192 protein-coding genes, 2 tRNA genes and 2 pseudogenes (1 of these 196 cut by a window edge) are annotated in these 230,686 nt (G+C 65.0%); 79 read left to right on the top strand and 117 right to left on the bottom strand.

Features of this window, described 5'->3' with window-relative positions:
* The 26 genes from uca to IE116_RS00845 form a co-directional block, all read right to left on the bottom strand.
* Nucleotides 1–3,537: the 5' portion of an urea carboxylase gene (gene uca, locus IE116_RS00970; protein WP_189608989.1), read on the bottom strand. Its footprint begins 102 nt before the window's first position; only the first 3,537 of its 3,639 coding nucleotides appear in the window; its start codon is at nt 3,535–3,537; its stop codon lies beyond the left edge, outside the window.
* 185 nt (nt 3,538–3,722) lie between these two features.
* On the bottom strand, nt 3,723–7,538 hold the full coding sequence (locus IE116_RS00965; RefSeq protein ID WP_189608987.1) for an ATP-binding protein: 3,816 nt from the start codon (nt 7,536–7,538) through the stop codon (nt 3,723–3,725).
* A 404-nt stretch (nt 7,539–7,942) separates the two neighbouring features.
* On the bottom strand, nt 7,943–9,295 hold the full coding sequence (locus IE116_RS00960) for an MFS transporter (RefSeq protein WP_189608985.1): 1,353 nt from the start codon (nt 9,293–9,295) through the stop codon (nt 7,943–7,945).
* 127 nt (nt 9,296–9,422) lie between these two features.
* Nucleotides 9,423–9,995 (bottom strand): CDP-diacylglycerol--glycerol-3-phosphate 3-phosphatidyltransferase, encoded by a 573-nt coding sequence (pgsA, locus tag IE116_RS00955; RefSeq protein ID WP_189608983.1) that lies wholly within the window; start codon nt 9,993–9,995, stop codon nt 9,423–9,425.
* 45 nt (nt 9,996–10,040) lie between these two features.
* The gene (uvrC, locus tag IE116_RS00950) at nt 10,041–11,834 is read right to left on the bottom strand and encodes an excinuclease ABC subunit UvrC (protein WP_189614376.1); all 1,794 of its coding nucleotides are present in this window, start codon (nt 11,832–11,834) and stop codon (nt 10,041–10,043) included.
* A gap of 721 nt (nt 11,835–12,555) precedes the next feature.
* A complete protein-coding gene (nagZ, locus tag IE116_RS00945; protein WP_229827944.1) occupies nt 12,556–13,737 on the bottom strand; it encodes a beta-N-acetylhexosaminidase in 1,182 nt (393 codons plus the stop codon).
* A gap of 193 nt (nt 13,738–13,930) precedes the next feature.
* A complete protein-coding gene (gene acpS, locus IE116_RS00940; RefSeq protein ID WP_229828324.1) occupies nt 13,931–14,434 on the bottom strand; it encodes a holo-ACP synthase in 504 nt (167 codons plus the stop codon).
* 182 nt (nt 14,435–14,616) lie between these two features.
* The gene (locus tag IE116_RS00935; protein ID WP_189608981.1) at nt 14,617–15,375 is read right to left on the bottom strand and encodes a pyridoxine 5'-phosphate synthase; all 759 of its coding nucleotides are present in this window, start codon (nt 15,373–15,375) and stop codon (nt 14,617–14,619) included.
* A gap of 46 nt (nt 15,376–15,421) precedes the next feature.
* Nucleotides 15,422–16,276 (bottom strand): DNA repair protein RecO, encoded by an 855-nt coding sequence (recO, locus tag IE116_RS00930; RefSeq protein ID WP_189608979.1) that lies wholly within the window; start codon nt 16,274–16,276, stop codon nt 15,422–15,424.
* A complete protein-coding gene (era, locus tag IE116_RS00925; protein ID WP_189608977.1) occupies nt 16,269–17,168 on the bottom strand; it encodes a GTPase Era in 900 nt (299 codons plus the stop codon). Before era ends, recO begins: the two co-directional genes overlap by 8 nt.
* A gap of 2 nt (nt 17,169–17,170) precedes the next feature.
* On the bottom strand, nt 17,171–18,184 hold the full coding sequence (gene rnc / locus IE116_RS00920; protein ID WP_189608975.1) for a ribonuclease III: 1,014 nt from the start codon (nt 18,182–18,184) through the stop codon (nt 17,171–17,173).
* Between the two features lie 58 nt (nt 18,185–18,242).
* Nucleotides 18,243–19,145: a signal peptidase I gene (lepB, locus tag IE116_RS00915; protein WP_189608974.1), complete on the bottom strand. Its 903-nt coding sequence runs from the start codon at nt 19,143–19,145 to the stop codon at nt 18,243–18,245.
* A gap of 43 nt (nt 19,146–19,188) precedes the next feature.
* Complete coding sequence (gene lepA / locus IE116_RS00910) at nt 19,189–20,982, bottom strand: translation elongation factor 4 (protein WP_189608973.1); 1,794 nt, start codon at nt 20,980–20,982, stop codon at nt 19,189–19,191.
* A 173-nt stretch (nt 20,983–21,155) separates the two neighbouring features.
* Nucleotides 21,156–22,661, bottom strand: coding sequence for a DegQ family serine endoprotease (locus IE116_RS00905; protein WP_189608972.1), 1,506 nt, complete (start codon nt 22,659–22,661; stop codon nt 21,156–21,158).
* Between the two features lie 70 nt (nt 22,662–22,731).
* Nucleotides 22,732–23,715: a MucB/RseB C-terminal domain-containing protein gene (locus IE116_RS00900; protein WP_189608971.1), complete on the bottom strand. Its 984-nt coding sequence runs from the start codon at nt 23,713–23,715 to the stop codon at nt 22,732–22,734.
* A gap of 62 nt (nt 23,716–23,777) precedes the next feature.
* The gene (locus IE116_RS00895) at nt 23,778–24,425 is read right to left on the bottom strand and encodes a sigma-E factor negative regulatory protein (RefSeq protein WP_229827943.1); all 648 of its coding nucleotides are present in this window, start codon (nt 24,423–24,425) and stop codon (nt 23,778–23,780) included.
* A gap of 147 nt (nt 24,426–24,572) precedes the next feature.
* On the bottom strand, nt 24,573–25,172 hold the full coding sequence (rpoE, locus tag IE116_RS00890) for an RNA polymerase sigma factor RpoE (protein ID WP_179588272.1): 600 nt from the start codon (nt 25,170–25,172) through the stop codon (nt 24,573–24,575).
* On the bottom strand, nt 25,169–25,642 hold the full coding sequence (locus IE116_RS00885) for a hypothetical protein (protein WP_189608969.1): 474 nt from the start codon (nt 25,640–25,642) through the stop codon (nt 25,169–25,171). The genes rpoE and IE116_RS00885 overlap by 4 nt, the downstream gene beginning before the upstream one ends.
* A 73-nt stretch (nt 25,643–25,715) precedes the next feature.
* The gene (gene fabF / locus IE116_RS00880) at nt 25,716–26,945 is read right to left on the bottom strand and encodes a beta-ketoacyl-ACP synthase II (protein ID WP_189608968.1); all 1,230 of its coding nucleotides are present in this window, start codon (nt 26,943–26,945) and stop codon (nt 25,716–25,718) included.
* Between the two features lie 148 nt (nt 26,946–27,093).
* Nucleotides 27,094–27,333 (bottom strand): acyl carrier protein, encoded by a 240-nt coding sequence (gene acpP, locus IE116_RS00875; RefSeq protein WP_179588275.1) that lies wholly within the window; start codon nt 27,331–27,333, stop codon nt 27,094–27,096.
* Nucleotides 27,334–27,442: 109 nt separating this feature from the next.
* Nucleotides 27,443–28,183 (bottom strand): 3-oxoacyl-ACP reductase FabG, encoded by a 741-nt coding sequence (fabG, locus tag IE116_RS00870; protein WP_229827942.1) that lies wholly within the window; start codon nt 28,181–28,183, stop codon nt 27,443–27,445.
* A 22-nt stretch (nt 28,184–28,205) separates the two neighbouring features.
* The gene (fabD, locus tag IE116_RS00865) at nt 28,206–29,153 is read right to left on the bottom strand and encodes an ACP S-malonyltransferase (RefSeq protein ID WP_189608965.1); all 948 of its coding nucleotides are present in this window, start codon (nt 29,151–29,153) and stop codon (nt 28,206–28,208) included.
* Nucleotides 29,154–29,181: 28 nt separating this feature from the next.
* The gene (locus tag IE116_RS00860) at nt 29,182–30,198 is read right to left on the bottom strand and encodes a beta-ketoacyl-ACP synthase III (RefSeq protein WP_189608964.1); all 1,017 of its coding nucleotides are present in this window, start codon (nt 30,196–30,198) and stop codon (nt 29,182–29,184) included.
* Entirely contained in the window at nt 30,195–31,355 is a 1,161-nt protein-coding gene (plsX, locus tag IE116_RS00855) for a phosphate acyltransferase PlsX (protein ID WP_189614374.1), read from the bottom strand. Before plsX ends, IE116_RS00860 begins: the two co-directional genes overlap by 4 nt.
* Nucleotides 31,356–31,551: 196 nt before the next feature.
* Nucleotides 31,552–31,734, bottom strand: coding sequence for a 50S ribosomal protein L32 (gene rpmF / locus IE116_RS00850; RefSeq protein ID WP_179588279.1), 183 nt, complete (start codon nt 31,732–31,734; stop codon nt 31,552–31,554).
* A 279-nt stretch (nt 31,735–32,013) separates the two neighbouring features.
* Nucleotides 32,014–32,649 carry a YceD family protein gene (locus IE116_RS00845; RefSeq protein ID WP_189608963.1) on the bottom strand — a complete coding sequence of 212 codons (636 nt, stop codon included), beginning with the start codon at nt 32,647–32,649 and terminating at the stop codon, nt 32,014–32,016.
* 441 nt (nt 32,650–33,090) lie between these two features.
* Here IE116_RS00845 and IE116_RS00840 point away from each other — a divergent pair, with 441 nt between their 5' ends.
* Both IE116_RS00840 and IE116_RS00835 read left to right on the top strand, forming a co-directional pair.
* On the top strand, nt 33,091–33,711 hold the full coding sequence (locus tag IE116_RS00840; protein ID WP_189608962.1) for a Maf family nucleotide pyrophosphatase: 621 nt from the start codon (nt 33,091–33,093) through the stop codon (nt 33,709–33,711).
* Nucleotides 33,708–34,430 carry an SAM-dependent methyltransferase gene (locus tag IE116_RS00835; protein WP_189608961.1) on the top strand — a complete coding sequence of 241 codons (723 nt, stop codon included), beginning with the start codon at nt 33,708–33,710 and terminating at the stop codon, nt 34,428–34,430. Before IE116_RS00840 ends, IE116_RS00835 begins: the two co-directional genes overlap by 4 nt.
* 143 nt (nt 34,431–34,573) lie before the next feature.
* Here the strand turns inward: IE116_RS00835 and IE116_RS00830 are convergent, their stop codons facing one another.
* From IE116_RS00830 to IE116_RS00820, 3 genes are all read right to left on the bottom strand, one after another.
* A complete protein-coding gene (locus tag IE116_RS00830) occupies nt 34,574–35,593 on the bottom strand; it encodes a S49 family peptidase (protein WP_189608960.1) in 1,020 nt (339 codons plus the stop codon).
* A gap of 179 nt (nt 35,594–35,772) precedes the next feature.
* Nucleotides 35,773–36,486: an HAD-IA family hydrolase gene (locus IE116_RS00825; protein ID WP_189608959.1), complete on the bottom strand. Its 714-nt coding sequence runs from the start codon at nt 36,484–36,486 to the stop codon at nt 35,773–35,775.
* Complete coding sequence (locus tag IE116_RS00820; protein WP_189608957.1) at nt 36,483–37,493, bottom strand: RluA family pseudouridine synthase; 1,011 nt, start codon at nt 37,491–37,493, stop codon at nt 36,483–36,485. The genes IE116_RS00825 and IE116_RS00820 overlap by 4 nt, the downstream gene beginning before the upstream one ends.
* A 585-nt stretch (nt 37,494–38,078) precedes the next feature.
* Here IE116_RS00820 and IE116_RS26215 point away from each other — a divergent pair.
* The 6 genes and pseudogenes from IE116_RS26215 to IE116_RS00790 form a co-directional block, all read left to right on the top strand.
* Nucleotides 38,079–39,854: pseudogene (locus IE116_RS26215) on the top strand (Rne/Rng family ribonuclease); the annotation flags it as partial.
* A gap of 2,176 nt (nt 39,855–42,030) precedes the next feature.
* A complete protein-coding gene (locus tag IE116_RS00810; protein WP_189608955.1) occupies nt 42,031–43,032 on the top strand; it encodes a Bug family tripartite tricarboxylate transporter substrate binding protein in 1,002 nt (333 codons plus the stop codon).
* 86 nt (nt 43,033–43,118) lie between these two features.
* Nucleotides 43,119–46,697, top strand: a complete 3,579-nt coding sequence (locus IE116_RS00805; protein ID WP_189608954.1) for a response regulator — start codon at nt 43,119–43,121, stop codon at nt 46,695–46,697.
* Nucleotides 46,694–47,551 (top strand): CheR family methyltransferase, encoded by an 858-nt coding sequence (locus tag IE116_RS00800; protein ID WP_189608952.1) that lies wholly within the window; start codon nt 46,694–46,696, stop codon nt 47,549–47,551. Before IE116_RS00805 ends, IE116_RS00800 begins: the two co-directional genes overlap by 4 nt.
* 17 nt (nt 47,552–47,568) lie before the next feature.
* The gene (locus IE116_RS00795; RefSeq protein WP_189608950.1) at nt 47,569–48,141 is read left to right on the top strand and encodes a chemotaxis protein CheB; all 573 of its coding nucleotides are present in this window, start codon (nt 47,569–47,571) and stop codon (nt 48,139–48,141) included.
* The gene (locus IE116_RS00790) at nt 48,138–49,151 is read left to right on the top strand and encodes a diguanylate cyclase domain-containing protein (protein ID WP_189608947.1); all 1,014 of its coding nucleotides are present in this window, start codon (nt 48,138–48,140) and stop codon (nt 49,149–49,151) included. The genes IE116_RS00795 and IE116_RS00790 overlap by 4 nt, the downstream gene beginning before the upstream one ends.
* 72 nt (nt 49,152–49,223) lie before the next feature.
* Here the strand turns inward: IE116_RS00790 and IE116_RS00785 are convergent, their stop codons facing one another.
* A complete protein-coding gene (locus IE116_RS00785) occupies nt 49,224–50,495 on the bottom strand; it encodes a putative bifunctional diguanylate cyclase/phosphodiesterase (protein ID WP_189608946.1) in 1,272 nt (423 codons plus the stop codon).
* Between the two features lie 186 nt (nt 50,496–50,681).
* On the opposite strand from IE116_RS00785, the gene bcsD reads away from it, so the two are divergent.
* From bcsD to IE116_RS00750, 7 genes are read left to right on the top strand one after another with little or no spacing between them, the layout of a single operon-like run.
* Nucleotides 50,682–51,137 carry a cellulose biosynthesis protein BcsD gene (gene bcsD, locus IE116_RS00780; protein ID WP_229827940.1) on the top strand — a complete coding sequence of 152 codons (456 nt, stop codon included), beginning with the start codon at nt 50,682–50,684 and terminating at the stop codon, nt 51,135–51,137.
* A gap of 29 nt (nt 51,138–51,166) precedes the next feature.
* Nucleotides 51,167–51,973 carry a cellulose biosynthesis protein BcsP gene (gene bcsP, locus IE116_RS00775; RefSeq protein WP_189608942.1) on the top strand — a complete coding sequence of 269 codons (807 nt, stop codon included), beginning with the start codon at nt 51,167–51,169 and terminating at the stop codon, nt 51,971–51,973.
* Nucleotides 51,970–52,740, top strand: a complete 771-nt coding sequence (gene bcsQ, locus IE116_RS00770) for a cellulose biosynthesis protein BcsQ (RefSeq protein WP_189608940.1) — start codon at nt 51,970–51,972, stop codon at nt 52,738–52,740. The genes bcsP and bcsQ overlap by 4 nt, the downstream gene beginning before the upstream one ends.
* Nucleotides 52,737–54,959 carry a UDP-forming cellulose synthase catalytic subunit gene (gene bcsA / locus IE116_RS00765; RefSeq protein WP_229827939.1) on the top strand — a complete coding sequence of 741 codons (2,223 nt, stop codon included), beginning with the start codon at nt 52,737–52,739 and terminating at the stop codon, nt 54,957–54,959. Before bcsQ ends, bcsA begins: the two co-directional genes overlap by 4 nt.
* Nucleotides 54,959–57,334, top strand: a complete 2,376-nt coding sequence (gene bcsB, locus IE116_RS00760; protein ID WP_189608937.1) for a cellulose biosynthesis cyclic di-GMP-binding regulatory protein BcsB — start codon at nt 54,959–54,961, stop codon at nt 57,332–57,334. The genes bcsA and bcsB overlap by 1 nt, the downstream gene beginning before the upstream one ends.
* A gap of 2 nt (nt 57,335–57,336) precedes the next feature.
* Nucleotides 57,337–58,611, top strand: coding sequence for a cellulose synthase complex periplasmic endoglucanase BcsZ (gene bcsZ, locus IE116_RS00755; RefSeq protein WP_229827938.1), 1,275 nt, complete (start codon nt 57,337–57,339; stop codon nt 58,609–58,611).
* Complete coding sequence (locus IE116_RS00750; protein WP_189608936.1) at nt 58,587–63,401, top strand: cellulose synthase subunit BcsC-related outer membrane protein; 4,815 nt, start codon at nt 58,587–58,589, stop codon at nt 63,399–63,401. Before bcsZ ends, IE116_RS00750 begins: the two co-directional genes overlap by 25 nt.
* A 225-nt stretch (nt 63,402–63,626) precedes the next feature.
* On the opposite strand, the gene IE116_RS00745 is transcribed toward IE116_RS00750, so the two are convergent.
* Nucleotides 63,627–65,309 carry a hypothetical protein gene (locus tag IE116_RS00745; RefSeq protein ID WP_189608934.1) on the bottom strand — a complete coding sequence of 561 codons (1,683 nt, stop codon included), beginning with the start codon at nt 65,307–65,309 and terminating at the stop codon, nt 63,627–63,629.
* A gap of 240 nt (nt 65,310–65,549) precedes the next feature.
* Here IE116_RS00745 and moaA point away from each other — a divergent pair, with 240 nt between their 5' ends.
* Nucleotides 65,550–66,653: a GTP 3',8-cyclase MoaA gene (gene moaA, locus IE116_RS00740; RefSeq protein ID WP_189608932.1), complete on the top strand. Its 1,104-nt coding sequence runs from the start codon at nt 65,550–65,552 to the stop codon at nt 66,651–66,653.
* Nucleotides 66,654–66,776: 123 nt separating this feature from the next.
* On the opposite strand, the gene IE116_RS00735 is transcribed toward moaA, so the two are convergent.
* From IE116_RS00735 to IE116_RS00665, 15 genes are all read right to left on the bottom strand, one after another.
* The gene (locus IE116_RS00735) at nt 66,777–67,322 is read right to left on the bottom strand and encodes an acyloxyacyl hydrolase (RefSeq protein ID WP_229827937.1); all 546 of its coding nucleotides are present in this window, start codon (nt 67,320–67,322) and stop codon (nt 66,777–66,779) included.
* A 165-nt stretch (nt 67,323–67,487) separates the two neighbouring features.
* Nucleotides 67,488–68,363 carry an acetyl-CoA carboxylase, carboxyltransferase subunit beta gene (gene accD, locus IE116_RS00730; protein ID WP_189608927.1) on the bottom strand — a complete coding sequence of 292 codons (876 nt, stop codon included), beginning with the start codon at nt 68,361–68,363 and terminating at the stop codon, nt 67,488–67,490.
* The gene (trpA, locus tag IE116_RS00725; protein WP_189608925.1) at nt 68,360–69,286 is read right to left on the bottom strand and encodes a tryptophan synthase subunit alpha; all 927 of its coding nucleotides are present in this window, start codon (nt 69,284–69,286) and stop codon (nt 68,360–68,362) included. The genes accD and trpA overlap by 4 nt, the downstream gene beginning before the upstream one ends.
* A 7-nt stretch (nt 69,287–69,293) precedes the next feature.
* The gene (trpB, locus tag IE116_RS00720) at nt 69,294–70,493 is read right to left on the bottom strand and encodes a tryptophan synthase subunit beta (protein ID WP_179588302.1); all 1,200 of its coding nucleotides are present in this window, start codon (nt 70,491–70,493) and stop codon (nt 69,294–69,296) included.
* A gap of 73 nt (nt 70,494–70,566) precedes the next feature.
* Nucleotides 70,567–71,208 carry a phosphoribosylanthranilate isomerase gene (locus IE116_RS00715; protein WP_189608924.1) on the bottom strand — a complete coding sequence of 214 codons (642 nt, stop codon included), beginning with the start codon at nt 71,206–71,208 and terminating at the stop codon, nt 70,567–70,569.
* Nucleotides 71,209–71,256: 48 nt separating this feature from the next.
* Complete coding sequence (gene truA, locus IE116_RS00710; protein ID WP_189608922.1) at nt 71,257–72,048, bottom strand: tRNA pseudouridine(38-40) synthase TruA; 792 nt, start codon at nt 72,046–72,048, stop codon at nt 71,257–71,259.
* Nucleotides 72,049–72,064: 16 nt separating this feature from the next.
* Nucleotides 72,065–75,088 carry a motility hub landmark protein FimV gene (locus IE116_RS26035; RefSeq protein WP_189608920.1) on the bottom strand — a complete coding sequence of 1,008 codons (3,024 nt, stop codon included), beginning with the start codon at nt 75,086–75,088 and terminating at the stop codon, nt 72,065–72,067.
* A 180-nt stretch (nt 75,089–75,268) separates the two neighbouring features.
* Nucleotides 75,269–76,399, bottom strand: coding sequence for an aspartate-semialdehyde dehydrogenase (gene asd, locus IE116_RS00700; protein WP_189608918.1), 1,131 nt, complete (start codon nt 76,397–76,399; stop codon nt 75,269–75,271).
* Nucleotides 76,400–76,469: 70 nt separating this feature from the next.
* Nucleotides 76,470–77,546: a 3-isopropylmalate dehydrogenase gene (gene leuB / locus IE116_RS00695; protein WP_189608916.1), complete on the bottom strand. Its 1,077-nt coding sequence runs from the start codon at nt 77,544–77,546 to the stop codon at nt 76,470–76,472.
* An 84-nt stretch (nt 77,547–77,630) separates the two neighbouring features.
* A complete protein-coding gene (gene leuD / locus IE116_RS00690; protein ID WP_189608914.1) occupies nt 77,631–78,293 on the bottom strand; it encodes a 3-isopropylmalate dehydratase small subunit in 663 nt (220 codons plus the stop codon).
* Nucleotides 78,294–78,307: 14 nt separating this feature from the next.
* Entirely contained in the window at nt 78,308–79,711 is a 1,404-nt protein-coding gene (gene leuC / locus IE116_RS00685; protein ID WP_189608912.1) for a 3-isopropylmalate dehydratase large subunit, read from the bottom strand.
* Between the two features lie 212 nt (nt 79,712–79,923).
* Nucleotides 79,924–80,763 (bottom strand): M48 family metallopeptidase, encoded by an 840-nt coding sequence (locus IE116_RS00680; protein ID WP_189608910.1) that lies wholly within the window; start codon nt 80,761–80,763, stop codon nt 79,924–79,926.
* 85 nt (nt 80,764–80,848) lie between these two features.
* Nucleotides 80,849–81,946, bottom strand: coding sequence for a chorismate synthase (aroC, locus tag IE116_RS00675; RefSeq protein WP_189608908.1), 1,098 nt, complete (start codon nt 81,944–81,946; stop codon nt 80,849–80,851).
* Nucleotides 81,947–82,075: 129 nt separating this feature from the next.
* A complete protein-coding gene (locus IE116_RS00670) occupies nt 82,076–82,540 on the bottom strand; it encodes a CBS domain-containing protein (RefSeq protein ID WP_373303031.1) in 465 nt (154 codons plus the stop codon).
* A 30-nt stretch (nt 82,541–82,570) separates the two neighbouring features.
* Nucleotides 82,571–83,542 carry a LysR substrate-binding domain-containing protein gene (locus IE116_RS00665; protein WP_189608907.1) on the bottom strand — a complete coding sequence of 324 codons (972 nt, stop codon included), beginning with the start codon at nt 83,540–83,542 and terminating at the stop codon, nt 82,571–82,573.
* A 199-nt stretch (nt 83,543–83,741) separates the two neighbouring features.
* Between IE116_RS00665 and pcaH the strand changes: the two genes are divergently transcribed.
* A complete protein-coding gene (gene pcaH / locus IE116_RS00660) occupies nt 83,742–84,440 on the top strand; it encodes a protocatechuate 3,4-dioxygenase subunit beta (RefSeq protein ID WP_189608905.1) in 699 nt (232 codons plus the stop codon).
* 7 nt (nt 84,441–84,447) lie between these two features.
* On the top strand, nt 84,448–84,999 hold the full coding sequence (gene pcaG / locus IE116_RS00655; RefSeq protein WP_189608902.1) for a protocatechuate 3,4-dioxygenase subunit alpha: 552 nt from the start codon (nt 84,448–84,450) through the stop codon (nt 84,997–84,999).
* A gap of 102 nt (nt 85,000–85,101) precedes the next feature.
* Here pcaG and IE116_RS00650 read toward each other — a convergent pair whose 3' ends face one another.
* Nucleotides 85,102–85,803, bottom strand: a complete 702-nt coding sequence (locus tag IE116_RS00650) for a GntR family transcriptional regulator (RefSeq protein WP_189608900.1) — start codon at nt 85,801–85,803, stop codon at nt 85,102–85,104.
* A gap of 264 nt (nt 85,804–86,067) precedes the next feature.
* Between IE116_RS00650 and IE116_RS00645 the strand changes: the two genes are divergently transcribed.
* The 9 genes from IE116_RS00645 to IE116_RS00605 all read left to right on the top strand — a co-directional run bounded on the left by IE116_RS00645 (nt 86,068) and on the right by IE116_RS00605 (nt 93,479).
* Complete coding sequence (locus IE116_RS00645) at nt 86,068–86,715, top strand: cysteine hydrolase family protein (protein ID WP_189608898.1); 648 nt, start codon at nt 86,068–86,070, stop codon at nt 86,713–86,715.
* A 25-nt stretch (nt 86,716–86,740) separates the two neighbouring features.
* Nucleotides 86,741–87,583 (top strand): alpha/beta hydrolase, encoded by an 843-nt coding sequence (locus IE116_RS00640; protein WP_189608896.1) that lies wholly within the window; start codon nt 86,741–86,743, stop codon nt 87,581–87,583.
* 45 nt (nt 87,584–87,628) lie between these two features.
* The gene (locus IE116_RS00635; RefSeq protein WP_189608894.1) at nt 87,629–88,840 is read left to right on the top strand and encodes an ABC transporter substrate-binding protein; all 1,212 of its coding nucleotides are present in this window, start codon (nt 87,629–87,631) and stop codon (nt 88,838–88,840) included.
* Nucleotides 88,841–88,844: 4 nt separating this feature from the next.
* Nucleotides 88,845–89,720, top strand: a complete 876-nt coding sequence (locus tag IE116_RS00630; RefSeq protein ID WP_189608893.1) for a branched-chain amino acid ABC transporter permease — start codon at nt 88,845–88,847, stop codon at nt 89,718–89,720.
* A 2-nt stretch (nt 89,721–89,722) separates the two neighbouring features.
* Entirely contained in the window at nt 89,723–90,724 is a 1,002-nt protein-coding gene (locus IE116_RS00625; RefSeq protein WP_189608891.1) for a branched-chain amino acid ABC transporter permease, read from the top strand.
* Nucleotides 90,721–91,476, top strand: coding sequence for an ABC transporter ATP-binding protein (locus IE116_RS00620; RefSeq protein ID WP_189608889.1), 756 nt, complete (start codon nt 90,721–90,723; stop codon nt 91,474–91,476). Before IE116_RS00625 ends, IE116_RS00620 begins: the two co-directional genes overlap by 4 nt.
* Nucleotides 91,473–92,219, top strand: coding sequence for an ABC transporter ATP-binding protein (locus IE116_RS00615; RefSeq protein ID WP_373302917.1), 747 nt, complete (start codon nt 91,473–91,475; stop codon nt 92,217–92,219). Before IE116_RS00620 ends, IE116_RS00615 begins: the two co-directional genes overlap by 4 nt.
* Before the next feature lie 43 nt (nt 92,220–92,262).
* Nucleotides 92,263–92,562: a hypothetical protein gene (locus tag IE116_RS00610; RefSeq protein ID WP_189608887.1), complete on the top strand. Its 300-nt coding sequence runs from the start codon at nt 92,263–92,265 to the stop codon at nt 92,560–92,562.
* Between the two features lie 68 nt (nt 92,563–92,630).
* Nucleotides 92,631–93,479, top strand: a complete 849-nt coding sequence (locus IE116_RS00605; protein ID WP_189608884.1) for a DODA-type extradiol aromatic ring-opening family dioxygenase — start codon at nt 92,631–92,633, stop codon at nt 93,477–93,479.
* Here IE116_RS00605 and IE116_RS00600 read toward each other — a convergent pair.
* Complete coding sequence (locus tag IE116_RS00600) at nt 93,476–94,975, bottom strand: YihY family inner membrane protein (protein ID WP_229827936.1); 1,500 nt, start codon at nt 94,973–94,975, stop codon at nt 93,476–93,478. The genes IE116_RS00605 and IE116_RS00600 overlap by 4 nt on opposite strands.
* Nucleotides 94,976–94,996: 21 nt before the next feature.
* Between IE116_RS00600 and wrbA the strand changes: the two genes are divergently transcribed.
* Genes wrbA through IE116_RS00585 form a run of 3 tightly spaced genes read left to right on the top strand, consistent with a single transcriptional unit; the run spans nt 94,997 to nt 97,558 of the window.
* Nucleotides 94,997–95,608: an NAD(P)H:quinone oxidoreductase gene (gene wrbA, locus IE116_RS00595; protein ID WP_189608883.1), complete on the top strand. Its 612-nt coding sequence runs from the start codon at nt 94,997–94,999 to the stop codon at nt 95,606–95,608.
* On the top strand, nt 95,605–96,078 hold the full coding sequence (locus tag IE116_RS00590) for a DUF2069 domain-containing protein (protein ID WP_189608880.1): 474 nt from the start codon (nt 95,605–95,607) through the stop codon (nt 96,076–96,078). The genes wrbA and IE116_RS00590 overlap by 4 nt, the downstream gene beginning before the upstream one ends.
* A 31-nt stretch (nt 96,079–96,109) precedes the next feature.
* Nucleotides 96,110–97,558 (top strand): FAD-binding oxidoreductase, encoded by a 1,449-nt coding sequence (locus IE116_RS00585; RefSeq protein WP_189608878.1) that lies wholly within the window; start codon nt 96,110–96,112, stop codon nt 97,556–97,558.
* Between the two features lie 15 nt (nt 97,559–97,573).
* On the opposite strand, the gene IE116_RS00580 is transcribed toward IE116_RS00585, so the two are convergent.
* The 6 genes from IE116_RS00580 to IE116_RS00555 all read right to left on the bottom strand — a co-directional run bounded on the left by IE116_RS00580 (nt 97,574) and on the right by IE116_RS00555 (nt 101,776).
* Nucleotides 97,574–98,311, bottom strand: coding sequence for a P-loop NTPase family protein (locus tag IE116_RS00580; protein ID WP_189608876.1), 738 nt, complete (start codon nt 98,309–98,311; stop codon nt 97,574–97,576).
* A 105-nt stretch (nt 98,312–98,416) separates the two neighbouring features.
* Nucleotides 98,417–99,478 carry a tRNA dihydrouridine(20/20a) synthase DusA gene (gene dusA, locus IE116_RS00575; protein ID WP_268249226.1) on the bottom strand — a complete coding sequence of 354 codons (1,062 nt, stop codon included), beginning with the start codon at nt 99,476–99,478 and terminating at the stop codon, nt 98,417–98,419.
* A gap of 93 nt (nt 99,479–99,571) precedes the next feature.
* Nucleotides 99,572–99,766: a hypothetical protein gene (locus IE116_RS00570; RefSeq protein WP_189608874.1), complete on the bottom strand. Its 195-nt coding sequence runs from the start codon at nt 99,764–99,766 to the stop codon at nt 99,572–99,574.
* 37 nt (nt 99,767–99,803) lie between these two features.
* The gene (locus IE116_RS00565) at nt 99,804–100,856 is read right to left on the bottom strand and encodes a GGDEF domain-containing protein (RefSeq protein ID WP_189608872.1); all 1,053 of its coding nucleotides are present in this window, start codon (nt 100,854–100,856) and stop codon (nt 99,804–99,806) included.
* 127 nt (nt 100,857–100,983) lie between these two features.
* Entirely contained in the window at nt 100,984–101,211 is a 228-nt protein-coding gene (locus IE116_RS00560) for a Nif11-like leader peptide family natural product precursor (protein WP_189608870.1), read from the bottom strand.
* A 52-nt stretch (nt 101,212–101,263) separates the two neighbouring features.
* A complete protein-coding gene (locus IE116_RS00555) occupies nt 101,264–101,776 on the bottom strand; it encodes a hypothetical protein (protein WP_189608868.1) in 513 nt (170 codons plus the stop codon).
* Between the two features lie 396 nt (nt 101,777–102,172).
* Here IE116_RS00555 and IE116_RS00550 point away from each other — a divergent pair, with 396 nt between their 5' ends.
* Nucleotides 102,173–102,331, top strand: coding sequence for a hypothetical protein (locus tag IE116_RS00550; protein ID WP_189608866.1), 159 nt, complete (start codon nt 102,173–102,175; stop codon nt 102,329–102,331).
* 121 nt (nt 102,332–102,452) lie between these two features.
* On the opposite strand, the gene IE116_RS00545 is transcribed toward IE116_RS00550, so the two are convergent.
* The 4 genes from IE116_RS00545 to IE116_RS00535 form a co-directional block, all read right to left on the bottom strand.
* The gene (locus IE116_RS00545; protein ID WP_189608864.1) at nt 102,453–102,815 is read right to left on the bottom strand and encodes a hypothetical protein; all 363 of its coding nucleotides are present in this window, start codon (nt 102,813–102,815) and stop codon (nt 102,453–102,455) included.
* On the bottom strand, nt 102,812–102,946 hold the full coding sequence (locus tag IE116_RS26030; RefSeq protein WP_268249225.1) for a hypothetical protein: 135 nt from the start codon (nt 102,944–102,946) through the stop codon (nt 102,812–102,814). Before IE116_RS26030 ends, IE116_RS00545 begins: the two co-directional genes overlap by 4 nt.
* A gap of 16 nt (nt 102,947–102,962) precedes the next feature.
* Nucleotides 102,963–103,039, bottom strand: a tRNA-Met gene (locus IE116_RS00540).
* Nucleotides 103,040–103,124: 85 nt separating this feature from the next.
* Nucleotides 103,125–103,601, bottom strand: a complete 477-nt coding sequence (locus tag IE116_RS00535) for a hemerythrin domain-containing protein (RefSeq protein WP_189608861.1) — start codon at nt 103,599–103,601, stop codon at nt 103,125–103,127.
* A gap of 193 nt (nt 103,602–103,794) precedes the next feature.
* On the opposite strand from IE116_RS00535, the gene IE116_RS00530 reads away from it, so the two are divergent.
* Nucleotides 103,795–104,550 carry an SGNH/GDSL hydrolase family protein gene (locus IE116_RS00530; RefSeq protein ID WP_229827935.1) on the top strand — a complete coding sequence of 252 codons (756 nt, stop codon included), beginning with the start codon at nt 103,795–103,797 and terminating at the stop codon, nt 104,548–104,550.
* Here the strand turns inward: IE116_RS00530 and opgC are convergent.
* The 5 genes from opgC to IE116_RS00505 all read right to left on the bottom strand — a co-directional run bounded on the left by opgC (nt 104,492) and on the right by IE116_RS00505 (nt 109,939).
* Entirely contained in the window at nt 104,492–105,757 is a 1,266-nt protein-coding gene (opgC, locus tag IE116_RS00525) for an OpgC domain-containing protein (RefSeq protein ID WP_229827934.1), read from the bottom strand. The genes IE116_RS00530 and opgC overlap by 59 nt on opposite strands.
* Before the next feature lie 97 nt (nt 105,758–105,854).
* Nucleotides 105,855–106,829 carry a lysylphosphatidylglycerol synthase domain-containing protein gene (locus tag IE116_RS00520; RefSeq protein ID WP_189608860.1) on the bottom strand — a complete coding sequence of 325 codons (975 nt, stop codon included), beginning with the start codon at nt 106,827–106,829 and terminating at the stop codon, nt 105,855–105,857.
* Between the two features lie 16 nt (nt 106,830–106,845).
* Nucleotides 106,846–108,090, bottom strand: a complete 1,245-nt coding sequence (clsB, locus tag IE116_RS00515) for a cardiolipin synthase ClsB (protein WP_189608859.1) — start codon at nt 108,088–108,090, stop codon at nt 106,846–106,848.
* A complete protein-coding gene (locus IE116_RS00510) occupies nt 108,087–108,848 on the bottom strand; it encodes an endonuclease/exonuclease/phosphatase family protein (protein WP_189608858.1) in 762 nt (253 codons plus the stop codon). The genes clsB and IE116_RS00510 overlap by 4 nt, the downstream gene beginning before the upstream one ends.
* 173 nt (nt 108,849–109,021) lie before the next feature.
* Nucleotides 109,022–109,939 (bottom strand): LysR family transcriptional regulator, encoded by a 918-nt coding sequence (locus tag IE116_RS00505; protein ID WP_189608857.1) that lies wholly within the window; start codon nt 109,937–109,939, stop codon nt 109,022–109,024.
* 189 nt (nt 109,940–110,128) lie between these two features.
* On the opposite strand from IE116_RS00505, the gene IE116_RS00500 reads away from it, so the two are divergent.
* The 3 genes from IE116_RS00500 (at nt 110,129) to IE116_RS00490 (ending at nt 112,918) form a co-directional block, all read left to right on the top strand.
* Complete coding sequence (locus IE116_RS00500; RefSeq protein ID WP_189608855.1) at nt 110,129–111,106, top strand: Bug family tripartite tricarboxylate transporter substrate binding protein; 978 nt, start codon at nt 110,129–110,131, stop codon at nt 111,104–111,106.
* A gap of 133 nt (nt 111,107–111,239) precedes the next feature.
* A complete protein-coding gene (locus tag IE116_RS00495; RefSeq protein WP_189608853.1) occupies nt 111,240–111,938 on the top strand; it encodes a 4-carboxy-4-hydroxy-2-oxoadipate aldolase/oxaloacetate decarboxylase in 699 nt (232 codons plus the stop codon).
* A 107-nt stretch (nt 111,939–112,045) separates the two neighbouring features.
* On the top strand, nt 112,046–112,918 hold the full coding sequence (locus IE116_RS00490) for an amidohydrolase family protein (protein WP_189608851.1): 873 nt from the start codon (nt 112,046–112,048) through the stop codon (nt 112,916–112,918).
* 163 nt (nt 112,919–113,081) lie between these two features.
* Here the strand turns inward: IE116_RS00490 and IE116_RS00485 are convergent, their stop codons facing one another.
* From IE116_RS00485 to IE116_RS00450, 8 genes are all read right to left on the bottom strand, one after another.
* Nucleotides 113,082–113,849: a 3-oxoacyl-ACP reductase gene (locus IE116_RS00485; protein WP_189608848.1), complete on the bottom strand. Its 768-nt coding sequence runs from the start codon at nt 113,847–113,849 to the stop codon at nt 113,082–113,084.
* Nucleotides 113,850–113,906: 57 nt separating this feature from the next.
* Entirely contained in the window at nt 113,907–114,944 is a 1,038-nt protein-coding gene (locus IE116_RS00480) for an ABC transporter substrate-binding protein (protein ID WP_189608845.1), read from the bottom strand.
* Nucleotides 114,945–115,053: 109 nt separating this feature from the next.
* Complete coding sequence (locus IE116_RS00475) at nt 115,054–115,905, bottom strand: ABC transporter permease (protein ID WP_189608843.1); 852 nt, start codon at nt 115,903–115,905, stop codon at nt 115,054–115,056.
* Nucleotides 115,902–116,825: an ABC transporter ATP-binding protein gene (locus IE116_RS00470; RefSeq protein WP_308428192.1), complete on the bottom strand. Its 924-nt coding sequence runs from the start codon at nt 116,823–116,825 to the stop codon at nt 115,902–115,904. Before IE116_RS00470 ends, IE116_RS00475 begins: the two co-directional genes overlap by 4 nt.
* A gap of 16 nt (nt 116,826–116,841) precedes the next feature.
* The gene (locus tag IE116_RS00465) at nt 116,842–118,401 is read right to left on the bottom strand and encodes an acyl-CoA reductase (protein WP_308428191.1); all 1,560 of its coding nucleotides are present in this window, start codon (nt 118,399–118,401) and stop codon (nt 116,842–116,844) included.
* Nucleotides 118,398–119,540 carry a LuxE/PaaK family acyltransferase gene (locus IE116_RS00460; protein ID WP_268249224.1) on the bottom strand — a complete coding sequence of 381 codons (1,143 nt, stop codon included), beginning with the start codon at nt 119,538–119,540 and terminating at the stop codon, nt 118,398–118,400. The genes IE116_RS00465 and IE116_RS00460 overlap by 4 nt, the downstream gene beginning before the upstream one ends.
* Nucleotides 119,541–119,912: 372 nt before the next feature.
* Complete coding sequence (gene fabV / locus IE116_RS00455; protein WP_189608840.1) at nt 119,913–121,109, bottom strand: enoyl-ACP reductase FabV; 1,197 nt, start codon at nt 121,107–121,109, stop codon at nt 119,913–119,915.
* A 135-nt stretch (nt 121,110–121,244) separates the two neighbouring features.
* Nucleotides 121,245–122,441 (bottom strand): urate hydroxylase PuuD, encoded by a 1,197-nt coding sequence (locus IE116_RS00450; protein ID WP_189608838.1) that lies wholly within the window; start codon nt 122,439–122,441, stop codon nt 121,245–121,247.
* A 556-nt stretch (nt 122,442–122,997) separates the two neighbouring features.
* Here IE116_RS00450 and IE116_RS00445 point away from each other — a divergent pair.
* On the top strand, nt 122,998–124,533 hold the full coding sequence (locus IE116_RS00445; protein WP_189608836.1) for a DUF4365 domain-containing protein: 1,536 nt from the start codon (nt 122,998–123,000) through the stop codon (nt 124,531–124,533).
* 90 nt (nt 124,534–124,623) lie between these two features.
* Here IE116_RS00445 and IE116_RS00440 read toward each other — a convergent pair whose 3' ends face one another.
* Nucleotides 124,624–125,859 carry a PepSY-associated TM helix domain-containing protein gene (locus IE116_RS00440; protein WP_189608834.1) on the bottom strand — a complete coding sequence of 412 codons (1,236 nt, stop codon included), beginning with the start codon at nt 125,857–125,859 and terminating at the stop codon, nt 124,624–124,626.
* 12 nt (nt 125,860–125,871) lie between these two features.
* Entirely contained in the window at nt 125,872–128,142 is a 2,271-nt protein-coding gene (locus IE116_RS00435; RefSeq protein ID WP_189608833.1) for a TonB-dependent receptor, read from the bottom strand.
* Nucleotides 128,143–128,329: 187 nt separating this feature from the next.
* Here IE116_RS00435 and IE116_RS00430 point away from each other — a divergent pair, with 187 nt between their 5' ends.
* A complete protein-coding gene (locus tag IE116_RS00430) occupies nt 128,330–128,824 on the top strand; it encodes a GNAT family N-acetyltransferase (RefSeq protein WP_189608831.1) in 495 nt (164 codons plus the stop codon).
* Between the two features lie 79 nt (nt 128,825–128,903).
* Here IE116_RS00430 and IE116_RS00425 read toward each other — a convergent pair whose 3' ends face one another.
* The 11 genes from IE116_RS00425 to scpB form a co-directional block, all read right to left on the bottom strand.
* A complete protein-coding gene (locus IE116_RS00425) occupies nt 128,904–130,616 on the bottom strand; it encodes a methyl-accepting chemotaxis protein (protein ID WP_189608829.1) in 1,713 nt (570 codons plus the stop codon).
* 120 nt (nt 130,617–130,736) lie between these two features.
* A complete protein-coding gene (locus tag IE116_RS00420) occupies nt 130,737–132,962 on the bottom strand; it encodes a phosphocholine-specific phospholipase C (protein ID WP_189608827.1) in 2,226 nt (741 codons plus the stop codon).
* Between the two features lie 132 nt (nt 132,963–133,094).
* Complete coding sequence (locus tag IE116_RS00415; RefSeq protein ID WP_189608825.1) at nt 133,095–133,283, bottom strand: hypothetical protein; 189 nt, start codon at nt 133,281–133,283, stop codon at nt 133,095–133,097.
* Nucleotides 133,284–133,553: 270 nt separating this feature from the next.
* The gene (gene typA, locus IE116_RS00410) at nt 133,554–135,374 is read right to left on the bottom strand and encodes a translational GTPase TypA (protein WP_189608823.1); all 1,821 of its coding nucleotides are present in this window, start codon (nt 135,372–135,374) and stop codon (nt 133,554–133,556) included.
* Nucleotides 135,371–136,330: a tRNA pseudouridine(55) synthase TruB gene (truB, locus tag IE116_RS00405; protein WP_189608821.1), complete on the bottom strand. Its 960-nt coding sequence runs from the start codon at nt 136,328–136,330 to the stop codon at nt 135,371–135,373. The genes typA and truB overlap by 4 nt, the downstream gene beginning before the upstream one ends.
* 34 nt (nt 136,331–136,364) lie before the next feature.
* Complete coding sequence (rbfA, locus tag IE116_RS00400; protein WP_189608819.1) at nt 136,365–136,841, bottom strand: 30S ribosome-binding factor RbfA; 477 nt, start codon at nt 136,839–136,841, stop codon at nt 136,365–136,367.
* 20 nt (nt 136,842–136,861) lie between these two features.
* Nucleotides 136,862–139,783, bottom strand: a complete 2,922-nt coding sequence (gene infB, locus IE116_RS00395; RefSeq protein WP_189608817.1) for a translation initiation factor IF-2 — start codon at nt 139,781–139,783, stop codon at nt 136,862–136,864.
* A 44-nt stretch (nt 139,784–139,827) separates the two neighbouring features.
* Nucleotides 139,828–141,306 (bottom strand): transcription termination factor NusA, encoded by a 1,479-nt coding sequence (gene nusA, locus IE116_RS00390; RefSeq protein WP_189608815.1) that lies wholly within the window; start codon nt 141,304–141,306, stop codon nt 139,828–139,830.
* Entirely contained in the window at nt 141,303–141,821 is a 519-nt protein-coding gene (rimP, locus tag IE116_RS00385) for a ribosome maturation factor RimP (protein WP_189608814.1), read from the bottom strand. The genes nusA and rimP overlap by 4 nt, the downstream gene beginning before the upstream one ends.
* 860 nt (nt 141,822–142,681) lie before the next feature.
* Nucleotides 142,682–144,652, bottom strand: coding sequence for a 23S rRNA pseudouridine(2605) synthase RluB (rluB, locus tag IE116_RS00380; RefSeq protein ID WP_189608811.1), 1,971 nt, complete (start codon nt 144,650–144,652; stop codon nt 142,682–142,684).
* On the bottom strand, nt 144,649–145,728 hold the full coding sequence (scpB, locus tag IE116_RS00375) for an SMC-Scp complex subunit ScpB (protein WP_189608810.1): 1,080 nt from the start codon (nt 145,726–145,728) through the stop codon (nt 144,649–144,651). The genes rluB and scpB overlap by 4 nt, the downstream gene beginning before the upstream one ends.
* 440 nt (nt 145,729–146,168) lie before the next feature.
* Between scpB and IE116_RS00370 the strand changes: the two genes are divergently transcribed.
* Entirely contained in the window at nt 146,169–146,504 is a 336-nt protein-coding gene (locus tag IE116_RS00370; protein WP_189608808.1) for a YnfA family protein, read from the top strand.
* A 55-nt stretch (nt 146,505–146,559) separates the two neighbouring features.
* Here the strand turns inward: IE116_RS00370 and IE116_RS00365 are convergent, their stop codons facing one another.
* The gene (locus IE116_RS00365) at nt 146,560–146,829 is read right to left on the bottom strand and encodes a DUF1488 family protein (RefSeq protein ID WP_189608806.1); all 270 of its coding nucleotides are present in this window, start codon (nt 146,827–146,829) and stop codon (nt 146,560–146,562) included.
* Between the two features lie 309 nt (nt 146,830–147,138).
* On the opposite strand from IE116_RS00365, the gene siaA reads away from it, so the two are divergent.
* The 5 genes from siaA to IE116_RS00340 are packed head-to-tail and all read left to right on the top strand — an operon-like array spanning nt 147,139 to nt 153,802.
* Entirely contained in the window at nt 147,139–149,115 is a 1,977-nt protein-coding gene (siaA, locus tag IE116_RS00360; protein WP_308428190.1) for a biofilm regulation protein phosphatase SiaA, read from the top strand.
* Nucleotides 149,116–149,144: 29 nt separating this feature from the next.
* The gene (gene siaB / locus IE116_RS00355) at nt 149,145–149,687 is read left to right on the top strand and encodes a biofilm regulation protein kinase SiaB (protein WP_189608802.1); all 543 of its coding nucleotides are present in this window, start codon (nt 149,145–149,147) and stop codon (nt 149,685–149,687) included.
* Nucleotides 149,688–149,707: 20 nt separating this feature from the next.
* Nucleotides 149,708–150,085, top strand: a complete 378-nt coding sequence (gene siaC, locus IE116_RS00350) for a biofilm regulation phosphoprotein SiaC (RefSeq protein WP_189608800.1) — start codon at nt 149,708–149,710, stop codon at nt 150,083–150,085.
* A 32-nt stretch (nt 150,086–150,117) separates the two neighbouring features.
* A complete protein-coding gene (gene siaD / locus IE116_RS00345; protein WP_189608798.1) occupies nt 150,118–150,915 on the top strand; it encodes a biofilm regulation diguanylate cyclase SiaD in 798 nt (265 codons plus the stop codon).
* 4 nt (nt 150,916–150,919) lie between these two features.
* Nucleotides 150,920–153,802, top strand: coding sequence for a PAS domain S-box protein (locus IE116_RS00340; RefSeq protein WP_229827933.1), 2,883 nt, complete (start codon nt 150,920–150,922; stop codon nt 153,800–153,802).
* A 109-nt stretch (nt 153,803–153,911) separates the two neighbouring features.
* Here IE116_RS00340 and IE116_RS00335 read toward each other — a convergent pair.
* Nucleotides 153,912–153,988: transfer RNA gene (locus IE116_RS00335), tRNA-Met, on the bottom strand.
* A 180-nt stretch (nt 153,989–154,168) separates the two neighbouring features.
* Here IE116_RS00335 and IE116_RS00330 point away from each other — a divergent pair.
* The 7 genes from IE116_RS00330 (at nt 154,169) to IE116_RS00300 (ending at nt 160,345) form a co-directional block, all read left to right on the top strand.
* Entirely contained in the window at nt 154,169–154,912 is a 744-nt protein-coding gene (locus tag IE116_RS00330) for a sulfite exporter TauE/SafE family protein (protein ID WP_189608793.1), read from the top strand.
* Nucleotides 154,913–155,011: 99 nt separating this feature from the next.
* Nucleotides 155,012–155,620, top strand: coding sequence for an NUDIX hydrolase (locus IE116_RS00325; RefSeq protein ID WP_189608791.1), 609 nt, complete (start codon nt 155,012–155,014; stop codon nt 155,618–155,620).
* 34 nt (nt 155,621–155,654) lie between these two features.
* On the top strand, nt 155,655–156,449 hold the full coding sequence (gene aat, locus IE116_RS00320; RefSeq protein ID WP_189608789.1) for a leucyl/phenylalanyl-tRNA--protein transferase: 795 nt from the start codon (nt 155,655–155,657) through the stop codon (nt 156,447–156,449).
* Nucleotides 156,446–157,282, top strand: a complete 837-nt coding sequence (locus IE116_RS00315; RefSeq protein ID WP_189608787.1) for an arginyltransferase — start codon at nt 156,446–156,448, stop codon at nt 157,280–157,282. Before aat ends, IE116_RS00315 begins: the two co-directional genes overlap by 4 nt.
* 15 nt (nt 157,283–157,297) lie before the next feature.
* Entirely contained in the window at nt 157,298–158,350 is a 1,053-nt protein-coding gene (locus tag IE116_RS00310) for a quinone-dependent dihydroorotate dehydrogenase (protein ID WP_189608783.1), read from the top strand.
* 23 nt (nt 158,351–158,373) lie between these two features.
* Nucleotides 158,374–159,408, top strand: coding sequence for an aldo/keto reductase (locus tag IE116_RS00305; RefSeq protein WP_189608781.1), 1,035 nt, complete (start codon nt 158,374–158,376; stop codon nt 159,406–159,408).
* A 133-nt stretch (nt 159,409–159,541) separates the two neighbouring features.
* Nucleotides 159,542–160,345, top strand: coding sequence for an IclR family transcriptional regulator (locus tag IE116_RS00300; protein WP_229827932.1), 804 nt, complete (start codon nt 159,542–159,544; stop codon nt 160,343–160,345).
* Nucleotides 160,346–160,508: 163 nt separating this feature from the next.
* Here IE116_RS00300 and pbpG read toward each other — a convergent pair whose 3' ends face one another.
* The 3 genes from pbpG to IE116_RS00285 form a co-directional block, all read right to left on the bottom strand.
* Nucleotides 160,509–161,606, bottom strand: a complete 1,098-nt coding sequence (pbpG, locus tag IE116_RS00295) for a D-alanyl-D-alanine endopeptidase (RefSeq protein WP_189608778.1) — start codon at nt 161,604–161,606, stop codon at nt 160,509–160,511.
* 187 nt (nt 161,607–161,793) lie between these two features.
* Nucleotides 161,794–162,789 (bottom strand): tripartite tricarboxylate transporter substrate binding protein BugD, encoded by a 996-nt coding sequence (locus IE116_RS00290; protein ID WP_373302914.1) that lies wholly within the window; start codon nt 162,787–162,789, stop codon nt 161,794–161,796.
* Nucleotides 162,790–162,892: 103 nt separating this feature from the next.
* A complete protein-coding gene (locus tag IE116_RS00285; RefSeq protein ID WP_229827931.1) occupies nt 162,893–163,753 on the bottom strand; it encodes a DMT family transporter in 861 nt (286 codons plus the stop codon).
* Nucleotides 163,754–164,179: 426 nt separating this feature from the next.
* Here IE116_RS00285 and IE116_RS00280 point away from each other — a divergent pair, with 426 nt between their 5' ends.
* A complete protein-coding gene (locus IE116_RS00280; protein WP_189608776.1) occupies nt 164,180–164,758 on the top strand; it encodes a phasin family protein in 579 nt (192 codons plus the stop codon).
* Nucleotides 164,759–164,885: 127 nt separating this feature from the next.
* On the opposite strand, the gene IE116_RS00275 is transcribed toward IE116_RS00280, so the two are convergent.
* Together IE116_RS00275 and IE116_RS00270 are read right to left on the bottom strand one after the other, a co-directional pair.
* A complete protein-coding gene (locus IE116_RS00275) occupies nt 164,886–165,695 on the bottom strand; it encodes a competence/damage-inducible protein A (protein WP_189608774.1) in 810 nt (269 codons plus the stop codon).
* Nucleotides 165,692–166,477, bottom strand: a complete 786-nt coding sequence (locus tag IE116_RS00270) for an EI24 domain-containing protein (RefSeq protein ID WP_189608772.1) — start codon at nt 166,475–166,477, stop codon at nt 165,692–165,694. The genes IE116_RS00275 and IE116_RS00270 overlap by 4 nt, the downstream gene beginning before the upstream one ends.
* Nucleotides 166,478–166,572: 95 nt before the next feature.
* Between IE116_RS00270 and IE116_RS00265 the strand changes: the two genes are divergently transcribed.
* Nucleotides 166,573–166,971 carry a thioredoxin family protein gene (locus IE116_RS00265; protein WP_189608770.1) on the top strand — a complete coding sequence of 133 codons (399 nt, stop codon included), beginning with the start codon at nt 166,573–166,575 and terminating at the stop codon, nt 166,969–166,971.
* A 34-nt stretch (nt 166,972–167,005) separates the two neighbouring features.
* Here IE116_RS00265 and hrpA read toward each other — a convergent pair whose 3' ends face one another.
* Nucleotides 167,006–171,172 (bottom strand): ATP-dependent RNA helicase HrpA, encoded by a 4,167-nt coding sequence (hrpA, locus tag IE116_RS00260; RefSeq protein WP_229827930.1) that lies wholly within the window; start codon nt 171,170–171,172, stop codon nt 167,006–167,008.
* Between the two features lie 89 nt (nt 171,173–171,261).
* Here hrpA and argA point away from each other — a divergent pair, with 89 nt between their 5' ends.
* Together argA and IE116_RS00250 are read left to right on the top strand one after the other, a co-directional pair.
* Nucleotides 171,262–172,617 carry an amino-acid N-acetyltransferase gene (argA, locus tag IE116_RS00255; protein WP_189608768.1) on the top strand — a complete coding sequence of 452 codons (1,356 nt, stop codon included), beginning with the start codon at nt 171,262–171,264 and terminating at the stop codon, nt 172,615–172,617.
* 188 nt (nt 172,618–172,805) lie between these two features.
* Entirely contained in the window at nt 172,806–173,231 is a 426-nt protein-coding gene (locus IE116_RS00250) for a YciI family protein (protein ID WP_189614363.1), read from the top strand.
* Here IE116_RS00250 and IE116_RS00245 read toward each other — a convergent pair.
* Nucleotides 173,189–174,154: a LysR family transcriptional regulator gene (locus tag IE116_RS00245; RefSeq protein WP_189608766.1), complete on the bottom strand. Its 966-nt coding sequence runs from the start codon at nt 174,152–174,154 to the stop codon at nt 173,189–173,191. The two genes, IE116_RS00250 and IE116_RS00245, sit on opposite strands and share 43 nt — an antisense overlap.
* A gap of 108 nt (nt 174,155–174,262) precedes the next feature.
* Here IE116_RS00245 and IE116_RS00240 point away from each other — a divergent pair, with 108 nt between their 5' ends.
* Both IE116_RS00240 and IE116_RS00235 read left to right on the top strand, forming a co-directional pair.
* Entirely contained in the window at nt 174,263–174,925 is a 663-nt protein-coding gene (locus IE116_RS00240; protein WP_189608765.1) for an RraA family protein, read from the top strand.
* A 33-nt stretch (nt 174,926–174,958) separates the two neighbouring features.
* Complete coding sequence (locus IE116_RS00235; RefSeq protein ID WP_189608763.1) at nt 174,959–175,954, top strand: Bug family tripartite tricarboxylate transporter substrate binding protein; 996 nt, start codon at nt 174,959–174,961, stop codon at nt 175,952–175,954.
* A gap of 17 nt (nt 175,955–175,971) precedes the next feature.
* On the opposite strand, the gene IE116_RS00230 is transcribed toward IE116_RS00235, so the two are convergent.
* Nucleotides 175,972–176,913, bottom strand: a complete 942-nt coding sequence (locus tag IE116_RS00230; RefSeq protein ID WP_189608761.1) for a LysR family transcriptional regulator — start codon at nt 176,911–176,913, stop codon at nt 175,972–175,974.
* Nucleotides 176,914–177,046: 133 nt separating this feature from the next.
* Here IE116_RS00230 and IE116_RS00225 point away from each other — a divergent pair, with 133 nt between their 5' ends.
* The 3 genes from IE116_RS00225 to IE116_RS00215 all read left to right on the top strand — a co-directional run bounded on the left by IE116_RS00225 (nt 177,047) and on the right by IE116_RS00215 (nt 179,842).
* A complete protein-coding gene (locus IE116_RS00225; protein ID WP_189608759.1) occupies nt 177,047–177,574 on the top strand; it encodes a carboxymuconolactone decarboxylase family protein in 528 nt (175 codons plus the stop codon).
* Between the two features lie 34 nt (nt 177,575–177,608).
* Nucleotides 177,609–178,694, top strand: a complete 1,086-nt coding sequence (locus IE116_RS00220; protein WP_189608757.1) for an NAD(P)-dependent oxidoreductase — start codon at nt 177,609–177,611, stop codon at nt 178,692–178,694.
* A 152-nt stretch (nt 178,695–178,846) separates the two neighbouring features.
* Nucleotides 178,847–179,842 carry a Bug family tripartite tricarboxylate transporter substrate binding protein gene (locus IE116_RS00215; protein ID WP_189608755.1) on the top strand — a complete coding sequence of 332 codons (996 nt, stop codon included), beginning with the start codon at nt 178,847–178,849 and terminating at the stop codon, nt 179,840–179,842.
* Here IE116_RS00215 and IE116_RS00210 read toward each other — a convergent pair.
* On the bottom strand, nt 179,829–180,242 hold the full coding sequence (locus IE116_RS00210; protein WP_189608753.1) for a hypothetical protein: 414 nt from the start codon (nt 180,240–180,242) through the stop codon (nt 179,829–179,831). The genes IE116_RS00215 and IE116_RS00210 overlap by 14 nt on opposite strands.
* A gap of 65 nt (nt 180,243–180,307) precedes the next feature.
* Here IE116_RS00210 and IE116_RS00205 point away from each other — a divergent pair, with 65 nt between their 5' ends.
* The gene (locus IE116_RS00205; protein WP_189608752.1) at nt 180,308–180,580 is read left to right on the top strand and encodes an oxidative damage protection protein; all 273 of its coding nucleotides are present in this window, start codon (nt 180,308–180,310) and stop codon (nt 180,578–180,580) included.
* A gap of 147 nt (nt 180,581–180,727) precedes the next feature.
* Here the strand turns inward: IE116_RS00205 and phoU are convergent, their stop codons facing one another.
* The 6 genes from phoU to IE116_RS00175 all read right to left on the bottom strand — a co-directional run bounded on the left by phoU (nt 180,728) and on the right by IE116_RS00175 (nt 188,744).
* Entirely contained in the window at nt 180,728–181,429 is a 702-nt protein-coding gene (phoU, locus tag IE116_RS00200) for a phosphate signaling complex protein PhoU (RefSeq protein WP_189608750.1), read from the bottom strand.
* 159 nt (nt 181,430–181,588) lie between these two features.
* Nucleotides 181,589–182,275 carry a ribose-5-phosphate isomerase RpiA gene (rpiA, locus tag IE116_RS00195; RefSeq protein ID WP_189608748.1) on the bottom strand — a complete coding sequence of 229 codons (687 nt, stop codon included), beginning with the start codon at nt 182,273–182,275 and terminating at the stop codon, nt 181,589–181,591.
* Between the two features lie 118 nt (nt 182,276–182,393).
* On the bottom strand, nt 182,394–184,121 hold the full coding sequence (locus tag IE116_RS00190) for an isovaleryl-CoA dehydrogenase (protein WP_189608746.1): 1,728 nt from the start codon (nt 184,119–184,121) through the stop codon (nt 182,394–182,396).
* Between the two features lie 68 nt (nt 184,122–184,189).
* On the bottom strand, nt 184,190–185,479 hold the full coding sequence (locus IE116_RS00185) for a DNA recombination protein RmuC (RefSeq protein ID WP_444544106.1): 1,290 nt from the start codon (nt 185,477–185,479) through the stop codon (nt 184,190–184,192).
* A 272-nt stretch (nt 185,480–185,751) separates the two neighbouring features.
* Nucleotides 185,752–186,189: a group II truncated hemoglobin gene (locus tag IE116_RS00180; RefSeq protein WP_189608744.1), complete on the bottom strand. Its 438-nt coding sequence runs from the start codon at nt 186,187–186,189 to the stop codon at nt 185,752–185,754.
* A gap of 23 nt (nt 186,190–186,212) precedes the next feature.
* The gene (locus IE116_RS00175) at nt 186,213–188,744 is read right to left on the bottom strand and encodes an ABC transporter permease (RefSeq protein ID WP_373302913.1); all 2,532 of its coding nucleotides are present in this window, start codon (nt 188,742–188,744) and stop codon (nt 186,213–186,215) included.
* Between the two features lie 371 nt (nt 188,745–189,115).
* On the opposite strand from IE116_RS00175, the gene IE116_RS00170 reads away from it, so the two are divergent.
* Nucleotides 189,116–190,552 carry a catalase gene (locus IE116_RS00170; protein WP_189608742.1) on the top strand — a complete coding sequence of 479 codons (1,437 nt, stop codon included), beginning with the start codon at nt 189,116–189,118 and terminating at the stop codon, nt 190,550–190,552.
* A 188-nt stretch (nt 190,553–190,740) separates the two neighbouring features.
* Here IE116_RS00170 and IE116_RS00165 read toward each other — a convergent pair whose 3' ends face one another.
* Nucleotides 190,741–191,619, bottom strand: a complete 879-nt coding sequence (locus IE116_RS00165; RefSeq protein ID WP_189608740.1) for a DMT family transporter — start codon at nt 191,617–191,619, stop codon at nt 190,741–190,743.
* A 211-nt stretch (nt 191,620–191,830) separates the two neighbouring features.
* Between IE116_RS00165 and IE116_RS00160 the strand changes: the two genes are divergently transcribed.
* The 4 genes from IE116_RS00160 to IE116_RS00145 all read left to right on the top strand — a co-directional run bounded on the left by IE116_RS00160 (nt 191,831) and on the right by IE116_RS00145 (nt 195,137).
* Complete coding sequence (locus IE116_RS00160) at nt 191,831–193,219, top strand: aminotransferase-like domain-containing protein (protein WP_229827928.1); 1,389 nt, start codon at nt 191,831–191,833, stop codon at nt 193,217–193,219.
* 132 nt (nt 193,220–193,351) lie between these two features.
* Nucleotides 193,352–193,966: an LON peptidase substrate-binding domain-containing protein gene (locus IE116_RS00155; protein WP_189608738.1), complete on the top strand. Its 615-nt coding sequence runs from the start codon at nt 193,352–193,354 to the stop codon at nt 193,964–193,966.
* Nucleotides 193,963–194,469 carry a gluconokinase gene (locus IE116_RS00150; protein ID WP_229827927.1) on the top strand — a complete coding sequence of 169 codons (507 nt, stop codon included), beginning with the start codon at nt 193,963–193,965 and terminating at the stop codon, nt 194,467–194,469. Before IE116_RS00155 ends, IE116_RS00150 begins: the two co-directional genes overlap by 4 nt.
* Before the next feature lie 287 nt (nt 194,470–194,756).
* Entirely contained in the window at nt 194,757–195,137 is a 381-nt protein-coding gene (locus IE116_RS00145) for a hypothetical protein (RefSeq protein WP_189608735.1), read from the top strand.
* A 145-nt stretch (nt 195,138–195,282) separates the two neighbouring features.
* Here IE116_RS00145 and pnp read toward each other — a convergent pair whose 3' ends face one another.
* The 3 genes from pnp to IE116_RS25755 form a co-directional block, all read right to left on the bottom strand.
* Nucleotides 195,283–197,412, bottom strand: coding sequence for a polyribonucleotide nucleotidyltransferase (gene pnp, locus IE116_RS00140; RefSeq protein ID WP_189608733.1), 2,130 nt, complete (start codon nt 197,410–197,412; stop codon nt 195,283–195,285).
* Nucleotides 197,413–197,656: 244 nt separating this feature from the next.
* Nucleotides 197,657–197,926, bottom strand: coding sequence for a 30S ribosomal protein S15 (rpsO, locus tag IE116_RS00135; RefSeq protein WP_179588404.1), 270 nt, complete (start codon nt 197,924–197,926; stop codon nt 197,657–197,659).
* Nucleotides 197,927–198,056: 130 nt separating this feature from the next.
* Nucleotides 198,057–199,313 carry a branched-chain amino acid ABC transporter substrate-binding protein gene (locus IE116_RS25755; RefSeq protein WP_373303030.1) on the bottom strand — a complete coding sequence of 419 codons (1,257 nt, stop codon included), beginning with the start codon at nt 199,311–199,313 and terminating at the stop codon, nt 198,057–198,059.
* Nucleotides 199,314–199,394: 81 nt separating this feature from the next.
* Here IE116_RS25755 and IE116_RS25750 point away from each other — a divergent pair, with 81 nt between their 5' ends.
* The 5 genes from IE116_RS25750 to IE116_RS00110 all read left to right on the top strand — a co-directional run bounded on the left by IE116_RS25750 (nt 199,395) and on the right by IE116_RS00110 (nt 205,280).
* Nucleotides 199,395–199,934, top strand: a complete 540-nt coding sequence (locus tag IE116_RS25750) for a hypothetical protein (protein ID WP_229827926.1) — start codon at nt 199,395–199,397, stop codon at nt 199,932–199,934.
* Nucleotides 199,935–200,157: 223 nt separating this feature from the next.
* Entirely contained in the window at nt 200,158–200,661 is a 504-nt protein-coding gene (locus tag IE116_RS00125) for a sigma-70 family RNA polymerase sigma factor (RefSeq protein WP_189608729.1), read from the top strand.
* Nucleotides 200,658–201,671 (top strand): FecR domain-containing protein, encoded by a 1,014-nt coding sequence (locus IE116_RS00120; protein ID WP_189608727.1) that lies wholly within the window; start codon nt 200,658–200,660, stop codon nt 201,669–201,671. The genes IE116_RS00125 and IE116_RS00120 overlap by 4 nt, the downstream gene beginning before the upstream one ends.
* Nucleotides 201,672–201,786: 115 nt before the next feature.
* Nucleotides 201,787–204,276: a TonB-dependent siderophore receptor gene (locus IE116_RS00115; protein WP_189608725.1), complete on the top strand. Its 2,490-nt coding sequence runs from the start codon at nt 201,787–201,789 to the stop codon at nt 204,274–204,276.
* 23 nt (nt 204,277–204,299) lie between these two features.
* Nucleotides 204,300–205,280 (top strand): alpha/beta hydrolase, encoded by a 981-nt coding sequence (locus tag IE116_RS00110; protein WP_229827925.1) that lies wholly within the window; start codon nt 204,300–204,302, stop codon nt 205,278–205,280.
* Between the two features lie 102 nt (nt 205,281–205,382).
* On the opposite strand, the gene IE116_RS00105 is transcribed toward IE116_RS00110, so the two are convergent.
* Complete coding sequence (locus tag IE116_RS00105) at nt 205,383–206,147, bottom strand: maleate cis-trans isomerase family protein (protein ID WP_308428189.1); 765 nt, start codon at nt 206,145–206,147, stop codon at nt 205,383–205,385.
* A 210-nt stretch (nt 206,148–206,357) separates the two neighbouring features.
* Nucleotides 206,358–207,344 (bottom strand): Bug family tripartite tricarboxylate transporter substrate binding protein, encoded by a 987-nt coding sequence (locus IE116_RS00100; protein ID WP_189608722.1) that lies wholly within the window; start codon nt 207,342–207,344, stop codon nt 206,358–206,360.
* 120 nt (nt 207,345–207,464) lie between these two features.
* Between IE116_RS00100 and IE116_RS00095 the strand changes: the two genes are divergently transcribed.
* Complete coding sequence (locus tag IE116_RS00095; RefSeq protein ID WP_189608721.1) at nt 207,465–208,346, top strand: LysR substrate-binding domain-containing protein; 882 nt, start codon at nt 207,465–207,467, stop codon at nt 208,344–208,346.
* A gap of 85 nt (nt 208,347–208,431) precedes the next feature.
* Here the strand turns inward: IE116_RS00095 and pssA are convergent, their stop codons facing one another.
* A complete protein-coding gene (pssA, locus tag IE116_RS00090; protein ID WP_189608719.1) occupies nt 208,432–209,193 on the bottom strand; it encodes a CDP-diacylglycerol--serine O-phosphatidyltransferase in 762 nt (253 codons plus the stop codon).
* 139 nt (nt 209,194–209,332) lie between these two features.
* On the opposite strand from pssA, the gene IE116_RS00085 reads away from it, so the two are divergent.
* Complete coding sequence (locus tag IE116_RS00085; protein WP_189608717.1) at nt 209,333–210,100, top strand: ATP-binding cassette domain-containing protein; 768 nt, start codon at nt 209,333–209,335, stop codon at nt 210,098–210,100.
* A gap of 43 nt (nt 210,101–210,143) precedes the next feature.
* Here IE116_RS00085 and fhuF read toward each other — a convergent pair whose 3' ends face one another.
* The 5 genes from fhuF to IE116_RS00060 all read right to left on the bottom strand — a co-directional run bounded on the left by fhuF (nt 210,144) and on the right by IE116_RS00060 (nt 218,218).
* Nucleotides 210,144–211,034 carry a siderophore-iron reductase FhuF gene (gene fhuF, locus IE116_RS00080; protein ID WP_229827924.1) on the bottom strand — a complete coding sequence of 297 codons (891 nt, stop codon included), beginning with the start codon at nt 211,032–211,034 and terminating at the stop codon, nt 210,144–210,146.
* On the bottom strand, nt 211,031–212,017 hold the full coding sequence (locus IE116_RS00075) for an iron-siderophore ABC transporter substrate-binding protein (protein WP_229827923.1): 987 nt from the start codon (nt 212,015–212,017) through the stop codon (nt 211,031–211,033). The genes fhuF and IE116_RS00075 overlap by 4 nt, the downstream gene beginning before the upstream one ends.
* Before the next feature lie 80 nt (nt 212,018–212,097).
* The gene (locus IE116_RS00070; protein ID WP_189608715.1) at nt 212,098–214,050 is read right to left on the bottom strand and encodes an iron ABC transporter permease; all 1,953 of its coding nucleotides are present in this window, start codon (nt 214,048–214,050) and stop codon (nt 212,098–212,100) included.
* Nucleotides 214,051–214,224: 174 nt separating this feature from the next.
* Complete coding sequence (locus IE116_RS00065) at nt 214,225–215,946, bottom strand: multidrug ABC transporter permease/ATP-binding protein (RefSeq protein ID WP_189608713.1); 1,722 nt, start codon at nt 215,944–215,946, stop codon at nt 214,225–214,227.
* Between the two features lie 55 nt (nt 215,947–216,001).
* Nucleotides 216,002–218,218, bottom strand: coding sequence for a TonB-dependent siderophore receptor (locus IE116_RS00060; protein ID WP_189608711.1), 2,217 nt, complete (start codon nt 218,216–218,218; stop codon nt 216,002–216,004).
* Between the two features lie 155 nt (nt 218,219–218,373).
* On the opposite strand from IE116_RS00060, the gene IE116_RS00055 reads away from it, so the two are divergent.
* The gene (locus tag IE116_RS00055; protein WP_189608709.1) at nt 218,374–219,354 is read left to right on the top strand and encodes an AraC family transcriptional regulator; all 981 of its coding nucleotides are present in this window, start codon (nt 218,374–218,376) and stop codon (nt 219,352–219,354) included.
* A 113-nt stretch (nt 219,355–219,467) separates the two neighbouring features.
* On the opposite strand, the gene ilvC is transcribed toward IE116_RS00055, so the two are convergent.
* From ilvC to IE116_RS00040, 3 genes are read right to left on the bottom strand one after another with little or no spacing between them, the layout of a single operon-like run.
* Nucleotides 219,468–220,484, bottom strand: coding sequence for a ketol-acid reductoisomerase (gene ilvC, locus IE116_RS00050; RefSeq protein ID WP_189608707.1), 1,017 nt, complete (start codon nt 220,482–220,484; stop codon nt 219,468–219,470).
* A 34-nt stretch (nt 220,485–220,518) separates the two neighbouring features.
* The gene (gene ilvN / locus IE116_RS00045) at nt 220,519–221,010 is read right to left on the bottom strand and encodes an acetolactate synthase small subunit (RefSeq protein WP_179588419.1); all 492 of its coding nucleotides are present in this window, start codon (nt 221,008–221,010) and stop codon (nt 220,519–220,521) included.
* Nucleotides 221,011–221,019: 9 nt separating this feature from the next.
* Nucleotides 221,020–222,735, bottom strand: a complete 1,716-nt coding sequence (locus tag IE116_RS00040) for an acetolactate synthase 3 catalytic subunit (RefSeq protein ID WP_189614355.1) — start codon at nt 222,733–222,735, stop codon at nt 221,020–221,022.
* 573 nt (nt 222,736–223,308) lie between these two features.
* Between IE116_RS00040 and IE116_RS00035 the strand changes: the two genes are divergently transcribed.
* The 6 genes and pseudogenes from IE116_RS00035 to IE116_RS00010 all read left to right on the top strand — a co-directional run bounded on the left by IE116_RS00035 (nt 223,309) and on the right by IE116_RS00010 (nt 230,305).
* A complete protein-coding gene (locus IE116_RS00035; RefSeq protein ID WP_229828306.1) occupies nt 223,309–223,701 on the top strand; it encodes an RDD family protein in 393 nt (130 codons plus the stop codon).
* A gap of 335 nt (nt 223,702–224,036) precedes the next feature.
* Nucleotides 224,037–226,292: a TonB-dependent receptor gene (locus IE116_RS00030; RefSeq protein WP_189614354.1), complete on the top strand. Its 2,256-nt coding sequence runs from the start codon at nt 224,037–224,039 to the stop codon at nt 226,290–226,292.
* A 117-nt stretch (nt 226,293–226,409) separates the two neighbouring features.
* A pseudogene (locus IE116_RS00025) lies at nt 226,410–227,126 on the top strand (tetratricopeptide repeat protein); the annotation flags it as partial.
* A gap of 248 nt (nt 227,127–227,374) precedes the next feature.
* Nucleotides 227,375–228,058, top strand: coding sequence for a Fe2+-dependent dioxygenase (locus IE116_RS00020; protein ID WP_189608701.1), 684 nt, complete (start codon nt 227,375–227,377; stop codon nt 228,056–228,058).
* Between the two features lie 211 nt (nt 228,059–228,269).
* Entirely contained in the window at nt 228,270–229,259 is a 990-nt protein-coding gene (locus IE116_RS00015; RefSeq protein WP_189608699.1) for an esterase/lipase family protein, read from the top strand.
* 80 nt (nt 229,260–229,339) lie between these two features.
* Nucleotides 229,340–230,305 carry a UDP-2,3-diacylglucosamine diphosphatase gene (locus IE116_RS00010; protein ID WP_189608697.1) on the top strand — a complete coding sequence of 322 codons (966 nt, stop codon included), beginning with the start codon at nt 229,340–229,342 and terminating at the stop codon, nt 230,303–230,305.
* Between the two features lies 1 nt (nt 230,306).
* Here IE116_RS00010 and IE116_RS00005 read toward each other — a convergent pair whose 3' ends face one another.
* On the bottom strand, nt 230,307–230,525 hold the full coding sequence (locus IE116_RS00005) for a hypothetical protein (protein WP_189608695.1): 219 nt from the start codon (nt 230,523–230,525) through the stop codon (nt 230,307–230,309).
* Between the last annotated feature and the right edge of the window lie 161 nt (nt 230,526–230,686).

Below are 230,686 nucleotides of genomic sequence, written 5' to 3'. Positions count from 1 at the left end.
CTGGAACTCCATCTTCATGGCCTCGAGGATCAATAGCGGATCGCCCGCTTTGACGCTCGCGCCAGGTTCGGCGATCAGCTTCCACACATTGCCGCTGATGTCGGCGGTGATGGCATCGCTGTCCACCGCACCCGGATCGATGACAGGCGCGCGCGATGCCGCTTCGACCTGCGCGTTTTCATCCTCGGTCTTCCAGTGCGCGACCTCCGTCTCGAACGCCGCCTTCTGCCTTTCGCGGAAGGTGAGCAGTTCGGGCTCGATGGACGTCAGGAAGGCGTTGTAGGCTGCCAGGTCAAAGATTTCGTCGGTAATGGTGATGCTCTGACGGCCCGCGCGGAAGTCGGCGCGCAGGGTGTCCAGCTCCGCTTCCGTGACGGGATAGAAGCGCACCTGGTCGAAGAACTTGAGCAGCCACGGCTGCTGGTTCACGAACACCGGATTCTTCAGGAACTTGTTCCAGATCGGCAGCGTCCGGCCCACCAGCTGATAGCCCCCGGGCGAGTCCATGCCATAGATGCACATGTAGACGCCGCCGATGCCGACCGTGCCTTCGGCGGTATAGGTGCGCGCCGGGTTGTACTTGGAAGTGAGCAGACGATGGCGCGGATCGATCGGCACGGCGCACGGGGCGCCCAGGTACACATCGCCCAGGCCCAGCACCATATAGCTTGCGTCATACAGGATCTGGCGGACCTGATCGATGGAATCCAGGCCGTTGATCCGCCGCATGAATTCGGTATTGCTGGGCAGCCACGGCGCCTTGTCGCGCACCGACTGGCGGTACTTCGCGACGGCATCCAGGGTGGCCGAATCTTCGAAAGCCAGCGGCAGGTGCACCACGCGGCTGGGCACCTTCATGTTCTCGACCGGGGGCAGCGTGGCTTCAAGCGCCAGCAGCCCTTCGAGCAGCGCACGTTGCGACACCACGCGGCTGTCGTAGCGGATCTGCAGCGAGCGCACGCCCGGCGACATTTCCTGCACGCCGTCGATCGGCGTGGCGCGCAGCGCTTCCATCAGCGCATGGATACGAAAGCGCAGGTTCAGATCGAGCACGTTGTCGCCGTATTCGATCAGCACATACTTGTCGCCGGCCTGCCGGTAGACGGCCTTGGGCACACTGCCCACGGCATCGGTCTCGGCCAGGATGGTGGGCGATGCGGGGCGGCCCACGACCGGCACGGGCGCTTGCATCGTCGCGTTCAGCACCGGCAGCGTTTCTTCAACCAGCGTCTCGGCAATGCGGTCCTGCGCCAGTTCCAGCGCCAATGCCTGTTCGAAGGTAATCGGCACAAAGCGGATGGTGTCACCCGGCTTGACCTGCCCGACCTTCCACAACTCGGCCTTCGCAATGGTGGCTGCGCAGACGAAGCCGCCCAGGCTGGGGCCATCGCGCGTCAGGATCACGGGCATGTCGCCCGTGAAGTTGATGCTGCCGATGGCGTATTCGCAGTCGTGCACGTTCGACGGATGCAGGCCGGCTTCGCCGCCATCGGTACGCGTCCAGGACGGCTTTGGGCCGCTCAGGCGGATGCCGAGCCGGTTGGAGTTGTAGTGGACTTCCCAAGGCGACGCAAAAAAAGTCGCGATCGAATCTTCGGTAAAGAAGTCGGGCGCGCCGTGCGGGCCGTACAGCGCGCCGATTTCCCAGGTCGTGCCATAAGTCGGCACGAGCGACGCGGGCAAGGCGGCGGGCGCGGCCACCGGCGCGGGCGTGCCGCTGCCGATCAGGTCGGGATTGTTGATGGTCAGCATGTCCGACGGGCGCAGCGGCCGGCCGGCATGGCCGCCAAACTGACCCAATGCAAACGTCGATTTGCTGCCCAGATAGTCGGGCACGTCGATGCCATTGCGGATCGCCACATAGCTGCGGCAGCCGCTGGCGACCCTGCCCACCGTCAGCACCTGACCGGCCCTGACCGTGATTGGCGCCCAGAACGGGACGGCCTTGCCATCCAGCGTGGCTGCCGTGGGCGCACCAGTCAGTGCGATCACGCTGTCCGAATGGAAACGCAGCGTAGGCCCGATCACCGTGCACTCCAGGCCGGCGGCGCTGGCATGGTTGCCGACGATGCGGTTGGCCAGGCGAAACGCCCAGTCGTCCATCGGACCCGACGGCGGCACGCCGATGTCCCAGTAGCCGACGCGGCCGGGATAGTCCTGCACCGTGGTGTAGGTGCCTGCCTCGACCACTTCCACCGTCGGCGCCACAAAATCAAAGGTGTCCAGGAAGCGGGTCGACAGACCGGCTTCATGAAAAGCGGGGCTGGCGACGATCTGCCGCAGGTATTCCAGGTTGGTCGAGATACCGGCCAGGCGCGTAGCCGACAGCGCGGTCTGCAGCTTCGCAATGGCATCGCTGCGGTCGGTGCCGTGCACGATCAGCTTGGCCAGCATCGGGTCGTAATACGGCGAGACCTCGGTGCCCTGCTCCACCCAGCCATCGATGCGGGCATCCTCGGGGAACACGACCTGCGTCAACACGCCCGGCGACGGCTGGAAGGCCTTGAGCGGATCTTCAGCATACAAACGAACTTCGATGGACGCGCCCGTGGGGGTGGGCGCCACGTCCAGCGCGGGGGCATCACCCGCTGCGGTGCGGACCATCCATTCGACCAGATCCACGCCGGTCACGGCCTCGGTGATCGCGTGTTCGACCTGCAGGCGTGTGTTGACCTCCAGAAAATAGAAGGCGTCCTTGGCGCCGTCATAAATGAATTCGACGGTCCCCGCAGAACGGTAGGACACCGTCTCGCCCAGGCGCTGGGCGGCCTCGAGCAGCGCGGTGCGCGTGGCGGCAGGCAGGCCCGGCGCTGGTGTTTCTTCCACGACTTTCTGGTTGCGCCGCTGGATCGAGCAGTCGCGCTCGCCCAGGGCCAGGACTTTGCCCTTGCCATCGCCAAATATCTGCACTTCGACATGGCGCGCATGATCCACAAACCGTTCGACGAACACGCCGCCGTCGCTGAAAAAGCTCTTGCCCAGGCGCTGCACCGACTCGAAAGCGGCGGCCAGCGAGGGTTCGTCATTGCAGCGTGTGAGTCCGATGCCGCCGCCGCCCGCCGTGCTTTTCAGCATCACCGGATAGCCGATGCGGGAGGCCCAGTCGCGCGCATCGTCCAGATCGTTGAGCAGGCCCGATCCGGGCGTCAAAGGCACGCCGGCTTTTTCGGCCAGTTCGCGCGCCGCATGCTTCAGCCCGAAGTCGCGCATCTGCTGCGCGGTCGGGCCAACGAACGCAATGCCGGCGTCTTCGCAGGCCTGCGCGAACGATGCGTTTTCAGACAGGAAACCATAGCCGGGGATGATGGCCTGCGCGCCCGTGTCGCGCGCGGCCTGGATGATGGCATCACCGCGCAGATAGCTTTCCGTCGGCGCGGCCTTGCCGATCGCGACCGCCACGTCGGCCTGACGCACGTGTGCGGCATCGCGGTCGGCGTCGGAATACACCGCAACGCTCTTGATGCCCATGCGCCGAAGCGTGCGGATGATGCGGACCGCGATTTCGCCGCGATTGGCGATCAGAACTGTATGGAACATAAATCCTTCCGGCTTCGTGAGAAGACTGCCCGGGGGCCAGGCGCATGGAAGGATTTAGCAATAGCTGTGCCATGATGGCAGGCCGATTCGGCACCACCTTAGCGCCGATTGAGGGGTACCGGCACCAAGGTGGCGCACCAGTCGATGCACTTGATGGTGCACCGACTGGTATACAAGTTGCAGGGTCAGAGGCCTCGTGCGTCGGCCGTGGCGGCGTCCAGCAAGGCGCGGGCGCGCCGTACTTCGGGGAGCTCTTCGCCGCCCTGCATGCCGGCCAGCGCGTTCTCGAGCAGGGCCAATGCGTCGGGCGTGCCGCCGTCCGCCGAATACCGAATCAGACTCAGCACGGCGCGCAGCACCATGGGAGGCGACCCGCAGGCCTCTGCCGTGGTAACCGCGCGGCGCAACCAGGGCAGCACGACGGAGGCCGGCTGGCCCTGCGCGAACAGGAACTTGCCCTTGTAGCGCTGGAACTCCGACAGGTAGTGGACGTCCTTGCTGTCGGAGGCGGCGCCCAGCCCGCGCGCCGCGACCTGCATGCCGGTCTGCACATCGCCGACCAGGTCGCAGGCTTCGACCCAGCGGGTGATTGCGAACGGCACCAGGCCACGCGCGATGGTGCTGACCTTGTGCACGCCCAGGGCCAGTTCCGCCACGGCCGATACATCGCCACGCGCGGCATTGGCCCAGGCCTCGCTGCCGGTCAGGATTTCGGACCACAGCGGCGCCTGCATGTCCTGGGCAAGCGCCAGGCCTTCGGTGGTCAGGCGCGTCACCGCATCGGGGTCACCGCACAGGCGCTGCAGTTCCGACACGATCGCCAGGGTCTGCAACAGCGAATAGCGGTGATTGAGCTTGCGGGCCCGCACGATGCCCGCTTCTCCGGCCGCCTGAGCCGAATCGTACTGGCCCAGGTACCACAGCGAGATCGACATGGCCGCATGGGCCACCGACGTCAGGTCCTCGCCCAGCGTCAGGTCAGGCCTGGAGGGATCGCAGGCCGCAATCGCCTTGCGATACTGGTCCACGGCCGCTTCGTGATCGCCGAAAAAGAAATAGGAATAGCCACGCGCGTACATGGCGTGGGCCATCGGGTTGCGGTCGCCCGACGCCTGCGCGAGCCGCAGCAGCGTCTCGGACAGTTCGTAGGTCATGTCGAAGTCCGACCACGAACTGGCGCTTTGCCACAGGCCCCAATAGACCGGGAACAGCCGCGGGTTGTCGCCCAGCGGCTTGGCCAGGCGCAAGGCGGTCTGGAAGCATTCCACGACCTCGGGCGCGCCCGGACCGTGCAGCATGCCGAGCTGGATGCCGAGTTCCATCAGGATCTCGAGCTGCAGCATGTCGGTGTCGGCCGGATCCCCGACCTCGGTCACCCGGCCGACCTTGCCGACCAGTTCCAGCGCGGTGCGGTAGTGGCCCACGGCCTCGTTCGACGCGGCCTTGGCGCCGGCCTTGCGGGCGGCAATCAAGGCATACCGCAGCGCCAGGCGATCTTCGCCCGCGCGGCTGTAATGCCACGCCAGGGCTTCGGGCGCCCGCAGGGGGGTCGATGCGTCGGCGGCCAGCACGTCGGCCAGGCGCCGGTGCGCATCCAGCCGCGCGGCACGCGCCTGCGATTGATACGCGGCTTCGCGCAGCAAGGCATGGCGGAACGCCAGACGGCCGTCTTCCAGCTTCACGATCAGGTTCTGCCGCAGCAACGTGGCGATCGCTTCCATCAGGTTCGCCTTGGGTTCCTGCATCGCCGCAGCCAGCAGTTCCAGGGTGAACTCGCTGCCCGCCGCCGCCGCGAATTGCGCAATCGGTTTGATGCGGCCAACGCTGTCGATCCGCGACATCAGCAGATCATGCAGGGTGCGCGGCACCCGCTCCGACAGGTTGTGCGCATCACTGTCGCCGGCTTCCAGCACGGCGGCGTTGCGGTCGCTGACCAGCTCACGCGTGAGTTCTTCGGCATACAGCGGCACGCCTTCCGACAGCGACAGGATCTGGCGCATGAGCGGCTGCGGCAGGCTCACCTGGCCCGCCACGGAGTGCACGAGTTCAGTCATGGCTGCGGTCTCGAGCAGCGTCAGTTCCATCGTTTCGACCGCCGTGGTGTTGCGCCACGGCGGCAGGAATTCATTGCGCGCCGTGAAGACCTGCAGGCGCTGAGCCAGCGGCTTTTCGGCGATCAGGGCAATCAGGTCGCGGGTCGACGGATCGGCCCACTGCACATCGTCGAAGTGCACGATCCCGCCGCGCGGCACATACATGCCGATCAGGCGGCACAGGCGGCGCGGCAGCAGTTCCTTGGCCGACGGCAGGCCCAGGCGTTCGGCGCTGGATCCGCCCGGAGACGCGTGCAGCAAGTCGGTCACCGACTTGATCAGCGCCATCCGTTCGATATCGACCGAGGTCTGCGGCTCACCGGTCAGCGCCGCTTCGGCGCGCAGCCCATCGACCCAGCGGACCAGCGGGTGGAACGGCATCTGCCGCAATTCGGACGAGCATTTGAAGGTCACGCCCGGCAAGGCGTTGACGGCGCGGAACCGATCCACCAAAAACGACTTGCCGATACCCGCTTCACCGAGCATCAGGATCGTGCGTTCGGGATTGTGCTCCCACAGCTGCGTCAGGTGCTGCAGTTCCGCTTCGCGGCCGCAGAAGGTGTGTTCTGGCCGATGCGGCGATGGCGCCAGCGCGCGGCTGTTGTCGACCACCCGGAAGGTATCGATCTGGCGGATCTGTGAGCGGTCGTACATCCGCCCGGCAAATTCGATGGCAAAGGCGCCGCCCAGCAAGCGGCGCGACTCATCGCTGATGATGACTTCGCCGGTGACGCCCTGCCCGCCCAGTTGCGCGGCCAGCCGGGACACGACGCCCCCCGCATCGGGCACGCCGTCGCTCACGGAACTGATCACGACGCCAGTATGGACACCCAGGCAGACTTCGACATACAGGCGATCGTCGGCTGCGGCGGGGTCGCGCGCCTGGCCAATGCGGCTGCACGACAGCGCCGCGCTGATGGCGCGCTTGAGCGAGCCTTCCTGCGCGGTCGGGTAACCAAAGTAGGCCAGCAGGCCGCCGCTGGGCGTGCGCACGGTATGGCCCGACGCTTCGCGCAGCAACGCCTCGCACTGGGCGACCGGGCCGCGCATGGCTTCCACGACCTCTTCCGGTTCCCCCAGCACGACGAATTCACAGGACACCACGGTCAGCTGGCGGCGGTCCGGATGTAGGGCCGCGGGCTCGGGCAGGTCCGGCACGGCTGCCGTCGGCGCATGGATCAATGCCGTCAGGGTGGGCGACGGTTCGGTGCCAAGTTCCATTTCCAGGATGCCGCGATAGCGTTCCAGCTCCTGGCGGGCCAGCTCACGCTGACCCGACCGCACCAGCAGGCGCAGCAGGTTGTGCCATGCGGCGTCGTCCAGGGGCGCGGCCTGCGTCCATTGCCGGACGCGATCGATGGCCGCATGGATGTCGCCGTCGCGCTCGTAGCCCTCGGCCAGCAGGCGCACGGCCTGCAGAAAACGCAGACGGCACTGCTCGCGACGCACGTCCACCCAGTTGGCGAAATCCGGTGCGTCGTCGAGTTCCAGGCCTTGCAGGAATTCGCCGCGATACAGGGCGATGGCGTGCGACAGGCGATCCAGGTCGGCGGACGCGCCTACCGAGAACGTGCGCTGCGCCACATCGACCGCGGCATTGAAGTTGGCGAAGTCCGTCCAGACGCCGGCTTCGGCACGCAGGCGCATCACATCGCGATTGCCTTCGAGCAGGCCCGCACCCAGGGCCTCTTTCAACTCGAACAGCATGCGCTTGAGCTTCTCGCGGCCCTGTTGCAGCGTAGCTTCGGGCCACAGCAGAAAGGCCAGCGACTCGCGCGTGTGGAAACCGCTTTCGAGCGCCAGATACGCCAGCAGTGCGCGCGCCTTGTTATATCGGAGGGAAAGGGTCTTCGCGCACGTTTCGATTGCGAGGGGGCCCAGCAGATACAGGGATAGTGAGGGTGCCATAAAACTAAGGACGCTTCGCCTTTGGCATTGGGTGTGAGGATTCGGACAAATTCGGCCGCACGCGACCGCAAGCTTTCTGCTGCCCTGCCCCGCTCACCTACCAAGCCATAGCGCATTGCCTGACAACGCAGCGCCTGAACCGATCTTTCTGAGGAAATTCTCTCAAAAATATCACTTGAGCACCTACATTCCCACCGGCAACGGCGAAAACCGGCAAATTGCGTGCGATTTCCGGGGAGGCTGTCTCATCTCGTATACGTAAAGGACATAGCAGCTATCCTACTATTGACATATACCCGTACGGCTACGCATTTACCCTCGTTCTTGTAAGCGCATGCGAGGATTAATCCCATTGCGCGAAATACCGCCCGAGTATTCGTACTCTAGGTGTCGGTAGAAACCCGTCATGCCGTGGCACCTGCACGGGACTCCGCAGGCGCTCCAGCGCTGGCGCGAGCGCGCGACGCGATCCAAGCCGCCAGGCCCGCCGCTACCAGAAAGGCCAGCAAGGCGCCGAAGTACGGCGCCTGCCGCAGTCCGGCGTCGAACAGCGCGCCAAACGCCAGCGGCGCCAGGGCCGATCCCGTGTCCATGCCCGAATACACCAGGCCATAAACCGACCCGGTCGCCCCCTTGGGAGCGACCTTGCGGACCAGCATGTCGCGCGACGGACCCGCCACGCCTGCGCACATGCCCGCCAGCACCACCAGGGGCACCGCAAACGAGGACGGCACGACCTGCAACGCGATCAGCGCCAGGATCCCGCCCGCAGCCAGGAAAGAGCCCGCCACGATCTTTTCACTGTGCGGCCCCGCCGAGACCAGGAAGCCGCCGCCGACCATGCCGATCGCGCCGCCCACCATATAGCCCGACAGCGCCGTGCTGGCCGCGACGGTGGTGATGCCGTACAGGCTGCCCAACAGCGGCACCGTGTAGTTCTGAACGGCCGACAGCGCGGCCGAGGTACACAAGAAGAACAAGAAAGCACCCCACAAAACGGGGCTGCTGACCAGGGCTTTCAGGGAACCGCCGCCCGCGGCCTTGGCCGGGACAGGCCGGGCGGGCAGGTCGGCGCCGCCCCGGGGCGTGGCGGACGCGCTTACGCCCGCTGCGGCATCGATGGCCGAGTCGTTGGTCACCACCGGCCGCACCACGTCGACGGTCAGCAGCCGCCGGCCGATCACCGTCATGGCCAGCACCGCCGCCAGCAACAGCGCCGCGCCGAACGCCGCAATCCGCCAGCTGAAGAAGTACGTCAGCGTGGCGATGAACACCGGCGTGGCCGCCCAGCCCAGATTGCCCGTGATGCCGTGCGCGCTGAACGCATGCCCGAGCCGCGGCGCACTGACCCGCCGGTTCAGGATTGAAAAGTCGACCGGGTGGAAGACGGCGTTGCCCATGCCGGCAATGGCGGCGGCGGCGAGCAGCCACAGATAGCCTTGCGCGGCCCCCAGCACGCAGCCCGCCAGCACGAAATTGCCCAGCCCGAACCACAGCATGGGCTTGGCGCCAAAGCGGTCCACCGCGAACCCCGAAGCGGCCTGCCCCAGGCCCGACAGGGCATAGAACACGGCCACGACGGCGCCGAGTTCGGCAAAGCTCAGGCCGAATTCGAGGGACAGCGGGACGTACAAAGAGGGAATGACGAGCTGGAAGAAGTGCGACGACGCGTGGGCAATTCCCACGAGCGTGATGACTTTCCAATCGAAATGACGGCGGGCGTACCGGTGGCCCGGTGCCCTCAGAACTTGCTGCACGATGTCTCCATGGCGGCGCCCTGCAAAGCAAAAGGGGGCGCGCCGCGCTTCTTGTCGGCCCGACAGCGAGGTCGGACCGCGAAATTCACACTGCCGGGTTCAGGCCGCCGGGTTCAGGCCGCCGGGTTCAGGCCGACTTCTTGATGATAGGCCAGGCCCGGCGCAGGTAGTACATCATCGACCATACGGTCAGCACGGCCGCGACCTCGATCAGGCGCGAGCCCCACCAGTGCGTATCGATCACGCCGAACAGGCGGCGGTCGTACAGCAGGCAGGGAATCGCCACCATTTGCGCGATCGTCTTGAACTTGCCCAGGCGATGCACCGCGACGCTGGCGCGCGCGCCAATCTGGGCCATCCATTCCCGCAGGGCTGAAATCGTGATCTCGCGGCCGATGATCACCAGCGCGATCATGGCGTCGACCCGGCCCAGATTGAGCAGCACCAGCAGCGCCGCGCTCACCATCAGCTTGTCGGCCACCGGATCCAGGAACGCGCCGAACGACGAGGTCTGGTTCCAGAGCCGCGCCAGCCAGCCGTCGAGCCAGTCGGTCAGCGCCGCAAACACGAAAATCGCCGTGGCCAGGATGTCGCGCAGGTGAAGGCCCAGCAGGCTTTCCGGCACATAGTAGAGACCCACTACCAGGGGGATCATGACGATCCGCACCCAGGTCAGGATAATCGGCAGATTAAGAGGCATGGTGAATGCTAACAGGCTGGTCGCCAGGTGAAGGGTGGGTCATGCTCAATGCAATTGACGGTAGATACGTTCGGCCAGATCGAGCGAGATGCCATCGATCGTCGCCAGGTCTTCGACGCTTGCCGCCAGTACCCCGCGCAGTCCTCCGAATCGCGCCAGCAGGCGCTGACGGCGCTTGGCGCCGATCCCCTCGACTTCTTCCAGCCGCGACACGTTGCGGGTCTTGGCGCGCCGCGCGCGCATGCCGGTGATCGCAAACCGGTGGGCCTCGTCGCGGATCTGCGCGACCAGCATCAGCGCCGCCGATTCGCCGCCCAGCACAAGCGGTGGCCGGCCGTCCGGAAAGACCAGCGTTTCCAGTCCGACCTTGCGGCCCTCTCCCTTGGCGACGCCGACCAGCAGTCCGATATCCAGGCCCAGTTCTTCGAAGACCTGGCGCGCCGAACTGATCTGTCCCTTGCCGCCGTCGATGAGGACTATATCCGGCATGACCCCCTCGCCGTGAGAGTTTTTTTCGTAACGACGCGTCAGCACCTGGCGCATGGCGGCGTAGTCGTCACCCCCCACGATGTCGTCGATGTTGTAGCGCCGGTATTCCTTGGGCTGCGTGGCGTGGTGATGGTAGACGACACAGGACGCCTGCGTGGCCTCCCCCGCCGTATGGCTGATGTCGAAGCATTCGATGCGCAGGTTTTCCAGCGCGGCTTCATCCGTGTCCATGCCCAGCACCTGGGCCAGCGCCAGCGTGCGCGCCTGCTGCGACCCGGCCTCGGCCAGCACCCGCGCCAGCGCCAGTTCGGCATTCTTGCGCGCCTGTTCCAGCCAGCTCTTGCGCACGCCTTGCGGCTGCTTGAGCACCGTCAGCTTGGTCCCTGCCTGCTCGGCCAGCATGTCCGCCACTTCGGGATCGGGCAAGGCATGCGACACGACGATCACCGGCGGAAGCGCCCGTTCGATGTAGTGCTGAGACATGAAGGCTTCGAGCACGTCGCCGGGCGAATCGCCATCCGTATGGGTCGGAAAGAACGGCTTGTCGCCCAGATGGCGTCCGCCCCGGACCATGGCCAGGTTCACACAGGCGCGGCCGCCCTGCAGCGCGATCGCGATGATGTCGGCATCCTGGTCGCCAATGCCTTCCATGGTCTGCTGACGCAGCACGCTGGACAACGCCGACATCTGGTTGCGCAGCACGGCCGCGTCTTCGAAGCGCATGTCGCTCGACGCCTTGAACATGCGCGTCTCGATATCGGTCAGCACCGCCTGGGTATGCCCGCGCAGGAACTGCGTTGCGCGGTGCACGTCCTCTGCATAGTCTTCAGGCTTGATCAGGTCCACGCACGGGCCGGAGCAACGCTGGATCTGATGCAGCAGGCAGGGCCGCGACCGGTTCGAAAACACGGTGTCTTCACAGGTGCGCAGGCGGAACACCTTCTGCAGCACCTGGATGCTTTCGCGCACGGCCCAGGCGCTGGGGAAGGGACCGAAGTACTGGTTGCGCCGGTCGGTCGATCCCCGGTAGTAGGCGATGCGCGGGAATTCGTGCCCCGTGACCTTCAGGTAGGGATAGGACTTGTCGTCGCGAAACAGGATGTTGTAGCGCGGCGAGAGGGACTTGATGAGGTTGTTTTCGAGCAGCAGCGCTTCGGCTTCGGACCGGGTGACGGTCACATCCACCTTGGTCACGCGCGCCACCATGTGGGCGATGCGCGGGCTGGACGGCTGCTTCTGGAAGTAGGACGACACGCGCTTTTTCAGGTCGCGCGCCTTGCCTACGTACATGACCTCGCCTTCCGCATTGATGTGGCGGTAGACGCCCGGCAAGTGTGGCAGCTGCGCCATCAGGCGCTTGGCGTCGAAGGGTTCGGGTGCGCGAGGCGTGTCGGGGGTGGCCGGGGCGGCAGCGGCGGCTTTCGCGCGCGGTTTGCGGCCGGGCGCGGGGTCGGCGTCGGCTGGGGCGCCGCCGGCGGCCGGGTCAGTGTCGGTGTCCGCGTCGGTGTCGGCGTCCGCGTCGGTGTCGGCGTCCGCGTCGGTGTCGGCGTCCGCGTCGGTGTCGGTGTCGGTGTCGGTGTAGGGGTCCGCGTCGGTGTCGTTGTCCGCGCCAACATCGGTATCGCGGTCCGTATCGCTGTCCGTATCGACGTCGGCATCACTGCCCACGTCGTCGTCCAGATCCCCCGCCATCTCGGCCACCTCGCCATCCACCCGATGCTCGGGCAGCGGCGGCTGGGTGCCTGCGGGCAGGTCGTTGCCCTCCTCCACCACGTCAGGGGCACGCGGCGCGGCGTCGGCAGGCGACGCAGCAGGCTCCGCAGTCGAAGACGTGGCGGCGGGCTCGGTGCCAGGCACGGGCACGGGCGCCTCGGGCATCGAAGAAGTCGGGTCCGGCTCGGTACCGGCGCCGGGAAGAGGTTTGCTCCGGCTCATGGTCGGGTCTCGGGTTGCGCGAATGAAGGAAGCGCCGCCGCGCAATGACACCCAGGAGCAACATCAAGGCGTCGGGCAGCGGCCGATCGGCGGGCGCGCCGCCGGCGGTGTGCCGATCGACGCCGATCGAGGCGAATCAGGCTGGATTGTACCGAGGCAGGGCCAGGATACGGTCACGCGCCCGGGTATAGACCGAATCGGTTACCAACCCATCCCAGTCGGGAGCGTCGAAGCGGGGCATCAGCCGCGCCACACGGGCGGCGGACTCGGCGTTCCATCTCGCGGGCAGGTTCCCGGCCGGAGCGCCGTCGGGCGACGCATCGGACCGCATGCCTGACGGGGCACCCGGCCGCCCATCGGACGCCGTGTTCAACGGCGCATCCGGCGTGATGTCCAGCCGCGCCAGCAGGTCATCCGCCAGGTCCGGCCGATTGCACACCAGGACCATGTCACACCCCGCCCCCAGCGCCGCGGTGGCCCGGCCCAGGATGTCGCCCGCCACCGTGGCGCCTTCCATCGTCAGGTCGTCCGAAAACACCACGCCCTGGTAGCCCAGCCGGCCGCGCAGAATGTCCTGCACCCACACCCGCGAAAAGCCGGCCGGGTGCGCATCCACCTTCGGGTAGATGACGTGCGCCGGCATGACCGCCTGCAGCACGCTGTCACCCAGCCAGACATACGGCATGGCGTCCTCGCCCAGCACGTCCTCCAGGCTGCGATCATCCACCGGGATATCGACGTGCGAGTCGGCCTGCACAAAGCCATGTCCCGGAAAATGCTTGCCGCAATTGCTCATGCCGCGTTGCGCCAGGCCTTGCACCAGGGCGCGCGCCAGCATCGCCACGGCCTTGGGATCGCGGTGGAAGGACCGGTCGCGGATCACGCGGCTATCGCCGTAGTCCAGGTCCAGCACCGGGGTAAAGCTCAGGTCCACGCCCGACGCACGCAGCTCGGCGGCCAGCACCACGCCCACGTCGGTGGCCAGCCGCATCGCGGCCAGTGGATCGTCGTTCCAGACCTCCCCCAGGGTGCGCATGGCCGGCAGGTGCGTGAAGCCGTCGGTGCGAAACCGCTGCACCCGCCCGCCTTCGTGGTCCACCGCGATCATCAGCGGGGCATGGCGCGCCGCGTGGATGCTTGCCGTCAGTGCGCACAGCTGCGCGCGGCTTTCAAAATTGCGGGCGAACAGGATCACCCCGCCCACCAGCGGATGCTGCAGCCGAGCCACCTCGGCCGGCGTCAGTTCGAAGCCGGCGACATCGACGATTACCGGACCGGGGGGCAGCGCGGCGCGCTCGGAAGGGAAAGACACGCTCATGGAATCAGAAGGAAGTCATTGAAGAGAGAAGGAGGCAGGTAGCTGGACCGGGGCCTGCGGTAAGGACCGGGGCCTGCGGTGAGGACCGTGGCCTGCGATAAGGTCCGGCGTGAGGCCTGCAGCGAGCCTGCACTGCGCCTGCGGTGGGGCCTCCAGTGGGGCCTGCAGTGCGGCCTCTGCAGTGCGGCGCCCGTCACGCCGACCGGTTTCCATCCGCACTGGTCACACTGCTGACCGCCGAACCAGCTGCCGTGCTGGCCGGCTCGGCGGGCAACATCTCGACCACCACATACGCCGCGGCCATGTCAGACTCATCCGTGATCGACACATGCGCCGCGCCAAACCGCGCGTCGTACCAGCTGCGCAGCGGCTCGGCCAGCACCACCATCGGCTTGCCGCTGGGGGCGTTCAGCGTCTGCATGCGCGTCCACACCATCGGCATGCGCATGCCCAGGCCGATTGCCTTGGAAAATGCCTCTTTGGCGGCGAACCGGGTCGCCAGGAAACGGATGCCCCGTTGCGGATCGCGTGCGCGGCGGGCGGCAAACTTGGCCAGTTCCCGCGGACCGAGAATCTTGCTGGCGAAACGGTCGCCCCGGCGCGCCAGGGCCCGCTCGATCCGGTCGATGCGCAGCAGGTCGATGCCGACGCCCGCAATGGCCACCGGACGCGCCTGGGGCGGACCGTCATGAAGCACGGTGTCCTTGCCGCCCGAGGCGCGGACGGATGTGCTGCCCGACGTGCTAACGCCGGGACCGCCCGTCAGGCCGCCGGACATGCTGCCCGATGTGCCGACGCCGGCACCGCCCGATGTGCCGACCCCGGCACCGCCCGTCACCCCGCCGGACCTGCCGTCCGCCTCGCCAATCACGGCCCCGCTCAATGCGCGGGCCGCAGCAGCACACCGCGCTGCGCATGCTGGCGCGCGGTCACCATCAGCGCCTTCATGTCGCGCACGGCCGCGGTCCAGCCACTGAACACGGCCTGCGCCACGATGGCATGCCCGATATTCAGTTCGGCGATGCCATCCAGCTCGGCCACGGCCTGCACGTTTTCATAATGCAGCCCATGCCCGGCGTTCACGCGCAGGCCGTGCCGCACGCCTGCCGCAATGCCTTCGCGGATGCGGGCCAGTTCCGCAGCGGCGCCCGCGCCTTCCTGCTCGGCATAGGCGCCGGTGTGCAGTTCGATCACGGTGGCGCCCGCGCGCTGCGACGCTTCGATCTGCGCCGCATCGGGATCGATGAACAGCGACACCCGGATGCCTGCGTCCTGCAACTGCGCCACGGCCGCCCGCACGGTATCGAAGTGACCCAGCACGTCCAGGCCGCCTTCGGTCGTCAGTTCCTGCCGCTTTTCGGGCACCAGGCAAACGTCATGCGGCTTCACGCGGCAGGCGATAGCCAGCATCTCGGGGGTGATCGCGCATTCCAGGTTCATGCGGGTGCGCAACTGGCCGCGGATCGCGTCCACGTCGGCATCCTGGATGTGGCGCCGGTCTTCCCGCAGATGCAGGGTGATCAGGTCGGCGCCCGCATCTTCGGCCATCAGCGCCGCGCGCACCGGGTCGGGATAGGAGACGTGGCGCTGCTGGCGCAGCGTCGCAACGTGGTCGATGTTCACACCCAGATCTATCATGTCTATCACTGCTCTGTGGTCTGTCCGGCGGGTCCGTACGGACGCGTCAGGGAAGGTAATCCTGCAAATCGCGCAGCACCTGCCGTGTGGTCAGGGGGCGGCCGCTCATATGATAGTCGAGCCGTTCCCGCAGCAGGCGGCGCAGCTCGGGTTCGACCAGTGCATCATCGAAGCGGTGCTCGGTCAACGCCTGTAACACCCGGCCACTGACCGCCATGGCCGACCGCGACGCCCAGTTGTCATCGATGGCGTCGTCGATACGCGACGGCCCCGCTTCCAAGGGCAGGCGGTACTGCTGGTCGGGGTTGATGGGCTCGCCCGCGTCGGTCATGGACGGATCGAAGGCATAGCCGATCTCGCGCAGCAGGGTCCATTCGAATTCCCGCAGGCCGGCCGACAGCCGCGGCTGCTCGGCCAGGCGCGAAATGGCATCCACGTACGCGTCGTACAGGGCTTCATGGGGATCGTCGCGGGTCAACAGGCGCAGCAGCAACTCGTTCAGATACCAGGCGGACATGGCCGATGAACCCTGCAGCCGCAGCGGCGCGCCCGACCATTCGGCGCGGATCAGCGTCTTGATATCCCCTGCCCCGCTCCACGACAGATTGAGCCGCTGGAACGACACCAGTACCGAACGCAAGGCCGAGTGCGGGCGCTTGGCTCCCTTGGCCACCAGCGCAACGCGCCCGTGCGACCGTGTGAACACGTCCAGGATCAGCGACGTTTCACGGTAGGGATAGCTGTGGAGCAGGAAGGCGGGGCGGTCTTCGACCCGGTTGGTCACGCGGGGCGCGCGCCGGGCCGTCTTTTTGGGCGAGCCGACGGCATCGGCGCCGTCGGCCGGCGCCAGGCCTACCGGAGAGGCGTCGAACGGAACCGAAAAGATCGGCTCATCATTCATAACCCAGATCGCGCAACTGGCTTTCGCGGTCCGCCCATCCCTTTCTGACCTTGATGTAGATCTCGAGGTGGACCGACGAGTCGATCAGCTTGGCAATGTCCTGCCGCGCTTCGGTGGCGATCCGCTTGATGCGATCACCGTTCGTGCCCAGCAGAATCGGCTTGTGGCTGTCGCGTTCGACGATCACGCACGCGGCGATGCGGGTCAGCTTGGGCGTTTCTTCCCACTGCTCGATCACCACGGTCGATCCGTAAGGCAGTTCGTCGCCCACCAGGCGGAAGATCTTTTCGCGGATCAGTTCGCCGGCAATGAAACGCACCGGACGGTCGGTCAGGGTATCGGCCTCGAACATGGGTTCGTTCTCGGGCAGGCCGGTCGCGATCTCGTTCAACAGGTCGTCCAGCTGACGCGACTTGGCGGCGCTGACCGGCACGACGGCGTCGTAGGCATGCTTGGCCATGACCTTGGCCACGAACGGGAACATCGCTTCGCGGTCCTTGAGCAGGTCGGTCTTGTTGACCGCCAGCACCGTGCGCGCCTGCGATTTCATCAGCGGCAGCAGGTTGGCATCGCCATCCGACCACTTGCCCGCCTCGATCACATGCACGACCACATCCACGTCGGATAGGGTCTGCGTGACGACGCGGTTCATCATCTTGTTCATGGTGCCGCCGTGGCGCGTCTGGAAGCCGGGCGTGTCGACGAAGACGAACTGGTCATGCTCCCGGGTCAGGACGCCATGGATGCGGTGCCGTGTCGTCTGCGCCTTGCGCGACACGATGCTGACCTTGGCGCCGATCAGCGCATTCAGCAACGTGGACTTGCCCACGTTGGGCCGCCCGACGATAGCCACGAAACCACAACGGAAGGCGGGGGAGGATTCTTCGGACATGCTCATTTCTTGGTCAGCGTAAGGGAGGCCTGGCGGTCGTCAGCCGGGTGGTCGTTGGCCGGGTGGTCGTTGGCCGGGCGGTCAGCAGCGAGGCGGTCGTCGGCGACGCGGTCATCAGTTACGCTGTCGTCGGCCACGCGGTCATCGGCATGCAGATCGTCGTGCGGGTCGTTGGCCAGGCGGTCGCTGGCCGGCGCCATCGCGTCCATGGGCATGGCCGCCCGGGACGGCGCCTCGGCAGACGATGCACCCGGCATATCGTCGGACGCCGCCTGGGCCACCGCCACCGGCAGCGACAGCTGCGCGGTCTTGCGAGCCCGGGGCGTCCGTTTGGCGGGCGCCGGGGCGGCGGTCAAAGCCACTTCCAGCGCCTGTTTGGCCGCCGACTGCTCGGCCGCGCGCCGGCTGCCGCCGATGCCCACCACCTGCACGTCCAGCTTGGGAATCGCGCATTCGACCTCGAATTCCTGGCTGTGCGCCGCGCCGTGCGTGGCCACGACCGTATAGACAGGCAATGCGATCTTGCGCCCCTGCAAATATTCCTGCAGCAGCGTCTTGGCGTCCTTGCCCAGTGTCTTGGGGTCGACAGTTTCCAGCACCGGTTTGTACAGCTTTGCAATCGCCTTGCTGGCGACGTCGAAGCCGGCATCCATGTAGATGGCGCCAAAGATGGCTTCCAGGGTGTCGGCAAGGATGGACGGACGGCGGAATCCACCGCTTTTCAGCTCCCCTTCCCCCAGCCGCAGGAAACGGGACAATTCCAGGCGCTGGGCGATATCGGCCAGCGAGGCCTGCTTGACAAGATTCGCCCGCAGCCGCGAGAGGTCGCCCTCGTCGATGCGGCTGAAACGGTCGTACAGCAAGGAAGCGATCGCGCAGTTCAGCACGCTGTCGCCCAGGAATTCCAGCCGTTCGTTATGTTTGCTGCTGTGGCTGCGGTGCGTCAAAGCCTGCTCAAGCAGGCTCTTGTTCCTGAAGCTGTAGTCGATACATTTTTCGAGCGTACTCAAGCTCATTCATGGGCCTTAGCGCACGCCGCCGGCACGGAACCGGCGGGGGTGGTGATGAAGGAGATCAATGGAAGCGGCCTATCCGTTTGAGGTCGCCGAAGTTCATCCAGACGAAAAATGCCTTGCCGACGATATTCGCTTCGGGCACGAAACCCCAGTAGCGGCTGTCGGCACTGTTGTCCCGATTATCGCCCATCATGAAGTAACTGCCTGCCGGCACCTTGCAGCGTACCCCTTCCCGCGAGTAGGTGCACTGGTCCTTGTTCGGAAAGCTGGGGAACGGTTCGACCTCGGCCGGGCGGCGTTCCTCGATCAGGATCTCGTGCGGCACGCCGCCCAGGGTCTCGCCGAACAGGCCGGCATACGACACGCGATCGGGATCGAAATACTCGCCCTTGGACACGGTCGGCACGGCCTGGCCGTTGATTGTGAGCCGCTTGTTCAGATAGGCGACTTCGTCACCCGGCACGCCCACGACGCGCTTGATGTAGTCGACCTGGGGATCGGCCGGGTAGCGGAACACCATCACGTCGCCGCGCTTGGGGTCCGACACCGGAATGATCTTCTTGTCGATGATCGGCAGGCGCACGCCGTACGAAAACTTGTTCACCAGGATCAGGTCGCCGATCTGCAGCGTCGGCATCATGGAGCCCGACGGAATCCGGAACGGTTCGACCACGAAGGATCGCAGCGCGAACACGAACAGGATCACCGGAAAGAAGCTGACCGAATATTCGACCCACCACGGCATCTTGGCCGCGCGGTCCACCACTTCCTGGCGCCGGCGCGTCGCTTCGGCCTGACCGCTGGACGCGCGGATGGCGTCGCCCTGCTGTCGGTCGAAGTCGGCGGCCGCGGCGTTCATGCGGGCCTGGCGGGCGGGCCGCAAGGACCAGCGGTCCAGCGACCAGACAATGCCGGTCACGATCAGCAGCACGAACAGGATCAGTGCGAAGTTCAGGCTCATGCCGCCACTCCCACCGTGCCGGATGTCATCGTCAGACCACGCATCATTTGTCCTCGACCTGCAAAATGGCCAGGAACGCTTCCTGGGGAATCTCGACGCTGCCGACCTGCTTCATGCGCTTCTTGCCGGCCTTCTGTTTCTCGAGCAGCTTCTTCTTTCGCGAAATGTCGCCGCCATAACACTTGGCCAGCACGTTCTTGCGCAGCGCCTTGACGTTCTCGCGTGCAATCACTTCGGCGCCGATCGCGGCCTGGATCGCCACGTCGTACATCTGGCGCGGGATCAGTTCACGCATGCGCGCCGTCACATCGCGGCCGCGGTAACGCGCATTGGCACGGTGCACGATCAGCGACAGGGCATCGACCCGGTCGCCGTTGATCAACAGGTCCACCCGCACCACGTCGGCGCTGCGGTATTCCTTGAACTCGTAATCCATCGACGCATAACCGCGCGACACTGATTTGAGCTTGTCGAAGAAGTCGAGGACGATCTCGGCCAGCGGGATCTCGTAGGTCAGGTGGACCTGGCGGCCGTGATAGGCCATGTTCAGCTGGTTACCGCGCTTGGCGGTGCACAGGGTCATGACCGGTCCCACGTATTCCTGCGGCATGAACAGCACGACGGTCACGATGGGCTCGCGAATGTCGTCCAGCTTGCCGACCTCGGGCATCTTGGACGGACTGTCGACCATCACGATGGTCCCGTCGCGCTGCACGACCTCGTACACCACCGAAGGCGCGGTCGTGATCAGGTCCATGTCGAATTCGCGTTCCAGGCGTTCCTGCACGATTTCCATATGCAGCAGCCCCAGGAACCCACAGCGAAAGCCGAAGCCCAGCGCCTGCGACACTTCGGGTTCGTACATCAGCGCGGCGTCGTTCAGCTTCAGTTTTTCGAGCGAGTCGCGCAGCTGGTCGTATTCGCTGGATTCGACCGGATACAGCCCGGCGAACACCTGCGGCTTGACCTCCTTGAAGCCCGGCAGCATGGCATCCGCAGGCTTGGCCGCGTGGGTGACGGTATCGCCCACCTTGGCGTTTTTCAGTTCCTTGATGCCGGCGATGATGAAGCCCACCTCGCCTGCGGACAGCTGCGAACGCGGCTGCGACTTGGGGGTGAAGACGCCCAGGTGCTCGCTCAGGTGCGTGGCGCCCGACGCCATCAGCAGGATCTTTTCCTTGGGCCGGAGCACGCCGTTGATCACCCGGACCAACATGACGACGCCCACATAATTGTCGAACCACGAGTCGACGATCAGCGCCTGGAGCTTGGCCTCCGGATCGCCCTTGGGCGCCGGAATACGTTCGATCACCGCTTCCAGGATGTCGTCGATGCCCATGCCGGTCTTGGCGCTGGCCGGAATCGCATTTTCGGCATTGATGCCGATGACTTCTTCGATTTCGCGCTTGGCGCCTTCAGGATCGGCCTGCGGCAGGTCCATCTTGTTCAACACCGGCACCACTTCCACGCCCAGTTCGATGGCGGTATAGCAGTTGGCCACGGTCTGCGCTTCGACGCCCTGCGAGGCGTCGACGACCAGCAGCGCGCCTTCGCACGCCGACAGCGAGCGGCTGACTTCATACGAGAAGTCGACGTGCCCCGGGGTGTCGATCAGGTTCAAGTTGTAGACCTTGCCGTCGCGCGCCTTGTAACTGAGCGACGCGGTCTGCGCCTTGATCGTGATGCCCCGCTCGCGCTCGATGTCCATCGAATCGAGCACCTGGGCTTCCATCTCGCGGTCGGACAATCCGCCACAACGCTGGATCAGGCGGTCGGCGAGCGTCGACTTGCCATGGTCAATGTGGGCGATGATGGAGAAATTGCGAATGTGCTGCATGCGATCCGTTATGAATGAGGTAGCGGGCGGCGAAAAAAGGGGGCGCTACGCGCCCCGCCTGCGTGGTGTCGACCGGAAAGCCGGTCCACACCCGCCAATTTCCTGCCGCGACACGGCATTTTAGCCTTGCGCGGCAATGTGTGCCGGTTTTGCCGGCCGCGGCGCCCCTGGCCTTAGCGCGCCGGGCGCAGCGGCACCCATTGCGTCAGCTCGTCGCGGCGTACCAGCACGCCGTGCACCTTGCCCTTTTCGAGCTTGGCGACGATGCCGTTGAACTGGGACACGCCCGTGATTTCCGTATTGTCGAGCGCCAGCAGTATATCGCCTGCCTTGATTCCGGCACGGGCGGCAGCGCCGTCCACGGCGTCGACCTGCACGCCGCCGCGGATACGGAGCTCCTTCTTGCGGGCAGCAGGCACTTCGGAGACCACGACGCCCAGCGCGTTGGTCTTTTGCGCCGGAGCGGGTTCCTTGTCCTCGCCACGGCCAGCGGCCGACGCGGTCTTGTCTTCCAGTTCGGCCACCGTGATCGTCAGATCCTTAGTCGCGCCGCGGCGCCACACCTGAATCGTCGCCTTCGTGCCGGGCTTGGTTTCCCCGACGGCGCGTGGCAGATCGGAAGAACGGTCGATCGTCTTGTTGTTGAACTTCAACACCACGTCGCCCGGTTCGATGCCGGCCTTCTCGGCAGGGCTGCCGGGTTCGACCATGCCCACCGATGCGCCCGCAGTGCGGCCCAGGCCGATGGCGTCGGCGACTTCCTTGGTGACTTCACTGATCTGGACACCGATACGGCCCCGTGTCACGCGGCCGGAGGTGCGCAGCTGTTCGACCACGCGCATGGCGTCATCGATCGGGATCGACAGCGAAATGCCCATGAAGCCGCCACTGCGCGAAATGATCTGCGAATTGATGCCGACCACTTCACCGCGCATGTTCAGCAGCGGGCCGCCCGAGTTGCCGGGGTTGACGGCCACGTCGGTCTGGATGAATGGCAGGTAGTCGCCGGTATCACGCCCCTTGGCGCTGACGATACCCGCGGTCACGGTCGAATCCAGGCCGAACGGCGAACCGATGGCCACCACCCACTCGCCCTTGCGCAGCACGCTCGGATCACCGATCTTGAGCGGCGTCAGCCCGGTCGCGTCGATCTTGATCAGGGCGACGTCGGTGCGTTCATCGGACCCGATGACCTTGGCCTTGAACTCGCGGCGGTCGGTCAGCGTGACGTAGATGTCGTCGGCGTCCTTGACCACGTGGTGATTGGTCAGCGCATAGCCGTCGGCCGAAATGAAGAAGCCCGAGCCCACGCCGCGTGGCACTTCCTGACCTTCGCCGCTGTCGGGGACCTGGCCGCGCGGCGTGCGCGGGGTCTGGCCACCGCCGCCCCCCGGAGGATTGAAGTCCGGCCCGAAGAACCAGCGGAACAGCTCATAGGGATCCTGCCCGCCCGGCGCGCCGGGGACGCCCGACGGACCGCGCGCCACAGCCTTGGACGTGGTGCGGATGTTGACGACCGCCGGGTCGGCCCGGTCCACCAGATCGGTAAAGTCGGGCAGCCCGCGCGCCTGCGCGTGCACCGTGGGGGCGACGCCGACGAACAGGGTCAATGAAGTTACGACGGCCAACAATGCCTTGCGCATATCGAGACGCGCCATCGGCAAGGACAACTCGAGCATGAAACACTCCGGCGAAGAAGAGAAAGCGGATACGGGTCAGCAGGACGGCAGACGCGGGGCGCCCGCCGTGTCAGGGACGACGCGAGACAGGGTGATAGTCGACGGACGCGGCAACGCGCTGAATGGTTCCCAGCGGGGCTTCGCCGAGCACCGTGATCCAGTAATCACCCAGCCTGCGGCCCACCACGTGGATGGCGCCGCGGGAACTCGACCCGACCTGTTGAGGATGCGCAGTGCTGAAGGGCTCGATGAAAATGGAAATGGCGGCGAGCCCGTCGGACAGCATGATCTGCTTGACGTTCTGCTTGCCGCCCATCGAGCGCTGCAACTGCGTGACAGTATGGAAACCCGCGGTTTCGGCGACCGACCAGCCATGGGCGGCCAGATCGGTGGGCGTCAATTGCGCGCGGATGATCTTCCAGTCCTTGGTGGACCATTTCGGCTTGAGCTGGCCAGCGTCCACGCCAGACCCCACCTGCAGCGTCATGAACGCCACCTGCTCGACCACGCCGACTTCGCTCGACAGCGTCTGCGCGCGCAGCAGCAGGCCGGAGCGGGTGTCCGCACAGAGGCGGTAGCCGTAGCGGTCGTTGTCTTTGGGCTGAAGGTTGATGACCTGGCAGTCGCGGTCGGCCACGCGTTCGGACTGCGGCTCGACGGTGACCAGGTAGTTGGCGGCCAATTGTTCGGCCTTGCCCAGCATCAGTCCGGGGAATCGATCGCGCGTGGTGCGCTTTTCGACCAGGATGGCCTTCTTGGCCGGGATCAGGCACTGGATATCGTCGTTTTCACGCAGGAATTCGAGCGGCTGCCCATCGAGAACCTCGAGGCGCTCATGCTCACCCTTGCTGTCGGCGATATGGGTGACTCGCGACGACTGCATCGACGCGCCCTGCTGGTAGGTAAACACGCCCGAGTAATTCAGCTGCTGCGCCGAATTCTGGATACGTTGCAGCAGCGACACGTTGGCCGCCGTGGCGGTATCGCCCTGCCCCTGCCCCGCGATCCCCTGTGCATGGACCGCCACTGCCAGCACGCAAGTCAGCACCGCCACGAAGGGGCGTGCCGACTGCAACACCGGCTGAACCCTGCCGATCCGGCTCGCCGCACTCGATATCAACGCTGTCCTGCCTCGGTGTCGTAAGAGGTGGTCGAAACTTCACGGATGGCGCTCTTGCCCGATACCTGACGATGCGCGTCCAGGTAATCGGCCAGCGACAGGTCCCCGCTCGCGGCTGATGCGGCATCCGCAGGCAGCAACGAGCCATTACTGGGCGAGGTGCTGGGCGCCACGGGCGACGACACCTGCGACACCATGCCCTGACCGGGGATGAACGACGATGCGGTAAATTCGGCGGTGCCGGGCGCGGTAGGCTGCGAGCCAAAGTACGGCTGCGCCATCCAGGTAACCGACGCCACGGCAGCCGCGGCAGCGAGGCCCGGCAGGCCGTATCGGGTCATGAAGCGACGCTGCGGTGCGCGGCGCGGGGCGGCAATGATGGGGGCTTCCTGTTCCAGCGCATCCAGGAAACGGGCGTGGAACCCCGCAGACACTGGCTGGGCGAGGTCGGGCGTGCGGAGCACGTCGCCGATCAGGTGGTAGGCATCCCAGCGGGCCAGGCCGTCAGCGGTGGCCAGCGACGCGGGCAGGCTGTCGGCATCGAGTTGGGCTTCGGCGTCGATATACGCGGAGAGCCATTCGGCGGACGACGGATCGAGATCCGCCAGCGACGCGTCGGACGACAGAGGATCTGACGAAGACAAATACGGCGCTGCCGTTGCGCCTTCAGCGTGAGTCGGACGTTGTTCCCGACGCGGTATTACCTGCATTTGTTTACCCTCCGCCACCGGCGCCAACCGATGTGCTTGTTGCCAGTAGTACGTGCCTGCACCCTTGTAACGCCAACCGGCCTACCACCGCTTGTCGTCCTTGGTGCCCAATAATGGCCTGAGCCGCGTTGCTATCGCTTCGCGCGCCCGGAAAATCCGGGACCGCACGGTGCCGATGGGGCAGCCCATCGACTGAGCGATATCTTCATAGCTCATGCCTTCGATTTCACGCAGGACGATCGCGGTTCTCAGTTCCTCGGGCAAAGCCTCGATGGCAGAGTTGACGGTTTCCGCGATTTCCCGCGAGGCCATCATCGATTCCGGCGTGTTGATATCACTTAGGTTGTCGGTTTCGTCGAAAGTTTCACCGTCTTCGTTTTCATATTCAGATGGCGAGCTTGGACGACGCCCCGACGCCACGAGATGGTTCTTCGCGGTGTTGATGGCAATCCGGTACAACCAGGTGTAGAACGCGCTTTCGCCGCGAAACTGCGGCAGGGCGCGATAGGCCTTGATGAAGGCTTCCTGGGCCACGTCTTCGACTTCGCCCGGGTCCCGGACGAAGCGCGACAGCAGGCGCAGGATCTTGCGCTGATACTTCAGCATCAGCAGTTCGAACGCTTTTTTATCCCCGCGCTGGACGCGGGCGACCAGTTCGGCGTCGATTTCGCGTTCCGTCATGACGTTCCCAGCAGGCGGGGGTCGGCAGCGGACGCAGGTACCACAAGGCCTTCAGGACGCTGGGCAAGCCAGCCGGCCGCAATGCGCAGACGGCGCCAGACGGGCCCAGGCACGCTGTCCGACCAGAGGGCCAGGCGGATAGCGCCTTGCCTGGAAACGCCCTGGAGGGCCATCCAGCCGAACGGCGACACGGAAATGGAATGGGGAGTGAAACGCAACCAGCCGCTGGCGGACTGAAGATGCCAGTGGCCTCCGGCATCGATGGCCAGAGCGGTATAAGGGCCCGTTGAAGGGCGCGGCGGCCGGGCGGCGGCCACCAGGCCAGCGGCGGCGGTAGCAAGCGCCGCCGTAACGGCCGCCACGAACGCCACCCCTGGCGACATTCCCAAGCCGGGAGCCGCGGCGACCAGCACCCAATACAGGCTGATCGCCACCGCGGCCGAAGCCGCGGCGGTGGCGAGCCGGGCCAACGTCTCTGCACGCAGAGACGGTACTAACGACGTATGAACCTGCAAGCCGGCAAACGCCGCGAAATCGTTCAAATCAGACCTTACGCACGATCATGGTGCCGTTGGTGCCACCGAAGCCGAACGAATTCGAAATCGCCACGTCGATGTTCATCTTCCGGGCTTCGTTCGCGCAGTAGTCGAGATCGCAGTCGGGGTCCTGGTTGAAGATATTGATCGTCGGGGGCGAGATCTGATGGTGCACGGCCAACGCCGTGAACACCGCTTCGATACCGCCCGCGGCGCCCAGCAAGTGGCCCGTCATCGACTTGGTCGAATTGATGACGAGTTTCTTGGCGTGGTCGCCGAACGCCAGCTTGATCGCTTCGGTTTCGTTCCGGTCGCCCAGCGGGGTCGAGGTGCCGTGCGCGTTCACGTACTGCACTTCGTCGCCGTTGAAGCCGCCATTGCGCAGCGCGTTCTGAATGCCGCGGCGGGGGCCGTCACGATCGGGCGAGGTAATGTGATAGGCGTCGGCGCTCATGCCGTAGCCTGCCAGTTCGCCGTAGATCCGGGCGCCACGCGCCTTGGCGTGTTCGTATTCTTCAAGCACCAGCACGCCGGCGCCTTCGCCCAGCACGAAGCCGTCACGATCCTTGTCCCAGGGACGCGAAGCCGTGGTCGGATCCTCATTGCGGGTCGACAGCGCGCGGGCCGAAGCGAAACCCCCGATACCCAGGGGCGACACGGTCGATTCCGCACCACCCGCCAGCATGATGTCGGCGTCGCCATACTCGATCAGGCGGCCGGCATCACCGATGCAGTGCAGGCCGGTCGTGCATGCGGACACGATCGAATAGTTCGGCCCTTTCATGCCGTAGCGGATGGAGATCTGCCCCGAGATCATGTTGATGATCGACGCGGGCACGAAAAACGGGGAAATCTTTCGCGGACCACGGTCCACGAATTCCTGGTGGGTCTCTTCGATGCGAGGCAGACCGCCAATGCCGGAGCCGACGACCACACCGATACGATCGGCGTTTTCTTCGGTGACCGTCAGGCCGCTGTCTTCCCATGCCTGGACGCCTGCTGCCACGCCGTAATGGATGAAGGTATCCATTTGACGGGCTTCTTTGGTGGACAGGTACTTGGCCAGGTCGAAATTCTTGACTTCACCCGCGATATGGCAGTTGAAGTCGGTGCTGTCGAAACGGGTGATACGGTCGATGCCGGACCGGCCGTTGACGATGTTGTCCCATGCAGTAGCGATGTCGTTGCCCACTGGGGAAACGATACCGAGGCCGGTGATGACGACGCGTCGCTTCACTGAAGACTCCTCAAGTGCGCGGAGAAAAAAGCGCGTTCGGCAACAGCCCAAACCGCCAGAGACGGGAATGAGGCCGCGCGCGGCCGAGCCGCAATAAAAAGATGAAGGCGGCCAACGGGCCGCCCCCTGTCATGTGAATGACGGATGCTTACTTCTTGATGTTCGAGCTGACGTAGTCGATCGCCTGTTGAACAGTCGTGATCTTCTCGGCTTCTTCGTCTGGAATCTCGGTTTCGAATTCGTCTTCGAGGGCCATCACGAGCTCAACCATATCGAGCGAATCGGCACCGAGGTCGTCGACAAAAGAAGATTCGTTCTTGATCTCGGCTTCGTTGACGCCGAGCTGCTCAGCGACGATCTTCTTGACGCGCTGTTCGATGCTATCCATGGAGATCCTCCAAAAGGGTCTATTTATCTTACTGATTATAGCCAAGCTCGCCTGGGATCAAGCGGGCCGGCCGGGACAAATACATATCGCGGATGCAATATGCGGTAACTTAGTTCATGTACATGCCGCCGTTGACATGCAGCTCGGTACCGGTCACATACCCTGCCGCCGGCGACGCCAGATAGGCAACGGCGTGGGCGATATCTTCGGGGCGGCCAAGGCGGCCCAGCGGAATCTGGCCCAACAACGCGCTGGTCTGGGTATCGCCCAGCGACTTGGTCATGTCGGTATCGATGAAGCCAGGCGCCACGCAGTTTACGGTAATGTTCCGGCTGCCGAGTTCGCGAGCCAGCGCGCGTGTCAGTCCTGCCACACCCGCCTTGGCCGCCGCGTAGTTGGCCTGGCCTGCATTGCCGCTGGCGCCCACCACCGACGTGACGTTGACGATGCGGCCCCATTTGGCCTTCATCATCCCCCGCATGACCCCACGGGACAAGCGGAAAACGGCGCTGAGGTTGGTGTCGATGACGGCCGACCAGTCGTCGTCCTTCATGCGCATTGCAAGCGTATCGCGGGTGATGCCGGCATTATTGACGAGAATGTGCGGGCCGCCCGACTCCTTGCCCAGCGCGTCGATCAGCGCTTCGACGGCGGCGGCGTCATTGACTTCCAGCACGACACCGCGGCTGCCGTTCTTGCCGGCCAGCGCTTCGGTGATGCCCTGGGCACCGGCTTCGCTGGTGGCGGTGCCGATCACGCAGGCGCCGCGCGCCGCCAGTTCCGCGGCGATGGCCTTGCCGATCCCCCGCGATGCGCCGGTAACCAGCGCGACCTTGTCCTGCAAATCCATGTTCTTTTCCTTGTAATCGAGATCAGGCGGCCGCATCCGGCGTGTTCACCGCGGCCAGCGCGGCGGCCAGCGAGGCCTCGTCGGTGATGGCCAGGCCGACCATGCTGCTGTCGATACGCTTGACCAGGCCGGCGAGCACCTTGCCCGGGCCGCATTCGACGATGTGGGTCACGCCCGCTTCCTTCATGGCCTGGATCGTCTCGACCCAGCGTACCGGGTGCCAGGCCTGGCGCGTCAACGCATCCACGATCGCGGCCGGTTCGTCGGGCGTAGCGACGTCGACGTTGTTCAGAACCGGAATCATCGGGCGCTTGACCTCGATCTCGGCCAGGGCCTTGGCCAGGACCTCAGCCGCAGGCTGCATCAGGCTCGAATGGAACGGCGCCGACACCGGCAGCGGCAAGGCGCGCTTGGCGCCTGCGGCCTTGGCGGCTTCGCAGGCACGTTCCACGGCGGCCTTGTGGCCGGCGATCACGACCTGGGCCGGGGCATTGAAATTGACGGCTTCGACGATCTCGTCGTCGGCGGCGGCGCTGCAGGCCAGACGCACGGTATCGTCGTCCAGGCCAAGAATGGCGGCCATGCCGCCGGTGCCGACCGGTACGGCCGACTGCATGGCGTCGGCGCGCACGCGCACCAGGCGCACGGCGTCTTCGAGCGTCAGGCTGCCGGCAGCCACCAGTGCGGCGTATTCGCCCAGGCTGTGGCCGGCGACCAGTGCGGGCACCGGGCCGCCCGCGGCGCGCCAGGCGGCGTAGAACGCCACGCCGGCCGTCAGCATGACGGGCTGGGTGAAGGTGGTCAGGTTCAGCTGGTCGGCCGGGCCTTCGGCCATGAGCTTGCCCAGGTCATCGCCCAGCGCGGCGCTGGCGCGGGTCACGACGTCCTGGACGGCGTCATTGCCGGCAAAGCCATTGAGCATGCCGACGGCTTGCGAGCCCTGGCCCGGAAATACAAATGCGATTTTCATGTAATGACGATTCCGTGTCGTTCTGGTTCTACATGCGGGCCAGCACGGCGCCCCAGGTGAAGCCGCCGCCCACGCCTTGCAGCATGACGAGCTGGCCCGGCTGGATGCGGCCGTCACGGCGCGCGACGTCGAGCGCCAGCGGCACGCTGGCGGCCGACGTGTTGGCATGGCTGTCGACGGTCACGACCACGCGCTCCAGCGGGATACCCAGCTTGCGCGCGGTGGAATTCAGGATACGGACGTTGGCCTGGTGCGGGATCAGCCAGTCGACGCTGTCGAGACTGACATTGGCTTCGTCGCAGACTTCGCGCGCCACCTTGTCCAGGACCGTGACGGCCTGCTTGAAGACGGCCTGCCCTTCCATCCGCAGGAAGGGGTCGCCCGTGACTTCGCCATAGGCGACGTTGCCGGCGGCACACAGGATCTTCATCTGGCTGCCGTCGGAATGGAGCTTGGCCGACAGCACGCCAGGTTCGTTCGATGCCCGCAGGACCACTGCGCCCGCGCCGTCACCGAACAGCACACAGGTGCCGCGGTCGTTCCAGTCCAGGATGCGCGAGAAGACTTCGGTCCCGATCACCAGCGCGCACTTGGCGCGACCTGCCTGGATGAAGCTGTCGGCGGTAGTCAGTGCGTACACGAACCCGCTGCACACGGCCTGCACGTCGAAGGCCGCGGCGTTCGATGCGCCCAGCTTTGCCTGGATCAGGCAGGCCGTACTGGGAAAGACGAAATCGGGGGTGGAGGTCGCAACGATGATGAGATCGACCTCGGACGCATCGACACCGGCGTCGGCCAGAGCGCGCACGCACGCCTCGAAGCCGAGTTCGCTGGAGGTCACGCCTTTCTCAGCCAGATGCCGCTGGCGAATACCGGTACGCTCGACGATCCACTGGTCGGATGTCTCGATGCCCCGTTCGGCAAGTTCCGCGGCGAGCTGGTCGTTCGTCACGACGCGCTCGGGCAGGAAGCTGCCGGTGCCGACAATCTTCGACCAGCGCGCGGGCGCGGCGGCCCGGGCGAAGTCGGACGCGGTTGCACTCATGCATTATCTCCGTGCGTGGAAGTCTCCAGCGTTGCCGCCGGAGTCGCTGCTGAGGGGGCTGCCGACGGTACGGGCGACGGCGCCACGGCGGCAGGTGCCGCCGCGGTGGCCGGCGCGGTGGCGGCCGTTGCCGTGGCATCCTGCACGCGTGTCAGCTGCTGCACGGCCTGGGTCGTCTTGGCCAGCAGGCCGGTCGACACGGCGTCATAGGCGTCGCGCAAGGCCCATTCAAACGAATGGGCGTCGGCCGAACCGTGGCTCTTGATCACCACGCCCCGCAGGCCGAGCAGCGACGCGCCGTTGTACCGGCGGGGGTCGACGCGGCCGCGAAAGCGGTTGAGCACCGGACGGGCCACCGACGCCATCAGAAGCGAGAAGAAGGAACGCGTGAATTCTTCTTTCAGGAAGCCGCCAAGCAGGCGGGCCATTCCTTCGGAAGCCTTGAGCACGACATTGCCGACGAAGCCGTCGCAGACGATCACGTCGACCGTGCCCTTGTAGATGTCATTGCCTTCCACGTTGCCGTGGAAATTCAGGGAACTGGCGCGCAACAGTTCGGACGCCTGCTTGACGACTTCGTTGCCCTTGATGGCTTCTTCGCCGATATTGAGCAGGCCCACGCTCGGCCGCTCGACGTGCCCGACGGCGGACATCATGGCGGATCCGAGAATGGCAAACTGAAGCAGATGTTCGGCGGTGCAATCGACGTTGGCGCCCAGATCGAGCACCACGGTCTTGCGGCCGGCCTGGTTGGGGATCGCCTTGGCGATCGCCGGACGATCGATGCCGTCCAGCGTCTTGAGCACGAACCGCGAAATCGCCATCCAGGCGCCGGTGTTGCCGGCGGAGACGCACGCGTCGGCCAGGCCATCCCGCACCTGGGCCGCGGCGACCCGCATCGATGAATCCTTCTTGCGACGCAGGGCCACTTCGACCTTGTCGTCCATCGTCACGACTTCGGACGCAGGAACGATCGTCAGCCGCTCGCGCTGCGACGCCGTTGCGCCGCATTCCGCCAGCCGTGCTTCGATTTGGTCGGGGAGACCGGTCAGGAGCAAGCGCACGTCGGGTTGACGGTCGCAAAACGCCAGCGCGGCCGGAATTGTCACAGGAAGGCCAAAATCGCCACCCATGCAATCGATCGCGATTCGGATCATAGCCATGGACACAGAAAAGCCTGCTTCCGGCCACTATAGCCGACGGAGCAGACAAACCCTGAAAAAAGGATTCGCAAGTGCCCAGGGGTGAAATGCCGATGCATATGTCTTGCGACGATCCGCAATCCACCCCTGAGTAACGGCCCTGTCGGGACTAGTCTCATAACAAGGACTTGCCCCCTGGGGCCGTCAATCATCACTCGTCGTTCTTGGTCTTGAAGATCTTGCGACCACGGTAGAAACCGTTAGGGCTGATGTGATGACGCAGGTGCGTCTCGCCCGTCGTCGCTTCGGTAGCGGTCGGCGGGTTGGTCAGGAAATCGTGTGCACGGTGCATGCCACGCTTGGAAGGCGACTTCTTGTTTTGCTGAACGGCCATGTTAGATGACTCCTTGGAACGGCGCGCGCATTGTAAGCCATATCGGCTCAGGTCATGCCGTCGCGAGTTCTGATACCTGCTTTCAATGAAGATAACGGTGGCCTGCGCAGGCTTGCCCGACACACCGTTCTTTGGACCCAACGTCAACTACATACTGCAACTGCACTGCATCGACCCGCATCGCCATGCATCGCAGGTGTGCCACCTGCGGTGCCGCGCTACGGACAAATTCTGGACATCCGCCAGGGGATGGTGCCCCGGCACGGCTGCCTGCCTGGCTCAACTCGCCAGGTCGGGCTTGCCTTTCAATTTCGCCAACGCCGCAAAAGGCGACGGCTCGCGTTCGTCGTCATTGCCGCTCTCGTCGGCGCCCAAGCCCGGCGGCAATGCGCCTTCGGGGCACACGTCATGCTTGGGGACGTACGGAACGCAGAGGATCAGCTCGTCTTCGACCTGTTCGAACAAGTCGAACTTGCGGGTGCCAAGCACCTTGTCGAAGGCCTCGCCCGCCTCGAAGGCGTCGAGTTCCGACACATCGAAGCTGTCAGGATCGTCAAGCTCGGCTTCAGTCTCGACCACATGCAGCGGCACTTCGGACGCCAGATGCACCGGCATCGGACCCAGGCAGCGCTCGCATTGTACGGTCAGAACCGTATCGACCCCAAGAACGATCAGGGGCTCGCCCAGCGGGCCCTTGTCGGCGTGGGCCGACCACGACACCATGGCGCCCGGTTCCTGCTCGGGCATGTCTTCCACCAGTCGCTCGAACCACGTAATGGGAGCGTTACCCTGGGTCGACTTGCCAAGCCGCACAAACTCGAAGGCGTCGATGTAACGTCCCGGCGCGACCGCTGCCGCCAATTGCTCGGGCGAAGGCGCGTCGTCGGAATCGCTGAAATTATCGTGCTTGCTCATGGCTGCTTGTCACGTCGCATCAATATCGATCGCCCTGCGGTCTGGGTCATTCAAGGCCTGGGTTCAAGCTAAGGCCCATCATTCAAGGCCTGCCCGCAGTCCGCGCACTGCAATCGATCGATGCGTGGTGTGAAATTCCGTAGTGTGGATCTGGTGACAGGGGCTTCATTCAAAGCCGGGTGCCAACGTGCTGCCTGGCGGGCGCTTCCGTACTGATGCCGATGTACTGGTGCCGACCTGCCGGTGCCAATGTACTGGCGCCAGCCTTGGTCGACTGGCGATGGGCTTGCCGGATCAGCTCGGCGTGCCAGACAACTGCTATTCGATGCGACCTCTCGCCGCCAGCGCGTTCCCAAGCGCAAAAGCCCGCCGGGAAAACGTTGGATAATAGCGTGGAAAATCCAAGCGAGTCAAACACTTACCCGGGCAAAACCCTGATTCATGGCCACTCCTACTCCCCTGCCCCGCCCGCTCATCCTGGCATCCACGTCAATTTACCGGCGCGAACTGCTCGAGCGCCTGCGGCTGCCCTTTTCTGTCGTCTCGCCGGGCGTGGACGAAACGCCACACCCGGGCGAATCACCGGTCGACCTGTCGCTGCGCCTGGCCTGCGCCAAGGCGCGTGCCGTGGCCACGCTTCACCCCGGCAGCGTCGTCATCGGGTCCGATCAGGTGGCGACCATCGATGGCGATCCGATCGGCAAACCCGGCAGCTTTGACGCAGCCCTGGCTCAGCTGCAGTCCATGCAGGGCAAGAATGTCAGCTTCCACACGGCGCTGGCCGTCGACGACGGCGTCACGGTGCGCACCGCCGTGGTCGACACCCGCTGCCGTCTCCGGTCGCTGTCCGATCGTGCGCTGACCGCCTACCTGCTGGCTGAAACGCCCTATGACACGGCGGGCAGCGCCAAGGCCGAAGCCCTGGGCATTGCGCTGATGGAACGGATCGACAGCGATGACCCGACTGCCTTGATCGGCCTGCCATTGATCGCGACCACGCGGCTGCTGGCGCAGTTCGGCCTGGACCCGCTGGACCACCTTTTTTCTGGAGACGCGGCGTGAGCGGCATTCTGCATCTGATTCCCGTATCGCTGGGCAACGCACCACCGGAACGCTGGCTGCCGGCAGAAGTTCGCACGCTGGCCGGCCGGCTGGATACGTATATAGCCGAGAACGCCAAGACGGCGCGTGCCTTCCTGAAGGCGATCGGCACGGTCCGCCCGCTGCAGGAAATCACCATCCACACCCTGGACCAGAAGGCCCGCGCCGAGGACATCCGCGCCTGGCTCGCGCCGATCGCGAAGGGAGGCGAGATCGGACTGGTATCCGAAGCCGGCTGCCCGGCGGTGGCGGACCCGGGCGCAACGGTGGCCCGGGCGGCCCATGCAATGGGTATCCAGGTACGGCCGTGGGTCGGCCCGTCATCCATCCTGCTGGGCCTGATGGCCAGTGGCCTGGACGGGCAGCGCTTTGCTTTTCACGGCTATGCGCCGGTGGACGCGGCCGAACGGCTGAAACAGCTCAAGGAGTGGGAGGCCCTGTCGGCACGGCACGACCAGACGCAACTGCTGATCGAGACGCCCTACCGCAATGGCGCGATGTTCCAGACGCTGATCGACGGGCTGCGCGGCGATACGCTGCTGTGCGTGGCGCGTTCGCTGACAACCGACGAGGAATGGGTCCAGACGCACCCGGTATCGGCCTGGAAGAGCCGGCCGGCGCCGGCGCTGGACAAGCAGCCCACCCTGTTCCTGTACCTGGCGCGGCCCAAGGGAACCTGAACCGGCGCGGGCCTGGAACGCTTCAGGCGCGGTGGCCGTTTACCGCCGGGGCTGGCAATCGGAGCTTACAACCGGGGCTTGCAACCGGAGCTTACAACCGGGGCTCGCAACCGCGGCTTGCAACCGATATCCACGGCCAGGGCTTACCGCCAGGTCCAGCCGCGCTGCGTCGCGCCCAGGCTGGCGTTGACGGCGCCGGCGCCAAACGACATGCCGACCCGCTTGGCCACACGTTCAGCCAGGTTTTCCTTGACGGTGTAGTCGACCACCGTTTCGGCCTTGATCACGTCGCGAGCCACGCTTTCCACGGTGCCCAGGCCGTCCGTCAGTCCCAGTTCGACGCTCTTGGCGCCGGTCCAGATCAGCCCGGTGAACATGTCGGGGGTTTCCTTCAGGCGATCGCCCCGGCCGGTCTTCACAGCGGTCACGAACTGCTGATAGATCTCGCCCACTAGTTGCGATGCATACTGCTGCTGCGCGGGATTGGGCGGCGAGAATGGGTCCAGCAGCGCTTTGTTTTCGCCCGAGACGACCAGCCGGCGTTCCACGCCCACCTTGTCCATCAGGCCGGTGAACCCGAAGCCTTCCATGATCACACCGATGGAACCGACGATGCTGGCCCGGTTGACGTAGATCTTGTCGGCGGCGGCAGCAACGTAATAGCCGCCCGATGCGCAGATTTCTTCGACCACCACGTACAGCGGCTTATCGGCATGCAGCTCGCGCAGGCGGCGGATTTCGTCGTAGATGATGCCGGACTGCACGGGGCTGCCGCCCGGGCTGTTGATGCGCAGGATCACGCCGCGCGTGCCGGCGTCTTCATAGGCCGCCTGCAGTGCGCCGATCACTTTTTCGGCACTGGCTTCGCCTTCGGCATCGATGACGCCATCGAGCGTGACCAGCGCTGTGTGCGCTTCGGGCACGCTGGAAGACGCCCCCCGGCTGAACAGATCAGTCATCGAAAACAGGATGAACAGCACGATCGCAATGAACAGCAGCCGGAAAAAAATGGTCCAGCGGCGTTTCGCGCGCTGTTCCTTCAAGGACGCGAAAACCAGCTTTTCAAGCACTTCCCGCTCCCAGGGCTCGGCCAGGACCGGCCGCGCGGCGTCCGGATAGGCCGAGGCGGACGACGAGGGGGGCGGATAGACATCCTGGGACATGAACAGTGCTCGCTATGACGGGACAGACATTAAGGACATTAGGATAGGCGATTCCACCTGACGGCAATACCGCCCTGCCGGTGGAGATGCGTGACCTGTGGTGTAAAGGCCATGAAGGCCGGCGCCGGCCAGGCGCGCGGTGACGCGGCCATGCCGGGCCGGTTGCCGGTCAACGGAGGTCAGCGTGCCTCGGCCGGGTTGCCGATGACATGACCCACCAGCCAGGCCTGCAGCTCGGCCACGGTGTGAACGACCACCTCGGGCCGGCATGGCAGCAGCTCGCTGATGGGATGCGCCCCGTAGGCCACGCCCAGTCCGGCCACGCCCGCATTGCACGCCATGTTCAGGTCGTGCGACGTGTCGCCGATCATGATGACTTCTTCAGGGATCGTGCCGATCTCTTCCATCAATTCCAGCAGCATGCCGGGATGCGGCTTGGAAAAGGTTTCGTCGGCGCAGCGGGTAGCCGTGAAGTACGGACGCAGACCGGTGGATTCCAGCATGCGTTCCAGGCCCAGCCGGCTCTTGCCGGTCGCCACGGCCATCTTCACGCCCATGTCGCGCAATTGATCCAGCAGTTCCTGGATGCCCGGAAACAGCCGCAGCTCGGGATCCTTGGTCAGGTAATGGAAACGGTAGCGTTCCAGCAGCTTGGGCACCTGGTCGGGCTGCAGCGTGGGAATCGCGGTGGCCAGCGCCTCGGTTAGGCCCAGGCCGATGACCCAGCTGGCCGCGGCGTCGGGCGGCACGGGCAGGCCCAGGTCGCGGCAGGACGCCTGGATCGCGTTCACGATGGTGGGCGTCGAGTCCATCAGGGTGCCGTCCCAGTCGAAAACGACCAGGGAATACGTGGGGCGGGCGGCGGAAACCGGTGCCGGATGGAGCGCGTTCATGGCGTGGCAAGTTCCTCGAGAAAGGCAAGACAGTCGGCGGGCAGCGGGGCCTGCAATTCCAGCGGCTCGCCGGTCAGGGGGTGCAGCAGGCTCAGGGTGTGCGCATGCAGGAACATGCGCTTGAAGCCGCCACTGGCCAGGCGGGCGTTCACGTCTTCATTGCCATACTTGTCGTCGCCGATGATGGGAAAACCGCTGCTGGCAAGATGGACGCGGATCTGGTGCGTCCGTCCGGTCTTGAGTTCGGCGTCGAGCAGGCTGAAGGCGCCGTAGCGCTGTTTGAGCGAAAAAATGGTGTGGGCCACCTGGCCGTCGGGGTCGACACGCACGCGCCGTTCGCCCGACTTGGTGGTCCATTTGGTCAGCGGCAGGCGCACGTGCTGGCGATCGTTCACCCAGTCGCCCGACACGACGGTCAGGTAGTGCTTGCTCCAGCCACCGTCGCGCAGCGACTGATGCAGACCGACGAGCGCGCTGCGCTTCTTGCCGATCATGAGCAGTCCGGACGTGTCCCGGTCGAGCCGGTGGACCAGTTCCAGGAACTTGGCCTGCGGACGCGACTTGCGCAGCTGTTCGATGACGCCGAAGTCGACGCCGCTGCCGCCGTGGACGGCCACGCCGGCCGGCTTGTCGATGACCAGCATGGCCTCGTCTTCGAACACTACGGGAAACTCCCCGGGTGGCACGAAATGCACCTTCTGTTCAGGCAGGCGCAGCGGCGGCACGCGCACGATGTCGCCCACCGCCAGACGATGGTCGACGCCGACCCGACCCTTGTTGACCCGGACCTCGCCACCCCGGATCGCCTTATAGATATGGCTCTTGGGTACGCCCTTGCACAGGCGCATGAGGAAATTGTCGAGCCGCTGGCCGTCGTGGTCGTCGTCCACCTCGACCTGCCGCACGACCAGCGGGGCCGGCGCGGAGGGCGCTGGCCGGGCCGGCGCAGGCTTGCGGGCCGGGGTTGGAGCGGAGGATTTCGCTTTGCGCAATAGGGGTACCGACATATAATCCAAAAGCCTGATCGAGTCAGGTGGGTTGCATCACCGGGTTGCAGCACGTATGCGTCGAGACGCGCTTTTTCGCGGCGTCTCCGCCTTGTGTGCCACAGGTGTTTGCTAAGTGTGCCGGAATTGTACCCGCCCCTCCCACTTGATTCTTCGGGCCGTCACGGTCGCCTGTCGACCGCGCCGCCAGCATCCGCACCTAACGGGTCTTGCCGCGCAGTCCACAGAAGTACGCTTCCGCAGACGCCTGTAGATGAAACCGTCGTATACGCAATAACGGCGCGCTTAGACAAGCGCGCTGGTCTGGCTCGCAAAATCCGTGAACACAAACTATTCGATCCCGCGCCACTCAACGTCCCCCACCGCCGACTGCGGTGCAGGGGCGTCGGCTGCGGCATTCACGGTGCAAGCGCTCTTCCTTGACCCTGCGCATTCCACGCCCGGCTGGCCACATTGACCTGACCCGTGGGGTGCGCCCTGTCGCGCACCGGCTTTCCTTCTGCTCGCCCTGCGTGATGCATTCTTCCTGATGGCCCGAGGCTGCGCGCCGATTCCGGCGCGATATGACCACGGAGAACTTCATACATGAAGCGCATGCTGTTTAATGCAACGCACCAGGAAGAACTGCGCGTTGCCATTGTCGATGGGCAAAAACTCATCGACCTCGACATTGAAACCGCCGGCCGCGAACAGCGCAAAGGCAATATCTACAAGGGTATCGTCACCCGGGTCGAACCCAGTCTGGAAGCGTGTTTCGTCAACTACGGCGAAGAACGCCACGGTTTCCTGCCCTTCAAGGAAATCGCACGCGCCTACTTCAAGGAAGGCGTCGACGTCCGCACCGCCCGCATCCAGGACGTGCTGCGCGAAGGCCAGGAACTCATCGTCCAGGTCGAAAAGGAAGAACGCGGCAACAAAGGCGCTGCCCTCACCACCTTCATTTCGCTGGCCGGCCGTTACCTGGTCCTGATGCCCAACAATCCTCGCGGCGGCGGTGTATCGCGCCGCGTGGAAGGCGAAGATCGCCAGGAACTGCGCGAGACCATGGAGCAATTGTCGGTCCCGACCGGCATGAGCATCATCGCCAGGACCGCAGGCATCGGCCGCAATGTCGAAGAGCTGCAGTGGGACCTGTCCTATCTGCTGCAACTGTGGACCGCGATCGACGGCGCCGCCCGCGACAATACCGGCCCGATCCTGATCTACCTCGAATCCAGTCTGGTGATCCGCGCGATCCGCGATTACTTTTCGCCGGATATCGGCGAGATCCTGATCGACACCGACGACATTGCCGACCAGGCCTGCGCCTTCATGAGCGTGGTCATGCCGGACAACGTCAGCCGCGTGAAGCGCTACCAGGACGACGTTCCCCTTTTCTCGCGCTTCCAGATCGAGCACCAGATCGAAACCGCCTATGCGCGGACCGTGCCGCTGCCGTCGGGCGGCGCCGTGGTGATCGACCACACCGAAGCCCTCGTGGCCGTCGACGTCAACTCGGCGCGCTCGACCAAGGGCAGCGACATCGAGGAAACCGCGCTGCGGACCAACCTCGAAGCGGCTGACGAAGTCGCCCGCCAGCTGCGCCTGCGCGACCTGGGCGGTCTGATCGTGATCGACTTCATCGACATGGAAGACAGCAAGAACCAGCGCGCGGTGGAACAGCGCCTGCGCGAGGCCCTGCATTTCGACCGTGCCCGCGTCCAGATGGGCAAGATTTCCCGTTTCGGGCTGATGGAACTGTCGCGCCAGCGCCTGCGTCCGGCCCTGAACGAGGGCTCGCACATCACCTGCCCGCGTTGCAATGGCACCGGCGTGATCCGCGACACCGAATCGAGCGCGCTGCAGGTGCTGCGTCTGATCGAAGAAGAGTCGATGAAGGAAAACACTGCGGCCGTGCATGCGCAGGTTCCGGTCGAAGTCGCCACCTTCCTGCTCAACGAGAAGCGCACCGACATCGCCAAGATGGAAGCCCGGCTCAAGGTCAACCTGATCCTGATCCCGAACAAGCATCTGGACACCCCGCACCACACGCTGGAGCGCCTGCGTCACGACGACCCGCGCCTCGAGAACGCCAAGGCGAGCTTCGAACTGGCCGAAGCACCCGAAACGAACCTGGCCTATTCGCTGCAGGAATCCGAGATTAAGGCCAAGCCCGAAGCGCTGGTCAAGGGGATCACCCCGTCGCAACCCGCGCCTGTGTCGTCGACGCCGTCGACCGTGGACGAAGCCGGCAATGTCACGCCGCTGCGTCCGCGCCGCAGCGCCGCCGCGGCCGCCCCTGCGCCGACGCCTGCGCCCGCTCCGGCGCCAGTGGTCGAACCGGCTGCCGGCCTGTTGTCGCGCGTAATGGGCTGGTTCCGCAGCACGTTCGCCGATCCGGAACCGGTTGTCCCGGCACCCGCGCCGCGCCCTGTCGTCACGCCCGAAACCACCGCGCGCGACGCCAACCGCAACCGCAACCGCCGCGCCGGCAGCAATGGCAGCAGCAGCAACCGTGGCCGCAACGAAGGCCGTGACAACCGCGAACCCCGCGGCGAAGCGCGCGCGTCCGACGACGTGACCCGCATCGATGGCGACCTGGACAGCCGCAAGGAAGGCCGTGGCCGCCGCGACGGCCGTCGTGACGAACGTGCCCCGCGTGCCGACACGGCCCGCCAGCGTCCGGAAGAAGTGCGCCACGCCGCCCTGTCGACCGCGCCCTATGCCGCCGACGACGACGCCGACTCGCTCGACCCCCGCGGTCCGCGCAGCCGCCGTGGCCGCCGCGGTGGCCGCCGCGACGACGTGCAAATCGACGAGACCGCGCTGACGACGGCTGCCGTCGTGACGCAGGTCGCGATCGCCGAACCCACGCCCGCCCCCGCGCCTGTCCCGGCGCCGGTGATCGTTCCGCACCCTGACGACATGACCCGTCCGCTGGCCGATGCCATCAACGCACCGCTGGAAATGGGTCAGGCGATCGATGCCGGCACCCCGATCCTGGATGCCGATGGCCTGGCTCCGGGTGAAACCGACGACGGCGTCGAAGGCGAACCGGAGCGCAAGCGCCGCCGCCGTCGTGGCCGCCGCGGACGCCGTACCAACGAGGCCGGCCAGCCCATGCAGGAAGATGGCATGAGCGACCTGGACGATGACGAAGCCAGCGCCGAAGACCGCGATGTGACCCTGTTGTCGCCTGCGGTGACCGAAGCGGCTGTCGTTGAAAACGCCGCGGCGCATGCTGCCCCGGCGGCGCCCGTTGCCCCGATCGCTGCCGAAGCGGTGACCGACGCCAGGGCCTCGGCCCCGGTGGACCTGGGTGTGCCGGTGCCCGTGCCGGCGCCTGCTGCTGCGTCTTACGTTGCCGCTGAACCCGTGGCTCGTCAGGACCTGCCGGCCGCTGCCGATGTGCCGGTCACCCCGGCCACGTCGATTGCCGATCCGTTCCTGACGCCTGCCGCTCCGAAGGCGCCGGTGAATCCGTTCGCAGGATCGGCCTCGGCTGCGCCGTCGCAACCCGTCGCCGCCGCACCGTTCGCGGCGCCGGCGCCGGTCGCAACGCCCGCACCCGCCGTGTCCCCGGTGCCTGCAGCGTCCGCACCGTCTGCCGATGCCGCCGCCCTGGCTCCGGCACCGGTGGCTGCACCTGCCCAGCTGCCTGCCGAAACCGAAGACCGCCTGGTCAAGGTGGAAGCCGCCAAGGGTGAGGCCGTGGTCGAAGCCCTTGAGCAAGAGGCTGCGGCTGCCGCGGTGGCTACGACAACGGCCCAGGCACCGGCGCCTGCTGCTGCCGCGCCGGCCGCTGCCGTGGCGGCACCGGTGGCGGCACCTGTCGCTGCACCCGACGCTGCCCCGGTAGCCGCGGCGCCCGCCGCCCCGGCCCCGGTCGCGGAACCCGCGGCCGAGCCGGAACCGGTTGCTGCGTCGCCAGCGTTCATCGCCGACGTGCCGGTCACGGCCGTTGCCGAGGTGCCTGCTGCGCCGGCCGAGGCTCCCGCCACGGTCACGCCTGCCGCGGCGCCTGTTGCCGCTGCCGCTGTCGCCGCTGCGGCACCCGCTGCTGCTGCGGTGCCGGCCGCTGCTGCTTCGGCGCCCGCACCGGCTGCTGCACCGGCCGCCACGGCGCCAGCGGCTGCACCGGCCGCCACGTCCGCCACCCAGGTCGCGCCCGCCAAGGCCGAGTTGATCCAGGTGGTCGAACAGGCCGGCATGCAGTGGGTCGAAACCGACCGCAGCAAGCTGGTCGCCGCGCAGGAAAAGATGGCGTCGGCAGCGCCGGTCAAGCTGGGCCGTGAACCGAAGGTTCGCCCGGCCGTGGCCGACGAGCCGCTGGTGCAGGTCGAAACCCGCGGCTGACGCGTCAGCGGTAGCACCAAGCCGGGTCCGCCTCAAGGCAGGCCCGGTGCTTCAAGACAATGCCGCACCTTCGAGTGCGGCATTGTCGTTTTCGGACCTATCATTCGTGGTTGGCGCGACGGCGGCATCAGAATGCAGCCCCGACAGCACCTCCACAGCACGACCCCGGCACCACCACAACGACAACACGACGAGACTCACCATGACGACTCCCCGCCTTCCTTCCCTGCGCACCCTCGCGGCAAGCCTGCTGCTGGCCTCGGCCACCCTGGCGCTGCCCCTGTCCGCCTCTGCCCAGGCGGCAGGCGGCTTTCCGACCAAACCCGTTCGCCTGATCGTGCCGACCGCGCCGGGCGGCGGCACCGACTTCATGGCGCGGGTCCTTGCGCAGAAACTGACCGACAAGCTCGGCGTCAGCGTCGTGGTCGAGAACAAGGGCGGCGCGGGCGGCACCATCGGATCGGATTATGTCGCCAAGGCGCCAGCCGACGGCTACACCCTGCTGATGGGCTATATCGGCACACACGGCACCAACCCGGCGCTGGAAAAACTGCCGTACGACGCAGTCAAGGATTTCGCGCCGATCACGCAGGCGGCGGTTGCCCAGACAGGACTGCTGGTGAATCCGGCGGTCAAGGCCCAGTCGGTCAAGGAACTGGTCGCGCTGCTCAAGGCCGAACCAGGCAAGCTGAACTACGCATCGTCGGGCAAGGGCTCGATGCCGCACATCGCGGGCGCCCTGTTCGCCCAGCTGACCGGCACGGAAATGACGCCGATTCACTATCGGGGCGCCGCACCCGCCCTGGCGGACACGGTGGCCGGCCGCACGCAACTCATGTTCGGCACGCTGGTGAGCGGATCGGGGCAGATCAAGAATGGCACCGTGCGGGCGCTGGCGATCACCGGAAAGACGCGCTCGCCACTGTTCCCTGAGGTGCCCACCTTTGCCGAGGCCGGCCTGGCCGACTTCGAAGTGCCGCAGTGGTATGGCGTGTTCGCTCCGGCCGGGACGCCCAAGGACGTCGTCGCCAAACTGTATCAGGCGTCTCTGGAGGCGCTCAAGGACCCGGAACTGCAGAAGCGCTTTGCCGAGCAAGGCGCCGACGTGGTCACCAGTTCGCCAGACGCATTTGCGGCGCTCGTGCAATCGGAAATTGCAAAGTGGACGAAAGTGATACGTGCCGCGCAGATTACCGCTGAGTAAGCCTCTGGACTACTGCAGAGCGGACCGCGCCGGGTTAAGGTAGCGCGGTCTTCTCCACCCGCCGTCACCCGGCGCTCGCCCGATTCATGAAACTCCACCAAACCTGGCTTGGCGACGTCTCGTTGCTCGTCAAAGTCTCGCTCGTCGTTGGCCTGCTGATCGGCTTGTTCGCCCTCTCGTCCTTCGGCACCGCGCTTGTCGAGCACGAGCAGCAGGAAATCCAGCAGGCGACGCGCGACACGACGGTGTTGCTGCGTGAAATCAACCGGGCGACGCGTTTTCTGTACGAGCGGCAATACGAGATGCGGCAGATCCTGTTTTCGGGGCTGGCTCCGGACACCGGACTGTTTGACGCGGCCGACCGCGGTTTTCAGGACGTCTTGCGCAAGCTCATCGAAGCCGGGCGCGGCGACGCCCTGCAGTCCAGCCGGCTCGACCGCGTGCTGGAACTGGACCGGCGCTGGACCAGCACCGTATCGACTCCGATCATTACCGACGTCAAGGCCGCCTGGCAGCAGGACGGCAGCCTGGCCGTGGGCGAGCGCGAACGCATCTTCCAGACCGTCCTGGCAACCAGCACGACCCGCACGCCGGACATCATTGCGTTGATGGACCAGCTGGCGCAGGCGTCGCGCGACAGCCTGCTGGAACGCGAACGCCGGCTCGACGACACCGAAATGCAACGCCGCTGGCTGAGCTACGGGTCGCTGGTGCTGGCCCTGCTGGCCGGCGCAGCCGCCCTGTGGTTGTCAGTCACCTTGATCACCCGGCCGCTGCGCCAGCTGGCCGACCTGATGACGCGCCTGGCGCGCCACGATCACGACATCGACATCCCGGAAGTGGGGCGCCGCGATGAAGTCGGGGTCATCGCGCGCGCGCTCGAAGCCTTCCAGCTCATGGCGATCGAAACCGCCGACCAGAACTGGATCAAATCGGGGATCGCGTCGGTGTCGACCCGCCTGCAGCGCGTGGACACGCAGCGCGATTACGCCAATACCCTGCTGTCGGAAATCGCGCCCCTGCTCAATGCCGGCGCGGGCCTGCTCTATCTGCATGACACCACCGGCGAACGCCTGGTGCGCACCGGCAGCTATGGCTATCGCGCCCAGGGCGAGCGGCCCGACCACTACGCCTTCGGGGAAGGCCTGGTAGGACAATGCGCCACCGAACGCAAGCCGCTGGCGATTGCCGACGTGCCGCCCGGCTATCTGGACATCCATTCGGGCAGCGGACAGGCCTCGCCCCGCCACCTGTTGCTGCTGCCGGTGCTGTCGCGCGAGCGCCTGCTGGCAGTGATCGAGCTGGCCAGTTTTTCGCACCCCACGTCCCGCCAGCAGCGGCTGCTGGACGCTCTGGGCCCGCTGGTGGCCTTGTCGCTCGACAACATCACCCGCGCCGTCCGCACCCGCGAACTGCTCGAGCAAACGCAGGCGCAGGCGGGCGAACTGCGTGCGTCCGAAGAAGAATTGCGCACCCAGCAGGAGGAGCTGCAGGCATCCAACGAAGCCCTGCGGCAGAAGTCCGACACGCTGAATCAGCAGAAAAGCATTCTGGAAACCCTGCAGCAGGAAACCCAGAGCAAGGCCGAAGCGCTGACGCGCGCCAATCAGTACAAGTCTGAGTTCCTGGCGAATATGTCGCACGAACTGCGCACGCCCTTGAACAGCCTGTTGATCCTGTCGAATGACCTGGCCGAAAACGGCGACGGCAATCTGTCGGGCGACCAGGTGGAATCGGCGCGCATCATCCACGAAAGCGGATCGAATCTGCTGCGCCTGATCAACGACATTCTGGATTTGTCCAAGATCGAAGCCGGCAAGATGGACCTGCTGCTCGAGCCGGTCGACCTGACGCGATTTGCGTCCACCATCAAGCGCAACTTCAACCGCATCGCCAAGGACAAGCAGGTCGAATTCACGGTGGTGGTCGATGACGGCATGCCGCCCTCGGTGGTGGGGGACGGTGGCAAGCTGGAGCAGGTCGCCAGCAATCTGCTCAGCAACGCCTTCAAGTTCACCCGGCTGGGCATCGTGCACATGCGCATCGGGCGTCCGTTCAAGGACTATCCGGGCTTCGACGGCCGCAGCACGGTCGCGATCGAAGTCACCGACACCGGGATCGGTATTCCGGAAGACAAGCTGGGCCGCGTGTTTGGCGCCTTTGAACAGGTGGATGCCAGCACCAGCCGGCAATACGGCGGCACGGGCCTGGGCCTCGCCATTTCGCGGCAACTGATGAAGCTGCATCACGGCGACATCGTGCTGCACAGCGAACCCGGCCAGGGCAGCACCTTCACGATGCTGCTGCCCGAGACCCAGCCTGTCAGTGCGGCGGGCGGGGTCAGCGGTACATTGAACGGCAACGCCGATGGCGAGTCCGCACCCGGGCCGCGCCCGCACGCCCGGTCAGACGGCGCACGCTTTCGTCCGCAGCCGCCTGCTCCCCTGCCGCTGCCCAACCCGCCGGCCACGTCGGTGACCGGCGTCACCATCGATGACGATCGCCAGACCCTCAAGCCTGGCGACACCGCCATTCTGGTGATCGAGGATGATCCTGCCTTCGCCCGCATCCTGACCGACCTCATCCGCCGCAAGGGACTCAAGGCGCTGACCGCCGGCGATGGCGAAGCCGGCCTGCACCTGGCGCGCACGTACCGTCCGACCGGCATCCTGCTGGACGTCATGCTGCCCAGCATGGACGGCTGGAGCGTGATCGAACACCTGAAAGCCGACCCGGCAGTGCGGCACATTCCCGTGCACTTCATTTCCGCCCTGGACGAAAGCGCGCGTGGCCGCGAACTGGGCGCCGTGGGCTTCCTGACCAAGCCCGTCACGTCCGAGGCCCTGACGGGCGCCTTCGAACGCCTGCTGCACTTCAAGGCCGACAACACCCGTCGGCTGCTGGTCGTGGACGACGATCCGATCTCGCGCGCGGCAGTGCGCAAGCTGGTCGCGTCGCCAACGGTCGAGGTGATCGAGTCGGCGTCGGCCGAAGACGCGCTTGCCAAGCTGGCGGTGTCGGCCTACGACTGCATCGTGCTCGATCTGGGCCTGCCGGGCATGTCGGGGTTCGATTTCCTGGAGCAGATGCACAGTGACGCGGGCCAGGCCCCGGTCGTCGTGTATTCGGCGCGCGAGCTGACCCGCGAAGAAAGTCTGCGGATACGCGAACACACCGACAGCATCGTGATCAAGGGCGCCCGGTCGCCGGAACGCCTGATCGATGAAGTCAGCCTGTTCTTGCACAGCATCCATCAAGGCGGTGGCGCGGCGCGCGAAGACACCGGCGACGAACTGGTGGGCCGCAAGGTATTGGTGGTGGATGACGACATGCGCAACATCTTTGCGCTGTCCAAAGTGTTGCGCGCCAAGGGCCTGGACGTCAGCCTGGCGCAAGATGGCCAGAAAGCGTTGAAGGTGCTGGACGAGTCGCCCGATATCGAACTGGTCCTGATGGACGTGATGATGCCCATCATGGATGGCTACGAGACCATCCAGGAAATCCGCAAGGATCCCCGCTTCGGCAAGCTGCCGATTATTTCCCTGACGGCCAAAGCCATGCGCGGCGACCGGGAAAAGAGCCTGGCCGCCGGCGCCAACGACTACTTGTCCAAGCCGATCGACATTCCCAAGCTGCTGTCGATGATGCGTGTCTGGCTGCCATGACCGCGGCGCACGACGCCCGGAAGCGCGTCAACGCCGACGTCCAGGACCTGGAAATGGACCTGTTCGTGCAGGCGCTGCAACGCTGCCACGGCTACGACCTGACGGACTATGCGCGGGCGTCCCTCAAGCGCCGGGTGATCCACCTGGCCGACCAGCAGGGCGTTGCCAACATCAGCGATCTCATTCCGCGCCTGCTGCATGACCCCGCATTCCTGCCGATAGCGATATCAGGCCTGTCGGTGCCGGTGTCGGAATTGTTCCGCGATCCGCAGGTGTTTGCGGCCCTGCGCGAGCAGGTGTTTCCGCTGCTGGCGTCCTACCCGCAGATCAACATCTGGCAGGCCGGATGCGCGTTTGGCGAAGAGACCTATTCGCTTGCCATCCTGCTGGAAGAAGCCGGCCTGTACGACCGCTGCCATATCTACGCAACCGACATTTCCGACGCCGCGCTGGCGCGGGCGCGCGAAGGCATCTTTCCGGCGCGCGATGCGCGTGCGGCGTCGGCCCGCTATCTGGCCGCGGGCGGATCGCGATCGTTGTCGGACTACTATCACGCGCGCTACGAACTGATCAAATTCGATGCCGCCTTGCGCCGCAACGTCACCTTCGCCAATCACAACCTGGCGGGCGACGGCGTGTTCTGCGAAGCCCACCTGATCGTGTGCCGCAACGTGCTGATCTACTTCAACGATGCGCTGCAGAACCGCACGCTGGGCCTGTTCGCCAGCAGCCTGGTGCGCGGCGGCTTTCTGTGCCTGGGCACGAAGGAAAACATTTCGTTCGCGCCCGCCGCCGGGGAATTCGTCGGCGTGGATGTGCCGTCGCGCATCTTCCGGCTTGCGCGGCCAGCGTGACGGCAGGTCAGGCCGGCATGTCGCCCTTGCCCGAACTGATCGTCATCGGCTGTTCGGCCGGCGGCTTGCAGGCGATGCAGGTCGTGCTGGCGGGCCTGGACCCGCGGGTGCCCGTCCCGGTCGTGATCGTCACCCATACCGCTTCTCATGAGGTGGACCTGATCTGCGACCTGCTGGGCCGGTGCACGCGCCTGCCCGTGATCGAGGCGACCGAACGCTGCGCGCCGGTGGCGGGCGTCGTCCACATCGCGCCTTCGGGCTATCATCTGCTCATCAGTAAGGAAGGTCGCTTCGAATTGTCGGTCGACGCCAAGGTGTGTTTCGTGCGCCCCAGTATCGACGTGCTGTTTTCTTCGGCCGCCTTTGCATCCAGCGGGCGGCTCATCGGTGTCGTGATGACTGGCGCCAACCAGGATGGCGCCGAAGGCTTGCTGGCCGTGCGGCGCGCCGGCGGCCTGGCCATCGTGCAGGACCCCATGGAGGCCGAAGTGCCGGTCATGCCGCAAGCCTGCCTGGACCTGTCGGGCGCCGACCATTGCCTGCGCCTTGCCGACATTGCCCCCTTGATCAACCGGATATTTCACTCTTGAACGTCCCTGCTTCCCGACCGAAGATCCTGGTCGTCGACGACACTCCCGCCAATCTGTTCGCCATGCGCCGCCTGCTGGCGCAGGTCGATGCCGACGTCATCGAGTGCGCGTCCGGCAACGAGGCGCTGTCCTTGTGCCTGGACCACCAGTTCGCGCTGGTGCTGCTGGACGTCAACATGCCCGACATGGACGGCTTTGAAGTGGCCGACATCATGAGCGAGGAATTGCACCTGGAAGAAACGCCAGTCATATTCGTGACGGCCGCCTACGCGGACGACCTGAGCCGGCTGAAAGGCTACCGGTCAGGCGCGGTCGACTACATTGCCAAGCCGGTGAACGACGCGATCCTGCTGTCCAAGGTCAAGGTGTTCCTGGAACTGTATGGCAGCAAGGCCAGGCTGACCGAGGCCCTGGCGTCGCTCGAACAACGGAATGAACAACTGTGGCTGGAAATTGCCGAGCGCCGGCGGATCGAAGCCCAGATGCGCCACCAGGCCACCCACGACCTGCTGACCGGCCTGCCCAACCGCGCGCTGTTCATCGAAACGCTGGACCAGGCGCTCAGCCGCGCGCAGCGGCACGCCGAGAAGTTCGGCCTGCTCTACATCGACATCGATGGCTTCAAGGCCGTCAATGACAGCTTCGGGCACCAGGCCGGCGACATGCTGCTGGTGGAAATCGCCCAGCGCCTGCGCGCCATTTTGCGTGTCGAAGACACGGTGGCGCGCCTGGGCGGCGACGAATTTGCGGTGGTGGTCGATCACGCAGGCGACCCGGATGCGCTGCTGCGCAAATGCACGTCGATCTGCGCCACGCTGGGCAACCCTTACCGGCTGGCGGGCAACGGCGAAGGCTTCGAGGCACGCGTCGGCGCCAGCATCGGGGCAGCGATTTACCCGCAACATGGCGCGACCCGCGACAGCCTGATCCAGGCCGCCGACGATGCCATGTATGCCGCCAAGCGGGCGGGCAAGAACAGCGGGCAACTGGCCGTCGCGCCACGCAGCTGACACGCGCGAGGGCGCGCGTGAATGAATGGCCTGGCGATCCGGCGGGCCCCGGTCACGGATGACGCAGGACGGCTAGACGCTGGCCTGGCGCAGGAAGGCGGTGGCGTCGGCCAGCGGCATCGGCCGCGAGCACAGGAACCCTTGCCACGCATCGCAGCCCATGTCGCACAGGATGTCGTACTGTTCCTGCGTTTCCACGCCTTCGGCAATGGTGGCGATGTTCACCTTGCGGCCGAACTCGATCACCGCGCGGATCATTTCCATGTCGTAGGGATCGGTCATCATGTTCGCGACGAACTGGCGCTCGATCTTGACCGCCTGGAACGGCGCCGCCTTCAGGCGCACAAAGCTGGAATAGCCCGTGCCGAAATCGTCCAGGCTGAAACTGATGCCCATCTCGGCCAGTTGCCCCGTGATCGCCAGGGCCTCTTCGGGGTGCGCGATCTCGGTCGATTCCGTCAGTTCGATTTCCAGCTGGTTGGCCTCGGTCTTGTACTCGGCCAGCATGTGCCACACGATGTCGACCAGGTCGCCCTGCAACTGGGCGGCGCTCAGGTTCACGGCCACGCGCGGGCAATGCAGCCCCTGGGCCCGCCAGGACGAGATCTGCTCGCAGGCCTTGCGCAGCACCCAGGACCCCAGCGCGGCGCTCAGGCCGGCGGCCTCGATGGCCGGGATGAAGTCCCCCGGCGGCACGATGCGGTCGCCCCGCCGCCAGCGGATCAGCGCTTCCATGCCGCGCAGCCTGCCGCTGCCCATTTCCAGCTGCGGCTGGTAATACAGTTCGAATTCGTCCCGCTCCAGGCCCTGGATCACTTCGGTGGCCAGCGTGTCTTCGCGTGTCAGCACCACACCGTCGACGTCGTCGGGCCCGTTGCTCCAGCAGACCCAGCGGGCGTGGGTGCGGCTTGCGTAGCGGGCGGCCTGCTCGGCGCGCTGGATCACGTGTTCAGGCTGGGACAGATCACTGGGCAGCATGACGATGCCGAACGACACGAACCCGTCATCGCCGGGCACGCCGATCGACTGCAGCAGCGAGCAACGCTGGAACAGCCGCTGGGCGGCGCCGATGGCGCTCGCCTTGTCGCCCAGGTCGCGAAGCACCACGATCAGATTGCCGTCTTCGAGCAGGCACATCAGGTCATCCAGCCGCACAAACGGCCGGATGCGCCGGACGATGTCGTCGCGCGTCGGCGCATCGGTCTGCTGCGGAATGTTGACGGCCAGGACGGCAGCGCGCCGCCGCTCTTCAATGAGGACGGATAGCTCGCGCAGCAAGGCCCGCCGTTCGGTGACGGCGCCAAGCTGCTGGGCAACACTCGAGATGCTTGAGCGTTGAAGCATTGAGTCGGGATTCACGATTGAGCGCATAGTCTGCGGGTCTAATTCGGTATTAAGCCTAACAGATAGTAAGCGTCCACCTTTAGCATACATAAATACGACACTTTTGAACTAATCACTATTGGAAGGTGATTAATTGTTTCTGGTACGCTTGGCGGTCAACTGATGGGCCCAACAAAGGATTGCAGGGTGGACCAAACGATCGTCGACTATCTGATCGACAGCCGCTGTTCGCGGCAATGGAAGACCTTTCTTGGCGCAATGGCCGAGGAATTCGCATCGCAACTGCCCCCCGACGACCTGCGAGCGCTCATGCAGCGCATTGGCGCCCGTTTTGCCGACGCCATGCCGCTGACCCCCTGCGCCACGCTCGACGACCTGCAACTGGCGATGGGCAAGGTATGGGTCGGCATGGACTGGGGCTGGGTCACGATAGAAGAAGAACCGACCGCCTTGGCCATCCGCCACAACTGCGCGCCGCTGAACGCGGCGTTCGGGCAGCAGGCCAGCGGCTGGACACCCGCCTTCCTGGAAGGCGTGTATCAGCGCTGGTTCGCCCAGGTCGGATCCGGTGGCGACCTGGTCGTCTCCCAGGCGTCGGAACCCGACATGCTTGGATGCATCGACTTTCGCCTCAGCCGATAGACCCACCCGCGTCCGCATGGAAGCCAAGCATGACTGAATCCGACGACATCGCAAACCTCTTCAAACACTTCGGTGGCCAGCCTGACCAGTACCGGGAAATCGCGCGCAGCAACGACGCGAAGATGTCCCGCGCGCGGTGGCCGCTGCTGTCGGCAGTCGAGGCCACCCAGGCGTCGGACGCACCCCCGGTCCAGCCGCACCTGCGCGGGGCGGCCCCGACTGAACCTGTGCTCGCAACGCCCCCGGCGGCTGCGCTCTCGGCCCCGCAGGCGCCCGTGCGCCAGGAACCGGCGCTGAGCAACCCGATGCCGATGCGCCAGCCGGCGGCCGCGCCGGCTGTAACCGCTGCAGCGGCCTCAACGGTCGCGCCGGCCGGTCCCGGCGCGGAATTCATTCCGCCGCGGCCCCGAGCGCCGGCACGCTTCGAACACCGGCCGCCGGCTGACGTGGCGATGCCCTTCGGCCGCATGGTGCCCGAGGCGCCTACGCCGCTGCATGCCGCGCCTGCCGCGACGCCAACGCAGCCCGCGCCTGTCACGATGCAGCTGCAACAGCAGCCCGCGGCGGCGCCTGCTCCAGCCGCGCCGGCGCCGTTTGCGGCACCGTCGGCAACCACGCGCGCCGTATCCACGCCGCCCGCACAGCCCGCAGCAGCATCCCTGCCGCCGGCCCTGTCGCCCCCCGCGCCCGCCGGCCTGCCCGCGCAATCGGCCCTGGCTGGCGCGCCTGCCACCGAACTGCAGGCCGTGTTTGCCCGCCTGGCGCAGCCGCTTCCGGACGCGCCCCCCACCCCCGACAAGAACGCCAATCTTCTCCAACGTCTTCGCCGATTGTGAAAATAATCGCTGTGGTGTCAGCCAAGGGGGGCGTCGGGAAAACCACGGTCGCCGCCAACCTGAGTACGGCGCTGAAGTATGGCGGCCACCGGGTACTGACCGTCGATCTCGATCCCCAGAACGCCTTGCGCTTTCATCTGGGGCTCGATCCCAATGACATCGTCGGCACCTCGCGCGCGACGCTGGCCGGTCAGGACTGGTCCGAGATCGTCACGCCGACCGCGTCGGGCGTTTTCACGCTGCCCTACGGCATGGTGAACGAGGCCGACCGGCAGTCGTTCGAGCAATACCTGGAAGCCACCCCGGACTGGCTGGTGCGCAACCTGGACGGCCTGGGCCTGGCCGAGAACGACCTGGTCGTGCTGGATACGCCGCCGGGCCCGTCCATCTACATGCGCCAGGCGCTGTCGTCGGCCCACCTGGTGGTGATCGTGACCCTGCCCGACGCGGCGTCGTACGCCACCATGCCCATGATGGAAAACCTGGTGCAGACCTACTGCGTGGGGCGCCCGGGCTTCATCGACTCCACGTACGTCATCAATCAGCTCGACAGCGCCAAGCAGCTCGCCAAGGACGTGACGCAGGTCATGCGCGTCAATTTCAAGGAACGGGTGGTGGGGCTGGTGCACCAGGACGAATCCGTCAGCGAGGCCCTGGCCTATGACAAAAGCGTCCTCGATTACGACAGCCAGTGCCAGGCCACGCAGGACTTCGTGGCCTGTGCCCATGTGATCTCCGAACGACTGCAGGCAGGAAGCACGCTGTGACGCCCTCCCCGTCCCCCACCGGTCAGGGCGCCGCCCCCGCCGCCACCGCATCGGGCCTGTCCGGCCTGGCGCTGCGTTTCCTGGAATCCCCCCTGTGGGACCATGCCATCGTCCGGATCCTGACCCTGCTGATGGCCACGGCGCTGGTGCTGCTGGTCATTACCGTACCGCTGACGCTGACGCAGCAACTGGTGTTCGCCGTGGCGAGCTTTGCGGTCGCGATGCTTCTGAGCAAGACCGAAGGCCGCCTGCCCACGCTGGTCATGATCGTGCTGTCGGTGTCCGCATCGATGCGCTACATGTACTGGCGCATGACCGACACGCTGGGCTTCGAAACGCTGGTCGATACGTTCTTTGGGTTTGGCTTGCTGGCCGCCGAACTATACGCGTTGATCGTGCTGCTCCTCGGCTACTTCCAGACCGCGTGGCCGCTGCAGCGCAAGCCGATTCCCATGTCGACGCCGCCCGAAGAATGGCCCGAAGTCGACGTGTTCATCCCGACCTACAACGAACCGCTGGACGTGGTGAAGCAGACCGTGTTCACCGCGATGGGCCTGGACTGGCCGACCGAAAAGCTCAAGGTCTATGTGCTGGATGACGGGCGCCGTCCGGAATTTCGCGCTTTTTGTGAAGACGTCGGCATCGGCTACGTGACCCGTGACAACAACCGTCACGCCAAGGCCGGCAACATCAATGAAGCGCTCAAGGTCACCAGTGCCGAATACGTGGCGATCTTCGATTGCGACCACGTGCCGACGCGGTCCTTCATGCAGATCTGCATGGGCTGGTTCCTGAAGGATCCCAAGCTTGCGATGCTGCAGACGCCGCACTTCTTCTTTTCGCCGGACCCCTTCGAAAAGAACCTGGACACCTTCCGCCATATCCCCAACGAAGGCGAACTGTTCTATGGTCTGGTGCAAGATGGGAACGACCTCTGGAACGCGACCTTCTTTTGCGGATCGTGCGCGCTGATCCGGCGCAAGCCGCTGGAAGAAGTCGGCGGCATTGCGATCGAAACGGTGACCGAGGACGCGCACACCGCGCTCAAGCTGAACCGGCTGGGCTACAACACGGCCTACCTGGCGATTCCGCAAGCCGCCGGGCTGGCCACCGAAAGCCTGTCGGGCCACATCGGCCAGCGCATTCGCTGGGCGCGCGGCATGGCGCAGATCTGCCGCCTGGACAACCCCTTGTTCGGACCGGGCCTGAAACTGGGCCAGCGCCTGTGCTACCTGAACGCCATGCTGCATTTCTTCTATGGCCTGCCGCGGCTGATCTTCCTGACCGCGCCGCTGGCCTACCTGCTCTTTGGCGCGCATGTGTTCGAGTCGTCGGCGCTGATGATCGCGGTGTACGCCATGCCGCATCTGATGCACGCCAGCGTGACCAACTCGCGCATGCAGGGGCGCTTTCGCCATTCGTTCTGGAACGAGGTGTACGAGTCGGTGCTGGCCTGGTACATCTTGCGGCCGGTGCTGGTGGCCTTCATCAACCCCAAGCTTGGCAAATTCAACGTGACGGCCAAGGGCGGCGTGATCGACGAAGCCTACTTCGACTGGACCATCGCACGGCCCTACATCATCCTGATGCTGGCCAACCTGATCGGCTTCGTGGTCGGCATCGGCATGCTGATCTTCGGCACGAATGACGAAGCCATCACCGTGATGATCAACCTGTTCTGGACCGTCTACAACGTGGGCATCACCAGTGCAGCGATCGCGGTCGCCAGCGAAACGCGTCAGGTGCGGGCGAGCCCCCGCGTCGCCGCCAACCTGCGTGCCGGCCTGCGTTTCACCAACGGCAAAACCCTGTCGTGCGAGACGGAAGACTTCTCGCAAACGGGCCTGGGCCTTCGCATTCCGGCCGACGTGGACGTGCCCGTCGGCCAGCCGGTGCTGGTGTCCATTTTCCGCAATAACGATGAAGGCGTGTTCCCGGCCACCGTGGCGTTTCGCAACGGCGAGCACGTGGGTGTGCGGTTTCACGAACTGAACACGCAGCAGCAGGTGGAACTGGCGCAGCTGACCTTTGCGCGCGCCGACAACTGGGCGAGCGGCTGGGGCCAGGGCGACCGCGATACGCCGCTGACGGCGCTGCGCGGCGTGATGCGCGTGGGCGTGCGCGGCTTCGGCATGTTCTTCAAACACCTATACAGCATGGCCAAGACGCCGCGTTCGGCGCGCAAGGCGGCGCAACCCAAACTTGACACGGGGGATTGATGATTCAGCGGCCTGTACGACCCGGCGGCCAGTGGCCGGCCCGACCACGGACCCTGCCTGGCCTGATCGGCGGCCTGTTGCTGCTGGCCACGCCCGCCACCCTGCCGTCGGCCCTGGCCGCCGATGCCGGCCGCACTTTGGCCCCCCTGCCCGCGCCCACCACCGGCTATACCGGACCGACGTCCGGCTTTGCCGCGCCGGCGGCCGGCGGGTCGCTCACCACGGCGTCGCTGCCCGGCGGATCGCGCACGTATAGCCTGTCGCTCAAGCAACTGGGCGCGCTCTACCCGCTGCAGCTGCGCGGCGTGGAAGGCAGCAGCGGCGTGCCCTTCAGCATCCGCGCCGACGAGATCGTGACGGGCGCGAAGCTCAAGCTGAACTACGCCTTTTCCCCCGCGCTGATCAGCGAGCTGTCGCACATCAAGGTGCTGGTCAACGACGAAGTCGCCGCCACGATCCCGGTGCCCAAAGAGCAGGGCGGCGCGGCGCAGATGCGCGAGATCGCCATCCCGCCACGTCTGATCACCGAATTCAACCGCCTGAACCTGCAACTGGTCGGGCACTACACCATGGAATGCGAGGACCCCGCGCATTCGAGCCTGTGGGCCAACATCAGCAACAACAGCACCCTGGAACTGACGGTCTCGCCGATCAGCCTGGAAAACGATCTGTCCTTGTTGCCGCAGCCTTTCTTTGACCGGCGCGATGTCCGGCGCCTGGACCTGCCCTTTGTATTCGCGTCGGCGCCCGATACCGGCACGCTGGAAGCCGCCGGCATTCTGTCGTCGTGGTTCGGCGCGCTGGCGGGCTATCGCGGCGCGACCTTCCCGACCACCGTCGGCCAGATTCCGGCGCGCGGAAACGCCGTCGTGGTGATGGCGGGCGGTGCGCGCCTGCCGGGCGTGGCGCTGCCGCAACCGGGCGGCCCGACGCTGTCGATCGTGCCCAACCCGAACGATCCATCGGGCAAGCTGCTGCTGGTGAGCGGGCGCGACGTCAAGGAACTGAAGACTGCCGCCACCACGCTGTCGGTCGGCGCGCCCACCCTGTCGGGGCCGACCGCCTTGATCAGCGAGTTGACCAACCTGAAAGCGCGCGAACCGTACGATGCGCCCAACTGGCTGCCAAACACGCGCGCCGTCAGTTTTGGCGAGCTGGCCGCGGCGCAGACGCTGAATGTGTCGGGCTATACGCCCGACCTGATCCGCATCAACTTCCGCATGCCGCCCGACCTGTTCGCGTGGCGCGAGAAAGACATCGCGATCAAGCTCAAATACCGCTATACGCCCCGCCCGACCATCGACAAGTCCACCCTGAACGTCAACGTGAACGAACAGTTCCTGACGTCGCTGCCCCTGCTGGCCGCGGACCGCAACGGCGGCAAGATCGATCAGTTGCTGACGCGGGTGTTGCCCGACGGCCAGACGCCCGCCCAGGCGACCCTGAATATTCCGTTGTTCAAGCTGCCGTCCCAGACCCAGCTGCAATTCCATTACTACTACGACTACCAGAAGCAAGGCGCCTGCAAGGACGTCATCCTGGACAATGTGAAGGGGGCGATCGAACCGGATTCGACCATCGACATCTCGGGCTTTTCGCATTTCATCGCCATGCCCGATCTGGCGGCCTTCAGCAACGCAGGCTTCCCCTTCACGCGTCTGGCCGACCTGTCGGAAACGGCCGTCGTGCTGCCCGACAACCCAGGTCCCGTCGACTACGGCCTGTACCTGGCGCTGCTTGGACGCATGGGCGATTCGACCGGCTATCCGGCCACCGGCGTGACCGTGACGCAGGCACAGCAGGTGAACAGCGTGGCCGACAAGGACCTGCTGGTGCTGGGCGCGACGGGCAGCCAGCCGCTGGTGGCGCAATGGGCCGAAGACATGCCGGTGGCGTTGAACGGCGACAGCAAACGCTTCCAGGTGTCGGACCTGATGTCCAAGATGCTGACCTGGTGGGATTCGATGCAGGGCAATGCCAGCCGGCCCGCACGTGGCCAGGTGGCTTTCAGCAGCGCCGGCACCGACGCGATGATCACGGGTTTCGAATCGCCCCTGTCGGGTGGCCGCAGCGTGGTCGTCATCTCGAGCAACCGGCCGGCCGGCATGACCCACGCGCTGGACGCGCTGCAGGATCCCGATTCGGTCAAGAAGATCCAGGGCAGCCTGGCCGTGATCCGCGGCAAGCAGGTCGATAGCCTGGTGTCCGAGCCATCGTATTACGCCGGCCGCCTCAATCCGGTCACCTATGCGCAGTGGTTCCTGTCGCGCCACCCGCTGCTGCTGATGCTGATGGGTGTGGGCAGCGCGCTGCTGTTTGCCATTGTGCTGTACCTGTCGCTGCGGGCCCGGGCGCGCCGCCGGTTGACGCTGTGATCGTGCGCCACCTTCTTGCCCGGGCCGCGCTGGCGGCCACCGCGCTGGGCCTGTCCTGGCAGGCCCAGGCTGCCGGTGCGTCTGCGGCAACGCCGGCGGACGCGGGCAGTGTGCCTGCTGCGTCCTGCACGACGCCGTGGCCCATGTACCAGACTTTCCTGGACCGCTTCCTGCAGGCCGACGGGCGCGTGATCGACCCCAGCGTGCCGCAGCAGCACACCACGTCCGAAGGCCAGTCCTACGGCATGATGTTCGCCCTCGTGGCCAACGACCCCGTCACTTTCGATCGGCTGTGGCGCTGGAGCGTGGCCAATCTGGCGGGTGGCGACATTGCGAGCCGGCTGCCCGCGTGGCAGTGGGGGCTCAAGCCGGACGGAAGCTGGGGCGTGCTCGATCCCAATGCTGCGTCGGACGCCGACCTCTGGTATGCGTACGCCCTGCTCGAGGCCGGCCGGGTCTGGAAGCGTGACGATTACCTGCGTGATGCCCGCAGCTTGATGACCCGCGTCGCGCGCGAAGAAGTGGCCGACCTGCCCGGCCTGGGCAAGATGCTGCTGCCCGGCCCGATGGGGTTCCAGCGTGGCGGTCCGGCGGCGAATGCGGGAACGCCTGCCGCCGCCATCCTGTGGCGCCTGAACCCGAGCTACATGCCGGTGCCCGTGTTGCGCCGCCTGGCCGCCGAAGACCGGCAAGGCCCGTGGGCGGCCATTGCCTCGGCCACCGCCAAGCTGGTGATCCAGTCGTCGCCCAAGGGTTATGTGCCCGACTGGGTGGGCTACACCGCCACCCCGAGCGCGGGCGCCGACGCGACCGCAGGCGCCGTGGTGGTCGACCCCGACAAGGGCGACGTCGGCAGCTACGACGCCATCCGCACCTACCTGTGGGCCGGCATGACGCCGCCAGCCGACCCGCTGGCCGGCCCCATGCTGCGCGCCCTGTCGGGCATGACCGCCGGCACTACGCCGTCGGGGACGCCGCCAGAATCCGCGCGCGCGCTGACGGGCGCCGTGCAAGGCAACGGCCCGGTCGGCTTTTCGGCCGCTCTGCTGCCCTACTTCACCGCCAACGGCCAGACGCGCCTGCTGGCGGCGCAACGGGACCGCGTCCAGGCGCAGTTCTTCAATCCCGCGCTGCCGCCCCAGGCGATGCCGCGCTACTACGACTATGTTCTCGGTCTGTTCGGAACGGGCTGGGCGGAGCAACGCTACCGCTTCCTGACCACCGGGAACATCCAATTACGCTGGGAGAACGCATGTCCACGCGCCACCACACGCTAGCAGTCGGACTGCTGGCCGCGCTGCTCCACCAGGCGGTCTGGGCCCAGGACGACCCCATCAAGGTGTTGATCGACCAAGGCCAGTACTGGCAGGCGCGCGGCAACGGCGTGCGCGCGCAGGAAGCCTGGCAGAAGCTGCTGCGCCTGAACCCGAACCAGCCCGATGCCTTGTCGGGCATGGCGCAGATCGAACTGGACGGTGGCCGCACTGACGCTGCGCGGCGCTATCTGGATCAGCTCAAGCGCGTGGCGCCGGCCAGCCCGCTGGTGAGGCGCCTGGAACAGAGCATCAACCTGGGCTCGAACGCCCCGCAACTGCGCGATGCCCGCCAGCAGGCCCGCGCCGGGCAGTCCGCCGAAGCCGTCGCCAGCTACCAGGCGGCCCTGGGCGGCAAGGCGCCCGAAGGCCCGCTGGCGCTCGAGTACTACCAGACCCTGGGCGGCACGCCCCAAGGCTGGGACGAAGCCCGCCGCGGCCTGGAACGCCTGGCCCGCGACAACCCCGGCGACACCCGCATTGCGCTGGCCCTGGCGCAGCACCTGACCTACCGCGAAGCCACGCGCCGTGACGGTATCAACCAGCTGGCGCGCCTGGCGGCGCAGCCTGCAACCCGGACTGAAGCGACCGACAGCTGGCGCAAGGCGCTGGCGTGGATCGGCACGCGTCCGGCCGACGTGCCCTTGTACGAGTCGTACCTGGCCGTCAATCCGGACGACAGCGCCATCAAGGGGCGGCTGGAAGACATTCGCAAGCAGCAGCAGGAATCGCGGCAGGCCGCCGCGGTGACGAGCGACCCGCTGCGTGCACGCAGCACCTCGGGCTTCAAGGCCCTGGAAGCGGGTGACCTGGCCACGGCCGAAAGCGATTTCCAGGCCGTGCTGGCCTCGCGAGCCAACGACCCCGACGCCCTGGGTGGCCTGGGCGTGCTGCGGCTGCGGCAGGAAAATTTCTCGGAAGCGCGTTCCTTGCTCGAACGCGCGTCGCGCGGCGGCTCGCCCGCCCGGTGGCGGGGTGCGCTCACTAGCGCAACCTACTGGACCCTGGTGGAACAAGCGGCCGGGGCACGCAGCGCTGGCAATCGCGACGGCGCGCGCCAGTTGCTGGAACAGGCCGTCAAGCTCGACCCGAAAGAACCGACTGCCGAAAACGCCCTGGCCGACGTGCTGGCAGAAAGCGGACAGTTCGATGCGGCCGAGGCGGCCTACCGCCGCGTGCTGGCCTTGCAGAACGACAATCCTGACGCCATCCGCGGACTGGTTGGCGTCATGGCGCAGAACAACAAGCCGGACCAGGCCCTGCAATTGATCGAACGGCTCAGCCCGTCGCAGCAGGCGCAGATCGGCGAACTCGGCCGCTTGCGTGCGGCGCAAGCCGTGGGCGTGTCGAAGTCGGCCCTGCAGCGCGGCGACGACAACACGGCGCGGCTCGCGCTGGAAGACGCCCTGCTCAACGATCCGAACAGCCCGTGGATCCGCCTGGACCTGGCGCGCCTGTACATGAAGCTGGGCGCAATGAACGAAGCGCGTGGCGTGATGGACGGGCTGCTGATCTCCAACCCGAACATGCCCGAAGGGCTGTATGCCAGCGCCTTGCTGGCCTCGGAAATGAAGGACTGGCGCGGCGCGCTGGCGACCCTGGACAGCATCCCGCCGCAGAACCGCACGCGTGACATCGCCACGCTGCAGAAGCGGGTGTGGGTGCACGCTCAGGCGGACGTGGCGTCGGCATTGGCGCAGCAGGGCCGCGGTCAGGAAGCCCTGGCCACCCTGGCGCAGGTGGAACCCTTTGCCGGGCAGGATCCGGAACTGCTGGGCGCCGTGGCATCGGCCTATACCGATGCGGGCGACTCGACCCGCGCGCTGGGCATGATCCGGCAGGTCATGGCGCGCACGACGCGGCCCGACACCGGCCTGCGGCTGCAATACGCCGCAATCCTGCTCAAGACGCAGCAGGACGTGGAACTGGCGGGCATCTTGCGGCAATTGCAGGGTGCGCAAATGACTACCGCGGATCGCGCGTCGTTCGAATCCTTGCGGCTGGCGTACATCGTGCGGCAGGCGGACAGCCTGCGCGAACGCGGTGACCTGGTCAGCGCCTACGACACGCTCGCGCCCGTGCTGGCCGAGCGCCCCGATGATCCGCAAGTGATCGCATCGCTGGCACGCATGTACGCCGCCGCAGGCGATCACGCCCAGGCGATGGGCCTCTACGACCGATTGCTGCAGAATCGTCCGGACGACGTCGACACCCTGGTCGCCGCCGCGACCACGGCCACCCAGGCCAAGGAATACGGCTACGCCGAGCGCGCCATCGACGTCGCGATCGCTCGCGCGCCCAACAACCCCGAGGTGCTTGCCACCGCCGGACGCCTGTACCGTGCGCAAGGCAAGACGACAAAGGCGACGCAGTATCTGAGCGCCGCTGTCAGCGTGCAGAACCTGGCCGCGGCACCGGCAGGCTATGGCCGTCAAACCGCCCCGGCGGCAGCGGCGGGCCGGCCGTCGAATGGCAACCCGTTTGCTGGCCGCAACGGTGTTGGCCCCAGCGGGCAGCGTGCTGCGCCAGGCATGCCGCAGTCCACGGGATCGGCGGTTGGACAGCCGGCGGGGTATGGCGCGCAGGCCTATCGTGCGATGGCGGTGCCCGGACAAGGCGCGCGCGCCATGCCTGTGCAGGCCACCTATGGGCCACCAGGCCAGGGCGGGCAGCAGGGGTATCCGCAGCAAGGCGGCTCGCCCTACTATCCGGCCCAAGGTGGGCAACATTACGGTGGGCAACCTTACAGCGCGCCGCAGGGTGGCGAGGCGTACATTCCCCCGCCCGCCGGCGCACCGCAGGGCTATCCGCAACCTGCGTATCCGCAGCAGGCTTACCCGCAGCAGGCTTACCCCCAGCAGGGCTACCCCCAGCAGAACCTTCCCCCGCAAGGCTACGTGCCGCCCGGCTACACGCCTTACGGCGCGCCGCAGTACGCGCCGCCCAACCCCGCGGGCTATTACACCGACGTCAACACGGCGCCCCCCGCGGCCGGTGGCTATGATCCGTCCGGCGCAGCGACGGGCCCGGCTCGCACACCCGCCACGCGGCAACCCGCGCCGCGAGGCACCACGTCGGCCACCAACACCGGAAGCGGCCGCCCAGCCACGGGCAACACGGCGTCGCGCAACGCGCCCTCGGCCGCGTCCTCCGGTTCGGCCCGTTCCGCCAGCGCCACAGGCCCGGCCGGCAACGCGCCGGTCTACGGCACACCCGCCGCGCCCGCACCCATGTATGCGCAGCCCGGCCAGGGGGGCTACGTTCCGCAAGGGGGCTACGGGGTTCCGCCAGGGGGCTACGGCGCCCCGCAGGCCTATATTCCCGCACCGGTCAATGCGCCTGGCCAGGGCTACGCCCAGGCCGGTGGCTACCCGCCGGCGCCCTACCCGAACGCGCCGTACTTCAACGGTCCTTCCCCCAACGCCTCGGGTCCGGCACCCAATGGCGCACCGCAATTCGGCGCCAATCCCGCGGCGTACGCCGCTGCGGCATCGCTGCCCTGGAATTCATCTGACGCCCCCTGGGGCGCGGCAGACCGCCCGCGCACGATGCAGGACGAACTGAACGAACTGCGGCAGGACCGCACGCCCACGATTTCCGTTGGCGTCGTGGGTCGTTCCCGTCAGGGGGAAGCGGGCCTGAGCCAACTCAGCGACGTGCAGGCGCCGATCGAATACCGCATGCCTGCCGGCGACGGCAAGATCGCGCTGCGCGTGACGCCGGTCACGCTGGATGCGGGCAACGTCTCAAGCAACTACAACACCAACAGTCGCTTCGGCGGCGGCCCGGCGGCGGCGCTTGCCTCGGCAGCCGGCGGCTCGTCCAGCATCGGTTCGCAGAACCAGTCCGGACTGGGCCTGGGTGTCGCGTATGAAAGCGCACGGCTGCAGGCCGACCTGGGCACCACCCCGCTGGGCTTTCGCTACACCGACATCAACGGCGGCGTGAAGGTCAAGGGTCCGATCACCAACGAAGTGTCCTACACGGCCGACCTGTCGCGCCGCGCCGTGACCGACAGCGTGCTGTCGTTTGCCGGCGCCCGCGACGACCGTACCGGCCAGACCTGGGGCGGCGTGTCGGCCACCGGCGGCCGGCTGGAAGTCGGCTGGGACGACGGCGTGTACGGCGTCTACGGCTATGGCGCCTTCCATGCCGTGACCGGCAACAACGTCGTGTCGAACAGCCGGCTCGAAGGCGGCGGCGGCCTGTACTGGCGCCTGGCCAGGACAGCCGGGTCCGATCTGACCACCGGGGTCAACATCACCGGCCTGGGCTACGACAAGAACCTGCGTTATTTTACCTACGGCCACGGCGGTTACTTCAGCCCGCAGGAATTCCTGTCGGTCAGCGTGCCGGTGTCATGGTCGCAGCGCGCGGGCAAGCTCTCGTACCAGGTCAAGGGTTCGCTGGGCATCCAGTCGTTCAAGGAAGACGCCGCCGACTACTACCCCGGCGACGCATCGCAGCAGTCGGCCGCCCAACAGGCCGCCAACGACGCCGCCGCCTTCGGCCTGAGCAGCAACACCAGCGCCACCTATGCCGGCCAGAGCAAGACCGGCCTGGGCTACAACCTGGCGGCCGCGATGGAATATCAGCTGTCCCCACAGCTGTTCCTGGGTGGCAATCTGGCCATGAACAACGCCAGCGATTACCGCCAGCTGATGGGTGGCCTGTACCTGCGCTACGCCCTGCAACCCATGACAGGCCCGGTCGCGTATCCCGTCAGCCCGTACCAGTCGCCGTTCATGTATTGATGCGGTGATGTCGGAGTCGTAAACCGCGCCGATGCAGCAGGAAGCATTGGCGCCGCAGGAAGCACAAAGGCCGCATGAGGTGACTCATGCGGCCTTTGTGTATCCGGTCTTGCGGCCAAGGGCACAGCGTCTTTGGCGTTGAGTGCGGCAACGCAATGACCGCATTGCGCACCCCAGACCAACGTGGCCAGGACATCCAGCGCCTGGCCCCGACGTCATTGCCCCTTACGGCGCGGTCGTCGCCGCCGGCGTTGTCACCGGCGCCGTTGTAACCGGCGTCGTCACCGGGGTCGTAACTGGTGTGGTCACCGGGGTCGCCGTGCCGGGCCCGCTGATGAACACGGTCGTATAGCGCGCCTGGTTCACCTCGCTATATCCGGCGGTCAGGATGCGCAGGCCGCCATTGGCTTCGGCGATCGCCACGCCCCCTTCGCGCGGGCGGTTGATGCCCGTGCATGTCGTGCCGCCATAGATCAGCGTGACCGTGTACAGGTTGGCCGTCGACGGTGTCGTGTAGGGCGCAAGGGTGCCGCCCACCGTGCAATTGTCGCTGTTGCTGCCCGTGATGGCGCCAGTGGCATCGATGGCGATCTCCATCGACCGTCCACTGAAATTGCCGTTCTGGCGGTAGGTCTTGCCGGCCAGCGTGGCCACGTCAGCAGCGCGCGCATCGAACAGGGTCGAGTACGCGGTCGTGATCTGCGCGACCGCATTTCCCGCCGTGGGGTCGGCAAAGCTGCCCGTCAACGCGCCACGGGTTCGCACGTCGCCCGTGAACACCACGCCGCCCGTATAAGTCCCCGCAGCCGATGCGTAGTAAATGCCATTGTTCGATGAGAACACGCTCGATGCCGGCGCCACGCTCAGGGACCCGTACAGCACGTCGTAGCTGCTGCCCTTGCTGCGATAGAAGAAGTACTGATTGTCGGGCAGCACGACGCCATTGAAGCCGTCCGACGTGGCGCCCGAAGCCACCGTGCCGGTGAACAGGCCGGTCGCCACCTGCGGCGTCGTGGCGGGCGGCGGGGTAAGCGGTTCCGGATCCGGCACCGCATTGATCACGAAGGTGTTGCGGGTGGACGTGGCCGGCGCCGTCGTGAACACCCACAGTGCCTGCTTGGCGCCCGCCGCGTCGTACGCGATGACCGCAATACCCGACTCCGTGCTGCCGGTACGCGGGCAGCTGGCGGCCGTACCGCCCAGCGTCAGACTGACGTTGTAGATGCCGCGCTGCGCATTCGGCGTGCGCGCCGTGCCGGTAAAGGTGCAGCCCACGTTCGAACCCGTCACGTTGCCCAGCGCGTCAATGGTGACCACCGCCGCATTCGATCCGAACGCCCCGCCGCTGCGGTACGTGCCCTTGAGCAACGTCAGGCTGGACGGATGTTCGGTCAGCGCCGCGCTGTAGTTCAACGTAAAGGGCACCAATGCCGCGCCCGTGGCCGCGGAGGTACCCACGGGATTGGCGTAGCTGCCGACGATGCGGGCGTTGGTCTTGACGTCGGCGGCCGCGCCCGTGACGGTGCCCGTCACCAGGACAGGCGACGTCGCAAACTTGCTGTCAACGGTCGAAAAGTAGCTGGAATTGGGCGCGCGCAATGCGGTACCCGTCACGGACAGCGTGCCGTACAGCCCGTCGTAGCCCTGGCCGCCCGAGTCCTTGGCAAAGTAGTACAGGCCACCCGTGCCATTGCTGCCGCCGTCAATGTAGCCAATGAAATCGCGCTGCGCCGACAGCGGCCCGGCCTGGCCGGTATACACCCCGGCCGGATACTGCTGCACCGACGCGGGCGCATCGCTTGAACCACCGTCGTCACCGCCGCCCCCACCGCAACCTGCCAGAACGGCGAGTACCGCCGCGGAACACGCCACTTGGGCGGTAAAACTGCGCTTTTGACCAGATTGCACGTCGTCATCCTCTGTAGCCCGTCCGGGCGATAGCGTCGTCACAGGAATCGGCGTAACGGCGCGCGGCCATTGTAGCGTGCACACCCTCTTGCATCGGGGTGGAAAAGCCACATCTAACTCAGGTTGCTCGCACCTTTGCGTACCGTTCGGAACAGGTGCAACAGCCCCTGCCACCCCGGCAGGTGGCGGATTTCCGCTAGTATGGAAGCTTGGTGAACCCTGATTGAAGAAGCCGTCGTCGTGACCGATAACGTTGTGCCCCTGACCGATTTCCGTGCGCGCGATGCCGTGCCCAAAGTGCCCGGCGTACTCGTTGCGCCCACGGGCCGCCTGCTCGACGCCCGGTCGCGTCCGCTGCATGACTTGCGGATCTCGGTCACCGACCGCTGCAACTTCCGCTGCGTGTACTGCATGCCCAAAGAGGTGTTCACCAAGGACTACCCGTATCTGCCGCATGCATCCCTGTTGTCGTTCGAAGAAATCCGCCGCCTGGCCGCCCTCTTCCTGGCGCACGGCACCGAAAAGATCCGGCTGACCGGTGGCGAGCCCTTGCTGCGCAAGAACCTGGAATCGCTGGTCGCGCAGCTGGCCGACTTGCGCACGCCTTCCGGCCGCGCGCCCGACCTGACGCTCACAACCAACGCATCGCTGCTCGCGCGCAAGGCGAAGGCACTGGCCGACGCCGGCCTGACCCGCGTCACGGTCAGCCTGGATGCGCTGGATGACGCCACCTTCCGGCGCATGAACGACGCCGACTTTCCGGTATCCGACGTGCTGCGCGGCATCGACGCCGCGGCCGAAGCCGGCCTGGGTCCCGTCAAGGTCAACATGGTCGTCAAACGCGGCGTCAATGACGATCAGGTCGTGCCCATGGCCCGCTACTTCCGCAACTCCGGCCACATCCTGCGTTTCATCGAATACATGGACGTGGGCGCCTCCAACGGCTGGAAGATGGACGAAGTCGTTCCGTCGGCCGACGTGCTGGCTCGCATCCATGAAGCCTGGCCGCTGGAATCGCTCGAGCCGCACTACAGCGGCGAAGTCGCCCAGCGCTGGCGCTACGCCGACGGCGGTGGCGAAGTCGGTGTCATATCCAGCGTGACGCAGGCGTTTTGCGGCACCTGTAGCCGCGCGCGGCTGTCGACTGAAGGCAAGCTGTACCTGTGCCTGTTCGCGCAGCGCGGCCATGACCTGCGCGCCTTGCTGCGCGGTGGCGCCAGCGATGCCGAACTGTCGACCGTAATCGGTCAGATCTGGGCGGGCCGCAACGACAACTATTCTGAAGTGCGCACAGCCGACACGGTGCGCGAGCAGAAAATCGAGATGAGCTATATCGGGGGTTGAACGCCCGCCCGTTCCAGACAGAAAAACGCCGGAAGATCGCAAGACCTTCCGGCGTTTTTATTCGGTCCTGGGGATGTTGCCTGCGCCTGCCGAACGGCGCGCATCAACGCCTGTCTTCATGAATCAGAACGTCGTCGCGATATTGATGGCGATGTTGTTGATCCCCGGGTTCGGGCGCTTGATGCTCAGGTTCGAGAAGTGTGACACCCGCAGACCGATCCGGGTGTTGCGCGACAGCTGGTAGCCGGCGCCGATGTGGTCGCCGAACTGGAAAGACGTGCTGATGTCTTTGTTGTGGAAACGCGTATCGCTGAAGAACGTCGCGCCTACACCGGCTTCCACATAGATCTGCTGGGTAGGCCAGTAGCGGAACATCGGAATCGCGTTGGCTTGCCACACGCTTTTCTTGGCGCCCGGATCCACGTCTTGCGTGGTCCACCAGTACGACAGGCCCAGTTCGCCCACCAGTTCAATGCGGCTGGAACTGAAGTTGTGCGTCCACAGCGGTGCAGTTTCGCGGTTGATGGTCAGGCGCTGGTTGCCTTCGCCGGTGCCGAACTGGACGCTCCAGGCGCCGCCATCAAAAGGATTTCCGGATTCGCCAGGACCGGCGGCCATCACCTGGCCGCACACCAGCAAGGCAGCAACCGCACCAAGGATCTGTTTCATGTTCGCGCTCGTCATCAATCGTTGATATGCAGAGCGCATCGGCTGCCCTGCAGAAGTAGCGACTAACTATAAATGCAACACGGCCGGAAATCCGGCCGTGGGGGAACGCGAGAAACAACCGAAATAAATCCTTACAAAACTAACGGTCGGTTATTCAACCCGCCGTCAGGACGTCACCACCACGTCAGCCGATTGATTCGTCAACAGGGCCAGCAACTGAGCCACTTCTTCACGCAGCTTGCGGCGGTCGACAATCATGTCGATCGCGCCTTTTTCCAACAGGAATTCGGCGCGCTGGAAACCTTCCGGCAGCTTTTCGCGCACGGTCTGCTCGATCACGCGCGGGCCGGCAAAACCGACCAGCGCCTTGGGTTCGACGATGACCACGTCACCCATGAACGCAAAGCTGGCCGAGACGCCGCCCATCGTGGGGTCCGACAGGATGCTGATGAACGGCAGGCCCTTGGCGGCCAGCTGGGTCAGACCCGCGGTCGTCTTGGCCATCTGCATCAAGGACAGCAGGCCTTCCTGCATCCGCGCGCCACCCGAAGCCGCCACGCAGATGAAAGGAACTTTCTGTTCAATCGCGGCCAGCACGCCACGCGCAAAACGCTCGCCAACCACCGAGCCCATGGAACCGCCCATGAACTCGAATTCAAAGGCGGCCAGCACTACCGGCACCGTATGGATCGCGCCGCCCATCACCACGAGCGCATCGGTCTCGCCGGTCTGCGTCATCGCATCCTGCAGGCGGTCGGTGTACTTTTTCGAATCCTTGAACTTCAGGCTGTCCACCGGCAGGGTGCCGATGCCGATCTCGTAGCGGCCTTCTGCATCGAGCAGCGAGTCGATACGCTGACGCGCGCCAATCCGCATGTGATGGTCGCACTTCGGGCAGACGTTCAGGTTCTTGTCGAGGTCGTCCCGATACAGCACCGCTTCGCACGATGGACACTTGACCCACAGCCCTTCCGGGACGCGACGCGACGCGCCATCGGTAGTTTTGATACGGGGTGGGAGCAGCTTTTCGATCCAGCTCATGCGGATATCCTTGTTTCAGTAATCACGGCTCGCGGGGGCAATTCGTCGAGCGCGTGCCGGATTGTACGCAACCAGTCGCCTGCTGCGCGAGCGGCAACGTCCGCCAGCTGATCGGCCGGGACGCCGGCCACCGCCGCTTCGATTTCCTGGATCAGCTTGCTGCCGATCACGACGGCATCGGCCACTGCACCCAGCGCGGCGGCGCTGGCCGCGTCACGAATGCCGAAGCCCACGCCCACCGGCACCAGCACGTGCTTGCGGATGGTCGTGATGCGCTCGGACACTTCCTGTACGTCGATATTGCCCGCGCCCGTCACGCCCTTGAGCGAGACGTAATAGACATAGCCCTTCGCGATGGAGGCGATGGCCTGGATACGTTCGGTGGTGGACGTCGGCGCCAGCAGAAAGATCGGGTCGATGTGGTGCTGCGCGAGCAGCGCCGCGAATTCCACGGTTTCTTCGGGCGGATAGTCCACGACCAGAACGCCGTCCACGCCAACTTCCTGCGCGGCCGCGGCAAAGGTGGCCTGCCCCATGCGCTCGATCGGGTTCGCATACCCCATCAACACGACCGGGGTCGTGGTGTCGGTCTGACGGAACTCGCGCACCATCGCCAGCACGTGGCGCAAGCCCACACCCAACGCCAGTGCGCGCTCGCTCGCACGCTGGATCACGGGGCCGTCGGCCATGGGGTCGGAAAACGGCACGCCCAGTTCAAGAATGTCGGCACCCGCCGCCACCAGCGCGTGCATGACCGGCACCGTCACGGTGGGCGACGGATCGCCCGCCGTCACGTAAGGGATCAGCGCCGGCCGGCCTTTCGGCAGATGCGCGCGCCGCGCAAAGGCGGCCGCGATACGGGACACGGACGTCGACGCCACGGAGTGGGACGACAACGAATCAGGAGTCAGGGTTGCGGTCATGGCGGGCTCAGAACGTGATGCCGGAACGATCGGCAACGGTATGCATGTCCTTGTCGCCACGGCCCGACAGGTTGACCAGCAGGATCTTGTCCTTGGGCAGCGTCGGCGCCAGACGCACCGCATGCGCGATCGCGTGTGCCGACTCCAGCGCGGGAATGATGCCTTCCAGGCGGCAGCACTGGTGGAAGGCCGACAGCGCTTCCTCGTCCGTGATGCCCACATAGGTGGCGCGCTTGGAATCCATCAACCAGGCGTGCTCCGGACCGACGCCCGGGTAATCCAGGCCCGCCGATACCGAATGCGTTTCCATGACCTGACCGTTTTCGTCCTGCAGCACGTAGGTGCGGTTGCCGTGCAGCACGCCCGGCATGCCGGCTGCCAGCGATGCCGAATGACGGCCCGTATCCATGCCATCACCGGCCGCTTCCACGCCCACCAACGCGACGTCTTCATACGGCAGGTAAGGATGGAAGATGCCCATGGCGTTCGACCCGCCGCCGACCGAGGCGATCACGACGTCAGGCTGGCGTCCCGTCATTTCCGGCATCTGCACCAGGCATTCGTTGCCGATCACGCGCTGGAAGTCGCGCACCATCATCGGATAGGGATGCGGTCCGGCCACCGTGCCGATGATGTAGAACGTGGTGTCGATGTTGGCCACCCAGTCGCGCATCGCTTCGTTCAGGGCGTCTTTGAGCGTCTTGGAGCCGGACTCGACCGGGATCACCGTCGCGCCGAGCAGCTTCATGCGGTAGACGTTGGCTGCCTGGCGGCGCACGTCTTCACTGCCCATGTACACGATGCATTCCATGCCGTAGCGCGCAGCCACGGTAGCGGTAGCCACACCGTGCTGGCCTGCACCGGTCTCGGCGATCACACGCTTCTTGCCCATGCGCCGGGCCAGCAAGGCCTGGCCGATGCAGTTGTTCACCTTGTGGGCGCCGGTGTGATTCAGGTCTTCGCGCTTCAGGTAGATCTGCGCGCCGCCAAGCTCGTCGGACCAGCGTTTGGCGTGATAGATCGGGCTGGGGCGGCCAACGAAGTGCTTCAGTTCGTAGTGGTACTCGGCCACGAAGTCCGGGTCGTTCTGGTACTTCGCATAGGTGTCGCGCAGTTCGTCGAGCGCATGCATGAGCGTCTCGGCAACGAACACGCCGCCATAGGGGCCGAAATGCCCGCGGGCATCTGGAAATTCATAGGTTTTCACTGGATGGTCTCGATCTGCTTGCGGGGCCGGAAGCCGGCCCGGCGTGGGATGCTGAAGGCGAGGGGCTGAAGGGTCAGCCCGCGTCGGCCTGTCGTACCGCGGCAATGAATCGGGCGATCTTTTCGGCCGATTTGATGCCGGGCGCCTGTTCTACGCCGCTGCTTACGTCAACGGCAAACGGACGCAGGGTCGCCACGGCGGCTGCCACATTTTCGGCATGCAACCCACCAGACAAAACGACCGGACGCGCGTTTGCGCTTTGCACCAGAGACCAATCGAACGTTCTCCCGCTGCCGCCGTACCCATCAGAGTGGCTGTCGAAGAGCCAACCGGCGGCAGAACTGTATTCGAGAGACGATTTTAGCAAACCTTCGGGGGTATCCATTCCAGGGGCCCCGACACGCAACGCGCGCAGGTAACGGCGGCCATGGCGTTCGCACTCCGCAGGGGTCTCGTCGCCATGAAATTGCAGCAGTTCGGGCTGCACGACGTGGAGCACCTGACCGACTTCATCGGGGGTCGCGTTGACGAACAGGGCGACCACATCCATGAAGGGCGGCACGCGGCTGCGAAGCTGCGCCGCGCGCTCGGGCGTCAGGGCGCGAGCGCTGCGTGCGTAGAACACCAGACCGATGGCGTCGGCGCCAGCGGCAACTGCTGCGTCGACGTCTTCTTCGCGGGTCAGGCCGCAAATCTTGATACGGGTACGGGACATCCTGCAATGATAGCCCGGAGTGGCCGCGGGATGCGGCGCGGCCGGTCCCTACAGCGCCAGCCGGACCTCGTCGCTGCTGTCGGTGCACGGCAGTTCCGGCACGTCGGGATAGCCCACCGCCGTCAGGTACAGCCCGTCGGGCGAGAACGTCGGCGCGGCGCGGCGGCGGTCCCGCTCCAGCAGCAACTGCGCGATCCATTCCGGCGGATGCCGCCCCTGCCCCACGTACACCAGCGCGCCGATGATGTTGCGCACCATGTGATGCAGGAAGGCATTGGCGCGCAAGGTGAACACGAAGAAGCGGCCGCGCCGCGTGATTTCCAGCGAGGTCATGGTGCGGACCGGCGACGCGGCCTGGCACTGCGACGAGCGAAAGCTGCTGTAGTCGTGCTCGCCGACCAGATGCCGCGCGCCTTCGCGCATGGCATCCAGGTCCAGCGGCCGGAAGGTCCAGCCCGCCTTGCCGACCCAGGCGGGCGGGCACACGGCATCTTCGATCAGCAGGTACACGTAGGCGCGCGACCGGGCCGAAAAGCGGGCATGGAAGGTGTCGGGCACCTGCGCCGACCAGCGAACGGCAATGCTGGACGGCAAGTGTGCGTTCACACCGCGTATCCAGGCCTGCAGTGACCGTTCAACCGGAGTATCCAGGTGCACCACCTGCTGCACCGCGTGCACACCGGTGTCGGTGCGGCCCGCGCAGACCGTGGGGACTGGCTGGCCGACGAACGCGGCCAGCGCCTGTTCCAGCGTGTCCTGTACGGTGCGGCGATGCGGCTGGGTCTGCCAGCCTTGCCAGGGCGCGCCATCGTAGGACAACCCCAACGCAATCCGTGACATCAGATCCGGCACCGCGTCACAACGTTGCCAGCATGTCGCGCGCGCGGTGCTTCTGGCTGGTGTCGCCCGTCTTGACGATTTCGTTCAACAACTGACGCGCCGCCGTGCGGTCACCGAGGTCGATGTAGGCCTTGGCCAGATCGAACTTCGACGTCGTGGTGGCCGTGCTGGTGTCGGTGTCAAACGAGAGCACCGTCTTGGGCGCTGCGGCGGCGGGTTGGGCGGGCGCGGCTGCAGGCGCCATGGGCACCGGGGCTGGCGTCGGTTCAGGCAGCAACCCAGGCGTGGCCGGCGGCGTGACCACGGGCATCACAGGCGTGCCGGCTGCGGGCGTGTCCGGCGTGATCGGAGGCTGCAGCGGCGTATCGCCGTCTGGAATCACAGGGGCGACGGCAGGTGTCGTCACCGAGGACGGCGCAGCGGTCGCTGGCGGAGTGCCTGGCGCGGCAGCAGACGTATCACCCGCGATCGACGCAGCCGTTGCCGCAGCCGCATTGGCCGCCAGCGCGGCTTGAAGCGCAGCCGCCGATTTTGCCACCGGCGCATCGGCCGCAGTCGACGCTGCACGGGTGTGCGGCTTCGGTGCGACGGCAGGCGCGGCCTCGGGCGTGGCGCCCGCGGCGTCAGACCCGGTAGAGCCGGCGGGTGATGGCGCGGAAGATGCCGAAGACGTCGCGGCATCCGCCGGCATGGTCGATGCCAGTGGGGCTGCAGAAGGCTCTGGCGAACTCGCCGCCTTGTCGTAGATGTCCGACGGGGTCGCGGAAGCCGTCGCGGCCCCCGTCGCGCCAGCCGCGGTCGATCCAGCGGTGGCAGAGGTACCGTTGGCAGCACCGCCGGGCGCAGGAGTGTCGGTCGCAGCATCAGCCTTCGCCGCATCATCGCCCGATGCAAATGCCGAAGCCGCCGCAGCCGCCGTCAGATCGTCGTCATGACCCGGCGCAGCCACCGCTTTCACGGGCGCCGCCACCGGCGTCGCTGCCGCGGCGCCCGCTGCCACCGCGGCGCCCGCCAATGGCACGGCCGCCGCAACCGCGAATCCTTCCGCCAGCGCTTCGCGCGTGGACCCGTCCGGCACCGGCGCAGTGGCCGCTGCCTGGCTTACGCGAGGCTCGAACGCCCCGTCCCCCACGCTGCCCGCCGCGCCCAGGTCGGCGCTCAGGGGCGTGACGTGAAAGCCTGCCGCGTCGTTCGACGGCGTCGGGCCAGCCGCATAGACCATGTCGGCCAGGGGCAGCACCGCCAGCGGTTCGCTGGGCGTGCCCCCTTCCACCGGCTTGTCCAGGTCCAGATCGAAGCCGAAATCGATGGGCGCAATCGGCGCCACGTGGGCCGGGGGCGGACCGTCGTCCTCCAGCGGGCCGTATTCGTCGTCATCATCGCTGGTAGACGCCACGTAGGCTGCCGCAGCCGCGGCCGACGCGGCGGCCGTGGCACCTGCGGCGCCGACCGTCGGTCCGCCCACTGCCCCACCCGCGGCGGCCGCAGCCGGCGTCGACGCCGGCAACGCCGAGTCGGCGGGCAGCACGGGCAAACCGGCCAGGTTCGGTTCGCGCGCCGGGTCGTTCACCTGGAAGCGGGTGCTGGGCCGCGCGCGGCGGCGCAGCGTAAGCACGGCAGCGCCCACCGCCAGCAGGGCAATCAGCCCGCCCACCAGGGCGATGACCTTCTCGCTCGCCCACGCGGATGTTGGCGTGTCTTCGCCCAATGGCGCCGGTGCGGCGGCGGGATCTGCCGCCGCTTCCGCCGCAGGGGGCGTATCGGTGGCCGGTGCATCGGCCGCCGCAGGATCGGCAGCCGCTGGGTCAGCCGCAGGATCCGCAGCCGCAGCAGCCGCGGGATCCGCTGCAGCCGCCGAATCCGCTGCAGCCGCCGGATCCGCCCCAGGCGCTGGCGCCGCAGGATCGGTTGCCGGGTCGGCATTCGCCCGCTGTTCCATGCCTGCCAGCGCCTGGTTCTGGGACTCCAGCAATCCCCGCATGGCATTGATGTTGGCCGTCAATTCCTTCACGCGCGACTCGGATTCGTCGATCGCCCGCTGCGTCGCCGCGCGCTCTTCTTCCAGCCGATCACGCACGGCCTGCGGGTTGGCGCCATCGGTCGCCGTCGAACCTTGCGCAGACAACTTCAGCGCATCGCCCTGGCTTTCAACCGGGGCCGGCTCCGACGGCGCCGGCGCAATGGCGCCCGCGCTTGAATTGGCGGGGGGCGTCGCTTCGATCGGCGTGGCCACCGCAGCCGCCTGCGCGACGCGCTCGCGGTACAGCGCAAACGATTCGTTCTGGGTACGCAAGGTCTGCCGGGCCTGGGTATCGCTCTCGGCAAGCACCTGCGCTGCCGGAGGAATCTGCAAGGTCGTGCCGGCACGCAACAGGTTCATGTTGCCGTCGATGAACGATTGCGGGTTCGCATGGAACAGCGCCAGCAGCGTCTGGAACACCGTTGCGCCTTCCGGGCGCAGACGCGTCGCCAGATCGAACAAGGTGTCGCCGGGTTGCACCAGCGTGGGCGGCACGGCAGCCGATGCCACGGCAGGCGCACGGGCTTCGGCAGGCGGCGACTTCAGGACGAAAGAATATTGGCGGATGTAGCGGCCCTGGTGCCAGGTCACTTCGACCAGCAGGTCCAGCACATGCGCATCGACCGGGCCTGCCGATACGACCTCCACCACCTTGCGGCCGTTCGGCCGGTCTGCCACCTTGAGCGTCAGGCCCGCCAACCCTTCGGGATAGGCCACCTTGGCTTCGCGATAGATGTCGGCAGACGCCAGGTTCACTTGCAGCGTCGTCGACTCTTCAGGCGTGAACGCGCTGATTTCGATTTCGGCGCGGAGCGGATCGCCGGACGCCGACAGGACGCGCAGCGGCCCCAGATCGGCGGCACCACTGGCACTGGTGAAGACAAGGGACAGGCTCAGCAACCATGCCGGTCTGAGCACGAAAGGCAGCGACGCGCGCAGACGCGTCCGCTGGGTGCCCGCGTTCGAGCTGTCGATTCCGGAACGTGCAGGCGACGGCGCGCGATGGTGGTTGGGCAACAAGCTACTCTATCCCCGATTTTTTGAGCGTTGACCATACCATCTGACAGGGTGGGCGGCAAGCCACGTGCCCACCCTGTCAGATGATGAAAACAACCCGCAAAAAAAAACGGACGCCTTGCAGCGTCCGCTTCTTTTACCCTTCTGCAATCGCGCCCGGGCAGGACGCAATCAGCCAGAGTCTTACAGCTCGCCCAGCACGATCCGCAGCATGCGGCGCAGCGGTTCGGCGGCGCCCCACAACAGCTGGTCGCCCACCGTGAACGCGCTGAGGTAGTCCGGGCCCATGGCCAGCTTGCGCATGCGGCCCACCGGGATCGTCAGCGTGCCCGTCACGGCCACGGGCGTGAGCGAGCGCATCGAGTCTTCACGCGTGTTCGGCACGACGCTGGCCCACGGATTGGCCGAGCGCAGGATGTCGTCGATCTCGTCCAGCGGCACGTCTTTCTTGAGCTTGATCGTCAATGCCTGGCTGTGGCAGCGCATGGCGCCGATCCGCACGCACAGGCCATCGATCGGCACTTCTTTCGAGCCGCCAAAACCCGCGCCCAGGCCCAGGATCTTGTTGGTCTCGGCGCCGCCCTTCCACTCTTCCTTCGACATGCCGTTGCCCAGATCCTTGTCGATCCACGGGATCAGGTTGCCGGCCAGCGGCACGCCAAACTGTGCCTGCGGCAGCGACGGATCCTTCTGCAGGGCCAGCACATTGCGGTCGATGTCAAGAATCGCGGATGCCGGGTCGTCCAGCAGGTGCTTGACCTGACCGTTCAGCAGGCCGAATTGCGTGAGCAGTTCGCGCATGTGCTGCGCACCGCCGCCCGAGGCCGCCTGGTAGGTCATGCTGGTCATCCATTCGACCAGATCATGCTTGAACAGCCCGCCCAGGCCGATCAGCATGCAGCTGACAGTGCAGTTGCCGCCAATGAAGTCGCGCACGCCCTTGGCCAGCGCAGCGTCGATGACGTGACGGTTGACCGGATCCAGCACGATGATCGCGTCATCTTTCATGCGCAGCGTGCTGGCCGCGTCGATCCACGTGCCGGTCCAGCCCGCCGCGCGCAGCTTCGGGTAGACCTCGGACGTGTAGTCGCCGCCCTGCGCGGTCACGATGATCGGCAGCTTTTTCAGCGCGTCGATGTCGTACGCGTTCTGCAGGGGGCCGGCGCCCTCTGCCCATGACGGCGCCTTGCCACCCTGGTTGCTGGTGGAAAAGAACACCGGTTCGATCAACGCAAAGTCGTTTTCGTCGCGCATGCGCTGCATCAGTACGGAACCGACCATACCGCGCCAGCCGACCAGACCCACTGCTTTCATTGTCTACCCCTTATCAGACGGGTTGGTTACCCGGGGCGTATCACACCCGGGGGCGCGACACGCGTTGCGTTTACTTCAGAGCTTTGATGACGGCGTTGCCCATCTCGGTGGTCCCCACCTTGGTGGTGCCGGCTTCGAAAATATCGGCCGTGCGCAGCCCCTGGCCGAGCACGGTCTTGACGGCCGCTTCGATACGGTCGGCCTGGGCCGCCTTGTCGAGCGAATACCGCAGCATCATGGCTGCCGACAGGATGGTCGCCAACGGATTGGCGATGTCCTGGTTGGCGATGTCGGGCGCCGAGCCGTGGCTGGGCTCGTACAGGCCCTTGCCCGACTCGTTCAGCGATGCCGAGGGCAGCATGCCGATCGACCCTGTCAGCATCGATGCCTGGTCGGACAGGATGTCGCCAAACAGGTTGCCGGTCACGATCACGTCGAACTGCTTGGGCGCGCGCACCAGCTGCATGGCGGCGTTATCGACATACATGTGGCTCAGTTCGACGTCGGGATATTCCTTGCCGACTTCGGTCACGATGTCGCGCCAGAACTGGAAGGTTTCCAGCACGTTGGACTTGTCGACGCTGCACAGCTTGCGGTTGCGCTTCTGCGCGGTCTTAAAGCCGACGTGGGCGATGCGGCGGATTTCGGACTCGGCATACCGCATCGTGTCGAACCCTTCGCGCTCGCCCGCGAACTGACCGTCGGGCGCCGTGCGCATGCCGCGCGGCGAACCGAAATAGATGTCACCCGTCAGTTCACGGATGATGATGATGTCCAGGCCCGCCACCACTTCCGGCTTGAGCGACGATGCATTGGCCAGTTCCGGATACAGGATGGCCGGACGCAGGTTCGCGAACAGACCCAGCTGCTTGCGCAGCCCCAGGATCGCCTGCTCGGGGCGCAGCGAGCGTTCCAGCGAGTCGTACTTCCAATCGCCGACCGACCCGAACAGCACTGCGTCGGCGCGCTTGGCCAGGTCCAGCGTGGCGGGCGGCAGGGGATGGCCCGACGCGGCATAGGCCGCGCCGCCCACCGGCTGTTCTTCGATCCGGAAGTCTTCGCCCAGCGACGTCAGTACGCGCACGGCCTGTTCGATGATTTCCGGTCCGATGCCGTCACCCGGCAGCACTGCAATGTGTTGGGTCATGTCGTTCGATAAGTGGAAGTGGGAACTGCGCCGCAATAAGAGATAAGCACTGCACCGCAATGACTGGCAGGAACTGCTCCGCGATTACGAGTGGGAGCTGCGCAAAGCAGCCGACTCGAGCCAGGGCTGCGTGGCCAGCCGGTTCTGTTCGTACGCGCGGATCTTGTCGGCGTTACGCAGCGTCAGGCCGATTTCGTCCAGGCCGTTGAGCATGCAGTACTTGCGGAACTCATCGATCTCGAAACCAGACTCGGCGCCCTCGGGCGTGACGACAACCTGGCGTTCCAGGTCGATGCGCAGGCGGTAGCCGGGCGTCTTCTCGACTTCGTCGAACAGTTGCGCGACCACGTCTTCGGGCAGCACGATGGGCAGGAAGCCGTTCTTAAAGCTGTTGTTGAAGAAGATGTCGGCAAACGACGGCGCAATGACGGCGCGAAAGCCATACTGGTCCAGCGCCCAGGGGGCATGCTCACGGCTCGATCCGCAACCAAAGTTCTTGCGGGCCAGCAGGATCGACGCGCCCGCGTAGCGCGGCTGGTTCAGCACGAATTCGGTGTTCAGCGGGCGCCTGGAATTGTCCATGCCGGGCTGACCTTCATCAAGGTAGCGCCAGGCGTCGAACAGGTGCGGGCCGAAACCCGAACGCGTGATCGCCTTCAGGAATTGCTTGGGAATGATCTGGTCGGTGTCGACATTGGCGCGATCGAGCGGCGCCACCAGGCCTTCATGTACGGTAAATGCTTGCATGATCTTTTCCTGCCTTATTGCACGTTGCGCACGTCGACGAAATGGCCCGCCACCGCAGCCGCTGCCGCCATCGCGGGGCTGACCAGGTGGGTGCGGCCGCCCTGACCCTGACGGCCTTCGAAGTTGCGGTTGGACGTGGACGCGCAACGCTCGCCAGGCCCGAGTTTGTCGTCGTTCATGGCCAGGCACATCGAGCAGCCCGGATCACGCCATTCGAAGCCGGCGTCCAGGAACACCTTGTCCAGGCCTTCCTGTTCGGCTTGCGACTTGACCAGGCCCGAACCCGGCACGGCCAGCGCGAGCTGGACGTTCGATGCGATGTGCTTGCCGCGCAGCACGTCGGCGGCGGCACGCAGATCTTCGATGCGCGAATTGGTGCACGACCCGATGAAGACCTTGTCGATCTTGATGTCGGTGATCGGCATGTTGGCGGTCAGGCCCATGTAGGACAGCGCGCGTTCGATGCCTTCGCGGCGGACTTCGTCGCTTTCCTTGGCCGGATCGGGAACGATCGCATTGACCGGCAGCACCATCTCGGGCGACGTGCCCCAGGTGACCTGCGGCTGGATCGCGGCGGCGTCGATCTCGACGATACGGTCGAAGTGCGCGCCCTCGTCGCTATGCAGCGTGTTCCAGTATTCGACGGCGGCGTCCCACTGGTCCGCCTTGGGCGCGTAGGTGCGGCCCTTGAAGTAGTCGATCGTTTTCTGATCGACGGCCACCAGGCCCGACCGTGCACCGGCTTCGATCGCCATGTTGCACATCGTCATGCGGCCTTCGACCGACAGGTCACGCACGGTGCTGCCGGCGAATTCGATCGCATGGCCCGTGCCACCGGCCGTGCCGATCACGCCAATCACATGCAGGATCACGTCCTTGGCCGTGCACCCGGCGGGCAGCTTGCCCTCGATGCGGACCAGCATGTTCTTGTTCTTCTTCATGTTCAGCGTCTGCGTCGCCATGGTGTGCTCGACTTCGGACGTGCCGATGCCGAACGCCAAAGCGGCGACCGCGCCGTGGGTGCTGGTATGCGAATCGCCGCACACGACGGTCATGCCCGGCAGGGTCGCGCCCTGCTCCGGGCCGATGACGTGCACGATGCCCTGGCGGTGATCGTTCATGCTGAATTCGACGATGCCGTGCTCTTCGCAGTTGGCGTCGAGCGTGTCGACCTGCAGCTTGGAGATGGGATCGGCGATGCCGCTTGCGCGGTTGTGCGTGGGGACGTTGTGGTCAGCGACCGCCAGGTTCGAGCTGATGCGCCAGATGGGGCGGTTCGCGATCTTCAGGCCTTCGAACGCCTGCGGGCTCGTGACTTCGTGCACGAGGTGGCGATCGATGTAGATCAGACAGGTTCCGTCTTCATCCTGGTGGACGACGTGTGCGTCCCACAACTTGTCGTAAAGAGTACGAGCCATAATCGCCATGATTCCGGTCAAAAATTGAACGGGCTCAATTTAGCTGGCGGCACAGTGGGCGCGGGAAACGCGCCTGGTCGTCACTAAGGACCCGCTCGGGTGAAGGTAGCGTTAGATTATGCCACAGGCCGCGCCCTGGCTTGCTGCGCGGCCTGCTTCTGCCCTGCGGGTCATCCGGCCAGCTGATCAGGCCGGGGGTCCTGAGTGCTGGCTTACTTGCGCGCTTGGTACAGCGGCAGCACCTTTTCGGATGCGACCTTCAGGTCGGCAATGCGGGACTCTGCCGACGGGTGGGTCGACAGCAGTTCCGGCTGGGCGGCGCCGCCACTGAGCGCGCCCATCTTGGTCCACAGCGTGACGGCGGCGCGCGGATCATAGCCGGCGCGGGCGGCCAGTTCGACGCCCATGCGGTCGGCTTCGGTTTCGTGCAGGCGGCTGTTGGGCAGGCCGAACATGACGTTGGCGAGGGTGCCGCCCAGGTCCGACGTGGCCTGGTTGCCGGTCACGACCGACAGCACGCTCAGGCCGACGCTGGTGGCCATCTGCTGCGAGGCGCGTTCGCGGGCGTGTTCACGCAGCGCATGCGCGATCTCGTGGCCGATGACCGCGGCCAGTTCGTCGTCGGTCGCCTTCACGGAATTGATCAGGCCGGTGTACACCGCGATCTTGCCACCGGGCATGCACCAGGCGTTCACTTCCTTGCTGTCGATGACGTTGACTTCCCACTTCCACGACGTCGCTTCCGGGCGGAAGGTGCCGACCTGCGCGATCAGCCGCTGCGAAATCGTGCGCACGCGGGTGGACTGCGCGGCGTTCGAATTGAGCTGGCCCTTGGCCTTGGCGTCGTTCAGCGTCTGCGCATACAGCTTGACGGCTTCCTGGTCCAGTTGCGCTTCGGGCACCAGGCTCGACATGCGCTGGGTGCGGTCGATGCCGATCGCGCCACCCTGGGTGGTGTTGACGCTCTGGCAGCCTGCCACGGCCGTGAACGCCAGAATGGCGGCAGTACGCATCGCGGTGCGCTTGAATGTCGGCGTGATGAAAGTGGTCATACGGCTCCCCCGGTAAGTGAACTGCCGTGATTCTGCCCGAATACGACGTAACTGTGCGTTAGGGAAGCACGGCAAGCCGGGTCGATCAGCGATGGGCAGGAATCGCGGGCGTGTCCACGTGCACGTCGGCGTTCTGCGCACGATGGCGCAGCGCCTGGTCCATCAGCACGATCGCCAGCAGCCCTTCGGCGACAGGTGTGGCGCGGATACCGACGCAAGGGTCATGACGGCCATGGGTTTCGACCACCGTCGGTGCGCCGGCCTTGTCGATCGACTGGCGTGGCGTGCGGATGCTGGACGTCGGCTTGATGGCGATGGAAACGCGAATGTCCTGGCCGGTGGTGATGCCGCCCAGCACGCCGCCGGCATGATTGCTCCCGAAGCCCGACGGGTCCAGTTCGTCGCCATGTTCGCTGCCGCGCTGTGCGACGCAGGCGAATCCGGCGCCGATCTCGACACCCTTGACCGCGTTCAAGCCCATCATGGCATGCGCGATATCGGCGTCCAGGCGGCCATAGATCGGTTCACCCCAGCCGACCGGCACGCCTTGGGCGACCACGTCGATGCGCGCACCGACCGAATCACCGTCCCTGCGCAACTGGTCCATATAGGCCTCCAGTTCGTCGATGGTGCTGGCATTGGCCGCAAAAAAGGGATTGGCATGGACGTGGTCCCACGATTCGAATGGAATCGGGATGGGACCGAGCTGGCTCATGAAGCCACGGATCACGATGTTGAAACGCTGTTTGAGCCACAGCTTGGCGACAGCGCCGGCGGCAACCGTCGGCGCCGTCAGACGCGCCGACGAACGGCCGCCGCCGCGCGGATCGCGCACGCCAAACTTGTGCCAGTAGGTGTAGTCGGCATGGCCCGGACGGAAGGTCTCGGCAATGTTCGAATAGTCCTTGCTGCGCGCGTCCTGGTTGCGGATCAGCAGCGCAATCGGCGTCCCGCTGGTCACGCCCTGGTAGACACCGGACAGGATCTCGACCTGATCGGGTTCCTGGCGCTGGGTCACGTGGCGCGACGTGCCAGGGCGTCGGCGATCCAGTTCGATCTGGATGTCGGCCTCGGACAGCGGCAATCCGGGCGGGCAGCCGTCGATCACGCAGCCGATCGCGGGGCCATGCGACTCACCGAAATTGGTGACGCGAAACAGTTCTCCGAGCGTATTGCCAGCCATAGGATCATGCCCGGGGACGCCGGGTGTAGTGAGCGGGAAAGCGCGATTATCGCACTGGCGGGCCATCCGGGTACGAAGGACGCCCGCGATCCCGCTTCAGGCCGACCTCAGGCCAGCCTCGGGCCCACCTCAGGCCATGCCTTCTTCGGCTTCGCGCTGCTCGCCCGGCCAGTCGCGGATGTAGGCCTTGAGCATGCGGTTCTCGAAGCCTTGGGCTTCCAGAACGGCTTTGGCCACGTCATAGAACGAGATCACGCCCAGCAGCATGCGCCCGTCCATGACCGGGATGTAGCGCGCGTGCTTGTCCAGCATCAGGCGCCGGACTTCGTTGACTTCGGTGTTGGGCGACACGGTCACGGGCGCATCGTCCATGATCGAACGGATGGTGGACGTGCCCAGCGATCCGGCGTTCTTTTGCAGATGGCGAATGATTTCGCGGAAGGTCAGCATGCCGACGAGTTCGCCGAATTCCATGACCACGAGCGACCCGATATCGTGGACTGACATCGTGTCGACCACTTGGGTGACCGGCGTATCCGGGCTGACGGTGTAGAGCGCATCGCCCTTCACACGCAAAATTTCGCTGACTTTGATCATGGTGGTCTCCTCGGACTTGGCTCCATCCTAGCGCGCAACGCTACGCGCTTCAACTGCAATGCCACGCGCGGCGACGATCTCGCGGGCTTCCAGGCGCAGCACATCCATCAGCCGGCCCATGGCGGGCGACGGCGCATCGCCCCACAACATGCCCACGTCTTGTGGCACATCGTCCAGCCACAAGGGCAGCCGGCACAGCAGCCCTTCCCGCTCGAAACTGGCGATGGCGTCTTCCGACGCCACGAACAGGCAGTTGGCGCGCTGGGCGACCGCGCGGTTGGTCAGCAGCGCGGCCGACTCCATCATGGCCTGTGGCAGCGGCAGCCCGGCCCGCGAAAACGCCAGGTCCAGGCTGATGCGCATCGGCGTGTTCCACGGCGGCACGATCCAGGGGTAGGACGCGACATCCTTCCAGGTCACGCGCCGCTTGGCGGCGAGCGGATGCCCGGCCCTGCCCGCGACGCAGACCGGCTCCTTGTACAGCACCTCGCTCTGCAGCCCCAGGTTGAGCGCATCGCCTTCCAGCCGGCCGATCACCAGGTCCAGCTCCCGCCGCTGCAAGAGCGGCAGCAGGCGGTCCAGCGTGCCTTCATGCACTTGCACTTGCGCTTCGATGCGAGGCCGATGCAGGCGGGCCAGCGCGCCCGGCAACAGGATGGGGGCCGCGGCGGGCAAGGCGCCCACGACAATGCGCCCGGCCGTGCCCAGCTGCGCGGCGTCGATCTCGCTGCGCGTGCGCTCCATGTCGCCCAGCACCCGCTCGGCATGGCGCAGCACGATGCGCCCGTATTCCGTCAGCACCACCCGCCGCGTCGTGCGCTCGAACAGCGACACGCCCAGCGACGTTTCCAGCCCCTTCAGCCATTTCGACAACGCCGGCTGGGACAACGCCATCAGATCGGCGGTACGGCTCATGCTACCCGTGCGGCCGATCGACACCAGGATTTCCAGGTGGCGCAATTTGAGCCGGTGTATCCAGTCCTGGGTGGAACGAACCATGGGGGATCCTTGCAGCTGCGGCGTTCATTCATGACCTTTAAAGCATAAATCATTGCGGATTATTCATTTGAAATGAATGGCTGCGTCCCCTATGCTTCGCTTCGGATCACCCCGCGCCCGGGATTGTCCGGCGCGACGCGCCCGCAGGGCGCATCACGGGACACCGGCGGGGCCTCCGCCACTACAGGAAATCAAGCATATGAGCAAAATCTGGGAGACACCCCCCACCATCGAATTCGACCGGGCCGCGCCGGGCTACACCAGCACCGTGCTGCGGGCGCCCCGCCAGCCACTGCTGCGCGTGCCGGAAGGTCCGCTCGAGCTGGCTGCGCCGCTTTTCGACCGGTCGGTGCTGTTCTCGAATCACGACGACCTGACGCGCCAGTGCGCCGGCGAAGCGATCGGTGAACGCATCATCGTCGAAGGCTGTCTGCGCGACCGCGAAGGCGAGCCGATCCGCAACGCCTTCATCGAAATCTGGCAGTGCAACGCCACTGGCCGCTATGCGCACGACCGCGACCAGCACGACGCGCCCCTCGACCCGAACTTCACGGGCAACGGCCGCGTGTTCACCGACGAGAACGGCAACTACAAGTTCACGACGATCAAGCCCGGCGCCTACCCCTGGCGCAACCACGAAAACGCGTGGCGGCCGGCGCACATCCACTTCTCGGTGTTCGGCAACAACGTGCTGCAGCGCCTGGTCACGCAGATGTACTTCCCGAACGATCCGCTGCTGGGCTACGACACCATCTTTGGCGCCCTGCCCTCCGACAGGGTGCGCGACCGCCTCGTGTCGAGCTTCGACCTGTCCCTGACCCAGCCCGAGTGGGCCCTGGGCTACCGCTTCGACATCGTGCTCGACGGTCCCGACGCCACGCCTGCCCAACCTGACTGAGCGAACCATGTCCAATCTCATCCCTACCCCCTCGCAAACCGTCGGCCCCTTTTTCAAGCACGGCCTGAAATGGGACGCCGCCGGCCAGGTATTGAGCCAGGTCCAGAGCGGCCGCGTGCGTGTCACCGGCATCGTCACCGACGGCGCGGACGAACCGATCCCGGATTGCTTCCTGGAAGTCTGGCAGGCCGACGCCAGCGGCAAGATGTCGCAGTTGCCCGTGCATGAGGACGGCACCGCCGCCTTCGCCCGCGCGTCCACCGACGCCGAAGGCCGCTTCGTGATCGACACCGTCATGCCCGGCCGCATCGCCCTGGCCGACGGCAGCCTGCAGGCGCCCTACCTGCACATCACCATTTTTGCGCGCGGCCTGCTGCGCCATCTGTTCACGCGGTGCTACTTTGAAGGCACCGAAGGTGTCGAGCAGGATCCGGTGCTGTCGTCGTTGGGCGCCCGCGCCAAGACGCTTGTCGCCCGCAAGACCGGCGAATCGACCTATGAGTGGGACGTTGCCATGCAAGGCAGCGAAAGCGTCGAAACGGTGTTTTTCGATATCTGATGGTCTGATTTCGATGCGGCGGCAGAAGTTGCCGCGGTCATGAAAAAAGCGCCCCGCGGTGGTTTACGCGGGGCGCTTTTTTTTTCGGTTGCTGACCGAGATTCACCGCGCGTCGAGCGCCTTCAGAATGTTCTGCGCCGTCCGCTCGATGTGCTCTTTCAGCAGCGCGGCGGCGACGTCTGCGTTGCGATCAAGGATGGCGTCGACCATGTTCTGGTGTTCGTTCGGGACGTCATGGTCGAAGGGCTGGTAGGCCAGGAACAGGCGGCGGTAGCGGGCGCTGAAGTGCTGCAGTGACTCGCACATCAGCAGCAGCAAAGGCATGTTGCAGGCGGATATCAGGGCAAGGTGAAAGCCGCGATGGTGCGCTTCCCATTCGTCCACGTCGCGCCCTTCCTTGCGTTCGGGGCGCTCGTAACGCGACAGCCGGTGGTGGGTCAGCACCACCCCTTCTTCCCACGCGGTATCCCCCAGGCGGATGGACTCGCGCAAGGCCATCGGTTCCAGCGTGGACTGCAGGCGGGCGACTTCCTGACAGTTCTCGCGCGACACGGGCGCCACGCGAAACCCTTTCTTGTCTTCGTTGACCACGAATCCTTCGGTGGCCAGGCGCGCCAGCGCTTCCCGCACGGGGGACAGGCTCACGCCGAAATCATTCTTGAGTTCGTCGATCGACAGCTTGCTGCCGGGGGGCCGCCGGCCGGACACGATGTCGGTGCGCAGGCGGGTGGCGACGGTGTTGGCCAGGTTCTGGCCGCCCTCGGTCAGGCCGGTGACGTTGGGGACTGCTGCCGCGGGTCTCATGGATTTCCTTGCGCTTGCGGAGGGCGCTTGAGCGCCACTTAGATGGCGGATCGTAGCATGGAGCAAATAATCGATTCTTTCGGAACGGCTGGGTGGTCGCCTGGGGCCGCACGCCTGCTCACGATCGAACGCGTGACATGCCACCGCGCGCCAGGCTGGCCATGGATCAGCAGTCTCCCCAATAATTAATCGATTATTTTTCGTTGACGCTATTTTAATCGATGCGTATATTTCAAATCGATTACCCAGCCAACGGAGCACCACGTGCCGCAGGAATCTTCCACCTTGTCGTTGTCGGATCGCCTTGCCCCGGGCCGCAGTGCGCTGGTCGTCATCGACATGCAGAACGATTTCTGCGCGCCGGGTGGCTATGTCGATGACGTCATGGGCAAGGACGTGTCGGCAGCTGCCGCACTGCTCCCGGTTCTCGACCAGCTGATCTCGCAGGCCCGCGGCGCTGGCGTGCCGGTGGTGTGGGTGCGCGCCGATTACGGCCATGCCGCCATCCCGTCGTCCATGCTGGCCAAACAATTGCGCGCCGGCATCCACGCCGAGTGCTGCGCGGCAGGCACGTGGGGCGCCGACTGGTTCGGCGTTTCGCCGCAGCCCGGCGAGCCGGTCGTGACCAAGCACACCTACAGCGGCTTTCACGACACCGATCTGCACGCAATATTGCGCGACCGCCAGGTCGACACCCTGGTATTTGCCGGCGTGCAGACGCAGATCTGCGTCGAGTCCACCGTGCGCGACGGGCATTCGCGCGGCTACGACTGCATCGTTCCCGCCGACGCCGTCGCCTCGCACACCCCCGTCCTGCACGACGCCACGCTCATGAACGTGCGCTTTCTGTTTGGCGACGTGTCCGACAGCGCGACGATTCTGTCGGCCTGGACACTGCCCGCCTCAGCCTGATTTCTTCCTTCCACCAGGAGCCGCCATGGACGTTTCCCGCAGCGCCGAGTTGTATGACGTTGAAGCTTTCACCCCCGGTTTCATGGAACATCTGCAGCGGTCGATTACGGCGAGCAAACACACCCGCGCGCACTGGCCATCGCAACTCGATGTGGCATACGGCGAGGGTCCGGCCGAAAAGCTCGACATCTTTTTGACGGACTCGCCAGACGCGCCCATCGCGATCTATCTGCACGGCGGTTTCTGGAAAGCGTCCAGCAAGAATGACCGTGCGTTTCCCGCCGAGGCATTCGGTCCGGCCGGCGCCATCTGGATCTCGCAGGAATACCCCCTGGCGCCCGCCGCAACGCTCGATGACATGGTGGCGTGCACCCGTCGTGCGGTGGCATGGGTGTACCGGAATGCCGACCAGTTTGGTGGCGATCCATCGCGCATCTTTCTGTGCGGCAATTCGGCGGGCGGCCATCTGGTGGCGATGGCTGCGGCCACCGATTGGGCCGCGCAAGGATTGCCCGCCGATCTGGTCAAGGGCGTCACCACACTGAGTGGCCTCTTCGATCTGATGCCGTTGACGCACACCCGTGCCAATGACTGGCTCAAGCTCGACCTTGCGGCTGCCGTTCGGAACAGCCCGATGTTCCGGCTGCCCGACCTGCCCTGCCCCCTGATCTGCGCAGTCGGCGACGCGGAGCCGCCCGAGTTCATCGAGCAGTCGGCCACCTTTGCCGAGGTGTGGCGCCAGAAGGGTTACCCATCGGCCTACCTGCCGATGCCAGGCCTGAATCATTTTTCCATCGTCACCGAACTTGGCGACCCCCATAGCCCGCTGACCCGGGCCATGTTCGCGCAGATCGGCGTGGCGACGTAACGGATGGCCGCAGTTCAACCCGGGTTTGCATTAACGGAGAAACCGATGACTAGTTGCGCGCAACAACCTTCCCTGTCCGCTCCCTTTGCCTTGCGTGCGTTTGCCGCGCTGGCCCTGGCCGCAGCCACTGGCGCCTTGACCCCGCATGCCGCCCATGCTGCCGACAAGGTGATCCGCATTGGCGTGGTCTCGGAATTTTCCGGGACCTACGCGTCGGCGGGCCAGTCGATCGAAAGTGGACTGCGTGCCTACCTGAAATTGCACGGCGACCAGATCGAAGGCAAGAAGGTCGAACTGGTCATCCGGGACACGGGAGGCATTGCCCCTGAGACCGCAAGACGCCATGCACAGGAACTGATTACCCGTGACAAGGTGGATTTCCTGGCGGGCTTCAACTTCACACCGAATGCGCTGGCGGCCGCCCCGGTGGCCACGACCGCCAAGAAACCGATGCTGGTGTTCGCGTCCACATCCATCGTGACCGAGAAGTCGCCCTATATCGTGCGAACCTCGTCCACGCTTGGACAGACGTCGGCGCCGATGGCGACATGGTCGGCCAAAAACGGGCTCAAGCGCGTGTTTACGCTGGTGTCCGATTACGGCCCGGGCCACGATGCCGAAAAGGCGTTCAAGGATGCGTTCAAGGCTGCGGGTGGCGAGATCGCGGGCGAGATCCGCATGCCGGTCAGCAGCATGGATTTTTCGCCCTTCCTGCAGCGCGCCCGCGACGCCAAGGCCGACGCCATCTTTGTGTTCGTACCGGGCAGCGAAGCGGCCATCTCGTTCATGAAGTCGTACAACGAACGCGGCTTCAAGCAGGCCGGCGTCAAGCTGATCGGCACCGGCGACATGACCGACGACGATTCGATCCAGGCGATCGGCGACGTGGCGCTCGATACGGTCACGGCGCATCACTATTCGGCCGCGCACGATTCCCCGCAGAACAAGGCTTTTGTGCAGGCGGTGCGCGACGCCAGCAAGAAGCGCCCGAACTTTCATGCGGTGGCGGCGTACGACGCCATGGACGTGATCTACCAGGCGCTGCGCAAAACGCAGGGCGACACCAACGGCGACAAGCTGATCGCCGCCATGAAAGGCCTGAAGGTGGACAGCCCGCGCGGCCCGTTCACGATTGATCCGGCCACGCGCGACATCGTGCAGGACGTCTACATCCGCAAGGTAGAGAAGGTCGGCGGCGAACTCTATAACGTCGAGTTCGACAAGGTCACCGCCGTCAAGGATCCCGGAAAGGAATGAGTTGATGCTCGTCAACCTGATCGGCGTATTCATCGACGGGCTGTCCTATGGTGCCATGCTGTTCGTGATTGCCATCGGCCTGTCCATCACGCTGGGCCTGATGGGCTTCGTCAACCTGGCCCACGGCGCGTTCGCGATGTTCGGCGGCTACTTCATGGTGACCCTGGTGGGCCGCTATGACTGGCCCTTCGTGCCGGCGATCATCGCGGTGACGCTGGCCGTCGCCCTGTTGAGCCTGCTCATCGAACGGGTGGTGTATGCGCCGTTCTACCGCGCGTCGCAACTGGACCAGAGCCTGCTGACGTTTGGCGTGATGCTGATGGCGGGCGGCATTGCCCACTACTTCTGGGGGCCGTCGCAGCAGGCGGTGCGCATCCCGGAAGTCCTGACCGGACGGTGGACCTTGGGTGAGCTGAGCGTGTCGAAGTACCGCGCCATGTTGCTTGGTATTGGCGTGGCGCTGCTGGTGCTGCTCAAGGTCGGGCTGGACAGCACGCGCTTTGGCGCGATGATCCGCGCGTCGGTGGACAATCAGCGCGTGGCGGGCGGCCTGGGCGTGCCGGTCAGGCGCGTGTTCATGATTGCGTTTGCCGTGGGTTGCGGACTGGCGGCACTGGGTGGCGCGCTGGGGGCCGAAGTGCTGGGCCTGGATCCGGCCTTTGCCGCGCGCTACCTGGTGCTTTGCCTGCTGGTGGTGGTGGTGGGCGGCGCCGGGTCCATCAACGGCACCTTCTTTGCCGCCATGCTGCTGGGCGTGGCGGACGTGGCCAGCAAATACTACGTGCCACAGTTCGGCGCTTTCATGATCTACGTGATCATGGTCCTGGTCTTGCTGTACCGCCCCAAGGGTCTGTACAGCCTCTTTGCGCGCAAGGGGTGAACATGATGGATTTGGACAACGAACGCGAGTCGCGCCCTTTCCTGGATCGCGCACGGTGGCAGCCCGCTGAAGTGGCGTTCTGGCTGGTGGTCGTGGGCGCCTTCTTTGTGTTCGGCGACTATCGGACGCTTGGCGCGCAGGTGCTGGTCATGGGCTGCTTTGCGCTGTCGCTCGACCTGTTGCTGGGCTTTGCGGGCATCGTGACCCTGGGTCAGGCCGCGTTCTTTGGCATCGGTGCCTTCGTGGCCGGATGGCTGGGCAAGTACGGCTGGCACGAGCCGGTGTCGGGCCTGTTGATCGCGGGGCTGATCGCAGGCGCTGCGGGCGCGATCACCGCACAGTTGATCGTGCGCGGCACCGATCTGAGCCGTCTGATGGTGACACTGGGACTGGGGCTGGTGCTGTACGAAGCAGCCAACAAGGCCACGCACCTGACGGGGGGCATCGACGGCTTGCAGGGCATTTCGTTTGCGCCGCTGTTCGGTGTGTTCGAATTCGATCTGTATGGCAACGTGGCCTATGTGTACGCCGCCGTGGTGTCCTTCGTGCTGCTGTGGGTGGCGCGGCGACTGGTCAACTCGCCCTACGGCATGACGCTGCAGGCCGTGCGCATGAATGCTCGCCGCGCCATGGCCCTGGGCATCGATGACGGCCGCACGCTGGGCATCGCCTACACGGCAGCCGCCGTCATTGCCGGCGTATCGGGCGCGCTGCTCACGCAGATCACCCAGTTCCTGACGATCGACGCCCTGGGCTTTGGGCGGTCGGCCGACATCCTGATCATTGCGGCCCTTGGTGGCGCCGGGTATCTGTATGGCGGCTTTGTGGGCGCCGCGGTGTTTGTCATCGGCCGCGACCTGCTGTCCGGCATCAGCCCGGCCTACTGGCATTTCTGGCTCGGGCTGGGGCTGGTGCTGACCATCTTTTTTGCGCGCGGCGGCATTGTCGGCAGTGGTGTCGTCTGGGCCCGCCGGATGGCCGCGCGACGCGGAGCGCCACGATGATCGAGACCCGCCATCTGCACAAACGCTTTGGCGGCTTCACGGCCACCAACGATCTGACCTTCCGTCTGGAACCGGGATCCCGTCATGCCCTGATCGGGCCGAACGGCGCGGGCAAGACCACGCTCATCAACCTGCTGACCGGCATGCTGCAACCCACCTCCGGCGACGTCCTGCTGGGCGATGTGTCGCTCAACGGCATGCGGCCCGAACAGCGCGTCAAGCTGGGCCTGGTGCGCACCTTCCAGATCAACACCCTGTTCCTCGACATGACGCCGCTCGAAGCGGTCGCGCTCGTCATCATGACGCGCGAGGGGGCGACGTCGTCGCTGTTCGGTTCCTTGCGCAAGCAGGGCCCGGCGGCCACGGAAGCGCTTGCGTTGCTGGACCGCATGGGCCTGCGCGCGGATGCGCACCGGCTCACCCGGCACCTGCCTTACGGCCGGCAGCGGCTGATCGAAATCGCCCTGGCCCTGGCGCGCAAGCCCAAGGTGTTGCTGCTGGATGAACCCGCGGCCGGCGTACCTTCCGCGGACAGCAAGCAGGTCTTCCAGATCCTTGACGAACTGCCCAAGGATGTCTCCATCCTGCTGATCGAACACGACATGCGGCTTGTCTTTCGTTTTGCCCAGCAGATCTCGGTGCTGGTCGGCGGCGCGCTGGTGGCCAGCGGCACGCCTGACGCCATCGCCACCAACCCCCGGGTGCGCGAGGTCTACCTTGGCCAGACCCGTCTCGATCCGGTGACCGCATGATGGACCGCGCGTCTGTTACAGACCTGTCCACGACCGCTCGGCCCGCGCTGCTCGAACTCGACCGCGTCGATGCCGGCTACGGCGACGCCATCGTGCTCGAACACCTTTCCTTGCGTATCGAATCAGGTCGCAGCCTGGCCGTGCTGGGCAGGAATGGGGTCGGCAAGACCACGCTGCTCGAGACCATCGTCGGCAACACCCGGCTGATGGGCGGCACCCTGCGCTGGCAAGGGCGCGACATCACATCGATGGCGCCCAACCAACGCGCCCGCGGCGGAATCGGCTGGGTGCCGCAGGAACGCGAGGCCTTTCCGTCCTTGACCGTGCAGGAAAACCTGACGGTCGTGGCCTGCCCCGGCCCCTGGACCCTGGCGCGGGTGTATGACCTGTTCCCGCGCCTGCAGGAGCGCCGCCGCAACTTCGGCAACGAACTGTCGGGGGGCGAACAGCAGATGCTGGTGATCGCCCGCGCGCTGATGACCAATCCGAAACTGCTGCTGCTCGATGAACCGATGGAAGGCCTCGCGCCGATCGTGGTCGAGGAACTGTCGGCTGCGATCCGCCGCCTGCACGATGAAGAAGGGTTGACGTCCATCGTGGTCGAACAGCATCCGGTCATTGCCCTGGCCATGACCCAGGACGTGATCGTCCTGGAACGTGGCCAGATCATCCATCACGCCCCAAGCGCGGCCCTGGCTCGCGACGGGGAAGCCCTCGACCGTCTGCTTGGCGTGACGGCCTGAGTTCGGGAGCCGCGCTCCCACCTTTTTAAAGAGAGTCCGCATCATGGGAATCCAGGATACCGACAAGACACTGCCGTCGAACCGCATGGTGTTCGAACTGCGGCGCGACCTGAGCCGCTACCAGGCGTTCCAGCAGGATATGGAAGCCTGCATGACGCAGTACGGCCTGACTGACGCCGAGAAGGAAGCGTGGCGGAGCATCGACATCGAAGCCCTGGCCCGCATGGGCATGCACCCCTACTTTCTGCCGCAGGTGGCCCGGCTGTTCCGGGGCGGCAGCCGCAATCACAACGACAGCGACGCAGCGCGTCTGTATGCCGAAAAGATGCGGATCGCGACCTGACCGGCACGACGTGAACCGACTGCATTGAACCCAAGCACTGAACCCGACATTTCACGCAAGGACCTGCCATGGCCAAACTGATTGCCGCCCTGGGCGTTGCGCACGCCCCCGGGGTCACCGGCTGGATCGACAAATCCCCGCAGCACGAACAGGATGCCGTGCTGGCGGGCTACGCCGAATTCGCGCGCCGCATGGACGAACTCAAGCCCGATGTCATCATTGGCGTCGCCAACGACCACCTGCTCAATTTTTCGCTCGACAACGTGCCGGACTTTTGCGTGGGACTGGGTGACGACTGGGCGGGGCCGGCACCCTGGTTCAAGGACTGGCTGAATGTGCCCGACTACACCATCACGGGGCATCGGGAACTGGGCCGCGCGTTGGTGCGGGACGCGGCCAAGGCTGGCATCAACCATGCCTTTGCCGACCAATTGCTGTTCGACGACAACTGGTCCGTTCCGCTCAAGTTCCTGTTCCCGCGTTATGAACCGCGCTTCGTGCCGATCCACATGAACCCGATCGTGCCGCCCGTGCCAAGCGCCGAACGTTGCCTGGCCGTCGGCGCACAAATTGCGCGCACCGTGGCCGCGTTCCCATCCAACGAACGTGTCGTGCTGATGGCCACCGGCGGCCTGTCGCATGACCCGGGCGGCAAGGACTATTTCACCGTGCACGAAGGCTTTGACCGCTGGTTCATGGAATTGCTGGAAGGTGGCGACCTGGGCCGCGTCCGGCAGGAACTGACGTTCGACAAGCTGCTGACAGGCGGCGATGGCGGCGCAGGCGAATTGCTTGCATGGATCGTCGCCATGGGCGCAGCCGCGGAATGTGGCAACGCCAAGGCCGAAAGCGTGTTCTACGTGCCGTCCGTGCAGATGCGCTGCGGCATGGGCGGCTCGTACTGGTCGCTGGACTAACCCGCCTGCTGCTCCGCCGCCGGCAACACCTTGGGATCGAGCGTGGCCAGCGGGTCGTTCAGCAAGGCGTGTTCGTCGGGCAGATCGTCCACGTCGGCCAGCGCCTGGGTCAGCGTCACCTTGGGATTGACCCAGGCCGAGTTGACCGCGGTCAGCAAGGGCGCCGCGCCTTCCTTGATGAACTGGTGACGATCGAGCAGCAGGCGGTCGAAGACGGGTTCAAGCGTGGCCGTGTCCGGATCGCAGATCAACGCCCAGCGTTCGCGCGACGTGCCGGCGTCGCCGACCCGCACGATATAGCCGATGTCCGACAGGGTATCGAGCACGGTCATCAGCTCTTCGTGATGCAGATTCAGCCGGTGGCGCAGGCTGCGCGTGCTCAGGCCGACTTTCTTGCTGGCGCGGGCGGTGATCAGTGCGCGCAGGATCGCAATGGCATCGATGAACGGCGCGCCGGAATGCCGCTCGTCGGCCCACCGGCCCATGCGGATCAGTGGCAGGCTGGCGGCCAGGATCGCGCCGAACAGCGTCACGAGCCATGACAGGTACACCCACAACAAGAAGATCGGCAAGGTCGCAAAGGCGCCGTAGATGACCGTGTACGACGGGAAGCGCGTCAGGTAATACGCAAAGCAGGCCTTCATGATTTCAAGGACGACGGCGGCCGCAAAGCCCCCGGTCAGGGCATCGCGCGGTTCGACCTGGCGGTTCGGCACCACAATGAACAGCGCGGCAAAGGCCAGGCCGGTCAGCACCATGGGCAGGAACGACAGCAGCACTTCCAGCGGCGCCAGGGTGTTGCCGACCAGCCCCATGGATTCGCGAGCCAGGAAGGACGTGGCCCACAGGCTGGCGCCCATCAGCACGGGTCCAAGGGTCAGCGTGGCCCAGTAGATCAACACCCGCTGCGGCAGCGCGCGCGCCTTGCGTACATGCCAGATCTCGTTCAGCGCGTGGTCGATGGTCAGCATCAGGGACAGCGCGGTGAACACCAGGAACACACCGCCAATCGCGGTCAGGCGCGACGCCTTTTGCGCAAAGTCGTTCAGGTAGCCCATGATGTTCTGGGCGACCGACGGCGGCATCAGGTTGGTGACGAGATACTCTTCGAGCGCACCCTGGAATTGATTGAAGAGCGGAAAGGCCGTGAACAGGGCCAGCGCCACGGCCAGCAAGGGCACCATCGAGAGCACCGACGTGAAGGTCAGGCTCGACGCCACCTGGGTGATGCGTTCTTCGTCGGCACGCTTGGCGGCGAACCGCAAAAGGCGTCCAATACGGCTCAGCATCGACTCCTTCGCGGTCCAGCGGGCGCGCAACGCCGCGCGGCGGGCGGCAATGCCGCGCGGCGTTTCGGAATGCGCCTCGGGGGGCGCGGCGTCGGACGGGCCGGCGGCCGGTGCTGGCGCCGCCTGCGGGGCGGAGTCGGGGTGCGAATCAGGCCGGGCTGCGGGTGTTCCGGCGGGGGTGCTCTCGGATGGTATGCGCAAGGTCATGACGAGAGATAATACAGGCCTATGAATATTCTCATTTTGTACTACAGCCGCCAGGGCGCGACGCGCCAGCTGGCCGAACAGATCGCCTTGGGCGTCGAACGCGTGCCCGGGGTGACGGCCAGACTAAGGACGGTGCCCCCGGTGTCGGCCGTATGCGAAGCCACGGCGCCCGCCATTCCCGACGACGGTCCGCCGTATGTCGAGCAAAGCGATCTGGACGACTGCATCGGCCTTGCCCTGGGGTCGCCCACCCGCTACGGCAACATGGCGGCGCCGTTGAAACACTTCATCGACAGCACCACGTCGGCCTGGCTGAGCGGCGCGCTGGCTGGCAAGCCCGGCGCGGTGTTCACGTCGACCGGCTCGATGCATGGCGGGCAGGAAGCCACCCTGCTGTCGATGATGATTCCGCTGCTGCACCATGGCATGGTCATGGTTGGCCTGCCCTATTCCGAACCAGCCCTGATGGGCACGCGCACCGGCGGCACGCCCTATGGCGCATCGCACGTGGCTGGCCTCGACAACACCCTGCCGATCAGCGCCGACGAAAAGCACCTGGCGCAAGTGCTGGGGACCCGGCTCGCGCAGACCGCGCGCGCCTTGCACCTTGGCCGGCAACGCGGCGACGCATGAACGACGACCTGACCAAGGGCGCGCCGCCGCGCTCCCCCGCCGCCTTGAATCCCCGTTTGCGGCTGGGCGCATCCGTCTCGCTGATCGCATTGATCGTGCTGTGCGTGCTGTGGGAGACCGTGCTGGCGCCGGTGCGTCCGGGCGGCACGCTGCTGGCGCTCAAGGCGCTGCCCCTGCTGCTGCCCCTGCGCGGCGTGCTGCGCGGCAACCTCTATACCTTCCAGTGGGCGTCGATGCTGATGCTGCTGTACTTCATGGAAGGCATCGTGCGCGCGACCAGCGATCCGGGTTTTTCGGCCAACGTGGCGTGGGTCGAAGTGCTGCTGTCCACCGTCTTCTTCTGGTGCGCCGTGTTGTATGTGCGCCCGGCCAAACGCGCGCACAAGCAGGCGAAAAGCGCAGCCGAGACGGCAGCGAAGGCAGCCGAGGCCGCTGCGGCGCAGTCGGCGACGCACGATAAACAGCTATGAACGACCCCATTTCTTTCCAGGCCACGTTGTCATGACTTCTTCGACCCCCCTGCTGCAGGCGCTGACCGGACTGATCGGCACCGATCACGTGCTCATTGGTGATGCGGCCGCGCCGTACCTGACCGACTGGCGCCAACGCTACACCGGCGCGGCGCAAGCCGTGCTGCGGCCCGGTTCGACCCAGGAAGTCGCCGCGGTCATGGCCTGCTGCGCCAGTCATGGCGTGCCGGTCGTGCCGCAAGGGGGCAACACCGGCCTAGCCGGCGCCGCGACGCCCGATGCGTCGGGCCGAGCCGTGGTGATTTCCCTGCAGCGCCTGCAGCGGATCCGCGCCATCGACACCGCCAACGACACGATCACCGTCGAAGCCGGCTGCATCCTGCAGAACGTGCAGCAGGCCGCGCGCGAAGCCGACCGCCTGTTCCCGCTCAGCCTCGCGTCCGAAGGCAGTTGCACGGTCGGCGGCAACCTTGCGACCAACGCAGGCGGCACGCAGGTGCTGCGGTATGGGAATACGCGCGAACTGGCACTGGGCCTGGAAGTGGTCACGCCGGATGGCGAGATCTGGGAAGGCCTGCGCGGACTGCGCAAGGACAACACCGGGTACGACCTGCGCGACCTGTACATCGGCAGCGAAGGCACGCTGGGCATCATCACCGCAGCCACCCTGCGCCTGTACCCGCTGCCGGTGGCCGTCTGCACGGCGCTGGTGGCGCTGCGGTCGGTGGACGACGCGGTGGCGCTGCTGGCGCGGTCACGCGCCGGATTTGGCGCATCGCTGACCGGCTTCGAACTGATGTCGGGCGTGAGCCTGGACCTGGTCGTGCGCATGTTCCCGCAGCAATCGCTGCCCCTGCCCATGTCGCCGTGGTTTGCGCTGCTTGAAGTGTCCGACAGCGAAAGCGAAGCCCATGGCCGCGAGCGTTTCGAAACGGTGCTGGAAGCCGCGCTCGAAGCGGATCTGGTGCAGGACGTGGTCGTGGCGGCCAGCATCGCACAGGGCCGCGCGCTGTGGCACTTGCGTGAAAGCATCTCGCTTGCGCAGTCGACCGAAGGCAAGAACATCAAGCACGATATCTCGGTGCCGATCTCCAGCATTGCCGACTACGTACGCACCACCGACGCCCTGCTGCAGGACCTGATCCCCGGCGCGCGCAACATCACCTTCGGCCACCTGGGCGACGGCAATCTGCACTACAACCTGACCCGCCCCGAAACGATGCCCGAGCCGGACTTCCTGGCACGGCAGTACGACGTCTACCGCGTCGTGCACGACAGCGTGCATGCGCACCAGGGGTCGATCAGCGCCGAACACGGCATCGGGCAACTGAAGCGCGACGAACTGCTGCGCTACAAGAGCCCGCTGGAAATGGCCTTGATGCGGCGGATCAAAGACGCGTTGGACCCCAAGGGGCTGATGAACCCGGGCAAGGTGCTGGCGGGAACGGGCGATGGGGACAGCGCGGTAACCGGGGACTGACGGCCCCCATGATCGTTACGCGCCGCGGCGAATCACCGATGGCGCCGGCCTGGACGACTTCTTGGTTGCGGCCTTGGACGACGCCGGCTTGTCCTGGCCCGCTGGAGTCTCTGTCCCGACCGGCACCGAATCATCGGGCAGGCTTTCGTAGTCCACGCCCAGCAGCTCGAACACCTGCATCGCCAAGATCCGACAGGCGCTGTTCAAAGCGGCTGGCAGCCGCACCGGCACATTGTCCTGCAAGAGCAACTTGGTCGACGACAGGGCGGGAATCGGGTCCAGGATCCGGTCCTGGTAGTGCCCCATGAACATTTCGACCGACTTGTTGGCGGCATCGCGCGACCACGTGTTGGTCGGCCACTGGAACGGCAAGGCCCAGGCCCGCGGCAGCCATTCCAGGTCGCGCAGCACCGTGCGGATATCTTCGTGCGAATCGCGGAACGGCAGAATGACCAGATCGGCCAGCGACGCCAGGTGGCTGTCCATGTCCGACCGGTTGCCACCGCCGTCGATGACACCAAACCATTCGTCCACATGGTTCAGGGTGGTGATCACCTGACCCAGCGCGTCGGCCTCGCGCGCGTCGAACGGCAGGTATTTGCGGCCTTCTTTCGACAGGCGTTCGCGCTCGAGGTCGGTCAGCACACAGACGACGCGTTTGCCCAGCAACCCCATGCCGTGCGCGATCATGTGCGACAGCGTCGTCTTGCCGGTGCCGCCCTTGTTACCGAGCACGCAAACGATCTGTGCCATGTCCTGTCCTTTCCCGTCTACGCAGTAGCCCTTATGGCCGTTGCCCGCGCAAGTATCGCTCAGGGTCGCTCCAGGCCATGCGCCGAGCAACGGCCAGAAGTCGGCTCAGTTTTCGGCAACAGTGCGCAGGTACTCGCGCTTTTCCGCCGCCCGATCCTGGCCCGCCGCCACGACCGTGTCGTAGGCCTCGCGGATCAATTGCGCGTCATTGCCGTTCAACAGGCGGTTATCCGACAGCATCTGCCGCCAGCGCCGCGCGCCGTCCTGCCCGTTCACCAGGTTCAGAATGTGCCGTGTCACGCAGCGCAGCGGCTCGCCAGCGGCGATCCGGGCCGCCGTGTAGGCCGTCATTGCATCGACCACCTCTTCATCGGACGGCAACGGCACGTCAGGCCACAGGCGCGCCGACATCTCCGACAAGGACCGCGGACGCTGGTAGGCCTCGCGCCCGATCATCACGCCATCCAGCGCCACGCCATCGTGCGGCGCCAGTTCTTCCACGATCTGATCCGCCGTCCGCAGGCCGCCATTGAGCACGAACACCGCATCCGGAAAATCCCGCTTCAGGCGCCGGGCGACGTCGTACCGCAGCGGCGGGATCTCGCGGTTTTCCTTCGGCGACAGCCCCTTCAGGATCGCGTTGCGCGCATGCACGATGAACACCCGGCAGCCTGCGTCGTACGACGCGCCGACGAAATCCCGCACAAAATCGTAGGACTCGTTCTTGTCCAGCCCGATGCGATGCTTGAGCGTGACGGGAATATCGACGGCGTCGCGCATCGCCTTGTAGCAGTCCGCTACCAGCGCCGGCTCGGCCATCAGGCAGGCGCCGAACGATCCTTTCAGTACCCGTTCCGACGGACAGCCGCAGTTCAGGTTGATCTCGTCATACCCCCACTGGGCGCCCATCCTTGCAGACTTGGCCAACGCATCCAGCTCGCTGCCGCCCAATTGCAGGGCGACAGGATGTTCGGACGCGTCGAAATCGAGGTGACGTTCCGGATCGCTGTATGCCAGCGCGCCGGTCGTGATCATCTCGGTGTACAGCCGTGCACGGGGCGCGAGCAGGCGATGGAAGAAGCGGCAATGCCGGTCGGTCCAATCGATCATGGGGGCGACGCACAGGCGCCAGTCCCGCCCATCGAGCGGAAGTTCAAGAGGTGTCAAAGAGTTCTGCCAGGAATCACGCGGACAACCCGTGAGTTTACCGCCTGACGGCGCCGGGACATGTCAGACGTTGCCTGCACGCCATACCTCCAGCTACCGCACCTTGCACGCCCCCTTGCGCGCATCGCCCGGCGGGCAGAAATTGCTGTCGCGGTCGGGGGTGCAGCTGCCGCTGGACTGGCCGAACGGGCATGCCGGGGCCGGGGTGGGCGAGCCGCCCGCGGGCACGGAAATGCAGCCGGCGCAGAGCACGAGCGCCGCCATCAACGCGCAGCTTGTCTTCATCATGGAGCTATCCTGGTTCACTGTGCCAACCTGCATTGTGCTACAGCGCCTCGACCCGATCGCGCCCCAGCGTCTTGGCGCAGTACATGGCCTTGTCGGCCTGGCGCAGGGCATCCGCAATCGGGGTGCCGCTGGTCCAGACCGTAACGCCGGCGCTGACGGTGATGCGGCCGGCGACCGGATGGGCGGACGCGAAGATCACCGCGCGTATCCGCTCCGCCAGCTGCAGGGTAGCGTCGTAGCCCACGCCCACCGATACCACCAGCAGCTCTTCCCCGCCCCATCGGCCCAGGACGTCCGTGGGCCCCAACTGTTCGTTGATGTGGCGGACCAGGAAAATCAACAGCTCATCGCCAACCAGATGGCCGTAGATGTCATTCACCCGTTTGAAATGGTCCACGTCCACCAGGATCAGCCCGACCATCACCCCAGGTTGCTGCGACAGTCCGGTAAACATCTGGTCCAGGCCGCGGCGGTTGGCGATGCCGGTCAACCCGTCGGTCAAGGCTGCCGTTTCCATGCTGCGCGCCAGCAGGGCCGTGCGTTCGTATTCCCGGTCCAGCACCGCGACCAGCGACAGCGCGATCAGGATCAGGGTGTGGGCGGTGTAGGCGTTGATCAGCAGGCCGGCGATCGTCATGTCCCAATACCCGGTGCCGTACAGAGCCAGGATGACGACACTGGGCAGCATGGCCAGCACGAAGATGCCGGCCGACATGATGATGGCGACGCGATGGCGAAACAGCACGAAGGCCGCCACGTACATGATCGGCATCCACTGCAGGGTGTTCGCGACGGTATAGATGCGGTTGTCGGCCTGGATGACCGTAAACGAGAACAAGGCGGCGATGAAATACAGCGAGGCGCCCGTGTAGACGATGCCCTCGGCATGGCCGCGATATCGCGGCGCCTTGACGATGGTGATCATGCCGCCCACGAACAGGGCAAGCAGGAAGGGATAGCCATACCGGTCGAAGGGCGAGATCAATCCCGCGCTCGTTTCGAACCACCACAACACCCCGACGACCACTCCAGCACAGGCACACATCGCACTGATGATCAGGCGACGACGACGGCCTAACAATCCATTCATGAACCGGCTTCTCGACTACGCGCAGCCGCCATACTAGCCGCTAATACGTAGCTCCCGGAAGACAGCAGGGCCGATAATCTTGCCTGGCGTTGCAAGGGAGGCTCGGGCGTGGCAGCACGCCAGAGGCCTACTTCATTCTTCGCATGATCGCCGGCACGCTCGCCTGGAAGCCGTCACGATCCCGGTCGCGTTCGGCATAGAGTTCGCGCAGGGTGAACGGCAGGCCGACCGACGCGGCTATTTCCAACAGGCGATTCGGTGCGTCGGCGGCATCGGGTATGTCGTGCACCCGCTCGGCCAGGTGCGGGTCATCGTGAAGCAGACGGAAAAATGCCAGTACGTGTTGCTGTGACATGGTCGCGCTCCGGGGCATGAATGCCGGATTGTAGGAGCGCGCGCCCCTGCCGTCAGCAACGCGCGTAGACGGTGTCCATGAAGGGCGAGCCGTCCGGGAAATTCACGGTCATCCGGATGGCGCCGCCGGCATCGATGAAGGGCCGTGACGCAGGTGCGCACGCACTCTGGCGGCCGGCCAGGATCATCTCTTCACGCGCCTGGTCCAAGGTCTTGCCCGACGACGCAAAGCCCTGGGCCATGGCGACCGGATCCGACGACAGCTGGCCGACCAGCACCACCTGGTTGCTCTGGGCATAGACGCGCGTGTAGCGCATGGCCTGGGTGGCGCCCGGCGGAGCCGCTGGCGGCGTGGCCGGTGTCAGCTGCGCGGCAGTCTTGCCTGCAACGTCTCGTGCCACGTCGCAGATGCTGATGCCGTTCAGCGTCTTCTGGCAGACCTGGTCGACGGGTTGCGCGTAGGCGGTGGCCGCGGTCATCAACACGACGGCCGCGCCCGATCCCGCCAGCACATGGCGCAACGCGGAAGGAACAGATATCAAGGCAGTGCAGGAAGCATGGGACATGGGACACCTTCGGGGAAAGATCCAGTCCGCATTCTAGGCGTCCCACCATGTCCGCATGGCAAGCGCTTGTGTGGGACTGCAACCGGAAGCATAAGGCCGGGCGGCATCGACCCGATCCGGAGCGGGCCCACAACTTGCGGATAGCAAGCCAAGGCCGCTTTTCCCTTCTGATCCCCCGCTCTTTTTTTGTTTGCGCAGCCAGCGCACCGAGGGTTCTGGGAGAAACATAACCCGCGGTTATGCACCAACGCGGGGACAGCTTGGTGAAAGCCCTTAATCCTGTGGTGGCAGTTTGTCTTCACCCTGTAACAACTACAGGGAAGTCCCGAGCATCGCCCGAGGGCAAGCGGATCTATATTGGAATCGCACCATCACAAAAAATATGAGGAGCGAGACATGCATGCATCAACATTCTTGGTCATAGCGCTCATTGCGGTTTCTTTTCCGGCAATGGCACTTCTCTTGGCCCTGGGACTCTGTAAAGCGGCAAAGACCGCAGATATTCAAGAGCGCAATGCGTCAGATGCGCTCATGAGAATGACCATGGGCGGCTAGTCCGCTTTTTTGATCGGCCGGGGCATTCCCGGCGGCATCTACCGCGCAGCATGTGGCGGGAGATGTCATGACAACGGGCCGCAAGGCCCGTTCTGCTTTTTACAGCCAACCAAAGCCCGATCTATTTGTCGTCGACGATGACCTGGTCGCGCAGCTGCAGATAAATAATGGTCTGGGTATCCAGACGCGCACGGCACCGTGCCGACTGCGGGGCGCGGGTATTGTCGCCCTGAAGAAAGAAAAAGCTGCCTTCGGGCCAGTCGAATGTGATGCGGCCTTCGCTGCGAACGCCAGTGGCGGGGCCCGGGCGATCCGAGTCGCCAAAGCGCGCCAGACTTCGAATCGCGTTCTGACATTGCCGCAAGATTGCGGCATCCACGCGTTGCGCGTGTTTGTCAGGCGTATCGGTCAACAAGACGCTTGCGATCCAGCCTGCGATGCCCACCACGGCCACGATCAGTGCCCACTTGACGATCCGATTCACGCCATCTGCTCCGTCACAAACACGACATCCATCGCACCAAAGAAAACGGCCTGGGCCAAAAGGAAGGTCGCCTCGGCCCATAACAACAAGGCTGAAGCCAAAGCAAAACGGCCTTGATGCAAAAGCACCAAGGCCGTTCTGAAAATCTGGTTGCGGGGACAGGATTTGAACCTGTGACCTTCGGGTTATGAGCCCGACGAGCTGCCAGACTGCTCCACCCCGCGTCTGAGAAATGAATATTACACCATTTTTGCACTGGCTGCTTGGACCGGGCCCGCGGCCCCGCCACCGCAGCCTGCGCAATGCCGATCAGGTCGCCATGGCCGCCTGCATCAGTTCTTCCTTGCGAGCCTTCATCTGCTCGCCCAGTGCCTTCAGGTCGACCTTCTTGCTGACGACCTTCGTGAACATTTCTTCCTCTTCTTCTTCAACGTGATGGCTCACGTATTCGCCCAGCACGGTGACCTTGGCGTCAAACAGAGCTTCGCCCGGGTGCATGGCCTCGACCTGCGCAATCAGGTCCTTGGCGCTGGCGTGTTCCACTTCGGCTTCGTCGAGCATGTCGGCAAAAACTTCGTCCGCCTTGCGCAGCGCCGGATAGAAAAGCTCTTCTTCCAGCTGCGTGTGCACGGTCAATTCCATACAGACTTCACGGGCGATGGTTTCTTTTTCCGAATCGTCCTTGGCGTCTTCGAACGCCTTGAACAGCTTCTTGGCCTTGCGGTGATCGTCGAGCAACAAGCTGAGGGCGACCTTCTGACCTGCGGGGATGGAAGACTTGTTCATGGAATTCTCCAGAGTAGGTTTTGACAGGGGATACTCAGCAATCGGCGTGCCCGCCCTGTTCCCTTGACAAGCCGCCATCATTGCAACATCCAACCAAATTTCCTTTTTCTTTTCAATGTCTTAGTCCTATTATGGGACACCGGCTCGCAGCAGCCCGGCCATCTTCTCTTTCCCCGCCATCACAAGGTATTGAATGACGTCGATTCGCCGTATTGCCCTGACGTGCACGCTTTCCGGTGTGTTCGGACTTGCCGGAATCCCCCTTGCCAACGCCCAGAGCGTCGTTGCGGTCAATGCGCCCGCCGTCAGTCGGCCGGCCATCGATACACGCTGGGATGCAAGCTTTGCCGCCTTTGCCGAAGAAGACAAACTGCACGCGCCCAAGCCGGGCGGCGTCCTCTTCGTGGGAAGCTCGTCGATCCGCATGTGGAGCGACCTTGAAACCGATTTCAAGTCCTTGCCGGTGGTGGTCAAGCGGGGCTTTGGCGGCTCGCGCATGCTGGACTGTGCGACGCACCTGCAAAAGCTGGTCACGCCCTACAAGCCCAAGGTAGTGCTGGTCTATGCGGGTGACAACGATCTGGCGGAAGGCCTGACGCCGCAGGACGTGCTCAAGAGCTTTTCGAACTTTGTCGAGGGCGTACGGGACTCGCTGCCCGACACCCGTATCGTGTACATCTCGATCAAGCCCAGCCCGTCGCGCACGCAGCTGCTGCCGCAGATCCGCGAAACGAACGCCATGATCCAGTCGTATACGCAATCGGTAGCGAATGCCGCTTACATCGATATTTTCACGCCGATGATGAACGCATCAGGCAAGCCGCGCGGCGAACTCTTCCGCGAAGACGACCTGCACCTGAATGCCTCGGGCTACGCGCTGTGGCGCACCATCATCTCGGCACATCTGGATTCGTCGACGATGGGGACGACGCAGCAGGCGGCGCGCTAGTCCGCAAGGCGCCGGCACCCTCTCCGCCTGCTCCCCGCACTGCATTTGCATCAGCCGGCTCCGCGGCGGCTTTTTTGCGCGTGCCGCGCGCCTCGAACGCCAGCACCAGGCGCGCCACGATATAAAGAATGACGATGCAGCCCACGAACATGACCGGATCGATCCACATCGGGCGGTCGGGATTGGTCTCGCCCAACAGGGCCAGCGCCAGCAGCACCAGCACCAGGTGCGCACAGAACACTGGCAAGGACGCGGCGCCCATCGTCTCCAGCCATTTCATCCGCGGGGCACGGGCCTTGAGCCACGATTCGAAGTGAATCACCAGGATCATCAGGGCAAAAAAGTCGATCAGACGCATCGGGCCCAGATGCCACTTGTCGAAGATGAAGTTGACCGGGTGACCCATCGCGAACGGTTCCTGGCCGGTCAGGTGGCGCCAGATAAAGAACACCACGGCAATGACGATGGACGCGTTGACCAGCCAGCGCGGGAATGCGCCGCGCGCTTCGGCTGGCGTTTGGGCATGCCGGGCGCCCATCCACAAGCCAAAGATCCACAAGGCTTGCCACGCAAACGTCTCGAACGACCCGGTCTCGCGAAACGGCACCGACAGGCCCGTCATGGCCACCAGCCAGTCGTACAAGACCTTGGACAGCCCGAACTGCGTCGCCACCCACAGCGCGCCGCTCAAGGCCGCGATGGCGCGCCAGCCGTGCTGCAGGCCATACGCCAGCACCCAGGGGCTGAGCAGCATGAACATGACGTAGATCGGAAGGATATCGAGCAGCGGCGGGTTATAGATGAGCAGCAGCGATGTCCACAGGCCTGTGCCGGGGTGTGCCAGGTAGAAGGAAATCAGGTTGCGGGCAGCCGCCTGGTCGAAGGTCATGCCCAGCCAGGCGATCACCGTGAACAGGAACAGCAGCGACGCCGCCTGGCACAGGTAGACCACCAGCGCGCGCCGCAGGAAGGCCTTGCGCATGGCGGGAATGCCGTCCTTCATGGATCGCTGCGTGTAGACCAGGCCCGCCATGTAGGCCGACAGCATCACAAAGCCTTCGGCGGCCGATACGAAGCCGAAGGGCTGGCCCAGGGGCAGGGCAAAAAAGGTGGGCAGATGCGTCGAGAGCATCAGCACCAGCATAAGGCCGCGCAGGGCGTCGAGTTCCCAGCGGCGCGACCGCCCCGCCGAAGGCGGTGCGGCCATGCCGACCGAAGCGGACGCGGCGGAGTGGGAAGGTGTGGCGGAAGGCGGCATGGTCACGGGCAAAGGGGGTCCACGGTAAGGCAACATGGCGTCGGGCTCAGCCCGCCTGCTTCATTTTCTTGGCGCGCGCTTCGGTCACCGCGTAGGCCACCGTCCCGATCACCAGGGGAATGAGATAGTAAATCGCCCGATAGGCCAGCAAGGCGGCCAACAGCGCCGAAGCGGGCATCCGGTCGCCCAGCATCGCGATGAAGACGGCTTCCAGCACGCCCAACCCCGCCGGAACGTGGGTCAGCACCCCTGCCACGGCGCTCATCAGCAGCACCGTCAGCACCGCCGTGAACTCGATTTTCTGCTGCAACAGCAAGTAGATGATGCTGGCCATGATCGACCAGTTCACCACCGAAATCGCGCACTGCGTTGCGGCAAGCCGGAAACCGGGCAGCGTCAGTTCCTGCTTGCGAATCGTGTACGTACGTTTCTTGGAAAAGGCGCACAGGCAGAAATACACCACCGCGATCGCCAGCAAGGCCGCGCCCAGCACCTGCAGCGCCGTCGATCCGACCTTCCAGCCATCGGGCACGTCGATCGGCGCGAACAGAAACGCCGCACCGCCCAGCACGAAGTAGCCCAGCCAATTGCTGATCACGCTCAAGGCATACACCCGCGTGATGACGCCCTTGTCGAGCCCCAGCCGCGTATACAGCCGATAGCGGAAGCCCACGCCGCCCACCAGCGCGCCCAGATTCAGTGTGAACACGTAGCTGATCGACGCGACCAGCAGCACCTTCAGCTTGCTCAATCCATGCTGGGTGTACAGGCGCCCGAGCAGGTCGAACGAACTGAACAGCAGGTGACTGGCCGCGGCCAGCAGGACGGCCAGCGCGAGGGTCGACGTCTTGTAGGCCGTGATGGACTCGCGCACTTCTCCCCAGTCAACCGACCGGGCCTGGGTGACAAGCAGCCAGATCACCAGAACAAAGAACACCAGGGTCAGCAGTCGTTTGGCCCAGGGCCACCACGGCTTTTTTGCGCCCTGCGCAGCGTCTTGCGGATGCACCGCGTCGGTCATGGCTGGCGCCCCGGGTTCAGGATTCGCATGCGGCCCCCCGCTCGGTATCGGCCTTTTCTGCCAGTGCCTGCGGGGGCGGCGTGACACGCGCCAGGCGCGGCGTGTGGGCAGGCAACCAGCCTATCCATGCCGGGAAACGGCGCAGCACGTGAAACACCAGAAAGCCCAGCGTCAGGCGCCAGATGGAACGGCGGCGGCCGGGCTCGGGCTCGATCTTCTTGCAGTGATGGGCGATCAGGTACTGAAGGCGTTCCCGCAGCACGGCGTTGAACGGCTTGTCGCGAATGATCAGGTTCGCTTCGAGGTTCAAGGACAGGCTGAGCGGGTCCAGGTTGCTCGATCCCACGGTCGACCATTCGTCATCGGCGTAGGCCACCTTGCCATGCAGGGGCCGTTGGCAATATTCATAGATGGTCACGCCTGCCGACAGCAGATAGTCGTGCAGCAGATGCGCCGCGACCTTCACGATCGGCATGTCGGGTTCGCCCTGCAGAATCAGCGTGACCTTCACACCACGTCTCGCGGCCTTGGCCAGGTCGCGCAGCAATCGGTAGCCCGGAAAGAAATAGGCGTTGGCGATCGTGATTTCACTGCGTGCCGCGCGAATGGCGATCCGGTAGTGCTGTTCGATGTCGGTATGGTGCCGCTCGTTGTCACGTGTCACGAACAGCGCCTGCGCGTCGCCCGCGGTGTCGCGATTTTGCGTGACCGAGGGCGTGTCGGCCCGGCCCCGCCAGCGGCGACGACGGTCGGGCTGCGTCAGCACGGCGCGCGCAAAGCGGTGGATGGTGTCAACGATCGGGCCTTCGACCTCGACCGCATAGTCCTGCTTGGCTTGCGGTCCGAAGTCGCCCAGGTGTTCGGCGGAATAGTTGATCCCGCCAATGAACCCGATCTCGCCATCCACCACCACGATCTTGCGGTGCATGCGCCGGAACAAGTTGGTGCGCATGCCCAGCACCTTGGGGCGGGGGTCGAAGACATGGAAACGCACGCCGGCGGTCGTCAGCGACGCCAGGAACTCCGGCGTCAATTCGCTCGACCCGTAGCCGTCCACCGTGACCAGGACTTCGACACCGCGCTGCGCCGCCGCGACAAGCACGTCGCGCAGCTCGAATCCTACTTTGTCCTCGAACAGGATAAAGGTTTCGAGCAGCACTTCTTTCTTGGCATTCGCAATCGCTTCGAACACACGAGGAAAGAAGTCCTCGCCGTTTTCCAGCAGGCGGATCCGGTTGCCCGGCACCCATTCCCATTTCATAGTGTCAACTCCGCAGCCAGCGGCGCATGGTCGGACAGATGGGACCACGGGCGCATGCTCAGAGCCACCGGCTGGTGGATCCGCACGTTGCGCACGTAGATGCGGTCGAGCGCCAGCAAGGGAAAGCGCGCCGGAAAAGTCTTGCGCTCGCGTCCATGGGCTTCGACAAACACCTCTTCCAGGCCTGCGCCCTTTTTCAGGATCTGTCCGGCGCGCATGCGCCAATCGTTGAAATCGCCTGCAATGATCAGTGGCGCGTTGTCCGGCACCTCGGCACGGATCAGTTCGCACAACATCTCGAGTTGCTGCCGGCGGTGCCCTTCCTGCAATCCCAGGTGGACGCAGACGGCGTGGATCTCGATGTCGTTCGGACCCTTCAGTACACAATGCAGCAGGCCACGGCGTTCCGGACCGCTGACAGAAGCATCGCGGTTCTCGTAACGCAGGATCGGAAACTTCGACAGCAAGGCATTGCCATGGTGGCCGGCCGGATAGACGGCATTCTGGCCATACGCAAAGTCGGTCCAGATCGTATCCGCCAGGAACTCGTACTGCGACACCTCGGGCCAGTTGGTGTACCGGTTCGAATGCTTGTCATGCGTGCCGAGCACTTCCTGCAGGAATACCACGTCAGCCGCCACGTTGCGGACGGCATCGCGCAGCTCATGCAAAATGAACCGCCGGTTGAAAAAAGTGAACCCCTTGTGCGTGTTGACCGTCAGGATACGGATGGTCAAGGGCTGGGTAGTCTCCGACATAAGCCTCGCTCGGTAAAAGTGGCACGACGGGACTGCGCAAGAAGCATTCCTGCTCAACAGCAAGGTATTGTCGGTAAACATTGCTGCGGCCGCAGGGGCGAGCACCCGCGGACAGGCCGACAGCGTTCAGGACGCCGTCAGCGCCGCCGACGATAGCATGCACGGAACAGTCGTTATCCCCGGCGCCGGTCGCCCTGAAGCCCACCCGCCAGGATCTGCGCCTTGATCAGCTCCATCGTGCCCTGCGCCAGCCGCGTCAGGGGACGCTGTGCCGACGAGGCGATCACCAGCCGACTGCCCAGATTGGGCGAGACGATATGCGCGGCCCGAAGGTTCGGCCGCTGCGCCCGCCCAAGAATGGCGTTGCGCGACAGGATGGCGTAGCCCATGCCGCGGTCGACCAGGTCCAGCAAGGACTCGATCGAATCGACTTCCAGCGTGATGTTCAGCTTGACGCCCAGGCGCGCACATTCCACTTCCGCCAGGTTGCGCAGCGCATTGGGCTGGCTGGGCACGATCACCGGCCACGCCGGCAACTCGGCCATCGGCACTTCGGCAGGCATGGGACGGTGGGGGACATCGGCGCCGATCAGGTACAGGTCTTCGGACCACACATGTTCGGAGATGACCTGCTGGCTGATCGGCGGGTTGTAGAGCAAGGCGAAGTCCAGGCGGCCCAGCAGCAGCCATTCATGCATGGACACGGTCAGCGCCTCGATCACGCCCAGCGACGCCTTGGGAAAGTGCTCGCGAAACTGGGTCACCAGATTCACCGTCATGGCCTTGCCGACACTGGGTGGCATCCCCACCACGACTTTCCCGCTGGGGGACGCGCGCTGCTCTTCGACTTCCTGCTTGGCCAGCTCCACCTGGTGCAGGATGCCCTTGCCCCGCTCCAGCAGGCGCCTGCCGGCATCGGTGGGCGAGACGCCTCGGCCATTGCGCGACAGCAGATGCTCTTTCAGTTCGACTTCCAGCTGCCGCACGTGCCTGCTGACCACAGGTTGCGACAGATTCAGCGTGATGGCCGCCCGGGTGACGCTGCCCAGTTCGACGACGCGAACAAAGCATTCCAGCTGCCTTAATTCCATGATGTGCTCCGGCGATGACCCGTCTAATGAGGATCATTCGTTTTAAACATAACAGATAGTAGAGTATTGTCTATTCTGGAGGGTCGTAAGGGCCCACAATCACTGTATTGACGACACGTAGTTTCGAGAATGTCGGCAGGACCATGCGCTGCAAAGGATCCACGCCGGCTTCCACCATAAGAGGAAGACATGAAACGCTCTATGCTCGCTCGCCTGTGCGCAGGCCTCGCCTTCGGGATGATCGCTACCACCGGCGCCAACGCCCAGGATTACCCCACCAAGCCTCTGCGCATCGTCGTGCCCTTCGGCCCGGGCGGTGTAGCGGACGTGACCGCGCGCGTCGTGGCCCAGGGCCTGGCGGAAAAGCTCGGCAAGGCGGTTGTGGTTGAGAACTACGCCGGCGCAGGCGGCATCAGCGGCGCGCAAAACATGCTGCGCAGCGACGCCGACGGCTATAGCCTGTTCCTGGTCAGCAACCAGAGCGCGGTCAGCCCGTCGATGTTCCGTTCGCTGCCGTACGATCCGGTCAAACAATTCCAGATGGTGTCGCTGATCGGTTCGTTCGACATCGTGGCGGCGGTGGATGCCAAGAGTCCGATCAAGACCATTGCCGATGCCATGGCCAGCGCCCGCAAGAACCCCGACGGCTTCAATATCGGCACGATCGGTGTTGGCAGCACGCAACAACTGTCGGCTGAACTGTTCCGCACCACGTCGGGCCTTACCGTGCCGGTGGTGCCGTTCAAGTCAAGCGGCGAAGTGCTGTCTGCAGTCCGCGGCAACAACGTCCAGGTCATGTTCGAAACGGTGCCGGCGATCATCGGCAACATCAAGAGCGGCGACCTGCGCGTGATCGGCATCGGTTCGGCCAAGCGCAACCCCATGTTCCCGGACGTCCCGACCATTGCGGAATCGGGCGTGCCCAATTATGTGGCCACCTCGTGGAACGGTATCGCGGTCAAGACGGGCACGCCGCCGGCCATCGTTGCCAAGCTCAACAAAGCGGTGCGTGACGTGGTGGCCGATCCTGCCACCAACAAGAAGCTGACCGAACTGGGCCTGACGCCGCAGACGACCACGCCAGAAGAGTTCTCGAAGTACCTCGTCACTGAAATCGACAAGTGGCGCAAGGTGATCGACACGGCCAAGATCGAAAAGCTCATGTAATGCGCAGTACCCGCGCCGGGTCATCCCGGCGCGGGGCGTTCCCCCCTGCACCACCTCTATATCCCCACACCCCATTCAAATCGCCGCCGGTGCCTGTCCGGCGCGCGTCATCCTCAGTGACCTCGGAGTTGCCATGATCGGAGTCGCAGTCAAGAACAAACCCGCCCTGCCCGAAGGCGCCGCCGCCAGGCTGGCCAAGCTGGGCTCGGCCACGGTGCACGAAGCCATGGGCCGCGTCGGCCTGCTCAAGCCCTACATGCGCCCGATCTACCCGGGCGCGTCGATCGCCGGGGCGGCCGTGACGGTGCTGGCCCAGCCCGGCGACAACTGGATGCTGCACGTTGCCGTTGAACTGTGCTCGCCGGGCGACGTGCTCGTCGTGGCCTGCACCACCGACAACAGCGACGGCATGTTCGGCGACCTGCTCGCCACGTCCCTGCAGTCGCGTGGCGTGGTCGGCCTCATCATCGATGCAGGCGTGCGCGACATCGCGACTCTGCAGGAAATGGGCTTCCCGGTCTGGTCCAAGGCGGTCAATCCGCGCGGCACCGTCAAGGCCACATTGGGTTCGGTCAACATTCCCGTCGTTTGCGCAGGCGGCCTCGTCACTCCGGGTGACGCGGTCGTGGCCGACGACGACGGCGTTGTAATCGTGCCCAATGCCCAGATCGCCGCCGTGCTGGTCAAGGCCGAAAAGCGCGCCTCTGAAGAAGAAGGCAAACGCGCCCGCCTGGCTTCCGGCGAACTGGGCCTGGACATCTACAAGATGCGCCCGAAGCTGGAAGAAGCCGGCCTCAAGTACTACGACTCGCTCAACGACGTGCCACGTTGATGCCTGGCGGGCGGCACGCGCCGCCCGCCTCCTGACTGGCCACCTCGGCCTGCCAGTCCGTGCCGACGGCACCCCGCATTCTGAATTCCTTTTATCCGGACCTGATCATGAAGACCTGCGCTGCTCCCGATCCCAATCCCGTCAAGCCCCGCGAAGCCCTGCCCGCGGGCGCGTGCGATGCCCACTGCCACGTGTTCGGCCCGGCCGCCGTGTTCCCGTATGCCGAGGACCGCAGCTACACGCCGCCCGACGCGCCGTTCGAAAGCCTGATGGCCCTGCATGACTACCTGGGTCTGTCGCGCGCCGTGATCGTGCAGGCCAGCTGCCACGGCACCGACAACACTGCCATGCTCGACGCGATCGCTCGCAGCGGCGGCCGCTACCGCGGCGTGGCCATTGTCGATGGCAACACCACCGACGAAGAACTGCAGGCCCTGCACGACGGCGGCGTCCGCGCCGTGCGCTTCAACTTCGTGCAGCACCTGGGCGGCGCCCCGGACCTGGACGTGTTCGACAAGATCGTCGGCAAGCTCAAGCCCCTGGGCTGGCACGTCGTGCTGCACCTGGACGCGCAAGACATCCTGACCTACACCGATCGCATCAACACGATCAACGTGCCGTTCGTGATCGACCACATGGGCCGCGTGCAGGCCGCCAAGGGTCTGGACCAGGCGCCGTTCAAGAGCCTGCTCGAGCTGATGAAGAATCCGCTGGCCTGGGTCAAGGTGTGCGGCGGCGAGCGTGTGTCGGTGGGCAAGCGCCCGTTTGCCGATGCCGCGCCGTTCGCCCGCGCGCTCATCGAAGCCGCGCCCGACCGCGTGTTGTGGGGCACCGACTGGCCGCATCCGAACATCTCGAAAGACATGCCGAACGACGGTGAACTGGTCGACCTGATGCTGGATTTCTGCGACACGCCGGAATTGCGCCAGAAGCTGCTGGTGGATAACCCGCAGCGCTTGTACGGGTTCGATCCGCTGTAAGGAATGCCGGCGGCGCGGTGGGTGCGCCGCCACCGCTTTTGTTGTCCGCTGCGCTGCCCCTGTTGACCGGGCAGCAAGAAAGGTCCTGTTTTTCCAGACGCCCGCCCGGTGTAATGCCGCGGTGGGCGTCGTCGATTCTGGTGTCGTCGCTCGGGGCTCGCGCCTAGCGCATGACCAGGCCGCCGTCCACGAACAGCACCTGCCCGGTCATGAAGCGGCTCCAGTCCGACGCCAGGAACAGCACGGGTCCGGTCACGTCGTCGGGCGTGGCAATGCGGCGCAATGGCGTCTGGCTCGCGATCTGCTCGCGGATCGATTCGCGGGTGCCGGCGCTGGCATCGGTGGGCCACACCAGGCCCGGCGCCACGCAGTTCACGCGGATGTTCGACGGCCCCAGGTCGGCGGCAAGATGCCGGCTGAAGCCCGTCAACGCGGCCTTGGCCGTGGCGTAGTCGTGGTACGGCACCACGGGCTGTTCGATCAGGTCGCTGGCGATATTGACGATGCTGCCGCTGGCCCGCTCGCGCATGTGCGGCAGCACCGCAAGGCAGACATTGCACGCGCCCTGCACGGCGCCGTCGAACTGTTCGCGATAGGCCGTCCAGTCCAGCTCGGCAAAGCGGCGGCGGGTGTCCGGATCAAAGCGATACGGGCGGAACGCATTGTTGACGACGACATCTATCTTGCCGGCTTCCAGCAGCACCTCGTCGATCATGGTCTGCACGGCCTGCGCGTCAGTCACGTCCGCCTTGATGGCCCATGCATCCCCCCCGGCGGCAATGCAGCGGTCCACCGTCGCGTCCGCAGCAGCGTCGTTCTGCAGATAGTTGACCGCAACAACGGCCCCTTCTTTTGCAAAGGCCATAGCAATGGCGGCGCCAATGCCGCGACTTGCGCCAGTCACCAGTACGACCTTGTTCTTGAAGTCCATCAGTTGGCCTTTGTGTGCGGAAAGAATTGCGCTTGTCGCGAATGCTTCAAGGTGCGTTCACCGTGCCGACAGCAGGTCGGTACCGATCACGTCGCGAATGCGGATGTCGCGCTCGATCAACCCCAGCTTGCGATAGGCGTCGGCGGCTGCTTGCAGGCTCTTCTCATCCAAGGTGCCCAGGCCACGTTCCTTGGTCAGCGGTGACACGGCGGATCGGTTGCGGATGTCAATGATCTCGCGATTCAGTGTCGGGTCCTGCCCGTCGATCGCGCGCTTTACGGCCAACTGTGCGGCCTCTGCCGGCTGATCGATCATCCACTGCGCACTGCGGCGATAGCCCGCTAAGAACCGACGCAGCACATCCTTGTTCTGCTGATAGGTCGACTCACGCACCACCAGAATGTCGCTGGAATAATTCAGGTAGTCACCGACTTCAATCACCTGCGGATCCCGCACCCCGCGCCGCCGCGCCAGCGCCAGACCGGTATCGGTCGCGGCGGTCGCGTCCACCTGCCCCTGGATCAACGGCGCAAAATTCAGCAGGCCCGTCACCACCACGGTCACGTCGTCCTTCTTCAATCCCGCTTGCTGCAACAGGATCTGCAGGTTCTGCAGGGTGCCGCTGGACAGGCTGTAGACGCCCACGCGTTTGCCCTTCAGATCGGCCGGCTTGCGGATATTGCTTGCCGGCAAGGACACGACGTTGAACACGTTTTGCGGATAGATGTCGTACACCGCGCGCAGCTTCTCGCCTTTGTCCAAGGCTGCGAAAAACGAACCTGGATCGGTGAAGGCGATGTCGGCCTGACCGCTCAACAGATTGCGCAATGCATCGCCACCGCCGGCGCCCGGCAGATAATTCAGCGCCAACCCTTCGGCGCGGAAAAAGCCCTTCTCTTCCTCGACCAGCAAGTGCGTGATCTCGGTAATCGGCTTGCTCCACCCGGCCAGCGTGAACGGCTGCAGGGCGGCGGGTTTGGCCTGCGCGTGCACGTCCGCCGTCGGCCAGAGCGTGAGCGTCAGCGCGCCCACGACCGACGTCAATGCAGCAGTTGCCGCCAGGGCGCCAGTGCGGCGCAGGAATGTTCTTCTCATCGTTCGACTTCCTTGGATTCAGGTGCCCGGGTTTCGGATTACCTGAGTTCGATTTACCTGAGTTCGGTGGGGCGGACCCGGTTCGGTATCTTGCCGCTCGGCTTGCGGTTCAGTTCTCCGACCTGGACGGGGCAACATAACGGCGCAGCAGAAACTGCTGCAGCCAGACCACGCCGTGATACAGCAACAATCCCTGCACGGTAATCAGCGCCAGCACCGCGAACATCAAGGGCGTATCCATCGACCCTTGTGCTGCGATGATCAGTGCCCCCAGGCCCACGCTGCCGCCAATGAACTCGCCCACCACCGCGCCCACCAGCGCCAGCACCACCGCCATGCGCAGCCCGGCCAGAATGCCGGGCAGCCCGGTCGGCACCTTGAGCCGCCACAGCGTTTTCCAGCGCGACGCGCCCAGCATGCGGAACAGTTCCAGCCGTGCCGGGTCCGCCTGACCAATGCCGGTCAGCGTGCTTTCCAACAAAGGGAAGAAGCACACCAAGGCCGTGATCACGACCATGGGCAAGGTGCCGAAACCGAGCCACACCGTCAGCAGCGGCGCCAGGGCCAGCTTGGGCATGACCTGGCTTGCGACGACATAGGGCATCACCACGCGACGCACGAAGGCCGATTCGCCCAAGGCCAGCCCGCAAGCAAAACCGATCGCACCACCGAGTGCGAGGCCCAGCAGGACCTCTACGGTGGTCTGCCAGATGTGCGGCCAGAAGTAGCCGGAAGCAAAACCGCGATACAGCGACGCGGCGACCACGCCGGGGGATGGCAGGACGAGCTGCGACCAGTCGAAGACAGTGACCGCGCCTTGCCACAACAGAAGCGCGACAAGCAGTAGTGCGGCCGACCACAGACCGGGAGACCCCGTCCATGCAGCGCGGTCGCGATTGGCAGGCGAACGCGCGATCGCGGGCGCCACCGGGGCCCCATCGCGCTTCGATTGTCCGGTCATCCGGCCATCCTCGGAACGGCTGCGCGCTCACCCGCTTCCATCACTTCGCGCAATTGCATGCAGACCGCATTGAAGTCAGCCCTGTGCCGCACGCCAGACGTTCGCGGCCGGCCCACGGTGACCGCGATATCGCACCGCAGACTGCCCTGCTCCACCACCATCACGCGATCGCCCAGGTACACGGCCTCGGCAATGTCATGCGTCACGAACAGCACCGACACGCCTTGCGATGCGCATACCGCCAGCAAGGCATCCTGCAGGGCCTCGCGCGTCAACGCGTCCAGCGCAGCAAAGGGCTCATCCATCAGCAACAGCCGAGGCTTCGGCAGCAAGGCCCGCGCAATCGCGACCCGGCTCTGCTGCCCGCCGGACAGTTGATGGGGGAATCGATGCAGCAGGTCACTCAGGCCCAGTTGCTCGAGCAAGGTCTTGGCATCAGCAATGTCCGTGGCACCCGGCTTGCGATGCAAAGACACTGGCAACAACACGTTGTCGAGCACGTCCAGCCACGCGAGCAGCGTCGGGGACTGGAAGACAAAGCCGGTCGCTAGGTCCGGCTCAAGTACCGGTTCGCCGTCAACGGAAATCGTCCCGGCATCCGGGTGCAGCAAGCCGGCTGCGAGCTTCAGCAGCGTCGACTTGCCGCAACCACTGCGACCCAGCAGGCAATGGATCGCACCGGCTGGCAGTGCCATGTTGATGTGGTCGACCACAGGGTGCGAAGACCCTGAGTAAGAAAAGCGAACATCGTTCATGCGCAGGAAGGCGTCGGCACGGGAGTCCGACACCTCACCTTGCGTGCTTACCTGACTGACCTCGTCGCGCGGCTCGGCCAAAGGGCGCCGCCCGCTCACGTTCGTTACCGGCACGGCGCCTGTGGCCGCTCCGCTTACCGGATCGCTGCTGCTGTCGCTGTTCAAATCGCCTGCCATCGCATCAATTACGGTACGAGGCGTGTGCCTCGGCAAGCGTTTCGGCAGACGCTTCGATGTCGACCATGCGCACCAGATCCAGCAGACTGAAACGACCGTCGTGATGCCAGCCCACCTCGGGCGTCGCCATCGACCCCAAGCCGCAGATACGCGTGGCGCCGGCCGCCGCCAACTGCGGCGCCAGCTGGAACAGGCGTTCCGGACTTGCCGCCACACCCACGGTCTGCAGATGCGCGCGGTGCCGCGCCAGCAAGGCCGCCACGTCATCCAGGCTATCGACCGCGACCACGCAGGCGCTGCGATTGAGCGCGCTGGGCGGCGGGGGCTGCGGCAGGTCCAGGAAGGCCAGGCTCCACGGGGCGTCCGCCGGCCCGATCACCGACACGCGCTCATCCTGCACCGCCTGGAAATCCAGCCGCTGCCGCCACGAGGCCATGCCGGCCGTCTCTTCCAACGACAAACCGCGCCGGCCATACCGGTACTGCTGCGCCGCCAGCTCGCCTGCCACCAAGTGCGCAAACGCGCGCGGCGACACCTGCGCCCCGCGCTCGACATAGAACACCTGCGGCGAATAGCAGCCCTGCTGATCCCAGCGCACCATGTCCAGCGCGGCCAGCCGCGCGGTGGCTTGCGACTGCCGCGCGTCCAGCGCCGACGCCGCCACCAGCCCCGCGCTAATCTTGTGGCCATGCGGCAGGAAGCGCACACCGGGCGGCACATGCTGCTGCCACGCGGCCAACGCGGCATCACCGCCGTACACCATCAGCACATCCACCTTGCCGCACACCGCCTGCGCCATGGCGCTATCGCTGCCGGGCCACCACAGCACGGCCAGGGCATTGGCCAGACGTGGCTCGACCTCGGCCAGCACGCGGGCAAACACGCCGGCAAACAGCGGCTCGTCACTCGACACCTTGCCCACATTGCCGCCCTTGACGAGCAAGCCCGCGACCATGCTCCACAAGGGCAAGGCCGGCACATTGCCCGCCCACACATGGCCCAGCAGACGCGGCCCGCACGCCTTGGTCCAGCCGCCCTTCACACGCGGCCGGAAGTCATCGAGCAGACCCGGATCGCCAAAATCTTCGACCAAAAAGCGCATCAACTGCGGACGGCGGAAGGACTTCAGCGCCGCGTTCAGGCCCGAGCGCACCATCTCGCGATCGAAGCCCGTGACGACAGGAAGGAGTTGTTCCAGCAACTGCCGATCGGCGTTGCTGGCATCCAGCAGTCGCGCCACCGCGCGGTCGATGGCATCCACGACATCCATCACGGGCATCGAGGCCAGCACGTTCTGCGCAGAAACGGCAACGCGGTCCGCTACTGCTGCAAGCTGCTCGGGCGTCAGCCGCGGCACCGCCAGCTCGACGTGTTCACCGTGCGCCTGGAACGACAAGGTTTCCCAAGCCATCGCGTCCGCAGCAAGACCCGGCACGTGGCAGGCCACCGCGGTCAACGGCGGGCGCGTTGCAGACCGATTGGGTGCGGAACGACGCGCAGCGTTGCCCGCGGTGCTTATGTCCGCGGTGCTCATGTCCGCAGTGCTCATGTCCGTAGTGCTCATGCCCGAGCCGCCTGCAAAAACGCATCCACCGCCATGGAACATCCCTTGGCCTGCGCGCCTTCCGCGCGGCCCAGGAGCAGAAAGCCGCCGTCCACGGTAATGCCCACGTCTTCGGTCAAAATCGTCGTGACGGAATTGAAGTTGGCCAGGTCGCAATGCGTCAACACGCCACGCTCGCCCTTCGGCACGTCCTGCCCCGTCATCGGGTCCACCGTGCGCGACCGGATCCAATGCGGCCCGGACTTGATCGCCGGCAATGTGGCATTGCCATCGTCATAGAACTGCGTGCTCAGCTCCGTCATGCCGTACATGTTGATGCACCACTCGGCCGGTACCCCAAACATCTCCGACAACTGCTTGTAGAAGTCATCCATCGCCAATTCGCGCGACTGGCCCTTGAAGCCCCCCGTGTCGAACAACCGGCTGCCCGGCGGCAACTTGACCGCAACGCCCTGCTCGCGCAACGCGTCCATGGCATGCACCAGGCTGTAGCTCGCGCCCAGCAAGGCATACGGCTCGCCCTGCTTCACCACGTCCAGCAAGGTGTCGCGCAGCGCGTTGGCATCCAGGCCGTCGGGGCCAATGAAATAGGCGCTGTCGTCCGTCCCGAAATGCTCCTTGGCCAACGCCAGGTAATGCGCAAGCGACGAGTTGGGCATCATCGCCTCGGTCGGGAACACGATGCCCATTCGCATGCGCGGCACACCCCGCATCACGCGCTCGGCAAAATGCCGCCGCATCGACAGGTCGTACACCTGCAAGTGGGGATGGTAATGACGGCCCTTCACATCGCCGCGCGTCGTGCCGCTGGTCATGAACACGCGTTCGCAGTGTTCGGGCGGCACGCAGCTCAGCGTCAGGTCCTTGAAGGCATTGATCGGCACCGCCGGAATGTCGCGCCAGTGGCGCACGGTGCGCGCGGTCTTGCCCTGCTGCTGGCAGTACCGGCGAAACGCGGCGTTGTGCTGGAACTGATGGGCGAACAGGCGCAGCGCCAATGCGTTGAAGGCAGCGTCGTCACGGTCGGCGGAGGCGGCAGTTTGCGACGCGGCATCGGTCTGCGGCGTGTCAATGAATGCAAGGAGATCCGCAAGCAGGTCGGGCGCAATGCCCGGTGCGGCGGGGTCGGCGTGTGTCACAGGGTGCCTCGTCGGAGCCTTGGCGTTCCAGGCCGGTCGAAACCGGATCCTTGCTCCGAAAGCGTGGCAGACACTCGCCATTCGCTGCCGATCCTGCGGCTACCGGCTTCCCGTCACATCAAGATCAGGGAAGTCGTGCAGGGTGCGGCCCCAAGGCCGCAGTTCGGCAGACAGCTCTTCTTACGTCGGTATGAACCGAGTCAAGTTCGCGGGTTCGGTATGGTCATCTCAGCGTCCGCAAACAACCGCGCGGACACACCCCGGAGCAGCAGGCAGTATACCCCTGCCCCGGCAACGCCGTCTTTTCGCCCGGCCTTGTATGACCCGGTGATGACGGGGCGCTGACTGGGTGCCCCCCTTGACCCGCCAGCCTTACACCTGGACGACGTTCGGGATCTGCACGTCCGGGTTCACGTCGGCGTTGTAGTCGACGCCATCGATCTCGAAGCCGAACAAGCGCAGAAAGTCCTTCTTGTAGCCCGCAAAATCCGTCTGCGTGTAAATCGACTCGGTCGTGACCTCATCCCACAGACGCTGCACTTCTTCCTGCACCGCCGGGTCCAGTTCCTTGTAGTCCGCGCGCAGGCGCCCTTCCTCATCCAGATGCGGGGTGCTGCCGTACAGGCTGTCCTTGTACAGGCCATACACCTGCTCGATGCAGCCTTCATGCGTGCCCTTGGCCTTCATGACCTTGAACAGCAACGACAGGTACAGCGGCATCACCGGAATCGCCGAGCTTGCCTGTGTCACGACCGCCTTCAGCACCGACACGCGCGCATCGCCACCCGTGGCCGCCAGCTTCTCGCGAATGCCCAGCACCTTCTGGTCCAGATCCTTCTTGGCAGCGCCAATCGAACCGTTCCAGTAAATATCGTGCGTCACCTTCTCGCCCAGGTAGGTAAAGGCAGTCGTCTTTGCGCCTTCGGCCAGCACACCGGCTTCCTGCAGCGCGTCGATCCACATCTGCCAGTCCTCGCCACCCATCACGGCCACGGTGTCGGCGATTTCCTTTTCGCTGGCCGGCTCCAGCGTCACGTCCTTGACCACTTCCTTGTCGGTATCGATACCGCGCACCGTGATCGACTTGCCGACCGGCTTGAGCGTCGAATTGAAGACTTCCCCCGTCTTGGGGTGCGTGCGGCGCGGCGATGCCAGGCTATACACCACCAGGTCCACCTGGCCCAGGTCTTCCTTGATCACGGCTATCGTGCGCTGCTTCACGGCGTCAGAGAACGCGTCGCCATTGATGCCGCGCGCATACAGACCCTTGGCCGTCGCCAGCTTTTCGAACGCGGCCGTGTTGTACCAGCCTGCCGTCGCCGGCTTCGATTCGGTCCCGGCACGTTCAAAGAACACGCTCAACGTTGCCGCATCCGACCCGAACGCAGCGGAAATGCGCGCAGCCAGGCCATACCCCGTCGAACCACCGATCACCAGCACGCGCTTCGGCCCATTGGCGATCGGACCCTGAGCGGTCACGTAATCGATCTGTTCCTTGACATTGGCTTCGCAGCCAACCGGATGGGTAGTCACGCAGATGAATCCACGCACGCGCGGTTTGATGATCATGGGGAGGCCCTTTTATCTGGAATGCCGGGCTCGCCGTGGTGGCGAGACATGCCGGGCATTGTAAATGACGAGGGCGGCCCGCAAGCCGCCCTCGATTCGCGCCTGGGAATGCGCGATGGACAAGACCCCGCCCGACTACTTTGGCGCGGGCGCCCCCGCCAGGAACCACCGGCCCAGCAGTGCGCGTTCCTCATCCGTCATGCCGGTCGCATTCGCCATCGGCATGGTCTTCTGCACCACCGCCTGCTGATACACCGCCTGCGCGTGCGAGGTCAGCGTGGCAGGCGTATCCAGCTGGATACCCTTGTTCTGCACCACCGCGTTATGACACATCGCGCAGCGCTGGCCGATGATCTGCTGCACCTGCGCGGTATCGGCTTCGGTAAATGCTGTCTTGGCCGGAGCCGGGGCAGTCACTGATGCCGGAGCAATCCAGACAGCGATCGCGATAATCAGCGCCACACCCGCAATCGGATACCCGACCTGATTCACACCCTTATGCCGCAGCACGAAATACTGGCGGATCAGCGCACCCGCCAACATCAGCACGACCAGCACGATCCAATTGTGCTTGGCCGAATACACCATGCTGTAGTGATTCGACAGCATCGCGAAAATGACCGGCAGCGTGAAATAGGTGTTGTGGACGCTGCGCTGCTTGCCCAGCTTTCCATAAATCGGATCGACCGGCTGCCCCGCCCGCATCGCCGCCACCACCTTGCGCTGCCCGGGAATGATCACCATCAGCACGTTCGCGCTCATGATCGTCGCGATCATCGCGCCGGTCAGCAGAAACGCCGCCCGGCCCGAAAACAACTGACAGGCCACCCACGACGCCAGCACGATAAATACGCTGACCGCAATGCCCACCTTCAGGTCCGACCCCTCTTCGGTGCCAGCCATCGTACAGATGACGTGATAGACCACCCAGCCCACCACCAGCATCGCCAGCGCCGCGCTGACCGCCGCCACCGGGCTCCAGTCGAACACATTCTTGTCGATCAGGTAGGTTTGCGCGTTGAACAGGTACAGGGTCAGGAAGAGCGCAAAGCCCGACATCCACGTGAAGTAGCTTTCCCAATAGAACCAGTGCAGATGCTCGGGCAACCGCTTGGGCGCCACCATGTATTTCTGGGGATTGTAGAAACCGCCGCCGTGCACCGCCCACAACTCACCCGATACGCCTTTGTTCAGGAGCGCCGGGTCTTGCGGCTTGAGGAGGCTGTTGTCGAGCCAGACGAAGTAGAAGGAAGAGCCTATCCAGGCGATGGCCACAATGATGTGGAGCCAGCGCAGCAGAAGATTGGCCCAGTCAAGAACATAGGCTTCCATGCCGATCCTGTCTGAGAGTCAATCGCTCACCACTGCGGGCGCTGTGAGCTGGATAGGTCGCGCCGAAGGTTGAAGCGCCGCGGCGACCGGAACGAAAATGCGCGGCAACCGAGAGACTGGTGCACTGCGTCATCCGGAGGGATGTTCGCGCGGGTGCTTCCGCGTGTCAACCCACAACGCACGCCTCGACGCACCAACGTTGTCGATGGCCGACGCACGAAGATCGTTGGCAGTAGGCACCCTGCACTTTGAAAGTAGTCTCGACAGCAGCGGTACACATAATGCCGCCTAGAATTTCACGCTGCTAGGTGCTCCAAGGCGGAATTCGAGATATGTTTCGTCATACGCCGAGTTCCCACTCTAGAGAGTGCACTTATGTCGACATCTTCTAAGGACGGCACTCAGATCGATGACGATTATTCGATAAACTATTTCGTGCCGCGATTATTTGTGAGAGTGCGGGCGGATAGGGTGAGTGCCGTAATCTTTTCAAGAGTAAAATGGTTCGGTCTCTATTTAATTCGTTTCGCATATTCGACCAAGGCATACATCGCAGATGAACTTTGCAAGCACCGAACGAACAGGCAGACTTGGCGAGATCGATGTTGGGCGGTTGTTCATTACGTGGTCCTGGACAGTAGGAAAAGATCTTATAGATGTTGGATATGACCTAACTGTTGAACCGGATATCGCTGAATTTGGCGGACATCGGTTCTTGGTGCAGGCTAAAGCGACTGCTGAAAACAAGAAACACGGCAACGTCATAGCTCCTGTAGCGAAGTCACGCCTCCGGCAGTACGCACGAAATCCAATACCCGTCTTCATCGTTAGGGTTACGGGAGATGGCGCACTATATTGGCTGCACGTTCAGGATTGGGCGACTGCTCACGGCAAACGTTTGTCGGGCGACGGCACAGCTAGGATAAACATACCCAAAACTCAGAGGCTGGAGGACAAGGACGACTTCGTCGCTTACCTAAAACAGATCTTCAAGCCGCTTGCCGAGAGGAGCACCGCTCTTGCAGACCTAGCAATGGAGCGAGAGCAACACCTCTCGTCGATTGACCCGCGTCTAGCCGTCAAAGTCGAAGTCAAAAACGGGCACGAGAGCTACCACTTGGCGCCAAAAGACCATTCAGTCAAAGTGCCATTTGAGCTTACGCTTGCTGGCTCTCAACGCGGCGCCGAGCAACTAGCAGAATCCGTGCGTTTTGGAACACCTGCCGAAATTGACGGGGTTTCGATACGCTTCGGCGGATCAGCGTTGATGACCGAATTGGGCATGGATGATTCGAATGTAGGGATACTGTCAATAACACCTTCTACAACGACAAAAGCAATAGTGCGTATTTATCCTGGCGAAAAATACACCATAAACTCGGCTCCACCATTGTCATTTAACTGCCGGAAGTACGCAGGTCAAGGCGGCATCGCATTTGATCCCGAGGAAGACTCGTCGCTATTTACCTTTCAGGCTCGTCTGTTGCGAGAGGGTAAGGTCACCCTCACGCTTAGCTATCGCGAAGACTCAATTTATAAGCGTCCGCTCCGAGAGCTGGATGACCTAGGACAAATTGGCGATTGGGCGCACGAGGTCCTTTCTGCCAGAACGATGCGGCTCGAGTTCTGCTTCGAGCACAAACGGATCCCCATGACTGCGTCGGAGTTTGACGTAAAAAAGCTAAGTCCACTACTCGCATATGCATCTACCCTAGGCCGCTTGAGCAGAATAGCTAGAGCTCTGGACTCAGAGTTCGTCCTTCCGAGAGAGTTTGCCTTTTCTCTTGAAGATATGAGGGATGTCAACTTGGCATACAACTTGTTGAAGGGTGAACGCTGCCCCGTTTTAATCGGGCCAATCACTATAGGCTCCGCCGCCCTACCAACCGATCTAACTTCAGCGGTATTTAGGCTGGACACTACCTTGCAGTTCATCGTTGCAGGAACTGACCTTGGAACAATACCTGTCTCGGTTGACCTTCGAAATTTTCATTCGGAGATCGACGAACAATCAGGAGAGTTACGCATGTCCCAAGGCGATGAGGGTTCGGCCTTTGCGTTTTTTCAGAGCAGGGAATTTAAGGCAAGCTGAAGACAATTATTTTCGAATCAGACAAATACGATCAACGAAATCAATAGGCGTACCCGGGTCACAGAACTAAGGTTGACCGACTAGAACCGGTCAAATTCTTGCCTGCAGCACCCGCGCCCGCCGCTTCTTCGCCCAGATCACCACCCCCGTCACCGATAACATCGCCACCATCAACCCCATCAACGACATCATGATCCGCCCCGGCATTCCCAGAATGCGTCCGGAATGCAGCGGGAACTGCAACTGCACGAACACATCGGCCACCGTTCCCTTCCAGGGCTGGTTCTCGCTCAGCACTGCGCCGGTGTTCGCATCCAGATAAAGATTCGACAGGCCCATGCCGCCCTGGTCATGATCGCCGCCAGGGTTAAAGAACGACACGTTATAGAACCCATACCGCCCTTCGTAATACACCCCACCCGGCGGCGTGGCGAAGCCGCGTTCCTTCGCGGCCAACGCGGCCATCGGCACGACTTGCGCGAAGCTCAGTTTGGGTTCGATGAATGTCCCTAGCGGCGCCATCGTTCGCGTCTCATACGGCCCAGGCGTGGTCTTGGAAACCAAAGACAGCACCGGATAAAACACCTCGCGGTACAGATTCAACGAGAACGAGGTAAAGGCCACCACAATGATGATGCCCCACACCCACAACCCGCCTGCCCGGTGCAGGTCAAAGTTCAGCTTGTAGCCCCCTGCCCTCCGCCGCACCATCCACGCGGGTTTCCATCGTTGCCACCAGGTCGCGGCATCACGCCGATGGGGAATCGAAGGCAGCCGCAGTTTGCGCGGTGTCGTCAGGTAGAAGCCGACAAAGCTGTCGATCAGCCAGATCAGCGCGACGGTGCCCATGATCCAGTAGCCGATGCGGTCGGTGCCCCACATGCTGGGGATGTGCAGGCTGTAATGCACCGTCCGCAAGAACGGCATGAGGTTTTCGCGGGACAGGGACACGGCGGTGGTGTCGCGTTGGCCGGCGATTCTGGCGGTGACGGGGTCGACGAAGACGGCGTTGTAGCCGAGCGCGTAGGGGGTGCCGGTGGCGGGGTCGATGCGGGGTTCGACGAAGTAGCCGGCGTTGTGGCCTTCCTCGAAATTCAGGGCGACGTAGGTGACGCGGGCGCGCGGGTCGGCGGCTTCGATGGCGGCGGCGAGGTCCAGGGGGTTCCGGAATTCGCCGCGGCTGTCGGTTTTATAAAGATCCTCGTTCAACCACTCGTCGAGTTCGTGGTCCCACGAGGTGATGGCGCCGGTCAGGCCGGCGACGATGAGGAACAGCGCAACCGTCAGGCCCGCCCATCGATGAATAAGGGTCAAGGCCCTGCGCATGGGTGTGTTTCCTTAGAAGTCGATGGTGCCGGTCACGTAGAACGTCCGCGGCGCGCCCAGCACGAGGTAGTTCGACCCCGGCGAGCCGCCTGCCGATGCCCAGTAGTTGCGGTCGAACAGGTTGTCGATGCGTGCCCGCATCGTCAGCGTGCGGTTGTTGCCGATGTCGATCAGGTAGCGCGCGCCCAGGTCGAAGCGGGTCCATGACGGCACGGTTTGCGTGTTGGTGGCGTTCGCGAACTGCTTGGACGTGTAGACCGCGCGGGCGTTGACGGCCAGGTTGCGTACGCCTGGGATGTCCCATTCGGCGCCAATGTTCAACTGGCGCTCCGGCACGCCGATGACGTCTTTGCCGTCCGTGGCGCCGTTCTGGGTCTTCGTCTGCTCGGCATCCAGCAAGGTCAGGCCGCCCAGCACGCGTACGCCGCGTACCGGCTCGCCGTACACGGAAAATTCCAGACCGCGATTGCGTTGCTCGCCATACGGGCCGAACAGAACGGTGGGCATGGCGCCAGGAGCGACCACGTTAGGCGTGTAGCCAGAGATGGGCTGGGTCGTGTGGAAGAACGCCACGCTGCCCCCGATACGGCCCGCATCGAACTTGGCGCCGATCTCCTTTTGCTTGGCAACGTAGGGGGCAAAGATTTCGCCTCGATTGCTGACCTCGAAGTTGCTGGTCAATGCAGGGGCTATCGGACCGCGCACCAGGCCTTCGATGTAGTTGCCGTACACCGACATCCAGTTGGTGGCCTTGAAGATGACGCCTGCAACCGGCGTGATCCTGGTCTTGTCCGACGTGGGCGACGGAGCCAGCGTGGTGTAGGCGTAGCTGGTCTGCTCGAGTGTCTGGCGGCGCAGCCCCAAGGTGAGCAGCACCCGGTCGTCATAGAACGCCAGGGTGTCGGCCAACGCGAAGCTGCGGGTCTCGACCTTGTTGGTCAACGACGGGTTGGTCATGTCGTTGGACGGCGTTCCCAGCCCGGCAGGCAGCCGGTCGATGGGCGCGTACAGGTTGCTCAATGTGGCATTGGCTGCAGGCGCGGTCACGAAGGCGTTGGCGGACCGCGAGTTGTACGTCGTAACGGACGCGACGATTGTGTGCCCCACGCTGCCAGTGCGCACCTTGGCACGCAAGCCAATTTCGCCGGTGCTGATGCGGTCTTCGCGCGCGTTATCGAAACGCGAGGCCGTGGTATCCCCCGCGGCGTTCAACACCCGCGGATTGGCCAACGAATTGAATTCACTCCCTCGCCGCACCCCGCCCGCCGCCCACGCCGTCACCTGATCGGTAATGTCGTATTCGCCACGCAAGGTCGCAAACGTGTCGCGTTCCTTGGCGACCGTCCAAGGCTGCGCAAAGTTGGACGACGCATCTGGCGCGCGCGGGATCGGCGCGCCGGCCAGGGGCGTGACACTGGGCCGACCTGCGTTCAAGGTGCTGTTCTGGTAACCCACGTCGGCGGACAGACGCGCCCGCGAGCCGCGCCAGTCCAGGCCGATGCCCATGGCCGACACTTCGCGTTCTTCGCGATCCACACCCGTCCCGCCATCGCGGCGAGCGCCGATCAGCCGCAGGCCGACGCTGTCGTCCGGACCAAAACGACGGGCAAAGTCGAAGTTGACCGACTTCTGGCCGCCGGTCTGCAGGCCGAAGCCCACGCGGTTCAGCGGTTCGTTGGGCGCGCGCTTGGGCAGCAGGTTGATGGCGCCGCCGATGCCGCTGCCGGCCGGTGCCGCGCCGTTCAAGAAGGTGTTTGCGCCGCGCAGGACTTCGACGCGTTCAAAGAATTCGGACGCGATGTATTGGCGGGGGAGCATGCCGTACAGGCCGTTGTACGAGATGTCGTCCGAATACACCGGAAAGCCGCGCACCACATACAGTTCCTGGAAGTTGCCGAAGCCGCGCGCGCTGCGCACCGACGGGTCGTTGAGCAGCACGTCGGCGACGCTTTGTGCCTGCTGGTCCTGGATCAGCTCGTTGGTGTAGCTGGTGCTGGTGAACGGCGTGCTCATGGTGTCGAGGTTGCCAAGGATGCCGACACGGCCGCCGCGAGCCACCTGCCCGCCTGCGTAGGCTTCCGGCACGCCTTCGGCCGAGGCGTCGGCGCTGGCGTTGACGTTCACGGTCGACAGCGTGGTGGCTTCGGCCGACGGCTGTGCCGCAGACGGCGCCGTTGATTGCGCCGTTGATTGCGCCGTTAATTGCGCATGAGCGCTGAGCGTTTGCAGGGCGAGCAAAGTCGCGATCATGTGGGGGCGGAGGATGAAGCGGCGAGCAGGCATGAACGCGGTCCGGGGTGGATGTAAATGAGAACGCGTATTGTTACAGAAAATCGGCACACGTGTCGTATTTTTACGGACAGGGATATCCCGGGGACCGCGGTCGTCGACATGCTGCAACGCATGTCGGGAGCTGATCGGACCGGTCGGCTAGAATCTCAGCCCGTCGCCTCACTTCACCCGCCGAACCATGTCCACTCTGCCCGCCCAGCACGTCCGCGCCGCCACCCCTGCCGACGTCGGCCCGATCACCGACCTGATGCGCGGCTTGGCCGAGTACGAAAAACTGACGCATCTGTTTATTGCGACCGACGAACTTCTGCAGGACGCGCTGTTCGGCCCGCACCCTGCCGCGGAATGCCTGACGACCGAGGTCGATGGCGCCGTGATTGGGTACGCCCTCTTCTTTCACAACTATTCGACCTTCCTTGGCCGCAAGGGGCTCTATCTGGAAGACCTGTACGTGCATCCAGACCATCGCGGCAAGGGCCTTGGCAAGGCGATGCTGACGCGTCTGGCCGCGCTGGCGGTGGAACGCGGGTGTGCGCGCTTCGAGTGGAGCGTGCTGGACTGGAACCAGCCAGCCATCGATTTCTACGAGGCGATGGGCGCGGTGGTGATGCCGGAATGGCGCATCGTGCGCATGACGGGGGACGCGCTGGAGTCGCTGGCGAAAAAGGACTGACGCAAGGTCGATCGCCCCGGCAAGACGAAAAAAAAGCCGACTCACCCGAGTCGGCTTTTTCCATGCACCGTGCGAAAAATCACACCTTGAAGGTGCCCACCAGGCGATCCAGGCGTTCCGCCATGTCGCGCATTTCCTGCGCCGACCGGGCCGTCTCGCCCATTGCCGCCGTGGTCTCTTCCACCATCTGCGCAATGCTTTCGACTTGCTGGGCAATCGACGTGCTGGCCGCCGATTGTTCCTTGGTGGCGTTGGCCACTTCACGCACGCGTTCCAGCGACGCATCGGCGCTCAAGCGGATTTCGCGCAGCGACACGGCCACCTGATCCGCCAGTTGCGTGCCTTCCGTCACCATCGGCAGGATGTGCTCCATGGTTTCGGTCGATTCGGACGTCTCGCGCTGCACGGCGCTGACCATCTCTTCGATTTCGACCGTGGCAGACGAAGTCCGCTCGGCCAGCTTGCGCACTTCGTCGGCCACGACGCTGAAGCCACGGCCTTGCTCGCCGGCGCGGGCCGCTTCAATCGCGGCGTTCAGTGCCAGCAGGTTGGTCTGGCCTGCGATTTCCTTGATCGATGCGGCGATCGAATTGATCTGCAGCGCGCGGGCTTCCAGACCGCGGATCTTTTCTGATGCTTCGCCCACGGCGGTCGCAATGCGCTTCATGCCATCGGCTGCGCCCGTTACCTGCACTTCACCGTCGCGGCACTTCTGGGCCACGCCTTCGGAATTGCGCTGCGTTTCGATCGCGGCGTCCGAGATGTGGGCGACCGACACGGTCAGCTCTTCCACCGCCGCCGCCATCGACGATGTCGCATCGCTTTGCGCCGACGATGCTGCCGTCACTTGCGCAACCGACTCGGCAATACGCTGCGAATCACGCTTCATTTCCACCGCTTCGTCACGCACCTTGGAAATCAGGCCGCGGACCGATCCCGACATGGTCGCGAAACCGTGCAGCACGCTGCCTGGTGTCGAGTTGGGCAGGGGTTGCGACAGATCGCCGTGGGCTGCGCGGTTCATGACGGCAATGACGTCGCTCGGCTCACCGCCGATCTGCGACAGCACCTTGCGCGAGATCACCCAGCCACCGGCCAGCAGGATCAGGGTCAGGATTACGGCCAGGATGGCGCCGTGAATGATGCGCTCGCGCACCATCTGCTGCAGGTCGTCCATGAAGACGCCGGTACCGATGGCCCAGCCCCACGGCTCGTGCAGCTTGTAGATGTTCAGCTTGGGCGACGGTTCGGTGCCGCCCGGGCGCACGAACTGGATATTGATGAAGCTGGTGCCGCCGCCGGCGCGCATGGCAGCGATGCGTTCGGCCATCACGGCCGTCGGATCGCGCTTGTCGCCGCTGCGGGTGATCGAGTTGGATCCTGCAAACGACGGGTTGCCGCCGTTCATCACGATGATGCCGCTCGATGCCGTCACGAAAATGTATTCGGACCGGCCGTCCGTGCCGCCGTAGCGCATGCCCATCAGCGATTCGATGGCGGCGGCCTGGGCCGCTTCCTGCGACAGCTTGCCGGCCTGTTGCTGTTGATAGAAGTGATTGACGACGCCCCAGGCCGACTGCGCCACGGACGTGATTTCGGTCTGCTTGGTGGCGATCATCAGCTGGCGTTCGCTGTAGATCGACCACGATTGCACGCCCACCAGCAGCAGGACTGCCAGTGCAACCATGGCCAGCAGCTTGGTGCGCAGGGTGGACCCACCCGTGCGTGGGGCCTTGGCCGCGCGCGGCTCCGCGGCCAAGGAAATTCCCGAATCGTGCAGTACTGCGCTCATGCCATCCCCTGTTGCCTGCCCGAACATCGCCACCAGGGCGGTGACGGATGTTCGTGCTATTACGTATTCATGTACGGGGGTTATCGGCAGCGCTTTTCAGATCTGTAGCGCGATTCGTCGTCAGGCCACCTTCACCTGTTCAGCGATCGCCGTGCCACCCATGGCCGGATCCGACACGGAGTCCTTGCCGGTTTCCAGGCGGCCCGCAAAACGGCGGCTGTAACCGGCCGCGCCCGGCACGGTGACCGTAAAGTCGTACCAGCCGCCGCTGTCGGCCAGGGTCCAACTCTGCACGCCCTCGCCCTGCGGCGCGACGGACAGGGTCCACGGACCGTCGGTGCGATAGGCGTTGGACTTGATCGACACATTGGCCGCCGCCGAGCCGGTGTTGTGCACCTTGACCCAGACCTGGTTTTCGGCCGGCGCATAGCAGACCTGGACTTCGGGATTGGCGCCCGACGCCGCCACGGTACCCGTGAAATGGCGATGGAAACCGTTGGGCGCCAGCACCCACAGGTCGTACGCCCCCTTGTCGGCGGCCACGTCCCACGATCCCGTCAATTGTTTGCCGGCTTCGACCGTATACCGGCGTGGCACGGCGTCCAGATGCTTGCGGTCGTACACATGAAACACGGCGGCAGCGGCACCGCTGTTGGCAAAAATCAGGTCGACCTTGCCCGCGCCCACGGCAACCACGCTGCTGGTGTGGAGTTCGTACGGCAAGGCGCGCGACTTGCGGGTACCTGGCGCCTGCACAGGCAGCACGACCTGGGCCGATGGCGCCGGTGTCGTGGTCTTGCCAAGCGCGCGGCTGGCCGCGTCGCGGGTCGCGGTTTCCGGGAAGGTCTTGACCACGTCGTCGTCATTCGGGTTGACGAAGTTGAAGCACGAGGTCATGTCACCGACCACGGCACGGCGCCACGGGCTGATGTTGGGTTCCTTCACGCCGAAACGGGCTTCGACGAAGCGGATGGTCGAGGTCTGGTCGAAGACCTGCGAGTTCACCCAGCCGCCCTTGCTCCAGGGCGAGATGACGTACAGCGGCACGCGCGGGCCAAGGCCGTACGGACGATGCTTGTAGTTTTCGACCGCCTTGATGCCGCCGATGTCTTCGCCCAGGTATTCGTCGCTGGCGTCCACGGTGGTGGCGCCGGCCATCTGGGCAAGCGCCGGGCTGGCGTCGTACTTGAGATAGGACGGTGGCGCGGGTGGCGGCATGTGATCGAACAGGCCGTCGTTCTCATCAAAGTTCAGGATCAGGACCGTCTTGCTCCACACGTCGGGATTGGCGGTCAGCGCATCCAGCACTTGCGCCGTATACGCCGCGCCCTGGGCGGGGCTCGACGCGCTGGGGTGCTCCGAGCCCGACGAGGTGGCGCAGATCCAGCTGACCTTGGGCAGCTTGCCGGCAATCACATCGGCCTTGAGCAGGTCCAGGTCGCGCGTCTTGATACCCTTTTCGTACAAGGCCTGCTGGCGCGGCGTGCGGGTGGGTGACAAGGTCGGCGCGCTGGCGGCGTTGGCCTCGCGGAAGGTCTTGAAGCCAAACAGCGAGTTCAGGGCATAGAACTCTTTTTCATTGTTCTGATAGACCTGCCAGCTCACGCCTGCGTCTTCCAGGCGCTCGGCATACGTCACCCACGTGTAGCCCGCGGTGATGGCGCCATTGCGCAGCTGGTTGTACGAGTTGTCCACCGCCGGGCCGTTGTAGACGCCCGGCTTGCTGGCATCGTCCTTGCCATGGTTGGTGCCGGTGTACAGAAAGCAGCGGTTCGGATTGGTGCCCCCGCTGAACGAGCAGTGGTTCGCGTCGCCCACCGTAAACGCATTGGCCAGGGCGAACTGGAAGGGAATGTCTGCCTGCTTGTAATACACCATCGACGCCGGGCGCTTGTAGTCGGGCCAGTTGGTCATCTTGCCATCGTCCCAGGCCTCTTGTGCGTCGGGGAACAGATGCGGCGTGCCGGCCGTGCGGATCAACGCGAAGTTTTGCGTGGTGTCGTTGTGCTGCGGCGCCAGCACGCGCGGCGCGCCAGTCGCGGCCGTCTCGTACCGCTGGTACCAGACGGTCTTGTTGCTGAAGTCGGGCGAGTCGGCCACCGGAATCGGGAAGCGGTCGGCAAAGCCGCGCACGCCTTGCATCGTGCCGAAGTAGTGGTCGAACGACCGGTTTTCCTGCATGAAAATGACGATGTGTTCGACGTCCTGGATCGTGCCCGTACGGTTGTTGGCGGCAATGGCCAGGGCCTTGCGGATCGACGGCGGGAACATCGAGAACGCCATGGTCGCGCCTGCGGCAGTGGCGGTGTTGCGCAGGAAACGGCGGCGTGAAAGCGATTCGGTCATGGGGGATTCTTGTGATCAGGGCACGCCACAGGGCGTGCGGATGAAGGGGCAGGCAGGCTGAAGTCGAAGCGTGGGATCAGCCGTTGCAGGTCGGCAAACTTGGATCAGCCATCAGGTGTCGGCACGGGCCGGTCACGGCGCGCACTTCATTTGCGGCGCAGGGCTGGTCGCGGGCGTGCCGCCATTCGATGCGGAATCGTCGTCCCCTCCACAGGCAGTCAGGGTAAGGCAAAGCGGCAGCACCAGCGCCACCAGCAGGCGCGGCAGCGCGGCCTGGGGCACAGGGGACTGCGTGGATCGGACAAGGCGGGGCGTGGACATGTCGTGCGGTCTCCGGGACGGGTCGTGTTGTGTTAACAACAAGGCTCGCAGCGTAGACGTCCACTGTTGCATAAAAATGAACATGCTCATTAATGAGCGATGACGATTCACTGACGCCGCGCTGAACGCCTTGCCAGCGTCGAGCATCAAAGCGCGCTGCACCGCCAGACGCACATGACGACTCCCCTGCCCGGGTACCGCCAGAGCATCCTGAACAGGCGAAAAAAAAGAGGCCGAAGCCTCTTTCTTTTCTTACCCGATCACCAGGAATCAGTTCGACTCGCGGCTCGCGCGCTTGCGATCGTGTTCTTTCAGGTGACGCTTGCGCAGACGGATGTTCTTTGGCGTGATTTCCACCAGCTCGTCGTCGGCAATGAATTCCACTGCGTATTCGAGCGACATCTGGATCGTCGGCACCAGGCGCACGGCTTCGTCGGTACCCGACGCGCGCACGTTGGTCAGCTGCTTGCCCTTGATCGGGTTCACGACCAGGTCGTTGTCGCGGCTGTGGATACCGATGATCATGCCTTCGTACAGTGCATCGCCCGGCTTCACGAACATGCGGCCGCGATCCTGCAGCTTCCACAGTGCGTAGGCCACGGCATCGCCGTCGTCCTGGCTGATCAGCACGCCGTTGTGACGATCGCCCACGCCGCCTTCACGGACCGGTGCGTATTCGTCAAACACGTGGCTGGCAAGGCCAGTACCGCGCGTCAGCGTCATGAATTCGCCCTGGAAGCCGATCAGGCCACGTGCCGGCACGCGGTATTCCAGACGCGTGCGGCCCTTGCCGTCGGACGCCATGTCGAGCAGTTCGCCCTTGCGGCGGCCCAGCTCTTCCATCACGCCGCCCTGGTGAGCGTCTTCCAGGTCGATGGTCAGCAGTTCGAACGGCTCGTGCTTGACCCCGTCGATTTCCTTGAACACCACGCGCGGGCGCGACACGGCCAGCTCGTAGCCTTCACGGCGCATGTTTTCCAGCAGAATCGTCAGGTGCAGTTCGCCGCGGCCCGACACTTCAAAAATCGTATCGTCGCCGGTGTCACGCACACGCAGGGCCACGTTGGCCTTGAGTTCGCGGTCCAGACGTTCACGCAGCTGACGGCTGGTAATGAACTTGCCTTCACGGCCGGCCAGCGGCGACGTGTTCACGCAGAAGTTCATCGTCAGCGTCGGCTCGTCGACCTTCAGCATCGGCAGCGCGTCCTGGACGTCCGGTGCGCAAACGGTGCAGCCGATACCCAGTTCTTCGATACCGTTGATCAGCACGATGTCGCCCGCCTGGGCTTCATCAACGATCTCGCGTTCCAGGCCACGGAACTTCAGCACCTGGTTGATGCGGCCCTTGATTGGCGCGCTGTCGGGGCCGAACTTCACGACCACGTCCTGCAGCGCCTTGACCTTGCCGCGCGAGATGCGGCCCACGCCGATCTTGCCGACGTAGGTCGAGTATTCCAGCGAGATGATCTGCAGCTGCAACGGACCGTCGAGGTCGTCGTCACGCACTGGCACCTTGCTCAGGATCGTTTCGAACAGCGGCTTCATGTCGCCCGAACGCACGTCTTCGGTCAGGCCGGCATAGCCGTTCAGACCCGATGCGTAGACAATCGTGAAGTCCAGCTGTTCTTCGGTCGCGCCCAGCTTGTCGAACAAGTCGAAGGTCTGGTTGATGACCCAGTCAGGGCGCGCGCCCGGACGGTCCACCTTGTTGATCACGACGATGGGCTTGAGGCCCAGGGCCAGCGCCTTGCGCGTCACGAAACGCGTCTGGGGCATCGGGCCTTCAACGGCATCGACCAGCAGCAGCACGCCGTCGACCATCGACATGACGCGCTCGACTTCACCGCCGAAGTCCGCGTGTCCCGGGGTGTCGACGATGTTGATGTGCGTGCCTTCGTATTCCACGGCACAGTTCTTGGCCAGAATCGTGATCCCGCGTTCTTTTTCGAGATCGTTCGAGTCCATGATCCGCTCGCCCATCTGCTGGTTCTCGCGGAAGGTGCCGGATTGGCGAAGCAGCTGGTCCACCAGCGTGGTCTTGCCGTGGTCGACGTGAGCGATGATCGCTACGTTGCGCAGTGCGCGTGTCATGTCGTTTCCTTGAAAGAAATCAATCTGTCGGGCTGCAGCCAACCGCCTATGCAGCGTGCCGTTCCCAGAAATTTGCTGTCAGGGCCGTGCACACGCGCCCTTGTCAAAATCGTTTCCGCATCCGGCTCGGCGATCGCGTTGGCCTCGCCTGCCGTCTGCCCTGCTGTCTCGAACTGTAGTTTTTGGCCCTGCATGAACTTCGCTGCCCTGGCCTGATCGATGGTGACCACCGGCAGGGGCGCGAGCAGGGCTTCGATGGGCATCAACGCCGTCGCCGCCACCGTCAGTGCTTCAAGACCTTCCAGCGTGACGGCCTGGCTGATGTCGAAGCCCGCGGTGCGGGTCCTGCGCAACGCGCCAAGATGCGCGCCGCATCCCAGCATGCGACCGATATCCTGCGCCAATGTGCGGATATAGGTGCCCTTGCTGCAACTGACTTCCATCGAAAAACCGGATTCGGTGCAAGACAGCAATTGAATCGAAAAAATGGTGATGCGCCGCGTTTCGCGTTCCAGCTCGATGCCCTGCCGCGCATATTCGTACAGCGGCTTGCCATCGCGCTTGAGCGCCGAATACATCGGCGGCAACTGATCGATGCTACCGACGAAGCGTGACAGGACGGCGCGGATCTTTTCCTCGTCCACCGGGGCGTCGACCACCTGGCCGTCGTAGGTCACCGGCAGACCGGTCCGGTCGCCCGTATCGGTCTCTTCCCGCAGCACGACATCGGCCACGTAAGTCTTGTCGGCATGGAACATGTCGGCGGAAAACTTGGTGGCCTCGCCGAAACACAGGACCATCAGCCCGGTGGCGAACGGGTCAAGTGTTCCCGTGTGCCCCGCCTTGCGCGCATCCAGGATGCGCCTTGCCCGCTGCAGCGCGTGGTTGCTCGACAGGCCTTCTGGCTTGTCCAGCAACAACACACCGTCGAGCGCACACCCGCGTCGGGAAGCCATCGGAATCGTCGAGAAAAATGGACGCAGCGACGGCTTAGCCGCGCTGGTCGTCAGGGACGTGAGGTTCCGCCGGAGAAATCTCCAGACGCGCATCGTCGTCGGTCGAATCCATCGGGCTGGCAGGCATGATCTCATCGGCCAGCACGCCGGGCGTGTTGGCCTGGTTGATCAGGTGCGCCATGACCATGCCACGCGACCGTTGTTCGTCGAAGTGGAAATGCAGGGTCGGCACCGTGTGGATATGCAGGCGCTTGAACAACAGCGAATGCAGGTAACCGGCCTTTTCGTTCAGTGCCGCGACAGCGACGTCGGGTTCGGCGCCCAGCACCGTGAAATACACCTGGGCGTGGGCATAATCGGCCGACAGCTCGACTTCGCTGAGCGTGATCAATCCTGCACGCGAGATCGGGATCTCGCGCTGAATCATTTCGGCCAGATCCTTCTGGATCTGGTCGGCGAGCCGCAACAGGCGGCCGCCGGGGATTTTCTTCTGTTGCTTGTGACGACTCATCTTGATGGGCGGGACGCTTTTTACAGCGTACGCGCCACTTCCTTGACTTCAAACACTTCGAGCTGGTCACCCACCGCGATGTCGTTGTTGTTACGCAGCGTGATACCGCAATCGAAGTTCTGCTTCACTTCGCGGACGTCGTCCTTGAAGCGGCGGAGCGATTCGATTTCGCCAGTCCACTGCACCACGTTGTTGCGCAGCAGGCGAACCTGCGAACTGCGACGCACCAGGCCGTCGAGGACCATACAACCGGCGACGTTGCCGATACGGGACACCGCATAGACTTCGCGGATCTCGACCAGACCGATGATCTCTTCGCGTTTTTCTGGCGCGAGCATCCCGGACATGGCGGACTTCACTTCGTCGACCGCGTCGTAAATGATGTTGTAGTAACGCAGGTCCACGCCGTTGTTCTCGGCAAGCTTCTTGGACCCCGCGTCGGCACGCACGTTGAAGCCGATGATCACCGCCTTCGAGGCAATCGCCAGGTTGACGTCGCTTTCCGAGATGCCGCCCACGGCCGCATGCACGACCTGCACGCGGACTTCGTCGGTCGACAGCTTGGTCAGTGCCTGCACCAACGCTTCCTGCGAGCCCTGCACGTCGGTCTTGACGATCAGCGCCAGCGTCTGCACGCCTTCGCCGATGTTGTCGAACAGCGTTTCGAGCTTCAGTGCCTGCTGGCGAGCCAGCTTCACATCGCGGAACTTGCCCTGACGGAACATGGCGATTTCACGCGCCTTGCGCTCGTCGCTCAGCACGATCAGTTCGTCGCCCGCGGCCGGCACGTCGGTCAGACCCTGGATTTCCACCGGGATCGACGGACCTGCTTCGTTGATCGGCTTGCCCAGTTCGTCCAGCATCGCACGGACGCGGCCGAAGCTTGCGCCTGCCAGCACCACATCGCCGCGCTTGAGCGTACCGCTCTGCACGAGGATGGTGGCGACTGGACCGCGGCCCTTGTCGAGCTTGGCTTCGATGACCAGACCCTTGGCGGCGGTGGTGACCGGCGCTTTCAGTTCCAGCACTTCGGCTTGCAGCAGCAGTTGTTCGATCAGGTCGTCGATACCGGCGCCGGTCTTGGCGGACACACCCACGAAAGGAGCGTCACCACCGTACTCTTCCGGCACGACTTCTTCGGCAACCAGTTCCTGCTTCACGCGTTCCAGGTTGGCATCGGGCTTGTCGATCTTGTTGATGGCAACAACGATCGGCACGCCTGCTGCCTTGGCATGGTGAATGGCTTCCTTCGTCTGCGGCATCACGCCGTCGTCGGCGGCCACCACCAGAATCACGATGTCCGTCGCCTTGGCGCCGCGAGCACGCATGGCCGTGAAGGCCTCGTGACCCGGGGTGTCCAGGAAGGTGACCATGCCGCGCTCGGTCTGCACGTGGTACGCGCCGATGTGCTGCGTGATCCCGCCGGCTTCGCCCGACGCAACCTTGGCGCGACGGATGTAGTCCAGCAGCGAGGTCTTGCCGTGGTCGACGTGGCCCATGACGGTCACGACCGGCGCACGAGGCATCTCGGTCACTTCCGACGACACGGCCGCTTCGTCGAGGAAGGCTTCCGGATCGTCCAGCTTCGCGGCGATTGCGGTGTGGCCGAGTTCTTCGACCACGATCATGCCGGTTTCCTGATCCAGCACCTGGTTGATGGTGACCATCTGGCCCATCTTCATCAGGACCTTGATCACTTCCGCTGCCTTCACGGCCATCTTGTGGGCGAGATCGGACACGGAAATGGTTTCCGGCACGTGCACTTCACGCACGATGCTTTCAGCAGCCGGCGCCGAGCGGTTGTCCTGCTGATGACGGCTCTTGCCGCGACCACCCCCACGCCAGCCGTCGCGGCTGGTGCCCGAGGATGCGTCGCCGCGTGTCTTGAGCGCCTTCTTGCGCGCAGCGTCTTCCGACCAGGTCGAGGCCACGGCGCCGGTCTTGATGACCTTCTTGCCAGGCGCTGCGGGCTTGTCGTCTTTCTTGACGGCTTCCTTGGTTTCCTGGCCTGGCTTGGTGGCAGGCTTGTGCAAGGTACCGGCGATCGGTGCAGCCGGGGCGGCAGGCGCAGCCGGCGGCGTCGGCGCAGGCGCATGCAGCACCTTGTTGCGCGGACGGCTCAGCATCTGGCGCAACGCGGCGGCTTCGGCTTCTGCAGCCTGGCGGGCGTTGGCGCGCACTTCCTGCGCCTTGGCGTCCGCCTTGCGGATTTCGTCGGCGTTCTTGCGGGCCTCGTCGGCCTTGATACGCGCGGCTTCCGCACTGGAAACCGCCTTGTTCACTACGACATCGCTCACTGCAGCCCCTCCCTCGGGCGTGGCAGGCTGGGTGGAATTGACCGGGGTCGCCGGAGCGGGCTGGGCCTGCTCACGGGCGGCAGCGGCCGCAGCAGCGGCTTCTGCTTCCTTGGCGGCGCGCTCGGCGGCCTCGGCTGCAACGCGGGCCTGTTCTTCCGCTTCGCGCAGCCGTGCTTCGGCTTCTTGCTGTTCCCGGGCTTCGGCTTCGGCGCGTGCCTTGGCTTCGGCTTCTTCCTTGGCCTGGCGTTCAGCCTCGCGCGCCAGCAGCGCGCCATCGTCTTCCTCGGGCAGCACGGCAACGTCGTCCTCGCGCACGGCGGCGCCAGCATCGAGTTCCGTACCATCCGGATTGTCACGCTTGATGAACACGCGCTTCTTGCGAACTTCCACCTGGATGGTGCGTGCCTTGCCCGTGGCGTCCGACTGCTTGATCTCGGACGTTTGCTTGCGAGTCACCGTGATCTTCTTGCCTTCGGTGGCGCCGTGGGCACGGCGCAACGATTCGAGCAGTTGTGCCTTGTCGCTTTCGGTGACGGTATCGTCGACCGACTTGATGCTTACACCAGCGGCGCGCAATTGATCCAACAGCACGTTTGCAGGCAGTTTCAGCTCGGTGGCGAACTGGGCGACAGTGTTACTCGACATTCGTTTCTCTTCCCCGGTGTGGCTGATCGACGCTATAGACAAATTCAAGCCTGTTCGAACCAGTGCGCACGCGCACGTACGATCAATTGCTTGGCTTCTTCTGCATCGATGCCGGTCAATTCGGTAAGCTCATCGACGGACAAATCCGCCAGATCGTCTCGGGTGAACACCTGACCGGTAGCCAGACTGGCCGCCAGTTCGGGGGTCACACCTTCGAGCGTGAGCAAATCCTGCGCCGTCTCGACCCGCTCTTCCTGAGCAATCGCTTCAGTGAGCAGTGCATTGCGAGCGCGATTGCGCAATTCGTTGATGGTGTCCTCATCGAAGGCCTCGATCTCGAGGAGCTCCTGGATGGGCACATAGGCAATTTCTTCCAGACCCGTGAAACCTTCCGAGATCAGGATGTCGGCGACTTCTTCGTCGACGTCCAGCTTGCTCATGAAAGTATCGCGCAGCGCGGTCTGTTCCTGCTGCTGCTTGGCCTGGCTTTCGTCCGGCGTCATGATGTTGATCTGCCAGCCGGTCAGTTCGGACGCCAGGCGCACGTTCTGGCCGCTGCGGCCGATCGCGATCGCAAGGTTGTCCTCGTCCACCACGACGTCCATCGCATGGCGGTCTTCGTCGACCACGATCGATTGCACGTTGGCCGGCGCGAGCGCGCCAATCACGAACTGTGCGGGATCTTCCGACCACAGGACGATGTCGACCTGTTCGCCACCCAATTCGTTGCGGACGGCCTGCACGCGCGAACCGCGCATGCCGACACATGTACCGATAGGATCGATACGGCGGTCATGGGCCACCACGGCGATCTTGGCGCGCACGCCCGGATCCCGCGCAGCACCCTTCAGTTCGAGCAGACCCTGCTCGATTTCCGGCACTTCGTTTTCGAACAGCTGACGGATGAAGTCAGGCGCCGAACGCGACAGAATGACTTGCTGGCCACGGGCCTGGCGATCGATGCGGGCCAGGTAGGCACGCACGCGGTCACCGATCCGCAGGTTTTCCTTGGGGATCATCTCGGAACGCGGCAGGCGGGCTTCCACCTTGCCGATTTCGATGATGGCATCGCCCTTGTCCATACGCTTGATCGAACCCGAGACGATGGACTCGCCACGCTCAAGAAAGTCGTTCAGGAGCTGTTCACGTTCCGCATCACGAATCCGCTGCAGGATGACCTGCTTGGCGGCCTGCGCACCGATCCGGCCGAATTCGATCGGCTCGAGCGCTTCTTCGATGAACTCTTCGAGTTCGATCTCGGGCTCGACGTCGCGCGCTTCCGACAGCAGGATCTGCTGGTCGGGCAGCTGCAGACCGGCTTCGTCGGGCACGACCTGCCAGCGACGGAACGCTTCGTGGTCGCCCGAATCGCGATCGATCGCAACGCGGATGTCCACTTCTTCTTTGTAGAGCTTCTTCATGGCGGAAGCCAGCGCACTTTCGAGCGCGCCGAACACCACGTCGCGCGTGACGTTCTTTTCGCGCGCCAGTGCGTCCACCAACAACAGAATCTCGCGGCTCATTGTTTTTTGCCCCTGAAATTCAGAACCGGATCCAGTTTTGCACGCTCGAGTTCATCGATCGTGAAATTCAACACCTGGATGTCGCCTTCCTTTGCTTCGAATTCGATGCCGAATACCTCGGCTCCTTGTACTTCTTGATTCGGTGCTGCCGCATCGGCGCCTTCGCCCGTCACGGACTCCGGCGCAACGAGCGTGCCGGTAAAAACCTTGCGTCCATTGAACGGCAGGCGCAGCTTGATTTCAGCGCGCTCACCCGCAAAACGGATGAAATCCTTGGCGCGGCGCAGCGGCCGGTCGGTGCCGGGCGAGCCGACTTCGAGCCGTGAATAGTCGATGTTTTCGACTTCGAACACACGCGACAGCTGCTTGGAGACCGCTTCGCAGTCTTCAATGCGCACGCCTTCGTCGCGGTCAATCGTCACGCGCAGCAGACCGCCGCCGGCGCGTTCCACGTCGACCAGTTCGACCCCCAGTCCTGCCAGGGATTGTTCCGTAAGCTCGAAAATATCTGCCATGCCTTATCGTGCGATCTAGTGGTGCGACTTGCATCGCAAACCTGAAAACCAAAAAAAAATGGGCTGTACTGTCCAGCCCATTTTGCGACCTTGCCTAAGCTCGATACGCCGCAATCGCCAGCCCGGATTCCGGACCCCGTTGCGCGTGTCACCCGCCGCCCCTGACAACTTGCCATCGCGTAGCCATACCCCGGCCGCACGTCTGTCAGCGACCCGTCTTGAAGCGTCGCGGTATTCAACGCGCCGCACGATCCGGGTACTGTCGCAAGGTTCTGTCCGTATTCTGGGGAATATCGGGGCAGCTCCACCACTCCGCAACTGTGTTTTTTTACAACACTGGAGTCAGCGCGAAGCGGGAACTGCCTGAACGCTGGGCCAACGGAGATGGCCGCGAGGGCAGATGCTGCTGCCCGGACCCTCTCCAGATCGGTGTTCCGGAAAGCTTGATCGCTCGATGCACGCAGTACCCTGTGCAGAGCGACTTTCCTGAACCACGACCCAGCCCGTGACGCTTGAGTCCGGAAGAGATCCAAAGAACGCATTTCCATGTATCGATGACCATGTATCGATCACCACACACCGATAACCATCTACCGGTATTTTCAATACAGCATTTCGGAAATCCATTCTTCCAGATCCAAACCCCGGAAGTGCCGACGGCTTCGCAAGCCCCTTTTCCATCCCTGCCCGGATTGCATCAAATGCAGCAATCAGCTGTTGGCATTGGGAAGCGGGTGCTTAGCTTGTTGATCATAAGCCATTTGGACCTATTTTTCAAGTCATGCGTGCTTCCCGGTCATATATCCCAGCCAGGGCGAACGACACCATGCGCCCTGGCGACCCACCGTCCGCCAGACGTGTCAGCTGCGACCGCGGCGGGCACGAGGCGCACCGGCAAAGGCCAGCTGGGATTCGTGCGCGGCGGCGCCGCGAGGCTGGGCCTCGTCGCCGCCAGCACGCGCACCACCGGCTGCGCTGCGCGGGCCTCGGCCGGCGCTCTTGCTCGGCGCGCGGGCGCCACGCGGACCCCCGGCGGCCGAACGCGGCCCGGCGGGGCCGTTACCCCCAGCGCCCGCACCCGCGCCCCGACCCCGCGGTGCGCGGGCTTCGGCAGGCGCCGCGTTGCCGGCTTCAGCACGAGGCTTGGCCGAACGCTTGCGGGCGCCCTTCACGGGTTCAGCATAAGGGTGATTGGCCGGAACCGCGCCCTGCCCCCGGCCCACATGGGCGCCTGGCCCACGCTTGGGACCACGGCGCGCAGGCGTGCCCGGCGCCTCGCGACTCGGGCGTGCGCCGCCCACGTGCGGATGGCCATTGGCCAGACCGCCCGCGAAACTGACGCCCGTGCCGTACGGGTCGGACGGGAAGGCCTGGCCTGCCAGCGGGCTGGCCGCCGACCGCGGTGCGCCACGCGCCCCGCCCTGCACCTGACCGCGGCGGCCGACGCGCGCGCCATGCATGCCGTTCTGGTCCAGCGTGCCATAGCCCGGAGGCAAGGCGCCTTCATGCGACAGCGGCTGCGCACTGCGGCCATTGCGGCGGCCGCCGGCTTCGTCGTCGTCGCCGCGGATCAGACCCAGCTGGACCTGCATGGCGGTGACCATGGTGGCGTCGAGTTCTTCCCAACGGCCGCGGCGCAGCGCGCGCGGCAGCGTGACGTCGCCAAAGCGGGTGCGCAGCAGACGGCTGACGATCACGCCCAGCGATTCGAACATACGGCGCACTTCGCGGTTGCGCCCTTCCTGCAGGGTGACGCGGTACCAGCGGTTGCTGCCTTCGCCGCCCAGGTAGTCCAGGGCGCCGAACGCGGCCATGCCGTCCTCGAGCTCGATGCCGGTCAGCAGCGATTCGCGCTGTTCTTCGGTCATTTCGCCCAGCACGCGGACCGCGTATTCGCGTTCCATGCCATAACGGGGGTGCAGCATGCGGTTGGCCAGGTCACCCGACGTCGTGAAGATCAACAGGCCTTCGGTGTTCAAGTCCAAACGGCCGACCGAAATCCACTTGCCGCTCTTGATCTTGGGCAGGCGCGAAAACACCGTTGCGCGGCCTTCCGGATCGTCTTGCGTGACGATTTCGCCAGCCGGCTTGTGATAGAGCACCACGCGCGGCGGCCGCGACAGATTGCGGCGCACCACCAGCTTGCCGTTGACGCGCACGTTGTCATTCGGGGACACGCGCTGGCCGATGTGGGCCGGCTCGCCGTTGACCGACACTCGGCCCGCCACGATCAGCTCTTCCATCTCGCGGCGCGAACCGATGCCGGCATCGGCCAGCACCTTGTGCAGCTTGGGGACCACGGCGTCGCTGGACAGGTACTTGCCCAGGCGGCGCTTCAGATCCGGCGCCTTGTCGAGGAAGGACAAGGCCTGTTCGGCTTCCTTCTCGGCGGCGCGCAGTTCGTCTGGCGACAGGTCCGGACCGGCAACGTCCAGGTCTTCGCCCCCCGTCACGGCCACGACAGCAGGCGCTGCGCGACCCCGCGTCTTGGCGGGCGCACGGCGGCCATTGCGGGCCGGCGCGGCGGCATCTTTCTGTTCTTTGTGTTCTTTCTGTGCTGCGGCAGCACGCGGGCCACGCGGCTTGCGGCGGTTCTGCACCGGGGCGGCGGCGGCTTCGCCCTCGCCTGCAGCGGCCGGTGCGGCGGCAGCCGCTTCGGCGCCGTCGGCGGCGCCTGCGGCGGCTTCATCGGCCGGCCGGCGGCGGCGGAACGGCGTGCGCAGATTGCGCCGACCGCGGGCCTTCTCGGGCGCGCCAGCGTTCCGGCCCTCGCCAGTGGCGTCGGGCGCGCTCGTGGCGTCGCTCTTGGGACCTTCAGGGATGTCGTTCATGTTTTAGGACTTATCGTTCTTGCCAGTCTGGCGTAAAGAGGATCGTCGTCCTCGGCATCGGGCGCCACAGTGGGCGCGTCGGCACGAGGCTCGGCGACATCGGACTCCGGCCCGTCCTGCAGGGCGCCTGCTTCCTCGGGCGACTCGGTCGCATCCGTAGCAGGGGCCTCGTCAGGCATCGTAGGTCCGGAGACCGAAGTGACAGGAGTGGCGGCGCCGACAGCATCGTCGGCGGCGTCAGGAGATTCGGGGTCGGCGCCAGGAGCGTCGACGGCGTTCTGTTCGGTAGTGCGTGATACGGCGTCGGGCTCGACGTCGGGCGCTGCGCCGACCTCGGCACCGGTGCCCGCCTCGGCGTCCAACAGCGACCCGGGTGCCGGATTTTCCAGCGCCAGACCGTCGACCTGGTTGGCCTCGGCGTCCATGTCGGCGTCAACATCGGCAGGGGCCTGCATCGCGCCGTCGATGGCGACGGCATCATCCGCCCTACCGGCGTCTGCGTCCGCCGCCGGCTCGAAGGCAAGGCCTTCGGGCTCGCCAAGCCCGCTCAGTGCGGCCACGGCTTCGGTGGTTTCCAGCGGAGGCAATTCGTCCAGCGCCTTCAGGCCCAGGTCATCCAGGAAGTGCCGGGTCGTACCGAACAAGGCAGGCCGGCCCGGCGCGTCACGGTGACCGATCACTTCGATCCAGTCCCGGTCTTCCAGCGCCTTGATCACCTGCGTCGAGACGGTCACCCCACGGATTTCTTCGATATCACCCCGCGTGACCGGCTGGCGATACGCCACGATGGCCAGCGTTTCCATGACCGCCCGCGAATACCGCGGCGGCTTTTCCGGACTCAGGCGCTCCAGGTACGGCCGCATCGACAGGCGGCTCTGAAAGCGCCATCCACTGGACAAGGCCACCAGTTCGATCCCCCGGTCCTGCCAGGCGATGCGGATGTCGTCGAGCAGGCCGCGCAGGGTGTCATTGCCCACTTCGTCGGCAAACAGCTTGCGCAATTCGTAAAGCTGGAGGGGTTCCTGCGCGCATAACAGCGCGGTTTCCAGAACGAGTCGTGCCTCGCTGGTATTCATGTGCGTTTGATCAAACGAGCGTCATCCGTACAAGGTGAAATACGGTTCGAATAGCATTCAGCCATTGATGCGCCGGGGCCTTGCGATCCCCTGGCGCCCAGCCCGCGAACAGGCCGCAGGTGCAGGCCGGTCTCGCATGGCGAGTCGCATGCTGAACAAGATGTCGTTGGGTGCGTGTGCCGTAGCAGCCGCTGGATACCGGACTGAGCCTGGACGTCGGGCCGAGCCTGAACTTCGGGGACCACGTTCGGGAGCGTGATCAGGCGAGGTGCCTGGGCCGGGCGATTGCCCGGTGCCGGTAGAGGCCTTACCCAGGCGATCCGGATCGGACCGGGCCACAGGAAAGGCGCAACACCTCGTACAGCGAATCCTAGTGTAGCCTCAGCGAGGCAATGCCACAAGCACTGTCCCACCCCTCCGTTGCAGCCACCAGGAGTCCCATGCTCGCCCTGACCACCACCGCCGCCCTGTTCGCACTGACGGCCCTTGCCGAAATCGTTGGCTGCTACCTGCCCTGGCTGGTGCTCAAACAGGGCAAGCCGCTGTGGCTGCTGGTGCCGGCGGCGGCATCGCTGGCCTTGTTTGCCTGGCTGCTGACGCTGCACCCGACCGCGGCGGGACGCACCTATGCCGCCTATGGCGGCGTGTATATCGTCGTGGCCCTGCTGTGGTTGTGGCGGGTGGATGGCGTGGCGCCCACCCGTTGGGACGTGGCCGGCGGCGTGGTTGCCCTGGCCGGAATGGCCATCATCATGCTGCAACCCGACGCCGGCTGACCGGTTCGGGGCAACAACGGGCCGACGGCCGGCTGCCCCTTCGCGCTACGGACGATTATTCCGTGAAATCGCCCGTTCCAAGGGGCACGATGCCCGTCGTAGGCGTGCTGCTGGCTTCGCCGGCCGCCTTTAGAATCTCTTCACGTCCGTGCTTGAACGCCGCGAGCAGGTCGTCGTCGCTACGGCTGGCCGCGCCGAAATGTTCTTCGAGCACGTCGCCCGAAATCTCGAATTCCTGGCTCTTGCGGCCTTCGAACCTTGCAGTGAACCGCACTGCCCCATCCAAAACGGTGGGCTGAACCTCTCTTGCCAGTTCTGTCGTCATTGTTGTCACTCCATTAAGACAGGGCCTCGCGCTGCCCCGTTGCCTGCAGAGTCTCCACTCTAGGCCGGTGGCTGGTGACAGTCCATGTGCTTGCTGTAAAGCCCGGTGTCAGGTGCAACCGGTAAATACCTTCCGATGGGCGCCTACGGGACTACACCAAGGCTTGCGCCCAAGACAACCCCGACCGCCATTCGCCTGCTGCAGCGTCTTATTTGCGCCATGGGCAAGGCCAGTGTTTGCTAGGGCCACCGCCCCCCGGCACAATTGCCGAGGGTGTAAGCCCGTATCAAGAAAAGGATTGAGATGGCCATGTTGGGTCTGCGCGGCAAATCGCTGGTCGCGCTGTTGTTGAGTTGTGCGCTTGCCTTGATTCCGGCGGCGTTCATTGCCTGGCAGGGGGTCGAGACGGTACGGAACCACTTTGGCCTGGCCTATGCCCGCAATCACACCCTGCTCCATCGCGAACAGATTTTTGCGCCCGTGTCGCGGGAACTGGCGCTGGCCACCCGCCTGGCCAATTCGGTCGTCACCCGCCGCTGGCTGTCCAACCTGGACGATGCCGCAGCGCGCGACGTCTTCTTCGAAGAAGCCGAAGGCTACCGTGCCGACCTGCGGGACCACTCCTACTTCGTGGCCGACAGCCAGGGCAATTACTACTATAACGACAGCAAGGCGCCGGTCTCTACCGCGCCGCGCTACACCACGTCGCCCGACAAGGTCAGCGACAACTGGTACTACGCGACGATGCGCAGTCCGGATCGCTACAACATCAATGTCGAGCTCAGCGCCCAGCTCAAGATCACCAACGTCTGGTTCAACGTGGCCGTGCACGACGGCGCGCGCCGCCTGGGTGTCGTGGGCACCGGCCTGAACCTGAGCAACTTCCTGAACGATTTCCTTGCCACCACCGAAAGTGGCGTCACCCCGATCATCATCGACCGCAATGGCGCGATCCAGGCCCATCCGGACACCAGGCGCATTGCCTACGGGTCGGTGTCCGAAAAGCCGACCGAACGGCAGACGGCGTTCGGCCTGCTTGCATCCGACGCCGAACGGGCGTCCTTGCGCACCGCCATGGCAGCCGCCGAAGCCCGGCCTGCCAACCCGGTGGACCTATGGGCGACGGTAGACGGCAAGCGCCAGCTGCTGGTGCTGGCCTATATCCCGGACCTGCGCTGGCACGTGCTGTCGGTGGTGGACCTGCGCGCCGCCCAGGTGATCGACCCGGGCTGGGCAACGCAGGCGCTGATCGCCTTCGTGCTGCTGTTGGCCGCCCTGCTGATCGTGTTCGGTTATGCGGTGGAACGCCTGGTGCTCAAGCCGCTGCGCCGCCTGCAGCAATCGGCGCAGGCGATCAGCGCCGGACGGTACGACACCGCCCTGCCCGACGACACCGACGACGAAATCGGCGAATTGAGCCGCGCGTTCGGCGCCATGGCCGCCAAGGTGCAGACGCACACCGCCGAACTTGAGGAACGCGTGCGCGAGCGCACCCTGGAACTGCAGACGGCCAATACCAACATGGCGGCGGCCCACAAGCAGATCGACGATTCGATCGACTATGCCAGCCTGATCCAGCGGGCCATCCTGCCCGACCGGCAGATGGTGCAATCACTGGGCGCCCATCACTTCGTCATGTGGCACCCCCGCGATGTCGTGGGCGGCGACTTCTACGTGTTCCTGCCCGACGGCGACAACTGCCTGCTGGGCGTCGTGGACTGCGCGGGCCACGGCGTGGCCGGCGCGCTCATGACCATGCTGGCGCGCGCTGCGATCGACCATGCGATCAAGGAAGTGGGCGCGCGCGACCCGGCCGCCATCCTTGCGCGCACCGACGCCGCCATGCGCGCCATGCTGCAGGACACTGAAATGCCGCGGTCCCTGGCCACCAATATGGACGCCGGCCTCGTGTATGTCGACCGCGCGTCGGGCCTGGCGCACTTTGCCGGCGCCAAGATGTCGCTGTACGCCAGCGACGGCGTCACCACCCAGGAATTCCCGGGCGGACGCCGCGCGCTGGGCGAGCGCCGCGTGGGCGAATACACCAATACGGTCACCGAACTGTCGGGCCGGACCTTCTACCTGATTACCGACGGCGTGCTGGACCAGGCCGGTGGCGAACACGGCTATGGCTTTGGCAACCGCCGCTTTGCGGAACTGCTGCAGTCGATCGCCGGCGAGTCCCTGCAGGATCAGGCCGCTGCGGTTGAGCAGGCCTTGGTAAACTACCGCGGGGATCTTCCGCAACGCGACGACATCACCATTCTGTCCTTCCGATTTGAATGAGCCCAACTTCCAAACAGACCGGAGCGTCCATGGATTCGACTGACTTGTTCGCCATGCGCGAAATGTTCAATCGCCAGCACATCATGCTGTGCTTCAACGGCCCGATTTCGCGCAGCCTGATCGAAGAGATCGGCAATGCCCTGAAGAATTATCTGCAGGCGGAACACGCGCAACCGTCGGCCGCCATGGACGTGTTCGGCACCTATATCGAAATGACGCAGAACATCCGTCATTACGCCGTCGAACATGGCTACCAGGAACACGAGGCGGCCGCCACGGTGGTGGTTGCCCGGGATGACGCCGATCACTACGTGGTGTCGGCGGGCAATCTGGTGGAACGTGACGATGGCCGCGCCCTGCTGCAACGCGTGGAAGCCCTGGCGGGGCTGGACAAGGCGCAGCTCAAGGCCAGCTACAAGGAACAGCTGCGCAAGCCGCGCGACGCGGGCGCAAGCAGCGGCGCGGGGCTTGGCCTCATCGACATGGCGCGTAAATCGAGCGCCCCCCTGACGGCAAGCCTGCGTGAGACCCCCGACGGCCGCGCCTTTTTCAGTCTGCGCGCGATCATCTGACCCATTCAAAAGCGAACCGCATGAGTAACCTGACCATCCCTGGCAGCCAGTCGACCCCGGAAATCACGGCCGACTGGGACGCCGGCCTGCTGAGTATGCAAGGCGATTCCTATCCCGAGAATTCGTTCGAGCTGTTCGGTCCGGTCATCGACTGGGTCGAGCGCTTCGTTGCCGACTGCGACAAGCCGCTGCGGCTCGAACTGCGCCTGCTGTACCTGAACACCAGCAGCATCCGCGCCGTCATGGACATTTTTGACACACTGGAAGAAGCGCACCAGCGCGGGCGCGACGTGGCCGTGAACTGGCATTACGATCACCGTAATGAACGGGTGGCCGAACTCGCCGAAGAGTTCAAGGAAGACTGCAGCTTCCCGTTTTCCATCGTTTCCTATTCCTGAGTTTCCTATTCCTAAGGCCAGCCCGATCCGCCATGCCCCGCGACAATTCGGCTTTTGACGAACGCATCGAGCAATTGCTGGCGGATCCTGCCCACAGCGACCACCCCCTGCGCCGCGCGCTCGGCGAGCTGTGGCAAGTGCACCTGGAAGAGCGCTATCGGCTGGAACGCGTCACGCACCTGTCCGACGCCTACCAGCAACTGGCGCGGCAGCGCGAAACCCACCTGGGTGAACGGTTCAACAAGCAGCTGCGCCAGCTGGAAAAGCTGGCGCGCATTTCCGACCGCTATCAGCAGATGATGCGCGACCTGAACCTGGCCCTGAACGAAGCGTCCAACCGCGACGTGCTGACCGGCCTGGGCAATCGCCGCCTGCTGATGGACCGGCTCAAAGAAGAATCCGAACGCGCCACGCGGCGGGGCCAGGGGTATGCGCTGGCGATGCTCGACGTCGACCAGTTCAAGCAGGTGAACGACACCCACGGCCACGAAACCGGCGACCGCGTCCTGATCGCAATCGCCACCACCTTGCAGGCGGGCCTGCGGGAATACGACCTCTGCGGCCGGTGGGGCGGCGAAGAATTCCTGGTGCTGCTGCCCGAGACGACGGCGGCCGAAGGCCTGGTCGTCATGGAGCGGGTGCGCCAGAACATTGCCGAACTGGCCGTTCGCACCGACAACGACGCGATCTGCGTGACCGCCAGCATCGGCGTCAGCCAGCATGTGCCCGGCGAAACCTTTTCCCTGACGATCAAACGGGCCGACGCGGCGCTGCTGGACGCCAAACGGCATGGCCGGAACCGGGCTGTCGTGGCCACGGCATCGGGCTGATACGGTGTCATCGACCCCGACACCCGACTCGAGCCACGACGCCGCGCAGGATCCCCGTGCCACGCAACGGCTTGCCGCCCTGGCCTGCTATGACGTGCTCGACACGCCACGGGAAGCCTCGTTCGACGAACTGGCCGAGCTTGCCGCCGACCTGTGCGACGCGCCGATCGCCGCCGTCAACCTGATCACCGGCAATCGCCAGTTCTTCAAGGCAGAGGTCGGCCTGGGCGTGCGCGAGACGCCGCTGGACAGCTCGTTCTGCATCCATGCGTTGCAGGAAGATGACTTCCTGCTGGTGCCCGACGCCACGCAAGATGCGCGTTTTGCCTGCAATCCGCTGGTCACGGGCGAACCAAGACTGCGCTTCTACGCCGGAGCCCTGCTCAAGACTGCCGAGGGCGTGCCCATCGGCACCCTGTGCGTGCTGGACTATCAGCCGCGTTCCCTGACGGCCCTTCAGCAGAAGTCGCTACGCGTGCTTGCCCGCCAGGTCATGGCGCAACTGGACCTGCACCGCGAGATCCTGGAGCGCGATCGCCGCTACGACGAACTGACCCGCACCCGCAATGAAGCCGTCGATAGCGTGGCGCGGTTTCGCAACATGGCGGATCACGCACCCGTCATGCTGTGGGTGACCGATGCCGACGGCGCGTGCACCTACCTGAACCAGCGATGGTACGAATTTACCGGCCAGACGCCGGACAAGGCCGTCGGCCTGGGGTGGCTGACGGCGACCCATCCCGAAGACAGCCAGCGTAGCAGTCAGATTTTCCTGGACGCCAACGCCACGCGCACGCCGTTCCGGCTGGAATACCGCCTGCGGCATGCCGATGGGTCCTACCACTGGGCGATCGATGCGGCCTTGCCGCGCTTTGGCGCCGATGGCACGTTCCTGGGGTACATCGGCTCGGTCATCGACATCCAGGACCGCCGACATGCCGAAGAGCAGCTGACCCGAAGCGAGGCGCGCTACCGCACCTTGTTCGAGTCGATCGAATCCGGGTTCTGCGTGGTCGAAGTCGACCTGTCGGGCGATCTCGTGGATTACCGGGTGGTCGAGGCCAATCCGGCCTTTTTCGAGCAGACCGGGTTTCCGCAGGCCATCGTGAACCAATGGCTGCGCAAGGCCCTGCCCGAGCTGGAAGAGCACTGGTACGACGTCTACGGCCGCGTCGCCCGGACGGGCGAGCCCATGCGCTTCGAACAAGGGTCGGCCACGCTGGAACGCTGGTTCGACGTGTTTGCGTTCCGCACCGGCGACACGAGCGAAGGCCGTGTCGCCATCCTGTTCAATGACATCTCGGCCCGCCGCAGGGCCGAAGAAGCCCTGCAGCGGCTCAACGAAACTCTGGAACAGCAGGTCGTGGAACGGACGGCCGAGCGCGACCAGATGTGGGACACGTCGCCGGACCTGATGCTGGTCAGCGACTTCAGTGGCGTGTTCCGGCGCGTCAATCCGGCCTGGACCGCGATGCTGGGGTATGCGGCTGCAGAGCTGATCGGGCGCCACGTGACGGAATTTGTCGCGACCGACGACCACGAGAGCACGATCGATGCCTATCGTGCGGCCGCTGCCGGCGGACGCCCGACCATCGTCAACCGATATCGGCACAAAGACGGCTCCATTCGCTGGATTTCATGGGTATCGGCTCCCGCCAGCGACGTCACGTACGCCACCGGACGCGACCTCACGGCCGAACGCGAGCAGGCGCTGGCCCTGGCGCACACCGAAGAACAGCTGCGGCAGGCGCAGAAAATGGAGGCCGTGGGCCAGTTGACGGGCGGCATCGCGCACGACTTCAACAATCTGCTGACAGGCGTCATCGGCTCTCTGGACCTGCTGCAGCGCCAGATGGCGCGGGGGCAGACCGACAAGCTGGCGCGCTATGCCACTGCCGCCACGACATCCGCCAATCGCGCGGCGGCCCTGACCCACCGCCTGCTTGCGTTCTCGCGCCGGCAGCCGCTGGACCCCAAGGCGGTCAACGCCAACCGCCTCGTGAGCGGGATGGAAGACCTGCTGCGCCGGACCATAGGCGAAAACATCGCGTTGGAGATCGTGACGGCCGGCGGGCTGTGGCAATCCATGTGCGATCCGCACCAACTGGAAAGCGCGGTGTTGAACCTGGTGATCAACGGGCGGGACGCCATGCCCGACGGCGGCACCCTGACCATCGAAACGTGCAACGCCCATATCGACCTGGCCTATGCCGCGCGCCTGGGCAACGTGCGCCCGGGCCAGTATGTCTGCGTGTGCGTGACTGACACCGGCACGGGCATGACCAAGGACACGATCGCGCGCGCGTTCGAGCCCTTCTTCACGACCAAGCCCATCGGCCAGGGCACCGGCCTGGGGCTGTCCATGATCTACGGGTTTGCGCGCCAGTCCGAGGGCTACGCAAAGATCTATTCGGAAGTCGGCCGGGGCACCACCGTCAAGCTGTACCTGCCGCGCTTCCATGGCGACGCGGACAGCATGGATGACGAGCAGGGTGGCTTGAGCGCCGCGCAGGGCGTCGTTTCGGGCGAGGTGGTGCTGGTCATCGAAGATGAGACCGTGGTGCGCGACCTGGTCGTGGAAGTGCTGCAGGACCTGGGCTACCAGACCATGGAAGCCGCCGACGGTCCGTCGGGCCTGAAGCTGCTGCTGTCCGGCGCGCGCGTTGACCTGTTGATTACCGACATGGGCCTGCCTGGACTCAACGGCCGGCAGGTCGTCGACGCAGCGCGCGTGCATCGGCCCACGCTCAAGGTGCTGTTCATGACCGGCTACGCCGAAAACGCCACGATCGCGAACGGCTTCCTGGAGCCCGGCATGCAGATGATCACCAAGCCGTTCGCGGTGGACGCCTTGATATTACGGGTACGGGACATGATCAAGGGTTGATCATGTCCCGTGATGTCCACCTGCTTGGGAAATGACCAAGGCTTGATCCGTGGCCCATAAAAAAACCGCCCCAAGGCGATTACCTTGAGACGGTTTCTTGTCAAGCATTTGGTTGCGGGGACAGGATTTGAACCTGTGACCTTCGGGTTATGAGCCCGACGAGCTGCCAGACTGCTCCACCCCGCGTCTGAGAAAAGAAGTATATACCAACCGGTCCTCCGGGGCAAGCGGGCGGGCTGGCCACCCCTCAAGCGCCGCATCAACCGCCCTGCCGAGGCGATTCCCGGACCCGACTGGAAGTGCGCCTTATATAATGCCGCCGGGCCGTCACCACGCCGTGGTTCCGCCTTTACAGGAGTCATGCGCATGACGACCGCCATTTTCGCTACGGTCGCTTTTCTGGTGGTCGCCACGTCTTTCATGTCGGGCATTTTCGGCATGGCGGGCGGCATGGTCCTGATGGGCGCCCTGCTGCTGATGCTGCCGGTCGCGTCGGCCATGGTGCTGCAAAGTGCAATGCAGCTGACGTCCAACGGATGGCGCGCCATTCTGTGGCGCGGCCATACCGAATGGCGCATCGTGGGGCGGTTTGCGATCGGCGCCACGCTGGCGTTCGGCGTCTTCCTGGCGGTGCAACTGGTGCCAAGCCGCGGCGTCGTGCTGCTGATCCTGGGCATCAGTCCGTTCGTGGCGCTGGTCGTGCCACCGCGCTTTGCTCCCCAGGCCGAAGCAAAATGGGGCGCCGAGATCTGCGGCTTCGTCTGCCAGACGCTGCAGTTCCTGAGCGGCGTGACGGGGCCGATCCTGGATATCTTTTTTGTGCGATCCACCACCATGGACCGGCGCAAGGTGGTCGCCACCAAGGCCACCTGCCAGGTGCTGGGCCACGGATCGCGGCTGATCTACTTTGGCGGCATCATGAACCAGCAGACCGTCACGCTGCACTGGCTGCAATGGGCGATACTGCTGGGGTGCGCGGTTGCCGGCACCAGCCTGAGCCGGGTCGTGCTCGAGCGCATGAGCGACCAGCAGTTCCGCAAATGGACGCGCGGCATTGTCCTGAGCGTGGCGTCGGTTTATCTTGTGCAAGGCGTCGCCAGTTTTTTATGAACACCCGTTCGCCAGATTCCGCGGTTTCCATCACCCGCGTCCATCGGCCAACGCTCACAGGGAACTTGCCATCCGGGCAACCGCCCGCTTGGATATGACATGACTGCTCCCCTTCGTACGGTCACCTACTTTCCCGCACCGCGGGCCCAGCGCTTCTGCTCGCAGTGCGGCAGCGTGCTTGCGCGCCGCATTCCCGACGACGACAACCGCGTTCGCGACCTGTGCGACAACTGCGGCGCAATCCATTACCAGAACCCGCGCATGGTGCTGGGCACCGTTCCGGTGTGGGGGGACAAGATCCTGCTGTGCCGCCGCGCGATCGAACCGCGCCATGGCTACTGGACACTGCCGGCCGGTTTCATGGAACTGGGCGAAACCACCGAAGAAGGCGCCGCGCGCGAAACCCGCGAAGAAGCGGGCGCGACCTTCACCATGGGCGCCTTGTTCAGCATGATCGACATTCCGCATGTGGACCAGGTGCACATCTTCTACCTGGCCGACCTGACCCACGATCGTTTCGATCCGGGTCCCGAAAGCCTGGAAGCCAAGCTGTTCACCGAAGCCGAGATCCCCTGGGACGACCTGGCCTTCCGGTCCATTTCGACCACCCTGCGGCTGTTCTTTGCCGACCGGGCCGCCGGCAGCTTCCAGGTGCACAGCCAGGCCCTGAGCCACGGCATGATCCCGACCCCCGACGAACCTGCATGAGGGCGCCGTGAGTCAGGCCACGCTACGCCAACGGATGCCCGCACTGCTCGGGCCCGACACGCCGTTCCCGCCGCTGGACCGGGCGCTGGTCTCGCCTGCCGGCTTGCTGGCGGTGGGCGCCGACCTGTCCGTAGCCCGGCTGCGCGATGCCTACTCGCACGGCATCTTTCCGTGGTTCCTGGAAGGCGAGCCGATCCTGTGGTGGAGCCCGGACCCGCGCATGGTGCTGTTTACCGACCGCTTTGCGCCGTCCCATTCACTGCGCAAGAAACTGCGGCAGGTCGATCGGGACGCCCGCTATGAGATCCGGGTGGACACGGCCTGCGCCGAGGTGATGCGTGCCTGCGCCGCGCCGCGCGACCACCTGCAGCCAGCCACCTGGATTTCCCCGGCCATGCAGGCGGCCTACCTTGCCTGGCACCAGGAAGGCGGCGTGCATTCCATCGAAACCTGGATTGATGGCGAACTGGCCGGCGGCCTTTACGGGGTGAGCATCGGCCAGGCGTTCTTTGGCGAGTCGATGTTCACCCGCGTTCCCGATGCTTCCAAGATCGCGCTGGCCTACCTGGTGCGCTACCTGTCGCAGCACGGCGTGCGCATGATCGACTGCCAGCAGGACACCCGGCACCTGACGTCGCTGGGCGGCGGCACAATTTCCCGCAGCGAATTCGAGTCCAAGCTTGTAGAATCGGTAGCGATGCCAGGCGTGCCCTGGCATCCGGGCAGGATACTCGCCGATGGCCGGCTGATACCCCTGTCTTTCGCGGCGCCTGCCCCTGCAGCAAATGCCGCAGTCGCAGCCGCGGCTTCCAACGGGGTTGACCAGTGACGTACCTCCGAGACCTGCCCTTCTCCGCTTTGCAGTTCTATGCGACGGCGCCGTATCCGTGCAGCTATCTCAGCGACCGCCTGGCGCGCTCGCAGGTCGCCACCCCCAGCCATCTGATCAACGCCGACGTGTATGCCGAACTGGTGCGCGTCGGCTTCCGCCGCAGCGGCGTGTTCACCTACCGCCCGCATTGCGACGGCTGCCGTGCCTGCGTGCCGGTGCGCATTCCGGTGCACACCTTCGAGCCGCGGCGCACCCAGCGCCGCACGTGGCGCAAGCACGCCGACCTGCAGGTATTCGTCGCCGAACTGGCGTATTCGGCCGAACACTACGCGCTGTATCTGCGTTACCAGTCGACGCGCCACAAGGGCGGCGGCATGGACCAGGACAGCCGCGACCAGTATGCGCAGTTCCTGCTGCAAAGCCGGGTCAACACGCGGCTGGTCGAATTTCGCAATGCCGACGGCACATTGCTGATGGTATCCATCATGGATGTCCTGGCCGATGGCCTGTCGTCCGTCTACACCTTCTACGATCCCGATCTGCACGGCAGCCTGGGCACGTGGAACATTCTCTGGCAGATCGAACAGTGCAAGCTGCTCGACCTGCCCTACCTGTACCTGGGGTACTGGATCGCCGAAAGTCCCAAGATGGCGTACAAGACGGCCTTCCAGCCCATCCAGGTCCTGGTCAATGGCGAGTGGCAGACCTACGAGCCGGACTTCGCCCCACCTCCGCCCACGCCTGCGTCACCCTCCGTGGTGACCATTCCCGTCTCGCACGTCGTCCATCCGCCTCGCGGCGGTCCGGGCGGCAACGGCAACCCTTCCTGATCGAACCCTTTCCTGATGTCCTTGCTTTTCCAAGCCTATCCGCTGGTCCGTCCCGCGCTGTTCTCTCTCGAGCCTGAAACCGCGCATCGCGTCACGATGACGTCCCTGCATACGGCGCACGACCTGGGTCTGACCCGCCTGTTCGGCGGCGCGCCCAACCAGCCCCGCCAGTTGATGGGACTGACATTGAAGAACCCGGTGGGCCTTGCCGCCGGCCTCGACAAGAACGGCGATCACATCGACGCGCTGGGCAGCCTGGGCTTCGGCTTCATGGAAATCGGCACGGTCACGCCGCGCTCGCAACCCGGCAATCCCCTGCCCCGCATGTTCCGCCTGCCCGCGGCGCACGCTGTCATCAACCGGATGGGATTCAACAACGACGGCCTGGATACCTTCCTGGCCAACGTGCAACGCAGCCGCTACCGGTCGCAGGGCGGCATCCTGGGCCTGAACATCGGCAAGAACCTGACGACGCCGATCGAAAACGCCGTCGACGACTATCTGACCTGCCTGGCCGGCTGCTACGACCATGCCGATTACGTGTCGATCAATGTGTCGTCGCCCAACACCAAGAACCTGCGCGCGCTGCAGGGCGCCGACGAACTGTCGTCCTTGCTGCAGCGAGTCCACGAGGCGCGTGAACGCCTGGCCGACCAGCACGGCCGCCGCGTGCCGCTGGTCGTGAAGATTGCGCCCGACCTGGACGACGGGCAGATCGACGCCATTGCCGACCTGCTGCCACGCTATGGCATCGACGGCGTGGTCTCGACCAACACCACCCTGGGCCGCGACGCGGTCAAGGGGCTGCAACATGCAGCCGAGGCCGGCGGACTGTCGGGCGCGCCGGTGCGCGACCTGTCGCTGCGAGTCATTTCGCGGCTGCGGGCGCAGGCCGGCAAAGGCCTGGCCATCATCGGCGTGGGCGGCATCCTGACCGGCAGCGATGCGGCCGACAAGATCGCCGCGGGCGCTGACGCCGTCCAGATCTACACCGGCCTGATCTATCGCGGCCCGGCGCTGGTGCGCGAAAGCGCCAACGCGATCGCGATGCTTTCGGCCGACCACTGACAACTTGCACCCCGAGGGACATCATGCAGACCACCCGGCTTGGCAACACCGACATTACCGTATCGCGCATCTGTCTGGGCACGATGACCTTCGGCCAGCAGAACACCGAGGCCGATGCGCACGCGCAACTGGACTATGCCGTCGCGCAAGGCGTGAACTTCATCGACACCGCCGAGATGTACCCGGTGCGCCCCAGCGCCGACACCTACACGCTGACCGAGCAGTACATCGGCCGCTGGATGGCGAAGCAGCCGCGCGACAGCGTGGTGCTGGCGAGCAAGGTGGCGGGTCCGTCACGCGGCATGCCATGGGTGCGCAATGGCAAGCTCGACGCCGACAACATCCGCCAGGCCATTGACGCCAGCCTGAAGCGCCTGCAGACCGATCACCTGGACCTCTACCAGATCCACTGGCCAGCCCGCAATGTGCCGAACTTCGGGCAGACGTCCTTCAACCCCGCCAATGAACGCGAAGCCGAAAGCATCGAAGTCCAGCTGCGCGTGATGGACGAACTGGTGCGCGCCGGCAAGATCCGGCACTTTGGCGTGTCCAACGAAAGCGCCTATGGCGTCATGGAATTCCTGCATCTGGCCGACAAGCATGGCCTGCCTGCGGTGGCGACGATCCAGAACCCCTACAGCCTGGTCAATCGCAGCTTTGAAGAAGCCCTGGACGAAGTGTGCTTTCGGACCGGTGTCGGCCTGCTGGCCTACAGCCCGCTGGGATTTGGCCAGCTGACCGGCAAGTACATCGACGACGAAAACGCCCACGGCCGCCTGAATGTGTTTGGCAAGGACTGGAGCCCGCGCTATCTGCGCGAAAAGACGCTGGCCGCCACGCGCCGCTACATGGACATTGCCCGCCGTCACGGCCTGACGCCGACGCAATTGGCGCTGGGCTGGTGCTATTCACGGTGGTTCGTGAACAGCACGATCATCGGCGCGACGACGCTGGAGCAGTTGAAGGAAAATATCGACGCGCAGAACGTGGTGCTGACGGACGAAATCATTGCCGAAGTCAACGCCGTGCACGAGCAGATCCGCAACCCGGCCCAGTAGGGTTTCAGGTGGCCGCGGCGCCGGTTCACACGAGCGCGGACTCAGCCTTAAGGCTTATCCTGTTTCACGATATGGGATAGAATTTGCGATTATTCGTGCAAAGACCTAGAGACACATGGCTGGACACTCTCCTATGACATCGGAAGGTCAAGCCGCGCCTGCGGCGGAAACCCGACCTCCGATCACCATCCAGGTCCTTGAGCGCACCATGCTGCTGCTGGATGCGCTGGCCAATCAGCCCGACCCGGTCAGCCTGAAGGAACTGGCGCTGACCACGGGCCTGCATCCGTCGACCGCGCACCGCATCCTGAACGACCTGGTCGCCGGGCGGTATGTCGATCGTGTCGACAGCGGCATGTACTGTCTGGGCATGCGGCTGCTGGAGCTCGGGCACCTGGTCAAGGGCCGCCTGAACATCCGTGACGCCGCGCTGGCGCCCATGCGCACCTTGCACCGGCTGACGGGGCAGACGGTCAACCTGTCGGTCCGCCAGGGCGACGAGATCGTCTACATCGACCGCGCCTATAGCGAGCGGTCCGGCATGCAGGTCGTGCGCGCCATCGGTGGCCGCGCGCCACTGCACCTGACGTCTACCGGCAAGCTGTTCCTGTCGGCCGACGACAGCCGGTCAATCCAGGCCTACGCGTCCCGCACGGGGTTGGTGGCGCATACCGACAACAGCGTCAAAGACCTGGGCATGCTCGAAGAAGAACTCGGGCAGGTACGCGACCACGGCTACGCGCGCGACAACGAAGAACTGGAGCTGGGCGTGCGATGCATTGCCGCGGGCATCCATGACGACTCGGGCAAGCTGATCGCCGGCCTGTCGATCTCGGCGCCCGCCGATCGCCTGCAGGACGCGTGGATCGACGCTCTGGTGGAAACCGCCAACCGGATCTCGGACGCGTTGGGCTACGAGCCATCCACGCACGGCTGACGGCGCGTTGGCCGCGCGGGGTGCAGGCCGTGCTGCGCCCCGGCGCCGCGCGCCGCCATAAGCGATGCAGCCACGCCTGCGCCCCCGATCACCGCTCACAAACAAAAAGCCCCGCGGCACTGTCATGCCGCGGGGCTTTTTGCAGAAGGCCGTATCGCCGGGATCAGAGCGTGTTGTGGGCCACTTCGCGTTGCAGCCACTGACGCACACGAACGGCGTCGGCGGTGCGGGTGAAGGAGCCGGCGGAATCGAGCAGCACGATGGCCAGTTGGCGGCCTTCGATGTTGGCCAGCATGACCAGGCACCGGCCTGCTTCGTTGATGAAGCCGGTCTTGGACACGGTAATGCCCCAGTCGGGCTTGCTGACCAGCTGATTGGTGTTGCGGAAGGTTTGCGTGCGGCCGCGCACGTCGACCGAGTAGCTGGTGCTGGTGGTGTATTCGTGGATCAACGGACGCTGCGCAGCGGTCTGCATCAGGCGGACCAGGTCACGCGCGCTGGACACGTTGCTGCTGGACAGACCGGTGGGCTCGACATACCGCGTGTCGTGCATACCGAGCAGGCTGGCCTTGGCATTCATGGCCTGCACGAACGCAGTCAAGCCGCCCGGGTAGTTGCGGCCGAGGGCGCTGGCGGCGCGGTTTTCAGACGACATCAGCGCCAGGTGCAGCATGTCGGTCCGCGACAGGCGCGTGCCGATGGCCAGGCGCGAGCCGGTGTTCTTGTACGTGTCGATGTCTTCGGTCGTGATCTCGAGCATTTCTTCAAGGTCGAGATTGGCGTCAACAACGACCAGGGCCGTCATGAGCTTGGTGATCGAAGCGATCGGCACGATGGCGGCGTCGTTCTTGGCGAACAGCACGTCGGACGAATTCAGGTCTTGCACGAAGGCGGTGCTGGAACGCAGCGAGAGCTGGCCTGTAGAGGCCGATTCATCGTGGTCCAGGGAGGACATGGGGCCGAAGGACGCGCGGCGCACGGAGGCGACGACGGCGGCCTGACCAGCGCCCTTGGCGGACGCCACGGCACGGGACGGCTTCTTGACCACGACAGCCGTCTTGCTGGCCGACTTGGCCGTGTTCTTCCTGGCGACGACCTTGGCCTTGCTTGAAGCCGGCGTTGCCGTGGCCTTGGCCTTGGACTTCTTTGCCGTTGCCTGGGAAGACGACGTGGCAGCGGTGGAAACGGCCGGCAAGCCGACCGCAATACTCGACGCGCAAAGCAATGCGATTGCGAAAGCCCGATTCAAACTGCGCGCCATGTGTCCTCCGGTAACGATTCTGTCCAGGCGACGCAGCTTATCAGATTTCGAACGGGAATTGTCCATGAAATGAACGACTTACAACGCTATTTTTATAACTTGCTTGATCCCCGGCGCGCTCGAAAAAATGGCGGACCGGGGTAGGACCCGGTCCGCCATCGTTCAAACCTCAATCAAATCAAGGCGATCAGTCAGCGTAGACGCCGGCTTTCTTGATGATCGCGCCCCACTTTGCGGTCTCGCTCTTGACGTGTTTGTCGAGCGCAGCCGGGCTGGCCTGGTCGGCGAGGACGATCGCGCCGAGTTCGGTCATGCGGTTCTTGAAGGCCGGGTCAGCCAGGCCTGCCTTGAGGGCTGCCTGCACCTTGTCGACCACTGGCTGCGGCGTGCCCTTGGGCGCCCACAGGCCGTGCCAGATACCCACTTCGAAACCCTTCAGGCCGGATTCGTCCATGGTCGGCAAGTCAGCCAGGCTCGGAACGCGCGCCTTGCTGGTCACGGCGTAGGCCTTGACTTTGTTGGCCTTGATCTGACCCGTGGTGTTGGTGGTCTGATCGCACATGAAGTCCACCTGTTTGCCCAGGATGTCGTTCATGGCAGGCGCCGTGCCCTTGTACGGAATGGTCTGCACTTCGGTGCCGATCGTGCTGGTGAAGATCAGGCCGCACAGGTGCGAGGCCGAACCGATACCGGCGTTGGCCATCGACAGCTTGGCGCTGTTGGCTTTTACGTAGGCCAGGAACTCGTTAAAGTTGTTTGCCGGAAAGTTGTCACGCGCGATCATCGTCATCGGCACGTCGACCGTCAGGCCCACCGGGGCGAAGTCGTTGGCCGCGTCGTAGCTCAGCTTGCGATACAGCGCAGGCGCCGTCGAAAAGCCGATGTGCATCAACAGCAAGGTGTAGCCGTCGTTCTGGGCCTTGGCCACGCGCGCCGTGCCGATCGTGCCGCCGGCGCCGGCGACGTTTTCCACCACGATGGTCTGACCCAGCGTCTTGCGCATGGATTCGGCCAGCGAGCGCGCCACGACGTCGGTCGGGCCGCCTGCGGCAAATGGCACGATCATCGTGACCGGCTTGGACGGATAGTTCTGGGCCATTGCCAGCCCAGGCGCCAATGCCGCCACACCCGCTGCCATGACCGAGGCAACAGCCACGGACATCATCTTTCTACGCAATGTCATCCCACTTCTCCGCTTATCGAATTTATTGACTGGAGCACGTAGTGCCTACAGCCTTGCGTGGGAGTTTACGGGAAAGGAAGGGTAGTTGACGGCTGGCTGAACACTATCGTTTCCCCTGAGCCCAGGCCACTCCGACGGCGGAAACCACCAGACCCAGGATCATCACCAGTGTCAGCGCCTCCCGGAACAGCAGCCAGGCCATGACGGCGGTCACGCCCGGGGTCAGGTACATGAGGCTGGCGACCCGTGTGGCGGCGCCGCGACGAATCAGCAGAAAGAGCAGTGACACACTGCCGATCGACAGGGCAAGCACCGACCAGGCCAACGCGCCAATGAACTGCGGCGTCCACATGACGTCGCGCGTTTCGAACAGGAAGGCGAAGGGCAAGGTCACCACCAGCGCGGCGCCGAACTGCAGCGCGCTGCCGACCCGAAGATCGATCGCCGGGCAAAAGCGGCGCTGGTAGATCGTGCCGGCCGTGATCGACAGCAGCCCCAGAATCGCCCACGACAGGCTGACCGGCGTCAGCTCGTTGCCAAGCCGGTTGCCGACGACCATGCCGACGCCGACCAGCCCCAGGGCCAGGCCGGCCCACTGGCGGGCATTGGGCCGGTCGCCCAGCCACTGCCCCAGCACCGCGGTCAGCACGGGCTGCATGCCGACAATCAGCGCCGCCAGGCCCGCACCCATCCCAAGCTTGATGGCTGCCCACACCCCGCCCAGATAGCCCGCCTGCAGCAGGATCCCCGCCACCGCCATGTGCAGGCCCTGCCGCCGCGACGGCCACGCGCTGCGGGCCAGCAGCGCCAGCGGGGCCATGATGATCAGCACGCCGATGAATCGCAGCGCCAGGAAAGTGGCGGGCTCGGCGTAGGGCAGCCCGAAACGCGCGACGACGAAACCGGTGCTCCACGTCAGGACGAAGAAAGGAGAAACCAGGCGGGACAGCAGCGTATCGGCCACGGCGGACCTCAGGCGACAAGGAGCCGAGAGTGTAACGGTGGCCGCGCCGAACTGTCGTGCCAGGCTGAACGGCAGCTGAATCGCCCGATCTCTGGCGATGCAACATAAAATTCACACGGCGTGAAAAAAAAGTTTTTGCGCGCCGCGTTGCGCCGCAGGGCGGTGTCTCCCTGGGACAAGCGCGCTGACCGGGCGTCGGCAACCTTGTAGCTATTGCCGGGAGCGGGCGGACCCACCCTTGACATGGTGGTTGGCGTCCCTAAAATGCGTATTGTGCATTGCAACATTACTGGTTCAGGCCAGGATGAAGCAGGCAACGCGGTCACTGAGAGCGTGACCACCAATATATGTAGATCGGGGATTTTCGGGACGACCGGATGCTCTCATGACCGATCTCTGAAATCCACGACCGACCCAGGAGTCACCATGTCCGCTACCCCAGAACGCGCCCTCGCCAGCCAGAAAGCCCTTTTCGATGCTTTCCTGGTCGCCAACAACACCGCCTTCGCCGGCTTCGAGAAGCTGGTCGACCTGCACGTGAAGGTTGCCAAGGCAACGCTCGACGAAATGTCGATCAAGGCACAGGAAGCGTTCGAACTGAAGGATGGCCAGGAAGCCATGGCCTTCACCGCCTCGCTCGCCCAGCCGAACGCCGAAAAGGCCCTGGCCTACAGCAAGCATGTCTATGACATCATGGCTGGCGTCCAAAGCGAATTCGCCAAGCTGAGCGAAGCCCAGGTGGCCGCCCAGCAACAACAGATGATCGACGTCGTCGACCAGATGTCCAAGTCGGCCCCGGCCGGTTCGGAAAGCGCCATCGCCATGATCAAGTCGTCGCTGGCTACCGCCACGTCGGCCTATGATTCGGTCAGCAAGGCTGCCAAGCAGGCCGCCGAAGTTGCCGAGTCGAACATGACTGCCGCGACCAACGCCACGTTCAAGGCTGCCAGCGATACGGCTGCCCGCACGTCGCGCGTCCGCAAGGCCGCTACGTCCGCAGCGTAATTGCCGCGACAGGAACTGCGTGCTTTAGGGGATTGACCCATTGCACGCAGGAACAAAGAAAATCCCGCTACGGCGGGATTTTCTTTTTGTGCAGACGGTAGTGCACGATCGCAAGATCGCGCTTCAGTTACGCCGCGCCGAACGTTCCGCCCAAACGCCTGGCTTCGTCCTTCAGAAATTCCAGCGCTACGGCGGCCTGTTCGGGCTCGCCCTTCACACCCAGCTCGATGTGATTGCGCCCTGCCCCGCCCATGCTGGGCAGGCTGAACGCCTTGATGCCGGGCCAGCGCAGTTCCAGCGCTTCCATCACGGGCGTGATGGTGGATTCGGCCAATTCGAACACCAGGAAGGAATGTTCGACGTGCGGCACCTTGTGGTGCAGGTCGGCATAGCGGTTGTCCAGCGTCCATTCGATCATCGGCCAGGCCATGACGGGAAAGCCCGGCACGAAGGTGTGGTCGTGAATGAAGAAGCCGGGAATCTTGTTGTACGGATTCGGCACGATCTCGGCGCCCTGGGGAAACTCGCCCATGCGCAGCCGCTGCCGGTTTTCCGGAGTCGTCATGTCGGCGCTGCCTTTGCCCTGCGCGGCCGTCTCGGCCATGCGCTGGCCAATCAGGTCGGCGGCTTCGGGGTGCAGCACGGTGTCGACGCCCAGCGCGGCGGCCACGGCCTGACGTGTGTGGTCGTCGGGAGTCGCGCCGATGCCGCCGCATGAGAACACGATGTCGTCGCTTGCCAGGCTGCGGCGATACGCGTCGACCAGCTTTTCGCGGTCATCGCCGATGAACTGCGCCCATGACAGCTGCAGCCCGCGGGCGCTGAGAAGTTCGACGACCTTGGCAAAGTGCCGGTCCTGGCGACGGCCCGACAGGATCTCGTCACCGATGATGAAAAGCCCGATCTGACGTTGAGTGGGCGATGATGGGTGTGTCATGGTTGTGTTTCGCTGCGCAGACGACGCAGCGCCTCGAGGCCAAAGTGCGAAAACATGAGCGCCGAAAGGACCGGCAGTAAAAACCACGCAGGCGGGAGCAGGTTGATCAGCGCGCAAATCGTGCCGAGCGCCCAGAACCCTTTGTTGTGTCGCGCCTGCAGAATCTTACGCTCTTGCGGCGATGCATGATCGGCCAGCGCGTCGAGCCGCAGCATGCGCGTGAAAGCGAATGCCCACCAGAAAATCGGCAGCACGACAGCCAGCGGCGGCAGCAGCCACAGCGGCAGCGTAAAGAACCAGCCGAGCACGAACACCACCGTGACCCACAGCGCATTCCAGACGCTGGCGACCAGGGCGTTGCCCCCTTCGCGGCGCACATCGGGATAGTCGCGTTCGCTCAGGTGGCGAAGCACCAGCGGCATGATGAACACTGCCGCCGTCACCAGGCCCAGGATCCCCGACAGCGGCAGCAGGATCAACGTGGCGGCCACGGGAATCAACCACAGCTTGAGCGACGCCAGCCCCAGGGCCATCAAGGTGGTGTCGAGCTGGTTCACGACAGACCATTGGAACAGCGTGATCTGCAGCCATTCGCTGAGCGGCGTCCAGAACAGCCAGATCAGCACGATCGCGCCGATCAGGGCCACCGCAAACGGCAGCAGCAAGGCCATCAGCATGGGCCCGCGGAACTGCGAGATCACGGCACGACCGAGTGCGCGACCGACGCCTTCGAAGCCGGCCGACCGCGTGACCACGGGCAACGCGTTGGGGGGAGTGCTCATAGGGCGAAGACATCCAGGCGTATCAAGGGAATGTCAGTATGCCGCACTGCACAGGCATAATAGGTGGAGAAACGTACCGTTCCGTTACCTTGCCGATGACCGCTTCCGCGACCGTTTACCTGCCCGACACCGATGCCAGCCTGATTGCCGAAACGCTTTCACGCCCGGACTCGTTGCTTGTTGCGTGCCTGTGTGCCGAATGGTGCGGAACCTGCCGCGAGTACTTGCCGCGCTTTGCCGATCTGGCTGCCGCCCTGCCGCAGCATGCGTTCGTGTGGGTGGACGTCGAGACACATCCTGAATTGCTGGATGACGACGACATCGAAGACTTCCCTACCCTGCTGATCCAGGATGCGACGCGCACCCGGTTCTACGGGCCGATGCTGCCGCACATCGGGCACCTGGAGCGGATGATCGAAGCGATCCTGGCGGATCCACAGAGCGCCGACGTGGCGCCAGCTGCACCGCGATTGAGGCAATCGCTGCTGGGCTGAGATTTCCCTCCTAGGCAAACACCGCAACTCACGATCAACGTTGAATCGCCTCCCAGGCCTTCTGCAGGCGCTTGACCGATACGGGCATGGGGGTGCGCAGTTCCTGGGCGAAGAGGGCGACGCGCAGTTCTTCGGTCATCCAGCGGAATTCGTCCAGACGTGCGTCGTCGACGCCTTTGCGCGCGGCCTTGGCGCGTTGATAGGGGGTCAGCAACTGGCTCAGTTCGCCCAGCAGCTTGGCATCGCGGCCCGGATCGGCGCGCAGTTTGTCCACGCGCGCCTGCGCCGCCTTCATGTAGCGCGGATAGTGGACCAATTGCGTGTAGGGCGTTTCGCGTACGAACCATTTCGGCATCAGCGCGCGCATCTGCTGCTCGATGTCGGCGTATGACGCGGCGTGCCCCCGCGCCTGCGGCAGCTTGCGCATGACGGCCGCCCACTCGGTCAGGATCGTTGACACCAGCCGCGCGATTTCCTGCGCCAGCAGGCCCAGCCTGCCCTTGCCTTCGTTGCGGCGCGCGGTGAACGTCGCCGCGTCGGTCGGCCAGGGGTCGCCCAGGCAAGCCTGCGCCAGGGCCGTGTCGATGATCTGGTCGCGCAGTTCTTCCTGCGTCCCGAGCGGCAAATACAACATGCTCATTTGCGTCAGCCCGTTCAGATTCTTTTCCAGGAACTTGACCTGCTCTTTGAGCTGCAGGCGGAACAGGCGCAGCAGACCCGCACGGTGATGACGCAGCGCCTCGGCCGGGTCGTCGAAGACGTCCAGGTCGCACGACGTGCCCTTGTCCACCAGCGCCGGGTAGCCGATCACCGACACGCCGCCGCGTTTGATCTCGAGCAGTTCGGGCAAGGGACCAAAGGTCCAGTCGGTCAGGTTTTCGTGCGCCAAGGCCTGCGCCACCTGCTTGTCGCGCGACGCCACCTGCTGGAAAGTGGCCTGCGCCTCGCGTCCAAGTTCGCCTTTGAGCTGCGCCAGGTTGCGGCTCATGGACAGCATGCGGCCGTTCTCGTCGACCACGCGAAAGTTCATGAACAGGTGAGCCGGCAGCGTCTCGAGCTTGAAGTCCGGCGGCGCCAGCTGGATGGTTTTCTGCTCACGCACGTCGGCAATCAGGGTCTCGATCAGGCCGCGATCCGGCTTGGCGGCCACCTCGAACCAACGATCGAAAAAGCCCGCCGCATATTCCGGCAACGGCACGCAATGCCGGCGCAGCTTCTGCGGCAGGGACTTCAGAAGCAGGTGCACCTTTTCCTTGAGCATGCCGGGCACCAGCCATTCGCAGCGCGCGGCATCCAGCTGATTGAGCGCGAACAACGGCACCGACAGCGTCACGCCATCGCGCGGCGAGCCGGGCTCGAAGTGGTAATCGAGTGCCATGTCGATGCCATGCAAGGCCAGCATCTTGGGGAAGACTTCGGTGGTCACCCCCGCGGCTTCATGCCGCATCAACTCATCACGCGTCAGGAACAGCAGTCTGGACTTGTCGCGCTCGGGCGTGGCGGTCTGGTCCCGGTACCACTTTTCCATCGTCGCCAACTGGTGCACGTCGGCTGGAATCTGCCGGTCGTAGAAGGCGTAGATCAGTTCATCGTCGACCAGGATGTCGGGCCGCCGCGACTTGTGCTCCAGCTTTTCGATCTCGGCAAACAGCTTCCGGTTGTGCGCAATGAAGGGCAGTTTGGTGTCGACATCGCCCGTGACCAGTGCCTGGCGTATGAACAATTCGCGCGCATGCGAAGGATTGATGCGCCCGTAGTTCACGCGGCGGCCGGAATAGATGGTCAGGCCATACAAGGTCGCGCGTTCGTTGGCGACCACCTGCCCTTCCTTCTTTTCCCACCGCGGGTCGGACCAGTTCTTGTGCAGCAAGTGCTTGCCGGCCCGTTCGATCCACACGGGATCGATCTTGGCGATGGTGCGCGCGAACAGGCGGGATGTCTCGACCAGTTCCCCCGCGACCACCCAACGGCCCGCCTTGCGTGCCAGGCGCGAGCCCGGATGGATGTAGAAGCGGATGCCGCGCGCGCCCAGGTACTGCGCGTCTTCTTCGGCCTTGTAGCCGAGGTTGCCGAGCAGGCCCGCAAGCAAGGCCTGATGCACCTGTTCAAGGGTGGCGGGCGCTTCATTCAGACGCCAGCCCTGCTCGCCCACCACCGATGCCAGCTGGGCGTGGATGTCGTGCCATTCGCGCAGTCGCACCGGCGACAGGAAACTTTGCCGCAGCGTGTCGACCAGCTTGCGCTGCGACTGCTTGTGCGCAACGGCCTCGTTGTACCACTGCCATAACTTCAGGAAGGCCATGAACTCGGAGCGTTCGTCGGCAAACTTGGCATGCGCCTGGTCGGCCGCTTCCTGCGCTTCTTGCGGGCGGTCGCGCGGATCCTGCACCGACAAGGCGGACGCGATGATCAGCATCTCGCTCAGGCAGGCGTTTTCGCGCGCGGCCAGGATCATGCGGCCGATGCGAGGATCCACCGGCAGGCGCGCCAGTTCCCGGCCCACCGGCGTCAGCGTATTGCTGTCGTCGATGGCCCCGAGTTCCTGCAGCAGGTGATAGCCGTCGGCGATCGCCCGGCCAGGGGGCGCTTCAACGAAGGGAAAATCTTCGATGTCGTCGAGCTTGAGCGCCTTCATCCGCAGAATGACGCTGGCCAGCGACGCACGCAGGATTTCGGGGTCCGTAAACGGCGCCCGCAGCGCAAAGTCGTCCTCTTCATACAGCCGGATACAGACGCCGGGCCCAAGGCGGCCGCATCGGCCGGCCCGCTGGTTGGCCGATGCCTGGCTGACCGGCTCGATGTGCAGCTGTTCGACCTTGTTGCGCCATGAATAGCGCTTCATTCGCACCAGGCCCGTATCGACCACGAACCGGATGCCGGGCACGGTCAACGAGGTTTCGGCCACGTTGGTGGCGAGCACCACCCGCCGGCCGCTGCCCTTGGGGTGAAAGACCTTTTCCTGGTCGGCCTGCGACAGGCGGGCGAACAGTTGCAGCACTTCGGTCCCGGGCGGATGGTGCTTGCGCAGCGCCTCGGCCGCCTCGCGGATTTCGCGCTCGCCGGGCAAAAAGACAAGAATGTCGCCCGCACCATGGCGCGCGCACTCGTCCACCGCGTCGACGATCGCGTCGATCATGTCCTTTTCTTCGTCGCGCGACAGGTTTTCCTTTTCGCGCTTTTCCTTGCGGGGGGCGGTGTCCGGATTGCCGGTGGCGTTGGGATCCTGGCCGCGGGGCGTGTCGATGCCGCGATAGCGGACCTCGACCGGGTACAGGCGGCCCGACACTTCGATGACCGGCGCGCGGTCATGCCCCGGCGACGCGAAGTGGGTGGCGAAGCGGTCGGCGTCGATCGTGGCCGAGGTAATGATCAGCTTCAGGTCCGGGCGGCGCGGCAGCAACTGCTTCAGGTAGCCGAGCAGGAAGTCGATGTTCAGGCTGCGTTCATGCGCCTCATCGATGATGATCGTGTCGTAGGCCCGCAGCCAGGGGTCGCGCTGCGACTCGGCCAGCAGAATGCCGTCCGTCATCAGCTTGATCGATGCGCCGGCTTCGGTGCGGTCGTTGAAGCGCACCTGGTAGCCAACCACCTGCCCGAGCGGCGTGTTCAGTTCCTGCGCGATACGGCGCGCGACCGACGTGGCCGCCAGCCGGCGCGGCTGGGTGTGGCCGATCATGCCGGTGCTGCCGCGGCCCAGTTCCAGGCAGATCTTGGGGAGCTGGGTGGTCTTGCCCGAGCCGGTCTCGCCCGAGACGATGATGACCTGATGCGCCGCCAGCGCCTTGGCGATGTCTTCGCGGCGGGCGCTGACGGGCAGTTCCTCGGGATAGGTAATCTCGGGGACGGGATTGCGGGTGCGCGGCGGGCGGGGAGCATTGCGGTCGGCGCGGTCGCGGCGGGGGTCCCGAGGCGCGTTCGGATCTCGCGGCGGCCGTGGCTCGCGGGACGCGTTCGGATCTCGCGGCGGCCGTGGCTCGCGGGACGCATTCGGATCTCGCGGCGGGCGGGGTGGGCCTTCGGGGCGGCTTGGCCGGCGGTCGCGTGCCGCGCGCTGCGCACCAGGCGCGGCGCCGCCGCCCGCATCGCGCGCAGGCGCCGCCGTGGAGTGGGGCGTCGCCGGGCCCGCCGTCGTGGGAGTGGTCGCGCCTGCCGTGTCCGCGTTGCGTCGTGAAGGGTCCTGCTTGCCTGAGTGTTCTGCCATAACCGCTACTTTTGATAACCCCTCATTATAAATTTCCTGGGCGCCGCGTCGAACCCACATGCCGGTGCCCCGCATCATATAATTCCGCGATGACCGCCCCTGCCCTGACCCCGCCCCTGATTCCCGCCGACCCCAACGTGCACGCCCAGTTCGTGCAATGGTTCCGAGAGGTCGCGCCTTATGTGCACGCCTTCCGAGGCAAGACCTTCGTGGTTGCGTTCGGCGGCGAACTGGTTCAGGCCGGGGCGCTCAGCGTCCTGATCCAGGACCTGTCGCTGCTCAGCGCCCTGGGCGTGCGACTGGTGCTGGTCCATGGCTCGCGTCCGCAGGTCAACGAACAACTGCGCCTCAAGGGCATCGACTTCCAGTTCGACCGCGGCCTGCACATCACCGATGCCGCGGCGCTCGAATGCGCCAAGGAAGCCGCCGGCGAAATCCGCCTCGACATCGAAGCGGCCTTCAGCCAGGGCCTGCCCAACACCCCCATGTCGCACGCGCACATCCGCGTCGTGTCCGGCAACTTCATTACCGCGCGGCCGGTCGGCGTCATCGACGGCATCGACTACCGCCACACCGGGCTGGTGCGCAAGGTCGACGCCGAAGCCCTGCAATTCGTCATCAACCACGGGTCCATCGCCCTGCTGTCGCCGCTGGGCTTTTCGCCGACCGGTGAAGCCTTCAACCTGGCGATGGAAGAACTGGCCACCAGCGTCGCCGTGGCCCTGCGCGCCGAAAAGCTGATCTTTTTGACCGACGCGCCGTCGATCCTGGATCCGGAAGGCAACGTCGATACCGAACTGGCCCGCGACGACGCCGACGCCCTGGTCGCGACCGGCGACATCGACGCCGGCACCACCGTCGTGCTGCGCCACGCCTCGCGCGCGGTCAAGCTCGGCGTCGCCCGCGCCCATCTGATCCCCTTCGACATGGACGGCGGCGTCCTGCTCGAAATCTTCACCCATGACGGCGTCGGCACCATGGTGGTCGAAGACCTGCTGGACGACCTGCGCCCGGCCACCATCGACGACGTCGGCGCCATCGTGCAGCTAATCGAACCGCTGGAAACCGATGGCACCCTGGTGCGCCGGGGCCGCGGCAGCATCGAACGCGACGTCGAAAAATTCTCGGTGGCCGAGCATGACGGGGTGATCTTCGGCTGCGTGGCCCTGTATCCCTACCCTGCTGAAAAGATGGCGGAAATGGCCTGCCTGACCGTCAATTCGCAATGGCAAGGCACCGGCGAAGGCGACAAACTGCTGCGCCACGTCGAATCCCGCGCCCGCGCCGTCGGCATCACCCGCCTGTTCGTGCTCACGACGCGCACCGCGCACTGGTTCATCAAACGCGGCTTCGTCCCTGCAAGTGTGTCCGATCTGCCAAAAGACAAGCAGTCGCACTACGATCGCAACCGTAACAGTCAGGTATTCATCAAGCGACTCAGCTGACGGGTACGGCTCGCACTGGCCGGATGAGCGCAGCCAGGCAGGCGTTCAGCAAGCGGGCTATGTGCCCGCTTTTTTGCGTCTTGCACCGTCCGACTGTCGATTTGCGTCACGTCCGATCGTCGTCCTTTCGAGCCCGGGCGGACATGCATCCGCGACGCGGCCTGACGCTTCATTCCAAGGAGACGACGATGCGTGTCATGGTGATCGTTAAGGCGAGTCCCTCTTCCGAAGGCGGCGCCCTGCCGAGCACGGAATTGCTGACCGCCATGGGGAACTTCAACGAGGACCTGGTCAAGGCCGGCGTGATGCTGGCCGGCGATGGCCTGCATCCCAGCTCGAGAGGCAAACGAGTGCGATTTTCCGGTTCGAACCGGACGGTGATTGACGGGCCGTTTGCCGAAACCAAGGAACTGATTGCCGGCTTCTGGCTGTGGCAGGTCGAATCGATGGACGAGGCGGTCGCCTGGGTGCGGCGGTGCCCGAATCCCACGCCCGAAGATTCAGAGATCGAAATCCGTCAAATCTTCGAGGCCGAGGATTTCGGCGACGCCTTGACGCCCGAGCTGCGCGATCAGGAAGCCCGCTTGCGCGCCGAGGTCGGCAAGGGTGAATGACGGCTGGCCTTTCGGATGGTTCCGCGCGCCAGCCGATGCGGCTTGACGAAATCGCAGGTGGCGCGCACCGCGTTGAACAGCGCGCGTGCCACGCCGCTGGTTTCGTCGGGCCGGTGCACCAGGTAGTAGTCGAGCCAGGGCAGCTTGCGCGCCGTGCGCAGCTGGCACAGGTCGCCGCGATCGAGCAGTGGTGAAAAGTGCGCCACCGGAAGAAAGCCGATCCCCAGCCCCGCCACGACCATGTCGGCAATCGCGGCCAGGCTGTTGCTGGCCAGCGTGCGGTGGATCGACAACCCGTTGCTGTGTGACCAGGCGTCAAAGATCGGCGTCAAGCCTGACCCCGCGCTTTGGACCAGGACCGGATAGGTCGCGAGCAAGGTCGGCGTCAACGACGCGCGTTCCCCGACCAGACTGGGTGACGCCATCCACGCGAACTCCACCTTGCTGAGCGGCTCGCTGACCAGGCTGCGGTCGGGCGAGCGCATCGGCATGACGGCAAAATCGATGGCGCCCGCGAGCAGCTTGTCGTGCAGGCCCATGGATACGTCGACATCGGGCTCGAGCACGACCCCTGGATGGTGATCACGCAGCGATGCCACCAGTTCCGGCAGCCAGGTCATCGCGACCAGTTCGGTGATGCCAAAGCGGCAGTCGCCCACCAGCTCGGCCTGCGCGCCGTCCATCTCCTGGATCTCGGTCTGCAACGCGAGCATGCGGCGGGCCTTCTCCAGCAGGCCGCGCCCTTGCGCGGTGACCTGCGGCCGGTACCCGTCGCGGTCGAACAGGCGCATGCCCAGCGCGCTTTCAAGTTCGGCCACGCGTTTGGACAGCGCCGACTGCGTCATGTGCAGCTTGATCGCGGCCGCTGAAAAATTGCCCAGCACGGCCGACCAGTAGAAGGCTTCCAGTTGCCTGAGCGTCATGACAGTCTTCCTTTTTTTCTTAGTGTAGTCCGACTTTTAATCGCTTTTTTTATTGGCGCGGGCTGGCCTATATTGGCCGACATTCCTATAACCCTGCATGGAGACACCGTGTCGAACGGCTTTCGCGTCCTCCCTCGTGTCCCTGGCGACCCTGCCCTGGTCGAACTCTTCCGCGACCTGCCCGTCGCCAACATCAGCGACACCCTGCATCGCATGTCGGGCGCCCTGGGTCTGACACCGCGGCATCGCGGCGGCTACCTGCTTGGAACGGCCCTGACCGTGAAGGTGCGTCCCGGTGACAACCTGATGATCCACCGCGCCCTGCAACTGGGCCAGCCCGGCGACGTGCTGGTCATCGATGGCGGCGGCGTGGTCGAACGCGCGCTGATCGGCGAGATCATGAAGCGGGTGGCGCAGGCACGCGGCTTTGCGGGGTACATCATCGACGGCGCCATCCGCGACGCCCAGGCGTTTGCCGATGACGACTTCCCCTGCTATTCGCGCGGCATCACGCATCGTGGACCCTACAAGGATGGCCCGGGCGAGATCAATGTGCCGGTCAGCATCGGCGGAGCAGTCGTGCATCCGGGCGACATCGTCGCGGGCGATCGTGACGGCGTCGTGTTCATTCCGCCCGCCAATGCGCGCGAGATCGCCACAGCGACGCGCAAGAAAGGCAGCGACGAAGTCGCGACCATGGCCAGCATTGCCAACGGCACCTATGACGATGCCTGGGTGCAGGAAGTCCTTGCGAGCAAGGGCCTGCGCTGATCTGCCCACCCAACAATAATTGACGGAGACCCCATGACCTTGCATTGCCCTTCCCTACGCCTGACTCTGACGCGCGCCGCCCTGGCGCTTGCCCTGCCGCTGGCGGCCGCCCTGCCTTCCGTGTCGCATGCGCAAACCTACCCCAGCCAGCCCATCCGCCTGGTCGTGCCATGGCCCCCGGGCGGCGCCACCGATGCCATTGCGCGCTTCATTGCGCAGCCGCTGTCACAGCGCCTGGGCCAGACGGTTGTCGTCGACAACAAACCGGGCGCCGGCGGCAACATCGGCACCGAACAGTTTGTGCGCGCGCGCAATGATGGCTACACCTTGCTGATGGCCACCAGTTCGACCAACGCCGCCAACCCCAGCCTGTACTCGCGCCTGGGCTTCGATCCGGTCGCCGACTTTGCGCCCGTCGTGTACGTGGCCACCGTGCCCAACATCCTGGAGGTGCCCGAAAATTCGCCGCACAAGACCGCCAAGGATCTGATCGCCTATGCCAAGAAGCATCCGGGCGAGCTGACGTATGCGTCGGGTGGCGTGGGCTCGTCGCAGCACCTGGCCGGTTCCATGCTCAAGAATGCCGCCAAGATCGACATCCTGCACGTGCCCTACAAAGGCAGCGCGCCCGCCGTGGCCGACCTGATGGGCGGCCAGACATCGATGATGCTGGACACCGGTTCGCTGGGACAGGTCCGCGCCGGCAAGCTCAAGGCACTGGCGGTTGCATCGAAGACGCGCCTGCCCATGCTGCCCGACGTTCCGACTTTCGACGAGATTGGCGTTCCGGGCATGCATGCGGGTGCGTGGTACGGATTCATGGCGCCGGCCGGCACGCCTGCGCCGATCATCGAACGGCTCAACACCGAGATCAATGCCATCCTGAAGGCGCCCGAAACGCGCAAGCAGCTGCTGGAAATGGGCGCCGAGATCGGCGGCGGCACGGCGCAGGAATTCGGCGCCTTTTCCAAGGCCGAGATCAAGCGGTACGCCGAGATCGTCAAGCAGTCGGGTGCGAAGCTGGAATAAGCGGGTCGCCCTTGCGGTCACGCCTCCGGCCGCAAGGTCTTGGCGATGTCCTGGATCGCCGATCGGAACCACATGTGCCCCGGATCGCGATGGCTCAGTTCGTGCCAATACATGCTGATGTCCGGATCGGCCAGCTTGAACGGTGGCTTGACGATCCGGATGGCAAGCGAACTTGCGGCTTCGTTGGCAATGCGGATCGGCACGGTCGCGATCATGTCGGTGGCCGCCACGACCGCAGGCACGATCAGGATGTTGGGCACGCGCATCGCGCTCGGCAGGTAGTGGTGCCCGATGGTCAGCGCCTGCGCGACGGACGCTTCCATGGAGCGGTACGACACCGTCTCGGCCCCCCACAGCACATGCGGGTACTTCAGATACTGCTTCATGGTCATGCGTGCCCGGATCTCCGGGTGCGTCGCACTGACAATGCAGCACGCACGCTGCGGGTAGACCAGCGTTTTGCGCAGGTCGGGCGGCGCATGAAGGATGTTGCTGATGGTCACGTCGCATTCCTGGTCGCGCAGCGCTTCCACGGTGTGACGCATGTCGGCCGGTTGCACCAGCAGGCGCACACCGGGCGCGTGCTTGCGCAGGAAGGCCGCAATGAGCGGGGTGAACAGCAAGGCCAGGCCTTCCGTGGCCAGGATGCGGAACTGGCGGGTGGACGTTGCCGGGTCGAAGTCCTTGCTGCGGACCCGGTTGGGCTCGAGCAATTCCAGCGCCTGGTGCGCGCGTTTGGCCAGTTCCAGGGCCTTGGGCGTCGGCACCATGCCCTTGGCCGTGCGCACCAGCAAGGGATCGTCGAACAGGATGCGCAACCGGGCCAGCGCCGCGCTCATGGTCGACTGGCCCACGCCCATGCGTTCGGCGGCGCGGCTGACATGGCGTTCCTGCACCAGGGCTTCGAACTGCGCCAGCAACTGAAGGTTGATGGGCGTGACAGCAGACGATCGAACCATGGCCACGCTCCACAAGCGAATAGCGTTATCGATTGGCATCGATATTACTATCGACGCGGCCCTATCGATCTGGCGACGCGCCCTTGCTTAAATCGGCGCCATGGGCCCTTGGGGCTCGTTACCGGAAGCTCCCGTGGCCCGTATCCCTTACGTCGACGAAACGACCCACCCCGAACTGGCGCCCGCCATTGGTCGGATTCGCGCTGAACGCCGCGGCAAGCTGATTCCGGTCTACGGCCTGCTGCTGCACAGCCCGGCAATCGCCGAAGAATGGCTGGCCTTCATCAATGCCGTGCGCTGGAAGACCCAGCTGGGCGCGCGCCTGCGCGAGATCGTGATCTTGCGGGTTGCCGTGCTCAATCACGCGGGCTATGTCGTCGACGTTCACCGCCAGCACTTCACGGGCAAGGACGGCTTGGACGAAGCAGCATGTGATGCGCTGCTGGCCGACACGGTCAACAGTGATGCCTTCACCCCGACCGAGCAGGCCGTGATCGCATATGTCGACGCGCTGACACGCGAAGCGCAGGTGCCCGATGCCGTCTTTGCGCGGCTGCGTCCGACATTCGACGTGCGGCAGATCGTCGAACTGTCGGTGCTGATCGGCGCCTACAACATGCACACGCGGGTGCTCAACGCGCTGCAGATCGATCCGGAATGATCCGTCGCCCAACCCCCTTTGAACTGGAATGACCGTGACCTCACGCCCGCATCTCGTTGTCGAGCAGGACGTCTTCACGCGCGTGATCGATGTGGTTCTCAACGATCAGTGCACTGCGGACCGCCGTGCCGCCTTTGCCGATTTTTTTGCGCATGACGTGCCGGACTTTGATGGCTGGCGGCAGGCCTTGCGGGACCGCTGTCCACGCGTCGCCCCATCGCGCGTCACCTTTGTCGAGACGGTGGAAGAACTGCACCGGGCCTTGCCCGATGCCGATGCGGTGGTGGTCGAATCACTGCCGATCGGGGCTGATGAACTGGCGCTGGCGCCCCGCTTGCGCGTGGTGCAGAAGTTCGGTTTCATCACCCGCAACATTGATAGCCAGGCCTGCGAAGCGCGCGGCGTGCCGGTGCTGACCCTGCGCCGCCGCGCCAACGTGGCCTGTGCGGAACAGGCCTTGATGATGATGCTGGCGCTGGCCAAACGCCTGCCCGAAGTCAACGGCAAGACCAGCGTGGCGCTGCTTGAAGCCGCGGGCTTTGCGCCGGCGCCGTTCGATCGGCGGCATACGCCCAGTTCGAACTGGGCGCGCATTCCGGACATTGCAATGCTGCAGGGTGCAACCCTTGGCATCATCGGGTTTGGTGAAATCGGCCGCGAAGTGGCGGTGCGTGCGCAAGCGTTCGGCATGAAGATCATCTATACCCAACGCACGCCGCTGGACGCGGAAACGGAGCGGACCTGGCACGCGGCGTATCGTGACATGGACACGCTGCTCGCGACATCGGACTGGTTGCTGGCGCAACTGCCCGCCACGCCGTCCACCGAAAACCTGCTGGATGACGCCGCCTTCAAGAAGATGAAACGCGGGGTGCGCCTGATCAATGTGTCGCGCGCCCAGGTCATGTCGCGCGACGCGGTGCTGGCAGCGCTGCGCGACGGCACCCTGGGCGGGATGGGACTGGACACCCTGTGGACCGAACCGGGCAATGACGATGACGAACTGCTGCAATATCCGCAGGTGGTGCTGACGCCGCACCTGGCGGGCAGCCCGCGATCCAACGCGACCGGCGACTTTGAAGAATTGATTACCGGCCTGGACCGGGCGCTGCGGCCCTGAGGGACGCGCCGCGAGAACGACGACTGCAAGAACGACGACCACAGAATAACGACCACAGAATAACGACCACAGAATATCGACCACAGAACCACGACAACGACCACCACAATAACGACAACACCGCTGCGGTCCATCGCGGCAGGGAGACTTTCATGCACGCCTTCACCGCCCACCTTCCCCGGTTTGTCTGCGCGGGGCTGATTGGACTGCTGCCCACCCTGGCGCCGCAGGCATCCATCGCCCAGGACGCCTACCCGAACCATGCCATCCGGCTGATCGTTCCCTTCCAGGCCGGCAGCGCGACCGACGCGGCCGCGCGGGTGGTCGGACAGAAAATGTCGGCCAGCCTGGGCCAGACGGTCATCATCGACAACCGTGTCGGCGCCAGCGGATTCATTGGCGCCGAAGCCGTGGTGCGCGCCGCGCCCGACGGCTACACGATCCTGCTGGGCACGGTCAGCACCCAGGCCATCGGCCCCAGCCTGAACAGCAACCTGTCGTTCGACCCGGAAAAGGACCTGACGCCGATCGGGTTGATCGGCTCGTCGCCCTACGTGCTGGTGACGGCGTCCAAGATGCCCTATGCCGACCTGCAGGCCTTCATTGCGCAGGCCAGGGCCCAGCCGGGCAAGCTGACCTATGCGTCGGCCGGCACGACCAGCATGGCCAATCTGTCGGCGCAGTTGCTGTCGACTCTGGCCAAGATCCAGATGACGCATGTCCCGTACAAAAGCTCGGCGCAATCGGTCACGGATACCCTGAACGGCACCATCGACATCCAGTTCGGATCGGTCATGCCCGTCCTGCCGCATGTGAAAACCGGCGCCCTGAAAGCGCTGGCCGTCACCGGCGCGCAGCGGATGCCGCTGCTGCCCGACGTGCCGACCGTGGCCGAAGCGGGCATGAAGGGCTACGAGACGGGATTGTGGATGGGCCTGTTCGCGCCCAAGGGCACGCCGGCGCCGGTGCTCGATCGCCTGTCGACATCGCTTACTGCCGCGCTGGCGGATGCAGACGTGGACAAGGCCTTGCTGGGTCAGGGCATTCAGGGCATGCGCGTGAGCCGCGGCGAGCTGACGGGCTTCGTACGCAGCGAAACGGAAAAGTGGAGCCGCGTCGTCAAAGCGGCGGGCATCACTGCGGAATGAGGTCCGCCCGGACTTCGCGAACGCGCTCGTCCACGTAATACCCGCCGTACTCCGTGTACCGCAGGAACAGGCGGCTGCAGGTGCGGCAGCGCCACACGTCGCAGCGGTTGTACGGGAACCAGTCGGGCGCAATGGGGGCATCGGCCGACCAGCCGTGCGTGCCGTCGGGGTGGTGTTCCTCGACCGTGGGCGTGTCGTCATCGGGGGACCGCAGGGTCGCGACCGGTTCCAGACGGTTCTGGTCAAAGTACACCGGCAGCGATTCCCACCCGGGGCAGACCAAGGCGTGACAGGCCGGGCAGGCGGCTGCAACCGGGTTGGTATTGCGGGAAGATTGCGCGGCGTGGGCGGCCTGCCGAAGGTCGGCGGCGGTCCAGCGCGAAAGAGAGGCAGCGTCCATGCCGCATTGTAGGCGGTCGACTTCGCTACAATCGAGAGATCGCAACCCTCTTTTGCAGGTGCCCCATGGCTCGAATGATTCAATGCGTCAAACTCAAGCGCGAAGCCGAAGGGCTGGATTACGCCCCCTACCCCGGTGAACTGGGCGCGCGCATCTACCAGAACGTGTCAAAAGAAGCATGGGCCGACTGGGTGCAGAACCAGACGCGCCTGGTCAACGAAAACCGCCTGAACCTGGCCGACAGCCGCGCCCGCAAGTACCTGGCGCAGCAGATGGAAAAGTTCCTGTTCGAAGGCGGCACGGTAGACGTGCACGGCTACGTGCCCCCGACGGCCTGACCGCCGCCAGCCCGGCGCCCACCCGTGCCGGCCTGAGCTCAGCAATAAAAAAAGACCGATGCTGCATCCGCGCATCGGTCTTTTTTTATCCGCAACCTGTCCGGCGCGCCGGGCCACCGGCCCCGCGGCGTGCCCGGATCGCAGCGATCAGTTGGCGGCGGCTTCGCGTTCCACGTTGTCGACACCCGTGTGGCGCACATCGCGGCCCTTGACCATGTACACCACCAGTTCGCACATGTTCTTGGCGTGGTCGCCAATGCGTTCCAGCGCCTTCGCGATGAACAGCAGTTCGATCGACCGCGAAATGGTGCGCGGATCTTCGATCATGTACGTGACCAGTTGGCGGATCACGCCTTGCCATTCGGCATCGACGACCTTGTCCTGGCGCACGACCTGGGCGGCGGCTTGCGCGTCCAGGCGCGCAAAGGCGTCCAGCGCCTTGCGCAGCATGGTGACCACGCTGTTGGCCATGTGCCAGAGTTCGACGGCCGGCATGTTCATGCGGCCGGCCTCATGGATGAGCTTGGCCATGCGCGCGATCTTCTCGGCTTCGTCGCCGGCGCGTTCCATGTCGGTAATCATCTTGATGACCGTGATCATCATGCGCAGGTCACCCGCGGCCGGCTGACGGCGCGCCAGGATGTGGCTGCACGCCTCGTCCAGTTCGATCTCGAAGCGGTTGACTTCGGCGTCGCGCTGCACGACGGCATCGAGCGCCACCAGGTCGCCGTTCGCCAGGCCATCGATCGCCGCAGTGATCTGTGACTCGACCAGGCCGCCCATCTGGAGGAAGCGCGAGCGGACCTCTTCGAGTTCAGCGTCGTATTGTTTGTGGGTATGTTCAGTCATGCCGGCTCCTTACGAGACAATGGCAGAGTAGCGAGGGCGAATTCCAGCACGCAGTTTATGAACATCATGTGACCGGAATATGTCGCCGCGAAGAGTGCCGCAAATGGCGTCGCATAACGGCCACAGGCGCCGCGGCGCCTGCAGCACGTCAGCGGAGGTTCACACGTGGCGGGGTTTGTCCAGCCGGCGCACGCCGGACTGGGTCGCCAGCAGGGCCACGTCGGCGCCGCGCAGGGCGAACAGGCCGTTGGTGACGATGCCCGGAATGTCGTTCAGCACCTTTTCGAGCCCTTGCGGTTCGGTGATGCGCATGCCTTTGACATCGAGGATGATGTTGCCGTTGTCAGTGGTGAACCCGGCGCGCAGAGTGGGCGTGCCGCCCAGGAGGCGCACGATGCGCGCGACCGCTTCGCGCGCCATCGGGATCACCTCGATGGGCAGCGGGAACGTCCCCATGTGGTCCACCAGCTTGGACTCATCGGCAATGCAGATGAATTTCTCGGCCACCGACGCCACGATCTTTTCGCGTGTGAGCGCGCCGCCGCCGCCCTTGATCATATGAAGATGATCGTCGATCTCGTCAGCGCCATCCACATAGATAGGCATCCATGCCACGTCGTTCAGATCGAAGACGTCGATGCCGTGCGACGCCAGACGGGCCGCGCTGCGTTCGGAACTCGCGACCGCGCCGCGGATGCGGCCCTGGTAGGCCGCAAGGCCATCGATGAACAGGTCGGCGGTCGAACCGGTGCCGACACCGATCACGACGTCGGGCGCGGCCACCTCGTCGACGAATTGCAGGGCCGCATCGGCCGCCTGCTGCTTGAGTTCCTGTTGAGAAAGCATGGCATCTAAGTAAAAAGTGCGGGCGCAAGGCGCGCGGATTGGACTGGAGCGGACACTGTAGCAGAGGTGCCCGCACCCTTGATATCAACACCGGTGCGGCCCCGGCCGGGCGGGAAATTCAGGCGGGATCCTCGGTCGTCATCGGCGCGGGCGCGACCGCCACCGAGGGCGGCCACGCGCGCGCCAGGATGGCGTCGACCAGGGTCTCGGGCACCCCGCCATCGCCCGCGAGCCAGCTCGATCCGCCCAGCCGGGCCGCAATGAAGGCCTGCGACACCGGCAGCGGCGCGTGCCGCATCAGGATCGCGCTTTGCAGCAGCAAGGCCAGCAGGCTGGCGGCGCGGCGGGCCTGGTACGGCGATGGCTCGGCGCACAGCACCAGGCATTCGTCCAGGGCCCGGTCGTACGCGGCATGGATGCCGACGCCATTGCGCAGTTCGGCCACCAGGACCGCAAAGGACTCGGGCTCGCGCGCGATCGCGCGCTGCACGTCCAGGCACATGACGTTGCCGGACCCTTCCCAGATCGCATTGACCGGGGCTTCGCGGAACAGGCGCGGCATGGGGCCGGCTTCGACATAGCCATTGCCGCCCCAGGTTTCCAGGCATTCGCCGATGGCGGCCACCGTGCGTTTGGTCACCCAATACTTGGCGGCGGGCGTGACGATGCGGCGGATCGCGCGTTCCAGCAGATCGTCGGGCCGGTCAAAGGCGCCAGCCAGCCGCAAGGCCAATGCCGTGGCGGCTTCGCTTTCCAGCGCCAGGTCGGCCAGCACGTGGCGCATCAAGGGCTGATCCAGCAGCCGCGCACCGAACGCCCGCCGACCGGCGCAGTGGTGCACGGCCTGCACGACCGCTTGCCGCAACAATGCCGCGCTGCCGGCCACGCAATCGAGCCGCGTCAGCGTGGCCATGGTCAGCAGCAACTGCAGGCCCCGCCCAGGCTCGCCGACCATGACACCCCAGGCATCGCAAAATTCCACTTCGGCGCTCGGGTTGCTGCGGTTGCCCAGCTTGTCTTTCAGGCGCTGGATGTGCACGGCGTTGCGGGTGCCATCGGGCCGCCAGCGCGGCACGAAAAAGCAGCACAGTCCGCTCTCGGCCTGCGCCAGCACCAGGTGCGCATCGGACTGCGGCACCGAATAGAACCACTTGTGACCCACCAGCCGATAGGCCTGGCCGCGGCCGTGGGTGCCGGATGGATGCAGGGGCGCGGCGCGCGTACGGGTGTCGCGCAGGTCGGACCCGCCCTGCTTTTCCGTCAGCCCCATGCCGATCAGCGCCGATCGTTTCTGCGTGATGGGCTGGTCCGACGGATCGAAGTCGGTGGATCGCATGGCGGGCAGCCAGTCGCGGGCAAAGTCGATCGCGCCGGCCGGTTCGTTGTCCAGCACGGCGGACGCGGCAAAGGTCATGGTGGTGGGGCACAGGGTGCCGGCTTCGACCTGGCCCTGCATCAGGTAGCCGGCAATGCGGGCTACGTGCGATCCCGGTCCCGACGCGCCCTCGCTGCCTTCGCCTGCCATTGCCCAGGGTCCGGCATGCAGGCCCTGCTTCCATATGCCGGTGAGCAAGGTAGTCCAGGCCGGATGGCAGTCGATTTGGTCGACACGCCGTCCCACGGTGTCGAACGCAAGCAGTTCAGGGGGGTGCCGATTGGCAAGGCGGCCCGCGTCCCGCGTCGATGCCAGACCCAGCCACGCGCCATGCGCTTCCAGCGCCGGCACGTGTGCCGCGGCGCCTTCGCGCTGCACCCCTTCACGCAAGGCGTCGTCAGTGGCAAACAGCGAGTAATCGGGAAGGGGATCGACCTGGTTGTCGACGTCATGCGTACTGAAGCGATCCATCATGCCTCCTTGCCGTGATCCACGACATGGTTGTCCATGGCAACAATGCGATCATCGCAGCGATGGCATCATCCGGGGCTGGCCGCGGCGTCGTCCGCCTCTTCGCTTGCCATATCTTCGGGCCGCGTGCCGAGCAGACGTTGAGCGTCGGTCTCTGGCAGCGCTTCCACGCTCTTCAAGTTTCGAAGCATGGCACGAGTCCGGGTTTCCGTCTGACCGATCTTGTTGCTGGCGGTTTCGAGCGTTTTCTTCACGCTGGCAAGCGCCTCGCCGAACTTGCCGAACTCGGACTTGACCGCGCCCAGCACATTCCAGACTTCGGACGACCGCTGCTCGATCGCCAGCGTGCGGAACCCCATCTGCAGGCTGTTGAGCAGCGCCGACAGATTGCTCGGGCCGGCCACATTGATGCGCAGGGCCTGCAGGCGGTCCATCAGCGCCGTGCGCCGCAGCACCTCGGCATACAAGCCTTCGGTCGGCAGGAACATGATTGCAAAGTCAGTGGTATGCGGTGGCGCGACGTATTTGGTGCCGATGCGTCTGCCTTCCAGTTCGACGCCTTTTTCAAATGCGGCGCCTGCAGTGCGCACCGCGTCGATGTCGGCGCGGTCCTGCGCATCCACCAGACGTTCGTATTCTTCTTTGGGGAACTTGGCATCGATCGGCAGCCACACCGGCACGCTGCCATCACCCCGGCCCGGCAGGCGAATCGCAAATTCCACGAGTTCATCGCTGCCCGGCACCGGCTTGACGTTGCGGGCATATTGGGCCGGCGTCATGATCTGTTCGATCAGCATGCCCAGTTGCACTTCGCCCCAGGTGCCACGCGATTTCACATTCGTCAGTACCCGCTTGAGATCGCCCACGCCGGCCGCCAGGGTCTGCATTTCGCCCAGGCCCTTGTGCACGGATTCCAGTCGGTCCGACACCAGCTTGAACGATTCGCCCAGCCGCTGTTCAAGCGTGGCGTGCAGCTTTTCATCCACGGTGCGGCGCATTTCTTCGAGCTTGGCGCCGTTGTCGGCCTGCATGTCTTTCAGGCGCGTTTCGACCACGTTGCGCACGTCGGTCATGCGGCGCTCGTTGGCTTCCGTCAGGACACGAAGCTGCTGTTCGAAACGATCGGCAAACCCCTGCAAGGACGCCGCGCCCTCTTCGCGCGCCGCCACGGCATCGCGCGCAAGGGACGTGCGCAGGTGATCGAACCGTTCCTGCAGGTGCGCAGTGAGCGTGCTCAAATTCTGGGCGAAGGCATCGAGTTGCTGGTGCAGCAGCTGCGCCTGGTGCGCCTGCTGGCCGCCCAGGGCCTGCTGGTTTTGCGACAGGCTATGCGTCAGTTCCGTGCGCAAGCCGCGCATGGATTCGGCGATTTCGGTGCGCAAGGCACGTTGCGTCTCTTGCAAGTCGGCACGCAGCTGCCGCTCCAGATTGTCCTGCCGATCGAACATGGCTTCGACCGCGTCGGCCTCGGTGCCTTGCGGCCGCCGCAGCACTGCCACCCATGCGCCAATCGCCGCCAATACGGCAGCAGCTGCCGTCACCCATCCTACGATTTCGGTCAAAACCAGGCCCCTTCGAAAGACGGCATTCTAAAGGACGCGCCGGGGGCGGCATGGGGCGACATCCACCGTCACGTGTTGCGGTTGCGCATCCAGTCAGCGGTATTGAAGAACGAGGCCAGCAGCCGTTCAGCCAGACCCGCTTCGACCCCGACGTCCTGCATCGCGCGGCCCATGCACAGCACCCACTGATCGCGTTCCTTGCTGCCAATGGCGAACGGCATATGGCGCATGCGCAGGCGCGGATGGCCGAACTGGCTGACGTAATGGTCGGGGCCACCCATCCAGCCGCACAGGAACCAGAACAGGCGATTGCGGGCATTGTCCAGCGACGGACCGTGCGCGGCGCGCAACTCCTGCAGATCGTTGTCGAGGTCCATCAAGTCGTAGAACCTGTCCACCAATTCCTTGACGCGCGCTTCGCCGCCGATCAGCTCGTACACCGTGCGCGTGTGATCGGTCGGGGTCATCGGCTGCGTCGCCGGAATGGTGCTTGTCGTGTCTTCCATATCGTCTTGTCCAAACGTGCTATTCAGGCTTCGCGCAGGGTGGCCAGCGGCGGCTGACGCAGCACGCCGCGCAAGCCCATCCAGCCGCCAATCACCGCGCAGCCAATCCCGATGCCCAGCCCGGCAAACCACACCCACACATTGGGCGACAGCGCGAAGTTGAACACGAAACGCGCCAGGGCCCAGGCGACCGCGGTGGCGCCGACCGACGCCAGCAATCCGGCCAGCGCACCAATGGCCGACAGTTCCAGCCACTGCGCCATGGACAGCTGCCGCCGTGTCGCGCCCAGTGCGCGGAGCAGGCCCGCCTCGCGCACGCGTTCGTCTCGGGTGGAGGCCAGGGCCGCATAGAGCACCAGGCAGCCGGCGGCCAAGGTGAACAGGAACAGGAACTGCACGGCGGCAATGACCTGGTCCAGCACCGACTGGACCTGGCGCAGGATCGCGCCGGTATCAAAAATCGTCAGGTTGGGAAATTCCTTGATCAGCGCGTTGGTAAAGCCGACCTTGGACTCGGGCAGATGAATCGACGTGATCCAGCTTTGCGGCATGGGCTCGAGCACCTGCGGCGACATGATCGCAAAGAAGTTGACCTTCATGGAATCCCAATCGAGCGCGCGCAGGCTGGTCACCTTCACGTCGACGACGTTGCCGGCAATGTCGTACTTGAGCTGGTCACCCAGCTTCAGGTTCAGCGTCTTGGCGATCCCCGTTTCCATGGACACTTCGGCCTGCCCAGGGGCCAGCCACTGGCCCGCCTCGACCCGGTTGTGGCCCGGCAGATCACGCATGTACGACAGGTTGAACTCACGATCCACCAGTCGCTTGGCGCGTTCGTCTTCGAACTGGTCGGGGCCGATCGGCGTGCCGTTCACCTCGATCAGGCGGCCGCGCACCATGGGGTAGAGCTCGACCTGCGGCAGGCCGGCTTCCTTCAGGCGCTGGGCGATCAGGTCCCGTTGTTCCGGCTGGATGTTGATCACGAACCGGTTCGGCGCATCGGCCGGCGCGGACCGCCGCCACCCTTCCACCAGATCGGTACGAGTAATGGACAACAGCAACAAGGCCATCAAGCCGATCGCCAGCGCGCAGACCTGCGCCACCGTCGCGCCGCGGCGGCGTACCACGCCCGCCAAGGCAAAGCGCAGCGCCACGGACCCATGGCGCCAGTGCCGGACGAGTTCCAGCAGCCGCACGCCAAACCACGCCACGCCCGCAAACACCGCAAAGCCGCCAAGGAATCCCCCCGCGATCATGAGGCCCAGGCGCAGGTCGCGCGCAAACCAGACCAGCAGCAGGCAGAAACCCAGGGCGCCCAGCGCGTACCCCAGCGCGGTCCGCGCCTGCGGCACGCCGGTATCGCGCCGCAGCACACGCACCGGCGGCACGTGGCGCAACTGGGCCAGCGGTGGCAAGGCAAATCCGAGCAAGAGCCACACGCCCGCCAAAAAGCCCTGGAAGGCGGGCAAGGGCGAGGCAGGCGGAAGATCGGACGTGATCAACCCGCCCAAGGCGAATATCAGGCCTTCATGCGCGGCATAGCCGATCGCGCTGCCGACGGCCGCTGCAATGACGGCCACAATGAAGAATTCGACCGCAAACAGCCGGGTCAGGTGCGACTGGGTCGCGCCCAGGCAACGCATGACGGCCACGCTTTCGATGTGACGCAGCGTGAATCGCCGGGCCGACAGGGCCACGGCTACCGCGGCCAGCAGCGCCGCCAGCAGTGCGACCAGGGACAGGAACTGCTGCGCGCGGTCGATGGTCTGGCGCATTTCCGGACGGCCCGATTCGATGGAATCGACCCGCTGTCCGCGGCCGAGGTTGTCGTTCAGCCAGTTGGAAAAACCGCGAATGTCGCCGGGATTGCCGGCGATCAGGGTGCGGTAGGTGACGCGGCTGCCAAAGGCGATGAGGCCGGTCGCGGCAACGTCATCGGTACGGATCATGACGCGGGGCGCCACATTGATGAAGTTCATGCCCTTGTCGGGCTCGACCACGATCACCCGGTCGATCTGGAAGGACTTGTCGCCCAGCACGATGGAATCGCCCATCTTCACGTCCAGCAGCGCAAGCAACTGGCCGTCCACCCAGACCTTGCCCGGAGGCGGCACGTCGCGGGTGACCTGGTCCGGCCCCTCGGGCGCCTGCGCCACACGCAGGTTCCCCCGCAGCGGATAGCCTGGCGCGACGGCTTTGAGCGACGCCAGCTGCGATCGCTGCGCGTCGCCCCGCCCGGCGCTCGCCATGGACGGGAACTGCAGGGTGTCGGCCACCGTGAGCCCCTCGGCTTGCGCCCGCGCCCGCAATTCCGGCGACACCGGCGCATCGGCATTGATCACCAGATCGGCGCCCAGCAACTGACCGGCGTCGCGTTCCAGCGCGAGCCGGATCCGGTCGGCCAGGAAGCCCACGCTGGTGACCGATGCCACCGCAATCACCAAGGCCAGGCCAAGCAGTTTGAGTTCCCCGGCGCGCCAGTCGCGCGTGGTCATGCGCCACGCCTGAAGGAAGACGGCAAAGGACGAGCGGCGCGCAGGCGAGGCAGTGGTCATGGACAGGTCGAACCCGGGAGGAAACACAGACTGGAAGAAGAACCCACGACGGCGGGCCGCAGGCCGCAGCAGCGGCACGGGCGGACACGTCTTGTGGCCGATCGAAGCGCCGCCGCGATGGCACGCCCATGGTATCGGACCGCGACGGCCGTGCAGGGTTCACGCCACGATCAACACTGTAACCGGCGCTAGTGTCGCGCTGTAGCGACATGCTATGCAACAATCTATGCTGATAAGTCGACGCTATCACTGTCATCGGAACTATTCATTTTACGGTCGTGCCCGGCATCGATATTGTTGAGCCCTGACAGCACTGCGCAGCGGCATGGCCGCATCGCAGGCTGCACCCAGTTTCCCAGGAGAATCCGAGAATGACCAAGCTCACCACCGCCACCGGCGCCCCCGTCGCCGACAACCAGAATTCCCGCACTGCCGGCGCCCGCGGTCCTGTGCTGCTCGAAGACTTCCACCTGCTTGAAAAGCTGCAGCACTTCAACCGTGAACGCATTCCCGAGCGCGTCGTGCACGCCAAGGGGTCGGGCGCCTACGGCGTATTCGAGGTGACCAAGGACATCAGCCAGTACACCTGTGCCGATGTGCTGTCCGGCATCGGCAAGAAGACCGACGTGCTGTTCCGCTTTTCGACCGTTGGCGGCGAGAAGGGGTCGGCCGACACCGATCGCGACCCGCGCGGCTTTGCCATGAAGTTTTATACCGAGGAAGGCAACTGGGATCTGGTTGGCAACAACACCCCCGTATTCTTTATCCGTGACGGCATCAAGTTCCCGGACTTCATCCACACGCAAAAGCGCGATCCGCTGACCAACCTGAAAAGCCCCACCATGAAGTGGGACTTCTGGTCCTTGTCGCCGGAATCGCTGCACCAGGTCACCATCCTGTTTTCGGACCGCGGCACGCCAGACGGCTATCGCCACATGCACGGTTTCGGCAGCCACACCTTCAGCCTGATCAATGCCGAAGGCCAGCGCGTATGGTGCAAGTTCCACTTCCTGACGCTGCAAGGCATCAAGAACCTGGACCCGGCCGAAGCCACCCGCCTGGCCGGGACGGACCCGGACTACGCGCAGCGCGATCTGTTCGAATCGATCGAAGCCGGCAACTTCCCGCGCTGGAGCGTCAACATCCAGGTGATGACGGAAGCGCAAGCCATGAGCACCCCCTTCGATCCGTTCGACCTGACCAAGGTGTGGCCGCATGCCGATTTCCCGCTGATCGAAGTAGGCATCGTGACGCTGAACCGCAACCCCGAAAACTACTTTGCCGAGATCGAGCAGGCCGCGTTTTCGCCGTCGTCGATCGTGCGCGGCATCGGTTTCAGCCCCGACAAGATGCTGCAGGCCCGCTTGTTCGCCTATCACGATGCCCACCTGTATCGCGTCGGCACCAATTACCAGGCGCTGCCGGCCAACCGGTCCAAGGTTGAGGTTCGCAACTATCAGCGCGACGGCGCCATGCGCTTTGACGGCAACAGCGGCCGCGCGCCGAATTACGAGCCGAACAGCTACGCCGATGCGCCCAAGGAAGACCCGGCCTACCGTGAAGCGCCCCTGGCGCTGGATGGCCCGGCCGACCGGTACAACCACCGCGTGGGCAACGACGATTACACGCAGGCGGGGGATCTGTATCGCCTGATGAGTCCGGAGCAGAAGGCGCAACTGATCTCGAATATCGTTGGCGACATGCAGACCGTGCCGCGCGAAATCCAGATCCGCCAGATCGCGCACTTCACCAAGGCGGACCCGGCCTATGGCGCAGGGGTGGCACAAGGGCTCGGCATCGATCGTTGATGTCGTCAACGTCGATGCCGCCGACGTTGTGGATGTCAACGTTGCGGATGTCAACGTTGCAGTGGTCAACGTTGCAGTGGTCAACGTTGTGTTCCTCAACGTTGCCTTGATCAACGACCTGGCGGTCGGAATTGACGGGGATCGCCATGTTCCTCAAGCCTTCCGGGCTCGCGCCGGGAAGGCTTTTTTCATGCCGCAAACTTCTTTGCGCCCGCCACGCACCCCACGGCGCACAGCGTCACGATCATCATCATGGCGCTGACGGTTTCATGCAGCAGCAAGGCAGCAAGCGCCAGGCCGAAGAAGGGCTGCAGCAGCTGCAGTTGCCCGACCCCGGCAATACCGCCCACGGCCAGCCCGCGGTACCAGAAGATGAAACCGATCAGCATGCTGAAGACCGACACATAGGCAAAACCCCACCAGGCCGGCGCCGTCACATGATCGAACGTGGACGGCAACGTCCATAACGCCATCGGCAGCATGACCGGCAAGGACAGCACCAGCGCCCAGCTGATCACCTGCCAGCCGCCCAACCGGCGGGACAGGCGGGCGCCTTCGGCATAACCCATGCCGCACACGATGATGGCGGCCAGCATCAGCAGGTCTCCTTGAATCACGTTGCCGCCGGAAGTTGCCGGCATGGCGCCCGATGCCGCAAAGCCGACCACGCAGGCGCTGCCCGCCAGCGAAAATGCCCAGAACGCCGCGCGGGGCCGCTCGCCGCCCCGGAGCACGCCGAACAGCGCGGTGCAGATCGGCAGCAGGCCGATGAAGACGATGGAATGCGCCGACGACACGTGCTGGAGCGCCAGCGCGGTCAGCAACGGAAAGCCCAGCACGCAACCCAGGGCCACGATGGCAAGCGGCGCCAGGTGGTTGCGCGTTGGTCGGCGCTGCTGCAGCACGAGCAACAGCAACCCGCCAAGGGCGGCCGCAATCGTGGCGCGGGCGCTGGTCAGGAACAGGGGATCGAAAGCCGCAACGGCCACGCGGGTGGCTGGCAAAGACCCCGCAAAAATAACCACGCCGATCAAGCCGTTCACCCATGCGCCGGTTGCTCTGTCCATCGCCTGCTCCGTGTTGTCGATGGAAGCAGTAGAGCATTGCGACAGGGCTATTTCCAGGCACACTCCAGTACAATATCTCGAAACTGTACTGGCCGTATCACGTATACGGTCCGCTCTGCGACGGTCAGACCCTCGTCTCGCATTACGCATCGGTCAGTACTGCCTCATGCAGTCGCTCGATCATTCCGCAACCCCCGCTGCTCGTCTGCCCATGCTCAACGCCCCTCCCCCCACCCGCATCGACACGGTCATGGCCGCCATCCGCGCCCGGATCGCTTCGCGCGCCTGCCTGCCTGGCAGCCGGCTGCCCTCGGTCAGGGCGCAGGCCAAGGCCATGGCGGTGTCGGTATCCACCGTGGTCGAAGCCTACGACCGTCTGGTGGCCGAAGGCAGCATCACGTCCCGACCGGGCTCGGGCTTCTACGTCGCCGGCCCGATTGCACCGCTTGCCCTGGCGCAACTGGGCCCGCCGCGCGATCGTGACGTCGATCCGCTATGGGTGTCGCGGCAGTCGCTCGAAGCCGATCCGGCCGTGCTGAAACCGGGCTGCGGCTGGCTCCCCGCGTCGTGGATGTACGAAGCGGGCATGCGCAAGGCCTTGCGGGCGGCCGCCCGCGCCGATGTGTCGTCGCTGGCCGACTACGCCACCCCGCTCGGCCATCTGGCGCTGCGGCAACTGCTGGCCCGACGGCTGGCGCAACAAGGCATCGACGTGCCGGCCAGCCAGGTCATGCTGGCCGAATCGGGCACGCAGGCGGTCGATCTGATCTGCCGCTTCCTGCTGCAGCCTGGCGACACGGTGCTGGTGGACGACCCGTGTTATTTCAACTTCCACGCGCTGTTGAAGGCGCATCGCGTCACGGCGGTGGGTGTGCCCTACACGCCGACCGGCCCGGATCTGGACGCGTTCGCCGCCGCGCTGCAGGCGCACGCGCCGCGGCTCTATATCACCAATGCCGGCATCCACAACCCGACCGGCGCGACCCTGTCGCCGGTCACGGCGCATCGGCTGCTCAAGCTGGCGGAGGCGTCCGATCTTGTCATCGTGGAAGACGACATCTTTGCCGACTTCGAGGAGACCGCCGCTCCGCGGCTGGCGGCCTACGACGGGCTGGCGCGCGTGATCCAGATCGGCAGCTTTTCCAAGACGATTTCAGCGGCCTTGCGCTGCGGCTACATCGCGGCCCGCGCCGACTGGATCGAAAGCCTGGCCGACCTGAAACTGGCGACCAGCTTCGGCGGCGGGCGGCTGGCGGCCGGCATCCTGTACACCGCGCTGACCGACAGCGGCTACCGCAAGCACATGGAAGCGGTGCGCCGCCGCCTGGCGCAGGCGCGCAGCACGACCCTCTTGCGGCTGGGAGCGATCGGCATCACGCCGTGGCTGGTGCCACAAGCCGGCATGTTCCTGTGGTGCGCCCTGCCCGATGGCAACGACGCCGCGGCGTTGGCCCGGGCCTGCCTGGCCGACGGCGTCGTGCTGGCGCCGGGCAATGCGTTCAGCCTGTCGCTGTGCGCCGGGGGCTTTTTGCGATTCAACGCGGCGCAGGCCGGCGACCCGCGTGTCATGGACGTGCTGGCGCGAGCGATGCAGCGGTGACGCTGCCCGGGGCTTGAGGCGTGGCCGGGCCTCACTTTGCTGCTACGAGTTATGTCCCATCGGGCGCATCGCCCGGCCCATGGTCTACAGTAGCTGTCAGCCCAGACCGAACAGGTTTTGACGAGACGTCTCATGCACATTCCCCTCTTTCCCCTAGGCAACCCGTTGTTCCCCGACGGGGTGATGCACCTGCAGATCTTCGAGGTGCGCTATCTCGACATGATCAAGAAAAGCATTGCCAACGAAACCCCGTTTGGCGTCGTGCCGCTGCTGAGCGGCCGCGAAGTGCGCACCCCCGAAAGCGGCGAAGTGCTGGCGGCTGCCGGCACGCTGGCGCGCATCGACGAATGGGCCGCGCCCATGGCCGGCCTGATGCAGCTGCGGTGCTCGGGCACCCAGCGCTTCCGGCTCACGTCGACCGAGCAAGGCAAGTTCGGCCTGTGGATGGGCGAGGCCGAACTGATCGAGCCCGAAGAAATCGTCACCACCATTCCCGGTTCGCTGATGCCCACGGTCAATGCGCTGGGCAAGCTGATCGCCGACATGCAGCACCGCGGCGTGCCGGTCAGCCAGATGCCTATTGGCGCCCCCTACCGGCTGGACGAAGCCGGCTGGGTCGCGAACCGCTGGTGCGAACTTTTGCCGCTGCCGGTGCCCGAAAGCCAGGCGCTGCTGCTCGAAGCCGACCCACTCATCCGGCTGCAGAACGTGCAGGCCTTCATGAACGAGCGCGGTCTGTTGTCATGAGCGGCACGGCCGTGGTGGTCATGGGCGTGTCGGGCTGCGGCAAGTCCACCGTGGGCAAGGCGTGCGCCGACGCCTTGGGCTGGGACTTCGTCGATGGCGACGATTTCCATTCCGACGCCAGCATTGCCAAGATGCGCGCCGGCGAACCGCTCACCGACAGCGACCGCGCCGAATGGCTGCAGCGCCTGGCCACCCTGCTGGCCGAAGCCTGCGCCAGTGGCCGGCGGCTGTTCCTGCCCTGCTCGGCGCTGCGCCGCGCCTATCGCGAACAATTGCGCAGCGCCTGCCCGGGCCTGCGCTTCGTGTTTTTGTCCTTGAGCCAGGACGACTCCCTGGCCCGCGTCACCCATCGGCATGGTCATTTCTTTGCTCCTGCCCTGGTCGCCAGCCAGTTCGCCACGCTCGAATCGCCTGCCCTCGAAGACGGTGTGCTGACGGTAGACGCCATGCTTCCTGTCGCCACGCTCACCGACCAGGTGAGTGCCTGGCTCGACCGCGCGTAGGACGCGCACTGACCGCGCGTGCACGCCCGACAACGCCGCAACAGATGGTTCGTGTAGCGCTCACCGAACCCAGGCACACTGACGAGTACCTGAAAAAAGTGTGATGTTGAGACACTGGGCACACAATTTGAGACGTTGGGCAAAGTGCCCGACAGGGTGATCTTCTAAGCTGTAAGGCCGCCTTATCACCGGGTTGATAAAGCGCGTCTGTCAGACAGACGCGTCGCCGTTGCTTGCGTGCTGTCCGGGCGGGCCGCACGTTGTGAGCCGTGTGACCGAGAGGAGCCATGATCAAACTCGTAGATGAACTTGCGCTGTTGAGCCGCAACCGCAAGGCGCCTGCACGTCCGCCCTGGTATCGCGGACGGGAGCAAGGACTGGAACGCTTGCGCAACTGCCTGCGCATGCGCGCCCATGCATCGCTGTGCAACGCCACCTTCGGGTTCGTCGCCGGCGCCGACCAGGCTGACTTCGCGTGCGCCATGCTTGGCGCCGAAGGCCTGCGCTGCCGGCTGGTTGAAGGCGGGCCCACGGCCTTGCTGGTCGTGGAATGGCTGGATGCCCCGCCGCCTGCCCTGCCCTTGAAGGCGCAATACGTTGTCGACGTCTTCTGGAACGTGACCGTGGTGCGCAACGACGACATGCCGTCCGTGTCCGCCATGGGGTAAGCCGCCCAAGCGGGGAAGCCCAGGGCGGCCAACTGACCGGGCCATAAAAAAAGCGGGGACTGCTCAACACAGTCCCCGCTTTTTGTTCGCCCCGCCCGACGGATCGGACGTGGCCGGGCCACCGTGGTGACCCGTCCTGCCCCGCTTACTGCTGGGGCGCCGGCTCGGCTTCGGCAGCCACGGCGATCGCCTTGATCGACAGGCGCAGACGGCCCTTGTCGTCAGCTTCGATGACCTTCACGCGGACCTGCTGGCCCACCTTCAGGACGTCGTTGATGTTGGCGATACGATGGTTCGCGATTTCCGAGATGTGCAGCAGACCGTCACGGCCTGGCAGCACCTGGACGATCGCGCCGAAGTCCAGCAGACGCAGCACGCTGCCGTCGTAGACCTGGCCCACTTCCACGTCGGCCGTCAAGTCGGCGATGCGGCGCTGGGCTTCCTTGGCGCGATCCAGATCCACGCTCGAAATGACGATGGTGCCGTCATCCGAGATATCGATCTGCGTGCCGGTTTCTTCGGTCAGTGCGCGGATGGTGGCGCCACCCTTGCCGATCACGTCGCGGATCTTTTCCGGATTGATTTTCATCGACAGCATGCGCGGCGCGAACGCCGACAGTTCGCCGCGCGACGAATCGATGGCTTCGCGCATCTTTTCCAGGATGTGCAGGCGGCCTTCACGGGCCTGCGCCAGTGCGACCTGCATGATTTCCTTGGTGATGCCCTGGATCTTGATGTCCATCTGCAGTGCGGTCACGCCATTGGCGGTACCGGCCACCTTGAAGTCCATGTCGCCCAGGTGATCTTCGTCGCCCAGAATGTCGGTCAGCACGGCGAACTTGCCGCCGTCCTTGATCAGGCCCATGGCCACACCGGCCACGTGATCCTTGACCGGCACGCCGGCGTCCATCATGGCCAGCGAACCGCCGCAAACCGAGGCCATCGACGACGAACCGTTCGATTCGGTGATTTCCGACACGACGCGGATGGTGTACTGGAAATCCTGCGGTGCGGGCAGCAGCGGCGTCAGCGCGCGCTTGGCCAGCTTGCCGTGACCGACTTCACGACGCTTCGGCACGCCGATGCGACCGGTTTCGCCGGTGGCGAACGGAGGCATGTTGTAGTGAAGCATGAAGCGGTCGCGGTACTCGCCCATCAGGGCGTCGATGATCTGCTCGTCCTGCTTGGTGCCCAGCGTGGCGATGACCAGCGCCTGGGTTTCACCGCGGGTGAACAGCGCGCTCCCGTGGGCGCGCGGCAGCACACCCAGGCGGACGCTGATCGGACGCACGGTACGCGTGTCGCGGCCGTCGATACGGGGTTCGCCATTCAGGATCTGGCTGCGGACGATCTGCGATTCGAATTCGAACAGGATGTTGTCGACGTCGACCGAGCTGTATTCGGCGATGGCGCCCGACGACGCCTGTTCGGCCAGCGCGCTCTTGACCTGCGCCGAGACATCACGCAGCTTGGTGGTGCGGGCCTGCTTGTCGCGGGTCTGGTAGGCGGCTTCCAGCGCGGCGTAACCGGCGCTGCGAACGGCGGCGATCAGCGGCTCGTTGCGGGCCGGCGCCTTCCAGTCCCACTCGGGCTTGCCGGCTTCGCGGACCAGTTCGTCGATCGTGCTGATGACGACCTGCATCTGCTCGTGACCGAACACCACGCCGCCGAGCATCACTTCTTCGGACAGCTGCTGGGCTTCGGATTCGACCATCAGCACGGCGTCGCGCGTGCCGGCGACCACCAGGTCGAGGGCCGAGGTCTTGAGCTGGCTGGCAGTCGGGTTCAGTACGTATTGGTCATTGATCCAACCCACGCGCGCGCCACCGATCGGGCCGGCGAACGGCAGGCCGGAAATAGCCATCGCGGCCGATGCACCGATCATCGCGGCGATGTCGGGATCGATCTCGGGATTGACCGACAGCGTGTGGATGACCACATGCACGTCGTTGTAGAAACCTTCGGGGAACAGCGGGCGCAGCGGACGATCGATCAGGCGCGAGGTCAGCGTTTCCTTTTCGGACGGCTTGCCTTCGCGCTTGAAGAACCCACCCGGGATACGACCGGCAGCGTAGGTCTTTTCGATGTAGTCGACGGTCAGCGGGAAGAAATCCTGGCCCGGCTTGATGCGCTTGGAGCCAACGACCGTGGCGAGCACCACGGTGTCTTCGATGGACACGAGGACGGCACCCGACGCCTGGCGAGCGAGTTCGCCGGTTTCGAGGGTGACGGTATGCTGGCCATACTGGAATGTTTTTGTGACTTTATTGAACATGACAGGCATCCTTTACGGTTGCCCTCCGGAAATGAAAATGCCTGTGACAGGTATTCCTGACACAGGCACTCTCCAATTCAGGAGGGAGGTGTTTTGGTGCCAGTCCCGCGCACCGCGCAGGACTGGAAACTCACGGAAAAGCCGGCCCACGCCGGGCGGGAAACCAGGGCGCATGGCATCGGGAATGACGACGCCATGACCTGCACCACCGCAGCGCGGGACAACGTTCCGTGCCCCCCGACAATCACTTGCGCAGACCGAGTTTCTCGATCAGACCGCGGTATGCATCGGCGTTGCGGCTCTTCAGGTAGTCGAGCAGCTTGCGGCGACGGCTCACCATGCGCAGCAGGCCGCGGCGCGAGTGATGGTCTTTGGTGTGGGCTTTGAAGTGACCGGTAAGTTCGTTGATACGAGCGGTCAAGAGCGCAACTTGCACTTCTGGCGAACCGGTGTCGCCTTGAGCACGTTGGAATTCGGTAACGATGGTAGCTTTATTGATGTCAGCGACGGACATGATTTCCTCTCCAGACAGGCGGCGAAGCCGAGGCGCCTCGCCGTGAATGTTTGATTGCAGATGTTGTTGATGCGAAGGGGTTAACCGCACCACTGCCCCGAAACGGTTCGAGGCAGCCCGAGAGTATACCCTATCGTGGCAGTGTCGGCATCACGCAGCGCGTGGGCAAGGTCAAGTCCTGCGCGCTGACCTTCAGGGCGGTCTCGAACCCGTAGCCGCTGCCCTCGACGTCCAGCCGCGCGGTCCCGACGCCCTGCTTCTGCATGGTGAATACATACAGCGGCTTGATCGCCTGGTGGTCGGCCGGCCGCATCCACAGATCGGCCCCTTCCTGCGTCCACCGCATGCCCGACAATTGCCGGGCGACCGAGACCGCGTCGGCCGACCCGCCCTTTTCCAGCGCCGCCGCCAGCATGTCCACCATGTGCAGCATGCGGGCGTTCAGGTAGTCGTCGGCTGGCCGCGGGAATTGCTTGCGGTAGGCGGCATAGGCCGCGTCCATGCCGGGCTCGCCGGCGTTGTAGTGCCATTCGGCCACCGCGCGCACCTTGCCCACGCCGGCATCGCCGATCGCCGCCGGCGCACCCAGGGCGTTCGCATAGAAGGTGTAGAAGTTGGCGTTGACGCCCGCTTCGCGCGCCGCCTTGATCAGCAGCGTCAGGTCATTGCCCCAGTTGCCGGTAATGACGGTGTCGGCCCCGCTGGCCACGATCTTGGCGGCATACGGCGCGAAATCCTTGACCTTGCCGATCGCGTGGAACTCGTCCGCCACGATCTGCACGTCGGGCCGCTTGGCGGCGAGCGCGCTGCGCGCCGCCTGCGATACCTGCTGGCCAAAGCTGTAGTCCTGGTTGATCAGGTAGACCTTGCGCACACTCCGGTCGCGCTTCATGACCTCGGTCAGGGCTGCCATGCGCATGTCGGAATTGGCGTCGAACCGGAAATGCCAGGGGCTGCACTTCTCGTTGGTCAGGGCGGGATCGACAGCCGAATAGTTCAGGAACACCATGCGCCGCGACGGATTGCGCTGATTGTGGCGGTTGATGCCTTCCAGCAGGCCGGCCGCCACCGCCGAACTATTGCCCTGCAGGATCAGGGTCATGCCCTGGTCGCTGGCCGCGCGCAGCAGCAGCAGCGCTTCGTCGACCTGGTTCTTGCTGTCGAAGCTGACCAGTTCCAGCGGATGCCTGCCGTCGGCCAGCGTCACGCCGCCCCTGGCGTTGATGCGATCCACCGCAAACCGCAGGTTGCGCATGATGGCGTCGCCCGTGTTGGCGAACGGACCGGACATGGCCTCGATCACGGCAAGCCGGATGGGCGATGCGGGGGCTGCGGCCGGAACGGCCGCTATCGCCGCCAACGGCGCTGCAGCGGCTGCAACGGTCAACACACTTACAATGCGGGCCAGGAACCCGAAGCTGCGACTAGAGGTCACACGCTTCTCCACCAAGTCGAAAAAGGGGATTGTATGGGTATCAGTCAAGGGATGCGCCGGCGCCTGCCGCACGTGCTGGCCGCCGCTGCGCTGGCGGCGCTGCTGGGCGCCTGTGCCAGTCCGGCCAGCATCCAGCCCGGCGAAACCCAGGCTGCCACCATGGCGCGCCTGGGCAAGCCCGCGGTCGAGCGGCCGTTGCCAAACGGCGGCACGCGACTCATCTACACGTCGCAACCGATGGGTCAGTACACCTGGATCACCGACTACGACGCGAACCACGTGGCCGTCTCGACCGTGCAGGCGCTGACGAGCAACCGCTTCCAGATGATCAACGACGGTCTGGAAGAAGGTAAATGGAACCGGGACCGGATGATTTTCGAATTCGGACCGCCTGCCGAAATCCGGCGTGTGGCCTACCCCGCGGACCAGGCAGTGTGGGGCTACCGCTTTCGCCAGGACGGCGTCTGGAACTCGCTGATGTACGTCTATGTGCGCGACCGCGACGGCGTCGTGACCCGCTTCCACCCGGGCCCCGACCCCCTGGCGGATCCGCGTGAAGGCTTCGGCCGGTAAGCGTTGCGCCGGCACGGGCTGACCGGGGAGCAGTGGTAAGCGTCGACTGCGCATCGCAAGCGCCGTGACCAAGCTGGAAACTGACAAGGCCGTGCCGCAAGGTACGGCCTTGTCGTTTGTGGGGGCGGGCCAGGTCCACGAACCGGTCCGCCGGACGTAGCACCACTGATTGGGCGATGCGCCAAATTGCCATAGAATGATACGCATTCTCATGGAGGGGACCATGGCCGGCGCGCACGCCCTTGGACACGACCAGATCACGACGCTCTACCGCCACCATCACGCCTGGCTGTGCGGATGGCTGCACGCCCGCGTGCGTTCGCGCCAGGATGCCGACGAGATCGCGCAGGACACCTTCGTGCGCATCATCGAAAAGCGGGATGCGCTGTACATGGACGAAGCCAAGGCCTTGCTGACAACCATTGCCAAGGGACTGCTGATCGACCATTTCCGCCGCGCCGCCCTGGCACGGGCCTATGTGGCGGCGTTGGAGGCGATGCCGCCTGCGCACGCGCCTTCTCCGGAAGCGCAGGCCCTGGTACTGGAAACATTGGTGGCGGTGGACCGGCTGTTGCGGCGCCTGCCCGCCAAGGTGCGGGAGGTGTTCCTGATGGCGCAGCTGGACGGGCTGGCCTATGCCGATATCGCCGCGCAGCGGGGGATATCGATCCGGACCGTGCAGCACTACATGACGCAGGCCTGGCGGCTTTGCTACGACGCGGCATGAACGACCGGATGCGTGGCAGCATGCAGGCCGGCTTGCGCGACGGTCTGCACGACAGCGCAACCGACAGCCTTCGGGATACCGCCATCGCCTGGAAAGTGCGCCTGCAATCGGGCGCGGCGTCTCAAGCCGAATGTGAATCCTTCGCACGTTGGCGCGATGCGGATCCGGCGCATGCACTGGCCTGGGACCGGCTGCAGCACATCGGCACCCTGCTCACCGTCATGCCGGCCCGCACGCTGCGCAGCACCCTGGCGCGCGCCGATGCGGACCGCGCGCGCACCGGGCGGCGAGCTGTCCTCAAGTCCCTATTGCTAGTGGGCGGCACCGCGACGGGCGCTGGCGCAACCTGGTCCGGCTACCAGTGGCTGCCCTGGCAGGATCTGGTCGCCGACTATTACACCGCCGTTGGCGACCAGGCCCAGGTGTCGCTGGACGACGCCAGCCGCATCACGCTCAACACCAACACCGCCATTGCGGTGCATCTGGACGCCAGCCACCGCGCCATCGACCTGCTGCGCGGCGAGATCCTGCTGCGCGTCGGCAACCGCGGCCGGCAACAGCCGCTGCAGGTGCGCGATCCGGCAGGCGTGGTCAGCGCCACGGAGGGCCGATTTGCCGTCAGGCGAACGCCGGCCGGCACCCGTGTTGCGGTCTACGACGGCCAGGTCCGGATTACCTGCGCAGACGGCCCGCAAGCACTGTTGCGGGCGGGCAGCGCGGCCTGTTTCACGGCCCGCCAGGTCGGCCCGGCGATGCCCCTGGAGGACGGCGACGGCGCGTGGACGGACGGCGTCATCGTGGCGCAGGCCATGCGCCTGGGCGATCTGGTGGCCGAACTCGCGCGCTATCGCGTCGGCCTCGTCCAGTGCGCGGCGGACATTGCCGATCACCGCATTTCGGGGGTCTATCCCGTCATGAACACCGATCACGCGCTCGACGCCATCGCCCGGGTGTTGCCGGTGTCGGTGCACCGGCGCACCCGGTATTGGGTCACGGTGACGGCGGCGTGAAGGGGGGCAGGCCAGGCGCGCAGGCCTGATGCGCCTTGGGCAGTTACACCTTCCTTTGCGTGTTTTGCGATCTCGTCCGGTATCCAGGCATCCGATTGACGAACCCAGGACGCTCATGATCCGCCCTCGCCCCGCCCCGCGTATTGCCCGGCCCCTTTCCGCCCGACACGGGCGCACACCTTTCGCGTCGACCCGCCGCTTTCTGCACACGGCGCCGGTGCTGTCGCTACCCCTGGTGCTGGGCATGCCCGCCGCGCTGGTCCTTGCAGGCATCGCCGCGCCGGCTGCGTACGCACAGGACGCCAGCTACCCGGTGGATCTGCCCGCAGGCGACCTTGGCCCGACGCTGAACCGCTATGCACGCAGCGCCGGTGTGTTGCTGTCGTTCGATCCGGAACAGGTGGCCGGCAAAACGGCGCCGGCGCTGCGCGGCACCTACACGGTAGGCCAGGGGTTCGCCCTGCTGCTGTCCGGCGCGGGCCTGGCCGCAGTGCCGGATGGCCGCGGCGGGTATGCCTTGACCCCGCGGACCGGTGCCTCGGTGGCACCCGCCAGCACCGGTCCGGCGCCCGCGACCTTGACCCCGATCGCCGTGTCGGCCCCTGCCCTGGGCAGCGACGCTGCGCCCCGCGGTTTCGTGGCGCGGCAGGCGGAATCCGCAACCAAGACCGGAACGCCGATCAACGAAACGCCGCGTTCGATCGCCGTGATTACGCGTGACGAGCTGGACGTGCGCGGCGCGCAAAGCCTGCCCGAAGCCGTCCGGTACACCGCGGGCGTGGTCACGGGCGCCTACGGCTACGATCCCCGTTTCGACCAGATCAGCATTCGCGGTTTTCCGGTGAATACGTACGGCGACTACCGTGACGGCTTGCGCCAGGGGCAAGGATCGTATGCCTACTTCAAGTCCGAGCCCTATGGCCTGGAACGGATCGACGTCGTCAAGGGGCCGGCGTCGGTGCTGTATGGCCAGAGCACGCCGGGAGGCCTGATCGACCGCATCAGCAAGCAACCCACCGCCACGCCGCTGCGCGAATTGGAAGTCCAGGCCGGCAACCATGACCGCAAGCAGCTGGCCGGCGACTTCGGCGGCGCGCTGGACGCCGACGGCAAGGTGCTGTGGCGCGTGACCGGCATGGCCCGTGACGCCGACACGGATGCCAAGGCCGCCAACAATCGTTATTACCTGGCGCCATCGCTGACCTGGCAGGCAAGCGACAAGACCCGAGTCACCGTCATGGCGCACGCCTTGAAGGACGAGACTGACAGCAGCGTGGGCGTGTACCAGGATAACGGCCGCGCGTCGCGCAACCGGGTGAGCGACTATGGCTACGACTACCAGAAGCAGGAGCAATACCAGCTCGGCTATCGCCTGGACCACACCTTCAACGACACGCTGTCGTTCACGCAGAAGGCCCGCTATGGCGTGATCAACGTACATGCGCGCTACCTGAGCGGCGCCGGGCTGGTGCCCGGCACGCGCCTGCTCCGGCGCACCGCCTACGCCATCGAAAACAAGGTCGATACCTTTGTGATCGACAACCAGTTCCACGCCAAGGCTCGCACCGGGCCGGTCGATCACCGCCTGCTGTTCGGCATCGATTACCAAAAGGTCGCGTCCACCTTCGGGCTGGGCGTGGGCAACGCGGCGGACTATCCAGTCCTGAATCTGGACAATCCGGTGTACGGCAATGTGAGTGCGCCGACCCCCGAGCTTGCGCCGCGCACCGGCACCTTTGTCGACCAACTGGGCGTGTACGTGGCCGACCAGATGTCGTGGCACCGCTGGCGCTTCAACGTGGGCGTGCGTCGCGACGGCGTCGAACATGAAGCGCGCAACCTGGGCACGGCGGCGGTCACGACCGACAAGCGCAGTCATGCCATCACCACCCAGGCCGGCGTGCTGTATGCCTTCGACAATGGCGTGTCGCCCTATGCAAGTTACGCCACATCGTTCCAGCCGAACACGTCGCTGTCGGTGAGCGGGTCACCGCTCGATCCGACCAAGGCGCGACAGTTCGAAGTCGGCGTGAAATTCCAGCCGCGCAACGAAGACGCGTTCCTGACCGCGTCCCTGTTCGACCTGACCGAACAGAACGCCGTGCGCAGCATTCCGGGCACCGCGTTTTCCGAACTGACCGGACAGGTCCGCTCGCGTGGGCTCGAGTTGCAGGGCAAGGCCAGCCTGACCCGCGATGTGAACCTGACCGCGTCCTATACCTATAACCACACCGAAGTGACGCGGTCGACGGACCCTGCCGAGATCGGCAAGGAATTGCCGGTCACGCCGCGCCACACGGCGTCGCTGTGGGCGGACACGGTCTTGCGCACCACGCCGCTTGCCGGACTGGGACTGGGCGCGGGCGTGCGGTTCATTGGCGCCAACAAGACCGACAAAATCAACGCGTCCACCAATCCCGGCACGACCTTGATGGACCTGGCCGTGTACTACGATCTTGCCCGCCTCGACGCAAGCATGAAAGGCTGGCGCGGCGCGGTGAACGTCCAGAACCTGTTCGACAAGGACATGGAGGTGTGCAACGCCGGCTTCTGCTATCGCGGCCAGCGCCGCACCGTCATTGCGTCCTTGCGTTATCGCTGGTGAACCAGCCACCCAAGAAAGGAAAGATGTTGACCCTGCCTTCCCAGACCCTGTCGCCAACACCACATGGCCTTGCGCGGCGCCTGATGGCCCTGGCGCGATGGGCGACCGCAACGACCGCGCTCGCCGTCCATGCGGTCGCCTTTGCCGCCGCGCCGGCGCAGTCGCCGGGCTCTGCGCCCCTGCCCGCGGATCCCGCTGCCGCCGCGGCAGACGCCGCCCCGCCCGTGGCGCTGCCCGGCACGCGCCACCTTGCCATGCAGAGCGCCAAGGGGCGCGAGTACCGCATCATGATCACCGAAGCCAAGGACCCGGCGCCGGCCAATGGCTACCAGGTGCTGTACGTGCTCGATGGCAATTCGGTGTTCGGCGCTTTCAGCGACACCTTGCGCCTGCAGCGCTTCGAGTTCGACAAGGCCATGGTGGTCGCGATCGGCTACCCGACCGACCAGCCCTATGATTTCAAGGGCCGATCGTACGATTACTCGCCCCCGGCGCCTGCAGGCCGTGAACGTCCGCCGGGTGCGCCGGCACTGGGCGGCCACGACGAGATGCTGGACTTCATCGAGCACCAGCTGCAGCCCGAGCTGGCCCGCCGCTACAAGGTGGACCGGACGCAGCAGAGCCTGTTCGGGCATTCGTTCGGCGGGATGTTCACGCTGCACGCTCTGTACACGCGGCCCTGGCTGTTCACCCACTACATCGCGGCCAGCCCGTCGATCTGGTGGCAGGACCGCTACCTGTTGCCCGAAGAACGCGCCTTTACGCAGCGCGCGCAGGCCGGTCAGGTGAACCTGACGCAGACAACGCTGATGCTGTTCGCCGGCGGGCGCGAACCACCGATGATGCTGCGGGACGCGCAGGCCTTGCACGGGCGCCTGCAGGCCCTGTCCGGCCTGGGGCTGACGACGTCGTACGAAACGCTGGCCGACGAAACCCACGGCACGGTGCCGATTGCCGCGGTCACCCGCGTGATGCGGCATGTGTTCACGGCTCGGACGCGCTGAGACCTTGCCCCCGGCGCAATGACAAACGGCCCGCACTATGCGGCCTGCAATGACAAACGGCCCGCACTATGCGGGCCGTTCATCGTTCAACGATCCGAAGGATCAGTACTTGCCGGACAGCAGCGAGCCGCAGTTCGGCACGCGCGTTTCCAGGTTCAGCACCTTGAGCATGCGATACACGGTCGCCACCGCGGCCGAGATCACCGGCTTGCCCAGGCGGTCTTCGACCATCTGGATCGAGTCGAGCGACGGCATCTGCACGCAGGCGGACAGCACGACCACGTCGACGCCGCTGGTGTCCAGGCGCTTGACGTGCTCGGCCGGAGCCAGCGAAGGCTGACGGCCCACTTCCAGGTTGTCCGAGATTTCCAGCGACACGCTGTCCTGCACTTCAAAGCCTTCATGCTCGATGTAGTCGACGACCATGCCGGTCAGCGGCTTCATGTACGGGGTCAGCACCGACACCTTCTTGGCGCCCATCGCTTGCAGGCCTTCGATCAGCGCACCGGCGCTCGACACCACGGGCGCGGCGGCGTTGTTGCCCACCGTGACCTGGTGCAGGCGTTCCTGCGATTCACGGTGATAGCCGCGGCCCATGCTCATGATAGCGACCAGGCAGGCATAGCCGAGCACGTCGACACGGGCGTCCGACAGCTCCAGTGCGCAGCGGTCCGATTCCTTGTCCATCAGCACCAGTTCTTCCTTGGTCACCTTCTTCATGCGCATGCGGCTCGAATGGAAGGTAAAGCGCTCGGGCAGGATGGTCTGGCGGCGCAGCAGCATCGCCGGAATTTCCGTTTCCATCGTGGTGTTCGAGCTGGGGACGATCTGACCGATACGGTAGACGCGCGATTCGTTGCTTTCCATGAACTTCTCCAGGTAGGACACGGGTCGCGGGCAACACCCGGCAGATCCGCGCAAATCATTAATCTTCAGTGTACTGATAGTTGACACCCGCCCAGGCGGGAAAACCTGCGTTGCGGTCAGGCCTTGCGCAGCGGGCCTGACGCCCGTCGCACTGCCTGACCCGGCTGCTTGACCGGGCCGCCTTACTCCGGCAACCTTGCTCTGGCTGCCTTACTCCGGCGTAATGCCCGCCGCCTTCACCGTCTTGGCCCAGTAGGCCAGGTCGGTGCGCACGCGCTGCGCCAGCGCTTCCGGACCTTCAAACTTCACTTCGATACCTGCGCCTTCGGCACGCTTGACGCTTTCCGGCGTCGCCAGCGCTTTCTGCACATTGGCGGCCAGCGTTGCGATCACCGGCTTGGGCGTGCCCGCCGGGGCAAACAACGCCACCCACGATTCCAGCTGAAAGGCCGGCAGGCCGGCTTCGGCGCTGGTCGGCACATTCGGCAGCATCGGATGGCGCTTCTGGCTGGTCACGGCCAACGCCTTCAACTTGCCCGTCTGCACATGGCCCATGACCGAGGGCGGCGTGGTGATGAAGAGCTGCACGTTGCCTGCCAGCACGTCCTGGATCGCCGGACCCGAGCCGCGATACGGCACGTGCGTGATCTGCGTGCCGCTCTGCTGCTTGAAGATCTCGGTGCCGATGTGCGACATCGACCCGATGCCCTGCGACGCGTAGTTGTACTTGCCCGGCGCCTGCTTGAAATACGCAGCCAGTTCCTTCAGGTTGTTGGCCGGCACGCTGGTAGGCACCGTCACCACATTGGTTGCGACCGTCAACAAGGCAACCGGCTCGAAGTCCTTGAGCGGATCCCACGGCAGCTTGGCGGTGATGGCCGGGTTGCCGACGTGGTACGCCGAATACGAAATCAGCAGCGTGTAGCCATCGGGCTTGGCGCGGGCCACGTACTGGTACGCAATGTTGCCGCTGCCGCCGTCCTTGTTCTCGACCACGGCCGTCTTGCCGATCACCCGGCTCAGCGGTTCGCTCAGCACCCGCGCCGACGTATCGACCAGCCCGCCCGGCGGGTTGGGCACGATCAGGGTGATCGGCCGGCTCGGAAATTCATCCGCCGCCAGGGCGATGGGGGGACTGGCAAGCAAAGGGGGTGTCGCGAGCAAGGCCACGGCCGCAGCCGCTTTCAGTCGGGTCATGAGAGTCTCAAAGTTTGTCGTTATGTGAAGCGTATTCTTCACGGTATATTCGATATACGCCAATATCGTTTTCGTCTAGATCGATATGGCGCGCGTATGGATCATACCTGGAGCCCCGCCGTGGAACTTCGCCAACTCCGCTACTTCTCCGTCCTGGCCGAAGAGCTGAACTTCACGCGCGCCGCCGCCCGTCTCCATATCTCCCAACCGCCGCTCAGCATGCAGATCGCGCAGCTGGAAACCGAGCTGGGCGCCGCGCTGTTTCGCCGCACCAGCCGCCGGGTGGAACTGACGGAAGCCGGCGTCTGCTTCCTGCACGACGTGCGCGCCATCCTGGCCCGGCTCAAGGACGCTGGCGTGCGCGTGCGGGCCGTGGACCAGGGCCTGGCCGGCCGGGTCGAAGTCGGCCTGTCGGGCTCTCACTTTCTGGGTCCCCTCCCCGACCTGATCGCCCGGTACGCCATCACCCATCCGGAAGTGTCTGTCATCCTGAACGAGATGAAACCCAGCGACCAGATCGATGCCTTGCGCGAACACCGTATCGACGTCAGCTTTACGCGCGCCTGCATTGCCGACCCGCTGCTGGACTGCGTGCCGCTCTGGCCCGATCCGGTCCTGGCCGTGCTGCCCGCCGGCCACCCGCTCGCCGCCAAACGGCAACTGCGCCTGGCGGAACTGGCCGACGAACACTTCGTGGTCCTGCGCCGCGATACCTCGGCGTTCGCGCAGCACATCTTCGACTGCTGCGCCAAGGCCGGCTTTACGCCGCAGGCGTCGCAAGCCGTGTCCGAAGTGCCGGCGCAACTGAACCTGGTCGAAGCCGGCCTGGGTGTGGCATTGGTGCCGGCGTCGACCTGCCAGCGCCTCAAGCCCGGCGTGGTCACCTGCACGCTGACGGACCCCACTCCCCAAGCCAACGTCTTTGCCATCGTGCGCAAGGACAGCCCGACCAAGGCACGCGAAACCTTCCTGGCATCGATCGCCGCGCCGCTGGACGCATGACGCCGCCGATACGCCGCTGACCCAACCAGCAGCGTCGCCAACACGCCGCTGACCAAAAAAAACGAGGCCGCAGCCTCGTTTTCCTTCAATCCATGCCGTTGCGCCGGCGCCGCTGCTGCAGCTTGCGCGCCTTCTGCCAACGCCATGCCCACATCACGTAGCCCGACAGGCCATAGATCACGAACAAGCCGAACAGCACGATGGGCGGATCGCTGGAAATGAACACGAACGCCGCGACCACCACCAGGATCATCCAGAACGGCACGCTGCGACCCAGCGCAAACGACTTTCCGCTGAAGAACAGCGCATTGGACACCATGCTGACCCCCGCATAGATGGTCAGGCCGAACGCCACCCACGGCATCCACAGTTCGCGGATCGGCAGCTTGTTGTCGATTGCCAGCCAGACGAACCCGGCCACCAGCGCGGCCGACGCCGGACTGGGCAGGCCTTGGAAGAAGCGCTTGTCGACCACGCCGATATTGGTGTTGAACCGAGCCAGCCGCAACGCCGCGCCCGCGACATACACAAAGGCCGCCAGCCAGCCCCACCGCCCGAGCGGACTCAGGATCCACTCGTACATGACAAGAGCAGGCGCGACGCCGAACGAGCACATGTCCGACAAGGAATCGTACTGTTCGCCGAATGCCGACTGCGTGTTGGTCAACCGGGCCACGCGGCCATCCATGCCATCCAGCACCATGGCCACGAAAATCGCGATCGCCGCCATCTCGAACTGGTCGTTCATGGCCTGCACGATGGCGTAGAAACCGGCGAACAGGGCCGCCGTGGTGAATGCATTGGGCAGCAGGTAAATGCCGCGGTGACGAGGTTCTTGTGTGTTCATGGACGAAGGTTAACCGATGGCGCCGGGGCCGCCAATCGAGGCGGCGTGCCCGGCACGGCGTCAACCTCGGTACAGTAGAGTCGGGCGGAGCATGCTGACACCTGCCGCCCGGCCCGCTCTCCTTCCACGGAATCCCTTCATGTTCACCCTGACCGACCTGAGTTTTACCGTTGCCGGCCGCTGCCTGCTGCAGCCGCTCACGCTCACCCTGGCCCCCGGGCAGGTGACCGGCCTGATCGGCCATAACGGGTCGGGCAAGTCGACCTTGATCAAGCTGCTGGCGCGACAACAGGTCGCGACCAGCGGCACGGCGACACTGGAAGGCGTCGCGCTGGCGGACTGGCCGGATCGCGACTACGCGCGCCGCGTTGCCTATCTGCCTCAACAACTGCCGGCGGTCGAAGGCCTGACGGTGCGCAACCTGGTCGGCTACGGACGCTACCCGTGGCATGGCGCACTGGGACGCATCGGCAGCCACGACATCGCGCTGATCGAGCAGGCCATGCGGCATGCCGACGTGGCCGGTTTTGCCGACCGCTGGGTCGACAGCCTGTCGGGCGGCGAGCGCCAGCGCGTCTGGCTCGCGATGCTGCTTGCGCAGGATTGCCGCTATCTGTTGCTGGACGAGCCCACGTCGGCGCTCGACATCGCGCATCAGGTGGACGTGCTTGCGAGGGTGCGGGAACTCAGCCGCGAGCTGGGCCTGGGCGTGCTGGTGGTGCTCCACGACGTCAATATGGCGGCACGCTACTGCGATCACCTGGTCGCATTGCGTGGGGGGCACCTGCTGTCGCAAGGCGCGCCCACCGACCTGCTGCAGAGCGATATGCTTGCATCGATCTATGGACTTCCGATGGGGGTGCTGCCGCATCCGCATGACGGGACGGTGCTGACGTATATCCGCTGATGGCGGCCAGTCGATGTCCCGGGGCGGACCTTGCAGGCCGGCTTCAGGGCGCGGTCGGCACGCCTTGCGGCGCACTTGGCGGCGGTGCCGACAGAAGCGGACAGTTGCCGCACAGGGGCTGCGCGGGCAGCAGATAGCGCACGCAACACACACGCCGCTGCCGCCAGCGGCGGTCGACGGCAGGCGACATGACAAGGTCGTCGCCGGCGTGGCGATCCATCGGCAGTCCGTCCGACACATCGCGATACCGCACGGTGTTGAAGAAGGGGTTCGCCTTGCCGTCAGGTCGATAGGGCCGGTCCACCACATCCAGCACCCGGGCGGCGCCACGATGGTCCGCTGCGTCGGCCGGCTCGTTCCCCCGGTCCGCCAGGACGCGCACCACGGCTTCGACATAGTTGCCGGCGTTGCTCCAAAAGACGCGCGGCGACAGGCGGCTATAGGCGGACAGCGCCGCAATGACCGGCGCCAGATGATCATCGATCAGCGGTGTCAATCGTGTCAGGGCGCCGCCGGGGGGCGGCACGGTACAGGCGCTGCCCGAGCCGCCGCCGCATGAACTGTCCAGGGCCCCCTCGGCGGGACCTCCGGCACCGGGCAGCTTGAAGGCAACAGGAGCGCCATCCTCGTCCAACACCAGATCGATGTCGGCGGCGCGCAAGGGAAGACCATGATCAAGCACCAAGGCCGCCGCCAGAACGGGCGGCAGCAGGCGCACGAAATACCGCTTGGACCATTCGGACGCCAGCGCACGCCGATCGCCCGCCGGATGGTTGCGGCCGAAGTGCGCAATGCACCGTGCCAGTTCGCCCGGATCGTCATCCAGCAGCGGGGCCAACGATATGACCGGACGGCCACCCGTCGTCAGCACCAGGGCGTCTTGCCAGTCCGCCAGCGGGCCGACAAACAGCGGTGCAAGCGCCGGGATTATCATCCGGGCACTTGCATGGATGGTTTGGCTGCGGACATGGCGCGGACGGCGTCGGCAACCTGCCCGGCCAGCCGCTCGACCGACGTCGGTCCGCCAAACGTCCAGTAAGGCGACGGCAAGAACGCGTAGCGCCCCGCGCGTGCCACGGGCAGTGCCTGCCACAGCGGCGTCTTGAACAACGGGGCGCCTTCCTGCCCGCCCACGAACAACGCGGTCAGATCGTTCCGGCCTGCGATCTCGCGCACCCCGATGCGTCGATGCAAAGCATGACCCGACGCCAGCCGCCAGGGGTTGGCAACGTCCAGCCGGTTCATCAACGCGGCGATCATCGACTGGTCATTCGAGACGATAAAGGTGCCCTCCCGTGACAACGGATAGAACGGCACGACGGGCGTGCCCGCCAGTCCTTTGCTCGCGATCGCAGCCCTGGTTTGGCTCACCGCCCTGGCCGATGACGCGAGCATACGCCGCGCGATGTCTTGCCGGCCGGTCATATTGCCCAAGGTCGCAAGCATGGCCGCGCCGATGTCGACGCCATCGAGCGAGCCAGGCGCCAGCGACACCTGAAACAGCAGCGTGGGCGCGATCCGCTGCAGCCGGTCGAACAGGGGCAGGTGCAGATAGGACACGCCAACGATCAGGTCCGGCTGCAGGCGCACCAGGGCTTCCAGATCGGGCTGTTGCGGACTGCCGAGCGGCTGGCTGTCTTTCAACAGGTCGGCATGCAGGTCGACGTAACGCCGGTAGCTGTCGAGATTGGCGGCGGCCAGCGGCGCCACGCCCAGCGACATCAGGATTTCGGTGCTGAGGTCGTCAAGGCTGACGATGCGGCGCGCCCGTGCCGGCAGATCGGCCGACTGCCGCGCGATCACAGGCCCCGTCTGCCCTGCGCCGGGCGCACGGACCGTCCCAGGGCTGGGCACCAGAACCGGCCCGGCAGCCGCCGCAGCCCCGACCGCCTGCGCCGCCACCCACGCCGGCGTCACGCCTAGCGCCGCTGCACACCCTGCGCGCCACCCCGCTGCGCACAGCGCCCGCCGCCCCGGGCGGGTCGGACGTTCCCCCATCACGCCCCCGCCCCGCCGCGGCGAAAGTGGGTGCGCGCCAGCAGCAACAGGAAGCACGGCGTGCCCAGCGCCGCCGTCGCAATCCCCAGGGGAATATCGATCGGCGCCATCAGGGCATGGCCAAGCAGATCGGCCAACACAAGCAATGCGGCGCCCAGCAGCGGCGCGGCCCAGAGCCGTTGCCGGCTGCGATAAAAGCCCAGCAGACGCACGCCATGTGGCACCAGCAAGCCCACGAAACCGACCGGACCGACGACAGCCACGGGCACCGCCACCAGAAAGCTGGCCAGGACGACAAGCAGTACCCGCCGCCGAGCCACGGGCATGCCCAGGCTGCCGGCAACGCCGTCCCCCAGCTGCAGCAGGTCCATGCCGCGCGCCACCAGGAGGCAGGCCGCCATGCCGGTGGCCATCCAGGGAAGCATGGCCGCTACATCGCCCCAGTCACGGCCGTAGCTGCTGCCCACCATCCAGATCAGGGCCTGGGCGACATTCGTGCTGAACTGCGCGATCAACAGGCCGATCAGCGCCAGCGCCGCGCCGCTCAGGGCAAAGCCCGTCAGGGTCAGGCGCAGCGGTTCGAGGCCATGCCGCAGGTTCAGACCGACGACGATCGCCAGTGCCAGGGCTGCCCCGCCCCAGGCAATCGGAAAGCGCCACGCCAGCAGCACATCGGGCATCAGGACCAACGCAAGCAGGACCGCCAGGGCCGCGCTTTGGCTGACACCCAGGATTTCGGGCCCTGCCAACGGATTGCGCGTCACCGTCTGCAGGATCACGCCGCTCAAAGCCAGGCAAGCACCCGCCATCGCGTCCACCAGCAGACGCGGCAAGCGCAGATCGGCGAGCGCCCAGGCCTGCGCATCCCCTGCTGCAAGAGCCCGCGCATAGGCAAGGGGATCCATGCCGGTGGCATGAAAAACGCCAACGCCGATCAGCAGCGTGGTCGCCGCAACGGTGATAGCGGCAAACCGCATCAAGGACACCCATTGCCGCAAGGATCGGCCATCGGTCTGCGTCAGGGCGGTGGCTGGCGCGGCCGGCACGATGCGCAGCAGCACGAGAATGGCAAGCGATCCCAGCAACGCCGACAGCACACCGAGCGGGACGGTGACCCCGTTGCCCCAAGTGCTCCATTCCGCCATCGTGGAGGCCGCGTTGTCGGCAAACAGGGTCAGCGCCGCGCCCCACACCGCGCACAGCGGCAGCAGTGTCGAAGGGCGCGCAACCCCCAACCCGAGCCGCAGCAGATTGGGCGCGACCAACCCGATGAAGCCGAGCGGTCCGGCCAGTTGGAACGCCAAGGCCGTCAGCACACTGCCGATCCCTACCACCAGCACCTTCAACCGCGGCGGCGACACCCCCAGCGACCGCATCTGCGCGTCACCCAGCGGGGCCAGATTGAGCGGCCGCGCAAGCGCCAGCAATCCCAGCAGGGCAAGCGGCGTAAGCACGAGCGACGGAACCATGGCCCGCCAGCCGAACTGGCTGAGCGACCCCGTGTTCCACAACGACACCACCATGGCGGCACGATCGTTCAGGCTAAGAAGCAACGCAATGAGCGCGCTCAAACATTGCGCGATTCCCACCCCCGCCAGGGTCAGCCGCAGGGGCGATGCGAGCCCGCCGCCCGCTGCGGCAAAGGTCAGGCCGGCTGCCGCCACTCCGCCTACCATGATGAGCGGCAGCCCCATGGCGGCGGGCAACGTCGTGCCCAGGATCAAGCCCAGCTGCGCGCCAGCCGTAATGCCCAGCAGATCGGGGGAGACGAGCGGGTTGCGCGTGATGAGTTGCATCAAGGCGCCCGCAACGCCCAGGCTGGCTCCTACCAGAATGCCGGCCGCCAACCGGGGCCACACGATCCAGTCGCGCAGCAGTCGTTCCAGCGCGTTGTCCAGTGGCGCATTCGTCGCGTCACCCTGCAGCCGCACACCGATCTGCCAGGCGATCATCGCGAGCAGGCCAACGCCGCCCCACCACGCTGCCCGCTTCGATGCCCGCTTCGACCCCGAACCCGAGGAAGCCAACGACGGCGATGGACCCGACGAGTCCGGCAAGTCCGGCGCATCCGGTAGGCCCGACGTACCTGACGATCCTGGCGATGCGATGCGCCCTGCCGCCTCCATTCAGCCCGGCTCCCGATCCGACCAGCAGCTGCCGTCGATTTCGGCCAATGCATCCTTGCCCGCGCGCTGCCGTGACACGCCCATCAGTTCGATCATGCGCCCTCGCTCCAATTTCAACAGTCTGTCGGCCTGCGCGAAATACCGGTCGTCATGCGTCACCACGATCACCGTGATGCCTGCACGTTTCAGCCTTGGCAGCAGTTCAAGATAGAAGACACGGCGGTACAGCGGATCCTGGTCCGCCGCCCATTCGTCGAGCAGAAGAATATCGCGTTCTTCCAGCAGGCTCGCCAGCAGCGCCAGCCGCTTGCGCTGCCCTTGCGACATCTTCAGGTTGCCAATGCGCGCCCCGACAAGCGTCACTTTGTCGCGCATTTGCAGCACCTCCAGCCAGTCATTTACCCGGTCCTGTCGCGCGGCGCCACCGCCCGGCCCCAGCAGGTGCGCAAACAGATGGAAGTCGGTGAACACCGCCGAAAACAGCTGGCGGTACGCAGCCAGGTGGTCCGTCGCAAGGATGCTGTCGTCGATCACGATCTGGCCGGCAGTCGGCGCATACAGGCCTGCCAGCAGTTTGGCCAGGCTGGACTTGCCGCTGCCATTGCCGCCAATCACAAAGACCATCTCGCCGCGGCGCAGGGTGATGTTCAAGGGGCCGATCGCAAAGCCCGGGTCGCCCTGGCGTGGAGGGTAAGAGAAACAGACATCCTGCAAGGACAGCGTCTGCCATTGTCCGGCCAACCGGACAGTGCCAGCAGGTGACGCGCCTGTTGCCGGACGCTCGCGAATAAACCCTGCCTTGAACGGCGCCAGCGCCAGCGCTTCCACCTTGGCAAGCGCCACCGCGCCGGCCATCTGGGCAGGAATCGCCGCCACCGCCGACACCAGTGGCGTGCGCATGAACAGCAGCGTCAACGCATAGGTGGCCGCCGTGTCGGCATCCGACCACCCCAATCCCTTGGCCAGATAGAACGCCAGACCCAGGGTGCCCAGCACCATGATGTTGGCCCAGTTGCTGGCAATTCCGTGGAATCTGTCCGCCTTGATGAAGTGGTCGCGATAGCCTCTCGCGAAGGTGTCGAAGTCGCCTTCGTACAGGTGCTGCGCGCGATCACGGTTCAAGGCCAGTTCCTTGAAGCCGTCGAGCACCGCGTGGTATTGCCCATACAAGCCGTCTTCGGATTCGCGCAGCAACGCCAGATGCCGCCGCAGGCGGGACAGCAGCAGCCACCCGATGCCCAAGGTGAACGCCATCCATGCCGAGGTCGCCAGAAACATCGACGGCGACAGCCAGGCCAGATACGCGAACGACGCCGCGCTCAGCACACTGCCGTAGATCAATTCGGGCAGGTGCACAAAGGCCAGCGTCACGCTGCGGATGTCGCTGGACAGGCTGGCGAACACCGCGCCCTGCCCAAGCCCTTCGACTTCCCGCAGTTCGGTATCGAGCAGGCGTTTGACCATCTCGCGCCGCAGGGCATATACGAAGCGATGGCCAAGCGCCGTCAGTCCCAGCTGCGTCCCCGACGTCACCGCCAGCAGCAACAGCAGCAATCCGCCAAACTGCCACAGCGTCGCGTCCGACAAGTCGGTGCGCTGGATCATCTGTTGGTTGACGAACGCAATGACGCCGACGCTCAGCAGTCCGCTGAGCGTGCTCAAAATCAGCACCAGGGCGACCGGCCAGCGGTACGACCGGAAGATACGGGCGATCAGGCGCATGCGGCGCGGCCTTTGGCAGCAGGCATCCTTGAGCCGCCGCCTCCTTTGCCCGCCTTCACCAGCGGTAACGCAGGTTCGCCACCGCGGTGCGCTCGGTACCCCAGTAGCACGCCGTCGCCGCCAGGCAATTGACCACGTATTTCTTGTCGAACAGGTTCGAAAAATTCACGCTCAGGTCCGCGCCTTTCAGCGTGTCGTGCAAGCGGCCCAGGTCGTAGCGCAAGGCCGCGTCGACCAAGGTCACGCCACCGACTTCCTGCTGATTCGCCAGGTCGCCAAACACGCTGCCGCGATAGCGCACACCGGCCCCCAACCCCAGCCCCGCGAGCGGCCCCGTCTGCACGGTGTAGTCCGCCCACACCGACGCCTGGTGCCGCGGCACGAAGTTCAGCCGGTTGCCCTCCCGGCCCGCCGACGCCGCCGTCGAACTTGCCCGCGTGATCTCGGTGTCCATGTAGGTATAGGCCAGCGTCAGGTTCAGCGCCTTGGTCACGCTGCCCTTGGCTTCCAATTCCAGCCCGCGCGACGTGACCTGCCCCACCTGGATGCTGTAGTTGCTGTTGGTTGGATCGGTAGCGCTGACATCGTCCTGCTTGATGTCGAACACCGCGGCCGTCAGCAGCGCGTTCCGATTGGCGGGCTGGAACTTGACGCCCGCTTCCACCTGCTTGCCGGTCGACGGCTTTAGATTCGTGCCGTCCGACCGGATGCCGGCCAGGGGCTGAAACGAAGTCGAATAGCTCACGTACGGGGACACGCCGTTGTCCATCGCATAGGCCAGCGCGGCCCGTCCGGTGAAGCGGTTCGCATCGATGTCGGTGCGGCGGAACGTGGCGGCGCCCGAGGCGGCGATGTTGGTCGTGTTGGTGTCCGTGTTGGTCCAGTCCTGGCGGCCGGCCAGCGTCAGGCGCCACTTGTCGATCGACACCTGGTCCTGCAGGTAGACCCCCAGTTGCTCGCGCGTCTGATGAATACGCAAAGCATCGGGCGGCACGGCCACGGCGCGATCGCCGTACACCGGATTGTAGAGATCGAAGAATTCAGGCGTCGTCGTGCCGGGCCGGTAGAAGATGCCCAGCTGGCTTTCGGTGTAATCGGCGCGGTCGCGCAGATAGTCGACGCCTGCCGTGATCCGATGCCGCGTGACGCCCCAATCCAGGTCCGCGTTCAGCTGGTTGTCGATCTGGATCGTCGTTGCCTTCTCAGGAAAGGACCACGCATATCGCGCGGCCTGCGTATCGCCAAACACCGCGCCGACCTGCACCCGCCGAGAATTCGTATCGACCTGCGTCACCCGCGCCGTCTGCTTGAATCCCACCCTGTCATTCAGTTGGTGTTCCAGGGTATAGCCCAGCATCTTCTGTTCGTTGGTGAACAGGTCGTAGTTCGGATCGCCCACGAAGCGGCCGCGTGAAATGGTGCCCAGCGCGCTCGGCACCACCGTGCCCACCCGCGGCAGTACCGGCGCCCCGCCACCGCCCGGCGACCGGATCTTCTGGTACTGCGCCATCAGGTTCAGCCGCGTCGCGTCCGACAGGTTGAAGGTCAACCCGCCCTGCAGGAACACCTTGTTGTCCTTCACGTAGTCGTATTGCGTGCCGCTGTCCTTGACCAGCCCGGTCAGGCGATAGAGCACCGCGCGGTTCTCGTCCACGGGCCCGCCAAAGTCGAACGCCGCCTGCTTCCGGTCGAAGCTGCCGTATTGCAGGTTCACTTCCCGCAGCCGTTCTTCGGTCGGCTTCTTGCTGACCATGTTGACGAGTCCACCCGGCGCGGTCTGCCCGAACAGGCCCGACGACGGCCCTTTCAACACCTCGATACGTTCCAGCCCGAACACCTCCACCCGCGGCTGCGCATACCCGCGCACGCCAAACGGCAGTACCAGGCCATCCAGATACCGCGCCGGCGTAAAGCCTCGCACCGTCAGCCAGTCATAGCGCGCATCGGTGTCGCCATACTGGCCCACCACGCCGGGCGTGTAACGCAGGGCCTGCGCCACCGACACCGAACCCTGCCGTTCCATCTCCATGCGCGTGACCACGTTGACCGCCTGCGGCGTCTCCAGCAGCGAGGTATTCGACTTCATCGCGGAGCGCACGCGCGTGGCGGTGTAACCCGTGTCCACCGGATCGGCCAGCGCCGAACCGGCCGCCTCGACCTGGATGGCCGGCAGGCGAGCCGGCGCGTCGGCAGGCGTCTGCTGCGCAAGACCGCTCAGCGGAAAGGCCACCGCCAACGAGGCGGCAACAACGGTAAATCGATGGTGGACCATGCGTACCCTCCAGGCGCCAAAGCCTGTAAACTCGAACGAGAACGATTATCAATCGTGAACAGAGCGAGTATCGCGGGATTCGGCCAACGTCGTTGACGGTTTTGCGGCGCGGATTGACGGACTCGCGGCTGTGCCACACTTCCCCCTTCAAACGCATGCCAGACGTCGTCCGCCACACATCGCCACACGATTCCCCGCGCCAACCGCACGAGTGGTGGCGTGCGACCTTGCCGACCGTGCCCGTCACGCCGGATTGGGAAAAGACGATCGCATTGCTGGCGCGGGTCGACGAAGGCATCAGCCTGGCTGTGCTGCGCGGCCGCCCCGACGCCGAACTCACGCTCCCTTCTCCAGGCACTCAAGTCTTCGGCATCCAGGTGCTGCTGGCCGGCACGCCGCGCTTCGAACTGGATCGCGGCGCCGTGTGCACCCCGCGCGTCGGATCGCTCGTCCTGTCGCAATACTCCGACCGCCTGGGCAGCCAGGTGCGGCTGCCCGCCCGGCATGACGTGCACATCGTCGATCTGCGCCTGTCGGCCGACGCGCTGCGCCGCCTCACGTCCTTTCCGATAGCCGAACGTCTGGTGGCGCGCTTTGCGTCCGATGCGTCATCGCACGATGCGCCCGGGCTGGTCGCGTCCTGCGGCGCCAGCCATGCGGTGCTGCAACTGGCGCAGTCGCTCTCGTCGACACCGCTGGCCGATCCCGATGCGCTGGCCTTGTGGCGCCGGGCGCGCGCGCACGAATTGCTCGCGCACGTGATCGACGTGCTGGCCACGCTCGATCCGTCCGTGCCCCTGACCGCCATCGAAAACGAACGCCTGCTGCGCGCCTTTGCCTTGCTCGAAACGCGTTATGCCGAAGCCTGGCCCGCTGTGCGACTCGCCAAGGCCGTGGGCCTGCCAGAAAAGAAACTGCAGTCCGGATTCCGCGCCCGTGCCGGCACATCGGTGCATGCGCACCTGCGCGCACTGCGGCTGCGTCACGCGGCGCAGCGCCTGGCAGGGGGCGCCAGCGTGACCGACGTCGCGTTCGACGTGGGCTACGACAACCTCAGCCACTTCGGCAAATCCTTCCGCGCGCAGTTTGGCGTGCTGCCCAGCGAATACCGCAGCTTGCGCGGCGCCTCGCATTAAACAAAAAACCCGCCACGCGTTGCCGCGGGCGGGGTTCGATACCCTTTACCGATCCCGATCATCGACGCCTCCGAACCCGGAAGCATCGATGACAAATCACGATCAGTGCATGATCAGTTCTTGGTCTGGTCGACCATCTTGTTCTTGCTGATCCAGGGCATCATGGCGCGCAGCTTGCCGCCCACTTCCTCGATCTGGTGCTCGGCCGTCAGACGACGACGCGAGATCAGGGTCGGGGCGCCGGCCTGGTTTTCGACCAGGAAGCTCTTGGCGTACTCGCCGGTCTGGATGTCTTTCAGGACCTGCTTCATGGCCAGCTTGGTCTCTTCGGTCACGATGCGTGGGCCCGTGACGTACTCGCCGTATTCGGCATTGTTCGAGATCGAGTAGTTCATGTTGGCGATGCCGCCTTCATAGATCAGGTCGACGATCAGCTTCAGTTCGTGCAGGCATTCGAAGTACGCCATTTCAGGGGCGTAGCCGGCTTCCACCAGCGTTTCGAAACCGGCCTTGATCAGTTCGACGGTACCGCCGCACAGCACGGCCTGTTCGCCGAACAGATCGGTTTCGGTCTCTTCACGGAAGTTGGTTTCGATGATGCCGGCACGGCCGCCGCCGTTGGCCATCGCGTACGACAGCGCGACGTCGCGAGCCGAACCCGACTTGTCCTGATACACGGCCACCAGGTGGGGCACGCCGCCACCCTGGGTGTAGGTTGCGCGCACGGTGTGGCCCGGAGCCTTTGGCGCGATCATGATCACGTCGATGTCTTCACGCGGAACGACGGCGCCGTAGTGCACGTTGAAGCCGTGCGCGAAAGCCAGCACGCCGCCCTTTTTCAGGTTCGGCGCCACGTTTTCCTTGTAGACCTTGGCGATGTTTTCGTCAGGCAGCAGGATCATGACCACATCGGCGCCCTTCACGGCGTCGTTGACTTCGGCAACCTTCAGGCCGGCGTTCTTGGCCTTGTCCCACGACGGACCGTCCTTGCGGACGCCGACCGTGACGTTCACGCCCGACTCGTTCAGGTTCTGGGCATGGGCGTGGCCTTGCGAACCGTAGCCGATGATCGCAACGTTCTTGCCCTTGATGAGGGACAGGTCGCAGTCTTTGTCGTAGAAAACTTTCATGGGTAGCTCCGAATCTTATCTATGTAGGCAATGTTCAAATCTTGAGTACGCGCTCGCCGCGGCCAATGCCGCAACTGCCCGTACGCACGGTTTCCAGGATGGCGGTGCGATCCAGCGCTTCGATGAAGGCATCGAGCTTGGTTTTATCGCCGGTCAGTTCGACCGTATAGCTCTTGTCCGAGACGTCGACGATGTGGCCGCGGAAAATGTCGGCCATCCGCTTCATCTCTTCGCGCTCCTTGCCGACCGCACGCACCTTGATCAGCATGAGCTCGCGCTCGATGTGCGGCGCTTCGGTCAGGTCGACCACCTTAACCACTTCCACCAGGCGGTTCAGGTGTTTGGTGATCTGTTCGATCACGTCATCGGAGCCCGACGTGACGATGGTCATCCGCGACAGCGTGGCGTCTTCGGTCGGCGCGACGGTCAGGGTTTCGATGTTGTAGCCGCGGGCGGAAAACAGTCCCACGACGCGCGACAGCGCGCCGGCTTCGTTCTCGAGAAGCACAGATATGGCGTGTCTCATGCGTGCTCCTTAGAGATCTTCCGAACCGAGCAACATCTCGGTCAGGCCTTTACCCGCCTTCACCATCGGCCACACGTTTTCGGTCTGGTCGGTAATGAAGTCCATGAACACCAGGCGGTCCTTCAATTTGAAGGATTCGCGCAGCGCGCCTTCGACGTCACCGGGTTTCTCGATCCGCATGCCGACGTGGCCGTAGGCCTCGACCAGCTTCACGAAATCGGGCAGCGAGTCCATGTAGGACTCGGCGTAGCGGCCGCCGTAGTCGATCTGCTGCCACTGCCGGACCATGCCCAGGTAGCGGTTGTTCAGGCAGAGCACCTTGGGGGTCAGGTGGTACTGCTTGCAGGTCGACAGTTCCTGGATGTTCATCTGGATCGAGCCTTCGCCCGTGATCACCGCGACATCGGCGCCAGGGTTGGCCATCTGCACGCCCATGGCGTATGGCAGGCCCACGCCCATGGTGCCCAGGCCACCGGAATTGACCCAGCGGCGCGGCTTGTTGAAGCGGTAGTACTGCGCGGCCCACATCTGGTGCTGGCCCACGTCGGAGGTCACGAAGGCTTCGCCGCCCGTGACTTCACACAGCTTTTCAACCACGTATTGCGGCTTGATCAACGTGTCGGACGTGGCGTACTTCAGGCAGTCCTTGCCGCGCCAGGCGTCCACCTGCTTCCACCAGGGCTTGATCCGCTCGGGATCGGGCCGGTGCTCGCGAAGGGCGTTTTCGTACTGGGCGATCAGGTCGTGCAGCACGTCCTTCACGTCGCCCACGATCGGCACGTCCACCTTCACCCGCTTCGAGATCGACGACGGGTCGATGTCGATGTGAATGATCTTGCGTGCGTTCTGCGCAAAGTGCTTCGGGTTGCCGATCACGCGGTCATCGAAGCGCGCGCCCACCGCGAGCAGCACGTCGCAGTGCTGCATGGCCATGTTGGCTTCGTATGTGCCGTGCATGCCCAGCCAGCCCACGTAGCGCGGGTCGGTCGCGGGCAAGCCGCCCAGACCCATCAGCGTCAGGGTGGTGGGGGCGTCGACCATCTGCACCAGCCTGGTCAGTTCTTCGTTGGCGTCCGACAGGATCACGCCGCCGCCTGCATAGATCATGGGGCGTTCGGCCTGCAGCAACAATTGCACGGCTTTCTTGATCTGTCCCTGGTGGCCCTTGACGACGGGCGAGTAGGAACGCATCTTGATTTCGCCGGGCGGCTGGTACTTGCAGCGCGCTACCGTGATGTCTTTGGGGATGTCGACCAGCACCGGACCTGGACGGCCCGTGCGCGCGATGTAGAACGCCTTGTGCATCACATCGGCCAGGTCCTTGACGTCCTTGACCAGGAAGTTGTGCTTCACGCAAGGACGCGTGATGCCGACCGTGTCGGCTTCCTGGAAGGCATCCTGCCCGATCGCGGTCGTTGGCACTTGGCCGGAGATCACGACCATCGGGATCGAATCCATGTAGGCGGTCGCGATCCCGGTCACGGCGTTGGTCACGCCAGGACCGCTGGTGACCAGCGCGACACCCACCTTGTTCGACGAGCGCGAATACGCGTCGGCCGCGTGAACAGCCGCCTGCTCGTGCCGCACGAGGATGTGCTTGAATTTGTCTTGATTGAAGATCGCGTCGTAGATGTACAGCACCGAGCCACCGGGGTAGCCGAACACATGTTCGACGCCTTCGTCAGCAAGGGCGCGCACGACGATCTCTGCGCCACTGAGTTCCATTGGATTTTCGTCCATTCAAAGTCCGCGCGTTCATCCCGGGTGGTGCTGCCTATGAATCCATAGAGCAGGAAAACCTGACTTGCACCGGTATCGGCAACATGCGGCGACGCTTTGCGGTTCACGGAACCGTTCCGCTCGGGCACCCTGACGACCTCGGTACGCGTTCACCGGAACGTGCACTGAAGGTTGAAACGGAAGGCCAAGACCGGACTGATCCCGCTGTTGACGGGCCAGGCACTGCGCTTGTGGCGCGGACTTGGGCTAGGTTGTTGTCGTGTCGCGGTGCGCCAAGGTATGGCGCGGCCCGCAAAGACGGTTACCCATCCACATTTGTATCGTTTTTGGGTAGCCCGCAAGGCTAGCGCGTTGCTGCAGCGCGGTCAAGTCGGGGCCCGTGGGTGCAAGGGTTCCCGTGGTTTCGTGCGTAGCCCTGTCTCGGGTATCGTACGGCCCATGTCTGAAGCCCCCCGTTCCGAAGCTCTCCTTGACGCCGCCTCTGCGACGTCCCCTGCCACGCGCCAGGCGGCGTATGCCTCGGCGCCCACGCCCGGCAAGTGGACCCGCTTTGCCTGCATGATGTATGAAGCCATCCTGCTGTTCGGCGTGGTGTTCGTTGCCGACTACCTGTTCGATACGCTGACGCAGAGCAAGCACGCCCTGGCCCTGCGCCACGAGCGCCAGGCCTGGCTGTTCGTGGCGATCGGCGCCTACTTCGTCCTGTGCTGGCGCAAGGGCGGACAGACTTTGCCCATGAAGACGTGGGACATCCGGCTGGTGGACGGCGATGGGGGCCGTATCCCGATGTGGAAGGCCATTGTCCGGTATGTCCTGTCCTGGCCAATGACCTTTACGGGGATCGGGTACCTGTGGGCGTGTTTCGACAAAGACCGCCAGTTCCTGCACGACCGGCTGGTCGGCACGCGCCTGATCGTCAGCAAGGCGGTCAAGCGGCCACGCAAGAAGTAAGCACTGCACAGCGACATCACGTCGCCATGCATTCAAGACGGCGCCCTGTGGGGGCGCCGTTTTCGTATCTGCAGGCGGCCACGCAGCAAGGGTCCCCAGATCAGCTGTTGTAAAAACGCCTAACACGCTTTGGTTTCAGCTTTTAGTCAGGAAACGCACACTAGCCTTCTCATACGAATAAGAATCGTTCTTTGTATCGTTGCGAATGCGCGTGATCGCCGCCGGCTGAACCGCCCTTTTCGACCCTGCATCAGGACGACCCGTCCGCGCGCCCGTGCACCAATGCAAACAGGAGAAGTACGGTGAATCACCCGGATCCGTCCCGGCCCAAGTCCATGACCGCCCCGCTTGCGGCAGCCCTTGGCGGCGTCCTGGCCGTCAGTGCCACCGCCCACGGCCAGACTGCGCCAGAAGCGCCCCGCCAGCCGGCGCAGTTGACGCCGATTGCCGTTGAAGGCCAGGCCGACGCGCCCTACAAGGTCGAGCAGTCGGCCAACAGCAAGTTCACCGCCCCGCTTGTCGACACGCCCAAGTCGGTCACCATCATTCCGCAGGAACTGATCAACAGCACCGCCTCGAGCACCCTTGTCGAAGCCCTGCGCACCACGCCCGGCATTACCTTTGGCGCCGGTGAAGGCGGCAACCCCCTGGGCGACCGTCCGTTCATCCGCGGCTACGACGCCCAGGCCAGCACCTTCATCGACGGCCTGCGCGACATTGGCGCCACATCGCGCGAAGTGTTCAATCTGGAACAAATCGAAGTCACCAAGGGGCCCGACGGCGCGTACGGCGGCCGCGGCGGCGCCGGCGGCAGTCTGAACCTGATCAGCAAGACGGCCAAGGCCGAGAGCTTTGTCTCGGGCAGCCTGGGACTGGGCACCGATAACTACAAGCGCGGAACGGTGGACGGCAACTGGCGCCTGGGCGATAACGCCGCCTTTCGCCTGAATGCCATGGCGCACGACGCCGACGTGCCCGGCCGGGATTCCGTCGACGTCTCGCGCTGGGGCATCGCCCCCACACTGACGCTCGGCCTGAACTCGCCCACCCGCGTGATCCTGAGCTACTACCACATGCAGACGGACGACCTGCCTGATTCCGGCATTCCGTTCCGCTACGGCACCGCGGCCGCCATTCCGGCCGGTGTGACCGAGATCAGCCCGGTCAGCGTGAATCGCCACAACTTCTACGGCCTGGCCAACAGCGACTTTCGCAAGACGCGGTCCGACATTGCCACGGCCCGCATCGAACACGACTTCGACAACGGCCTGCACATCCGCAACACCACGCGCTACACCGATGCCACCCAGCGTTATGTGTACACCCAGCCCGACGACAGTCAGGGCAACGTGAATCGAGGCCTCGTCTGGCGTCGTGCCAACACCCGCAACAGCGAAACCGACAGCATCGCCAACCAGACCGGGCTCTATGGCAAGAAGGAACTGTTCGGCTTCGAACACAGCTTTACGACCGGCATCGAGTTCTCGCGTGAAGAAAGCCATGTCGGCAGCTACATCATCAATACCCGTGGCTCGGGCAGCGGCGCGACCAACGCCTGCGCCGTCGGATCGGGCGCGGTGTCTGGCTACAACTGTGCCGACCTCTACAACCCGAATCCGAACGATCCCTGGACTGGCACCATTGCTCCGGGGGACAAGACCACGACCGCCCGCGTGACGTCGGCATCCCTCTATGGCTTCGACACCATCAAGTGGTCGGACCAGTGGTTGACCAACATCGGCCTGCGCGTCGACGACTACCGTACCCGCTACAACAACACGGCAGGCACGACACCTCAGGGCACCCATGCCCGCCGCGACGACACCCTGTTCAACTACCAGCTGGGCCTGATCTACAAGCCCGCGCCCAATGGCAGCGTGTACGCGTCGTATGCAACGTCGTCGACCCCGGTGGGCTCGAACCTGACCGAAGGCACGGGCGACAACGGCATCACCCCCGGGCGTGGCAACGTCGGCCTGAACGTCCCCGACCTGGCCCCGGAAAAGAACAAGTCGCTGGAATTCGGTACCAAGTGGAACCTGCTGAACAACAACCTGGCGGTCAACGCCGCGGTGTTCCGCATAGAGACTACCAACGCCCGCGTGACCAACCCCGACAACACGTATTCCATGAGCGGCGGCCGGTCCATCAACGGCTTTGAATTGGGTGCATCCGGCAATATCACCAACAAGTGGCAGGTGTTCGGCGGCTACACCTTCCTGAAAAGCAAGATCACCGATAACGGTCCGGTCCTTGCCAACCAGGGCGCGGTCGGCCAGGAATTTCCGAACACGCCAGAGCACAGCTTCAGCCTGTGGTCGACCTATAACGTGCTTCCCGACCTGTCGATCGGCGGCGGCGCGTTCTATACCGGCAAACAATACGGGTCCGCCGCCGCGGTGCGCCGCTACATCCCCGGCGCCCTGCGCTTTGACGCCGTCGCCACCTATCGCATCAACCGCAATCTGACCGCCCAGCTGAACGTGTTGAACCTGACCAACAAGTTCTACTACACGTCCACCTACAGCACCCACTATGCGTCAGTCGGCAACGGCCGCGCCGCCATCGCCAGCCTGAACTTCAGGTATTGATGGCAACGGGGGTGGCGTGCAACGCAGCGCTGCCCCTTACCTGGTTTATCCTGTACCGGCTCACAGCCGGTTTTTTATTCGCCGCCATCATCACGCATCGTTCAGCAAGACACCTGCATGCCCCCGGTTACCCCCAAAGACATCAACAGCGTCACCCCCGAAGAACTGGCCCGGATCCTGGCAGGTCCACCCGAGCGCGCCGCCGCCTGGCTCCATGCGGCGGCCGAAGGCGGCATCCCCCAGGCCCAGCTTGTCTATGGCCAGATGCTGCTGGACGGACGAGGCGTCGACCGTGACCCCGAACAGGCTGTCTTCTGGTTCAAACGCGCCGCGCGCAAAGACGACCCGATGGCCATGAATCTGCTGGGCCAGTGCTACCAGCACGGCCGGGGCGTCGCGCCGAATGACGTCATGGCCGCGTACTGGCACCGCCTTGCTGCGCAGGCTGGCCTCGACTGGGGCATGTACAACTACGCGACCGCCCTGGCGCTGGGCAGCGGGGTCGACGCCGACCGCAAGGAAGCCTTCACGTGGCTCGACAAGGCCGCCGCCCTGGGCCATGCCAAATCGATAAACATCGTCGGCGGTTTCTACGAAGACGGCTGGGAAGTCGACGTCGACATGGACAAGGCGCTCGACCACTATATCCGTGCGGCCGAAGGCGGCGACTTCCGCGGCCAATTCAACGCCGCGCGCCTGCTCGCCGATCGGGGCCGCATGGACGACGCTGTGCGGTGGCTGCGCCGCGTCCCGGACACCGCCACGGTCGCCTTCCTGGAAAAGACGCGCGACTTCCTGCTGCAATCGCCGCATCCGGAATTCCAGGCGCTGAGCGGCTGGTTCGAATCGCGGATGATGCGTGCCGCGGCCAACGCAAGCGGCGGAGGCAACGCGGGTGGCCTGAGCAACGGGGACGGCATGGGCAATGCGGGCCGCATGAGCATCGTGGGTGGCGCAGACAACGCAGACAGGATCGGCAACGGCGCACACGCCAGCGATGCGGCCGATGGCGATTTTCCTGCCGGAACCGCGGCCAACCCGCCTTCGCGCGCATCCGACGCCTGACCCGCGCGAGTTCAATCATGCTGCTCCATCTTCCCCACGTCCTGACCGCCGACCAGGTCGCCGCCTTCCGGCAGGCCATCGACGCGGCTGAATGGATAGACGGCAACGCCACGTCCGGCGTCCAGTCCGCTCAGGCCAAACGCAATGAACAGCTGCCTGAAGGGTCGCCCGCGGCCCGTCAGGTCGGCGACGCCATCCTAGATGCGCTCGGCGCCAACCCGCTGTTCATCGCTGCGGCCCTGCCGCTCAAGGTCTTCCCGCCGCTGTTCAACCGCTACGCCGGCGGCCACGAATTTGGCAACCATATCGACAACGGCGTGCGCACTCTGCGCGGCAGCAACTTCCGCATTCGCAGCGACCTGTCGGCCACGCTTTTCCTGTCATCGCCCGATGACTACGACGGCGGCGAATTGTCGATCGCAGACACCTTCGGCACGCAGCGCGTCAAACTCGCTGCCGGGGACATGGTGCTCTATCCCGCCAGCAGCCTGCACCACGTCACCCCCGTCACGCGCGGCGTGCGCGTCAGCTCCTTCTTCTGGATCCAGAGCATGATCCGGTCCGACGCCGACCGCAGCACCCTCTTCCAGCTCGACCAGACCATTCAGCAACTCGCTACCGAAAAAGGCCAGAGCGACCCTGCCGTGATTCAGCTGACCGGCATCTATCACAACCTGCTGCGCCGATGGGCGGAACTGTGATGACGACCCTACGTACGGCTACAGCCATACAGCGGGCGACGCGCAACCCGGCCACCGCCGTCCATGCGCCGCCAAGCCCGCGTCGGGCGACACAGCGTGCGGCGGGCAAGGCGGCGGCCGGCGGCTGTACGCCGCCCGCCTTGCCTAAGGCGACACCACGGGGGCTTCAAATGGACCCAGTGCATCGGCCAGGTGTTTCGGAGCTGCGCGCATGACCATGGCAACCGGCCTGCGACTCTTCCTGATCGGCGTATTGGTCCTTGGCGCCTTGGTCACGATGGCATTGATGCAGGGGCCAGGACTTTCCCTGCCCGCTGCCGTGATCGTCAGTGTCGGGATCGCCATCGTCATCCACGCGGCCATCGTGGGCGCGGGTTTCCTGCTGGCGTGGCGTCTAAGCCAGCGCCCCGGCAACGCAGCACCACGCGGTTTCCTGCGTGCCTGGCCGGGCGAAGTCGTGATTTCCTTGCGCAACATGTATGTCGACATTCCGTGGCGCGGCGGCTGGCGCGCGGTCACGCCCGCGCGTTCACGCGGCGCCATTCTTCTGGTTCATGGCTACGGCTGCAATCGCGGCGTGTGGCGGGGCTTCTTCGGATGGCTCGGCGCACTCGGATGGACAGTCGATGCCATCGACCTGTCGCCGCCGCAAGCCAGCATCGACGACTTCGGCAAGCAGGTCCTGGCCGGCGCGCGCAGCCTGTGCCAACGGGCCTCGGTCGACAAGGTCATCGTCATCGCACACAGCATGGGCGGCCTGGCCGCACGGTCCGCTTTGCGTCACGATCCCCACGCGCCCATCAAGCATGTCATCACCATCGCCACCCCCCATCTCGGCACCTTCCACGCCCGCATGGGACGCGGCATCTGCGCGACCGAAATGGTGCCCGACTGCATGTGGCTGACCCAATTGAACGCGGCGGCGCCCGTCCACGACCCGTCGATGTTTTCTTGTGTCGCATCCCGCCACGACAACATCGTCTCGCCCCTCGCCCATGGGTTGCTCCCTGGCGCGGATGCCTTCGTGTGCGAACGCGTGGGACACATGCGTCTCATGTTCCACCCCGCCGCGCGTCGGTACATCGCGGCGCGTCTGGACGCCGTCGCAGGCACATCGGCCAGCGAAGCGGACCGGCCTGCGATCCACAGAGCGGCAGCCCAGGCGCCGCACGCGGCCTCGGCCGCTGCCGAGACCCAATAAGCGACGTTCCGCCGCCACTGTCACGGTACCGACATCCCTTCGTCACAATGCCGTCACCGCGTCGTGGTCCCATGCTAGTCATGGATATGGGGGACTGTCAGGTGACACATTCGATGCCGACCCACTGGCGCGCAATCTGGATCTCGGATCTGCATCTGGGAACTGCCGGCTGCAATGCTGCGCACCTGCTGGACTTCCTCAAGCACAACGACGCCGACACCATCTATCTGGTCGGCGACATCATTGACGGCTGGCAACTGCGCAAGAACTGGGTGTGGCCGCGTGCGCACAACGACGTGGTGCAAAAGATCCTGCGCAAGGCCCGCAAGGGATCGCGCGTCGTCTTCATTCCCGGCAACCACGACGAATTCGCGCGCCAGTTCATCGGCTACGCATTCGGCGACATCGAAGTCCAGGCTGACGCCGTGCACGTCACCGCCGACGGCCGCCGCCTGTGGGTCACCCACGGCGATCAATTCGACGGCGTCATCCAGCACAGCAAATGGCTCGCCCACCTGGGCGACACGCTGTACACGTTCACGCTGTGGCTGAACCTGCATTTCAACCGTGTGCGCCGGCGCATGGGCCTGCACTATTGGTCGCTGTCGCAATACCTCAAGCACCGCGTCAAGAACGCCGTCTCGTTCATTACCGATTTCGAAGAGGTGCTGGTCAGCGAAGCGCGGCGGCAAGGCTATGACGGCGTGGTGTGCGGCCACATCCACAAAGCCGAGATGCGCGAGATCGACGGCCTGCTCTACTGCAATGATGGGGACTGGGTCGAAAGCCTGTCAGCCTTGGTCGAAGACCAGGATGGCAAACTTCAATTGCTGTTCTGGACCGATGCCCTGCAGCAAGAGACGGCGCCCACCAAAAGCCGGCGACGGCGCGCCGTCGAACTGCCTGCCTTGCCGTCCGCCGTCCATGCACGTCGCATGAACCCGGACGACGAAGAAGACAGCGACCCGCTCGACCCGGCGCGTCCTGCCGGCCCCACGCGCACAGTGCAACCTGCACGCCGGGTCCGGGAAACCGCTGACGCCTGATTCAGCGGCGACGCCCTGCCACGATCACCACCGCGCCAACAACGATTGACGCAATCGCCGCCCAGGCTGGAATACCCACAGTCTTGCGTGTATTGGCGGTTGCCTCGATCGGCCCGACCTTGAGCAGCGTCTCTTCCGATGTATACGAAAAGCTCTTGTATCCGAACGCGGCCACACCCAGCACGATCAACAACACGCCAACGATCAACGAAGCTTTCATGGGATTCCCGTCAAGGTAATGGCACCGCCAAATGGCGATCGCCTTGGGGGCATCATATACGCGGCAGTCAGGACGTGGCAGTTAATCCGCGCCGGGAATCCGCGCCGGAAAAAGCAAAACCCCCCGCAGCGTTCGCTACGAGGGGTTCTGGGTATAACTAG

Source organism: Pigmentiphaga litoralis (genome assembly GCF_014651835.1).
Classification (GTDB): domain Bacteria; phylum Pseudomonadota; class Gammaproteobacteria; order Burkholderiales; family Burkholderiaceae_B; genus Pigmentiphaga; species Pigmentiphaga litoralis.
The sequence above is the reverse complement of the archived record's forward strand: the minus strand, read 5'-3'. Positions and strand labels throughout refer to the sequence as shown.

What these genes read in the sequence shown, in the direction of transcription:
- IE116_RS00300 (WP_229827932.1), top strand. Translation starts at nt 159,542, where the DNA reads ATGACATCGGAAGGTCAAGCCGCGCCTGCGGCGGAAACCCGACCTCCG.
- IE116_RS00445 (WP_189608836.1), top strand. Translation starts at nt 122,998, where the DNA reads ATGAACTTTGCAAGCACCGAACGAACAGGCAGACTTGGCGAGATCGAT.
- IE116_RS00805 (WP_189608954.1), top strand. Translation starts at nt 43,119, where the DNA reads ATGAAACTCCACCAAACCTGGCTTGGCGACGTCTCGTTGCTCGTCAAA.
- IE116_RS00250 (WP_189614363.1), top strand. Translation starts at nt 172,806, where the DNA reads ATGCGTGTCATGGTGATCGTTAAGGCGAGTCCCTCTTCCGAAGGCGGC.
- IE116_RS00615 (WP_373302917.1), top strand. Translation starts at nt 91,473, where the DNA reads ATGATGGACCGCGCGTCTGTTACAGACCTGTCCACGACCGCTCGGCCC.
- fhuF (WP_229827924.1), bottom strand. Translation starts at nt 211,034, where the DNA reads ATGATAATCCCGGCGCTTGCACCGCTGTTTGTCGGCCCGCTGGCGGAC.
- IE116_RS00450 (WP_189608838.1), bottom strand. Translation starts at nt 122,441, where the DNA reads ATGGAAGCCTATGTTCTTGACTGGGCCAATCTTCTGCTGCGCTGGCTC.
- recO (WP_189608979.1), bottom strand. Translation starts at nt 16,276, where the DNA reads ATGAATGATGAGCCGATCTTTTCGGTTCCGTTCGACGCCTCTCCGGTA.
- IE116_RS00430 (WP_189608831.1), top strand. Translation starts at nt 128,330, where the DNA reads ATGTCCACTCTGCCCGCCCAGCACGTCCGCGCCGCCACCCCTGCCGAC.
- pssA (WP_189608719.1), bottom strand. Translation starts at nt 209,193, where the DNA reads ATGAACACACAAGAACCTCGTCACCGCGGCATTTACCTGCTGCCCAAT.
- rbfA (WP_189608819.1), bottom strand. Translation starts at nt 136,841, where the DNA reads ATGAGTCGTCACAAGCAACAGAAGAAAATCCCCGGCGGCCGCCTGTTG.
- IE116_RS00415 (WP_189608825.1), bottom strand. Translation starts at nt 133,283, where the DNA reads ATGTCCACGCCCCGCCTTGTCCGATCCACGCAGTCCCCTGTGCCCCAG.
- nagZ (WP_229827944.1), bottom strand. Translation starts at nt 13,737, where the DNA reads ATGAGCGTGTCTTTCCCTTCCGAGCGCGCCGCGCTGCCCCCCGGTCCG.
- IE116_RS00650 (WP_189608900.1), bottom strand. Translation starts at nt 85,803, where the DNA reads ATGAGACCCGCGGCAGCAGTCCCCAACGTCACCGGCCTGACCGAGGGC.
- pbpG (WP_189608778.1), bottom strand. Translation starts at nt 161,606, where the DNA reads ATGGCGCGCAGTTTGAATCGGGCTTTCGCAATCGCATTGCTTTGCGCG.
- IE116_RS00055 (WP_189608709.1), top strand. Translation starts at nt 218,374, where the DNA reads ATGCCAGACGTCGTCCGCCACACATCGCCACACGATTCCCCGCGCCAA.
- IE116_RS00635 (WP_189608894.1), top strand. Translation starts at nt 87,629, where the DNA reads ATGACTAGTTGCGCGCAACAACCTTCCCTGTCCGCTCCCTTTGCCTTG.
- IE116_RS00190 (WP_189608746.1), bottom strand. Translation starts at nt 184,121, where the DNA reads ATGGATCGCTTCAGTACGCATGACGTCGACAACCAGGTCGATCCCCTT.
- rpmF (WP_179588279.1), bottom strand. Translation starts at nt 31,734, where the DNA reads ATGGCCGTTCAGCAAAACAAGAAGTCGCCTTCCAAGCGTGGCATGCAC.
- IE116_RS00010 (WP_189608697.1), top strand. Translation starts at nt 229,340, where the DNA reads ATGGATATGGGGGACTGTCAGGTGACACATTCGATGCCGACCCACTGG.
- IE116_RS00065 (WP_189608713.1), bottom strand. Translation starts at nt 215,946, where the DNA reads ATGCGCCTGATCGCCCGTATCTTCCGGTCGTACCGCTGGCCGGTCGCC.
- leuD (WP_189608914.1), bottom strand. Translation starts at nt 78,293, where the DNA reads ATGCAAGCATTTACCGTACATGAAGGCCTGGTGGCGCCGCTCGATCGC.
- IE116_RS00155 (WP_189608738.1), top strand. Translation starts at nt 193,352, where the DNA reads ATGCACATTCCCCTCTTTCCCCTAGGCAACCCGTTGTTCCCCGACGGG.
- IE116_RS00265 (WP_189608770.1), top strand. Translation starts at nt 166,573, where the DNA reads ATGACCGCTTCCGCGACCGTTTACCTGCCCGACACCGATGCCAGCCTG.
- IE116_RS00205 (WP_189608752.1), top strand. Translation starts at nt 180,308, where the DNA reads ATGGCTCGAATGATTCAATGCGTCAAACTCAAGCGCGAAGCCGAAGGG.
- IE116_RS00275 (WP_189608774.1), bottom strand. Translation starts at nt 165,695, where the DNA reads ATGACACACCCATCATCGCCCACTCAACGTCAGATCGGGCTTTTCATC.
- IE116_RS00810 (WP_189608955.1), top strand. Translation starts at nt 42,031, where the DNA reads ATGACGACTCCCCGCCTTCCTTCCCTGCGCACCCTCGCGGCAAGCCTG.
- IE116_RS00120 (WP_189608727.1), top strand. Translation starts at nt 200,658, where the DNA reads ATGAACGACCGGATGCGTGGCAGCATGCAGGCCGGCTTGCGCGACGGT.
- IE116_RS00840 (WP_189608962.1), top strand. Translation starts at nt 33,091, where the DNA reads ATGGCCACTCCTACTCCCCTGCCCCGCCCGCTCATCCTGGCATCCACG.
- era (WP_189608977.1), bottom strand. Translation starts at nt 17,168, where the DNA reads ATGTCCGAAGAATCCTCCCCCGCCTTCCGTTGTGGTTTCGTGGCTATC.
- IE116_RS00905 (WP_189608972.1), bottom strand. Translation starts at nt 22,661, where the DNA reads ATGCTCGAGTTGTCCTTGCCGATGGCGCGTCTCGATATGCGCAAGGCA.
- IE116_RS00490 (WP_189608851.1), top strand. Translation starts at nt 112,046, where the DNA reads ATGAAGACCTGCGCTGCTCCCGATCCCAATCCCGTCAAGCCCCGCGAA.
- IE116_RS00040 (WP_189614355.1), bottom strand. Translation starts at nt 222,735, where the DNA reads ATGGAACTCAGTGGCGCAGAGATCGTCGTGCGCGCCCTTGCTGACGAA.
- IE116_RS00640 (WP_189608896.1), top strand. Translation starts at nt 86,741, where the DNA reads ATGGACGTTTCCCGCAGCGCCGAGTTGTATGACGTTGAAGCTTTCACC.
- aroC (WP_189608908.1), bottom strand. Translation starts at nt 81,946, where the DNA reads ATGGCTGGCAATACGCTCGGAGAACTGTTTCGCGTCACCAATTTCGGT.
- leuC (WP_189608912.1), bottom strand. Translation starts at nt 79,711, where the DNA reads ATGGCTCGTACTCTTTACGACAAGTTGTGGGACGCACACGTCGTCCAC.
- accD (WP_189608927.1), bottom strand. Translation starts at nt 68,363, where the DNA reads ATGAGCTGGATCGAAAAGCTGCTCCCACCCCGTATCAAAACTACCGAT.
- rpsO (WP_179588404.1), bottom strand. Translation starts at nt 197,926, where the DNA reads ATGTCCGTCGCTGACATCAATAAAGCTACCATCGTTACCGAATTCCAA.
- IE116_RS00005 (WP_189608695.1), bottom strand. Translation starts at nt 230,525, where the DNA reads ATGAAAGCTTCGTTGATCGTTGGCGTGTTGTTGATCGTGCTGGGTGTG.
- IE116_RS00665 (WP_189608907.1), bottom strand. Translation starts at nt 83,542, where the DNA reads ATGGTTCGTTCCACCCAGGACTGGATACACCGGCTCAAATTGCGCCAC.
- IE116_RS00590 (WP_189608880.1), top strand. Translation starts at nt 95,605, where the DNA reads ATGAACGACGACCTGACCAAGGGCGCGCCGCCGCGCTCCCCCGCCGCC.
- IE116_RS00180 (WP_189608744.1), bottom strand. Translation starts at nt 186,189, where the DNA reads ATGGAAGACACGACAAGCACCATTCCGGCGACGCAGCCGATGACCCCG.
- IE116_RS00465 (WP_308428191.1), bottom strand. Translation starts at nt 118,401, where the DNA reads ATGAGCACTACGGACATGAGCACTGCGGACATGAGCACCGCGGACATA.
- IE116_RS00170 (WP_189608742.1), top strand. Translation starts at nt 189,116, where the DNA reads ATGACCAAGCTCACCACCGCCACCGGCGCCCCCGTCGCCGACAACCAG.
- fabD (WP_189608965.1), bottom strand. Translation starts at nt 29,153, where the DNA reads ATGAAAATCGCATTTGTATTTCCGGGCCAGGGCTCGCAAGCCGTCGGC.
- IE116_RS00210 (WP_189608753.1), bottom strand. Translation starts at nt 180,242, where the DNA reads ATGGACGCTGCCTCTCTTTCGCGCTGGACCGCCGCCGACCTTCGGCAG.
- siaA (WP_308428190.1), top strand. Translation starts at nt 147,139, where the DNA reads ATGTTGGGTCTGCGCGGCAAATCGCTGGTCGCGCTGTTGTTGAGTTGT.
- IE116_RS00085 (WP_189608717.1), top strand. Translation starts at nt 209,333, where the DNA reads ATGTTCACCCTGACCGACCTGAGTTTTACCGTTGCCGGCCGCTGCCTG.
- IE116_RS00165 (WP_189608740.1), bottom strand. Translation starts at nt 191,619, where the DNA reads ATGGACAGAGCAACCGGCGCATGGGTGAACGGCTTGATCGGCGTGGTT.
- IE116_RS00555 (WP_189608868.1), bottom strand. Translation starts at nt 101,776, where the DNA reads ATGTCCCATGCTTCCTGCACTGCCTTGATATCTGTTCCTTCCGCGTTG.
- IE116_RS00035 (WP_229828306.1), top strand. Translation starts at nt 223,309, where the DNA reads ATGATGTATGAAGCCATCCTGCTGTTCGGCGTGGTGTTCGTTGCCGAC.
- IE116_RS00185 (WP_444544106.1), bottom strand. Translation starts at nt 185,479, where the DNA reads ATGCGCGGCTTGCGCACGGAACTGACGCATAGCCTGTCGCAAAACCAG.
- IE116_RS00565 (WP_189608872.1), bottom strand. Translation starts at nt 100,856, where the DNA reads ATGAATGGATTGTTAGGCCGTCGTCGTCGCCTGATCATCAGTGCGATG.
- IE116_RS00800 (WP_189608952.1), top strand. Translation starts at nt 46,694, where the DNA reads ATGACCGCGGCGCACGACGCCCGGAAGCGCGTCAACGCCGACGTCCAG.
- IE116_RS00820 (WP_189608957.1), bottom strand. Translation starts at nt 37,493, where the DNA reads ATGTCGGTACCCCTATTGCGCAAAGCGAAATCCTCCGCTCCAACCCCG.
- IE116_RS00100 (WP_189608722.1), bottom strand. Translation starts at nt 207,344, where the DNA reads ATGACCCGACTGAAAGCGGCTGCGGCCGTGGCCTTGCTCGCGACACCC.
- IE116_RS00550 (WP_189608866.1), top strand. Translation starts at nt 102,173, where the DNA reads ATGCATGCATCAACATTCTTGGTCATAGCGCTCATTGCGGTTTCTTTT.
- IE116_RS00270 (WP_189608772.1), bottom strand. Translation starts at nt 166,477, where the DNA reads ATGAGCACTCCCCCCAACGCGTTGCCCGTGGTCACGCGGTCGGCCGGC.
- IE116_RS00750 (WP_189608936.1), top strand. Translation starts at nt 58,587, where the DNA reads ATGTCCACGCGCCACCACACGCTAGCAGTCGGACTGCTGGCCGCGCTG.
- IE116_RS00420 (WP_189608827.1), bottom strand. Translation starts at nt 132,962, where the DNA reads ATGACCGAATCGCTTTCACGCCGCCGTTTCCTGCGCAACACCGCCACT.
- IE116_RS00585 (WP_189608878.1), top strand. Translation starts at nt 96,110, where the DNA reads ATGACTTCTTCGACCCCCCTGCTGCAGGCGCTGACCGGACTGATCGGC.
- IE116_RS25750 (WP_229827926.1), top strand. Translation starts at nt 199,395, where the DNA reads ATGGGTATCAGTCAAGGGATGCGCCGGCGCCTGCCGCACGTGCTGGCC.
- truB (WP_189608821.1), bottom strand. Translation starts at nt 136,330, where the DNA reads ATGGCTTCCCGACGCGGGTGTGCGCTCGACGGTGTGTTGTTGCTGGAC.
- bcsP (WP_189608942.1), top strand. Translation starts at nt 51,167, where the DNA reads ATGACTGAATCCGACGACATCGCAAACCTCTTCAAACACTTCGGTGGC.
- IE116_RS00505 (WP_189608857.1), bottom strand. Translation starts at nt 109,939, where the DNA reads ATGGAATTAAGGCAGCTGGAATGCTTTGTTCGCGTCGTCGAACTGGGC.
- scpB (WP_189608810.1), bottom strand. Translation starts at nt 145,728, where the DNA reads ATGAATACCAGCGAGGCACGACTCGTTCTGGAAACCGCGCTGTTATGC.
- pgsA (WP_189608983.1), bottom strand. Translation starts at nt 9,995, where the DNA reads ATGCCTCTTAATCTGCCGATTATCCTGACCTGGGTGCGGATCGTCATG.
- IE116_RS00610 (WP_189608887.1), top strand. Translation starts at nt 92,263, where the DNA reads ATGGGAATCCAGGATACCGACAAGACACTGCCGTCGAACCGCATGGTG.
- fabG (WP_229827942.1), bottom strand. Translation starts at nt 28,183, where the DNA reads ATGGATTTGCAGGACAAGGTCGCGCTGGTTACCGGCGCATCGCGGGGG.
- rluB (WP_189608811.1), bottom strand. Translation starts at nt 144,652, where the DNA reads ATGAACGACATCCCTGAAGGTCCCAAGAGCGACGCCACGAGCGCGCCC.
- IE116_RS00510 (WP_189608858.1), bottom strand. Translation starts at nt 108,848, where the DNA reads ATGTCGGAGACTACCCAGCCCTTGACCATCCGTATCCTGACGGTCAAC.
- IE116_RS00440 (WP_189608834.1), bottom strand. Translation starts at nt 125,859, where the DNA reads ATGCGCAGGGCCTTGACCCTTATTCATCGATGGGCGGGCCTGACGGTT.
- leuB (WP_189608916.1), bottom strand. Translation starts at nt 77,546, where the DNA reads ATGACCCAACACATTGCAGTGCTGCCGGGTGACGGCATCGGACCGGAA.
- IE116_RS00480 (WP_189608845.1), bottom strand. Translation starts at nt 114,944, where the DNA reads ATGAGAAGAACATTCCTGCGCCGCACTGGCGCCCTGGCGGCAACTGCT.
- IE116_RS00935 (WP_189608981.1), bottom strand. Translation starts at nt 15,375, where the DNA reads ATGATAGATCTGGGTGTGAACATCGACCACGTTGCGACGCTGCGCCAG.
- ilvC (WP_189608707.1), bottom strand. Translation starts at nt 220,484, where the DNA reads ATGAAAGTTTTCTACGACAAAGACTGCGACCTGTCCCTCATCAAGGGC.
- IE116_RS00785 (WP_189608946.1), bottom strand. Translation starts at nt 50,495, where the DNA reads ATGCTTCAACGCTCAAGCATCTCGAGTGTTGCCCAGCAGCTTGGCGCC.
- IE116_RS00070 (WP_189608715.1), bottom strand. Translation starts at nt 214,050, where the DNA reads ATGATCGCCTGGCAGATCGGTGTGCGGCTGCAGGGTGACGCGACGAAT.
- IE116_RS00570 (WP_189608874.1), bottom strand. Translation starts at nt 99,766, where the DNA reads ATGATGAAGACAAGCTGCGCGTTGATGGCGGCGCTCGTGCTCTGCGCC.
- IE116_RS00475 (WP_189608843.1), bottom strand. Translation starts at nt 115,905, where the DNA reads ATGACCGGACAATCGAAGCGCGATGGGGCCCCGGTGGCGCCCGCGATC.
- IE116_RS00330 (WP_189608793.1), top strand. Translation starts at nt 154,169, where the DNA reads ATGACGACCGCCATTTTCGCTACGGTCGCTTTTCTGGTGGTCGCCACG.
- IE116_RS00145 (WP_189608735.1), top strand. Translation starts at nt 194,757, where the DNA reads ATGATCAAACTCGTAGATGAACTTGCGCTGTTGAGCCGCAACCGCAAG.
- IE116_RS00030 (WP_189614354.1), top strand. Translation starts at nt 224,037, where the DNA reads ATGACCGCCCCGCTTGCGGCAGCCCTTGGCGGCGTCCTGGCCGTCAGT.
- IE116_RS00735 (WP_229827937.1), bottom strand. Translation starts at nt 67,322, where the DNA reads ATGAAACAGATCCTTGGTGCGGTTGCTGCCTTGCTGGTGTGCGGCCAG.
- IE116_RS00680 (WP_189608910.1), bottom strand. Translation starts at nt 80,763, where the DNA reads ATGACCACTTTCATCACGCCGACATTCAAGCGCACCGCGATGCGTACT.
- IE116_RS00485 (WP_189608848.1), bottom strand. Translation starts at nt 113,849, where the DNA reads ATGGACTTCAAGAACAAGGTCGTACTGGTGACTGGCGCAAGTCGCGGC.
- truA (WP_189608922.1), bottom strand. Translation starts at nt 72,048, where the DNA reads ATGTCACGGATTGCGTTGGGGTTGTCCTACGATGGCGCGCCCTGGCAA.
- IE116_RS00965 (WP_189608987.1), bottom strand. Translation starts at nt 7,538, where the DNA reads ATGGCACCCTCACTATCCCTGTATCTGCTGGGCCCCCTCGCAATCGAA.
- lepB (WP_189608974.1), bottom strand. Translation starts at nt 19,145, where the DNA reads ATGAGCCTGAACTTCGCACTGATCCTGTTCGTGCTGCTGATCGTGACC.
- IE116_RS00230 (WP_189608761.1), bottom strand. Translation starts at nt 176,913, where the DNA reads ATGGTTCGATCGTCTGCTGTCACGCCCATCAACCTTCAGTTGCTGGCG.
- nusA (WP_189608815.1), bottom strand. Translation starts at nt 141,306, where the DNA reads ATGAGCCGCGAGATTCTGTTGTTGGTGGACGCACTGGCGCGCGAAAAG.
- IE116_RS00305 (WP_189608781.1), top strand. Translation starts at nt 158,374, where the DNA reads ATGCAGACCACCCGGCTTGGCAACACCGACATTACCGTATCGCGCATC.
- lepA (WP_189608973.1), bottom strand. Translation starts at nt 20,982, where the DNA reads ATGCAGCACATTCGCAATTTCTCCATCATCGCCCACATTGACCATGGC.
- IE116_RS00290 (WP_373302914.1), bottom strand. Translation starts at nt 162,789, where the DNA reads ATGACATTGCGTAGAAAGATGATGTCCGTGGCTGTTGCCTCGGTCATG.
- IE116_RS00600 (WP_229827936.1), bottom strand. Translation starts at nt 94,975, where the DNA reads ATGACCTTGCGCATACCATCCGAGAGCACCCCCGCCGGAACACCCGCA.
- pcaG (WP_189608902.1), top strand. Translation starts at nt 84,448, where the DNA reads ATGTCCAATCTCATCCCTACCCCCTCGCAAACCGTCGGCCCCTTTTTC.
- acpP (WP_179588275.1), bottom strand. Translation starts at nt 27,333, where the DNA reads ATGGATAGCATCGAACAGCGCGTCAAGAAGATCGTCGCTGAGCAGCTC.
- IE116_RS00175 (WP_373302913.1), bottom strand. Translation starts at nt 188,744, where the DNA reads ATGACCACTGCCTCGCCTGCGCGCCGCTCGTCCTTTGCCGTCTTCCTT.
- phoU (WP_189608750.1), bottom strand. Translation starts at nt 181,429, where the DNA reads ATGACTGAACATACCCACAAACAATACGACGCTGAACTCGAAGAGGTC.
- IE116_RS00365 (WP_189608806.1), bottom strand. Translation starts at nt 146,829, where the DNA reads ATGACGACAGAACTGGCAAGAGAGGTTCAGCCCACCGTTTTGGATGGG.
- IE116_RS00125 (WP_189608729.1), top strand. Translation starts at nt 200,158, where the DNA reads ATGGCCGGCGCGCACGCCCTTGGACACGACCAGATCACGACGCTCTAC.
- rpiA (WP_189608748.1), bottom strand. Translation starts at nt 182,275, where the DNA reads ATGCTTTCTCAACAGGAACTCAAGCAGCAGGCGGCCGATGCGGCCCTG.
- IE116_RS00500 (WP_189608855.1), top strand. Translation starts at nt 110,129, where the DNA reads ATGAAACGCTCTATGCTCGCTCGCCTGTGCGCAGGCCTCGCCTTCGGG.
- aat (WP_189608789.1), top strand. Translation starts at nt 155,655, where the DNA reads ATGCCCGCACTGCTCGGGCCCGACACGCCGTTCCCGCCGCTGGACCGG.
- IE116_RS00520 (WP_189608860.1), bottom strand. Translation starts at nt 106,829, where the DNA reads ATGACCGACGCGGTGCATCCGCAAGACGCTGCGCAGGGCGCAAAAAAG.
- IE116_RS00280 (WP_189608776.1), top strand. Translation starts at nt 164,180, where the DNA reads ATGTCCGCTACCCCAGAACGCGCCCTCGCCAGCCAGAAAGCCCTTTTC.
- IE116_RS00015 (WP_189608699.1), top strand. Translation starts at nt 228,270, where the DNA reads ATGACCATGGCAACCGGCCTGCGACTCTTCCTGATCGGCGTATTGGTC.
- rpoE (WP_179588272.1), bottom strand. Translation starts at nt 25,172, where the DNA reads ATGACGGAACGCGAAATCGACGCCGAACTGGTCGCCCGCGTCCAGCGC.
- IE116_RS00235 (WP_189608763.1), top strand. Translation starts at nt 174,959, where the DNA reads ATGACCTTGCATTGCCCTTCCCTACGCCTGACTCTGACGCGCGCCGCC.
- IE116_RS00580 (WP_189608876.1), bottom strand. Translation starts at nt 98,311, where the DNA reads ATGGCACAGATCGTTTGCGTGCTCGGTAACAAGGGCGGCACCGGCAAG.
- plsX (WP_189614374.1), bottom strand. Translation starts at nt 31,355, where the DNA reads ATGATCCGAATCGCGATCGATTGCATGGGTGGCGATTTTGGCCTTCCT.
- wrbA (WP_189608883.1), top strand. Translation starts at nt 94,997, where the DNA reads ATGAATATTCTCATTTTGTACTACAGCCGCCAGGGCGCGACGCGCCAG.
- IE116_RS00630 (WP_189608893.1), top strand. Translation starts at nt 88,845, where the DNA reads ATGCTCGTCAACCTGATCGGCGTATTCATCGACGGGCTGTCCTATGGT.
- ilvN (WP_179588419.1), bottom strand. Translation starts at nt 221,010, where the DNA reads ATGAGACACGCCATATCTGTGCTTCTCGAGAACGAAGCCGGCGCGCTG.
- IE116_RS00495 (WP_189608853.1), top strand. Translation starts at nt 111,240, where the DNA reads ATGATCGGAGTCGCAGTCAAGAACAAACCCGCCCTGCCCGAAGGCGCC.
- IE116_RS00435 (WP_189608833.1), bottom strand. Translation starts at nt 128,142, where the DNA reads ATGCCTGCTCGCCGCTTCATCCTCCGCCCCCACATGATCGCGACTTTG.
- siaD (WP_189608798.1), top strand. Translation starts at nt 150,118, where the DNA reads ATGCCCCGCGACAATTCGGCTTTTGACGAACGCATCGAGCAATTGCTG.
- IE116_RS00105 (WP_308428189.1), bottom strand. Translation starts at nt 206,147, where the DNA reads ATGGAAAGCAACGAATCGCGCGTCTACCGTATCGGTCAGATCGTCCCC.
- IE116_RS00060 (WP_189608711.1), bottom strand. Translation starts at nt 218,218, where the DNA reads ATGGTCCACCATCGATTTACCGTTGTTGCCGCCTCGTTGGCGGTGGCC.
- IE116_RS00605 (WP_189608884.1), top strand. Translation starts at nt 92,631, where the DNA reads ATGGCCAAACTGATTGCCGCCCTGGGCGTTGCGCACGCCCCCGGGGTC.
- IE116_RS00845 (WP_189608963.1), bottom strand. Translation starts at nt 32,649, where the DNA reads ATGAGCAAGCACGATAATTTCAGCGATTCCGACGACGCGCCTTCGCCC.
- IE116_RS00625 (WP_189608891.1), top strand. Translation starts at nt 89,723, where the DNA reads ATGATGGATTTGGACAACGAACGCGAGTCGCGCCCTTTCCTGGATCGC.
- IE116_RS00535 (WP_189608861.1), bottom strand. Translation starts at nt 103,601, where the DNA reads ATGAACAAGTCTTCCATCCCCGCAGGTCAGAAGGTCGCCCTCAGCTTG.
- IE116_RS00830 (WP_189608960.1), bottom strand. Translation starts at nt 35,593, where the DNA reads ATGTCCCAGGATGTCTATCCGCCCCCCTCGTCGTCCGCCTCGGCCTAT.
- siaB (WP_189608802.1), top strand. Translation starts at nt 149,145, where the DNA reads ATGGATTCGACTGACTTGTTCGCCATGCGCGAAATGTTCAATCGCCAG.
- IE116_RS00560 (WP_189608870.1), bottom strand. Translation starts at nt 101,211, where the DNA reads ATGTCACAGCAACACGTACTGGCATTTTTCCGTCTGCTTCACGATGAC.
- uvrC (WP_189614376.1), bottom strand. Translation starts at nt 11,834, where the DNA reads ATGGCGCAGCTGCCACACTTGCCGGGCGTCTACCGCCACATCAATGCG.
- IE116_RS00425 (WP_189608829.1), bottom strand. Translation starts at nt 130,616, where the DNA reads ATGAGCGCAGTACTGCACGATTCGGGAATTTCCTTGGCCGCGGAGCCG.
- hrpA (WP_229827930.1), bottom strand. Translation starts at nt 171,172, where the DNA reads ATGGCAGAACACTCAGGCAAGCAGGACCCTTCACGACGCAACGCGGAC.
- trpA (WP_189608925.1), bottom strand. Translation starts at nt 69,286, where the DNA reads ATGACCGCAACCCTGACTCCTGATTCGTTGTCGTCCCACTCCGTGGCG.
- IE116_RS00245 (WP_189608766.1), bottom strand. Translation starts at nt 174,154, where the DNA reads ATGACGCTCAGGCAACTGGAAGCCTTCTACTGGTCGGCCGTGCTGGGC.
- infB (WP_189608817.1), bottom strand. Translation starts at nt 139,783, where the DNA reads ATGTCGAGTAACACTGTCGCCCAGTTCGCCACCGAGCTGAAACTGCCT.
- IE116_RS00020 (WP_189608701.1), top strand. Translation starts at nt 227,375, where the DNA reads ATGCTGCTCCATCTTCCCCACGTCCTGACCGCCGACCAGGTCGCCGCC.
- asd (WP_189608918.1), bottom strand. Translation starts at nt 76,399, where the DNA reads ATGAAAGCAGTGGGTCTGGTCGGCTGGCGCGGTATGGTCGGTTCCGTA.
- IE116_RS00115 (WP_189608725.1), top strand. Translation starts at nt 201,787, where the DNA reads ATGATCCGCCCTCGCCCCGCCCCGCGTATTGCCCGGCCCCTTTCCGCC.
- rimP (WP_189608814.1), bottom strand. Translation starts at nt 141,821, where the DNA reads ATGGCAGATATTTTCGAGCTTACGGAACAATCCCTGGCAGGACTGGGG.
- fabV (WP_189608840.1), bottom strand. Translation starts at nt 121,109, where the DNA reads ATGATCATCAAACCGCGCGTGCGTGGATTCATCTGCGTGACTACCCAT.
- IE116_RS00825 (WP_189608959.1), bottom strand. Translation starts at nt 36,486, where the DNA reads ATGAACGCGCTCCATCCGGCACCGGTTTCCGCCGCCCGCCCCACGTAT.
- IE116_RS00310 (WP_189608783.1), top strand. Translation starts at nt 157,298, where the DNA reads ATGTCCTTGCTTTTCCAAGCCTATCCGCTGGTCCGTCCCGCGCTGTTC.
- IE116_RS00795 (WP_189608950.1), top strand. Translation starts at nt 47,569, where the DNA reads ATGTCGCCCTTGCCCGAACTGATCGTCATCGGCTGTTCGGCCGGCGGC.
- IE116_RS00715 (WP_189608924.1), bottom strand. Translation starts at nt 71,208, where the DNA reads ATGTCCCGTACCCGTATCAAGATTTGCGGCCTGACCCGCGAAGAAGAC.
- IE116_RS00215 (WP_189608755.1), top strand. Translation starts at nt 178,847, where the DNA reads ATGCACGCCTTCACCGCCCACCTTCCCCGGTTTGTCTGCGCGGGGCTG.
- typA (WP_189608823.1), bottom strand. Translation starts at nt 135,374, where the DNA reads ATGACACGCGCACTGCGCAACGTAGCGATCATCGCTCACGTCGACCAC.
- bcsB (WP_189608937.1), top strand. Translation starts at nt 54,959, where the DNA reads ATGATTCAGCGGCCTGTACGACCCGGCGGCCAGTGGCCGGCCCGACCA.
- IE116_RS00150 (WP_229827927.1), top strand. Translation starts at nt 193,963, where the DNA reads ATGAGCGGCACGGCCGTGGTGGTCATGGGCGTGTCGGGCTGCGGCAAG.
- clsB (WP_189608859.1), bottom strand. Translation starts at nt 108,090, where the DNA reads ATGAAATGGGAATGGGTGCCGGGCAACCGGATCCGCCTGCTGGAAAAC.
- IE116_RS00160 (WP_229827928.1), top strand. Translation starts at nt 191,831, where the DNA reads ATGCTCAACGCCCCTCCCCCCACCCGCATCGACACGGTCATGGCCGCC.
- IE116_RS00370 (WP_189608808.1), top strand. Translation starts at nt 146,169, where the DNA reads ATGCTCGCCCTGACCACCACCGCCGCCCTGTTCGCACTGACGGCCCTT.
- IE116_RS00110 (WP_229827925.1), top strand. Translation starts at nt 204,300, where the DNA reads ATGTTGACCCTGCCTTCCCAGACCCTGTCGCCAACACCACATGGCCTT.
- IE116_RS00860 (WP_189608964.1), bottom strand. Translation starts at nt 30,198, where the DNA reads ATGAGTGCAACCGCGTCCGACTTCGCCCGGGCCGCCGCGCCCGCGCGC.
- IE116_RS00325 (WP_189608791.1), top strand. Translation starts at nt 155,012, where the DNA reads ATGACTGCTCCCCTTCGTACGGTCACCTACTTTCCCGCACCGCGGGCC.
- argA (WP_189608768.1), top strand. Translation starts at nt 171,262, where the DNA reads ATGACCGCCCCTGCCCTGACCCCGCCCCTGATTCCCGCCGACCCCAAC.
- IE116_RS00620 (WP_189608889.1), top strand. Translation starts at nt 90,721, where the DNA reads ATGATCGAGACCCGCCATCTGCACAAACGCTTTGGCGGCTTCACGGCC.
- opgC (WP_229827934.1), bottom strand. Translation starts at nt 105,757, where the DNA reads ATGGCCGCACCGCCTTCGGCGGGGCGGTCGCGCCGCTGGGAACTCGAC.
- IE116_RS00530 (WP_229827935.1), top strand. Translation starts at nt 103,795, where the DNA reads ATGACGTCGATTCGCCGTATTGCCCTGACGTGCACGCTTTCCGGTGTG.
- pnp (WP_189608733.1), bottom strand. Translation starts at nt 197,412, where the DNA reads ATGTTCAATAAAGTCACAAAAACATTCCAGTATGGCCAGCATACCGTC.
- rnc (WP_189608975.1), bottom strand. Translation starts at nt 18,184, where the DNA reads ATGAGCTTGAGTACGCTCGAAAAATGTATCGACTACAGCTTCAGGAAC.
- pcaH (WP_189608905.1), top strand. Translation starts at nt 83,742, where the DNA reads ATGAGCAAAATCTGGGAGACACCCCCCACCATCGAATTCGACCGGGCC.
- siaC (WP_189608800.1), top strand. Translation starts at nt 149,708, where the DNA reads ATGAGTAACCTGACCATCCCTGGCAGCCAGTCGACCCCGGAAATCACG.